This is a genomic window from Arthrobacter sp. StoSoilB19 (assembly GCF_019977275.1).
Lineage (GTDB): Bacteria > Actinomycetota > Actinomycetes > Actinomycetales > Micrococcaceae > Arthrobacter.
The window spans coordinates 1,425,313-1,655,998 of the sequence record NZ_AP024650.1; the positions used below are offsets into that span (position 1 = coordinate 1,425,313).

The following is a 230,686-nucleotide window of genomic DNA, read 5'->3' on the forward strand; positions in this document are numbered from 1 at the left end:
GCTGCCCGGCGACCACGAGATCATTGGACACGCGTCCCGCCTGGACGATTACGGCTCCCTGCTGGTGGTGGACCGCGACTCGCGGGAGCACGTGGTGACCGCCGGCGACGTGGTGCACCTGCGGCCCTGGACGGCGCCGGACGCGCCAGGCCAAGGTGGTTATGCGTAGAATCCTGGTTCCCGGGGAGCAGGTCATCGTCACTACCCGCCCGCAGCCCCGGAAGCTGGCCGGGGCAGCCGTGGCCTTCGTGCTGGCGCCGGCGTTGGCGGCGTACGCCAGTGCCTGGATCGTCCGCGGCGGGGCAGCCCGCATGGCTCCAGCCTTTGGCCGCCAGTGGACGCCGTGGCTTGTCACTGCCTGCGTCCTCGCTGCTGCGGCTGTTTGGCTGGGCTACTGCCTGCCGCGCCTGCTCCGCTGGCAGGGCACCCGCTACACGCTTACCAGCCAACGGATGGTGGCGCGGTACGGGCTGCTTAACCGGCGGGACCAGCAGGTGAACCTGGCGTCGGTGCGTAACCTGACGGTCCACGAATCGCTGCTGCAGCGATTGGTGCGCTCGGGGAATATATCCTTGGAAACCGGGTACCAGGGCGTGGTGACTTTCCGCGACGTGCCTGAGGTTGCCAAATTCCGCGACTTTATCCTCGACGCCATCGGGGAACTGCCGGACGACAGCGCCCAGCCGGATGGCGCGACGCATTACCCTGCCGGTGCTTTTCCGGAGGACATGAGAGAAGGTGGACGGGATGACCGATGAGGACCAGCAGGAACGCGTCGACAGCACCGCCCCTGCCACCGCCGCCCTTGATCCTGACGCTGCGCCCGTGCAGGTGGCCCCTTCCGGCGACGCCGCACCGGAACCCGGATCCGCGCCGGAACCCGGTTCCACGCCGGCCGCGGCCATGCCGGATGCAGACCGGCACCCGCCCACCGGCGCCATGTCCGCCGAACGCCTGGCCATGAAGGCCCTCGAAGCCCGCCTCCTGGGCGGGGAACGGAAGCTCCGCCGTCGTGAAGTTGCCGCCGGCGCCGGACTCTCCCTGCTCTCTGCCCGCAAGCTCTGGCGTGCACTGGGGTTTCCGAATTTCGGCGACGAGGACGTTGCCTTCACCGAACGCGACCAGGCCGCCCTGTCCACCGTGGTGGACCTGGTCCGCGCCGGCAAGCTGACCGAAGAAGCAGCCATTTCGGTGACCCGCTCCATCGGGCAGATGACGGACCGCATGGTGGTCTGGCAGATCGAAGCCCTGGTGGAGGACATGGTCCACGAGCAGGGCGTCACCGATGCTGTGGCCCGCAAGCGCCTGGTCAACGAACTTCCCGCGCTGGTGGACGCGCTGGAAGAGGTCCTGGTGTATTCATGGCGGCGCCAACTCAACGCCGGCGTCCAGCGCCTCGCCGTCCGTGCCGAGGCCGGGCTGCAGGCCAGCGAGGAAGGCCGTGAAGGCGACGAGGACGACGCGCCGCTGCCCCTGGCCCGCGCGGTTGGCTTCGCGGACCTTGTCTCCTACACCAGCCTGTCCCGCCGGATGAACGAAAAGACCCTCGCCCGGCTGGTCCAGCGCTTCGAAAACAAGTGCGCCGAAATCATCTCCGTGGGCGGCGGCCGTCTGGTCAAGACCGTGGGCGACGAAGTCCTGTACATCGCCGAAACTCCGGCGGCCGGTGCCGAAATCTCCCTGGCGCTGGCCGAGGCCTTCACCGAGGACGAGATCCTTCCCGAAGCCCGGGTGGCCATGGTGTGGGGCAGGATCCTGTCCCGCCTGGGCGACATCTACGGTCCCACGGTCAACCTGGCCGCCCGGCTGACCACCCTTGCCGATCCCGGAACGGTTCTGGTCGACTCCATGACGGCCTCCGCCCTGGAGCACGACGAGCGGTTCATCATGATTCCCCAGGCCCCGGAAAATGTCCGCGGCTTCGGTGAGATCAATCCCGTCCGCCTCACCCGCGGCCGGGGCAAGGGCCTGGTCCTGGACTAGGAATCCCTCGTCTTTTTCCCCCTGGCCGGGGCCGGAAAAAGATTTTGTCCACTCGGTGGCTAATCACGCTATAGTCGGTTCGTTCGTTGACGCTGAAGGCCGTGTGGGGAGCGCTCCCCATCGCGGCCCTAAAAGGCAACGGGTAGGGTGATTGGCGGAGGGTCCACGCCTGCTGGTACCTTCGCGGGCCGTCCATTTTGCGGCTATTCGCCAGGTCTCGGCCACCTTTGGGGGTGGCAAAAAATATGGGCGGGGCAGGTGTGCTCCGCCCTGTGATGCTGCCGCACGACGGCGCTACAACAGGGGAAAAATCGCTGTGACAACACTGCTGGGGAAGCTTGGGCTGAAGAAGCGACACAAGAAACTGGTCACCGGAACTGCGTTTGGTGCCGTTGTGGCCGTTCTGGTGACGGGTGCTGTGTTGTATCCGGGGTTCAAGACCACTGAGGTGGAGTTGAATGACGGCGGCGTGTGGGTGGTGTCGAAGTCCAGGAATGCGGTGGGGCGGTTGAACTATCCGTCGCGGGTGTTGGACGGCGCGGTGACGCCGGCGTCGACAACGTTCGATGTGTTGCAGCATGCAGGCGAGGTGTTCGTCGATGACGAGACCGGTTCGACGTTGAACCAGGTGTCGCCGGCGAATATGCGCCTCGGTGGGGATAAGCAGTTGCCGGGCGCAGCTGATGTGAGTTTCGGCACCCGGACGATTTCGGTGACGGATGCTGCATCGGGGAAGGTGTGGGCGGTGTCGCCGTCCACCGTGAATGGTTTTGATAAGGAAGCGTCGGAGCCGGTGATGGTCGGTTCGGCGGGCATCGTCTCTGCGGTGGGTTCTGATGACCGGGTGTATTCGGCGGACCCTAAGACCGGTGTTGTGACGGTGACGGGTGTTGACGCCAACGGTGAGGTGACGTCGTCGGAGTCCAGCACGTGGGATGGGCTTAAGGGTGCCGGGGATCTGCAGATGACGGTGGTGGGGGACCGGCCGGTGGTGCTGGATGCCGCGGCGGGGAACCTGTTCCTGCCTGGTGGCAAGCGGCTGGCGCTGGAGAATGCCAGGGATGCGAAGTTGCAGCAGGCGGGGCCGGGCAGTGATGTTGTGGCGCTGGCCACGCGGAAGGCGTTGCTGAAGCAGCCGCTTGACGGGGGAGCGGCGATGGTGGTGGCGTTCGACGGCGAGGGTGTCCCCGCTGCTCCGGTGCAGTTGGGCGGGTGTGTGCATGCGGCGTGGTCGGGTGCGAACAAGTATGTCCGGGATTGCGTCAATGATGGTGACGATAAGAAGGTTGACGTGCCCAGGGCGAGTGCGTCGCCGTCGTATGTTTTCCGGGTGAACCGGGACCTGGTGGTCCTGAATGATGTGAACTCCGGGAACGTGTGGCTGGTGAACCAGAACATGCAGCTGGTCAACAACTGGGACGACGTCATCCCACCAAAGAACCAGTCCGACGACCAGGACCAGGAGTCGGCGGACAACAACACCATCAACATCCTGCCGGACCGCACCAAACCCAACCGGCCGCCCGAAACCAAGCCCGACGCCGTCGGCGTCCGCCCGGGCCGCACCACCATCCTCAGCGTCCTGGACAACGACTCCGACCCCGACGGCGACGTGCTCACCGCAGCGGTCGGGGAGGCCGGGCCCAAGTCCGGCACCCTGGAAAGCATCTACGGCGGCACGGCGTTCCAGATCACCGTGCCCGCGGACGCCAAACCCGGCACGGAGACTTTCAACTACAGCGCCTCCGACGGCCGCGGCCTGTCCGCCACCGGCCAGGTCACGCTCAGCGTCGTAGGACCCGATGAGAACAAGCCGCCGAAGTTCAAGCGCGGCGAAGACACCACCATGCTGGTGGAACAGGGCAAGACCGTCAGCCAGAACATCCTCACCGACTGGATCGATCCCGACGGCGATGACCTGGTCCTGTTGGATGCCAAGGCCGACAACGACCAGGACCAGGTCAAGGTACGGCGCGACGGCCTGCTCACCTTCCAGGATTCCGGGGCCACGGCCGGCAAGAAGAACGTCCAGGTCACCATCTGGGACGGCCGCGCCACTGTCACCGGCAAGGTGGTGGTCAATGTCCAGCCGCCCGGCGCCCTGGCACCCGTGGTCAACGCCGACCACGTCACCGCCGTCGTGGGCCAGGACCTGGTCATCTCCCCGTTGAAGAACGACGTCGATCCCAACGGTGGTGCCCTCCGGCTGGCCCAGGTGGAAGCCAACGGCCCTGCCGAACTCGGCCCCGTCACCGACGGCGGCACCTTCACCTTCCGCAGCACCACCCCCGGTCCGGTCTACCTCACCTACATTGCCAGCAACGGCCCGCAAAGCAGCCAGGGCCTCATCCGCGTCGACGTGGAATCCGGCAACGACGGCGGCGACCCCGTGGCGGTCCACGACGTGGCCCTGATGCCCACCGGCGGCAGCGTCCTGCTGGACCCCCTGGCCAACGACTCCGACCCCTCCGGCGGCGTCCTGGTGCTGCAGTCCGTCAAGCTCCCCGATAACGCGACTGTGTCCGTCAGCGTGATCAACCACAGCGTCCTGCGGATCACCGACATCCTGGGGACCAAGGACCCCATACTGTTCGAATACACCATGTCCAACGGCAGGAAGTCGGCCACCGGCAGCGTGTCAGTGGTGCCCGTCCCGGCGCCGGCCGTGGTGGAGGCGCCGCAACCCAAACCGGATGAAGTCAATGTCCGCGTCAACGACGTGGTCACCATCCCCGTCCTGGACAACGACACCCACCCGCAGGGCCAGGAACTGTCTGTGGACCCCGTCCTGCCGCAGGCCGTGGATCCCGCCGACGGCAAGAGCTTCGTCTCCGAGAACACGCTCCGCTTCATTGCCGGCAGCCAGCCCAAGACCGTGCGCGCCATCTACAACGCGGTGGATCCGCAGGGCCAGAAGAGCGCAGCCGCCGTCACCATCCACATCCTGCCGCTCGAGGGCGCGGAGAACTCCCGCCCCCAGCCGCGCAACCTGACCGCCCGCGTGGTGGCGGCCGGCACCGTCCGGATTCCGGTTCCCCTTGACGGCATTGACCCCGACGGCGACTCGGTGCAGCTGACCGGCATCGACAGCACCCCTGCCATGGGAACCGCCACGGTGGGCAGTAACTTCATCGACTTCACCGCCGCAGGTGACGGCGCCGGTACAGACACCTTCCGCTACAAAGTGGTGGACCGCCAGGGCGCCATCAACACGGGCACGGTGACGGTGGGCATCGCACCCCGCGGCGAGTCTAACCAGAAGCCCACCCCGGTGGATGACGAGGTCCGGGTACGCCCGGGCCGGCAGATCGCCGTCGACGCAACGGCAAACGATACCGATCCCGACGGTGACCGCATCCGCATCCTCACCGACGGCATCGACGCCGACCCGGCACTGCAGGCCACCGTCAGCAGGAACAGCGGCCGCATCATCCTCCTGGCCCCGAACGAGGCCGGAACCGTCAATGTGCGGTACACCGTCGCCGACGACCGGGATGCCACGGCGCAGGCCACCATCCGCTTGGTGGTTGACAACGAAGTGCCCCTGAAAGCCCCGATTGCCCGGGATGACAGGGTGACGTCTGCCCAGGCCATGGGCAAGACCGCCGTTGATGTGCCGGTCCTCAAGAACGACGAGGACCCCGACGGGGTGGGCGAGAACCTGAAGATCAGCACGGAGGCCACCACGGCGCGGCCTGGCGGCAACGGCAACATGCTGGTGGACCTTACGGAACAGCCCCAGCTCATCCCGTACACCGTGGAAGACGTGGACGGCCAGCAGTCAACGGCCATCATCTGGGTGCCGGGCCTGGGCCAGCAGGTTCCCACCCTGGCCAAGGACGAGGTCCTTGAAGTGGTGGCCGGGCAGTCCGTGGACGTCGACCTGAAGGACTGGGTCAAGGTACGGGAGGGACGCTCGCCGCGGCTGACCCAGGTGGACCGGATCAAACTCATCGGTGCCGACGGCGGGAATCCGGTCACGGGAGACGGCACCGGCCTGAAGTACACGGCGGGCGCCGACTACGTGGGTCCGGGGTCCCTCACGTTCGAGGTGACCGACGGCACCGGACCTGATGATCCGGCCGGCCTGAAGTCCACCCTGAGCATCCGCACCAAGGTCCTGCCGGACCCCAACAAAAACAACCCGCCCGAGCTGCTCGGCGCGGACGTTGATGTCCCCAAGGGCGACACGGCCAGCACGGACCTGGGAAAGCTGACCTCCGATCCCGACCGGGACGACGTCGAAAAGATGAAGTACCAGCTGGTGGGCGACCCGCCCGGCGGTTTCAGTGCACGCATCGAAGGCAGGACCCTGAAGGTTTCCGCGGCGGATTCGACGGCCACGGGGACCAGGGGCGCCGTGCAGGTCAAGGCGACGGACTCCCGCGGCCTCGAAGCCACGGCCACGTACCCGCTCGCCGTGACAGCCTCCAACCGGCCCAAGCCGGTGGCCAATGACGACGTGGAGCCCAACGCCGCCGCCGGGAAGCCCGTGACCATCAACGTCCTGGCGAACGACGCCAACCCGTTCCCCGAAACACCGCTGAAGATCATCGCCGCCAATACCGAAACAGGCAGCGGCAACGTAGGCGTCAACGGCGACTCGGTGACGGTCACGCCTGCTCCCGGCTTCACCGGAACCCTGGTGGTGGCGTACACCGTGGAGGACAAGACGCAGGACAGCTCCCGGCATGCCACGGCACGGGTCCGGCTGACCGTTAAGGACAAACCTGCAGCACCCACCACGCCCCAGGCACAGAGTGTTGGGGACCAAACCGCGCTGCTCAACTGGTCCGCCCCCGCGGACCGGGGCTCCGCCATCACCAAGTACACGGTGTATGGGGAGGGCGGGTTCCGGCAGGACTGCCCCGCCAACACCTGCACCCTGAACGGGCTGACCAACAACACCACTTACCACTTCCAGGTCACGGCCACGAATGAATTTGGCGAGTCGGACCGGTCGCCGGCCTCAGCGGACGTCCGGCCGGACGTCAAACCGGATACTCCGTTGGCCCCATCCCTGAAATTCGGCGACAAGCAACTGGCCGTCAACTGGACCGCACCGGCCAGCAAGGGCTCCCCGGTGAAGTCCTACGACCTGGAGATCTCACCGGCGCCGGCCGGCCAGAACGCCCAGATCCAGAACCTGACCTCCGTCAGCTATGTGTGGAAGGGACTGCAGAACGGGGTGTCGTACAAGGTCCGCGTCCTGGCCCGCAACGACGCCAAGGACCCGTCCGAGTGGAGCCCGTATTCGGCGGCCGAAGTCCCGGCCGGTGTTCCCGCGACCCCTGCCGCGCCAAGCGTGTCGCAGGCAACTCCGGTGGGCTCGCAGAGCCAGCTGCGGGTGGTCTGGTCCGCGCCCAACAACAATGGCGACCCTGTCTCGTCCTACACCCTGACCACCCTCCGTGGTGGCGCGGCGGTGGCCAGCCAGCAGGTTGCCGGCACCTCGCAGAACGTCACCGTGGACAACTCCGAGTCCAACTACACCTTCACGGTGGCTGCCACCAACAAGGCCGGTACCAGTGCCACCAGTGCGCAGTCGGCCCCCATCCGGGCGGCCGGCAAACCCGGACAGGTCAACGGCGGGACGGTGCGGGAGAACGGAACCAGCGGTCAGCTGGAGGTTACGTTCACGCCGCTGACGGATGCCCAGCGCAACGGCTCCACGGCGTCCGAGATTGCCTACTCCTACAACGCCGACGGCAAGACCGGCGCCATCAAGGCCGGGGGCGGAACCATTGGCGGCATGACCAACGGCAGGGACATCACTGTCACGATCATCGCAACGTCCACGAAGAACAACATGTCCGGCGACGCGAAGGCCATCGGCACGGGGAACCCCTATGGTCCGGCCAATGCCCCCAACGTGAACGGCACGACATCGGCGAAGGGCGACGGGCAGGTGCACTGGACCTGGAATAACCCCAGCACCAACGGCCGTCCGCTTAACCACTATGAGGTCAGCATGGACGGCGGAGGCTGGCAGAACGTGGGCAAGGCGACCAGCTATGACGCCGGCGCCGGTGGATGGAACCAGAGCCACAGGCTGCGCGTCCGCGCCGTAACGGTGGTGGACGGGGCGATTGGCGGACCGGCAACCTCAACCTCCGGTCCAGACAACACCCCGCCGCCGCCCACGTCCTGGAACGTCACGGCCAGCCCTGTCCGCAGCTGCACGGAGCCCCGCAAGGGCACCGACAGCTACGTTGCCGGCAACCCATCACAGTGCACGGGTGAGGGGATTTGGCTCGACGCAGGCGCTTACTCCCGGGCTGACCGCTACCAGGTCTGGTACAAGACCTCGAACAATCCCAGCGGCATCTGGTACCACCTGAGCGAAGGAATGGCCGCGGGCAACTGGCTCCGCTGCGACACCTCCAACGTGGGCTGCAACCCGCCGGCCGGCATGCCGAACCGCTAGCAAGCTCCAGCATCAAACAGGGAATTTCGACCAGTAGAAGGAAGCACATTTCATGACCATGACCATCGAGCAGGCCGAGTGGTTTGCCGACACATTCGAAAAGCTGGTTGCCAACGTGGGGCAGGCGGTGCTGGGCAAGGAACACGTCATCCGGCTGACCTTCACCGCCATGCTGGCCGAGGGCCACGTCCTGTTCGAGGACGCTCCGGGCACCGGGAAGACCTCCCTGGCCCGGGCCCTCGCCGCCACGGTGCAGGGCTCCAACAACCGCATCCAGTTCACGCCTGACCTGCTTCCCTCCGACGTGACAGGTGTGACCATCTACGACCAGAAGACGCAGAAGTTCGAGTTCCACAAGGGCCCGATCTTTAACAACATCGTCCTGGCCGACGAAATCAACCGTGCCTCGCCCAAGACCCAGTCCGCGCTGCTTGAGGTCATGGAGGAATCCCGGGTCACCGTGGACGGCGTGACGTACTCGGCCGGGCGGCCGTTCATGGTGATGGCCACCCAGAACCCCATCGAGCAGGCAGGCACCTACCGCCTGCCCGAGGCCCAGCTGGACCGCTTCCTGATCAAGACCTCCATCGGCTACCCTGACCACGCCTCCACCGTCCGGCTGCTGGGCGGAAACAACCTGAAGGACCGGTCCAAGGACCTGTCTGCCGTCATCACCACCCAGGCGGTGGCGGACATGGCCGACCTCGCCGCCACGGCGCACGTGGACACCGCCGTGCTTGAGTACATCTCCCGGCTCTGCGAGGAAACCCGCAGTGCCCCGGAGACGCGCCTCGGCGTCTCCGTCCGCGGCGCCCTGGCCATGGTCCGGGCCGCCAAGGTCTGGGCTGCCTCGCAGGGACGGAACTTTGTGCTGCCGGATGACATCAAGGAACTGGCACCCGTGGTGTGGACCCACCGGTTCGTGATGGACCCCGAAGCCGAATTCTCGGGCGCCACCGCTGAGGCCGTGCTGACCAGGATCCTCGCCGACGTCGCCGCCCCGCAGCAGCGCACCAACGCCTGAGGCGCCGGGCCCGCGGCTTCAAGCCGCAGCCACCACCACTGACATTCCAGCGCAACAACGAAGGCACACCCCTATGTCTGACCGCACGTCCAGCGGCGCCCCGCTGACCCGGCTCGCGGAGCGTCTCCGGCAACCCTTCCACCGGAACGGCCGCCCCACCCGGCTGCACCCCGCGGCCGTATGGTCCGAAGCCAGCAGCACCGCCCTCCTCGCCCTGGCACCCGCCGGGCGGGCTGTCCGGGACACCTGGCTGAGGTACGCCTGGCCGGTGCTGTCCGTGGTCAGCATCCTGGGGTGGTCCGTCCTGGCCGCTGCCATCCTGCTGTGGGCCACAGGCCAGGCCTTCGGTTGGCAGGAAGCCACGGCAGCGTCCATTGCCGCCTTCGCCATGTTCGTGATCGCGGTGGCCTTCATCCTCGGCAGGTCCTCCTACGGCGTGGTGCTGGACCTTGCCCGCACGCGGGTGGCGGTGGGGGACAGCGCCGTCGGCAGCATTGCCGTCACCAACACGTCGGCCCGGCCGCTGCTGCCGGCCGCGCTGGAACTGCCGGTGGGCAGCACCACGGCGGTCTTCCACCTGCCCCGGATGAAGCCCGGACAGGTCCATGAGGACCTGTTCACCATCCCCACCGCCCGGCGCGCCGTCATCGTGGTGGGACCGGTCCGCTCCGTCCGGGCCGACCCCCTGCACCTGCTGCGCCGCCAGGTCCTCTGGACCGAGCCGGAGGACCTCTTCGTCCACCCGCGCACCGTTGCCCTGGCCGGTTCCGCCGCAGGCTTCATCCGCGACCTCGAGGGCATGCCCACCACGGACCTGTCCAGCGCCGACGTCTCCTTCCACGCCCTGCGCGACTACGTGCCCGGGGATGACCGCAGGCACATCCACTGGAAGACCACGGCCCGGACCAACAAGCTGATGGTGCGCCAGTTCGAGGAAACCCGCCGCGCCCACCTGGCCATCTCGCTGTCCATCAACACGGACGAATACGCTTCCGACAACGAGTTCGAGATGGCCATCTCGGTGGCCGCCTCCATCGGCCGGCAGGCAATCCGCGAACAGCGGGAACTGGATGTGCTCACGCAAAAAGGACCCCTGCGCTGCGAAACCGGCCGCAACATGCTTGATGACATGACCCGGATCGTCGGCACCCCGATGCGCCGCACCGCCGTCGACCTTGCCAGGACCCTGGCCGACACGGTGCCCAATGCCTCCGTCGTGTTCTTCGTGGTGGGCAGCAATGTGACGGCAAGCCAGCTCCGTTCCGCTGCAGCCTCCGTCCCGCCCGGCGTCCGAAGCCTGGCGGTCCGGGTGGAAACCGGCGCCGCCCCCTCCAGGGCCAACATCGCAGACCTCACTGTCCTGACGCTCGGCGACCTGGCCGACCTTGCCATCGTGCTGAGAAAGGCTGCCGCATGAGCACCGCACCCGGCCATTCGCCACAAAGCGGTTCCCCGCAAACCCGTACCCGCCGCAAGGCCGCCACCCCGGATTCGGCCTTTGCGGACGGCCAGCCGGCCTGGCATTTCCTGATCGATGCCGGAGCCTTGGTGGTCCTGCTGGGCCTGGGCCTGCTCGGATTCGGTTTGAGCTTCGGCGGCGACCCGTACTACCTCCTGTCCGGGTTCGGCGGCATCATCCTTGGCCTGGGCATCGGCGGGGCGAACGCCCACCTGCGACTGGGGCTGCTGATCACCACCGCCCTGGCCCTGGCCGCCTACCTGGTGTTCGGAACCTTGCTGGCGGTGCCGGACGCCGCCATCGCCGGATTCGTCCCCACCCTGGATTCGCTGCGGACCCTGCTCCTGGGCGTCGTCTTCGCCTGGAAGGACATGCTGACGGTGGGGGTGCCGGTGGGAACCGCCGGCGGCGTGCTCATCGTCCCCTTCCTAAGTTCGCTGGTCCTGGCACTCGTGGCAGCGCTCCTTACCTGGCGGGCAAGGAGCCCCTACCTGCCGCTCCTGCCGGTACTGGTCCTGTTCGTCACGGGCATCGCCTTCAGCACCAACGCCGCGTTCCTGACCCTGGAACGCGGCATCGGCCTGACCGTCCTCGGCATCGCCTGGGCAACCTTCCGCCGGGACGCCCTGCGCCGGAACAGCACCCGCCGGGTAGCGGTGAACAGCCCCCAGGCGGACAGTGCCACCGCACGCCGCGCCAGGATCCGCCGGCTGGGCATGGCCGCGGGGGTGATTGCCGCCAGCGTGGGAATCACCGCGGTGGCCGCGCCAATGGTCAGCGCCGGCGATGACCGGAAGGTCCTCCGCAACGTGGTGGTACCGCCATTCGATCCCAAGGACTACATCACCCCCCTGGCCAGTTTCCGGAGCTACGTCAAGGACAAGAAGGACGACACCCTGTTCGTCGTCAAAGGCCTCCCGCGGGACGGCCGGGTGCGCCTTGGCGCCCTGGATGCCTTCAACGGCACCAACTACAACATGGACCCCAACGGTTCGGGCAACTTCAGCAAGGTGGGCGACGCCAAGTCCATCAACACCCTGGCCGACACATCCGGGGTAGTGCCCACCAACGACTACTCGATCAGCATCAACGTGGAGGACTACCAGGGCTTCTTCGTCCCCGGCGGCCGGAAGACCACGGGCATCAGCTTTGACCAGTCCGGCTCGGCTGCGGCTGCCGGCCTCTACTTCAACCCCGGAACGGACACCGCCGTCACCACCAGCGGATTGTCCCGCGGCGACTCCTACACCGTCCAGGTGTCCGACCCCGCCAAACTCGAGCACGGGCAGCTGACACAGTACGACTTCGCGAAGGTCTCCCTTCCCGACCCCCTGGAAGTTCCGCCGGTGGTGGGCTCCCAGGCCAACGACCTGTCCGCCGACGCGCCCACGGCCATCGACCGGGTGCGCCAGATCGAGGCGCACTTCCAGAAGACGGGGGCCTTCAGCAACGGTTTGGTCAGCGAGGGGCAGCTCCCCAGCGTCTCCGGCCACGGTTCAGCCCGGATCCGCAACCTGCTGACCGCCAAGCAGATGCTCGGCGACGATGAACAGTACGCGGTGGCCATGTCCCTGATGCTCCGGCACCTGGGCATCCCGTCCCGCGTGGTGATGGGTTTCTACCCTGAGCCAACCAGCCCGGAGAACGGTGCGGGTGAGGCGAAGATCACCGGAAAGGACGTCCACGCCTGGGTGGAGGTCGCGTTTGAACGCGTGGGCTGGGTCAGCTTCGACCCCACCCCGCCAAAGGACAACATCCCCATTCCGCCGGACCCCGAGAACAAGTCCAAGCCCAAGCCGCAGGTGCTGCAGCCGCCGCCCCCGCCGCAGGAGCCCGCGGACCTGCCGCCGGACTCCTCACCCGACGCCTTGGACGCGGACCAGAAAAAGAACAATCCCTGGCTGTTCTGGGGCGCCCTCCTGGGCGCGCTGGGCGTCGCCGCCATCCCGCTGGTGATCCTGGGCCTGCCGCTGTTGCTGATCGCCTTGTTGAAGGCACGACGGCGGAAGTCCCGTTTCCGGGACGGCCATCCCGCCCAGCGCGTGGGCGGGGGCTGGAACGAGGTGGTGAGCCTGGCAACCGACCTGGGTGCCGCCGTCGACACCCGTTCGACACGGCGGGAAAGCGCTGCGGTCCTGGCCGATGCCTTCCCGGCGACCCAGGGGACCACCACCATGCTGGCGCGCCGGGCCGACGCCTCGATCTTCGGCGCCGGGGAACCAACCGAAGAGGATGTCCGCGAGTACTGGACCATCGTTGATGGTTCCCTCAAGGAGATGACCTCCGGGATAGGGTTCTGGCGGCGGCAGCAGGCACGGTTCTCGCCGCGTTCGCTGCTTGCCGACGCCCGGGCCGCGATGAACGCAGGCAAGGGCGCCAGCCTGCGCGGCGGCCGGGTGTCGCTGCCGGCGGTATCCGGGTTCATCGCTGCCCGCCGCCGTCGTGCCTCCGGCAGTGCCGGCGCACCGCCTGTTCAGCAAGGGCCTGTTCAACAAGGACCCAACCAGCAAGGACCCAACCAGCAAGGACCCAACCAGCAAGGACCCAACCAGCAAGGACCCGGCCAGCAGTGACCTTCGATCCCGAACGCTGCCCGCGCTGCCGGCAGCCCGTCCCCGCGGGTGCCACGTTCTGCACTGCCTGCGGCGCGCCGCTGCCCAACAGGGCGGCGCGCCGCCCCCGCACCCCGGACCTGCCGGCGGACCAAGCAAGGAGCGATCCCGGGGAAGCGCGCCCCGCGCACTCGTCCGGGATTCCCGGTACTATCCCGGTAGTAGAAAGGCCCCCGGCACAGCCGGCGGGCACCGCATTGACGGGCACCGCGCAAGCGGGCACCTTGCATACGGGTACCGTGCCGGGCAGGACCGGCGGTTCCACAAGGGTGGGGGCCGCTCCAGGGGGAGGAACGGGAATGGCAGTGAACCTTCAGCTTGTTCCGGCTGCGGCAGGCAAGCGGCTTGGCGCTGCCGTCATTGATTGGCTGCCTGGGGTGGCGGTGCTGGTGGTGACGTTTGCCATCGGATTCGCCGGGATTACCCGCACCAGAAGCGGTGGCTTCATTGTCTATGACACGTCCTCTCTGGTGCTCTTTGGCGGCATCGGCCTTGGCCTGACCCTGGGTTACCTCTTCGTTGTGCTCGGGCTGGAAGCACGCACCGGCAAAACGCCCGGGAACCTGCTGATGGGCATCCGCAGCGCGGACCAGGACGGTTACGCTCCCGGCGCCGGCGCCGTGTTCCTGCGTGGCCTCATCACCGGAGCAGGCATCCTGTTGGCCGTGCTGGCCGCCGTGCTGGTGGTGGTCTTCAAGTGGTTTGACGCCGCCGTGCCCATCCTTGGCCCGCTGCTCCTGGTGGGTGGCGCGTGGGCCGTGCTGGTGGTGGTTTCCAGCCGGTGGGACAGGGACGGCGGACTGCGGGGCTGGAATGACACCGCCGCCAAGACCCTGGTGTTCGATGTCAAGGCGGGCCGCGACCCCATCACCACCGGCGGCATCCAAGGGCCCTACAGCTTCGCGCCCCTGGACCTGCCGCCCGTGCAGCAGGTCCTGTCGCCGATGGCCGGCGCCAACGTGGCCCAAACTCCCGTACACCCAGCCCCCGGACACCCAGCCCCCGGACACCCAGCCCCCGTACACGCAGCCCCTGTACACCCAGCCCCTCATGCCCCTCTGCAAACCCCTGCGGCGCAACCTCCGGCTCCGGCACCCCAGGCACCTTCGCCGTCGGCCGCCCTGCCGTCGCAGACCTTGCCCTACAGCCCACCTGCCTCCTTCGCGCCGCCGCCCGCCGCCGGCCACCGGATGCCCCCGCCGCATGTGGACGACGACGTCGAACGCACCCAGGTGCGGCCCGGAACCGGCGGCCCCGCCCCTGTGGCTGTCCTCCGTATCCGCCTGGACGACGGCCGCGACTTCCAGCTGGACCGCAGCGTCCTGGTGGGCCGGAACCCGGTGGGGCAGGCCGGGGAACAGCAGGCCCAGCTGTTGGCTGTGGATGACCCCGGCCGTTCGATCTCCAAGACGCACCTGCACCTGCTCACCGACGGCGCGGGCATCTGGGTGACGGACCGCCAGTCAACCAATGGAAGCGCCGTCACCACCCCGGACGGCCTGCGCACCCCCTTGGTGCCGGGCGTCCCCACGTTTGTTACCCCGGGATCCAGCGTGCACTTTGGAGACCGTACCTTTTACCTAGGACAGGCATGAACCAGCACCCCGCCAGTGTTTCCACCATCCAGCCGGGGCCGGGACTCAGCCTCAGCTACGGCTACGGAACGGACAGGGGACTCCGCCGGGAGTTGAACGAGGATTCGTATATCGCCGCCGATCCCGTCTTCGCCGTCGCTGACGGCATGGGCGGCCATGAAGCCGGCGAAATCGCCAGCGGCCTGTGCGTGCGGGCCCTGGCCGGGATTCCCCAGGTGGCCACGGGGGAGCGGAGCATCACCGCTGCCGTCCTGCAGCAGTACCTGGTGCGTGCGGACAACTCGATCCGTGAGGCCACCGGAGCCCGTGCCGGCACCACCCTTACCGGTGCTGTCGTGGTGGAACAGATGGGCATGCCGTACTGGCTGGTGGTGAACATCGGCGATTCCCGCACGTACCGGCTCAGCCAGGGACGGTTCGAGCAGATCAGCGTCGACCACTCGGAGGTCCAGGAACTCGTGGACGCGGGCGAAATCACCGCCCAGGAGGCCACCGTGCACCCGCGGCGGCACGTGGTCACCCGGGCCCTGGGCACGGGCGACGAGACGGAAGCGGACTACTGGCTCCTTCCCGTGGAGGAAGGCGACCGCGTCCTGGTCTGCTCCGACGGCCTGACGGGGGAACTGGCAGACGATGACATCCTCCGGATCCTCAGCAGCGTGGCGGATCCGCAGGAGGCGGTGGACGCCCTGATCCAGGCCGCCCTGCGCAGCGGCGGCCGGGACAACGTCACGGCCATCGTGGTGGATGCCAGGAACGTTTCGAACGACGACGGCGCTGGCACCACCGCGCCCCGCCTCACCTCCGCTGACGGGGACGAAGTGACCCTGCCGCGGCCGCAGGCATCCGAAGCCGTGACGCAGCCCCTGCCCGCACCGGTGGAGGAGACCGCGGACCACAACGGGGAGCCGGACGATGACCGCCGCTAGCTACATCCCCGGCACCTGGCTGGGCATTGTCAGGTCCCGCACCGCAGTCCTCCTGGGCCCCGGGTCGCCCGCGGAACTCGCAGGCGCATTGTGGGAACTCCTGGGCGGCCGGCCTGAGCCGCACGAGATCCTCGCCGCCGTGACCAGCACTTCCGGCGGATCCCTCACCCGCATCCCATCCTTCGGCATCCTGGATTTCAACGGATCCCTGCGGGTTTTCCTGCGGGGCGACATCGACCTCACCGTCGAACAGCCCGGGGGAGCCGTGGACCTCGACGGCCGGGACGTGACCACCTGGAACGAACGCAAATTCGTGGTCCCCGGCACGTGCCGGGTGGCGATTGCGGCTGGGACCACCGGTACCGCCGGGCTCGCCACCGAACAACCCGAGCTGCCGCTCGGTGAGGGCGTGGTGCTGCTGCAGTCCCTGACCCTGGGCGCACGCTCCGGCCCGGCTGCGGTCGATGCTCCGGCCGCAGCGGATGCTGTTGCACCGGCGGAAAATTCCGGCAGCGACGAGGCTTCTGCTGCTCCCGCCGGCCAGGCCCCGGCTGACCTGCGGGAGCCGGACGTTCCGGACGAGGCGGAAGACCTGCCCGAAACCACGCTCCTGCCCGGGCATGCAGCCTCGGCCGAAACGGTGCTGGGGGTCATCGAAGAGGACGTTGATGAACGCCCGGCCGACGGGGTGGTCGATCCAGCGGAAGCCGCACACGCCCATGCCCGGGAAGCCCATGACCCCGATGCCACTATTGCCCCGGATTTCATTATTGGTGCCGGCGGGGAGCGCGGTGCCTTCGGCGAGCCTGGCATCGACGGGGAGCGCGGCGCTGAGGGAGAAGCTGTGGGGAATGCTTCAGGTGAGCCCGCCCCAATTGAGGTGCCGGAGACAGGCTCCGCCGGCGTAGCCCCCACCGGAGCCGGCGCCGGTCCCGCAGCGGAGATGACGACGTCCTATGACCATCTCTGGGACCGCACCGTCATGCGGCACATCGAAGACGCTGCCGTGCGTGAGGACCCTGACGACGATTCCGGCCAGGTGTCCCCGCAGCAGCGCCCGGCCCTGCCGGCAGCCGAACCCCTGCCCGCCCTCCGCAGCCCGGAGGACCCGGCCCCGGATGTGCCGGCAGCCGGTCCCGGGACTGCGACAGAGACCGACAGCCGCCATCAACCCACACCTGGCGCCGGACTTGGAGTTGGATCCAGTGCCGGTACAACTGGAGAGCCCTCCGGCCGGCCCCGTCCTGCCTCCGCCGGCGTCCTCATCGACTCCGTCCCGTGGCGCACGGGGGGAGCTACGCCGGCCCACGACGCCCCTGGCTTCACCCCGCCGCCAAACCACGGCACGCCACTGGCTCCACCGGCATCCGGGGCACCTGCGCCCGTCGTACCGGCGCCTGCTGTATCCGGCACCGGCACCGGCTTCGACCCCGACCACGATGGCCAGACAGTGATGAAAAGCAGCCTGCCGGGAACCGCGTCCGGTCCGGCAACAAACGCGCCGGCCGTCCAGCAGGACCCCGCCAATGGACAAATGGTGCTGGCCCGCGTCTGTGCCCAGGGCCACGCCAACCCACCCACACGTGCCCTCTGCAGCGCCTGCGGGGCTGCCCTGCTGCCGGATGCCGTGCAGGTGGCCCGTCCCAGGCTGGGCCGGATGCGCCTGTCCACCGGCGAACTGCTGGACCTCGACCAGTCGATGGTCATCGGCAGGCAGCCGTCAGTGTCCCGGGTGCAGGGCGGCGTGATGCCGCGGCTCGTCCAGGTGGCAAGCCCCGGCGGCGACATTTCCCGGTCCCACGTCGAGGTGCGGCTTGAGGGCTGGCACGTGATGCTCTGCGACCTCAAGGCCACCAACGGCACTGTCCTGGTCCGCGAAGGCCAACCGCCGCGCCGCCTGGCCCAGAACGAGATGGCCATCCTGCTCGACGGCGACATCGCGGAGCTGGGCGACAACATCTCACTGCGTTTTGAGGAGATTCCTTGAGTTCCAAACGGCCCGTTGCGCCGCCGCCCCGCATCCAGGGCTTCACCTACATCAGCCTGCTCGGCTCCGGCGGGTTTTCCGACGTCTACCTGTACGAACAGGACAGGCCGCGCCGGAAAGTCGCCGTCAAGGTGCTGCTCTCGGACCTCAAGACCGAGGGCGCGCGGCGGCGGTTCGAGTCCGAGGCCAACCTCATGGCCCAGCTGTCCTCGCACCCATACATCGTCACCATTTTCGAAGCGGAAGTCACCGATGACGGGCACTCCTACCTGGCCATGGAGTACTGCTCCCGGCCCAGCCTGGACGTGCGTTACCGGCGGCAGCGCTTCAGCGTTGACGAGGTCCTGGCGGTCGGCATCCAGGTGGCCTCCGCCGTCGAAACCGCCCACCGCGCCGGCATCGCCCACCGCGACATCAAGCCCGCCAACATCCTGGTGACGGACTACAACCGTCCTGCCCTCACCGACTTCGGCATCTCCGGCACCCTGGCCGGGGATTCTGATGACGATTCGGGCATGTCCATTCCCTGGTCCCCGCCCGAACAGTTCCGGGACGGCGGCGTTGACGGCGTCATGGTGGACGTGTGGGCCCTCGGCGCCACGCTGTACACCCTGCTGGCCGGACGTTCACCCTTCGTGATGCCGGGCGCGGACAACTCGCAGCGCGAACTGATCAACCGGATCAGCAACATGGCGCTGCCGCGGCTGGGCCGTGCCGATGTGCCGGAATCACTGGAACTGGCCCTGGCAACCGCCATGGCCAAATCGCCCCAGTCCCGGTACTCCTCGGCCCACGCCTTCGCCCTGGCCCTGCAGCGCATCCAGGCCGAGCTCAACCTTTCCGTCACGCCTTTCGAGGTCCTGGAGGAGCCGCAGCAGGAGGAGGGCCACCCGGACGACGGCACCGAGGAGACGCGCGTCCGCAGCATTGCTGCCATCGATCCGGAGCGGACCGGCAGCGCACCCACGTTCCCTGCCCGCACCCGCCCCAACCCGACCGGCACCGGGACTGACGCGACGGGGCCCGGGGGCGGCGCCCTCCCGCCGTCGCACTTTGCTCCCGCCAGCCCCAGCCAATGGCAGCCTGCCCCGGCAGTGCCGCAGATTCCGGCCCGCACCACGTGGGCGGCGGCCACCGGGGCGGCTGCTCCGGCGGCAGCCACGGACGACGGCGCCGGCCAGGGGGAGTGGGCGCAGTCCACCGTCCTGCGTGGCAGCACAGGGACGGCCAACTACGGTGCACCCGTCACGGGCACAGGAGGAACGCAGGACACGGGCTACACCGTGGACGCAACAGTCCAGCGGGCGGTGAAGGCGGACGAGCCGCAAGCGGTTCCGAAGGCCGACCACGGCAAACGCAACCTCTGGCTCGCAATCGCCGGCGGCACCCTCCTGGTATTGGCGGCTGTGGTGGGCATCGTGGTGGCCAACACGGCGACAGGCACCCCCAAGGCGGTGGAAACCCAGCAGGCCAGCAAACCCCCTGCGGACGCCCTGGACAGTGGCACCGTGCCCGATGTCGAAGGCCTGGCCGGAACGGTCGACACCAACGGCGAGGCATCCTTCTACTGGAACAACCCCGAGCCCAAGCCGGGCGATACCTACAAATGGAGGGTCTATACCATCGGTGGGGGCGGCGACTACCAATCCATCGCGCAGGCGCCCGTCCGGCTCAGGCCCAACCCGTCGGGGCAAACCTGCATCCAGGTCATGATCGTCCGCTCGGACGGTGCGTTCTCACCGCTGGGGTCCGGTTCCATCGCCTGCACCGGCCAATGAACGTCCCGCACTGCCGGTTTCACGGCAACACCACCACTCCGACTACCGCAACAGTTCTGCCTTGAGGAGGCACAGATCATGGGGGATCTAGCAATAGATTTCTGTGGCGAATGGTACGAGCCATCGGATGAGGACATCTTCAACATCGGCCGTGAAGGCGACCTTGAGGTGGACGACAACCCGTACCTGCACCGGCAGTTCCTGCAGGTCGCCCGCTACGACGGCATCTGGTGGCTGAGCAACGTGGGCAGCATGCTCTCCGCCACCGTGGCTGACGCCTCCGGCGGCATGCAGGCCTGGCTGTCACCCGGTGCGCGGATTCCGCTGGTGTTCAGCCACACCAATGTCATCTTCACGGCGGGGCCCACCACCTACGAGTTCGCCGTGCACGTGAAGACGCCGTCTTTCCGGCAGGAAGCCCGCGAAGAAGCCGGCAACGGGGACACCACCATCGGCCCCGTGGTCTTCACGGACGCGCAGAAGGCGCTGATCGTGGCGCTCGCCGAGCCTGTGCTCCGGCGTGAGGGCACCGGTTTCAGCACCATCCCGTCCTCCGCGGCGGCCGCCAAGACCCTGGGCTGGGCACTGACGCGCTTCAACCGCAAGCTGGACAACGTCTGCGACAAGCTGGACCGGGTGGGCGTGGCGGGACTGCGCGGCGGCGGCGGCAAGCTGGCAACCAACCGCCGGGCACGCCTGGTTGAACACGCCGTCACCACTCACCTGGTGACACCCGATGACCTGTACCTGCTGGAGAAGATGAGGGGCGTGGACGAAGGATGAGGATCCGGCTGACACTCCGCCGCGAACCCGCCGACGCCAAGGACCTGGCCGTCACGGTGGACGGCATGGCCACCGTGGCCGACATCGCCACCGTGCTGTGGACGGCGGACCCCGCCCGTAAAGGCACCCCCGCGCCGGACAACCTTTCGCTGCGGATCGATGAAGCATTCGTGGGTGCCGGCATCAGCGGGAACATCCTGGCCCGGGAGGACAACCTCCTCGAATCAGGCCTGCGCCCCGGCTCGGTGGTATCGCTGGCCCAGGTCAGTGGGCAGTTCCACGAACCCGGGGCCAACCGGGGACCGGCCGCCGCAACCCTGCGCGTGTTGTCAGGGCCCGACGCCGGGCGCGAATTCTCGCTGCCCACCGGCACCAGCTACATTGGCCGGGACCGGGACGTGGACATCCGCCTGACGGATCCGCTGACCTCCAAACGGCACGCCCGGATCACGGTAGGCGAAGGCATCGAGATCGTTGACACCAACTCCGCCAACGGCCTGCTGATGGACGGGCTGCCCGTCACTAGGGCCACGCTGAACTCCTCCGACACGGTGACCCTGGGTGACACCACCGTCACCGTGGTGCCGCTGGGCCACAACCATGCGGCAGCGCCGACGTCGCCCCTGGTGGACTTCAACCGCTCCCCGCGGGTGGTGCCCCGCTTCGACGTCCCCAAGCGGGTTCTTCCTGCCGGGCCCAAGCGCCCCGAGGACCATCCCTTCCCCTACATCATGCTGGTGGCACCGCTGATGATGGGCGCGGTCATTTTCGCGGTCACGCAGAACGTGCTCTCCATGGTGTTCATGCTGATGATGCCCCTGTTCATCGTGGGCCACCACGTGGACCAGACAATGCGGACCCGGAAGCAGCAGAAGGAGCAGCTCAAGCAGTTCCGCGCCGCCATGGCCGCATTCCGGCAGGACCTTACGGAACTGCAGCAGGTGGAACGCGCGGTCCGGCTGCAGGAAGCGCCGTCCGTCAGCGACACGGTGGACGCGATTTACAAGCTGGGGCCGCTGCTGTGGACGCACCGGCCGGAACACCCGTCGTTCCTCGGCCTGCGGTTCGGGCTGGGGACCGCCCCGTCCCGCATCCCGTTGGAAGAGCCCTCCAGCAACGACACCGAGGTCCAGTACAGCCGCGAAATCCAGGACTGCATCAAGCAGTTCAGCGGGATCGAAGGCGTCCCCGTGGTGTCCCAGCTGCGCACCTCCGGCGCGCTGGGGATCGCCGGCGCCCGCGGCCTGGTGGACGACGTGGCCCGTGGCATGGTGCTGCAGCTGGTGGGACTGCATTCCCCGGCCGAGGTGGTCCTCACCGCCATCACGTCCGCCCAGTCCCGGGAGCGCTGGAACTGGCTGCAGTGGCTGCCGCACGTAGGCTCGGGCCACAGCCCGCTGGGCGGGGACCACCTTGCCGCGGGGTCGGCCGGCGGCTCTTCACTGCTGGCCCGCCTCGAGGACCTGGTCGACGCCCGGGAGGCGGCGGCCAAACGGTCAGGCCCGGACCTGCGCCCCGGCATCGACCCCGTAAAGCATGAGCCCGAAGAGCCGGTCCTTCCCTCCGTGCTGGTCATCGTGGAGGACGACGCCCCGGTGGACCGCGGCCGCCTGACCCGGCTGGCCGAACGCGGTCCCGACTCCGGCGTGCACATCCTGTGGGTGGCCACTGACATCCAGTCACTCCCGGCTGCCTGCCGTGACTTCATGGTGGTGGACGGCGACCACGGCACCACCACCGGCCAGGTCCGGCTGGGCCGCCACACCTACCCGGTCAGCTGCGAGAGCGTGGACGCGGAGCTCGCAGCACAGCTGGCCCGGATGCTGGCGCCCGTGGTTGACGTGGGCAAGCCGGTCAATGACGATTCCGACCTGCCCCGCGCGGTGTCCTATGCGGCCCTGATCGGCAAGGACTTCCTGGACAATCCGCAGGCCGTGGTGGAGCGCTGGACGGAAAACAACTCCCTGCACGCCACTGCCGTGGCCAACCGCAAGGACAACGGGACCCTCAGGGCGCTGGTGGGCTCCAAGGGCATCGAGCCGCTGTACCTGGACCTGAAGAACGAAGGACCGCACGCCCTGGTGGGCGGCACCACCGGTGCCGGCAAGTCCGAGTTCCTGCAGTCGTGGGTCATGGGCATGGCTGCGGCCTACAGCCCCGACCGGGTCAGCTTCCTCTTCGTGGACTACAAGGGCGGAGCGGCGTTTGCCGACTGCATCAACCTTCCACACACGGTGGGCCTGGTCACGGACCTTTCCCCGCACCTGGTGCGGCGGGCCCTCACATCCCTGCGCGCGGAGCTGCACTACCGCGAGCAGCTGTTGAACCGGAAGAAGGCCAAGGACCTGCTGGCCCTGCAGCGGGAGGCGGACCCGGAGGCGCCGCCGTACCTTGTGATCATCGTGGACGAGTTCGCCGCGCTGGCCAACGACGTGCCCGAATTCGTGGACGGCGTGGTGGACGTCGCCGCCCGCGGCCGCTCCCTGGGCCTGCACCTCATCCTGGCCACCCAGCGGCCGGCGGGCGTCATCAAGGACAACCTGCGCGCCAACACCAACCTGCGGGTGGCGCTGCGCATGGCCGACGAGGACGACGCCACCGACATCCTGGGGGTGCCGGATGCGGCCTACTTCGACCCCGCCATCCCGGGCCGCGGTGCCGCCAAGACCGGGCCCGGACGGATCCAGGGATTCCAGACCGGCTACGCCGGCGGCTGGACCACGGATAAACCGCAGCGCCCCCAGATCGACATCGTGGAGATGGCCTTCGGCTCCGGTCCCAGCTGGGAAGCGCCGGCACCCGAAAAGCCTGCGGCCCCGGAACCGGCCGGTCCCAATGACATTGCCAGGATGACCTCCACCATCGTGCACGCGGCGGACACCCTGGCCATCCGGCCGCCGCGGAAACCATGGCTGGACGAGCTGGCCAAGACCTACGACTTCTCCAAGTTGCCCAACCCCCGCACCGACGAACAGCTGCTGCTGGGCGTCGCGGACGACCCCGTCCACCAGGACCAGCCCACCGTCTTCTACGAGCCTGACCGCGACGGCAACATGGCCATCTACGGCACCGGTGGTTCCGGCAAGTCCGCCGCCCTGCGCGGCATCGCGATCGCCGCGGCCGTCACCCCGCGCGGCGGCCCCGTCCACGTCTACGGCATCGACTGCGGCTCTTCCGGGCTGCGGATGCTTGAGGAGCTTCCGCACGTGGGGGAAATCATCAATGGCGACGACGTCGAACGCGTCGGGCGGTTGCTGCGCCTCCTCCGGGACATCGCCGAGCTGCGTTCCGCGCAGTTCGCCGAGGTGCGCGCCTCCACCATCGTGGAGTACCGGAGGCTGGCCAACCGGCCGGACGAGAAGCGGATCTTCGTGCTGGTGGACGGCATGTCAGCCTTCCGTGAGGCGTACGAGCACAGCAAGCTTTCCGGGCTCTGGGACATCTTCCTGCAGCTGGCCACGGACGGCCGGACCCTGGGCATCCACCTGGTGGTGACCGGGGACCGGCCCAACGCCGTCCCCGCGTCCCTGCTCGCCTCCATCCAGCGCCGCCTGGTCCTGCGCCTGTCCTCTGAGGACGACTACATTTCCATGGATGTTCCCAGGGATGTCCTCACGGCCACGTCGCCCCCGGGCCGTGGGCTGCTGGACGGGCTTGAAGTCCAGCTGGCCGTCCTGGGCGGCAATTCGAACCTGGCCCTGCAGGCCCGCGAGGTCCATAAGCTCAGCGAAGCCATGCAGCGGCAGGGCCTGGAAACCGCCCCGGGCATTGAGCGTCTCCCCGAGCAGGTGGACCTGGATGTCCTGCCGGCCGGCAGCCCCGACCTGCCCGTTATTGGAGTGGACGACGAGTCCCTGCAACCGGCCGAACTCATGGCGCGCGGACCGTTGCTCCTGGCCGGCCCGCCGGGCTCGGGGCGCACCGTGGCGCTGGTCACCCTGGCCTACGCGCTGCGCCGGTCCAATCCCGCCACGGAACTGGTCTACGTCGGGTCCCGCCGGTCCGCCGTCGCGTCCCTCCCCATCTGGAACCGCGCCGTGGTGGGCCCGGACGACGTCGCCGAAGTGGTGGAGGACCTGGTGGAGCACTCCACCGGAAACCCTGGCACCGTGGCCTTCTTCATCGAGGGCCTCACCGAGTTCACCGACACCATCGCCGAGTCAGGAATGGCGCAGCTGGTGACGGCGTCCCTCAAAGCAGACCAATGGGTCATCGGCGAGTCCGAATCCTCCACCTGGTCCTCCGCCTGGCAGCTTGCCCAGCCCTTCAAATCGGGCCGCCGCGGCCTGCTGCTGAACCCGGGGGATATTGAGGGCGACAGCCTGCTCAACACGTCCCTGGGCCGGGTCAGCCCGGACTTCATTCCGGGCCGCGGGTACGTGGTGGGGCGGGGCAAGGCACGGAAAATCCAGGTGGCGCTCCCGCCCGAAAACCGGGACTGAACAGCGCCGATGAATGCGGGGGCCGCGATCCGTCGGGATTTGCGGCCCCGCAGGACGTTGTAGAAGACTACCGGGGACACCAGAAAGCCGCGGTGGGGGGACTGCGCGCATCGAAAGGTAGCAATGACCCCGTCCGCCCCGATCCTCCGCACTGTTTCGACGACGTCATCAGCAGCTGTCCTTGCCCTGGCCCTCGGCTTGTTTTCCACCGGTCCCGCGCTGGCTGCAACCGCGGACCCCTCTCCGACGGCAGGCACCCAGGCCCCACCAGACTGCGGTCTTGTCTGCGTGCCCATCCTTGCCGACAACCCCGACCCCGGCCGGCCCCGCAAATCCAAGGAGGCTGCCCAGCCGCCGGCCCAGCCGGCGCCACCCGCCGAGCCTCCCGCCCAGCCACTCCAGCCGCAGCCAACGGAGCCAGCCGCGCAGCCGCAGGCAGGCACTCCCGAACCGGCCGGGCCTCCCGCCACGGCAGCGGAACTCCCGGATGGGTCCGCCACCGGAACCACGTCACCCGCTGCCGGCTACCGGCCGCCGACCGGCCCCTCCAGCGGGGTGGACTGGAACAGCCCGGTCAACCGGACTCCCGGGCCTGCCCGGATGGCTGCCGCTGCTGCCCCTGCCCGTGACGAGGGCCCCGGCGGACCTGCGCTCCTGCCCATCGCCCTTGGAACGCTGCTGGTGGGCGTTTCCGCGGGCGCCTTCGCCTGGTGGAACCGAAACCGGAACCGGCTGCGCTCGCACTGACAGCGTTCACGCCGCCCTGCCCGCTGGCTGTCGCAGGTGTAAGGCAAGATAGGTCTGTGAGCACAGGACCAGGACCCGCAGAACAGACCGCCACCCGAACCGCGGAACCACACGAGCCCGAAGCCGTTCCCACCGAAGCCATCCGCGAGGAATACGAAAACCTCGCGGACCTGGTGCGGAAGTACCGGTTCGCGTACTACCAGGAGGACGCACCCCTGGTTTCGGACGCCGAGTTCGACACCCTCTTCCGCCGCCTCGAGGAGATCGAGGCGCTGCATCCGGAACTGGTGGCCAACGACTCGCCAACGCAGGAAGTGGGCGGCGAAGTATCCGCCGCCTTCGCGCCCGTGGAGCACCTGCAGCGGATGTACAGCCTGGAAGACGTCTTCTCGCTGGACGAGCTTGAGGCCTGGCTCAACCGGGCCGAGGCCAGCATCGAAAAAATCGGGGACGGCGGCACCAAGGCAGCCTGGCTTACCGAACTCAAGATCGATGGCCTTGCTGTCAACCTCCTGTACCGCGACGGCAGACTGGTGCGGGCTGCCACCCGCGGCGATGGAACCACGGGCGAGGACATCACCCACAACCTGCTCACCATCAAGGAAATCCCGCAGGAACTGCGCGGCAGCGGTTTCCCCGCCGAAATGGAGGTGCGCGGGGAGGTCTTCATCCCCTCCAAGGCGTTCGCGGAGTTCAACGAGGCCCTGATCGAAGCCGGCAAGGCACCGCTGGCCAATCCCCGCAACGCGGCCGCCGGTTCCCTGCGGCAGAAGGACCCCGCGGAGACGGCCAAGCGGCCGCTGAAGATGTTCGTCCACGGCATCGGCGCCCGCGAGGGGCTCGCGGCCGGCAGCCAGTCGGAAACATACGGGCTGCTCAAGGAGTGGGGCCTGCCGGTCAGCCCGTACTTCGAGGTGCTGGAGACCAGGGAAGACGTCCTTGGCTTCATCAAGCGCTACGGGGACCAGCGCCATAAGCTGCTCCACGAAATCGACGGCATCGTGATCAAGGTGGACGACTTTGCCACCCAGCGGGCCCTGGGCAACACCACCCGCGTTCCGCGCTGGGCCGTGGCCTACAAGTACCCTCCGGAGGAAGTCCACACCAAGCTGCTGGACATCCAGGTCAACGTGGGCCGAACCGGCCGCGTCACCCCCTACGGGGTCATGGAGCCGGTCAAGGTGGCCGGCTCCACGGTGGAAATGGCCACCCTGCACAACCAGGACGTGGTCAAGGCCAAAGGCGTCAAGATCGGCGACATCGTGGTCCTGCGGAAGGCGGGCGACGTCATCCCCGAAATCGTGGGCCCGGTGCTGGCCCTCCGGGACCAGCAGGACCCGCCCGTGCGGGATTTCGTGATGCCCACCGAATGTCCATCCTGCGGTACTCCGCTGGCCCCGGCCAAGGAGGGGGACGTGGATGTCCGCTGCCCCAACGCCAGGTCCTGCCCGTCGCAGCTTCGTGAGCGGGTGTTCCACGTAGCGGGCCGTGGCGCCTTCGACATCGAGGCCCTGGGCTGGGAAGCGGCCATTGCGCTGACCCAGCCGGCCGAACCTGATGTTCCGCCCCTGGCCTCCGAAGCCGGACTGTTCGACCTCACCCCCGAGGACCTGGCCGGCGTCCGGATCCGGAGGGAGAAGAAAACCAAGGGCGTTCCCACCGGCGACTACGAGCTGGTGCCGTACTTCTTCAGCAAGGGCACGGCCAAGTCGCCGTCCAGGCCCACCGCCACCACGCAGAAGCTGTTCAAGGAACTCGAAAAGGCCAAGACCCAGCCCCTGTGGCGGGTGCTGGTTGCCCTGTCCATCCGGCACGTGGGCCCGCGGGCGTCCCGGGCCCTGGCCCAGGCGTTCGGCTCCATGGACCGCATCCGGGCAGCGTCGGAGGAGGAGCTGGCCCATGTGGACGGCGTGGGTCCCACCATCGCCGCCGCGCTGAAGGAATGGTTCGCGGAGGACTGGCATCTTGAAATCATCGACCGCTGGGCCGCCGCCGGGGTGCGCATGGAGGACGAACGGGACGAATCCATGCCGCGCACGCTCGAAGGGCTGACGGTGGTGGTCACCGGCTCGCTGCCCAATTTCAGCCGCGACGAGGCCAAGGAGGCCATCCTGCTCCGCGGCGGAAAGGCGGCCGGTTCCGTTTCGAAAAACACCAGTTACGTGGTGGCCGGCGAAAGTGCCGGCAGCAAGCTGGACAAAGCAGAGCAGCTGGGGATTCCAGTGCTGGACGAGGACGGGTTCCGGCAATTGCTCGACGGCGGCCCGGCAGCCCTGGGGGATGCGACAGCCCTGGGGGATGCGGCAGCCCTGGGGGATGCGGCAGCGCCGGGAGCGGACGGGGACGCCAACGGGGAAGCGGCCGTACCGGCCGCAGTGGAGGAGAACGCATGACGTCCGCATCGGAACTGCTGGAGGTCGCCAAACAGGCAGCCGCTGCCGGTGCCAGGGTCCTTTCCGGCCGGGACGGCACCGCGCTGGACGCCAGCAACAAGGGGGCGGCCGGGGACTGGGTGACGGCCTTCGACGTCGCCGCCGAAAACGCGGTGCGGGACGTCATTGCCGCGGCCCGCCCGGGGGACAGCATCACCGGCGAGGAACAGGGCACCACCCGCCCCGCCGATCCCACCGGCTACCGCTGGTCCATCGACCCGCTGGACGGCACCACCAACTTCATCCGCAACATCGTCTACTACGCCACCTCCGTGGCTGTTGCCGACTCCGACGGCGCCTGGCTGGCCGGCGTGGTCAACGCCCCGGCGCTGGGCCGGATCTACTACGCCGCCCGCGGCCGGGGTGCCTGGCTGGAGGAGCGCGGAACCACCACCAGGCTTGAGGGCCCGGTCCCGGGCCGGACCGGGCAGATCCTGGCCACCGGATTCAGTTACGAACCCGGCATCCGCTCCCAGCAGGCTGCCGCCTTCGCCACCCTGATGGATGGGTTTGCCGATGTCCGCCGGCTTGGTTCCGCGGCCCTGGACCTGTGCATGGTGGCGGACGGAACGCATGACGCCTACGGCGAGAGGGGCCTGAACGAGCACGATTTCTCGGCCGGGGCGCTGATCGCGGAGGAAGCCGGCTGCTGGGTGCGCAGGCCACGCCTGACCAGCCCGCTCGACGGCGGTCCCACCGATGAGGAGCGGCTCGACGCTTGGACGTGCGCGGCCAGCCTGGAGCTGAGCGGCAAGTTTCCGCTCTAGGCGGCGCGGGAAGCCGGGCCGGCTCTGCAACACTGGCTCTGCAACACCGGCTCTGCAACACCGGCACTGCCCACTGGTACTGCACTGGTACTGCACTGGTACCGCTCACCCGTTCTGATAGTTCGATCACGGAAAGCGCGTTTCCGCCGGAACCTGGGCCGGGCGGCCACTACCATTGACGGGTGCAGCAGCAGCCAACCATCCGTCCCGCCGTCGAAGTCGACTTCCCGGCCATCGCCCGGATCACCGGCGACTCCTATCTCTCCGCAGGCTACTTCGACGACCCCGCCCATCCGTACATGGTCAAGATCATGGACGTTGCTGAACGGGCCCAACAGGCCACCATCTGGGTAGCCGAACGGGAGGGAACCGTCATCGGCTCCGTCACGCTGGCGCTCGCCGGGGAACCCTACGCGGACATTGCCCTGCCGGACGAGCTGGAATTCCGCATGCTGGTGGTGGACCCTGCCGTCCAGCGCAGCGGCGCCGGCCGGGCCATGGTGGAGGCGATCATCGATTATGCCCGTACCCTTCCGGGCATCCGCGCGGTGGCCCTGACCACGGGGAAAGACTGGGAAAGCGCGCACGGCCTGTACCGCAGGACCGGCTTCCACCGGGTGGCTGAACGGGACTGGTTCGTTCCCGGAACCGACACAAAACTGCTGGTTTACCGGCGCGACCTGTAGCAGCCCTACAGTGGTGGCGACCCATTCCAGCTTTGAAAGGCCACCCATGCGCAAAACCTTCGGCAGCGGATCCGTCTGGGAACAGACCCTCGGCTACTCCCGTGCCGTCCAGGTGGACAACACCCTCTACATTTCCGCAACCGCGGCAAGCGGTGACGACGGGATCGTGGGGGACGACTTCTACACCCAGACCCAGTACATCCTGCAGAAGCTCGGCAAGGTCCTGGCCGACGCCGGCTTCGGCTACGAGGACGTGGTGCAGTCCAAGCTGTACCTGACGGACATCAGCAAATGGGAAGAGGCCGGCCGGGCGCACGGCGAGGTGTTCGGTGACATCCGCCCCACCCTCTCCCTGGTCCACGTGCTGCCGTTCCTGGATCCGAAGATGCTTGTCGAGATCGAACTCGTCGCCCAGAAAGCTGCCTGACGCTCTCCCTGGACTACCGCGCCGGCCGGCCGTACCGGTGTTCCGGCCTGCCGGTGGTGCCGTAGCGGAGCTGGATGTCCACCGCGCCGTCGTCGGCCAGGGAGGACAGGTACCGCTGGGCGGTGGCCCGGGAGACGCCCACCCGGGAGGCCACTTCCGCGGCCGAGTACTGCTCACCGGGGGCCAGGGACTCCAGCACTGCCGCTTCGGTGGCGGAGCGGGGTTTCGACGACGGCGTGACATCACCCGGAATCAGGGAACGTTTTGCACGTTCCACCGCCTCCTGGTCCAGTGCCCCCGGCTGGCCCAGGAGGCGCCGGTACCGGGCATAGGAGCGCAGCTGCTGGGACAGCGACTCCGCAGCGAAGGGCTTGAGCAGGTATCCCAGCGCTCCCCGGCGGAACGCCACCCGGAGGGACGAGGCATCGGAGGCGGCGCTGAGGATGATGGTGTCCACATCCAGTTGCTGCAGCAGGTCCAGGCCCGATGCATCCGGCAGGTACACGTCCAGCAGCACCAGGTCCGGCCGCAGGCTGTGGATGGCCTGCAGCGCCAGGGAGGCAGTGCCCACGGGCGCCAGCGCCAGGAACCCTGCCACCGAGTCGACATACGTTGCGTGGAGCTTGGCCACATGGAAGTCGTCGTCCACGATCAGGACCCGAAAATCGTCAGCCATTCTCATCCTTTCCGGCTGCCCCCGGGGTTGTGGCGGCGGGCTTTCCCGCCGTCGTCTGCGGAAGGGTCGCCATGAACACGGCGCCCGGCCCGCCCTTGGTTCCGCGCTCCAGCACTTTCACGTCGCCGCCGCGGCGCCGTGCCAGCTGGCGCGCGAGAGCCAGTCCGAAGCCCTGTCCGCCACCTGCCCGGACAGGGCCGGAGGCCGTGGTGAAACCCTCGGCAAACACGCCCTCCGCGTCTGTGCCTTCTGCCAGCCCGTCACCCGAGTCCGCCACCACGATATGCAGCGTTCCGCCGTCGTCGGCCGGCTCATCCAGGACCTCAAGCTCAACCCAGCGCTCCGTTGATGACCCGGCAACGGCGGCGTTGACGGCGTTGTCGATCAGGTTGCCCAGCACCGTGGTCACGTCCTGGGCTTCGGTGACCTGCCCCCTGACCAGGGTCTCCGGGCCGATGCGGAGCGCAACGCCGCGCTCGTCCGCCTCCACGCCCTTGGCGCCGACGAAGGCCTGGAGATACGGGTCCTGTAACAGTTCCGCCTGGTCCACCGGGAACTTCAGCGGACCGGTGGCGGCCAACCGGGCAAGGTAGTCCCGTGCCTCCTGGTGCTGCCCGATGCCCAGGAAGCCGGCCAGGGTGTGCAGCTGGTTGGCGAACTCGTGCCGCTGGGCACGCAGTGCGGTGGACATGGTTCCCACGGCGTCCAACTGGCGGGTCAGCTGCTGCAGCTCGGTGCGGTCCCGCAGCATGATCACCCAGCCCAGGTCCTCCCGGCGGTGCAGCGCCTTGCGGGCGTTCGCCACCAGGACCCGGCCACCGGCCACCAGTTCCAGCGCATCCACGGCCGGACCGGCGGAGTTTGCAGCAGTCACGGCGCCTGGAACTGCCACAGCGCCTGGAACTGCCACAGTGCCTGCCGCGGTCCGCGTAAGGGACTTCAACTGCTCCGGAACCGGGGCATCCTCCCACCGGGTGCCGGACAGATCCGGCAACTCCAGCAGGCGCTGCGCCGCGGCGTTGAAGACGCTCACCCGGCCGTCGGCACTGACGCCGATGACGCCGTCGTCCACGCCCTGCAGCACCGCCACCTGGTCGTGGACCAGCGTGCTGATCTCTTCCGGCTCCAGGCCAAGGGTGAGCCGCTGCAGGCGGCGGCGCAGCAGGAAGGACCCCAGGATCCCGGCCAGCAGGGCACCCGCGGCAGTCAGCGCCACCGGCCCGATGTCGCGGGCCACGCTCTGGGCCACCGTCTCCATGGAGTAGCCCACGCTCACCTCTCCCACCACCGTGGTGCTGCCGGGCGCATACACGGGAACCTTGGCGCCCGCGGAGGGGCCCAGGGTTCCGGTGTTCCGGGTGGTGATCTCCTGGCCGGACAGCGCCTCGGACGGGTCCGTGCTGACTTTCTCACCCAGCCGCTGGGGATCGGGATGGGCCAGCCTGATCCCGGTTTCGTCGGTGATCACCACGAACAGCGCTCCGGTCCGGGTCCGCGCTGCCTCGGCTGCTGACTGGAGCGGCCCGGCCAGAAGCTCGCCGGGCGGGGGAGTGCCGGGCTGGTCACTGATGGCCAGCACGTCGGCCCTGACCTGCGGATCCGAGGCAACGGTGCGCGCCAGCGTCAGGGCCTGGTTTTCGGCGTCGCTGCCAACCCGGTCGTACGTCAGCCAGGCATGCACGGTGGCGCTGAGCAGCACCACCAGCAGCACCACCGCCAGCTGCAGCAGCAGCGTCTGGGTGGAAAACCGCAGCGGCGGCCGGGGCACGGAACGCTGCATTCATCCTCCTTGACGGTGTATTGGCAGTGTATTGGCAGGGGTGTGTTTGCGTAGGATGCGGGTGCGGTCGAGCCGGTGGTTTCAGCGCATCAGGCCCGTGAGCACAATGAGCAAAATGCTCCCAATAAGCAGTATGCCAATCAATTGAGCCAAAGGCACTGCCGTGACGGACGCCACCCTACAGTCTGTAGCACGCATCACAACGCTGTGGTGCTGTTCACAAGAAGGAGCCGGCTGTGCTGGTAATACTTGGATTCGCCATGATCGCGGTATTCATGGTGCTGATCATGACGAAGAAGTTGACGCCAGTGCTGGCGTTGATCATTGTCCCTACTGTTTTTGGCCTTTTTGCCGGTGCCGGCCTCGGCATTGGCGACATGGTGATGGACTCCATGAAGTCCATGACCTCCACCGCGGCGCTGCTGATGTTCGCCATCATCTACTTCGGCCTGATGATCGACGTCGGGCTCTTTGACCCGCTGGTGAAGTTCATCCTCCGCAAGCTGGGCAACGACCCCGCCAAGGTTGTCCTGGGCACCGCCATCCTGGCGGCCGCCGTGTCGCTGGATGGCGACGGGTCCACCACGTTCATCCTCACCACGGCCGCCATGCTGCCGGTCTACCTGCGCCTCAAGATGAGCCCCGTGGTCCTCACCTGCGTGGCCGGCCTGGCCAACGGCACCATGAACATCCTGCCGTGGGGCGGCCCCACCGCCCGCGCCGCCACCGCCCTGAAGATCGACGTCAATGACGTCTTCGTCCCCATGATCCCGTCCCTGGTGGCCGGCCTGGTGGTCGTGTTCGCCTTCGCCTGGCTGCTGGGCCTGCAGGAGCGCAACCGCCTCCGTGCCACCGCTCCGGAAATCTGGGGCGTCCCGGAGACGGCGGCAGGGTTTGACGGAATGTCCGCCGGCGGTGCCTCCGCCGGCGGAACCGGCGGCACGGGTGCCGGAACCGGCCGCGGACGCCAGGGCAACCCCGGCGGAGCAGCCCCCGCCGTCGACGGCTCCCCGGCAGGATCCTCCGTGGCCGTACTGGACCGCGCCGACACCCTCATTGAGGACAGCGGCGCCGGACTCACCGACACCGCCCTTGACCCGAACCGCTCCACCCTTCGCCCCAAGCTGTTTTGGTTCAACCTGGCCCTGACCGTCGCCGTCATGGTGGTGCTCGTAGCCAACATCATCCCGCTGCCGTTCGTCTTCATGGTGGGGGCCGCAGTCGCCCTGCTGGTCAACTTCCCCAAGGTCAAGGACCAGGGCGCCCAGCTGATCGCCCACGCCCCCTCCATCGTTGCCGTGGTCAGCATGGTCATGGCCGCAGCCGTCCTCACCGGCGTCCTCAAGGGCACGGGCATGGTGGAAGCGATGTCCGCATGGCTGGTCCAGATCATCCCGTCCTCCATGGGCCCGTTCATGGCGGTCATCACCGGCATCCTGAGCATCCCCATGACGTTCTTCATGAGCAACGACGCCTTCTACTTCGGCGTCCTGCCGGTGCTGAGCGAGACCGCCGCCCACTACGGCGTTGGCGCCGCTGACATGGCCCGTGCCTCCATCACCGGCCAGCCGTTCCACCTGCAGAGCCCGCTGGTCCCTGCCATCCTGCTGCTGGTTTCGCTGGCCAAGGTGGACCTCGGTGACCACCACAAGAAGGTCCTGTGGCGCACTGCCGTCATCTCCCTGGTAATGCTCGGCGTCGGGCTGCTGACTGGAGCCATTGGTATCGGTTAGTCTTTAGCTGCCCGCGCTCCTGTCCCCGAGGCAGGACCGGGTAGGTAAGGTGCCCGTCTGACGCCCGCTGGGGGCCGTCAGACGGGCATCTGCGTTTCCGCACTAGACTGGATCGGAAAACAATCCGAACTTTGCAGGGGAGATCCATGGCTGCGATCAACCGTGACGACGTCGCGCATCTCGCGCGGCTCGCTCACATCGAGATGAGTGCCGAAGAGCTGGACAGGATGGCCGGCGAGCTCGCCGTCATCGTCGATTCGGTCAAGTCCGTCAGTGAGGCCGCCGGGGATGACGTCCCGGCCACGTCCCACCCCATTCCGCTCACCAACGTGTTCCGCGACGACGTTGTTGGACACACCTTCACGGCGGAACAGGCACTCTCCGGCGCCCCGGATTCCGATGACAACCGTTTCAAGGTCCCGGCCATCCTGGATGAGGCATAACCATGACTGAACACAACACCGCCGGCACCAGCGCCGACACCCTGATCCGCCTGTCCGCCGCGCAGCTGGCCGAAAAGCTCCACGCCGGCGAGGTCACCGCCGTCGAAGTTACCCAGGCCTACCTGGACCGCATCGCCGCCGTCGACGGCAAGGTCAACGCCTTCCTGCACGTCAACGCCGAGGAAGCGCTCGCCGTCGCCGCCGAGGTGGACGCCATCCGCGCCGCCGGCGGTGCTGAGGCCCAGGCCCTGCACGTCCTGGCCGGCGTCCCCATCGCCGTCAAGGACCTCATCGTCACCATCGGCCAGCCCACCACTGCAGGGTCCAAAATCCTCGAAGGCTGGCACAGCCCGTACGACGCCACCGTGGTGGAGCGCCTGCGCGCCGCGAAGATGCCCATCCTTGGCAAGACCAACCTGGACGAATTCGCCATGGGCTCCTCCACCGAGCACTCGGCCTACGGCCCCACCCGCAACCCCTGGGACCTGGACCGGATCCCCGGCGGCTCCGGCGGTGGCTCGGCTGCGGCGGTTGCCGCCTTCGAAGCGCCTCTCGCCCTGGGAACGGACACCGGTGGCTCCATCCGCCAGCCCGGTGCCGTCACGGGAACCGTTGGCGTGAAGCCCACCTACGGCAGCGTCTCCCGCTACGGTGCCATCGCCATGGCCTCCTCGCTGGACCAGATCGGCCCGGTCACCCGCACCGTGCTGGACTCCGCCCTGCTGCACCAGGTCATCGGCGGCCACGATCCCCGCGACTCCACGTCGCTGCCGGACCCCTTGGCAGACCTCGTGGCTGCCGCGAAGACCGGCAACGTCGATGGCCTGCGGATCGGCATCATCAAGGAACTTCACGGCGAGGGCTACCAGGCCGGCGTCGAAAACCGCTTCAACGACGCCCTGGAGCTGCTCAAGGAAGCCGGCGCGGAGATCGTGGAGGTCTCCTGCCCCAACTTCCAGTACGCCCTGGGCGCCTACTACCTGATCATGCCGTCCGAGGCCTCCTCCAACCTGGCCAAGTTCGACGGCGTCCGGTACGGCCTGCGCGTCCTCCCCGAGGACGGGCCTATGACCATTGAACGCGTCATGGGTGCCACCCGCGCCGCCGGGTTCGGCGACGAGGTCAAGCGCCGCATCATCCTGGGCACCTACGCCCTGTCCGCCGGCTACTACGACGCCTACTACGGCTCGGCCCAGAAGGTCCGCACCCTGGTGCAGCGGGACTTTGACGCCGCCTTTGAACAGGCCGACGTCCTGATTTCACCCACCGCCCCCACCACGGCCTTCCCGCTGGGGGAAAAGCTGGACGATCCGCTGGCCATGTACCTGAACGACGTCGCCACCATCCCCGCCAACCTGGCAGGTGTTCCCGGCCTGTCACTGCCCGGCGGCCTGGCCGACGAGGACGGACTTCCCGTCGGCATCCAGCTGCTGGCCCCGGCCCGCGAGGACGCCCGCCTCTACCGGGTTGGCGCGGTGCTCGAATCGCTGCTCGAAGCCAAGTGGGGCGGCCCGCTGCTGGCCCAGGCTCCCGACCTTGCCGCAGCCGGTACCCTCGAAGCCCAGGAGGCAAAATAATGAACACCGAGGCAATCCTGAGCTTCGAAGAGGCCATGGAGAAGTACGACCCCGTCCTGGGCTTTGAGGTCCACGTGGAGCTCAACACCAAGACCAAGATGTTCTCCTCCGCACCCAACGTTTTCGGCGACGAGCCCAACACCAACGTCAACGAGGTGGACCTGGGCATGCCCGGCGTGCTGCCCGTGGTCAACAAGACGGCGGTGGAGTCCTCCATCAAGATCGGCCTGGCGCTGAACTGCAAGATCGCCGAATCCTGCCGCTTTGCCCGGAAGAACTACTTCTACCCGGACACCCCCAAGAACTTCCAGACCTCCCAGTACGACGAGCCCATCGCGTACGACGGCTACCTGGACGTGGAACTGGAGGACGGCACCGTGTTCCGCGTGGAGATCGAGCGCGCTCACATGGAGGAGGACGCCGGAAAGCTGACCCATATGGGCGGTGCCACCGGCCGCATCCACGGCGCCGACTTTTCGCTGGTGGACTACAACCGTGCCGGCGTCCCGCTGGTGGAAATCGTCACCAAGCCCATCGAGGGCGCCGGCTCCCGCGCCCCGGAACTGGCCAAGGCCTACGTGGCCGCCATCCGCGAGATCGTCAAGAACCTTGGCGTCTCCGATGCCCGCATGGAACGCGGCAACGTGCGGTGCGACGCCAACGTCTCGCTCCGCCCGCACGGCCGGGAACGGTTCGGTATCCGGTCCGAAACCAAGAACGTGAACTCGCTGCGCGCTGTCGAGCACGCCGTCCGCTACGAGATCCAGCGCCACGCCGCCGTCCTGGACTCCGGCAATCCCGTGGTCCAGGAGACCCGGCACTGGCACGAGGACACCCGCACCACCACGTCGGGCCGGCCCAAGTCGGACGCGGACGACTACCGCTACTTCCCGGAACCGGACCTGGTCCCCGTGGTGGCGTCCCGTGAATGGGTGGAGGAACTGCGCGCCACGCTGCCAGAACCGCCGGCCGAGCGCCGCAAGCGGCTCAAGGCCGACTGGGGCTATTCTGACCTGGAATTCCGCGACGTGGTGAACGCCGGCGTCCTGGACGAGATCGAGGAAACCATCGCGGCCGGCGCGTCCGCGTCCGTGGCCCGCAAGTGGTGGATGGGCGAGATCGTGGGCCGCGCCAAGGCCGCCGACGTCGACCCCGGCCAGCTGGGCGTCCAGCCCGCAACCATCGTGGAGCTCAACCGCATGGTGGAGGCCGGCAAGATCAACAACAAGATGGCAACGGAAGTGCTGGACGGCGTGCTCGCCGGCGAAGGCACCCCCGAAGAAATCGTCGAGAAGCGCGGACTCGCCGTGGTTTCCGACGACGGCCCCCTCCTGGAAGCCATCGATGCCGCACTCGCTGCCCAGCCCGACGTCGCGGACAAGATCCGCGGCGGTAAGGTCCAGGCCATCGGCGCCATCGTGGGCGGGGTCATGAAGGCCACCCGCGGACAGGCCGACGCCGCCCGAGTCCGGGAACTGATCCTGGAGAAGCTGGGCGTCACCGTCTAGCACTCCCATACCCAACTGGGTCGCAGCAGATGTCGTTTTGAACGCTGATAACGACATTAACTGCGACCCAGTTGGGCTTTAAGTACTCAGGTGCCGCCGGCTGAAAGTACCCGTGGCTGCGCGTCCGCGGCGGACTTACACTTGAGCCCACGGGGCGCTGGTGCCCCGGCGGCGTGCGGGAGGAACAACCATGGTGGCAAGGGAACCGATGAGGGCGCGCAAGGCATTGCTTGCCGGGGCAGTGGCACTGGCGTTGACGGGTACAGGGACGGCCCTGGCGTGGTCCGCCACGGGCACGCCGACGCCGTCGCCCTCGCAAACGGCACCAGGCAAAGACACGGCACCAGGCAAAGACACTGCACCCGGCCAGCAGGACAAGAAGGACCAACAGGACAAGCAGGACAAGAAGGCCCAGCGTCCGCAGGCACTCCACGGCGAGGGCGTGGTCAAGAACGCCGACGGCACGTTCCAGACCGTCCTGGAACAGCGTGGCACGGTGGAATCGGTCAGCGATTCGGCCATCACCGTCAAGAGCGAGGACGGCTACTCCCAGACCTACGCCGTCAACGCCGATACCAGGATCACCATGTTTCCAACAGGCGACGACGGCAAGCGGCTTATGCCGACGGACGGAACCACCGCAGACATCGCCGCCGGGGACACAGTACGCATCTCCGGCACCAAGGACGGGGACAAGGCAGCAGCAAAACGGATCGTGAAGGGCGCCGGTGACGGGCCTGGCCTTGGATTGGGACGCGGCCACGGCCTTGGACACAAGATGGGCAAGGGGAACCACCAGGACGACGAAGGGGCATAGCGTCCGGTTGCCCCTTGAGCTGCCCCTCCAGCGCGGGTTGAGCCCAGGTCAGCCCTGCCGCACCAGTCCGGCCATGATGTCCTCCAGCGCCTCGCAGACCATCACCACCGCCCGCCGTTTCAGGTTTTCCGGCCTGGCCAGCAGGTCTATCCTGCGGCGCGTGCTGATGCCTTCCAGGGGCCGCAGCACAATGCCCGGGTTCAGGACCGGCCCTGCCGTATACCTGGGCAGCAGCCCCACCACGCCGCCCGCGGCCACGAGCGCCGCCACCGTGAAGTAGTCGTTGATGCGGTGGACGATGTTTGGCTCCCGGCTGGACACGGCAGCGACGGCAGACAGGACATCGGCGGGGGAGTAGCCGGGGTGGCTGGTCACCCAGGCCTCGGCGCCGACGTCGTCCGCCGTGACCGTATCTTTTTGGGCCAACGGGTGGCCGGCGGGCAGTGCCACGTCCAGGGGCTCGTGCGCCAGCGGGATCACGGCCACGCGTTCCGCGGGCCAGCGGGGACTGTGGTCCATGCGGTGCGCCAGGACCAGGTCGTACCGGGCGGTGAGGGCAGGGAAGTCCTGCTGGGCAACATCCTCATCGGACAGTTCGATCCGGGGGTGTTCCGGCCGGTCCAGCATCCGTGCCAGCGGCGCGAACAGCGCCTGCCCGGCACTGTGGAAGCCGCTGAGCGTCACCCGGCCAGCCGGCGAGTGGTGGTAGGTGCCCAGGGCTCCGCGGGCGTCGGCCATGGCGCTGACGACGGCGGCGCCTGCGTCGGCGAGCACTTGGCCGGCTTCCGTGAGCACCAGGTTCCGGCCCTCCTTGCGTGTCAGCGGCACCTCGACTGTGCGCTGCAGGTGGGCCAGTTGCTGCGAGACCGCAGACGGGGTCACCATGAGGGTGTCTGCTACGGCCTTCACGCTCCCCAGGGCGCCCAGTTCACGCAGGATCTCCAGCTGATGTATCTCCACCCCGCCAGTCTAATCATTAGCAATTCCTAAATCGTTGATTGAGAAAATTCCTGTTGTGCTAACGCTTCGCCGAGGCTTCAATGAGGAGGACAAGACCTCCAGATCTGAATGCCAAGAAGTAAGGACGCCAATGAAGGCCCTGTACAAGCCCGGCCCGCAGGCCGGATTCGAACTCGTCGACAGGCCCGAGCCGGAGGCCGGTCCGGCGGACGTGAAGATCCGGGTCATGACCACCGGGATCTGCGGCACGGACCTGCACATCCAGTCCTGGGACTCCTGGGCCCAGGGGATCATCGAAGCGCCCCTCATCGCCGGCCACGAGTTCTACGGCGAAGTGGTGGAGGTGGGCGAAGACGTCCGCGAAGTCAAGGTTGGCGACAGGGTCTCCGGGGAAGGCCACGTGGTGTGCGGCATTTGCCGGAACTGCCGCGCAGGACGCCGCCAGATGTGCATCCACACGGTCAGCGTGGGGGTCCAGCGCGACGGGGCTTTCGCCGAGTACGTGGTGATCCCCGAGACCAACGCGTGGGTCCACCACGACGCCTCCGTCACGCCCGAACTTGGCGCCATCTTCGACCCCTTCGGCAACGCCGTGCACACCGCACTGAGCTTCCCGCTGGTGGGGGAGGACGTCCTCATCACCGGGGCCGGCCCCATTGGCCTGATGGCAGTCGCCGTCGCCCGCCACGCCGGAGCCCGCAAGATCGCCATCACCGACGTTTCCCGGCCCCGGCTGGACCTGGCCCGGCAGCTCGGGGCCGACCTCGCCATCGATGTCTCCACCACGCGGGTCCGCGACGCCCAGCGCGAGCTCGGCATGCGCGAAGGCTTCGACGTCGGAATGGAAATGTCCGGCCACCCCTCCGCCCTGCCTGAGATGATCGACAACATGAACCACGGCGGCCGGATCGCCATGCTGGGGCTGCCCAGCCAGGAAATCATCATCGACTGGGGCAAAGTGGTCACCCACATGCTGACCCTGAAGGGCATCTATGGCCGGGAGATGTACGAAACCTGGTACGCCATGAGCGCCATGCTCTCATCCAACCCGGTGCTCCATGCGGGCATCTCCGCCGTGGTCACGGACACGCTTCCCGCCACGGACTGGGAGAAGGGCTTCGACATTGCCCGCAGCGGCGTGGGCGGCAAAGTAGTCCTCGACTGGACCCGACTGTAAGGAAACCCATGTACACCTCCATCAAGGACCAGCTTCGCGACGAGCTGGAGGAAATCCGCACCGCCGGGCTCTACAAGACTGAACGCAGCATCAGCTCGCCGCAGTCCAGCCACATCACTGCCGGACAGATCGGCGCGCCGGGTGCCGACGTGCTGAACTTCTGCGCCAACAATTACCTGGGCCTGGCCGACCACCCGGACATCATCAATGCAGCCAAGGCCGCCATGGATGAGCGCGGCTTCGGCATGGCCAGTGTCCGTTTCATCTGCGGAACCCAGGACCTGCACCTCAAACTTGAGGCCAGGGTTTCCGCTTTCCTGGGTACCGAGGACACCATCCTGTTCTCAAGCTGCTTTGACGCCAATGGCGGCGTCTTCGAATCCCTCTTCGGGTCCGAGGATGCGGTCATTTCGGACGCCCTCAACCACGCTTCCATCATCGACGGCATCCGGCTGTGCAAGGCGCGCCGCTACCGCTACGCCAACCAGGACATGGCCGAGCTCGAGGCCCGCCTGCAGGAGGCGCAGGACGCCCGCCGGAAGATCATCGTCACCGACGGCGTGTTTTCAATGGACGGCTACCTGGCTCCGCTCGAGGCCATCTGCGACCTCGCCGAAAAGTACGGCGCCCTGGTGATGGTGGACGACTCCCACGCCGTGGGCTTCATGGGCGCCACCGGCGCGGGCACCCCCGAACACGCCGGCGTGTCCTCCCGCGTGGACATCTACACCGGCACCTTCGGCAAGGCCCTGGGCGGGGCGTCAGGCGGCTACGTGTCCGGCCGCAGGGAGATCATAGCCATGCTGCGGCAGAAGGCGCGCCCCTACCTGTTCTCCAACTCGGTGGCCCCCGCCATTGTGGCCGCCACCCTCAAGGCTCTGGACCTGGTGGAAAACTCGGCCGACCTGCGCCGCCGTCTCTTCGAAAACGCCGAACTGTTCCGCCGCCGCATGACCGGGGAGGGCTTCGACCTGCTGCCCGGCGAACACGCCATCGTGCCGGTGATGTTCGGCGATGCCGTGATGGCCGCCAAGGTTGCCGACCTCATGCTGCAGCACGGCGTCTTCGTCACCGCCTTCAGCTTCCCCGTGGTTCCGCGCGGTGCCGCGAGGATCCGGGTGCAGCTGTCCGCCGCCCATTCAGCGGACGACGTCGAAGCGTGCGTTCGTGCCTTCGTCGCCAGCCGCACCGAAGCAACAGCCTGACGAAAGTTCCACCGGCCACGAACTCTGCAAGGATGGACGGATGGCAGCACATTACGATGTCCTGATCGTGGGCGGCGGCATTGCCGGCCTGTCCCTGGCCTCCGCGCTGGCCGGCCGCTGCAGCGTGGCACTGGTGGAGGCGGAGCAGGAGCTGGCGTACCACACGTCCTCCCGCTCCGCCCGGCAGCTGATCCCGAGCTACGGCCCTCCCGTGGTGCAGGAACTCACGCTCCGGACCCTGGAACTGATCGCGGCGCGGGACGCGGAACTGCCGGAACCGGTCCTGACGCCGCGCAGCTTCATGCTGATCGGCTCCGAGGCCGATGTTGCCGCGGAATCCAGCGGGCACATGCAGCCCATCGCTGTTGACCGCGCGCTTGAGCTGTGCCCGGCCCTGCTCCCGGGAACCTTCGCCGCCGCCGGACTGGATACTGGCTCGTTTGGCTGCAACGCGCCCCTGCTCCTGGACACGCACCGCAAACAGGCACTCGAGGCCGGAGCCGATATCATCACCGGCGCACGGGTGCATTCGGCGCAACGGCTGGGTTCCGGATGGCAGGTGGGTGCCGGGGCCGAGGGCTTTGAAGCCGGCGTCCTGGTCAATGCAGCCGGGGCATGGGCTGATGAGCTCGCAGTGATCAGCGGCGTCGAGAAACTGGGACTGCAGCCGTACCGGCGCACTGCGGCGATTGCCGCCGTCGAACGCCCCCTGCCTGCCGCCACCCCGATGGTGGCGGCAGCGAACAATACCTTCTACTTCCGCCCTGACGGTGACGACGTCCTGGTTTCGCCGTCCGAAACCGTGCCCAGTGGCCCCGAGGACGCGCGGCCCCGGCCAGGCGACGTGGAGCGCCTGGTGGAAAAGCTGAACTCCATCACCAGCCTGGGGATCACGGGAATCCGCCGCGCCTGGACCGGCCTGCGCACTGAGGCCGCCGACGGGGTTCCGGTGGCGGGCTTCGACGCCGAAGCCCCCGGTTTCTACTGGCTGGTGGGGCAGGGCGGCTACGGCTTCCAGACCTCCGCTGCGATGGCCGAGCTCGCCGCTGACCAGATCCTCGCCGGCCAGGGAGCGTCCGGAGGTGCCGCCGCCGACGGTCCGGAATCCCGGACAGCGCAGGCCCTGGCTGCCAGCCGCTGGTCCATCCGACGCTGAAGAATAGTCCCATGAGCACCCTGATCACCAATATTGCCGAGCTGATGACCCAGGACCTTGAACACCGGGTCCTGAAGGACGCGGCGGTAGTGGTCGAGGGCGAACGGATCTCCTGGATCGGCGCCGCGGCCGAGGCCCCGGCGGCGGACGAAGCCATCGACGCCGGCGGCCGCGCCATGCTCCCCGGATGGGTGGACTCCCACAGCCACCTGCTGTTCGCCGGGGACCGTACCGCGGAATTCGAAGCACGGATGGCGGGGGAGGCGTACGCTGCCGGAGGCATCGCCGTCACCATGAACGCCACGCGTGCCACGTCGGACTTTGACCTCACCCGCCTGGCCATGGGCCGGGTTGCCGAGGCAGTCTCGCAGGGGACCACTTACCTGGAAACGAAGACCGGCTACGGCCTGGATATCGGGAACGAGGCCCGCAGCGCGCGTATCGCCGCCGGCGTGGCGGACCAGGTGACCTACCTGGGCGCCCACCTGGTTCCTGCCGGACAGGACCCGGAGGAGTACACAGACCTGGTCTGCGGACCGATGCTTGATGCCGTCCGCCCCTACGTCCAGTGGGCCGACGTTTTCTGCGAGGAGGGCGCGTTTACTGCCGAACAGTCCCGCCGCGTGCTGACGGCCTGCCGCGACGCCGGACTGGGCCTGCGCGTGCACGGCAACCAGCTGGGTGAGGGCCCCGGCGTGCAGCTTGCCGTGGAGATGGCGGCCGCCAGCGTGGACCACGTCAACTACCTGGCAGGGCAGGACGTGAAGTCCCTTGCGGCTTCCTGGTCCGGGTGGGACCCCGCCACCGGCACAGGCGAGCGGGGCACTGTGGCCACCTGCCTCCCGGCCTGCGACCTCTCAACCCGCCAGCCGCTGGCCCCGGCCCGCACGCTTCTCGACGCCGGTGTGCAGGTGGCGCTCGCTTCCAACTGCAATCCCGGAACGTCGTATACAAGTTCCATGGCATTCTGCGTCACCACCGCCGTCCTCCAGATGCACCTGAGCGTGCATGAGGCCGTCCGCGCCGCCACCCATGGCGGCGCACTGGCGTTGCACAAGGAAAGCGGGCGCGATGCGGACGGTGAACGCGCCGTGGGGTCCATCGCCGTCGGGCACCGCGCCGACCTGCACCTGCTCAACGCCCCGTCCGCAACGCATCTCGCTTACCGTCCCGGCATGCCATTGACGTACGCTGTGTGGCGGGCCGGAGCCAGGGAGCGGTAGGTCCATACCGTTTTTTTTGATTGTTCCTGACTGTTTTCCTTGAGTTATAATCAGGAAACGTCATCGATCGTGGTGGCTGATGTACGGAAAGGCCCCGCTTGCATGACGCGCACTGACCGGCTGACCGCGATTCTTGACCTGCTGGCCAGAACCGGCCAGGTGGAGGTCGACGAGATTGTCAGCACCCTCAACGTATCCCCGGCCACCGCTCGGCGTGACCTGGACAGCCTCGCCAAACGCCGGCTGCTGACGCGTACCCGCGGCGGCGCCACCACCGGTGCCCTGGCCTACGACCTCCCCGGCCGCTACAACCGCGACGACCACGCCGAAGCCAAGGAACAAATCGCGCAGTGCGCCTCGGCGCTGATCCGGCCCGGCGCTGTGATCGGCCTGTGCGGAGGTACCACCAGCACAGCGCTCGCGCAGATCCTGGCCACCCGGGAAGACCTGAACGCCCCCTCCAACCAGCCCACCCTCACCGTGGTTACCAACGCCATCAACATCGCGGGCCAGTTGGCCGTACGGCCCAACATCAAGGTGATGGTGACCGGTGGAATCCTCAACCCGCGGTCCTATGAACTGGTGGGACCCTATACGGACATCATCATGCAGAAGGTGGTGCTGGACATCGCCTTCATCGGCGTCAACGGCATCGATCCCGAAGTCGGGCCCACCAACACGGGGGAGGGGGAGGCCTCCGTCAATGCGCTGCTGGCCAGCAGGGCCAGGGTGTCCTACGTCCTGGCCGATTCCTCCAAAGTGGGCGTGCGGGCCTTCGCCACCATGGACGGCTACAACTTCACCCGGCTGATCACCGATGCCGGCATCTCGCCCCGCGACAAGGCTGCCTTTGAAGCCAACGGCACGGAAGTGATTGTCGCGCCCGCCTGACCCGAACTGCCGGCACCGGGCTCCTCCGGCGGCGCACCGCTGCCCGCTTGCGACTGCGGACACCAGCCGCTCCATCAGGCCGGATCCAGAAACTGAAGGCAAGATGGGAACATGCTGGTTCCCTCCCGCCGTCGCCTTCGGCTCGAAGTATGGATCGTCCTGGGCCTGTCCCTGGGCCAGTCGGCTGTCTACTCCGTGGTGCAGCTGCTGGACAAGATGACACGCGCCCCGCTTGCCGAGGGCACGTCCACCCTGAACCGCTCCCAGAGCACCCGCGAATACTTCGACCTCACATATCAGCTGCTGGACATCATCTTTGCGCTGGTGCCCGTGCTGCTGGTCTTCTACTTCCTGACGGACCAGCGCCAGGCAGTGCCGGGCGAGGCGGGCAACTCCCGCTCTGCCTTTCAGAAACTGGGGTTCAATTTTGCCCGGCCCGGCAGGGATCTGCTCCAGGGCCTCGGACTGGCTGGACTGATCGGCATACCCTCGCTGGGTCTCTATGCGGCCGGCCGGGCGCTCGGAATTACCACCGCCATCATCCCCAGCGCCCTGGATGCCTATTGGTGGACCGTGCCTGTGCTCATCCTGTCCGCCATGCGGCACGCCGTGCTTGAGGAAGTCATTGTGGTGGGCTACCTCCTGGACCGCTTTGGCAAGTTCGGCTGGAGCATGCCGCTGGCCATTGCGGCGAGCTCCGTGCTGCGCGGCAGCTACCACCTTTACCAAGGCTTTGGTCCCTTCATTGGCAACGCCGTGATGGGCGTGGTCTTTGCCTGGCTGTACACCCGGACCCGCCGGGTCATGCCACTGGTCATCGCCCACGCCCTGCTGGATATCGTGGCCTTCGTTGGCTTCAGCCTGTTCGGCAAAGCCGTGGGGTTGGGGTAGGACCCTGGACACCAGCCTGGGCGACTCCAGCCATGCTTGTTGCTGTCACATCAGCGTCAGCAGCAACGGCCAGTCTGCTTGTGGGTCTGGTGGCAACACGAAGGGTTTCGCGTAGAAGTCGTCCCAGAGGGCATCAGCAGCGAAAAGGTCCTCCGGGTCCAGCAGGTTGTCGCCGTCGGGTTCCTCCATTTCAAGCTCCTCCACTTCCGGTTCCGGCCAGGCTGGAACGGCGGCAAGCGGCACTATTCCTGGCGGCCAGTGGGTTGGTTCGGGGTCTTGGTGTTCGGGGTTGTAGTGGCGGCCTGTGGGTGAGGTCCAGCCGGGTGGTCCGTGTTCCGTCGCGGGATCCGGGTTCCAGGTGCGGGCGTGCTTCAAGCGGTGATGTTTGGGGCATAGCTGCGCCAGGTTCCGGACGGCTGTTCTGCCGCCGTGTTCCCAGGCTGTGAGGTGGTCGGTGTGGTTGTCGGGGGTGTGGTTGGTGCAGCCGGGGAAGGTGCATTTCCGGTCCCGCATGCGGATCCATTGTTTGATGGTTTCGGGGAGCCGGTAGCGGGTGCGTCCGATCTCCAGTGGTGCCCCGTCGCGGGGGTCGACCAGGACGCGGTAGAACGACTCCGCCCCGTCCGCGACAAGCCTCCGTGCCATTGAGGCAGGGATGGGGCCCATGCCGTTCAGCACGGCCGGCTCATCGGTGAGTCCGAGCAGGGCGAAGACCGGGACGGTGACCAGGACATCGGCCCGAGGGGTGGGGACCTTGCCAACATCACCAGTGCTCCCTGTGCCGGAAACGCTGCCTGCGGCCGCCGTATCACCTGTAGCCCGTGCAGCCCCACCCGGAGCAGCCTCACCGGTGGCCGTGGTGGTTCCGGCGCCGAGGAGGAGTGATGCTGCGATGTCGGGGCGGAGTTGGGTGAGGGTGCGGGGCTCGTCAGGGCCCTGCAGGCCGCGGGCGGTGGCGGTGGTGCGGTTCCAGATGGCGCAGGCGGTGTCGCCGGGGAGGTAGAGCGAGAGCCAGGCCATGCCGTCGCGGTCGGGGGTGTATTCCATCCGCCGGTCCGCGACGCCTTTGGCGTGGCGTTTTTCGAGGGTTTCGGGGTGGTGGCGTTCCCGCCAGGCGCGGATCTTGGCGCGGAACCGGGCGGGGACGAGTTCGCCGGGGGCGGCGCCGCGGGCGGGGTTGGGGGCGTCGGGGTCGAAGAAGTGCGCCACCAAGGCAGCAGCCCCGTCAGGGGTGAGCCCCTCGGTTTCGTCGGCGACAATCCTGGCATGCTGCCACGACAGGTCACCGGCTGACAGGGCGCCCAGGAGCGGCGGCAGGGAACACACCCGGCGGGACTGTTCCACCAACCCGCCTGCGGCCGCGGAACTGACGGTCAGGACTCCGGCGATCTCCTCCACCGTTGACATCTCCGAAAACATGCGCTCATCCACGGGGGCGTCGGGGGCAAGCAGTGCCTGCTGGATTTCGACCGCTTCTGCCGCGTCCAGGGCTTTCACCGCGGCGAGCTGAGCCTCGACCCGGGAGACTGCCTCCAGCCGTTCCAGCCGGAGCTCGTACCGCCGCTGCAGCACATCCACGTCAGCGCCAACACCGGTCCCGGCGGCAAGGAAATGATCCTCACGGGTAAGAGCATCGAGGGCAGCAACAGAGGCAGAAACACCCTCCAACACCACCCCAACACCCGTGCCGATTCCCATACCCACATCATCCAGCGAGGCACCGACATTCAGACCTGGATCGCAGCGATGTAGGAAGCAGCCACTTAAATGAATTCGGCCGCCATCGGGTAGTGACGCCGTTGTCACCACCTGATGGCGGCCGAAGCTGATCCGGGTACTGGCCCGGTGAACCCCCTCCCGGACATTCCGGGAGGCTGGGGTGGAGCGTCAGATGGTGACGGCTCCGTTGGCGGTTTCAAACGTGACCGACAGGATGCCCGGAGTTCCATGCGGGGCGACCCACTCCACCGCCACGTCCTCAAGCGGCTTCTCCACCGGTTCACCCAGCCACTCGGTCACGCGGGACGCGGAGCCGGCGATGGTCAGGCAGCTCATCTTAAGGTTGCTGGGGTAGGCGTTGGACGGGTGCAGTGCCGGGTCGCCTTCCCACTTGAGCATGTACGGCACCTGGGGATCGGCGATAAGGCCAAGGATGCCAATCTGTTTCCAGACCAGCTCCCGGCCGTCCGGGAACTTGCGGTTGCCGTTCACCGCGGCGCGGCCAAGGCGTGCCTCGAACGGGGCGAGGTCGTCCACTTCGACGCACCAGCCCATCCAGCCGCCACCGGCCGCGGAACGGGCACGCACGGCCTGTCCGAACGGTGCCTTGTCCGAAGCCGGGTGGTCCAGGACCTCTACGACTTCCAGGTACTTGTGCCCGGCGAGCGGGATGATCATATTCCGGGTTCCGAACCGGGGGTGCACCCCGCCCTTCACTGCCTCAACGCCGAGGGCAGATGAAATACGTTCGGTAGTGGCCGCGAGGCCATCTTGTTCACAGGCGTAAGAGACGTGATCCATGCGCATGGCAACATCTTGGCACTTTGTGATCCGGCTCTCAGCTAAGGGTACCCTTACTGGAAAAGGGCCGGGAAAAGGGCCGGGAACATGGGCAAGAAGGACGACGGCGGCGTCCCCGGCCGGGTGCGGGGCGGCCCACCTGTGGCGGCTCGAAAGCCATGCAGGGCGACCTTGTTCGTCACAATGCTGTCCACGGCGACTACCCCGTTCCTAGACTGGGCGCAGGTCATGAGCGCCAGCGCCAAGCCCCGGCTCGCTGGCCGGCAACCCTCCACCCGCGGTGGGGTGCCCCGGGTGAGGACCTGGCTGTCCGGCAAGAGCCGGAAGCAAGCGCGGCCCGTACTGCCCCACGCATTCCGGGCCCATGTCATAGGAGACTGAGATGTCCAACGGATGGTCTTTCGAAACCCGCCAGATCCATGCCGGCCAGGAGCCCGACAGTGCCACAGGAGCCCGCGCGCTCCCCATTTACCAGACCACGTCCTTCGTGTTCCCCAGCGCCGAAAGCGCAGCCAACCGCTTTGCCCTCGCCGAACTTGCACCCATCTACACCCGGATCGGCAACCCCACCCAGGATGCCGTCGAACAGCGGATCGCCAGCCTTGAGGGAGGCCTGGCCGCATTGCTGCTGAGCTCTGGCCAGGCCGCCGAGACGTTCGCGGTGCTGAACATTGCGGAGGCGGGGGACCATATTGTGGCGAGCCCCAGCCTTTATGGCGGAACGTACAACCTGTTCGCCCACACCCTGAAGAAGTTCGGCATCTCGGTCACCTTCGTCCAGGATCCCGACAACCTGGACCAGTGGCGCGACGCCGTCCAGCCGAACACCAAGCTCTTTTTCGGTGAAGTGGTGTCCAATCCCCGCCAGGACGTCCTGGACATCGAAGGCATCTCCGAGGTGGCCCACCAGGCAGGCGTGCCACTGATCGTGGACAACACCCTGTCCACGCCCTACCTGATCCGCCCACTGGAGTGGGGTGCGGACATCGTGATCCACTCCGCCACCAAATACCTGGGCGGCCACGGCTCCGCAATTGCCGGCGTGATCGTGGACTCCGGCAAATTCGACTTCGGCAAGGACCCTGAACGGTTCCCCGGCTTCAACACCCCGGACCCCACCTACAACGGCCTGGTCTACGCCCGCGACCTAGGCGCCGACGGTGCGCTGGGTGCCAACCTCTCCTACATCCTCAAGGCCCGCGTCCAGCTGCTGCGCGACCTTGGCTCGGCGGTTTCCCCCTTCAACGCCTTCCTGATCTCCCAGGGCCTGGAGACGCTGAGCCTGCGGGTGGAACGCCACGTTGCCAACGCCACTGAAGTGGCGCGCTGGCTGGAAGGACGGGACGACGTCGAATCCGTCGCCTACGCCGGGTTGCCCTCCAGCCCCTGGTACGAGCGTGGCCGCAAGTACGGGCCCAAGGGAACGGGCGCCGTCGTGGCCTTCAACCTTGCCGGCGGAGCGGAGGCGGGCAAGCGCTTCGTCGACGCCCTGGAGCTGCACTCCCACGTGGCCAACATCGGCGACGTCCGCTCCCTGGTCATCCACCCGGCGTCGACCACCCACAGCCAGCTCTCGCCGGAGCAGCAAGCGGTGGCCGGGGTGAATCCGGGACTGGTCCGGCTCTCTGTTGGCCTGGAGCACATCGACGACATCCTGGCCGACCTGGAAGCGGGTTTCCGCGCTGCCAAAGACGCCCAGAGCTAAAAGCGCGCCAGGGCTGACGCCGGAAGGGCCGGCAAGCGGGGAAGTCACAACCAGTCACACTCTTGGCCTGGAGCGGGGGGTGTTTCGTACACTCGAACCAGGTCATGAGTGCCAGTGACAGCCCCGGCTTGCTGGCCGGCAACCCTCCATCCGCGGTGGGGTGCCCCGGGTGAGGACCTGGCCTGCCGGTCAGACGACGGCAGGCAAGCGCGTAGAAGAGGTCTTGCCATGACGGTTACCGTCGCCCGAACCACCATCCCCGAACACGGAATTGTCCGCTACGCCTCCATCGGAGGGCTGGAACTCGAAGCCGGGGGGCACCTCCCGGACGTCACGCTGGCCTACGAAACCTGGGGCACGCTCAACGCCGACGCCAGCAACGCCATCCTGATCGAGCACGCCCTGACCGGCAGCACCCACGTGACCCGCGGCGACACGGACGAAGAAGGCTGGTGGGAACAATTGGCCGGTCCCGGCGCTCCCGTGGACACGGACAAGTTCTTCGTGGTGTCCGTCAACATCGTGGGCGGCTGCTACGGGTCCACGGGCCCGTCGTCGGCCGCCCCGGACGGAGCCCCCTGGGGCTCCCGCTTCCCCCTGGTCACCCTGCGGGACAGCACGGTGGCAGAGGCCCGGCTGGCTGACCAGCTGGGCATCAGCAGCTGGTTCGCTGTCCTGGGCGGATCCATGGGCGGCGCCCGCGCCCTTGAATGGGCAGTGACCTACCCGGAGAGGGTGCAGCGCTGCGCCGTCATCTCCGTGGGTGCCGCGAGCACGGCGGAACAGATCGCCTTCGCGCAGGCCCAGACCCTGGCCATCCGGCAGGACCCACACTTCAACGGCGGCGACTACTACGGCGGCCCCTGCCCGGAAGCCGGGCTGGCACTTGCCCGGCGCATTGCCCACATCACCTACCGGTCCGCGGCTGAACTGGAAGGCCGCTTCGGCCGGGAACCCCAGGCGCCGGAGTCGCCCCTGAAGGGTGAGGCTCTGGCCGCCCGCGGCCGCTACCAGGTGGAAAGCTACCTGGACCACCAGGGCAGCAAGCTCGTGAAGCGCTTCGACGCCAACAGCTATATCGCCCTCACCGAGGCGCTGATGAGCCATGACATCTGCCGGGGCCGCGGAACCCTGGCCGAAACCCTGGCCAGGTCCACCGCCAGGTTCTTCGTGGCCGCCGTGGATTCGGACCGGCTGTATTTCCCGTCGCAGTCCCGTGAGCTGGCCCAGGCCCTGCCGGGGGACGTGGACGTGCACGTCATCCAGGCGCCGATCGGGCACGACGGGTTCCTGACAGAGATCGGGCAGCTGGGCAGCCAGCTCCGGAGCAGCTTCCTGGCCTAGCGCCCCGCATGTGCATTCCTGCAGATGCCTTCTGCACTAATCGGCGTTGAGGTTGCACCGCAGGCAGACCATACTCAATCGAATCCGGTGCGTTCGTGGTGTGCATCACACCCGGCCGCCATTGATTGGTCCCCGTGGTGTCGACGACGACGCCGAAGGAGTTCGCATGAGTACGGAAAGCTCCGCCGCAAGGCGCACAGAGGAAACCGACGTCAAGGCTTCAGGCCTTAAGAAAGTGGTTACGGCCTCCATGGCCGGAACCGTTGTTGAGTGGTACGAGTTCTTCCTCTACGCCTCGGCTGCCACCCTGGTGTTCGGAAAGGCCTTCTTCCCCAACGCCGGCACAGAACTGGATGGCATCATCGCCGCCTTCCTCACTTATGCCGTCGGTTTCGTGGCGCGCCCCATCGGCGGCATCGTCTTTGGCCACTTCGGCGACAAGTTCGGACGCAAGAAGCTGCTGCAGCTGAGCATCATCCTGGTAGGCGTCTCCACCTTCCTCATGGGCTGCCTGCCCACGTTCCAGCAGATCGGCTACTGGGCTCCCGCACTGCTGGTGGTCCTCCGGTTCGCCCAGGGCTTTGCCGTTGGCGGCGAGTGGGGCGGCGCCGTCCTCCTCGTGGCCGAACACAGCCCCAGCAAATCCCGCGGTTTCTGGGCCAGCTGGCCACAGTCGGCAGTGCCGCTGGGAAACCTGCTTGCCACCGCCGTCTTGTTCACCCTGTCCTCCACGTTGACCCAGGACGCCTTCCTGGGGTGGGGCTGGCGCGTAGCGTTCTGGCTGTCCGCGGTGATCGTCCTGATCGGTTACTACATCCGCACCAAGGTCAATGACGCACCGATCTTCCTCGAAGCCCGCAAAGAGGTCGAAGCCGGCCACAAGGGCTACGGCGTCGCTGAGGTATTCCGGCGCTACCCCCGCGGCGTCTTCACCGCCATGGGCCTGCGCCTGGCGGAAAACATCCTGTACTACCTCGTGGTCACGTTCTCCATCACCTACCTGAAAACCGTGGTCCAGGCCGACACCACCCGCATCCTCCTCCTGCTGCTCCTTGCCCACGCCCTGCACTTCGCCGTCGTGCCCATGGTCGGCAAGCTGTCGGACCGGTTTGGCCGCAGGCCCGTCTACATGGCCGGCGCCATCATGGGGGCCACCTGGGGCTTCTTCGCCTTCCCCATGATGGACACCAAGAACGATGCCATCATCCTGGCCGCCATCATGATCGGCCTGGTGTTCCACGCCTTCATGTACGCCGGGCAGCCTGCCATCATGGCGGAAATGTTCCCCACCCGGATGCGCTACTCCGGGGTGTCCCTGGGCTACCAGGTGACGTCGATCGTGGCAGGATCCCTGGCCCCGATCATCGCCGCCTCGCTCCTGGGCGCCTACAAGTCCTCCGTCCCCGTGGCGGTCTACCTGCTGATCGCCTGCGCCATTACCGCCGTCGCGGTCTACTTCCTGAAGGAAACCCGCGGCATCTCGCTGCACGACGTGGACGCCGCCGACGCCCAGGGCACCGCCGACCTCCTTGCCGCCCGCAAGAAGTAGCAGGATCCGTGAAAGCCGCCGTCCTGTACTCCACCGTTCCCGCCGCCCCCACCACGGGGGCCGGCAACGGGAAGCAGACCTACTCCGAGGCCGCTCCGCTGCTGGTGCAGGAACTGGCGCAGCCGGAGCCCCGCGCCGGTGAGCTTGGTGTTGCCATCACCTACTCCAGCCTCTGCCACTCGGACCTCTCGGTGGTGGACGGTTCCCGCGTCCGGCCGCTGCCCATGGCCTTGGGCCACGAGGCGGTGGGTCGGGTGGTGTCCGTGGGGGCCGGCGTGTCCGACGTGTCCGTGGGCGACCATGTGGTGCTGGTCTTCGTGCCGAGCTGTGGCGGGTGCCGTGCATGCCTGGCCGGCCGGCCGGCCCTCTGCCACCGTGCAGCAGAGGTCAATGGCTCCGGCGACCTGCTGCACGGGCCGGCACTGCTGCGGACTCCGGCAGGGGAACGGATCAACCACCACCTTGGCGTCTCGGCCTTCGCCGATTACGCAGTGGTGGCAAGGGAATCGGTGGTGGTGATCGACGACGACGTCCCGGACACGGTTGCCGCGATGTTTGGTTGCGCCGTGCTCACCGGAATGGGTGCAGTGTTGAATACCGCGGCTGTCAGTCCGGGGCAGTCCGTAGCGGTGTTCGGCCTCGGAGCCGTGGGCCTGTCAGCCGTCATGGCAGCGCGCCTCGCTGGAGCCGCCGACGTCATTGCCATCGATCCAAACCAAGGCAAGCACCAGCTGGCCCGCGACGCCGGCGCCACATCGGTGGGAACGCCGGAGGACGCGGCACGGCTGATCGCGGAAGCGTCCGGGGACGGTGTGGACGTTGCCATTGAAGCGGTGGGATCAGCAGGCGTTATCGCCTCCTGCCTGGAGCAGGTGACGCGGGGAGGCGCCGTGGTGTCGGTGGGCCTGCCCCATCCGTCCGCCCAGTTGACGGTGCCGGCCCTGCAGTTTGCCGGGGCGGGAAAACGGCTGCTGGGCTCCTACATGGGGGATGCCGTGCCGGCGCGCGACATTCCGCAGTACCTGGCGTTCTGGCGCGAAGGCAGGCTGCCGGTTGAGCTGCTGCACACTGACACCCGGCCGCTCAGCGAGATCAATGAGGGCCTGGACGCGCTGGCATCCGGGCAGGTGGTAAGGCGGCTGTTCCAGGCCTGACTTGTGCGGGGGGCCTGGGTCCGCAAGAACAGCGCCTACCCCGCCAGCACCCCGGAGCGCTCCTTCATTTCCGCCTTGAGTGCCGCAATCACCGCCTGGACCGGTGCGGACCGGAGCGACTCCGGGCGGGCAACGGCCCAGATGGGGAGCTGGCGCTCAAAGTCGGCCGCCAGGACGGGCACGAAGTCCCCGCAGCCCGCCACCATGAAGTTGGGCAGCAGCCCAATGCCCGCACCCTGCCGCACCGCCTCCACCTGGGCGAACACGCTGGTGGCCTGGAAGCTCGTCCTGGGCAGCGGAAGCTGCGAGGACCAGCGCGGCCCCAGCTCCGCCACCTGGAGTGCGGACTCGACGTAGGACACAAACCCGTGCTGCCCCACGTCGTCGAGCGTTTCCGGCAGGCCATGCCGGGCGGCATACGCTGAGCTTGCGTAGAGGCGCAGGTAGTAGTTGCTCAGGAAGATTGTCTGCGCGGTGGTGACGTCCGCCCGGCCCACCACGATCTCCAGGTCCACGCCCGACCGGTTCTGGCTGACTTTCCGGGTGGCGCTGAGCATTTCGATGTTCAGCTGCGGGTTTTGCTGCTGGAGCCGCACCAGCGACGGGGTGACGAACACTGCTCCCACGCCGTCCGTCGTGGCGACGCGGACCAGGCCGGCGAGGGTGCTTTGGTCCTGGCTGATCAGGCCGGACAGCGAGCCAAGGGTACCTTCGATCGCCTCTGCCGCTTCCACGGCCGCGGCACCGAGCTGCGTCAGCTCCCAACCCTGCGGGCTGCGTTCCAAAGTCCGGCCGCCCAGTTGCCTGTCCAGGGCGAGGATGCGGCGGGAGATGGTGGTGTGGGTTGTTCCCAGCGTCTCGGCTACCGCGTTGAACCGGCCCAGGCGGGCAACGGTGAGCAGGATGAGCAGGTCGTCGGGGCTTGGCAACCGTCTCAGGTCCACTCCGGTCCTTCCTTCGATGTGCAGCAGTGCACATGGCCTCTGTGATTTTTCCCCTTGATTGCACTCTAACAGGGTGTGATCGTTGACACAGACATGCCGGCAGTACGGCTGGAATGGAAGCAAAGGAGCTTACTCGTGGCAGTTATCGGTTGGATTGGCCTGGGCAACATGGGCGGCCACATGTCCGTAAACCTGGCGAAAGCCGGGCATGATGTGCGCGGTTTCGACCTCAACCCGGCAGCCCTGGCAGCCGCTGAAGCAGGCGGCGTCAAGCGGACCGCCAGCATCGCCGAAGCGGTGGATGGTGCGGACGCCGTGTTCACCATGCTGCCCAAGGGTGAACACGCCCGTGCGGTGTATCTCGGCGGGGACGGCGTGCTGGCGCACGCGGACACCCGGACGCTTCTGATTGACTCCTCGACCATCGACGTCGCCTCCGCCCAGGAACTGCACGACGCCGCTGCTGCCGCCGGCTTCCGCTTCTTGGACGCCCCGGTGTCGGGTGGAATGAGCGGGGCGGAAGCGGGAACGCTTACTTTCATGGTTGGCGGCGAAGAGGGGGCCGTGGCGGACGCCACGGGCTACATCGGCCCCATGGCCGCCAACATCATCCCCACGGGCGGCCCCACCACGGGGCAGGCGGCCAAGATCTGCAACAACCTGATGCTTTTCATCAACCTGGCCTCCACCGCGGAGGGCGCTGTGCTTGCCGACCGGCTGGGCCTGGACAAGCAGGTCTTTTGGAACATTGCCTCTGTCTCCTCGGGCGACTCGTGGGCACTGCGGACCTGGTACCCGGTGCCCGGCGTGGTTCCCACCGCAGCCTCGAACAACGGCTTCGCGCCCACCTTCACCACAGAGCTGGCGAACAAGGACATTGGGCTGGCCATCAGCGCAGCCGAGGATACCGGCACGCCCCTGGAGATCGGCAGGCACGTCCAGCAGCTGTTCCAGCGGCTTATTGACGCCGGTGACGCCGGCAAGGACTGCTCCATGATCATCAAGCTCGTGGACGGCTCACTCGAACCCGCCAACCCGGCGCCGTCCGCCAACTAGCCCGCACCACGCAACGCAGGAAAAGAGACTCCCCGTGGAAACCATCCCGCACTACATCAACGGCACCCGCGTCAGCGACGCAGACCGCTTCGGCCCGGTGTTCAATCCAGCCACCGGTGAACAGGAGAAGCAGGTGGCGCTTGCCTCGGCGGCACGGACAGAGGAAGCCATCGCGGCTGCCCGTTCCGCGCTGCCGGCCTGGCGGGCCACCAGCCTGGCCCGGCGGACCGGCATCTTCTTCCGGGTCCGCGAAATCCTGACCCAGCGGAAGCCCGAGCTCGCGGCCATCCTCACCAGCGAGCACGGGAAGGTCCTCTCCGACGCAGAGGGCGAAATCGCCCGCGGCCTGGAGAACATCGATTTCGCCACCGGCCTGTCCCACATGCTCAAGGGCGAGCGGTCCGAGCAGGTCTCCACCGGGGTGGACGTGCACTCCGTCCGCCAGCCGGTGGGCGTCGTAGCCTGCATTACGCCGTTCAACTTCCCGGCCATGGTGCCGCTGTGGATGATCGGCAGTGCCCTGGCCTGCGGCAACACCGTGCTGCTGAAGCCCAGCGAGAAGGACCCGTCGGCCGCCGTCTTCATCGCGGAGGCCTTCGCCGAAGCGGGCCTGCCGGCCGGGGTGCTGAACGTGGTCCACGGTGACAAGGAAGCCGTGGATGTCCTGCTGGAGCACCCGGACGTCAAAGCCGTGAGTTTTGTCGGCTCCACTCCCGTTGCCCAGTCGATCTACAAGCGGGCGGCAGAACACGGCAAGCGGGTGCAGGCACTGGGCGGTGCAAAGAACCACATGGTGGTGCTTCCCGACGCCGACCTGGACATGGCTGCCGACGCTGCGGTTTCGGCCGCCTACGGGTCAGCCGGCGAACGCTGCATGGCCGTCAGCGTCCTGGTGGCCGTGGGCAACATCGCGGACGACCTGGTGAAGGCAATCTCCAGCCGCATGGCGGGTTTGAAGATCGGCCCGGGAACGGACCCCGCGTCCCAGATGGGCCCCTTGATCACCGCGGAGCACCGGGACCGCGTGGCCTCCTATGTGGCGGGGGCCGAAAATGAAGGCGCATCCGTGGTTGTGGACGGGCGCTCGCAGCAGTTCGATTCAAACGGATTCTTCATCGGCGTCAGCCTGGTGGACCACGTCAAGCCGGGCATGAAGGTGTACGACGACGAGATCTTCGGCCCGGTCCTGTCCGTGGTCCGCGTCGATACCTACGGCGACGCCGTGAAGCTGGTCAACGACAACGAGTTCGGCAACGGCACGGCCATCTTCACCCGTGACGGCGGGGCGGCCCGGCAGTTCGAGTTCGACGTCGAGGCAGGCATGGTGGGCGTCAACGTGCCCATTCCGGTGCCGGTAGGCACGTTCTCGTTCGGCGGCTGGAAGAACTCGCTGTTCGGCGACACCCACATGTACGGCCCGGACAGCATCCGGTTCTACACCCGGGGCAAGGTGGTGACCACGCGCTGGCCGGATCCCTCCACCTCGGTGATTGACCTGGGCTTCCCGCAGGTCCACTGAGCTTGACAGGAGCACTGAACGCATAAAGGAGCGCCACCGGGCAGGCCCGGTGGCGCTCCTGTTACTAGCCGTTCATGATGTCGCTGCGCCGCTTCATGTAGTCCTCCATGGACAGCTCACCGTTGGTGTACTGCTGGTCCAGTTCCGCGAGCTTGCGGGCGCGGTACCCTTGCGGTGCCGCCGGCGGCGGGGGAGTGGCCGGCGCTGGGGACTGTCCCGGCGTCGGCTCTCCGGGACGCGGCTGCTGAGACCCCTGCTGATCAAAGCCGGGCTGGCCAAAGCCTGGCTGACCAAACCCCTGTCCCTGCGGGGGACCGTAGCCGGGGTCCGGCAGAGGCTGCTGGCCGTACTGGTGGGGCAACGGCTGCGGGTCGCCCAGGGGCTGCGGCCGCTGGATACTGCGGAAGCCGCCGGAGAAGTAGTCCTGCTGGGTATAGCCGTCGCGGGGCTGGTTGCTCTGCGGCCCGGCCGAGCCTGGATACTGGCCCGGTCCCGGGTACTGGCCGGGGCCGGGATACCCGTCTTGTCCGTATTGCCCCGGGAACTGTTCAGGGAAGCGCCCGGGCAACGACTGGTCCCGGTCCCGCCGTGCCACGGACCGCCGGTACATCCGCATGGCCATGGGGACGACGAAGGACAGGACGATAATCCAGAAAAACAAGCTGCTCACGGTGCCGCGCCTCTCGAGTGTTGTCCTTCCAGCCTAACCCCGGGCGGCCTTACCGGCGGCTGGGCTCCGACGTTCCCAACGGGCCCTCACCCGCACCCAAGGGAACGCCCGGACCGAAGACGGGGCCCGGCGTCGGCCGCTTTGCCGTGATGCCGTCCCCGGAGGACTGGCGGCGCAGCCGCCGCAGCACCCACGGCACGAAGTATTCGCGCGCCCACACCAGGTCCCCGCTCCTGGCCTCGCGCCAGGTCCGGGGCGGCAGGGGCTTGGGCTGCAGCGGCTCCAGGGAATGCTCAACGTTGAGCGCGTCCAGCACCATGGCCGCTATGGTGTGGTGCCCCAGCGGGGAGAAGTGCAGCCGGTCCTGGTCCCACATCTGCGGATCGCTCAACTGCCGCAGCGACCACATGTCCGCGATGATGGCGTCGTGCCGCGTTGCCACCGTCCGCAGGTTCTCGTTGTAGATGGCCACCTTGCTGCGGATCCTGCCGAGCACTGACGAGCCGGTGTCAGGTCCGTTGAACAGGACCACCGTGGCACCACCCAGGGACAGGATCTGGACCACGGAATCGAGCTTTTCGGCCAGCACGTCCGGGTCGCCGCCCGGGCGGATGAGGTCGTTGCCGCCCGCCGACAGGGTTACCAGGTCCGGCTTCAGCTCCAGGGCAGGCGCCAGCTGCTGGTCAACGATCTGCTGCAGCAGGCGGCCGCGGACGGCCAGGTTGGCGTAGGCGAAGTCAGGCTGGGTCCTGCCCAGCTCCTCGGCCACCCTGTCGGCCCAGCCGCGGTGGCCGCCGGGGCTCGCGGGTTCGGGGTCGCCGATGCCCTCGGTGAAGGAATCGCCCATCGCCACGTAACGGGTCCACGGGTGGGATCCCGGGTGCGCGGACGGGGCCTTGATGTCACTTGCGTCAGTCACGGTCCTATCCTGCCTTCCGCTTCACTGCCTACGCGAACGTAGGTTGTTACTTGTGGGTAACTGATATGAATGGAAACCATGACTGACGCCGAAGTATTTCCTGCCCCCGTTGTCCTGTGGTCCCATCCGGAGGACCAGCGCGACGGCAAGCCGCTGCTGGTGCTCCTCCACGGCTACGGCGCCAATGAGCGGGACCTGCTCAGCCTGGCCGACCTGCTGCCCGGGGACTTCGCCGTCGCGTCCGTGCGTGCGCCGATCGCCACGGGCCCCGGCTTCACTTGGTTCCCGCTCACGGCCTCCATCGAGTACTCGCTGGAGCGGGTCAAGAAGGCCTCGGCGTACGTACTGGAGTGGATCGACACCATCCGGGTGGGGCATCCGTCGGTGACCCTGCTCGGCTTCTCCATGGGCATGGCCATGGCAACCACGCTCCTGCGGCAGCGGCCCACGGACTTCGCTGCCGTCGTCGGACTGTCCGGTTTCGTGGTGGACGCAGCCGGCGACCCTTCGTTCAGGGACGATGAGCTGGACGGCACCGTGCCCATGTTCTGGGGCCGGGACCAGCAGGATCCGGTGATCACCCAGGACAAGATCGAGTACACCATGGGCTGGGTCCGCAAGCACGTCAAGCTCACCAAGGTGCTCTACACCGGCATGTGGCACGGGATCAACCAGCAGGAGATCGGGCACGTGGGGGAGTTCCTCACTCACGAGGTGCTGAACAAGTAGGCGTACGACGGCGGCCGGCAGTCCCGGCGGACGTCACGTCACGCGGCCTGCACGTCCTCCGCCGGGCAGTGCGCCTGCGTTGCGTCAGTCCGTTTCGGGCGCCACTACCCGGACACTCTGTCCGTTCACCGTGACAACGTCGCCGTTGTGCAGCTGGCGGCCGCGGCGGTCGTCGATTTCGCCGTTGACCTTGACCAGCCCGTTCTTGATGAGCGCCGCCGCCTCCACGCCGTCCTCCACGAGGTTGGCGAGCTTCAGCAGCTGGCCCAGCCGGATCATGCTGTCGCGGATGGGGACGTCGTCAATGGGGTTGCTCATAGAGCAATAATGCCTGAACTAAGGTGGATTCAATGACCTCCCCTTCCCGCCTGCCGGTGCTCGCAGGCCTGCCCCTGGCCGTGGGTTCCGGCCTTGCCATCCCAGTCCAGGGGCGCATCAACGGGGCCCTGGGCGCCCGCCTCGGTGACGGCATCGCCGCGGCGGCCGTGAGTTTCAGCACAGGCCTGCTGGTCATGATCGTGATTTCGCTGGTCCTGCCGCGCGGGCGGGCGGGGCTGGCCGGCATCCTTCCCGCGGTCCGCAAACGCGCCTTTCCACGTATCTACGTGGTGGCCGGTGCCATCGGCGCGCTGTTCGTTTTTGCCCAGTCGTTCACGGTGGGCATCCTGGGCGTGGCACTCTTCACCGTGGCCACGGTCACCGGGCAGACCGTGAGCGGCCTGCTGGTGGACCGCCTGGGAATCGGGCCGGCCGGGAAGAAATCCGTCACCGGCATCCGCATCATTGGCTGCGTCCTCACTATCGCCGCCGTCGCCTGGGCGGTTTCGCCCCGGTTCAGCGGCGCGGAGGCCGGCGGAACCGACGGTGGTCCGTCCTCCCTGCTGCTTCCCATCCTGCTGCCCGTGGCGGCTGGCTTCCTGATGAGCTTCCAGCAGGCCATGAACGGCACCGCCACCGTCCACTACGGCACACCGATCGCGGCCACCCTGGTCAACTTCGTGGCCGGCTGCATCGTGCTCTGGACAGCGCTGGCGGTGAAGCTGGCGGTGGCCGGCCCAGCCAACCCGCTGCCGTCCGAATGGTGGTACTACCTGGGCGGTCCCATGGGCTGCGTCTTCATTGGGCTCGGCGCCCTCCTGGTCCGCAGCCTTGGCGTACTGGTCACCGGGCTGGGCATGATTGCCGGCCAGCTGCTCGGCTCGCTGGCCCTGGACCTGGCGCTGCCCGCCCCGGGCACCGTCGTCGCCCCGGCCACCGTCCTCGGGACCCTGCTGACCCTCGCCGCGATCATCCTGGCAACTCTGCCGTGGCCGCGGGGCGCGCTCCGCAGGCAGCGGCCGGTACGCTAGGACACGAGCTTTTCAACGATCTTCCTTCATTCGCCCCGGCACCCTGCCCACTGTGCCTCCAGGCATACGGCGGCCGGGGCCTGACAACCCGCGGACCGCACCCAGCGGCCCTGTAGAAATTGGAGTTACCCCATGGCAGCAAAGTCCGTCCTCGACCAGGTCATTTCCCTCTCCAAGCGGAGGGGCTTCGTGTTCCAGGCCGGTGAGATCTACGGCGGCTCGCGCTCGGCCTGGGACTACGGCCCCCTGGGCGCGGAGCTGAAGGAAAACATCAAGCGCCAGTGGTGGCAGTCCATGGTCCGCGGCCGCGAAGACGTGGTGGGTCTGGACTCATCCGTCATCCTGCCCCGCCAGGTATGGGAAGCCTCCGGCCACGTAGAGGTCTTCTCCGACCCCCTGGTGGAATGCCTCTCCTGCCACAAGCGCTACCGCGCCGACCACCTCGAGGAAGAATACGAGGAAAAGAAGGGCCGGCCGGCCGAGAACGGCCTGAAGGACATTGCCTGCGCCAACTGCGGCACCCGCGGCCAGTGGACCGAACCGCAGGAGTTCTCCGGCCTGCTCAAGACCTACCTGGGCCCGGTGGCCAGCGAGGAAGGCCTGCACTACCTCCGCCCGGAAACCGCCCAGGGCATCTTCGTGAACTTCAACAACGTCCTCACCACCTCCCGGAAGAAGCCCCCGTTCGGCATCGGCCAGATCGGCAAGTCCTTCCGCAACGAGATCACGCCCGGCAACTTCATCTTCCGCACCCGTGAATTCGAACAGATGGAAATGGAGTTCTTCGTCGAGCCCGGCACCGATGAGGAATGGCACCAGTACTGGATGAAGGAGCGCATGGCCTGGTACACCGGCCTGGGCATCCGCGAGGAAAACCTGCGCTTCTTTGAGCACCCGAAAGAGAAGCTGAGCCACTACTCCAAGGGCACCACGGACATCGAATACCGCTTTGGCTTCCAGGGCTCGGAGTGGGGCGAACTCGAAGGCATCGCCAACCGCACCGACTTCGACCTCACCACGCACTCGAAGGCCTCCGGCCAGGACCTGAGCTACTTCAACCAGGCCACCAACGAGCGCTACACCCCGTACGTGATCGAGCCTGCGGCCGGGCTCACGCGCTCCTTCATGGCCTTCCTGGTGGACGCCTACACCGAGGACGAGGCCCCCAACGCCAAGGGCGGCGTGGACGTGCGCACCGTCCTGAAGCTGGACCCGCGCCTGGCCCCGGTCAAGGCCGCCGTGCTGCCGCTGAGCCGCAACGAGGACCTGTCCCCGAAGGCCAAGGACCTCGGCGCGCAGCTGCGGAAGAACTGGAACATCGACTTCGACGACGCCGGCGCCATCGGCCGCCGCTACCGCCGCCAGGACGAGATCGGCACCCCGTTCTGCATCACCGTGGACTTCGACACGCTGGAGGACCAGGCCGTCACCATCCGCGAGCGGGACACCATGAGCCAGGAGCGGGTCTCCCTGGACAAGGTGGAGGGCTACCTGGCGGCACGGCTGATCGGGGCCTGAGCATGGCCATCGAATACCGCGAATGGCGGGACGGCGACGACCTGGCGCTCCTGGAAATCTGGGGCGACCCGGACACCGCCCAGGCCCGCCAGTTCCGCGGGGCCCTGGCCGTGTCCTCCAACGGGAGGGACGGCTCCCCGTGGCGCCGCTGCGTCGTGGCCGAGGACGTCATTGACGGCGTGGGCATTCCGGTGGCGGCCGGCGTCGTCTATGAGGCCTCCCTGCACCCGGAACGCCTCTGGTGCTACATCGAGGTGGCCCGCGACCACCGCCGCGCGGGCATCGGGGCGAGCCTCCTGACCATGCTGCGGCGCGAGGCCGAACACGCGCCGTCGGGGGTCACCAGGCTGCGCGCCAAGGTGGAGCCCGGCACCGCGGGGGCGGCCTTTGCCGAGGCGTTTGGGCTGGCACCCATCCAGCGTTCCCGCCTTGTGGTGGTGGAGCCGGGCGCCCTGCGGCTTCCGGTGTTCCCCGCCAAGGACGACGGCGGCGCGGCCAGCGGCGAGAACGCCGGCTCGGACGTGGTGATGGACCTTGCCACCGGCTCCGTGGAGCTGACCGACGTGGTGGGCCGGTACTACACCTCCATCCACGGGTGGGACTCGCCCGGCGTCCTGTCCCTGGGGCAGGTGCAGAAGCTGTTCCTGGACGAGCTCACCGGGGCCCACGGCGCCATCGTCCTGCGGGCGCAGCCGGAGTCCGCGTTCGGCTCAGGCGTGGCGCCGACCAAAAAGGGCCGCATCCGTGCCTTCGCGGTGAGCTACGCGGCCCCGGCAGACCCGGACGCCGCACCCCATGCTGACGCGGCTGCGGGCTCAGGTTCGGATACGCCCACCGACGTGTTCGTGGGGCACGAGCCTTCGCTGGACGCCAACGATGCCGCGGAGGCGGTCCGGGACATGCTTGCCCTGATCGCGTACCAGCACCCGGTCATGCTGGAACTGGACGACTCCATGGCCGCCCTGCGCGCCGCCGTCGAGCCCCTGCTGGAAAGCGGCAAGGCACGGTTGGCGGGGTCTGAAACCCTGGTGGTCTCGGACTAAGGAACTGCCTGCCTGCCCCCAGGCGGCCCCCGTTGGACGCCCACACAGGCCCTCAACGCTGCGTGCGGGTCACTTGGGGGAGCGGGCTGTCCGTTGCGGGGCCTGCCTTCGGCGGGGAGCCCGACGGCGGCCCGCGGCTGCGTCTGCCGCGTCCAGCAGCTGCCGCTCGGCGTCGGTCGGCGCGCCGCCGCCCAAATGCGCCGGCATCCACCACGCGCCGGATTCCGGTCGGAGGGGAAACCCGGCGATGCACTGGTCGATCCCTGACTGCAGTGTCCGGCGCAGTGCTTCCGTGGCCGCTTCAACGTCAACGTCAGGCGGATAGACCACCGGTTCGGCCACGTGCACCCGTACCGGCGCCCGCCAGCTGCGGCGCAGGGAAAAGCCGTGGCCGCGGGTCAACACCCGGTGGGCGCCCCAGACGGACACCGGAATCACCGGGACGCCGGCCTCCGCAGCCATCCGGACAGCCCCAGTGCGGCACTCGCGTACGGTAAAACTGCGGCTGACCCCCGCTTCCGGGAACACGGCAAGGTACTCGCCGTCGCGCAGCTTGGCCACCGCGGCGTCATAGGCGTCCGAACGGTCCGTATATCCCACCACCACGTGGCCGCTGGCGCTGATGGCGGGGCCGGCAAGCCAATGGTCTGCCGCGCCCTGGTGGACCAGGAACCGCAGCTGGGCACGGGCGTGCCGCCACAGGAGCAGCTCCAGCACGGCAAAATCCAGGTAGCCGAAATGCGTGACGGCGAACACCGCCCCCTTGCCGGGGGCCACCAGCCGCGAGGGCCCCCTGGTGGGTCCCTTTTCGGGCAGGTGTTCCAGGCCGGTTGCGTGGATGTCCAGCCGCAGCGCCCAGCGCAGGAACTGCCCGGTCCGGACGATCAGCCGGTAGAAGCGGTCGTTGGTTGGTGGACGCCAGGGCATGGGAAACTGCCTAGAGGGTGACCTGGGCGGATGAGTCCGGCAGCAGCCGGGTGAAGGCAGGCGACGGCCGGACTGCGGCGCCCGTGCTCTCGGCAAAGGACTTGATGACGAACCCGGTGGCGAGTGTCTGCCACACCCGGATCTTACGGAGCATGAAGTGCCCCACGCCTTTGAGGGCCACGTACTGCATGCTCGCGGCGTCGGCCGAGGCCCGGCGGGCGAAGGCAAGGGACTGGGAGGGGCTGGTCATGTGGTCGGTGGTGCCGTGGATGATCAGGACTTTCCTTCCGGCGACACTGGCTGCGGGAGTCTGCGGGCTCAGCCACGGGGCAAGCGCCACAACGGCCTCAACCTGGGCGTGGTCCGCTGCGCACACGGCTGTCAGGCCGCCCATGGAGTGGCCCAGCAGGAAGACCGGAACGTCGGGGTGGCGTTCGGAAATCTTCCCCAGCGCCCAGCGGGCATCCTGCAACGGCGACATGTCAGGCCCGTTCCAGCCGCGGACGCTGTTGCGCAGTGACCAGACGGCCAGCCCGTGTTTCCGGCCGGCGCGGTGCAGGTGCCTGGCGAAGGGGACCATCCTGGCCGGGCTCAGGTGCCGGGCCTCCACCGGATCGCGGCTGTGGGCCTTGCCGCCGTGCAGGACCAGGACCACGCCCTTGGTGTCGCCGGATGCTTCAAGGACGCTCAGTACAGGCTGGTGGCCGGGAACCACCGGCGCCTGCCCGGCCTGCACCCCGCCGGCGTCACCTTCGCCTTGAACTCCTGCCCCTTGAACGCCTGGCCCATGCGTACCACGGTTGCCCATGCCTGGTTCCTCCCCATCCCGATGGTCCATTTATAAACCCTAAGGCGGCCCACGTAGAGTTCAACCATGAGGTTGTACTGCTGATGGGCGCCGGTCACTCCCATGCTTCCTTGGATCATTCGGAGCCGACGCCCCAGGCGATGGCTGCCCGCAGCAAGGCGAACCGTATCCTTGCCGCGGTGCTCATTCCGCTGGCGCTGCTGACCCTGGCCGGGATGGCCGCATTGTGGCCGTCGGGCAGCAGGGAAGGTGTCTCGCTCGCCAACCCGTACTCCACAGCCCCCGGGGTGACCTTCGATACGGGCACCATCCAGAACGTGGTGACCGAAAACTGCATGCAGGGCACCAGCCAGCAGGGGACGGGTCAACAGGGCACCAGCCAACAGGGGACAGGTCAACAGGGCACGGGCCAACAGGGCACCACACAGCAGCCGCCGGGACAGGGCTCGGACTGCACCTTCGCCTTCACGGAGCCGGACAAGGGCGGCAGCCCGGTGAAGGTGGTCATCAACCCGGATGTGGCCTCCTCGCACGGGGTCAAGCCCGGGGACCAGATCCGGTACCTGAACCTCTCCAAGGTCCAGGGCGCCACGGGCTCGCAGGGCTCACCGGCCTACATCTTCGTGGACTTCGTCCGCACGCTGCCGATTGTCCTGCTCGCCGTGCTCTACGCCGCGGTGGTCATCGCGGTCGCCAGGTGGCGCGGCCTCCGGGCCCTGATCGGGCTGGTGGGCGCCTATTTCGTGCTGGCCAACTTCCTGCTTCCAGGCCTGGTGGAAGGCAAACCGCCGCTGCTGCTGGCCCTGGTGGGTTCCACCGTGATCATGATCGGGGTGCTGTATTTCGCGCACGGATTCTCCGCGCGCACATCCACCGCACTCCTGGGCACCATCTTCGGCCTGGCCATCACCGCGCTGCTGGCAGCCTGGGCCACCGACGCCGCCAACCTTGCCGGAGTGGGCAGCCACGACGCAGCCACTCTGGTGAACACCTCGGCCAACATCTCCATCTCGGGGGTGATCCTTTGCGGACTCATCATCTCCGGCCTGGGTGTCCTCAACGACGTCACCATCACCCAGTCCTCCGCGGTGTGGGAGCTCTACGAACTGGCACCGGCCAGCAGTGCGCGGAAGCTGTTCACCTCCGCCATGCGGATCGGCCGCGACCACATCGCCTCCACCGTGTACACCATCGCCTTCGCCTACGCCGGCGCCGCACTGCCCATCCTCATCATCGTCATGCTCTACGACCGGCCGCTGCTGGACACCCTCACCAGCGCCGAACTGTCCGAGGAAGTCATCCGGACCCTTGTGGGATCGATCGGACTGGTCCTGGCCATCCCCGTCACCACCCTGATCGCCGTGCTCGTGGTCAAGGCAACCGGCATCAGGGCCGCGGACGCCGCGCCTGCGGTTGCCGGGTCACGGGACACTGAGGCGCAGGACATTGGGGCGCGGGACATTGCAGCAGGAGACGGAAAGAACGACGGCGGGCACAGCCCCGCGGACGACGTTGCGGACACCGGGGCGCTCGCCGCTGCCGCGCTCGAGCAGCGCAGCCGGCGCGCCGCCGTCGAACCCCCGCACGAACAAGTGAACGAACCCGCCACCCGGCGGGGCCGCCGGGCCGACCGCGGCTGAACAGCCTTACGACGGACGGCCTTTCAGCGGGCTGCTTTGCTGCCGCGTGCTGCTGGGCGTCGGCCAGCCTGGAAATCCGGTTGCCCAAAACCTGCGACGGGCCACTGGCACTGGCGGGAATGGCCGATTTGCCCGGCTTTGCAACAATGGACAGGTGACTGTTGCAGCAACTCCCCCCGCCCCCAAGCTGGAACTCCCGCCCCTGAAGCTGGGACCCATCACGGTTGACACCCCGGTGATCCTGGCCCCGATGGCCGGCATCACCAACTCCGCCTTCCGCAGGCTCTGCCGTGAGTACGGCGGCGGCATGTACGTGGCGGAGATGGTCACCTCCCGCGCGCTGGTGGAGCGGACACCCGAATCCCTCCGCATCATCTCGCATGACGAGGACGAAAAGGTCCGGTCCGTCCAGCTGTACGGCGTGGACCCCGTCACCGTCGGCGCCGCCGTCCGGATGCTGGTGGAGGAAGACAGGGCGGACCACATCGACCTCAACTTTGGCTGCCCCGTTCCCAAGGTGACCCGGCGCGGCGGCGGCTCCGCCCTGCCCTGGAAGACCGACCTTTTCACCTCGATCGTGCAGACCGCCGTCAGGGAAGCCTCCAAAGGCAACGTTCCACTGACCATCAAGATGCGCAAGGGCATCGACGATGACCACCTGACGTACCTCGACGCCGGCCGCATCGCCCGCGATTCCGGCGTTGCCGCCGTCGCCCTCCACGGGCGCACCGCCGCCCAGTTCTACTCAGGCAAGGCCGACTGGTCCGCCATCGCCCGGCTCCGTGAGGCCCTGCCCGACATCCCGGTGCTGGGCAACGGCGATATCTGGTCCGCGGAGGACGCCGTCCGGATGGTCCGCGAAACCGGCGTGGACGGCGTAGTCGTGGGCCGCGGCTGCCAGGGCCGGCCGTGGCTCTTCGGCGACCTGCAGGCCGCTTTCGAAGGCAGCGACGTCCGCCACCGGCCCAACCTGCGGCAGGTGGCAGAGGGCGTCTACCGCCATGCAGAACTGATGGTGGAAACCTTCGGCGATGAAGGGAAGGCGCTGCGCGAGATCCGCAAGCACATCGCCTGGTACTTCAAGGGCTACGTGGTGGGCGGGGAACTGCGCACCCGGCTGGCCCTGGTCACCAGCCTGGAGGTACTCCGGGACACCCTGGCCGAGCTGGACCTGGATTCGCCCTATCCGGGGGTGGACGCCGAGGGCCCGCGCGGCCGCGCCGGCTCACCCAAGAGGCCTGCCCTGCCCAAGGACTGGCTGGACTCCCGGGCCCTGAACGATGATCAGTCCCGGGATATTTCCGCCGCAGAACTGGATGTTTCCGGTGGCTGAAACACCGACGGCAGGAACCCCCACCGCCGCCCTGGCGCTCCCCGGGTACGACACGCACGATTCTGCCCGCTGGTTTGAGGAGCCGCCGAAGAGCACCTACCGGTCCGACTTTGAGCGGGACCGCGCCCGGGTGCTGCATTCCTCGGCCCTGCGCAGGCTGGGCGCCAAAACCCAGGTGGTGGCACCGGACACCGACGACTTTGTCCGCACCCGCCTCACGCACAGCCTGGAAGTGGCGCAGGTAGGTCGCGAACTGGGCCGTGCCCTGGGCTGCGATCCGGACGTGGTGGACACCGCCTGCCTCAGCCACGACCTGGGCCACCCGCCCTTCGGCCACAACGGCGAATCGGCGCTGAACGAGGTGGCCCATGCCATCGGCGGTTTCGAGGGCAACGCCCAGACCCTCCGCCTGCTCACCCGGCTCGAACCCAAGGTGCTCACTGCTGACGGCCGGCCTGCCGGACTGAACCTCACCCGCGCCAGCCTTGACGCGGCGTCGAAATACCCGTGGTCCGCGCTGGAAGCGCCGGTGATCCACGGCCAGCGCACCAGCAAGTTCGGCGCGTACGAGGACGACCTGCCCATCTTCAACTGGATCCGCGAGGGCGCCCCGGAACGCCGGACCTGCCTGGAAGCCCAGGTGATGGACCTGGCCGACGACATCTCCTACTCAGTGCACGACGTGGAGGACGCGATCGTTGCCGGCCACTTCCAGCTGCGCTGGATGGACAACCCGGACCACCGCGCCCGGGTGGTGGGGTACGCCAAGCAGTGGTATCTCCCGCACAACGACCCCGCCGCCATCGACGCCGCCCTGGGACGGCTCGAAGCCACCGACGTCTGGGTCCGTGAGGCGGATGGAAGCCGCAAGTCCATGGCTGCCCTGAAGAACATGACCAGCCAGCTGATCGGCAGGTTCTGCCAGAGCGCCCTGGAAACCACCCGGGCCGTTTACGGGCCGGAGAACCTCACGCGCTACAACGCCGAACTCATGGTCCCGGACGAGACCGTCATGGAAATCGCGGTGATGAAGGGCCTTGCCACCACCTTCGTGATGACCACCGAACACCGGCAGCCCATCTATGAGCGCCAGCGCGAGGTGCTGCACGCCCTGGTGACAGCCCTCAGCGCCACGGGGGACCGGCATCTGGAGCCGATGTTCGCGGCGGACTGGCGGGCGGCGGACGACGACGGCGCCCGCCTTCGCGTAATCATCGACCAGGTGGCGTCCCTCACCGACGGGTCCGCCCTGGCCATGTACGAGCGTTTGGTGGGGAGCCTGCCCTCGCTCTGGTGAACCGCCCGTGAAGGCCGCCCCTGGACATCGGCCGGATCAACAGCTTCCTTAAAGGATCTACACAGGAATGAAGCGCACCATGGGAGGAAAGACGGGCCGCTAGGATCGGGAGCAGGTCATGAGTACTCGCAGCAGGGGCAAGCGCCTCGCCACCGGGATTACCGCGGCCGTGGGCGTTGGCAGTTTCGCCGCTGCCGGCGTGGCGGCGGCTGCCGTCTATGCTGCAACGCCGTCCGTGATAGCCAGGACCACCCACACCCAGGACAGCAGCACCCAGGACAAGAGCACCCAGGACAAGAGCACCCAGGACAAGAGCACCCAGGGGAGCACGCCCAAATCCGGTTCTTCCCGCTCTGACGGCGACGACTACGGAACCCGCAAAGACAACAGCACGCGCCGCTCCAAGAGCTATGGCAATAACGGCAGCACCAGTCCGGTCCAGCCCGGGAACGGCGGCACCGTCCATGGCAGGTCCTCGGGGTCCTGACGTGGACAGCGTAGATGTTTCCGGTACCGGGGTTGCTGGTTCCACCACCACCGGCGGCGCAGCAGCCTCCGTCGACACCATAACTCCGGAAGCCACAGCAACTCCGGAAACCACAGCGCAATCCAGCTGGACAGTCTGGCAGTTGGACGCATCCGTGACCGTTACCGATCCCGGCAAGCTTGCCGCGGCGGAAGCCATTGTCCGCGGCGTGGTGGCCGCCGTCGACCTCGCCTGCAGCCGTTTCCGCGGCGATTCTGAACTGGTGCGGCTCCAGCCGCGAATGGCGTCGGGCGTCAGCGTAAGCCCACTGTTCCGGCTGCTCCTGGAACGCGCCCTGGACGTGGCGGAGATGACCGGCGGCGATGTGGATCCCACGCTCGGGGCAGACCTGGCAGCCCTGGGCCACGGCCCGGGGATGCAGGGCCGGCCCGGGCTGCACAGCGTGCCGGTGCCGGCGCTGCCCGCGCCGTCGCCGCACATCCCGTTGCCGCCCGACCCTGCTCCCAGGCTCCCGGGCTGGTCCCGCGTCACACTCGATTCGGCCAAGCTGACCGTACCGGCTGACCTGCGCCTCGACCTGGGCGCGTCAGCCAAGGCTGTCGCCGCGGATCTTGCCGCCGCCGAGGTGCACCGGAAGCTGGGCTGCGGGGTCCTCGTGGGCCTGGGCGGCGACCTTGCGTCCGCAGGGCCGGGACCCACGGTGGAAGGGAACCCGGGCCAGTGGCAGGTCCTGGTTCAGGACCTTCCCGCAGACCCGGCCCAACAAATCTCTTTGGCGCCGGGATATGCCCTGGCTACGTCCAGTACCCAAAAGCGCCGCTGGACGCACGAAGGGACGACCGTCCACCACATCCTTGACCCCCGCTTTGGCCTCCCGGCCGAAACAGTTTGGCGTTCGGTGACCGTGGCGGCCCTTACCTGCCTGCAAGCCAACGCGTTCAGTACTGCTGCCATAGTCCGCGGCTTCGCGGCCCTGGAATGGTTCCGGGCCGAAGGGATCCCGGCCCGGCTCGTGGACAGCAGAGGCAGGGTGACAACCACCGGTGGCTGGCCGGCCGGTGGCTGCCACCCTGCCGCAAACGCTGCAGGCACCAGCGCTGGAAGCTTCACGGCCGGTGGGGGTGTCCGCCATGGATGAAGCGATGTGGGCCTTTGGCCGCGTCAGTGGGTTTGTGTCCCTTGCCCTGTTCACCGGATCCGTACTGCTGGGGATCCTGAACCGGTCCGGCCGGCCGTTCATGGTGCTGCCCCGGTTTTCCATCAGCCTCCTGCACCGGAACATCTCCCTGCTCGCCACGGTCTTCCTGGGGCTGCACGTGGGCTCCCTGCTTCTTGACTCCTACGCAAAATTGAACCCGGTGGACATCGTGGTGCCGTTCCTTGGTTCTTTCCAGCCGTTCTGGCAGGGGCTGGGGACGGTGGCCCTGGACCTTGTCCTGGCTGTGGTGGTGACGGGGCTGCTGCGCCACCGGATCGGGCTGCGCAGCTTCAAGGCTGTCCACTGGCTCAGCTACGGCGTGTGGCCGGTGGCAATGGCGCACGCCCTCGGCAACGGCACCGACGCCTCAAGCGGCTGGTTCCTCCTGCTGGCTGTGGCGTCCGCGGTGGCTGTTGCCGCGGCCCTGCTGTGGCGGCTGAGCCCGTCCTTCCTCGAGACCTCGCATGCCAGGCAAGGAAACCTCCCGTGAGCCGTGACATCCACCCCCAGGTGGCCCCCGGGATCCAGCCGCAGGTGTCCCGGAAGGGCCACGATGACCCCCACAACAGCGGTCACCGGCCGGCATCCCGGGACAGCAGCCACCAGGAGCCGCGCCTCCTGGCCGCAGGCCCCGACGCAGGGTGGGCCCAGCACCTGGACACCTTCGGGCCCTGGGAGCCGCAGCCTGCCGCGGGCGGCCTGCTGGAGGCGCTGGCGGTGGCCGGACTGACTGGCCGGGGTGGGGCCGCCTTCGAAACCTGGCGCAAGGCCACGGCGGCCGCCGGCCAGGGCAGGAAGGGTTTGTTTTCCGCCAAACCTGTGGTGATCGCCAACGGCGCCGAAGGCGAACCGCTCAGCTTCAAGGACCGGACGCTCCTGGCTCATGCGCCCCATCTCGTCATTGACGGACTGTTGGTCCTGGCCGCTGCCCTGGGCGGCGCCGGCATGTACGTCTACGCGCCGGCGGCCAGCCTGCCCCGCATGCGGCAGGCGCTCAAAGAGCGCCCGGGGGCCGCGAAGATCCGCCTGGTGGAGTCGCCCGAAACGTTCATCTCCGGGGAGTCGAGCGCGGTGGTCAACATGATTGCCAACGGTGCCGCCGTGCCCACGGACCAGCGCGGGCGCCTCAGCGAGTCGGGACTCAACGGCCGCCCCACCCTGGTGGCCAATGTCGAAACCCTGGCCCAGGTTGCCCTGATCGCACGCTACGGGGCGCAGTGGTTCCGCCAGGCCGGCACCGCAACGGATCCCGGCACCCGGCTGGTGTCCGTGTCCGGCCCCGCCCCGGTCCGGGATGTGGTGCTGGAGGTGCCCGGCGGCGTGCAACTTTCCGCGGTCCTGAAGGAAGCGGGGATGGATCCCGCCTCCTTGTCCGCCGTCCTGGTGGGCGGCTACCACGGCCGGTGGGTACGCCCCGGGGCATACGCCATCTCGCCCGCGGGACCGCCGGACCGGACCGCCCGGCCGGGTGCAGGAGTGATCCATGCCCTGGACCTGCAGGACTGCGGCATCCAGGCGACGGCCCGGATTGTCAGCTACCTGGCCAACCAGTCCGCCCGGCAATGCGGGCCATGCATGTTCGGCCTGCCGGCCATGGCATCCGTCCTGAACAGGATTGGCGGAGGGGAACGCAATCCCCGCTTGGCCTCCGAGCTGGACCGCCTGGGGCGGCTGGTTTCCGGCCGCGGCGCCTGCCGGCATCCGGAGGGAACCACCGGACTGGTCAGCAGCGCCCTTGAGGTGTTTGCCCCGGACTTCCGGGCCCACCTTTCCGGATACTGCACGGGTCCGGGAGGCGCAGCGGCATGACGACGTACCTGCACATCGACTGGACCAGCTGTGACGGCCGGGGCCTTTGCACCGAACTTCTTCCCGGCGTGCTGGACCGGGACGACTGGGGGTATCCCGTGGCCCGCGGCAAGGCGGGCCGCGAACGCACGGACGTGCCCCTGCGGGAAGCCGACCGGGAAGCCGCCCAGGAGGCCGTCTTCCTCTGCCCCAAACTGGCACTGAGCCTGCACGGGCGGACGCCGCAGCAACCGGACCAGAAGGTGCCTGGCCGGTAGGGGCCAGGCCTGACACTAAGATTGCTGTGTGGCTGGGCTGATCAAACGTGAAGATATCGACGAAGTACGCCAGCGCACGGACATCAAGGAAGTGGTGGACGGCTACGTCACGCTCAAGGGTGCCGGGCTGGGAACCTTCAAGGGTCTGTGCCCCTTCCACGACGAGCGCTCGCCGTCCTTCACCGTCCGTCCCCAGGTAGGCCGCTACCACTGCTTCGGCTGCGGCGAGGACGGTGACGTCATTGCCTTCGTGCAAAAGCAGGACCACAGTTCCTTCCAGGAAGCCGTGGAAAAGCTTGCCGCCCGGATCGGCTACGAGCTCCGCTACGAGGACGGCGGGACCGGGCCCAACCGCGAGGAGGTGGGCCGCCGCCAGCGGCTCCTGGACGCGCACAAGATCGCGGACGAGTTCTTCCGCGCCCAGCTGCTCACCCCCGGCGCCGCCGAGGCCAGGAATTTCCTGTTTGGCCGGGGCTTTGACAGGGCAGCGGCGGAACACTTTGGCTGCGGGTACGCCCCGCAAGGGTGGGATGCCCTCCTGAAGCATCTCCGCGGCCGCGGTTTCACCGATGCCGAGCTCAAGCTCACCGGGATGTTCAGCGAGGGCAACCGGGGAATTTACGACCGTTTCCGTGGCCGCCTCATCTGGCCCATCAAGGACATGGCCGGCGACACCATCGGCTTCGGCGCGCGCAAGCTCTACGAGGACGATCAGGGCCCCAAGTACCTGAACACCCCGGAAACCACCCTCTACAAGAAGTCACAGGTCCTGTACGGCATCGACCTCGCCAAGCGCAGCATCGCCAAGGACCGCCAGCTGGTGGTGGTGGAGGGCTACACCGACGTGATGGCCTGCCACCTGGCGGGAATTACGACGGCGGTGGCCACGTGTGGCACCGCGTTCGGCACCGAGCACATCAAGATAGCCCGCCGGCTGTTGTCAGACGACGGCACCGGGGGAGAGGTGGTGTTCACCTTCGACGGCGACGCCGCCGGCCAGAAGGCGGCCCTCCGGGCCTTCGAGGAGGACCAGCGGTTCACCGCGCAGACCTACGTGGCCGTGGAACCCACGGGTGCCGACCCCTGCGACCTCCGGCTCAGCCGGGGCGATGAAGCCGTGCACGCCCTGATCCAGTCCCGGCGGCCGCTGTTCGAGTTCGCCATCCGCACCACGCTGAAGCAGTTCAACCTGGACACCGTCGAGGGCCGCGTGCAGGGCCTGAAGGCATCCGTGCCCGTGGTGGCGGCCATCCGCGACGCCTCCACCCGCACCGGCTACTGCCAGGCGCTGACCGGCTGGCTGGGCATGCCGGACCCCAACGAGGTCCTGCGCCTGGTCAATGCGGCCGTAAAGCGCGGAGACACGGGGCGCCCCGCCGCACCCGGCCAACAGCAGGGGGGAGGGGCTGCCCACCCGGCCACTGCCAACTCCGCCACCGCCCAGGCCGGCGGGCCCGGCGTGGCTGCCGGGCCGTCGTCGGGAGCTGTGCCCTCCTACCACCGCCCCGACCCGCGGGACCCCGTGGCGTCCATGGAACGGCAGGCGCTGGAAGTGGCGCTGCAGCAGCCGTCGCTGCTGGCCGGTGGGGTTTGGGAGCGGTTCGCCGCCGCCAGGTTTGCCACCCCCGCCTTCCAGGCCGTCCATGACGCCATGCGCGCCACCGGCCCCGGGCTTGTGGGCGATCCCGTGCGCTGGGTGGAGCACGTCATGCACGAGGTTCCCGAGCCCCTCCGCCCCCTCGTCTCGGAGCTTGCCGTGGTGCCGCTGCCTGCCCACACGGAGGAAGCTGTGCTGAAGTACTGCCGCGACATCCTGTCCCGGCTTTTCGAACTCCAGATCACCCGCGTCAAGGCGGACAAGATGGGCCAGCTGCAGCGCCTGGACGCCGCAACGGATCCGGAAACCTACCAGCGGCTCAACCGTGAACTGATGATGCTGGAGATGGAACGCAGGGCACTGCGCGCGGAGACGTAGGCGGGAGCCTGGGGCGGGCGGGCGTGGCAGAGGTCACCGGCCGCCCGATTTCGTTTCCGCCGCAGGTGTTTGCTAGGCTAATACCCGCTTCATTCCTCCTTAGCTCAATTGGCAGAGCATTCGACTGTTAATCGAAGGGTTGCTGGTTCAAGTCCAGCAGGAGGAGCTTCCAATCCCCGTTCCGGCCTCCGGAACGGGGATTTTTTGTCTCCCATATGGGGCGTGTGGGCCCGTGAAACCGCCGATTTCCCTTGGGCCGGAATCCTTTGCTAATGTCATACCTGCTTCATTCCTCCTTAGCTCAATTGGCAGAGCATTCGACTGTTAATCGAAGGGTTGCTGGTTCAAGTCCAGCAGGAGGAGCGCTACGAAAAATCCCCGTTCCTCCACCCGGAGGAACGGGGATTTTTTCTTTCCGCGGGGCGGGAAGCCGGGCTAGACGAAGTCCATTTCCACTTGCAGGAATCTTTCGGCCTCGGCAATTGCTGCCTCGAAGGCCTCCTTCTCGGTAGGTGACTTCCGGGGCTCGCGGGGGTTCCATTCGTGCGGAGCGGAGTGGATCCTGACAAAACCGGCGTCCGGCGGGGCGTAGAAGATGCCGAACCGCTGCACGGGCCATTCCGGCGAGGTCTCCGGCGCCACCAGCAGGGCTGCATTGAAGGCGGGGTTGAACCATTGGGCGATGGGCCGGCGCCGGTCTTCGGTGAACAGCCCGGCCGCGTACAGTGCCGCCGACTGCTGGCCCGCCTGCGCGCACAGCCGCTCCCACCACAGTGGCAGGATTCGGGCGTCGCACCGTTGCCATGTGGCCGGAAGTGGCGGTTGGTTCTGCCAGCTGGACACGGGATTATTTTATCCCTGCAGGCAGCCGCAGGGGCAGGGAAAGCCGCCCCGTGCGGCATGTCGGTCAGCGGCGGTTCCTGCGCCCGCGCTTCCCTGGTCCACCCTTTCCCGGTCCACCCTTCCCCGGTCCAGGGTTCACGCGGTAGAGGAGAGCGGCGCCTGCCAGCATCCCCAGGACGATGCCGGTGGCAGGGTTGCCAAGGGCGCGGCCGGCGAAATAGCCCACGACGGCGCCAAGCACGGCCCCGAGGAAAAGTCCCCTGCCGTTGCGGTGCGGTTTGCTGCTCATGGGCTGCCTTTCACAGGACGGCTGGAACGTGGAGTGGATTGACGGCGCTCAGTGGATCGAAGGGGCTCAGTGGATCGAAGGGGCTCGGTGGATTGAAGGCACTCAGTGGATTGAAGGTACTCAGTGGATGGAAGGTACGGTGCGCGGCCGGACCACCAGCCAAAGGGCGGCGATGGCCAGCAGGATGCAGGAGGCCTGCACCGCACCCATCGGCGCGGCGCTGGTGATGCCCAGCCAGCCCACCACGGGCGAAATCAGTCCTGCCATGAGGAACGTGGCCGCACCCAGCAGCGATGCCGCAGTCCCGGCCTGGGCCGCATGGCCCGCCAGCGCCAGCACCTGCACGCAGGGGAACATGAAGCCCGTGCCCAGGATGTAGAACCACAGCGGGACCATCACGCCCCACAGCCCAAGGCCTGCCCGGTCGAACACCACGATCAGCAGGCCCATCAGGAACATCCAGGCGGTGGCCCCGGCCAGGATCCATTGCGGCGGGATGATCCTGATCAGCCGGGCACTGGTCTGCACGCCGGCCACGATGCCCAGGGAATTGATGCCGAACAGCAGCCCGTACTGCTGGGCAGAGAATCCGAACACTTCCTGGAACAGGAAGGGGGAGGCGGAGAGGTAGGTGAAGAGGCCGCCGAAGTTGAAGCCGGCCACCATCAGCAGCCCCACGAAGATCCGGTCGCTGAAGAGTGCCTTGTAGCGCTGCCGGGCCGTCATGCCGCTCTGGCCCCGCTTCTCCGGCGGAAGGGTTTCACGCACCAGGAGGAGGGCGGCCACGATCACCAACGTCCCGTATACCGCCAGGAACACAAAGATGCCGGGCCACGGCATCACCAGGAGCAGCTGTGAGCCGATGACGGGGGCCAGGATGGGTGCCAGCCCGTTGACCAGGGACATCCGGGAGAACATCCGCACCATGGCATAGCCGGAGAACAGGTCACGCACCATGGCCATGGCCACCACGCCGCCCCCGGCCGCGCCGACCCCCATGAGCACACGGAAGACTCCCAAGGTGGCGATGTCCGTGGACAGGGCAGCACCCAGGGAGGCCGCAATGTGCACTGCCGTGGCCAGGATCAGCGGGGTCCGCCGGCCGAACCTGTCACTGAAGGGACCCACCACCAGCTGTCCAAAAGCAAAACCGACCGTTGTCCCGGCCAGGGTGAGCTGGACCTGCGCCTCGGTTACCCCCAGGCTTGCCTCCAGCGCGGGAAAGGCCGGCAGGTACAGGTCGATGGTGAACGGGCCGAGGGCCGTGAGGGCGCCCAGGAGGAGGATGTACAGGAGCTTGCGGCGGCGGCTCAGCAGGTCGCCCGGATTAGGGGGATTGGTCACGGAGAACAATCCTAGGCCCGGCCACGGCAGTTTTTGCAGCGTTGTAGGCCGCGCCGCCCGGCAAGCCCCCAAGTTCGCCCTGAACCTGAATGGTAGTTTGGGTGGCGTGGACTGTGCGGCTGCACATTTCCGCAGTAGACGGAAGCAGTATGTGACCCATGAGACCAGTAAGGCGGAACCGATGAGCGGACGTCACAGCGGGCGTACCAGCCCCGGATTGCGTATCACTGCGCTGCCCGGGACGGCAAGACTCCTATTCCGGTTGGCGCCCCGCCAGCTCAATGACGAGATCGCATTCGCCAAGATCGAACTCAAGCGCAAGGGAATCCAGGTCGGCGTGGCTGCGGCCTTTTTCGCCGTGGCGCTCCTGTTCCTTGCCTTCCTGGTGGTGGGCCTGATTGTCGCAGCCATCATGGGACTGGCCACCATCATGCCCGCCTGGTTGGCAGCCCTCCTGGTGTCCGCCGCTTTCCTGCTGGTGGCCCTCATTGGCGGACTGGTTGGCCTCGCGAGGTTCAAGAAGGCCATGCCGCTGATGCCGGAGGAAACCATCCGCGGCATCAGGCACGATATCGGCGTGGCCCGCGAAGGGTCCGCCTTCAACCCGGCTGTGCTGGATCCTGAAAGCCCGGAGGGCAAGGCTGCGAAGGCCGCCAAGGCTGAAGCAGCTGCCAAGGCCAAGGCCGAGAAGGCGGCAAAGGCCGCCGAGCACGACAAGGAATTCCCGCACGCGTCCGAGCCCGAGCTTGTCCGCCGGCTCAGCCAGCGGCGCCACCACATCACCGAGGTCCGTGACGAACTCGGCGTGGAGCTGGACCTCAAGACGCAGGCCCGCTACGTGCTGGCCGCCGCCCAGGTCAAAGCCCGCGAGAGCCAGGTGCTGGCGCAGCGCGGTGTGGAGGCCGCTGGGCAGAGGTTCGCGGCGTTGTCCGGATCCGCGGACCTGTCCACGCGGTGGAAGCCCCTGGCAGCTTTCGTGGCAGCCGGAACCGTCCTGGTGGTCCTCCTCCGAAAGCTGCTCCGCTCCAACTAGGCCGTTTCCGCTCAACAACTCATGACCGAAAGACCGCCACGCGGCGCAGGAAGGAGAGGGGGACGGGTGAAGTTCATTGGTGCAGGTGCCCGCCCCGGCCGTCCGCAGGTGGACCACGACCTCGTACTCACCATCCCCAACCTGCTCACCGTGGTGCGGTTCATGGGCGTTCCGCTCTTCATGTGGCTCGTCCTGGCCCAAAAGGAATATGGAGCCGGCGTGGTCGTCCTGGCAATCATGGCCGGAACGGACTGGATCGACGGCTACATTGCCCGCCGCTTCGACCAGGCCTCCAAGCTCGGCAGGGTCCTTGACCCGATCGCCGACCGGCTGGCGCTGCTCGCCGTAGCGTTCACCCTGGTGATTGCCGGCGTCGTGCATTGGCTGTACCTGGCCGCGCTGGTAGTCCCCGACGCCGTCCTGCTGGTCCTGACGCTCTCCCTTTTCCGCGGGCACCCGGATCTTCCTGTCAGCGTGGTGGGCAAGGTTCGGACCGGGCTGCTGCTCCTGGGAACGCCGCTGTTGGTCCTCTCCCGCCTGGACACCGGCTTCGCCGGCCAACTCTTCATCGCCGCCTGGGTGGTGCTGGGCCTTGGCCTGGTTGGCCACTGGGTGGCCGCCTACAACTACTTCTGGGCCATCCTGCGAAAGGGCAGGGAACTGAAACAGCACGACGGCGGGAACGGCTGATGGTGTGGGTTGCCGTCGGCCTGGCGGTGCTGGGCGCCTTCTGCCTGGCCTTGGGCGCCCAGCGCCAGGGCAGCGCTGTCAAAGCCGACACCGGCGGCCTCGCCCTGAGTTCCAACGGGTTCCTGCGCCTCCTGCGCAACCCCCGGTGGATGTTCGGGCTCCTGCTGCTCTGCACCGGAATGGCCATGAACGCGGTGGCCCTGGTCTCCGCGCCGCTCACCGTGGTCCAGCCCATCGGCGCCATCGCCCTGGTGATCACCACCGTGGTCAACGCCCGGGACCAGGACCTGACCATCAACCGTGCCACCACCGTGTCCATCGCCGCATGCGTCACCGGCTCGGCGCTCTTTGTCCTCCTGGCGGTCAACGTCACCCAGGAGAGCCACCACGTCAGCCTGGCGGACGAACTCACCATCGTGCTGCTGCTCGCCCTGGCGGTGGGCCTGTTCGGCACGCTGGCCGTGATGTTCAAGCACCGCATGAACGCGTTCGTCTACATCCTCGGCGCCGGTATCCTGTTCGGCTTCGTCGCGGTCCTGACCAGGATCATCGGCAAGCACCTCCTGGACCCCAACGGCCTGTTCCTGCTGAACGTGCAGTGGTACTCGGTGGTGGCCATCGTCGCGGCCGGCGGCCTGGGGTCCTGGTTCGTCCAGAGCGCTTACTCCACCGGTCCGCCGGACCTGGTGATAGCCGGCCTCACGGTTGTCGACCCCATGGTGGGCATCGCGATCGGCATCATCATCCTGGGTGAGCTGCGTCCCGACGTCCATGCCGTCATGGCGATTGCGATGGGAACGGCCGCCTGCCTTGCTATCGTTGGGGTTATCGCCCTTTCCCGGCACCACCCGGAGGTCACCAAGCGCAAGAAGGACGCTCGGAAGGCCGCCGGCAGGCCGTCCCACTAGCCCATTCCAGCAATTCCAAGCAATCCCACGAGGCCGCGGGCCAACTGCGCCGCCGGCCAACCGTGCTGTCAGTTCCACGCTGCCCGCACCGTGACCATCAGGAGTACTCCATATGACCACGCCAGCCGACCAGCGCCCCCTGACCATCCTGATCGCGGCGGACACCTATCCGCCGGACGTGAACGGCGCGGCACAGTTTGGATACCGGCTGGCCAAGGGCATGACTGCACGGGGACACGACGTCCATGTTCTGGCGTCCCGCGACAGCAAGGGAAAGAGCTTCACCGAGTTCCGCGAGGAAGCAACCGTGCACCGGCTGCGCTCGCACAGGGCTTTCACCCACGAGACCTTCCGCCTCTGCTTCCCCTGGGAAATCAAGAAGGACATCAGCCTGCTCTTCGACCGGGTCAAGCCGGACGTGGTGCACATCCAGAGCCACTACATGATCGGCGAGCACGTGCTCTATGAGGCCGTGAAACGCGGCGTCAGGATCATCGCCACCAACCACTTCATGCCCGAAAACCTCAACCCCTTCCTGCCCTTCCCGCAGTGGTTCAAGGACATCATCGGGCGCGTCTCCTGGAAGGACATGGGCAAGGTCATGGGACAGGCAGACGTGGTGACCACCCCCACGCCCCTGGCCGCCCGGGCCATGCACGATCATGCCTTCCTGCGGAAAGTCCTCCCGCTGTCCAACGGCATCGACTCCGCAGCCTACGAACTCAAGCCGGGCGAACACATCGAGCCCCATGCCAACCCCACCGTCCTGTTTGCCGGACGCCTGGCGGAGGAAAAGCATGTGGACGTGCTCATCGAGGCCATCGGCAAGACCCCGCCGGAGCTGAACGTCCATCTGGAGATCGTGGGCGGCGGCGAAGTGCGCTCCGCCCTCGAGGACCTGGTGCGGCGTCTGGGGCTGGGAAACCGGGTGAAGTTCCTGGGCCTTGCCAGCGACGAGGACCTGCGTAAGGCCTACATCCGGGCGGACCTGTTCTGCATGCCCGGAACGGCGGAATTGCAGTCGCTGGTGACCCTGGAAGCGATGTCCGCCTCCACCCCGGTGGTCCTTGCGAACGCCATGGCGCTGCCGCACCTGGTGCGTGACGGCGAGAACGGGTATCTGTTCACGCCCAACGACAGTGACGACCTCGCCAAGAAGATCACCCAGGTCCTGGAGCTGCCCAAGGAAGAACAGCGCGCCATGGGCCGTGCCAGCCGCCACATGGTGGAGCCGCACAGTATCCAGACGACGCTGCAGACCTTCGAGGACCTCTACCGCGGCGCCACCTACGAGGACAAAGTGGTCTGAACCCTTTCCCGGGTTTGCTAGAGTGTTTCTGCCCTGCCGGAGCGTGGCGTTTGACCACGTGTCTGCGGGGGTTTGGGGCTATAGCTCAGCTGGTTAGAGCGCGGGACTCATAATCCTAAGGTCCTCGGTTCAAGTCCGAGTAGCCCTACCGCCAATCGACAACCGCGGCCGACGATCTTCGTTGGCCGCGGTTTTCTTGGTTAACCCCGCCTCCTGCGGTATGTTACTGACCAGTAACATACCGTGCTCCGCTCCGCGGCATGGTCAGCGCTGATCACCAAAGAAGGTACCCATGGCCAGCTCCGCAGCCGATCCCCACGAACTTCCCTACGCCGACGGGGATTTCTTTGCCTTCGAACAGCTTCTCTCCGGCAAGGAACAGGACCGCCTCGCCGAGGTCCGCGACTTCCTGGCACGTGAGGTCAGGCCCATCGCGGTGGACTGCTGGAACCGCGGTGAGTTCCCCGCGGACCTGGTGCCGAAGCTTGCCGGCCTGGACCTGGTCAGCCCCGTCCGCCGGCAGGGGTACTCCAACCTCTTCGCCGGCATGCTGCACGCCGAGGTCACCCGTGCCGACGCCTCCATCGCCACATTCCTGGGCGTGCACGACGGGCTGTTCACCGGTTCCATCGAGCTGCTGGCGTCCCAGGAGCAGAAGGACGCGTGGCTTCCCGACATCTACTCGCTGAAGAAGATCGGTGCCTTCGGCCTGACCGAGCCGCTGGGCGGCAGCGATGTTGCCGGCGGAACGCGCACCACGGCGCGGAAAGACGGAGGCAACTGGATCCTCAACGGGGCAAAACGGTGGATCGGCAACGCCACCTTTTCCGACTGGGTGGTGGTGTACGCCCGGGACGTGGCGGACAACCAGGTCAAGGGCTTCATGGTGGACACCACGCTTGACGGGTTCAGCGCGACGAAGATCGAGAACAAGATCTCCCTGCGCACCGTCCAAAACGCCGACATTGTCCTGGCGGACGTGGTGGTCCCGGAACGCTTCAAACTGGCCAACGCCAACAGTTTCCGGGACGTCAACAAAGTACTCAAGGCCACCCGCCTGTCAGTCGCCTGGCAGGCCGTTGGTCTCCAGCTGGCCGCGTTCGACGTTGCCCGCCGCTATGCCGTGGAGCGCCACCAGTTCGGCCGCCCCCTGGCTTCCTTCCAGCTCATCCAGGACCAGCTGGTCCGGATCCTGGGCAACACCGTCAGTTCGACAGGGATGATGGTCCGGTTGTCACAGCTGGAGGACGAGGGCGCGGCAAGGGACGAACAGTCGGCGCTGGCCAAGGCTTTCGCCACGGCGCGCATGCGGGACAGCGTGGCGCTGGGCCGCAGCATCCTTGGCGGCAACGGAATCGTGACCGACTTCGAGATGGCCAAGATCTTCGCCGACGCCGAGGCCATCTACTCCTACGAGGGCACAGCCGAGATCAACACGCTGGTCACCGGGCGGGCCATCACGGGCATCTCGGCCATCGTCTAGCCGGCATTCCCAAGGTGCGACCCCACCGCCTGGCCGCCACCGACCCGCCGCCCCCGACGGGACTGCAGGTCACGGCGGGCCTGGCAGCGGAAGCAGGATGGACGGGCGAAGGTCCAGGACGAACTGCAGCGGATTGACGTAGTCCTCTCCGTCCCGGACTCCCCAGTGAAGGCACTGCGCCGCCGGGCAGTGTCCCGGCAGCACGGCCCCCACCACCTGGCCCGCAGTTACGGTGGCCCCGACTGCCAGGGTGCTCTCCACGGGTTCGAAACTGCTCCGCAGTCCACCGCCATGGTCGATGGTGATCACGGGCCGGTCCACCACGACCCCCACGAAGCCCACCGTTCCCGCCGCGGGGGACGTGACGGGAGCCCCGGCCACGGCGAAACCCAGGTCAACGCCCCGGTGGCCGCTGAGCCAGGGCTTTGGCGGGGGATTGAAACCGCGCAGCACAGGCGGGCGCGGTGCCAGCGGCCACTGCCAGGAAGGTGCTGCACCCGCCGCGGCAGCCGCCGTCGTTCTGTCCCTGTGGATGGTTGCCGCGCGGGTGGATGCCTGGAGTGTGGCTGCCTGGAGTGTGCCAGCGCCGGACGGCAGGGCCGGGCCGGGCGAGGCCACGGACGCAGGCAACAGCAGGAGTGCGGCCAGGAGCACCGGTGGTTTCATGGGACCAGCCTGCCCGGCCGCGCGTGGTACCGGCAGGGCATTTTCCGCCTATGTGGACAACCACCTGGCGGCGTGCGCCGGCAGCGCCGGGTGTCCGGTGGAAGGGGACGCCTGTAGTACACTTGATGGAGCAGTTTGCTGCGCCCTCAACGCTTCCCGTCCCAGTGGTTTACCCCCGCGGTACATGCCCCTGTCCGGATTGCGTCGGCACATCTCATTCAGAAGTGTGGGGGAGCGGCGGCTGACTACGCGCATCCAGCCCTCCGGCTGCCGACGCCCCGGTGTCGTGCACGGAGGACTGCGCTTCCTGCGGTCAGGCTTTGGTCCTGATGGGAAGGGCGGTGGATGCCAGGAGCACGGCCCGCCCGGGCCACGCTAATCAACCGTCAACTATTGGCAGGGTAAGAAGCCTCCGGGTTTTCTCATGAATGACCTGCCGGAAAATAAGGAGCGTCGGAATGCCCGTCGTAACCATGCGCCAGCTGCTTGACAGCGGCGTCCACTTTGGACACCAGACCCGCCGTTGGAACCCGAAGATGAAGCGCTTCATCTTCACCGAGCGCAACGGCATCTACATCATCGACCTTCAGCAGTCGCTGTCCTACATCGACCGTGCCTACGAGTTCGTCAAGGCCACTGTTGCCCACGGCGGCACCGTGCTCTTCGTCGGCACCAAGAAGCAGGCCCAGGAAGCAATTGCCGAGCAGGCCACCCGCGTGGGCCAGCCCTACGTCAACCAGCGTTGGCTCGGCGGTATGCTGACCAACTTCCAGACCGTCGCCAAGCGCATCCAGCGCATGAAGGAACTCGAAGAGATCGACTTCGACGACGTCGCCGGCTCCGCGTACACCAAGAAGGAGCTGCTGCTCCTCAAGCGCGAGCTCACCAAGCTGGAGTCCAACCTGGGCGGTATCCGCAACCTGACCAAGGCTCCGTCCCTGCTCTGGGTCGTGGACACCAAGAAGGAACACCTCGCCGTTGACGAGGCCAAGAAGCTGAACATCCCGGTTGTGGCCATCCTGGACACCAACTGCGATCCGGACGAAGTCGACTTCCCGATCCCGGGCAACGACGACGCCATCCGCTCCGTGAACCTCCTGACCCGCGTTGTCGCCGACGCCGTTGCCGAGGGCCTGATCGCCCGCAACAACCGCGGCACGGGCGCCACCGAAGCTCCGGAAGAGCCGCTGGCTGAGTGGGAGCGCGAGCTCCTCGAAGGCAGCAAGGCCGAGGAAGCTGCTGCAGCCCCCGCTGCTCCGGCTGAAGAAGCCGAAGCTCCGGCCGCCGCCGAGGCTCCCGCCGAAGACGCCAAGTAACACAACTTAAATCCGGATTTTCCGCGCTGTCCGCAGCCGGAACTGCTGACAGGATGGCAGCCCACCTTGTGGGCCGCCGTCCTGTCGGTCCGTACACCACCACACATTTTCTAGACAGAGGGGTTCACATGGCGAACTACACTGCCGCGGACATCAAGGCCCTGCGCGAGCGCACCGGCGCCGGCATGATGGACGTCAAGAAGGCTCTTGACGAAGCCAACGGTGACGCCGAGAAGGCCATCGAGATCATCCGCATCAAGGGCCTCAAGGGCGCTACCAAGCGCGAAGGCCGCTCCACCGCTGAAGGCCTCGTGGCCGCCAAGGTCAGCAATGGCGTCGGCGTCATGATCGAGGTCAACTGCGAGACCGACTTCGTTGCCAAGGCTGACAAGTTCATCCAGCTGGCCGACAAGGTCCTGGCCGTCGCCGTCGAGTCCGGCGCCGCCGACCTCGAAACCCTGCTGGCCACCGAGGTCGACGGCAAGCCGCTGTCCGAGGTCGTCATCGAAGAGGGCGCAGTCCTGGGCGAGAAGGTTGTTGTCCGCCGCATCTCCCGCATCGAGGGTGCAACGGTTGACGCTTACCTGCACAAGACCTCCAAGGACCTCCCGGCCCAGGTTGGCGTCCTGTTCGCTGTCGACGGTGAAGGCGAAGCCGCCGCCACCGCCGCCCACGACGTCGCCGTGCACATCGCCGCCATGGCTCCGAACTACCTCACCCGTGAGGACGTTCCTGCCGAACTCGTTGAGTCCGAGCGCCGCATTGCCGAGGAGACCGCCAAGGCCGAAGGCAAGCCCGAAGCTGCCCTCACCAAGATTGTGGAAGGCCGCGTGACGGGCTTCTACAAGGGCGAGGTCCTGGTTGACCAGGCATTCGCGAAGGACGCAAAGAAGTCCGTGGCACAGATCCTCGAAGAGGCCGGTGTCAAGGGAACCGCGTTCACGCGTTTCCGCGTCGGCTCCTAGTCGATTCCGCAAGGGGGTGGCCACTTCGGTGGCCGCCCCTTTTGCATGCGCGCAGTCCACATGGAGCGCGGCCGGTTCCGACCACAGGATCCGGCAGGATACCCTTTTTTCAGAGTCATCAACGGGAAGGCATCATGGAAGCCGTCAACACTGTCATCCATTCCGAGAAGAACAAGCGGCGGGTCCTCCTGAAGCTTTCCGGCGAGGTCTTCGGCGGCGGGAAACTCGGTGTCGACCCCGAGACCGTCCGCGACGTCGCCAAGCAGATTGCGGCGGCCGTCCCGCAGGTGGAAGTGGCCATCGTGGTGGGCGGCGGTAACTTCTTCCGCGGCGCCGAACTGTCCCAGAGCGGCATGGACCGATCCCGCGCCGACTACATGGGCATGCTGGGCACGGTCATGAATTGCCTTGCACTGCAGGATTTCCTGGAGCAGGCGGGCGTGGAAACCCGCGTCCAGAGTGCCATCACCATGGGCCAGGTGGCCGAGGCCTACATTCCGCGCCGTGCCATCCGCCACATGGAGAAGGGCCGCGTGGTCATCTTCGGCGCCGGCGCCGGCCTGCCCTACTTCTCCACCGACACCGTGGCAGCCCAGCGGGCCCTGGAGGTGCATGCCGACGTGGTCCTCATGGCCAAGAGCGGGGTGGACGCCGTGTACACCGCAGACCCCAAGAAGGACCCCACCGCGGAACGCCTGGAGACCCTGAGCTACGACGATGCGCTGCGCCGCGACATCCGCGTCATGGACCAGACGGCCATGACCATGTGCAAGGACAACAACCTCTCCATGGTGGTCTTCGGCATGGAGGGTGAAGGCAACGTCACCCGCGCCATCCTCGGCGAAAAGCTGGGCACGCTGGTCACTGCCTAGCTCCGGCTAGGATGATTCCAGGACAGTTCCGTCCCCGCCCCTCCCGGCGGGGACGGAAACGGCAACAAAGAACCACGTGAGTGCAGGGAACCGGCGCCCCGGACTGCACCAGAACCGTCAGGAGAGACCGTGATCGAAGATACCTTGCTTGAGGCCGAAGAGAAGATGGACAAGGCGGTTGAGGTAGCCAAGGAAGACTTCGCCTCCATTCGTACCGGTCGCGCCAATCCCGGCCTCTACAACAAGGTCCTGGTGGACTACTACGGCTCTCCCACCCCGCTGCAGCAGCTGGCCTCCTTCGCCATCCCGGACGCCCGGACCATCCTGATCACCCCGTTCGACAAGTCCGCCATGCGCGACATCGAACGCGCACTGAGCGATTCCGAGGTCGGCGCCAACCCGTCCAACGACGGCAACGTCATCCGGATCACCATCCCGGAGCTGACCAAGGAACGCCGCAAGGAATACGTCAAGATCGTCAAGACCAAGGGCGAAGACGCCAAGATCTCCATCCGCAACATCCGCCGCAAGGCAAAGGAGACCCTTGACCGCCTGGTGAAGGACGGCGAGGCCGGCGAAGACGAAGGCACCCGCGCCGAAAAGGAACTGGACAGCCTCACCAAGGCACACGTGGACGGCATCGACGAGCTGCTCAAGCGCAAGGAAGCAGAGCTGCTCGAAGTCTGATGGGCCAGGCAGATCAGGCCCCCGCACCCAGGGCGCGCACACGGGGGAAGCAGCCCAGGAGCAACCCGACGCCAAAGGCCGGGCGGAACCTGCCCGCCGCCGTCGTGGTGGGCCTGGCGATGCTGCTGGCCGTCCTGGGCGGCCTGCTGTTCATCCCGCTGGCTTTCGTAGCCATCGTCGCGGCCTTCGCCGTTTTTGGCGTGTGGGAGATCTACCGGGCGTTGGAGCACAACGGGACCAGGATGCCCATCGTGCCGGTCATGACCGGCACGGTGGCCTTGCCTTTCGCCGCCTACTTCGGCGGCATCGAGAGCCAACTGTTTGCCCTGCTCCTCAGCGCCGTGGCAGTCCTGCTGTGGCGGTCGATCGAAAGCGCCGCCGGATCGGCCAACAGCATTTTCGCCGGTGTCTTCACGCTGGGCTGGGTACCGTTCTTCATCAGCTTCGCGGCACTGCCGCTGCATGCCGCCGGTACCACGCCGCTGGGGCTTTGGCCCGGCGGCGCCGCCCCCATCGGTGCGTGGGAGATTGCCGTCATGCTGCTGCTGGTGGTCTCCAACGACACGTTCGGCTACCTGGTGGGCGCGTCCATCGGCAAGCACCCCATGGCGCCGAAGATCAGCCCCAAGAAATCCTGGGAGGGATTCGCAGGGTCCGCGGCGGGCGCCATGCTGATCGGCGTGCTGGCGGCCATCTTCGTGCTGGACAAGCCCTGGTGGGTAGGGGTGGTGCTGGCGGTGGGAACCGTTGCCGCGGCCACCGCCGGTGACCTTGGCGAATCCATGGTCAAGCGTGAACTGGGCGTCAAGGACATGAGCAGCATCCTGCCCGGACACGGGGGAGTCATGGACAGGCTGGACTCCATCGTCTTCGCCTCGCCCGTGGCCTTCATCCTGTACGGGCTCGTGGCCGGCGCATAACCCATCAGTCCCGGCACAACCGGGCGTCCGACATAAAAAGGGCCCGGGCGGCTGAAGCAACCCCGGCATCCTAGACTGGTGCGGAAGCACTACGGCTGAAGAGCATTGAAGGAATCGAAGTGGCATTGGACATTCATCGGCAAATCCCTGCGTCCTTTGAGCGCGTGCAGCGCAGTGAGTACGGGTACAACGCCAAGCAGGTGGACGAGTTCCTGCAGCGGGCGCGGGTCTCGCTGGAAACACCCCATGCCGCCACCGACCCCGTCAACAGCGCCGATGTCAGGGCCGTGTCCTTCGACCCCGTCAAGGGCGGCTACTCCGCGGCCGTCGTGGACGCCGCACTGGACCGGCTGGAGGACGCCTTCGCCCGCCGGGAACGGGATGAGCTCATCGCGGCCCAGGGCGAGGAAGCCTGGCTGCGCGAGATCGGAAGCCTCTCCGGCATCCTCCGGGGACGGCTGCACCGGCCGGACGGTGACCGCTTCCGCCGGCCCACCAAGAAGAAGGCCCGCAGTTACAACACGGCCGACGTCGACCGGCTGTGCCACGAACTTGTCGCCTACCTCGAACAGGACAAGCCGTTGAGCGTGGACAGCGTGCGCCGCGCAGTCTTCCGCCCGGCGGTTGGCCAGGATGGCTACGAGGAATCCCAAGTGGATGCCTTCCTGGACCGCGTCGTCGAACTGATGGCTGCCATCGACTGACGGGCCACGCCCCGCAGCCGCTATTCCCGGTCCCGCGGCGGAGTGGGGGAGAGCGGCGCAAAACGACGCCATACATCGCGATAGCCCCTGTACCCCTTCACGGCGGCCACGCCGAGGAACCCTGCACCGCATGCGGCGCCCGCCACAATGGCTGCCGCCATACCCGCTCCGGCCAGAGTCACCAGCAGGCCCGAAAGGATGGCAATCAAGGCGGCGTTCGCCGTCGCCATGAAGATCATGCTGCTGCCCGCCACATGGCTGAAGCTGCCCCTGCCCCCAAAGAAGTAGTAAGTCTGCCGGGAGCCTGCCTCGTCGTCGTGGTGCGCAGCCATCAGGTACGGTGCCACTCCCGGATCAAGGTCCACGTAGGCAGCCCGCAACCTGTTCATGGCCGTGACGTACATGAGGTCCTCGTGCGCCACGTTCATGACCCGGAGCTGGGTCAGGAGCCCGATCGCCACGTCGATGAAGAGAATAACCACGGCCAGCAGGACAAAGGCATCCGAAAACCCCGTGGCCTGCCCCACCAGCGCCACGCTGACCAGGCTTGCCGACGTAAAGGTGAGGAACATGCTGATGCGGGTCAGTACCTCGCCTTGGGCCGTGCTGCGGGATGCCAGCAGGCCCCAGTGTTCCGTGGCGAGCAGCTGCGCACGCACGGAGGCCGGAACTGCACCATGCTGGTCGGACGTACCGCCGTCCTGGGTGGACATGGCGTTATTGTCCTCCCGGCCCCCGTTCGGTGGCCAGCGGCCGCTCCGGGGTATGGAGGCGGGTCATGATCCGCGGCATCGTGGCGGGAACCCGGTGGGAGGTGGCCCGGGACACGATGACCATGACGGCGAAGGCGGCAGGCACGCTCCACGCCGCAGGCTGCGCGAGCCACGCGGGTGTCTGCACCGAACCGGCCACGGAGCCCGCAATCATTGCCCCGCCGCACAGCGCCCCGCCGGTCAGCATGCCGGCGATGGCCCCGGCGTCGGTCAGGCCGCGCCACCAGATGCCCAGCAGCAGGACCGGGCACACGGTGGAAGCGGTGAAGGCGAAGACCAGGCCCACGCTGCCGGCCAGTGCCAGGGATCCCGTCATGAAGGCAAAGCCAAGGGGGACGACGGCGGACACGACGGCGGCGAGGCGGAAACCGCGGACGCTGCCGCCCAGGACGTCCTGGCTGATGACGCCGGCAAGCGACACCACCAGGCCCGACGTGGTGGACAGGAACGCGGCGAAGGCGCCCGCCACCACCAGGGCAGAGAGCAGGTCCCCGGGCATCCCGCCGACGAGTTCACCCGGCAGCCGCAGGACCATGGCGTCCGGCTGTCCGGAACGGGCCAGGCCGGGTGCGTACATGCGGGCCACCAGGCCGTAGGCCGTGGGGAAGAGGTAGAACACGGACAGCAGGCCCAGGACGATCAGGGTGGTGCGCCGCGCCGAGTGCCCGTCCGGATTGGTGTAGAAACGCACCAGCACGTGCGGCAGCCCCAGGGTGCCGAACAGCAGGGCCACCAGCAGGGACACGTTCTGGTACAGCCCGGCGGGTGCCAGGTCCGTGGGGTTGACCGCCGGCGCGGACTGCGGCTGGGCCCCGTGGCCCGCCAGCACGAAGATGATGAACAGGATGGGCACGGCCAGGGCGGTCAGCTTGAGCCAGTACTGGAACGCCTGGACAAAGGTTATGGACCGCATTCCGCCGGCCACCACCGTCAGGCAAACCACCACCACGACGGCCACGGAACCCACCCAGGACGGCAGGCCCGTGGCGATGTGGATGGTCAGGGCCGCTCCGTGGAGCTGCGGGACGATATACAGCCACCCCACCACAACCACCACCAGGCTGGTAACCCTCCGCACCGTCCTGGAAGAGAGCCGTGATTCGGTAAAGTCCGGGATGGTGTAGGCGCCCGAACGCCGCAGCGGCGCGGCGACGAAGAGCAGCAGCATCAGGTAGCCGGCGGTGTATCCCACCGGGAACCAAAGCGCGTCGGTCCCGGACAGCAGGATGAGCCCGGCCACGCCCAGGAAGCTGGCGGCGGACAGGTACTCGCCGCCGATCGCCGACGCGTTCCACCACGGCCGCACGGTGCGCGAGGCAACGTAGAAGTCCCCCGTGGTGCGTGAGATCCGCAGCCCGTAGAAACCAATAATGGCCGTGGCAAGGGACACCACCGCCACGGCTGCCATGGCGACGCCGGCATTCACCCGTACCTCACCGGGTTGTGGTGCGAACGCGTGTTCATGGTTCGCCGGCCAGGTCCCGGTAGCGGGCCTCGTTGCGCGCCGCAGTCCTGACGTACAGCCAGGCGCTCAACCCGATCACCGGGTAGATCCCAACCCCCAGCAGGAGCCAGCCGAACGGGAGGCCGCCGATCCGGGTTTCGGCCAGGCCGGGAACCACCACAAGGATCAACGGGAAAGCGGCAAGGATCAGCAGGAAGCCGCCCGCCACCACCAGGGCCAGCCGCAGCTGGGACCTGATGAGGGAGCGGACGAACACCTGACCCACCTCGGAATCCTGTGCGGCTTCACGCGATTCGAGCGAACGCCGCCCGCCCTGCGCCGGGGACCGGGGGAAAGCGTGCGGTGCGGTGACCCGGACGCGGCTCATGCGTGCGGCCTGATCCTGGTGGCCTCCAGCCTTTCCCGCACGGTGGGCAGGTGCCGCCTGCTGATGGGGAGGCCCGCGCCCGCCACCGTGACGCGCGGCCCGTCGGCCGCCAGCTTCATTGAGGACACATGCTTCAGTGCCACCAGGTAGGAGCGGTGGGTGCGGATGAAGCCGGCGTCCGCCCATTGCTGTTCAAGGTCGGCCAGCGGCACCCGGATGAGGTAGCTGGCATCGGCGGTGTGCAGCCGCGCGTAGTCCCCCTGCGCCTGGACGTAGGTGACGTCGTCGCGGCGGATCATCCTGGTGGTCCCGCCCTGGTCAACCGTGATCATCTCCGGTGCCGCGCCGCCGTCGCGCAGTTCACTGATCCGCCCCACGGAGCGGGCCAGGCGCTCGGCACGCACCGGCTTGAGCAGGTAGTCCACGGCGGCGAGTTCGAACGCCGCCAGGGCGTGCTCCTCGTCGGCGGTGACAAAGACAACGGCCGGGGGATTGCTGCTCCGGGCGATGGCGCCGGCGATGTCCAGGCCGGACACGGCGGGCATATGGATGTCCAGGAAGACGGCGTCGATGCTCCCGGCGGACAGGGCCGTGAGTGCTTCAGCGCCGGACGTCGCCCGCAGCACCTTGCCGATGCGTTCGTCCCTGCCCAGCAGGAACGCCAGTTCCTCAACGGCGGGCAGCTCATCATCAACGACGAGGACGTTAATCATTCTCCTAGGGTACTTCCAGCTGCAGCGGCCGCCTCACGCATCGTGCCCGGGCTGGGACTTTGGCACCCGCATGGTGATCAGCGTTCCCTCACCGGGCGCGGTTTCCACCACCAGTCCATGGTCGTTGCCGTACACCTGCCGGAGGCGGGCATCGACGTTCCGCAGCCCCACGTGGTCCCCGTCCGCATGCCCCGCCAGCACCGACCGGAGCTGCTCCGGGTCCATTCCCACGCCATCGTCCTCAATGGTGACTTCCGCGAATGCGCCGGCGTCCTCGGCGGTGATGCTGATATGACCGGGTCCCGCCTTGGCCTCGAGCCCGTGCCGGACGGCGTTCTCGACCAGTGGTTGGAGGCTGAGGAAGGGGATGACGGTGCTGAGCACTTCGGGGGCGATGCGCAGGCTGACCTGCACGCGCTCACCAAACCGGGCCCGTTCCAGCAGCAGGTAGCGGTCGATGCAGCGAAGCTCCTCTGCGAGGGTGGTGAAGTCGCCGTGCCGGCGGAAGGAGTAGCGGGTGAAGTCCGCGAACTCCACCACCAGCTCCCTGGCCCGTTCAGGGTCCGTATTGATGAACGACGCGATGGCGTTCAGTGAGTTGTAGATGAAGTGCGGGCTGATCTGGGCACGCAGCGCCCGCACTTCCGCCTCCATCAGCAGGGTGCGGGACGCGTCCAGTTCCGCGAGCTCCACCTGCACCGCCACCCAGTCGGCCACTTCCCCCGTCGCCCTGACCAGGCCCGCCCCGGCGGAAGGAGCGAAGGCGGCCACGGCGCCGACTATTCGGGTGCCGGCCCGCACCGGGGCGACGACGCCGGCAAGGCGGCCGCCCGTTCCGTCCACACCTGCGGAGAGGACAGCGGTCCGGCCCGACGAAAGGACCCCTGCGGCGAGTTCCATCAGGTGCGGCCGGATGTCCTCGGCGCCCCCGTCCCAGGCCAGCACGCTGGACGTGTCCGTGATCGCCAGGGCGTCGCAGCCCAGGAGGGTGCGCAGCTGCCTGCTGGCTTTGGCAGCGCCGGCCGGGTTCAGGCCGCGGCGCAGGTGCTGCCCGGCCTGGGATGCCGCGTGGAGCGTGTGGTAGGTGGCGCGCTCGGCGTCAGTGCCAAGGTCCCTGAAGGAGCGGAGCACCTTCAGGCCCACGCCGACGACGACGGCAATGGCCATGGCGATCACCGCAACGGCCGCAGCGGTGAGGAGGGGGGAGTCCGGCATGGTGCCCAGCGTAGCGGCGGGTGCCGTTTGCCGCAGCATCGCGACCGTTGAGCGACCGTGGGCGGCGAAGTTCTGGAACGGGCAGGCCGGCAGCGGCAGAGTGATTGGTGTCACATCTGCGGTGTTCCTGTGCAGTGCCTCTGCGCAGTGTCCCTGTCCGAAGCCCCAGCCCGGGGCCTTCGTCCCAGGGCCTGCCGCCCGGTGTGTACCGGCAACTCAATGAGGAGGAATCATGGGTAATGATGCCCATACTCCGGACGCAGCGGCGTCCGTGGACTTCGAGCAGGTCCAGTCGACGGGGCAGTTCCAGGAATTGCGCAGGCGTCACCGCAGCTTTGTCTTCCCCATGGCAGTGGCCTTCCTGCTGTGGTACTTCGCCTATGTTCTGCTCGCCGACTACGCGGTGGGGTTCATGTCCACCAAGGTCTGGGGCAACATCAACGTGGGCCTGATCCTGGGCCTGCTCCAGTTCATCTCGACCTTTGCCATCACCGGCTGGTACGTCCACTACTCGAACCGGAAACTGGACCCCATCGCCTCGGAAATCAGGCATGAGATCGAGGGCCACGAATTCGATAAGAATGGAAACCGAGTGGGCGGAGCCAACAAATGATCGCAATCCCAGCCGCGGTGGACGTTGCCGCCCTCAAGGAAACCACCCTTTTGAACATGGGCATCTTCGGCCTGTTCGTGGCCGTGACCATGGTGATCGTGTTCCGCGCCAGCCGCAACAACAAAACTGCCGCCGACTACTACGCCGCCGGGCGTTCGTTCACGGGCTCGCAGAACGGCACCGCCATCGCCGGCGACTACCTGTCGGCAGCATCCTTCCTGGGCATCACCGGTGCCATCGCCATCAACGGCTATGACGGCTTCATGTACTCCATCGGCTTCCTGGTGGCCTGGCTGGTGGCGCTGCTGCTGGTGGCCGAACTGCTGCGCAACACCGGCAAGTTCACCATGGCCGATGTGCTCTCCTTCCGGCTGAAGCAGCGCCCGGTGCGGATCGCGGCCGCCATCTCCACCCTGGCCGTCTGCTTCTTCTACCTGCTGGCCCAGATGGCCGGTGCGGGAAGCCTGATTTCGCTCCTGCTGGGCATCAGCGACTGGGGCGGCCAGGCGCTGGTGATCGTCGTCGTCGGCGCCCTCATGATCATGTACGTCCTGATCGGCGGCATGAAGGGCACCACCTGGGTCCAGATCATCAAAGCCATGCTGCTGATCGCAGGCGCCGCAGTCATGACCCTGTGGGTCCTGGCCATCTACGGCTTCAACCTTTCCGCCCTGCTGGGCGGCGCGGTGGAGACGGCCAACAACCCGGCCGTGCTCAACCCGGGCCTGCAGTACGGCAAGACCGAGACCTCCAAGCTGGACTTCATGTCCCTGGGCCTGGCGCTGGTCCTGGGCACGGCAGCCCTGCCGCACGTCCTGATGCGCTTCTACACGGTGCCCACGGCCAAGGAAGCGCGCAAGTCCGTGGTCTGGTCCATCTGGCTGATCGGCCTGTTCTACCTGTTCACCCTGGTGCTGGGCTACGGTGCTGCGGCCCTGGTGGGTCCGGACACCATCAAGGGCGCCCCGGGCGGCGTCAACGCTGCCGCCCCGCTGCTGGCCTTCCACCTGGGCGGGCCGCTGCTGCTCGGCTTCATCTCCGCTGTCGCCTTCGCCACCATCCTGGCGGTGGTGGCAGGCCTGACCATCACGGCTGCCGCATCCTTTGCGCATGACATCTACGCCAACGTCATCGCCAAGGGCAAGGCCGACGCGGCGACTGAAGTCCGGGTGGCCCGGCGCACCGTGGTGGTAATCGGCATCCTGGCCATCCTGGGCGGTATCTTCGCCAACGGCCAGAACGTTGCCTTCCTGGTGGCGCTGGCCTTCGCCGTCGCCGCTTCAGCCAACCTGCCCACCATCATCTACTCGCTGTTCTGGCGGAAGTTCACCACCCAGGGCGCCGTGTGGAGCATGTACGGCGGCCTGGCCGCGGCGATCCTGCTCATCGTGTTCTCCCCGGTGGTTTCCGGTGCGAAGACCTCAATGATCCCCGGGGCCAACTTCGCCCTCTTCCCGCTCAGCAACCCGGGCATTGTGTCCATTCCGCTGGCCTTCTTCCTGGGCTGGCTGGGCACCACCCTGGACAAGAGGACGGAAGACCCCGCGAAGCAGGCGGAAATGGAAGTCCGCTCGCTCACGGGCATCGGAGCCGAAAAGGCCGTGGACCACTGACAGCCGGACCACTGACTAGCTGGCCACTGGTGGATATGCCGGCAGCGTCGGCATGACAGCGAAGAGCCTCCAGCCGCATACCGCGGCCTGGAGGCTCTTTGCGTTTGCCGCCCCCCGCGCGGTTTACCGGAAGGGGGGATTCAGTGCTGGTGGTGGCCGCCCGGCGCCGGGTTCCCGTGCCCGCCGTGCGGGACGGCGTACTGGCCGGCCGTCGAGGCGGCGAGGCCCGGCGTCGCAATCCCTGCCACCAGGACGGCGCCGGCGAAAGCTCCCAGCAACAGCCGGCCCGGCCGCCCTCCGGCCCCTGCGGACGGAACCCGCGGTTCGCGGTGCTGCCGTTCGCGCTGGAGCCACCCGAGCGACGCGAGGATCATCAGCGTGAGCAGCAACGCCGAAAGGTGGGTCAGGCTGAGGCCCGAGGCCGGGCCGGCAACGGGAGGTGATGCCATCGCGGCCAGGTGGACGGCGGCTGCACCGGCCAGCACATACCGCGACTTCCGGCCGCCCGGCAGCCGGTCCCTTGCCAGGAACACCACGGCAGCGGCGAGCAGCATCAGCCCCCAGGCCCCGGCCGCAACACCTGCGGCAACCGCTGGGGTGGCCGCAGGTCCCGCTGCTGCCGAAAAGATACTGGACGAAATGGCGAGGTTGACCGATCCCGCACCAAAGCCCGCAAACCCGGTGACGAGTCGAACAGCACTGCCCGCCTGCAGGCCTGGCTGGTCCGGCGCCATCGGCCGGACCGGTACCGGGACCGCCACGGCTAAGCCCTTGCGGTGGCCGGGGACTTGTCCAGCGACAGGCCCACGCCGAGGAGGAGTACGGCGCTGGCGAGGTGCAGGACGTTGTCGGCGCCGTTCAGGGCGATGATGTTCAGCGGCGAGTTGAGCAGGAACAGACCCACGATGCCCACCAGGAGGTAGACGGCGCCTACCGTGGCGTTCACGGTTCGGGCGGTGGCCGTTCCGCGAAGCCCGGCGAAGAGCAGCGCGGCGCCGATGGCCAGGTGGATGACGTTGTGCAGCGGATTGACTTCGAAGATGATGAGGTTCGCGCCTTCGGTGGCGGCGAAACCGACGCCGGACGTGACAGCGAAGCCCAGGAGGCCCACCAGCAGGTAGACGGCTCCGAAAACGGTGGCGACGAGGCGGTTGGGTGAGTTGCGCATGGCCGGTTCCTTCCGATAGGGCGGGCAGCAGTTCCCGCCGGATAAACAGGCCCCTGGTCGGGACCCTCGGAAGCGATTCGGATCATGGCCGCGAATGGATGGGTAAAAAGATCAGTACCCTTTCCACTTTCCCGATCTGTGCCCCGCTGCCCGGGGCGCCGGCCGTCCGGCTAGGCTGCCGGCCGCAGTTTGATGTTGGTCATCAGCAGCCGGTCCGTGCCTTCGAAGCGGTAGGCGAGGTCCACCTTCTTGCCGCTGCAGCTGATCTGGCCCACTACCTCGGCCGACTTCATCCCGTTGTCGGTGGCCACCTTGAGCTCGTTGTAGGCGGGCTGGCAGGAACTGTCCATCTCCAGGCTCTTCACCCCTGAGATGAAGGCCTCCTTGGAAAGCTGCTTCTGCAGGGCCGGGTCAAGGTATTCGTCATAGGCGCGGGAGGTGTCGCCGGCGATGACTTTCCTGGTGAAGCCGTCCGCCAGGCCCCTGGCCTGGTTGGTGGCGCTTCCCACGACGTTCACCAGGATGACGACGCCGAGGATCACCAGGAGCAGCACCCCGCCGATGCTGCCAAGGATGATCCACAGCCTCCGCCGGCTCCGCTGCCGGGGCGGTTCCCCCGGGAGGCCGAACGGGGCGGGCTGCTCCGGCAGTGCTGGAAACTGCTGTGGCGTGTAGCCCGCCCGGCCCTGCCGGTACGGATCCTGGGGACTGCTCAAAAGGGAAGCCTCTCGTCTGACAGGCGCTGTGGCGCCGGCGAACTGGCCCGGGCCTCTCCCGGCCCGGCATATGACGGAAACCAGCCTATAACCCTGCCCGCCGCCGTCGTGCGTGCAGCGCCGCGCGGAAGGTCCGGTGCCTGCGCTAGGCGCCCTCCGAGCCGCGGTCCAGCAGGGGCTGCACCCGGAAGGGGATCAACTCACCCATCGCCAGGGCGGTGTCAGCCCGCTCCACGCCATCACAAGCAAGGATCTTGCCGTTGATACGGAAGAGATCCTCTGCGTCCCTGGCCACCACGCGCAGCAGCAGGTCCGCTGATCCTGTCAGCCCGTAACCTTCCAGCACCTCGGGGATGGCGGCAATGTCCTCCGCCAGCTGCCCGAGCCTCTGCTGTTGCACGTGGACGGAGATGAAAGCCATGAGCGGATACCCCAGGGCCACGGGATTGATGCGCCGTTCAAAGGACAGGAAGACGTGCTTCTTCTCCAGCTGGGCCATGCGCGCCTGGACGGTATTGCGGGACAGGCCCAGCTTCTGCGCGAGGGCCACCACGGTGCGGCGGGGATCCTGCGCGAGTGCCGACAACAGGCGGGTGTCAGTGCCATCTAAAGCTCGCATAATGCGCAACGCTAGCACGGTGCCAGCTCTCCAGACAGGGCATCCTGCTCAAAAGGCGCCGCAGTGGTTGTACCCGTTGGGCATTGTGAGTAGGGTCACAGTATCTGGGGCAATGACGCCCGGAAGGCCGGTGGCGGCAGGGCCAAAAGTCCGCAAACCACGGGTCAACGACGTACGAAGGTTGCGGCAATCGTGTCTACAGACGAAACGGGCCCTGGCGGCGCAAAAACCCCCGAAAGCGCGAAAACCCCCGGCGAAGCCGGACCGGATCTCCTCCAGCTGATCACCCCGTCAGGTGAGCGCATCAGCCACCCGGAGTTTGATTTCTGGGTCCGGGACATTGCCGACGATCAGTTGTGCTCCCTCTTCGAGGACATGACCGTCATCCGCCGGATCGATGTGGAGGCCACGGCCCTGCAGCGGCAGGGTGAACTGGCCCTGTGGCCCCCGCTCCTGGGCCAGGAGGCAGCCCAGATAGGGTCCGGAAGGGCGTTGCGGGCGGACGACTTCGTGTTCTCCAGCTACCGCGAGAACGGAGTGGCGTACTGCCGCGGTGTTGACCTGACCGACCTCCTCCGGGTGTGGCGGGGGAACGCCTCCGGCGGCTGGGACCCGTACAGCATCAACATGGCAACGCCGCAGATCATCATCGGCGCCCAGACCCTGCACGCCACGGGCTACGCCATGGGGATCCAGAATGACGGCGCCGACGCCGTGGCCGTCACCTACTTCGGGGACGGTGCCACCAGTGAGGGCGACCTGAACGAGGCCATGGTGTTCGCCGCCAGCTTCCAGGCCCCGGTGGTGTTTTTCTGCACCAACAACCATTGGGCCATCTCCGAGCCCGTACGGCTGCAGTCCCACATCCAGCTCGCGGACCGGGCCACGGGTTTCGGCATCCCAAGCCTGCGGGTGGACGGAAACGATGTCCTGGCGGTCATGGCTGCCACCCGGCTGGCACTGGACCGGGCCCGTCGCGGCGGCGGCCCCACCTTCATCGAGGCCGTCAGCTACCGCATGGGCCCGCACACCACCGCCGACGATCCCACCCGCTACCGGGACGCCAATGAACTGGAGGACTGGGCCGCCAAGGACCCCATCTCCCGGCTGGCCGGCCTCCTGGACCGGAAGGGGATCCTGACCGCGGAGCTGCAGCAGCAGGTCAAGGACAAAGCCGATGCCGTTGCATCGGAGATGCGCCGCGGATGCACCACCATGCCGGACCCCCAGCCCATGGACATCTTCAAGCACGTCTACAGCACGCCCAATTCCTGGCTGGAACGCCAGCAGGACCATTACGCCCGTTACCTGGCGTCCTTCGGTGACCCCGACGGAGCCGTTTCCAAGGAAGGTGCACGCTGATGACCCAGTTGACCTTTGCCCGTGCCATCAATGCCGGGCTGCGCAAGTCGCTGGAAAACGACTCCAAGGTGGTCCTCCTCGGCGAGGACATCGGCGCCCTGGGCGGCGTCTTCCGGGTGACGGACGGCCTGCAAAAAGACTTCGGCAAGCACCGGGTGGTGGACACCCCGCTCGCGGAGTCCGCCATCGTGGGCACCGCCGTAGGCCTGGCCTACCGCGGTTACCGGCCCGTGGTGGAGATCCAGTTCGACGGCTTCATCTACCCGGCGTTCGACCAAATCGTCAGCCAGGTGGCAAAACTCCACTACCGCACCCGCGGGGCGGTCAGGATGCCCATCACCATCAGGGTGCCGTTCGGCGGCGGCATCGGCTCGCCGGAACACCACTCCGAATCCCCGGAAGCTTACTTCACGCACACCTCAGGGCTCCGGGTGGTGACCGTGGCCAACCCGCAGGACGCATACACCGTGATCCAGCAGGCCATCGCCTGCGACGACCCCGTGCTGTACTTCGAACCCAAGCGCCGCTACCACGACAAAGGCGAAGTGGATGAGTCCATGGACCCGCGTTCGGCCCTGCCCATGGACAAGGCCCGCGTCCTGACCGACGGCAGCGACGTCACGCTGGTGGCCTATGGGCCCCTGGTCAAGACGGCCCTGGACGCCGCCTCCGCCGCAGCGGACGAGGGCATCTCCATTGAGGTCATCGACCTGCGCTCGCTGGCGCCCGTGGACTATGAGCCCGTGGTGGCGTCCGTGCGGAAGACCGGGCGCCTGGTGGTGACGCACGAGGCCGCGCAATCCGGCGGGCTGGGCGCGGAAGTGGCGGCCAGCATCACGGAGCGGTGTTTCTACCACCTTGAGTCGGCTCCGGTGCGGGTGACCGGGTTCGACATTCCCTACCCGTACTCCAAGCTGGAAATGCACCACCTGCCGGGCCTGGACCGCATCCTCGATGGCGTGGACCGCGCCCTGGGCCGCCCCAATTCCCTGAGCGGGCTGGAAGGATGAGCGCCACCATGATCAAGGAATTCCGGCTCCCCGACCTGGGTGAAGGACTCACGGAGTCCGAAATCCTCAGCTGGAAAGTGGCCGTTGGCGACACCGTCAGCCTGAACCAGGTCATCGCCGAAGTGGAAACCGCCAAGGCCGTGGTGGAGCTCCCGTCGCCGTTTGCCGGCGTCATCAAGGAACTCCACGAACAGCCGGGTTCCGTGGTGGAGGTGGGCAAGCCGATTGTCTCCTTCGAGGTGCCGGACGACGCCGGTGCGTCACCTGCGCAGGTGACCGGCGCCTTTTCGCCGGGGATGGGGGAGGCTTCCGTGGAAACTCCCAACCCAGCGGAGACGCCGAAACGGGAACCCAACCTGGTGGGGTACGGCGCCGTCGTCGAAGGTTCCGGCCGGCCCACGCGGCGGCCTCGGAACTTCGCCCCGGTGGAGGCTTCCGGGAACCTGGCGCCGGTGGTTGAGCCCGCCCGGCCTGCCGATGTCCAGGTTGCCGATGTCCAGGTTGGCCATGTCCAGCCTGCCGAGCGACCCCGGTCCACGCCTCCCGTCCGCAAACTGGCCAAAGACCTGGGAGTTGACCTCGCGCAGGTGCACGGCACAGGTCCCGGCGGGCTGATCACGCGGGAGGACGTCCAGGACTTTGCAGGGCACGAGGGCGAGCCTGCTGCGCCGCCGGCCGGACCCGTGCCGGTAGCCGGTGGAACCCGGCCGGGGGAGCGGGAGACCCGGACTCCCATCAAGGGCGTGCGCAAGTTCACCGCGGCGGCGATGGTGCAGAGCGCCTTCACCGCTCCGCACGCCACCGAATTCCTCACCGTGGATGTCACGCCCAGCCTTGAGTTGCTGGCGAAACTCAAGAACAGCAGGGAGTTCTCCGGAATCAGGCTCACCCCGTTGACGCTCGCTGCCAAGGCCGTCCTGGTGGCCGTGCGGCGGAACCCGGCGCTGAATTCCCGCTGGGACCAGGACAACCAGGAGATCGTCACCTTCAATTACGTGAACCTGGGCATTGCCGCCGCCACGCCCCGCGGACTGATGGTCCCCAACATCAAGGACGCCGACGCCATGGCGCTCCCGCAGCTTGCCCAGGCGCTGACAGCGCTCGCGGAAACCGCCAGGGCTGGCAAGACCCAGCCCGCTGACCTGTCCGGCGGTACCATCTCCATTACCAACATCGGCGTATTTGGCATCGACGCGGGTACCCCCATCCTCAACCCGGGGGAGGCGGCGATCCTGGGCCTGGGGGCGGTGCGGACCATGCCGTGGGAGTACAAGGGCGAGGTGGCACTGCGGCAGGTGCTCACGCTGAGCCTGTCCTTTGACCACCGCCTGGTGGACGGCGAACAGGGGTCCCGGTTCCTGGCCGACGTCGGAGCGATCCTTGCCGAGCCGGGAATGGTCCTCACGATGGTCTGACCGGGGGACTAGGCGCCCCGTTCGGCTGTAGGTGCGCTGTCCACCATCAGGGCTGCCAGTGCCATCCGTTCAAGCAGGGGGCGGGCAACCCCGGCCGCCAATCCGGTGCCGTGGCGCCGGACGGAGTGCGGCGTGGAGTTGATCAGGCCGAATGTCGCGTGGGCCCGCATGCGCAGTTCAGCCGCACCGATGCCGGGGTGCACCTTGCCCAGGATGTCCACCCAGACCTCCACGTAGCTGCGCTGCAGGGTACGCACCGCGGACTGGTCCTGCTCCGACAAGTTGCTGAAGTCACGGTCCTGCACCCGGATTACGTCCGGTTTTCCGAGCGCGAAATCCACCTGGAATTCCACCAGTTGCCGCAGGGCAGCCAGGGGATTGGGCGTGCTCTGCGCCACCCGCCGCCCGCCGTCCAGCAATTCCTGGCTCACGGTGACCAGGAGGTCGGCCAGGACGGCCTGCTTGCCGGGAAAGTGGCGGTAGACGGCAGGGCCGCTGACGCCTGCCGCCGCGCCGAGGTCCTCCAGCGAAACGCGGTTGAAGCCATTCAGCGCGAACAACGAGGCCGCGGCGGACAGCAAAGCCTGCCGCCGGTTCTCCTTGGCCTTGCCGCGCTGGGTTGTGGGAGCGGACTGGGTTGTGGGAACGGGCTGGGTGGCAGGGGCCGGCTGCACTGTATTGCTGCGCACTTTTCCTCCTTGGACCCCGCAGATTCTAGCAAGGCAGCAGTGTGTTGGACATCACAGTTAATCGAGACTAACCTGAATTTCAGTTATTAGTCACTAACCGAGTTGGCTTGGGCCGGCTTGGCCCACCCTTAGGACGGACCGTCGATGGAGACCCTGGCCACCCGGCTTGATCCCGCAAGCGAGTCCTTCCGCGCCAACCGGGAAGCGCAGTTGTCGCTCGCCGGCGAACTGCGGAAGAGGCTGGCGGATGCAGCGTTGGGCGGGCCCCAGAAGTCGCGCGAGCGGCACGTGGCCCGCGGCAAGCTCCTGCCGCGGGACCGCATCGACCAGTTGCTGGACGAGGGCAGCCCGTTCCTGGAGATCGCACCGCTGGCCGCCAACGGCATGTACGGCGATGACGCACCCGGTGCCGGAGTCATCGCCGGCATCGGCCTGGTGCACGGCCGGCAGGTCCTGGTCATCTCCAACGACGCCACCGTCAAGGGCGGCACGTACTACCCCATGACCGTGAAGAAGCACCTCCGCGCCCAGGAGGTCGCGCTGGAGAACGGCCTGCCCTGCATCTACCTGGTGGATTCGGGCGGGGCCTTCCTGCCCAAGCAGGACGAGGTCTTCCCGGACAGGGACCACTTTGGCCGGATCTTCTACAACCAGGCGCGTCTCTCAGCCGCCAAAATTCCACAGATCGCTGCCGTGATGGGGTCCTGCACGGCCGGCGGCGCCTATGTCCCCGCCATGAGCGACGAAAGCGTCATCGTCCGGAACCAGGGCACCATCTTCCTGGGCGGACCGCCGCTGGTGAAGGCGGCCATCGGGGAAATCGTGACGGCCGAGGAACTCGGTGGGGGCGAGGTGCACTCCCGGGTCTCGGGTGTGACGGACCACCTGGCCGAAAATGACGAGCACGCCCTGCAGATCGTCAGGGACATCGTCTCCACCCTGCCGCCTCCCGCCGCGCCCGCCTGGCAGGTGGAGGCCGCCGTCGAACCCGCCGTGGACCCGGACGGGCTCTATGGTGCGGTGCCCACGGACGTCAATGCTCCCTACGACGTCCACGAGGTGATTGCCCGGCTGGTGGATGGCAGCAGGTTCCATGAGTTCAAGAAGGACTACGGCACCACGCTGGTCACAGGTTTCGCCCGGATCCACGGGCACCCGGTGGGAATCGTGGCCAACAACGGCGTCCTGTTCAGCGAGTCGTCGCTCAAGGGCGCGCACTTCATTGAACTGTGCGACCAGCGCGGTATCCCCCTGCTGTTCCTGCAGAACATCTCCGGCTTCATGGTGGGCAGGGACGCCGAGCAGGGCGGCATCGCCAAGAACGGCGCCAAGATGGTGACGGCCGTTGCCACCGCGCGGGTCCCCAAGCTGACCGTGGTGATCGGCGGCTCCTTTGGTGCCGGCAACTACTCCATGTGCGGCCGTGCCTACTCGCCGAGGTTCCTGTGGATGTGGCCTGCTGCCCGGATCTCGGTGATGGGCGGCAACCAGGCCGCCAGCGTGCTGGCCACCGTTAAGCGGGACCAGTATGAAGCGGCGGGGGAGGACTGGCCGGCCGATGACGAGGAAGCGTTCAAAGCGCCCATCCGGCAGCAGTACGAGGACCAGGGCAGCCCCTACTACTCCACTGCACGGTTGTGGGACGACGCCGTCATCGATCCCGCCGATACCCGAACCGTCCTGGGCCTGGCGCTCGACGTCGTCTCCCGCACCCCCCTGCCGGAGACCTCCTTCGGCCTCTTCCGGATGTGAGCCAGCAATGACCATGCAAGCCAACACAGCTACAACCGGGGAAGTCCCCACCGCAACGGCCGACGGCAAGCCCCTCTTCGGCACCGTGCTGGTGGCCAACCGCGGCGAAATCGCCTGCCGCGTCATTCGGACGCTGCGGCAGCTGGGCATCCGTTCGGTCGCCGTCTACAGCGATGCCGACGCCGGCGCCCGGCACGTGCGCGAAGCCGATGCCTCCGTGCGGATCGGCCCCGCCGTTGCAACCGAAAGCTACCTGAACGCGGACGCCATCGTGGACGCGTGCCGGCAGTCCGGGGCGGAAGCGGTACACCCCGGCTACGGCTTCCTGAGCGAGAACGTGGACTTCGCCAGGGCTCTGGAAAAGGCCGGCATCACGTTCATTGGCCCGGGCGTTGAAGCGCTGAACGTCATGGGTGACAAGATCCGCGCCAAGAACCACGTGGCGGGGTACGGCGTGCCCGTCGTCCCCGGCATTGCCAAGCCCGGCATGACGGACAGCGAACTGATGGAGGCTGCTGCCGCCGTCGGCTTTCCGCTCCTCATCAAGCCGTCCGCGGGCGGCGGCGGCAAGGGGATGCACGCCGTCGAAAACCAGGCGGACCTGCCCGCCGCCCTGGCCACGGCCCGGCGCGTCGCCGCCGCCGCATTCGGCGACGACACCCTGTTCCTGGAGCGCCTGGTGACCACCCCGAGGCACATCGAGGTGCAGGTGCTGGCGGACAGCCACGGCAACGTCATCCACCTCGGCGAGCGCGAATGCTCCCTCCAGCGGCGGCACCAGAAAGTCATCGAGGAAGCCCCGTCGCCCCTGCTCGAGGGCCTGCCCAACGGCCCCGAAGTGCGCGACCGGATTGGCGAGGCCGCCTGCAACGCGGCCCGCAGCGTGAACTACGTGGGCGCCGGGACCGTGGAGTTCCTGGTCTCCGATGACGCGCCGGACGAGTTCTTCTTCATGGAGATGAACACCAGGCTGCAGGTGGAACACCCCGTCACCGAAATGGTCACGGGCATCGACCTGGTGGAATGGCAGGTGCGGATCGCAGCGGGCGGGGAGCTGACCGTCCGCCAGGCGGACGTGGAGCTTTCCGGCCACGCCGTGGAGGCAAGGGTCTACGCTGAGGTGCCCCAAAAGAACTTCCTCCCGTCCACCGGGACCGTGCTGATGCTCGACGAACTGCCCGCCGGCACCCAGGGGCGGGTACGGGTGGACTCCTCGCTGGTGGAAGGCCTGGAACTGTCGGCGCACTACGACCCCATGGTGTCCAAGGTGATCGCCTGGGCCGGGGACCGTGCCGCCGCCCTGGCCGCCCTGGATGGTGCCCTGGCCGGCTACACGGCACTGGGCATCGAGACCAACGTCGAGTACCTGCGGCTCCTGGTCAACGACTCCGACGTCAAGGCAGGGCACCTGGACACCGGGCTGATCGAACGGAAGCTGCCCGGACTGGAATTCCGGCGCATCGGGAACCCCGAACTGGTGGCCGCCGCGCTGTTCGTCCTGTCGCTGCAAGCACAGAACACCCCCGGCCCCGGCCCCGGGCGCGGGCCGTGGCAGGGCAGGAACGGCTGGCGGCTCGGCGCAGCGGCATCACGCCGGATCAGCCTGGGAACGCCCGACGGCGGCGTGGCCACCGTGCAGGTCGGCGGCAGTCCCAATGGGGGAGCCGGAGCCGTGGTCGCCGTCAACGGCGGTCCGCAGCATCCGGCCGCCCTGCAGTGGTCCAGCCGGCAAGGCCTCGAACTTGACCTCGATGGCCAGCGCCACGGCTACCGGCTGGCTGCGGACTCCACAGGGGCTGCCGTCCAACCGTGGGATAACGCGGTGCCCGACGGCCCCACACAGCTCTACCTCGGCAACGACGGCTGGTCCTGCCGCCTGGACGTACTGACCCGGGAGGCGCGGCTGGAACGCGTGCTGGCCGCCATCCAGCGGCAGGAAGGGGCGGCCGACCCGGAGGTGCGCTCGCCGATGCCCGGGACGGTCGTGGCCGTCCCGGTGGCCGACGGGGACGCCGTCCAGGCCGGGGAAGTCCTGGTCTCCGTGGAGGCCATGAAGATGGAGCACCACCTGGTGGCCCCGCTGGCCGGGACGGTCCACCTGGCCACCCGTACCGGTGACCTGGTGAAGGCCGACCAGGTGCTGGCCACCATCCATCCCGCTGCCACCGGCGTAAAAACAGACAGCACAGAAACAGCAACAGACGAAGCTGCAATCCAAGGCGAAGGAGCCTGACCATGACCGGTTTTGAACTGACCGAGGAATACCGGGACCTCAGCGACACCGTGCGCGATTTCGCGGACAACGTGGTGGCCCCGGTCTCCGCCAAGCACGACGAAGAGCACAGCTTCCCGTACGAAGTGGTGAAGCAGATGGCCGAGATGGGCCTGTTCGGGCTGCCGTTCCCCGAGGAATACGGCGGCATGGGCGGGGACTACTTCGCACTGACCCTCGCCCTGGAACAGCTCGGCCGGGTGGACCAGTCCGTCGCCATCACGCTGGAGGCCGGGGTGTCCCTCGGGGCCATGCCCGTCTACCGCTTCGGCACGGACGCGCAGAAACAGCAGTGGCTGCCCATGCTGGCGTCCGGCCAGGCGCTCGCAGGCTTTGGACTTACCGAGCCCGAGGCCGGTTCGGACGCGGGCGGGACCAAGACCCACGCCCGGCGCGAAGACGGCAACTGGGTCATCAACGGCACCAAGGAGTTCATCACCAACTCCGGAACGGACATCACCCGGCTGGTCACTGTCACTGCCGTAACCGGGCAGCAGGAACGCGGGGACGGGACCGTCAAAAAAGACATCTCCACCATCCTGGTGCCCACCGACACTCCCGGCTTCAAGGCGGAAAAGCCGTACAACAAGGTGGGCTGGAACGCATCGGACACGCACCCCCTGACGCTGAAGGATGTCCGCGTCCCGGAAGCGAACCTGCTGGGCGTGGAAGGCCGCGGCTACGCCAACTTCCTGTCCATCCTGGACGAGGGCCGGATCGCCATTGCGGCGCTGGCCACCGGCGCAGCCCAGGGTTGTGTGGACCTCTCGGTCAAATACGCGAGGGAACGCAGCGCCTTCGGGCAGAACATCGGCAAGTACCAGGCCATTTCGTTCAAGATCGCCCGCATGGAAGCCCGGGCCCACACCGCCCGCCTGGCGTACTACGACGCGGCCTTCCGGATGCTTGCCGGCAAGCCGTTCAAGACCCAGGCGGCCATCGCTAAGATGGTCGCAGGCGAGGCGGCCATGGACAACGCGCGGGATGCCACCCAGGTATTCGGCGGCTATGGCTTCATCAACGAGTTCACCGTGGCGCGCCACTACCGCGATTCCAAGATCCTTGAAGTCGGGGAGGGCACCACGGAGGTCCAGTTGATGCTGATCGCCCGCGAACTGGGTCTGTAGGACCTGGGACCGTAGCCGGCCTGAGAGGATCACTGATGATTGACAAGGTTGTTGCCAGCGCCGACGCGGCGGTTGCGGATATCCCGGACGGCGCCTCGCTGGCGGTGGGCGGGTTCGGCCTTTGCGGAATTCCGGTTGCCCTGATCGACGCCCTGCACCGGGCGGGCACCTCCGGTCTGGAGACCGTCAGCAACAACTGTGGGGTGGACGACTGGGGCCTGGGCATCCTGCTCCGGGACGGGCGTATCCGCCGCACCATCAGCTCCTATGTGGGCGAGAACAAGGAATTTGCGCGCCAATACCTGGCCGGTGAGCTCGAGGTGGTGCTCACACCCCAGGGCACGCTTGCTGAAAAGCTGCGGGCCGGTGGTGCGGGCATTCCGGCCTTCTACACCAAGGCGGGGGTGGGCACGCAGGTGTCCGACGGCGGCCTGCCGCAGAAGTACGACGCCAACGGCGGCATCGCGGTTGCCTCCGCGCCCAAGGAAGTGCGGTCATTCGGCGGCGTGGACTACGTCCTGGAAGAGTCCCTCACGCCGGACTTCGGGCTGGTGCACGCCTGGAAGGGCGACCGCCACGGCAACCTGGTGTTCCATGCCACCGCCATGAACTTCAACCCCCTGTGCGCCATGGCCGGCCGGATCACCATCGCCGAGGTGGAGGAACTCGTGGAGCCCGGCGAACTGGACCCCGAACACATCCACACTCCTGGCATCTTCGTCCAGCGCGTGGTCCTGGCCCGGGACGGGGAGAAGCGGATCGAAAAGCGGACCGTTGCCCTGACGGCGCCGGGCCCAGGAGGAAGAACACCAGGCAGCCACCAGCAGGCAGGAGCATGACCATGGATCCGAACAGCCCTGAAGCGCCGCGCCCCGAAGCCGTCCGCGCGGAATACCGGCGGGCCGGTTCCCAGCAGCATGCCGGGCCCGGCGACTCCACGTCCCGCGCCGAAACGAAGGGCTGGACGCGCAACGAACTCGCCGCGCGGGTGGCCAGGGAGCTTCGCAACGGCCAGTACGTGAACCTGGGCATCGGGATGCCCACCCTGATCCCCAACTACATCCCCGCCGGGGTGGAGGTGGTGCTGCACTCGGAGAACGGCATCCTCGGCGTCGGCCCCTACCCTGCGGACGACGCGGTGGATCCGGACCTGATCAACGCCGGCAAGGAAACCGTGACGGTCAACAGGGGAGCGGCGTTCTTCGACTCCGCGACATCCTTTGGCATGATCCGCGGCGGCCACGTGGACCTCGCCGTCCTCGGCGCCATGGAAGTGGCGGAGAACGGCGACCTCGCCAACTGGATGATCCCCGGCAAGATGGTCAAGGGCATGGGCGGTGCCATGGACCTGGTGTTCGGGGCCAAGAGGGTGATCGTGATGATGGAGCATGTGGACCGGAACGGGAATCCGAAGATCGTCAAACAATGCACCCTGCCCCTCACCGGCAAGGGCTGTGTGGACCGGATCATCACGGACCTCGCCGTCATTGACATCGTGAAGGACGGCGGCCCCTCACGCCTGGTGCTGCGCGAACTGGCCCCCAACGTATCGCTCGAGGACGTGGTGGCCGCCACCGGCGCCGACCTGTTCGAGGAAGACCAGGAACTGACCGTATGACGGATGGCAACGGTCCGGTTTCCAGGCAAAAGGACGACGGCGGCCGGCGGGTCATCGAGCAGCGCGGGCTGTACTTCGACGAGCTGGAGGAGGGCGTGCTGTACGCCCACCGGCCCGGACGCACCGTGACCGAAGCCGACAACGTCCTCTTCACCACGCTGACCATGAACACCCAGGCCCTGCACCTGGACGCTGCCTGGAGCGCCGGGCAGCCCTTCGGCCAGCGGGTCATGAACTCGATGTTCACCCTGGCCACCATGGTGGGCCAGTCCGTCACCCAGCTCACCCAGGGAACCATCATCGCCCAGCTGGGCCTGACCGACGTCTCCTTCCCGCACCCGCTCTACCACGGAGACACGCTCTACACGGAGACAGCCGTCACCGGAAAGCGGCTTTCCTCCTCACGGCCCGGCCAGGGCATCGTGACCATGGAGCACACCGGGCGCAACCAGGACGGAACAGTCGTGGCCCGGGCCACCCGCAGCTGCCTCATGTGGACGCGCGACGCCCACGCCAAGACGCAGGACGCCGGACAGGGGACAATGCCGGTATGACTTTCGTAATGGGCCCCGCACTGCTTTTCTGCCCCGCCGACAGGCCGGAGCGCTACCAGAAAGCCGCCGCCCGGGCAGACGCCGTGATCCTGGACCTTGAAGACGCGGTGGCGCCGGCTGACAAGCAGCGCGCCCGAGGCGCCATCCTGGCCCAGCTGGGAACCACCGGTGTGGAACCTGAGCTCGAACCCAGCTGCACCATTGTCAGGGTGAATCCCGTGGGGACTGAGGACTTCGAAAAGGACCTGCACTGCCTGGCCCACACCCCCTACCGCACGGTGATGCTGGCCAAGGCCGAATCCGCCGAACAGCTCAAAGCGCTGGAGGGCTACCAGGTGATTGCCCTGTGCGAAACGGCGCTTGGCGTGCTCAATGCGCCTGCCATCGCCGCCGCCCCTAACGTGGTGGGCCTGATGTGGGGCGCCGAGGACCTGCTGGCCACCCTGGGTGGAACGTCCAGCCGGAAGGACGACGGCGCCTACCGGGCGGTTGCGCTGCACGCCCGCTCCGCCGTCCTGCTGGCAGCCCGCGCCTACGGCAAGGAAGCGGTGGATGCGGTCTACACCAACATCCCCGACCTTGACGGACTGGCAGCCGAGGCTGCCGACGCCGTGGCCTCGGGCTTCAGTTCGAAGGCCTGCATCCACCCCAGCCAGGCCGCCGTGGTCCGCAAGGCCTACGCACCTTCGGAAGACGAGGTGGCCGCCGCGGTTGCCCTCCTGGATGCCGCAGCATCAGCCGGATCGGGAGTGTTCCAGTACCAGGGGAAAATGATCGACGGGCCAATCCTCAAGCACGCCCAGGAGATCGTGCGCCGCGCCGCTGTGTAGGCATAGCGGGACGTTCGGCTAGCGTTAGCGTCCCGGGGACCTGCGCAGGGACGTTGGCGGGATGGGCTCGTAGAGCAGCGTCCGCACCCACCGGTTCCCCGTCTCCCGGAACTCCTTCCGCGTGGCGAAGCGGTAATGGTAACTGCGCACGCGCACCCAGTGCGGCGCGGCGCCGTCGAACGGGTCATGCCGCAGCAGCCGCAGCATCTGCCGGTCCGCCGCCAGCAGCTTGGCCAGGAACGCGTAGAACCATTCCTCGTGCACGCTGCGCAGCGGCAGGAACCACATCAGCCAGTCCAGCCGCAGGTGGTACGGGGCCCACTGCCGCGGAATCCGGCGGACATCCCCGGGCTTGCCCTTGAAACCGTACTCGCGCCATTCCGGGTCGTCGTCGGGATCGTCGTCCAGCGTGCCTTCCACCACAATCTCGATGCGCTGCTTGGTCACGGTGCCGAACGCGCCGTAGGCGTTGACCAGCTGCCACCGGTTGAAGCTGGCATTCATCAGCTGCCGGCGGGAGAAGAGGTTCCGCAACGGCCAGTAGCTCAGGGCCAGCAGCAGGGCGGATGCTGCCAGGGTGATGGCCAGCCACCACAGCGGGGTCTCCTGCCGGCCTCCCGTGGCGGCGTCCCAGTCTGCCGGGATTGCCGGTATGACGGCGTGCGCCACGGGATCGCTGACGGCTGCAAACGCCAGCACGATTGCCATCCAGTTCAGCCAGGCGAAGTTGCCGCTGGCCACCAGCCACAGCTGGGTCACGACGACGACCCCCGCCGCCACGCCGGCCACCGGCTGCGGGGCGAACAGCAGGAACGGCACCACCAGCTGGGCGATGTGGTTGCCCACCACTTCAATACGGTGCAGCGGCTTGGGCAGGAGATGGGCCTGCCGGCTCAATGGCCCGGGCATGGGCTGGGTCTCGTGGTGGTAGTACAGGGCCGTCAGGTCCCGCCATTCCCGGCCACCGCGGATCTTGATCATTCCCGCCCCGAACTCCAGCCGGAACACCAGCCACACAATCAGGATCAGGATGGTCCGGGGCGGCTCCGTATGGTTGGAGCCCAGGAACGCCACGGTGAAGCCCGCTTCCAGGAGCAGCATTTCCCAGCCGAACCCATAGAACGTCTGGCCCACGTTCACGATCGACATGTACAGCAGCCACAGGGCCAGGAAGGCGATCATCGGGACCCACGGCGGCCCGGCCTGCGGTATCCCCGCCACGAGCAGCGCCGACACCACCAGGCCGCCGGCACAGACACCGCGAAGCAGCCTGTCCGAGTACCGCCAGCGGAACAGCGTTGGCCGGCGCAGGCGGGTGAATGCCGCCAGGAACTCCGGCACCGGGAGGAGGCCGCGCTCGCCGAGCAGGGCGGGAAACTGGTTCAGCGTGGAGAGGAAGGCAACGAAATACAATGCGGCAACACCCCGCTGCAGCACCTGCCGGGCAAATTCGTACTCCGGCGCATCAAACCACGTGAGCCAGTCCACGCAATCCACGTTACGCCCGGCCGTCCGCGGGTCAAGGCGACTAAGGCCCCTCTGCAGGCCAGGGGCGCAGGCAGGCCGGGAAGGGTGCGGGATACTTAAGCAATGCAGCCACGCAGAGTCGTCCTCCTAGGATCCACCGGTTCCATCGGCACCCAGGCGATTGACGTCGTCGACGGCGCCCCGCACCTGTTCGAGGTGGTGGCACTCAGTGCCGGGGGCGGCAACCTGGAACTCCTGGCCCGGCAGGCTGTCCACACCGGGGCCGCGGCCGTGGGGATCGCCTCCGGAGACCCCGGACGGCTGGAAGGCCTGATCCGCGACGCCGCCGCAGCGGCAGGCCGTCCGGAATACCGCCCGGAGATCGTGGCCGGCCCCGACGCCTCCGCCCGGATCGCCGCCGTCGAGGCTGACGTGGTGCTCAACGGAATCACCGGTTCCATCGGCCTGGCACCCACCCTGGCGGCCCTTAAGTCCGGAGCCACCCTGGCCCTTGCCAACAAGGAGTCGCTGATCGTGGGCGGCAGCCTGGTCAAGGCCGCGGCAAGGGACGGCCAGATCGTGCCGGTGGACTCGGAACATTCCGCGATTGCCCAATGCCTGCGTTCAGGCACCGCCGACGAAGTGGACAAGCTCATCCTCACCGCCTCCGGCGGACCGTTCCGGGGCAGGAGCCGGGACGAGCTCCACGACGTCACCCCGCAGCAGGCACTGGCCCACCCCACCTGGGACATGGGCATGATGGTCACCACCAACTCCGCCACGCTGGTCAACAAGGGCCTGGAGGTCATCGAGGCCCACCTGTTGTTCGATATCCCGTTGGACCGGATCGACGTGGTAGTCCACCCCCAGTCCATCGTCCACTCAATGGTCCAGTTCGTCGACGGCTCCACCATCGCCCAGGCCTCGCCGCCCGACATGCGGCTGCCCATCGCCCTGGGGCTTGGCTGGCCTGCGCGCGTGCCCAAGGCCGCCAGCCCGTGCGACTGGACCCAGGCCGCTACCTGGACCTTCGAGCCGCTGGACGCCGAGGCCTTCCCCGCCGTCGGCCTTGCCAAGGACGCCGCCCGGCAGGGAAGCACCTTCCCTGCCGTGTTCAATGCGGCCAATGAAGAGGCAGTGACGGCGTTCCACGACGGCCGGATCCGGTTTACCGACATCGTCGATACCGTGGACAGTGTGCTCAGCGAACACTCAGGTTCCTCCGGGCTGACGGTGGATTCAGTGCTGGATGCTGAAAGCTGGGCACGTGCCCGGGCCCACGAACGTTTAGCAGTCAGAAGTCTCTAGGAAGCAGCACCACCTCCATGACCCCTGTCCTACTTTTCATCCTCGGCGTCGTCTTCGTCGCCCTGGGTATTGCCGTGTCCATCGCGCTCCACGAGGTGGGGCACCTGGTGCCGGCCAAGCTCTTCAAAGTCCGCGTGACAAAGTACATGATCGGCTTCGGGCCAACGCTGTGGTCCCGCCGGAGGGGCGAAACCGAGTACGGCGTGAAGGCCGTTCCGCTGGGCGGCTACGTCTCCATGATCGGCATGTACCCGCCGAACAAGGACGACGGCTCGGTCCGCCCCTCCAGCACGGGCATGTTCCAGACACTTGCCACCGAGGCCCGCTCCATGGCCCACGAGGAAGTGGGGCCGGGCGACGAACACCGGGTCTTCTACCGCCTGCCGGTCTGGAAAAAAGTGATTGTGATGCTGGGCGGCCCGGCCATGAACATGATCCTTGGCGTGCTGCTCACCGCCGTGCTGCTGATGGGCTTCGGCATTGCCACCGCCACCACGACCATTTCGGACGTCTCCAAATGCCAGGTGGCCGCGGGCCAAACCGTCGATCCCGACTCTGCGGACTGCCGGCTGACGCCCGCCGCGGCGGCCGGGTTGAAGCCAAACGACACGATTACTTCCTTCGACGGCAAACCCGTCACCAGCTGGGAGCAGTTGACGGAGTGGATCCGCGCCTCTGCCGGCAGGGAAGTAGCCATCACCGTGCAGCGGGACGGCAATCCCGTGTCCACCACAGTGACCCCCGTCCTGTCGGCGCGGCCCGTGATGGGAAGCGACGGACGGCAGGCCACCGATGCTGCCGGCAACCTCCAGTACCAGGACGTCGGATTCCTCGGCATCGGTGCGCAAACGGCGTTGGTGGCCCAGCCGGCGTCGTCCGTCCTGCCCATGGCGGGGGAGAACATCCGCCAGGTGGCCGGCGTTGTCTTCAATCTGCCGGCCCGTGTGGTGGGAGTGGCGAAGGCAGCCTTCAGCGAAGAGCCCCGCGACCCCAACGGCCCCATCAGCGTGGTGGGCGTCGGCAGGGTGGCGGGCGAGGTGGCGGCCATGGAGGCCGTACCGCTGCAGTCCCGGGTGGCTACGCTTGTTGGCCTGCTGGCCGGACTGAACTTTGCGCTTGCCGTGTTCAACCTGATTCCGCTCCTGCCGCTCGACGGCGGCCATGTTGCCGGGGCCCTGTATGAGGGCATTCGGCGCCGGGTGGCAAAGCTCCGCGGACGGCCGGATCCCGGAGCGTTCGACATCGCCAAGCTGCTTCCCGTCACGTACGTGGTTGCAGCGCTGCTGATGGGGATGAGCGCGCTGCTGATCTACGCAGACATCGTCAAGCCCGTCAATCTCTTCGGATAGTCATTCAGTTTCGGCTGACTCCGAAAAATCAGCCAAATGCGATTGATCATACGGGATCAACCGCCTATGGTTGATGAATGTTCGTCATGACCATTGACCAACGCGGAAGCACCGGCGACCAGGACCGGGTTCCGTCCTTCCTTGCACAGGTTGCCCGCCTCGAACTCCCGGGGCCGGCGCACCCGGTGTTCGAACGTTCCGTCGGGGACGAGGTGCAGGGGGTGGTGCGGGAGGCTTCCGCCGTGGTGGAGATAGCACTGCACGCGCTCCGCGAAGGGCGCTGGTACGTGGGCATCGGCGTCGGCAGCGTTTCGCTGCCGCCGGATGCCAGTCCGCGGGAAGGGACCGGGACTGCTTTTGTTGCCGCCCGCAGGGCGGTTGAACACGCCAAAAGCGCCGGTTCCCAGGTGCCGTTGTCGGTGGTGCCCGGCATCATGGCGGGGGAGGCCGGCAGGGGCGTTCCTGCGGAGGAGGGGGTCCAGGCGTGTGCCAACGCGGAAGCAGTGCTCCGGTTGCTCGGCCGGCTTGTCCAGGACCGCACGGAAGCCCAGTGGCGGGTGGTGGATGCCCTGCGCCGCCTGGGTGCTGGTGGCCAGGGCCCGGGCCGGCATGGAAGCCAGAAGCAGGTGGCCCGTGAACTTGGAATCTCGGAGCAATCGGTGAGCCGAACCGTGCTTCGGTCCGGCTGGCAGGAAGAATGGGCAGCCAGGCCGGCAGCCTCCATGCTTCTTGGTTACGCCGACTCGCAGATTACCCAGGCACTCAACGACGGCCAGGCATAGGAGTGTCCAGCATCTGAAGGAGCCGGACGGCCGGATCGAAGACAACCCCAATGAAGGAGACAGGTGACCGCACTTTGGGTGGCAGTGGCGCTGGTGGTGGCTGGCTTTGCCGGCTGGCCGGTCACTGCGCTGGTGTTCAAGCTGGCCCGGACCATCGACGACAAAGCCGATGCTGCCAAGGCCGCGGAGGAAGCCCGCAGGACGGAACAGGACCCCTCTGCCGACGTCACCGTGGACGATCCTTCCCCCATCGCCAGCCGCGGGGAACCGGGCAGGGCCACATCCCCGGACGCGGTCACGGCCCCTGATGGGCCGGTTGATGCTGCCGGCAGGCCGGCCGGCCAGGCAGTGGACGGTGAGCTGACCGCCCCTGCCGCCGGGCCGGCGTCGGGCGGGCCGGCTGCCGGACCCGCGCTGCCCAGCCAACGCATCCTGCGCGGCGGCGCCATCATCGGCGTGCTGGAGCGGCTGGGGGTGTGCCTCGCCATCCTCACCGGCCAACCCGTGGCCATCGCCTACATCGTCGCCATCAAGGGCCTGGGCAGGTTCGCCGAACTGAAGGAGACGCCGGTGGCCGCCGAGCGCTTCATCATCGGGACCCTCACCTCCATGCTCTGGGCGGCCGGGACCGCGGCCGCGGTGAAGGTCCTCTTCCTGCAGTGAAACTCCCGCACCGGCAGTGAAACTCCCGCCTGGCAGTGAGACTCCCGCCTGGCAGTGAAACTCCTGCACTGGCAGTGAAACTCCTGCTCCGGCGGGCCTGCTCCGGTGCGGGGCACTTTTGCTCCAGGGGGAACGGTACGGTACCAAGCCGGCCATGGCGATAGGGTAGCGGTATGACAGTTTTTGCCGTTGAGTACGTTTATGCCGCCAACTCCACCGACACCCGCAACGAGGTCCGGCCCGCACACCGGGAATGGACCGGCGGCCTGGCGCAGGACGGCGTCATCGTGGCCAGCGGCCCCTACGGTGACGGCGCGGGCGCCCTGCTGATCTTCAAGGCAACCGATGAAGGCGCCCTCAACTCGATCCTTAAGCAGGATCCTTTCGCCGCGGCCGGAGTGGTCGCCGGAACCCGCATCACCGAATGGTCTCCGGTAACCGGCATGCTGGCCGGGATCGCCGCGTAGCCGCCTTTTCACCCCTTTCAACTCAAGGAGTCCACGTGACCTCGGTCAGCCTGGGAATGCCGTCAGCACCACCGCCCGTCCTTGCCCCCCGCCGCAAGACGCGCCAGATCAAAGTCGGCTCGGTAGGCGTGGGATCTGATTTCCCCATCAGCGTGCAGTCGATGACCACCACGCCCACCACGGACATCAACGCCACGCTGCAGCAGATCGCCGAACTCACGGCGTCCGGCTGCGACATTGTCCGCGTCGCCTGCCCGTCCGCCGACGATGCCGAGGCGCTGCCCATCATCGCCCGGAAGTCCCAGATCCCGGTCATCGCGGACATCCACTTCCAGCCCAAGTACGTCTTTGCGGCCATCGAAGCAGGCTGCGCAGCCGTGCGCGTGAATCCTGGAAACATCCGCAAGTTCGATGACCAGGTCAAGGAGATTGCCGCCGCCGCCAAGGACCACGGCACCTCCATCCGCATCGGCGTCAATGCCGGGTCCCTGGAGCCGGGCATCCTCAAGAAGTACGGCAAGGCCACCCCCGAAGCGCTGGTTGAATCAGCCGTCTGGGAAGCCTCCCTTTTCGAGGAGCACGGCTTCCACGACTTCAAGATTTCCGTGAAGCACAACGACCCCGTGATCATGGTGGCAGCCTACGAAATGCTCGCCGAAAAGGGTGACTGGCCCCTGCACCTTGGCGTCACGGAGGCTGGTCCAGCGTTCCAGGGCACCATCAAGTCCGCAACGGCCTTCGGCGCGCTCCTTTCCCGGGGGATCGGTGACACCATCCGCGTGTCCCTCTCCGCGCCCCCGGTGGAGGAAATCAAGGTGGGCAACCAGATCCTCCAATCGCTGAACCTGCGGCCCCGCAAGCTGGAAATCGTGTCCTGTCCTTCCTGCGGCCGTGCCCAGGTTGACGTGTACACTCTGGCTGAACAGGTCACCGCCGGGCTCGAAGGGATGGAAATTCCCCTCCGCGTGGCGGTCATGGGCTGCGTCGTGAACGGCCCCGGCGAAGCGCGCGAGGCTGACCTTGGCGTGGCTTCGGGCAACGGCAAGGGCCAGATCTTCGTTAAGGGCGAGGTCATCAAGACTGTTCCCGAGAGCGCAATTGTTGAGACACTGATCGAAGAGGCTATGCGTATCGCGGAAGAGATGGGGGAGGCCGATGGCGAAGATGCTGTCAAGGGTAGCCCCGTGGTTAGCGTCTCGTAGGGAGACTCCAGACCCTGCGGGGCTTTCTGTCCGCACGCTTGATGGCCAGGACACTCCCGCGCTGAAACTGCTGGCCCAGCAGGACCCTGTGGCCAACGTGTTCATCCTGGCCCACCTGCGGGCCACGGGGACTGCGGCGCCCACCAGCGGGGGCGCCGGTGTGATCGGGGTTTTCGACGACGGCATCCTGACGGGTGCCTGCTGGGCCGGAGCCAACCTGGTTCCGGTCCAGCTTGATCCCGCCCTGGCCCCCCTTGTAGCGGACGCCGCAAACAGTTCCGGCCGCCGGTATGCGTCTGCCTTTGGGCCGGCCCCCGCAGTGCTGGCACTCAACGCCGAGCTCGCTGTGCTGGGCCACCGTGCACACGAGGTCAGGGCTGACCAGCCGCTGATGATCATCGACGGACCGCCCCTTGTCCAGCCCAACCGCGGCCTGGACCAAGGGAACCTCGCCGACTTCGACCGCATCCTTCCCGCCTGCGCCGCCATGTTCGAGGAAGAGGTGGGGTACTCGCCCTACCTCGGCGGCAGGGAATTCTACAGCCGCCGCGTGGAGGGCCTCATCAGGCAGGGACATTCCCTGGTCCACCTCAACAACGCCCGCGAGGTGGTGTTCAAAGCCGAGCTCGGGGCAGTCACCGACGACGTCACCCAGGTCCAGGGCGTCTGGATGAATCCGATCTTCCGCGGCCGGGGGCTGAGCGCGGGCTACATGTCGGCAGTGGTGGAAAAGGCCCGGCAGATCGCCCCCGTGACCAGCCTCTACGTGAACGGCTTCAACACCCGGGCGCGGTCCACCTACGAACGTGTGGGGTTCCGCCAGGTGGGGACGTTCGCTACAGTTCTTTTCTAGCCGGGCAGCGGTCCGCGTTCATTTGAATATTGGGGGAAAAATTGAAGACGTCCGTGCTGGGAACTTTCGGGGCATCGGCCCTTCTGGCCATAGCGGTTTCGGCATGTGGCGGTCCGGCCGCCCCGCCGTCAGCGGACTCTTCACCGGCCACGGTTGCAGCCCCTCAAACACCGACCGCGTCGCCAACCCCGACGCCGACGCCCACCCCGACACCAACGCCAACAGCCACGGGTTACACCAGTGACCAGTTGGCTGCCATCGTGGGGCAGGTCCGGGATGCTGCCGACCGCAGGCTTTCCGTCCTGCCGAAGGCCGACATCGCTGCGGCGATCGAGCAAACCAAGGCCATGATCTCCTCCGTCGACGTCCAGCCGGCGGAGTGCAAGGAACTCGCTGCGGCGGGCACGGTGCCGTCCGTGGAGGATGCAACCATGGCGATAGGCATGAGTACTGACACCGCCACCGGCGCGGTCACGGCCCTGTCGCTGCTGGCCGGCCTGGATAAAGGCGTCCTGGCCCAGGTTACGGACCCGTCCGAGCAGCTGGCGAAGTGCTCCTCCATGACCATGACGGTGTCAGGCATGGACGTTGCCGTCACCATTACTCCGGTAACGGGTGTCACCGGGCTGCCGGGCGCCGTCGCCTACCGCACGGACAGTGCGTTGCCTGATGGCCGCACGCAGTCCATGGTCAGGGCGCAGGTGGTCCACCGCGGCGTACTGATCGCCTCGGTGGCGTCCGGCGGCGAGACCGAGGCAGACGCGGTCCGTCGGGCAGGTGCGCTCCTGGACTCGGCTGCCGCCCTGGTCAAGTAGAACCCGGCTTCCGGGACACGTCCGTCGACCTCCTCAGGACAGGGGCCCGGTGAGGTACCGCTGGACAGCAGGCGCGACCAGCCGCACCACGTCCTCGGGGGCTGCGGACGCGAGCGGCTCCAGCCGGACCACGTAACGCACCATCATCAGGCCCACCACCTGGGTGGCCACCAGGCTTCCGCGCAGCGCCACCTCTTCAGGCGTCCCGGGAACAGCTGCCATGATCCTGGTGATCACCCTGCGGGTCACCGTTTCCCGCAGGAGTGCCGTTTTGGCCTTGGACCCGATCGTCCCGCGAAGGAAGGCCAGCAGGCCGGCCTGCGCGGGACTCTCCCAGAGGCGGAGCACCGTGCGGACGATCAGTTCCGCCCGCTGGGCGGGGTCCGAGTCCGACATGCCCGCCAGCACCTGTTCCGGGTCGGCCGGCAGCTCCACGCTGAGGGCAAAGAGTTCATCCTTGCCCTTGAAGAAGTGGTGGACCATTCCCGGATCCACCCCTGCGGCGCGGGCCACCTGCCGCAGGCTGGTTCCCTCGAAGCCGTGCTCGGCGAAGAGCTTCCGGGCGGCGTCGAGGATGTGCTCCCGGGACTCCGTGGCGCCGCCCCGCCGGCCCCTGCGGACCGGAAACGCATCAGGGCCCTCCGGACCGGTTGCAGGACGGGACAGCTTCACGGAGTCCGCCGCCGCAGCGTGAAGGCGGCGAGGACCAGGACACCAAAGGAGATGGCCGCCATGGTGCCCGCGTCCTGCCACAGCCGCCCGGTCGCCTCCGCGTGGGACGCCACCTCCTGGAGGGCATCCACGGAAAAAGTCAGGGGCAGCACATTGGAGATCGCTTCCAGCACATCATTCATCCGGTCCCGCGCCACGAACAGCCCACACAACAGGATCTGCGGCACCACCACCACCGGCATGAACTGGACCGCCTGGAACTCGGTCCTGGCGAACGCCGAACAGAACAGGCCAAGGGCCACCCCCAGGACGGCGTTGATCACAGCGATCAGCACAACGTAACCCGGGGCGCCCGCGATGTCGAGCCCGAAAATCCAGTACGCCACAGCCGTGGCCACCAGGGACTGCAGGGCGGCCATCAGGGAAAAGGCCACACCGTAGCCGAACAGCAGGTCGGCCTTGTGGACGGGCGTCGTCAGCAGCCGCTCCAGGGTTCCGGAGGTGCGCTCCCGAAGCATGGTGATCGAGGTGACCAGGAACATCACCACGAACGGAAAAATGGCCAGCATCATCAGGCCAACGCGGTCGAACGTGCGTGGCGCGCCTGGCGGGACTGACTCATTTTCGTAGAGGAAGTACACCGCTGTGAGCAGCAGTGCCGGGACCACCAGGATCATGGCGATGCTGCGGTGGTCATGGCGGAGCTGGCTGAGCACCCTGCGTGCCGTCGCGAGCATCATCCGGACGTCCATCACCGCACGCTCCTGCCCTGTTGCATCCTTGCCCCTTCGCCGCTCCTGCCGGCATGGCGCTTCGGCGGGATCCCGGCGTCGTAATTTTCCTGCTCCCTGATGATGGCCAGGAAGGCCTGCTCCAGGTTGGCGCTGTGCCCCTGCCTGCCCAGCTCTTCCGGCGTGAGCTGGGCCAAAAGCCGCCCCTCGCGCAACAGCAGCAGCGTTTCGCAGCGGCTTGCCTCCTCCATGACGTGGCTGGATATGAGGAGTGTTGTTCCTGACTCCGCCATGGCCCGGAAACGGTCCCAAAGGTCCGCGCGCAGCACGGGATCCAGGCCCACCGTGGGCTCATCCAGTACCAGCAGCCGTGGCTTCGCCACCAGGGCGCAGGCCAGGGATACCCGGTTGACCTGGCCGCCGGACAGGTCGGCCGTCTTGCGGCGGGCCTGGGCACCAAGTCCGACGGCGTCGATCGCCTCAGCCACGTCGGCTCTGCCTTTCCGGTGCATGGCGCCGAAATAGCGCACGTTCGCTTCGACCGTGAGGTCAGGGTAGATGCTGGGTGACTGGGTAACGTAGCCCACCTGCCGCCGCAGGGACGGGCTTCCGGCGGGCAGCCCCAGCACCTCGAGGGTTCCGGCGGCAATGCGCTGCGCTCCCACGATGGTCCGCATCAGGGTGGTCTTGCCGCTCCCGGAGGGCCCCAGCAGGCCGGTGATCCGTCCCGCCGGGATGGTGAAGTCCACACTGTGGAGCACGGCTTGCCGCCGCAGTTTGACAGAGAGCGACGCGGCCACGACCGCACCGGCCGCGCCACCGCGGTCCAACGTAGTGGATGCTGCATGGGACATGGTTGCCTCCGGGCGCGTCCGCAGGTGGCGCCGCACAACGGCTAATTCATCACCTGATGAATTAAAGCTAGGCCTGGCCCTGACAGCCGTCAACAGGTTCATAAAGTAAAAACACTTGTCAAACGTGTGCGCGATCACATAGGTTCAACCTAGCTGCGCTGGAAGTGGGGTGGGCGGTCTCACCAGTCCTCACCAGTACTTAGGCGATAACGGCGTTGGGCCACGCCCGGATGCGATGACCAGCCTCATTGGGGGGCCAGGGGCTTTGTATTGCCGGGCGTGGTCCTACTGTGTCCGGGGTCAGCAGTCCGTGCCGCTTGTTGAGTGCCGGTAGATTAGTACCCAGACGAATTGTCCGGCCCTGCTGACCCAGCACTTCCCCAGAAACGGATACCACCCGTGGTCATACGACTGTCCCAGCTTTTCCTGCGCACGCTGCGCGAAGACCCCGTCGATGCCGAGGTTGCCAGCCACAAACTCCTGGTCCGCGCCGGCTACATCCGCCGCGCGGCCCCCGGTATCTACACCTGGCTGCCGCTGGGGCTGAGCGTGCTGCGCAAGGTCGAGGAAATCATCCGTGAGGAAATGGCTGCCATCGGCGCCCAGGAAGTCCACTTCCCGGCCCTGCTGCCCCGCGAGCCGTACGAGGCCACCAACCGCTGGACCGAATACGGTGAAGGCCTGTTCCGGCTCCAGGACCGCAAGGGTGCGGACTACCTGTTGGCCCCCACCCATGAGGAGATGTTCACGCTCCTGGTCAAGGACCTGTACTCGTCGTACAAGGACCTCCCGTTGAGCCTGTACCAGATCCAGAACAAGTACCGTGACGAGGCACGCCCGCGGGCAGGGCTCCTCCGCGGCCGTGAGTTCATCATGAAGGACTCCTACTCCTTCGACGTCGACGACGCCGGCCTGGACGCCAGCTACGCAGCCCACCGGGGCGCCTACTTGAAGATCTTCGAGCGCCTGGGCCTCGAGGTGGTTCCGGTGGCAGCCACCGCCGGTGCCATGGGCGGCTCCAAGAGCGAGGAATTCCTGTTCCCCACCGAGATCGGCGAGGATACCTTCGTCCGCTCGGCCGGCGGTTATGCAGCCAACGTCGAAGCCGTCACCACCGTGGTCCCCGACGATATCGACTTCAGCAACGCCCCGGCCGCAGAGGTCCTGGACACCCCGGACACCCCCACCATCGAGACGCTGGTCGCCGCGGCGAACCAGATTGCCCCGCGCGAAGAGGCCGACGGCGGCGCCTGGACTGCGGCGGACACGCTCAAGAACGTGGTCCTCGCCGTCACGCTGCCCACCGGTGAGCGGCAGCTGGTGGTCATCGGCGTCCCCGGCGACCGCGCCGTGGACCTCAAGCGCGTGGAGGCGAACATTGGCGCCTTCCTGCCGATCGCGGGCGAGATCGGACTCGAGCAGGCCGGCGAGGACGACCTCAAGAAGCAGCCGCTGATCGTCAAGGGCTACCTGGGCCCGGGGCTTTCGCTGGACCAGCCGCTCCTCGGATCCGACAGTGCCACCAAGCTGCTGTACCTGGTGGACCCGCGCGTGGTCAGCGGAACAACGTGGATTACCGGCGCCAACGAGGCGGGCAAGCACGTCTTCGGCCTGGTGGCCGGACGCGACTTCGGCTGGGACGGCGTCATTGAGTGCACCGAAGTACGCGCGGGCGACCCCTCACCCGATGGCTCCGGCCCCCTGGAGACCGCCCGCGGCATTGAGATGGGCCACATCTTCCAGCTCGGCCGCAAGTACGCCGAAGCCCTGGACCTCAAGGTGCTGGACCAGAACGGCAAGCAGGTGGTGGTCACCATGGGCTCCTACGGCGTTGGCGTGACCCGCGCCGTTGCCGCGCTGGCCGAGGCCAACCACGATGACCGCGGACTCGTCTGGCCCCGCACCGTAGCCCCGGCCGACGTGCATGTGGTGGCAGTGGGTCGTGGCGAGGAGATCTTCCAGGCTGCCGAGAAGCTTTCGGCAGAGCTTGAGGACGCCGGCCTGTCCGTCATCTACGACGACCGCCCCAAGGTGTCGCCGGGCGTGAAGTTTGGCGACGCTGAGCTGGTTGGTGTGCCCACCATCCTGGCCGTGGGCCGCGGCCTGGTGGACGGCGTGGTGGAAATCAAGGACCGCCGCAGCGGGGAAGCCGAGAACATCGAGGTGGACAAGGCCGTGGACTACGTGGTTAACGCCGTTCGAAACCAGTGATTTCCGGCTTCGAATCGATCCAGCCTGCCACCATCATCCTGATCGTGGTGGCTGGATTCGCAGCCGGGTGGGTTGACGCGGTGGTGGGCGGCGGGGGGCTTATCCAGCTTCCCGCGCTGCTCCTGGTACCCGGGATCGCACCCGTCCAGGCGCTGGCCACCAACAAGATGGGCTCCATCTTCGGAACCGCCACCAGCGCCGCCACCTACTACCGGCGGGTGGGCCCGGACCTCCGGACCGCCATCCCCATGGCAGTGATAGCCCTGGCGGGCAGTTTCGGCGGGGCGAGCCTTGCCGCCACCCTGCCGGCCGGGGTATTCAAGCCCATCATCGTGGTGGCGCTGGTCGCCGTCGCGCTGTTTACCGCCCTGAAACCCGGGGTCGGTGAGCTGACGGCGCTGCGGCACGACGGCCACAAGCATTACGTCGTTGCCTGCCTCATCGGGGCAGTGATCGGCTTTTACGACGGCCTCATTGGCCCGGGGACGGGATCCTTCCTGGTCATCGCCCTGGTGTCAGCCATGGGTTACGCGTTCCTGGAGGCCAGCGCCAAGGCCAAGATCGTGAACATGGCCACCAACGCCGGCGCACTGCTGTTCTTCCTGCCGCACGGATCCATCCTGTGGGGCATCGGCCTGCTGCTCGGCGGAGCCAACATGGCCGGCGGCTACCTTGGCGCCCGCACGGCAGTGCAGCAGGGGAGCAAGTTTGTCCGCATTGTCTTCCTGGTGGTTGTTGCGGCCCTGATCATCAAGCTCGGCTACGACGTCTGGCAGGAAAACTTCGCCTGACCGGTCCCTAAAAACTGCTCCTCGTGGCGTGGACCGGCCCGGCGTAGCATGCAGGTATGGCACACGGCGATGACGGGTACACCCCGGCACTGGCGGCCGCAGCGCAGCATGCGCAGGCCTGGCTGGACAGCCTTTCCCACCGCCCCGTGGGACCCAGCCTGCACGCCTCCGAGCTCGCCGCAGTGTTTGGCGGGCCCCTGCCGCCGGCGGGCATGCCCGCCGATGAGGTAGTCAATTTCCTGGCCAACGCAGCGGGGCCGGGGCTCATGGCCATGCCCTCGGGCCGGTTCTTCGGCTGGGTTATCGGCGGGACACTGCCCGCGGCCCTGGCGTCGGACTGGCTGGTCAGTGCCTGGGACCAGAACGCCGGGCTCCGCTATGCAACCCCGGCCACCGCGGCGATTGAGGAAGCCGCCGGGCAGTGGGTCCTGGAGTTGCTGGGCCTGCCTTCGACTGCCGACGTCGGATTCGTCACGGGCGCCACCATGGCAAATTTCACCGGGATGGCGGCCGCCCGCCGGCGGTTGCTCGCCGATGCGGGCTGGGACCTGGACCGGGACGGACTCTTCGGCGCACCCCGGATCCGCTGCTTCGTGGGACGGGAACGGCACGACACCGTGGACCTTGGCCTGCGCTACCTGGGCCTGGGACAGCCCACGCAGGTCCCCGCCGACGGGCAGGGCCGCCTGGTCCCCGCAGCACTGGAGGCCGCCCTTGCCGCCGGCACCGGCCCCGCCCTGGTGTGCCTCCAGGCAGGCAACCTGCACTCCGGCGCCTTCGACCCCTTCACCGAGGCCATCGCCGTTGCCCGCAAACATGGCGCCTGGGTGCACGTTGATGGCGCCTTCGGGCTGTGGGCCGCGGCCGCGCCGGAACTGCGGCACCTCATGCGCGGCTGTGAGGAAGCGGACTCGTGGGGGACGGATGCCCACAAAACCCTGAATGTGCCGTACGACTGCGGCATTGCCATCGTCAGGGACCCGTCAGCCCTGCGGGCCGCCATGGGCCTGCACGCCAGCTATCTCGTCCACGATGCGGAAGGCCCGGGCGACCCGTTCGAGAAGGTCCCGGAACTGTCCCGGCGGGCCCGCGGAGTGCCGGTATGGGCGGCCCTGAAAAGCCTGGGCCGGGACGGCGTGGCAGCCCAGGTGGGCGGACTGGCCTCTGCTGCCACCGCAATCGCCCAAGGCATGGCGGCTTTGGACGGCGTGGAGGTGCTCAACGACGTCGGCTACACCCAGGTGTGCCTGGCTTTTGGCGACGACGACACCACCCGCGCAGTCACAGCCCGCATCATCGAGGAGGGAAGGGTGTGGATGTCCGGCTCACGGTGGCGGGACCGCGACATCCTTCGGGTTTCGGTAAGCAACTGGCATACCTCGGACGACGAGGTGGCCATAGCCGTGGATGCTGTCCGCTCAGCCCTGGCTGCTGTTCGGAACTCCTGACGGTTTTTCGATCGTTCTTCACCGGACGGTGCGGCCCTCTCGGGGTGCGGAGTGCCCTTAGCCGCCCTGGCCGGGTTCCGGCAGCGCATGGGGATGCGGGAGGCCTTCCAAGGTGTTTCCGGCAAGGGTGCTGGCAACCCAGAGGGACCGGGCCAGGTCGCCAGGATGGCGGTGCGACGCGTACCAAAGGGCATTGTCCACCTCCCTGGCGATACCCCATTGCCGGGCTACATCGGGGTCAAGTCCGGCGGCCGTGCTGAAGTCGTTGCAGCGGCTGAGCAGCGCCGGCCCGGCCTGGACTGCCGGCAGGTCTCCAAGGCGGTTCCACAGCAGCGGCGCCACCGCGAACTCCGGCTCGCCGATCATCGGCTGGGGGTCGATCGCCGCGTAACCTGCCGGTGCCGGCGGCCCGTCCGTGCCCGGGCGCGCGAGGATGTTCAGGAAATGGAGGTCGGTGTGGACCAGCAGATCATGCGCGGACCGGCGTCCCACCGCGCCGCGCGTCTGGCACACCTCCAGGGCTGCCTCCAACAGCCACCTGGGAAACGGCCGGCCCAGCTGCTCCCAGTCCGCTGGAAGGTCGTCACTCCACTGTTCCGCCCTGGCCGCGATGTGACCGAATTCCCGCCACTCAGGGCGGTGGTCAGGGACAATCCCCAGCTGCCGCACCAGCCCGCCCCACACCTGCGCGGCGTCCTCCATCGCCAGGTCCGCCAGCGTCCTGCCGGCGTCGAGGCGTTCCAGGAGCATGGCGCAAGACCCTGCATCAGAGGCCAGCAGCGCAACTGCGCCCCGGCCGTCCCAAAGCGCAAGGGCATGCCGCTCCACCGTTGCCTCGTCGTGGGGAAAAGCGATCTTGAGCGCTGCCGGGGAGCCATCGTGCCGGCGCACCGGCACCACCAAGCCGCCGTGGCCGTTCCACGGCAGGGTCGCAGGCGGCAGGTCAACCGCCAGTTGCCACTGCTCCAAGCGGTCCCGCAGCAGGACCGGAAGGCTGACAAGCCATCCCCTTCCCTCGCTGCTGCGGGCGTAGCGGGCCGAAAGGCCGGGCGGAATGGGGACCGCCGCCGCGGAGCCGCTCACCATGGGGTTGGTCATCCCGTTGTCAGGAATCATGGGATCGGGAATCACGGCGTCAGGAATCACAGCGTCAGGCACCGCGGGGTCAGACAACACCGGAGGCCCCGAGCAGGTTGCCGATCAGGAATGTTGCAGCGAGCGCCAAGGCACCGCCCACCACCACGCGGACGGCGGCGCGTGTTTTTGAACCGCCGCCGATCCAGGCGCCAACTGCCCCCGTCAAGGCCAAAGCCAGCAGGACCGAAATAAAAGTCAGCAGGACCCGGATCTCCGGCGGTGGAAGCAGGATGGCCAGCATGGGCAGGATGGCCCCGACGGTGAACGCGATGGCGGAAGCGAAAGCCGCATGCCAGGGGCTGACGATGTCCGCCTCATCAATGTTGAGCTCGGCGGACAGGTGCGCGGCCAGCACATCGTGGGCGGTAAGCTCCCGGGCAACCTTGGCCGCTGTTTCAGGGGTGAGACCCTTGGCCTGGTAGATGGCGGTCAGCTCGGCCAGTTCCGCTTCCGGTTCTTCCGCCAGCTCGCGGCGTTCCTTCTCGATCAGGGCCCGCTGGCTGTCGCTTTGGCTGCTGACCGACACATATTCGCCCAAGGCCATCGACACTGCACCGCCCACCACTCCGGCGACGCCTGCCGTGAGGATGGATCCTATCTCGGCGGTGGCCCCGGCCACGCCCACCACAATGGCAGCGACGGAGACAATGCCGTCATTGGCGCCCAGGACGCCGGCCCTGAGCCAGTTCAGCCGGTGCGCAATATCGTTGCCGTGTGGTTCGGTCTCGAGGTGGCTGTTGAGCCCGGGGCTCGCTGCCGTCCCTCCCGGGTCGTCGGCCGGTTGGTCCGCGTTCATCCCATCAGCAAACCACCCATGCCCGCCCATCGCCACCCTGTAGGCGGCTTTCTTCGGGCAGGCGACAGAACGAAGCGGGCACGCTGAGACCGCACGGGTTCAGGATGCGGTTGGCGACGTCGTGGGGCCGGCGCTGGCAGGAAGCCTGGCACCGGCAGGGAGGGCGGGCAGTTGGTCGACGTCCAGGGCCAGGCCGGGAACAGGTCCGGGGTCTGCGCCCCACCGCATGGCCCGTCCGGCGGCAGACTGCAGCGCTGACATTGCCCACTGCCGGTCCTGGCCCTGGGATACTGCAACGACGTCGCCGTAGGCCTCCAGCGTGGCCGCCTCAAGCTTGCCCAAACCGGCGGCCGGTGCTGCCAGGAAGCCAGGATCAAGGACGTACCCGGGCTGTTGCGGCACGGGCGCGCCGCAGGCAGACAGCAGGCGTTCCTCCGCGGCCGCGGCCTGTTCCTTATGCCGGACCAGGAATTCCGACGCCGGCCCCTCCTCCGCGGGCGCCAGCCGGGGGAGTGCCGCCTGGTAGCCGTAGGTGGCCTGGTGCTCCGCGGTGATGGCAGCGGCCAGTGCCTGGCGTATCCCCGCAGCAGTGCCGGGCCCGGTGGTCTCCGGGACGGTGGCCGGCGCCGAAGGCGAGGGGCAGGGCGCTGGGGTTCTCGCTGCCCCGGAAGTCTGTCCCTCAGTTACTCCCGTACCCTCCGTTCCTGACTGTCCCTGCGTTCCTGCGTGTCCCTGCGGCGCGGGCATCCCCGTTGCGGCAGCAAGACGCCCGGCCGCGAGGAGCTGTGCCGTGCCGGTGCCCGCCAGAAGCCGCGCCATGCCGCCGTCGGCCGTTTCCGCGTCCTTGACGCGCGCGGCGCCGCTGTCAGCCAGGGCCTGGACAAATTCGGCGGCAGTTGGGAGGCCGGCACTGGGAAGATCGGCACTGGGAAGATCGGCACTGGGAAGATTTGCGCTGGGAAGATTGGCACTGGGGAGGCCGGAAGTGGAAGGTGGTGGGGGCGACGCCGGCGCTGACTCCGGGGCAGGGCCCAGCAGTGCCCTTGCCTGGATGGTCAGCAAGGTCACAACCGGCTCCAGCACGGTGGCGTCCGCGGCACCGGCGGAGGCGAGCTGCATTCCCGCAGTACGCAGGTCCACTGCCTTGCTGAACGCCGCCGCCCGGGCCCGCTCCGAGAAGGAAGGCTGGGCAGGTGCGGGCTTTTCCGCGGGAACCAGGGCAAAACCGAGGCTCAGGACAACCAGCGCGGCAAGGGCGAAGACGGCAAAACGGAGCGGGCGCATGCGGGGGCTGGGGCCCTGGGGGCGGTCTTTCACAACAGACCATGGTGTCACGCTGAAGGGGAACCCGGGTGCACCAATGGCCGGTAAAATAGCTACGCTAGTAAAACCACATCATCTATAGGGAGGCGGCCGGCATCGTGAGCAATGCAGAAGCCACGGCTTCACCAGACCACACCGGTACGGGAAGCGGATCCGCGCCGGCGCACAACCCCGAAGCTGCCCGGCTGCGGGCCCTCATGGAACCCGCAGTCCAGGCCAACCGCCTGTACCTGGAGGATGTGGCCATCATCCCCGGCTCGCACCGGGTGGTCCACGTCGTGGTGGACCTGCCGCAGGAGGAAAGCGGTGGCGTCAGCCTTGACGTTATCGCGGACATCTCCAAAGTGCTCTCGGATGTACTGGACAACGATCCCAACGACGACGGCCGTCCGTACGACCTCGAAGTGTCCTCGCCCGGCGTTGGGCGCCCCCTGACGGAACCCCGCCACTGGCACCGGGCCCGCGGCCGGATGGTCAAGGTGAACGTGATCCAGGGCGACAACATCACCGGCCGCATCCAGTCCGTGGACGATGGGGGAGTCACCCTGGTCCCGGAGGTCGCCGTCAAGAAGGGCATGAAGCCCCGGCAGGGCGAACCCGTAAAACTTCCTTTCGACAGGATCCGCAACGGAAAAGTCGAGATCGAATTCAGCCACCTCCCCGAGGACGGTCTGGAACCTGAACACAATGGACCTTCTGAGGAGGCCTGATGGATATTGACATGAGCGCACTGAGACTTTTGGAGCGTGAGCGTGAAATCCCGCTGGACCTCCTGATCCCCACCATCGAGCAGGCGCTCCTGGTGGCCTACCACAAGTCACCCGGCGCCTTCGAGAAAGCGCGCGCCGAGCTGGACCGCAAGAGCGGCCACGTCACTATTTGGGCCGTGGAGATTGACGACGACGGCGCCCCCATCGGTGAATTCGAGCACACCCCGGAAGGGTTCGGCCGGATCGCCGCCAGCACTGCTCGCCAGATCATCCTGCAGCGGCTCCGCGATGTCGAGGACGATAACGTCCTGGGCGAATTCAAGGGCCGCGAAGGCGAACTGGTGTCCGGTACCATCCAGCAGGGCAACAACCCGCACATGATCCAGGTAAACCTCGGCTCCATCGAAGCCCTGCTGCCGCCGCCCGAGCAGGTTCCCGGTGAGAAGTACATCCACGGCAACCGCCTCCGCGCGTTGGTCATCGACGTGCACCGCGGGACCAAGGGTCCGTCCGTCACGCTGTCCCGGTCCCACCCGGGCCTGGTCCGCAAGCTCTTCGAACTCGAAGTACCCGAGATCGCCGACCACTCCGTGGAAATCGTTGCCCTGGCCCGCGAAGCCGGCCACCGCACCAAGATCGCCGTCAAGGCGAACACCCCGGGGATCAACGCCAAGGGTGCCTGCATCGGCGAGATGGGCTCACGCGTGCGCGCGGTCATGACCGAGTTGAACGATGAAAAGATCGACATCGTTGACTTCAGCGAGAACCCGGCCACCTTCATCGCCAGCGCACTCTCGCCGTCGCGCGTGAATTCCGTCACCATCACGGACGAAGCCACGCGCTCCGCCCGGGTTGTCGTTCCCGACTACCAGCTGTCGCTGGCCATCGGCAAGGAAGGCCAGAACGCCCGGCTGGCGGCGAAGCTGACCGGCTGGCGCATCGACATCGTCTCCGACGCCGCGGTTTCCCGCGACAAGTAACGTCCAGGCACCGGTGGCTGGCGCGACGCGGCGGCCACCCGGTTTCTGGCAGAACGGCCCAAAGGGGCTAGAATAGACAGGACCGCGCCTAACGGCCGGTAGCCGTGTGCCTTGGGCGTGCTCGTTTCCGTAACTGCGGAAGCGGTAAACCTTCGGCCAGCAGAATGAACGTCAGGACGATGACCGTGGCAGAAGTGCTTTCCACCGGAAGTCAACCTGAACGTACCTGCATCGGATGCCGGAAGAAAGGCCCGCGGTCGCAGTTGCTCCGGCTCGTCGCCGAAGGCAGCGGGTCAACCGCTGTCCTGGTGGATGAACGACGCCGGATGTCTGGCCGGGGTGCATGGCTGCACCCCAGCCAATCGTGCCTGGCTCTGGCGATCAAGCGGCGAGCATTCGGACGTGCCCTTCCGGGCGCAACCGGAACAGTCGCCGTCGAACACTGGATCATGTCAGGTCCGAACGTTGACGCCGCCCCGGTGGCTGCAACACCAACCGTCCAACCTGAAAGCGGGTCAGAAATCTGATGGAAACCCGATGAGTTCCCAGCGATGAGTGCGTAACGATGACAACTTTGTTGCGCTCTGCAATGGGCCCCTTCGCATCAACAGCGGCTGGGGTCCGCAGTAAGAAGTAGACGGTTCGTGCCTGGCTCGGTGCGGACCGAGACAGGAGAAATGTGGCCAAGGTCCGCGTACATGAGCTCGCCAAAGAGCTCGGTATAACTTCCAAAGATGCAGTGACAAAACTGCAGGAACTGGGCGAATTCGTTCGCTCCGCCTCGTCAACCATTGAGGCCCCCGTTGTGCGGAAACTGCGCAACGCCTTCCCCGACGCCGCTGCCAAGTCAGCGGCCCCGGCCGCAGCGCCCGCCGCTGCACCCAAGGCACCTGCCCCCGTGGCAGAATCACGCCCTTCAGCACCGGCTCCCGGCCCCGCTGCGCCCAAGGCTCCGGCCCCCAAGGCACAGGCACCGGCTCCCGCTGCCCCCACCGCACCTGCACAGGCAGAAGCACCGGCTGCGCCGGCCGCCACGCCTGCCGCCCCCGCGGCTCCGTCCGCGGGTGCTCCCTCCACCGGCGCCAAGCCCGGTGCACGCCCGGCACCCAAGGCCGAAACCCCGGCTCCCTCCACCCGTCCGGGTGGATCCACGCCGGGCGGGTCCGGCCCGCGTCCCGGCGGTCCCCGTCCGGGCAACAACCCCTTCGCCACCTCGCAGGGCATGCCCCGCGGCCGCGGCGGAGACGGTGAACGCGCCCCCCGTCCGGGCAACAACCCCTTCGCCACTTCGCAGGGTATGCCCCGCCCCGGTGGCAGCCGTACCGACGGCGACCGCCCCGGTGGTCCCCGTCCCGCAGCAGGTGCAGGCGGACCTCGTCCGGGTGGGCCGCGTCCCGCAGCGGGTGCCGGTGGCCCCCGTCCTGCAGCAGGCGCAGGCGGACCCCGTCCGGGCGCTCCCCGTCCCGGCGGTCCCCGTCCTACTCCCGGCATGATGCCCAACCGCACTGAGCGTCCCGCACCCGCAGGTGCCGGCCGTCCGGGCGGCGGCGGCCGCGGTCCCGGACGCCCTGGTGGCGCTCCCGGTACCGGTGGTCCCGGTGCCGGCGGCGGTGCTCCCGCCGGCGGTGGCTTCGGCAAGGGCGGCCGCGGCCGCGGCGGCACCCAGGGTGCCTTCGGCAAGGGCGGCGCAGGCCGTGGCAAGCAGCGCAAGTCGAAGCGTGCAAAGCGCCAGGAACTTGAGCAGATGAGTGCCCCGTCGCTGGGTGGCGTGAGCGTACCCCGCGGCGACGGCAACACCGTCATCCGGCTCCGCCGTGGCTCGTCCATCACGGACTTTGCCGACAAGATCGAGGCAAACCCCGCCGCACTGGTGACGGTGCTGTTCCACCTTGGTGAAATGGCCACCGCCACCCAGTCGCTGGACGAGGACACCTTCGCCCTGCTCGGCGAGGAACTGGGCTACAAGCTCCAGGTCGTTTCCCCTGAGGACGAGGAGCGCGAGCTGCTCTCCAGCTTCGACATCGACTTTGATGCCGAACTCGAAGCCGAAGGCGACGAGGAACTGGAAGCACGTCCCCCGGTTGTCACCGTCATGGGCCACGTCGACCACGGTAAGACCCGGCTGCTCGATGCCATCCGCAAGTCCGACGTCATGGCGGGCGAGCACGGTGGCATCACCCAGCACATCGGTGCCTACCAGGTCACGCACAACCACGACGGCAACGACCGCAAGATCACGTTCATCGATACCCCGGGCCACGAGGCGTTCACCGCCATGCGTGCCCGTGGTGCGAAGGTCACCGACATCGCCATCCTGGTGGTCGCAGCGGACGACGGCGTGATGCCGCAGACCGTTGAAGCCCTCAACCACGCCCAGGCGGCCAACGTGCCGATCGTCGTGGCAGTGAACAAGATCGACAAGGAAGGCGCCAACCCGGAGAAGGTCCGCGGCCAGCTGACCGAGTACGGCCTGGTTCCCGAGGAATACGGTGGCGACACCATGTTCGTGGAGGTCTCTGCCCGCCAGAACCTCAACATCGACGAGCTGCTCGAGGCCGTCCTGCTCACCGCGGACGCTGCCCTGGACATGCGCGCCAACCCGAACAAGGACGCCCGCGGCATCGCGATCGAAGCCAACCTGGACAAGGGCCGCGGTGCTGTTGCAACCGTCCTGGTCCAGTCCGGTACCTTGCGCGTCGGCGACACCATCGTGGCAGGCACGGCCCACGGCCGCGTCCGTGCGATGTTCGACGACGACGGCAGCGCCCTGACCGAGGCCGGTCCGTCCCGCCCCGTCCAGGTGCTGGGTCTGTCCAACGTGCCGCGCGCCGGCGACACCTTCTTCGTGACTGCTGACGAGCGCACTGCCCGCCAGATCGCCGAGAAGCGTGAAGCAGCCGACCGCAACGCCGCCCTGGCCAAGCGCCGCAAGCGCATCAGCCTGGAAGACTTCGACCAGGCCGTCGCCGAAGGCAAGATCGACACCCTCAACCTCATCCTCAAGGGTGACGTGTCCGGTGCCGTGGAAGCCCTCGAAGACGCGCTGCTCAAGATCGACGTCGGCGAAGGCGTGCAGCTGCGCGTCATTCACCGCGGTGTGGGTGCCATCACCCAGAACGACGTCAACCTGGCAACGGTCGACTCCGCCGTCATCATCGGCTTCAACGTCAAGCCCGCCGAGCGGGTTGCCGAACTGGCAGACCGTGAAGGCGTGGACATGCGCTTCTACTCCGTCATCTACGCAGCAATCGATGACATCGAGGCAGCGCTTAAGGGCATGCTCAAGCCGGAATACGAAGAAGTCCAGCTCGGCACCGCCGAGGTCCGCGAAGTCTTCCGCTCCTCCAAGTTCGGAAACATCGCCGGCTCGATCGTCCGCTCGGGCATCATCCGACGCAACGCCAAGGCACGCGTCAGCCGCGACGGCAAGATCATCGGTGACAACCTCACCGTTGAGTCGCTCAAGCGCTTCAAGGACGACGCCACCGAGGTCCGCACGGACTTCGAATGTGGTATCGGCCTTGGGTCGTACAACGACATCACCGAAGGCGACATCATCGAGACCTTCGAGATGCGCGAGAAGCCGCGCGTCTAACTCTTGTTAGTCCGTGGCCGGGGCCGTTGGATTTTTCCGGCGGCCCCGCCCCTTCGCTGGGCGGCTTGGGATCTTCGATCCCGCGCCGCCCAGCTTCGGCAGCGGAAATGGCCTTCCCAACACTCGCAAGCTCGCGTGGGGACCCTCGGCTATTTCCTTAGATGCCACTCCCAGGCCGCCGGAAAAAATCCAACGGGTGCGTCATCGGCTCGCTTGGGTGCGTGGCATCCAGACCCTGGGCGCGTTGGCTGACGTTTGCGCCGCCGTCGTACGTCCCAAATTTTTCTTCTTTTAGGAGTTGTTCATGGCTGATCCGGCACGTGCTGCCAAATTGGCGCAGCGGATTAAGGTTGTTGTTGCTGAGGCCCTGGGCCGGAAGGTCAAGGATCCCCGGCTTGAGGGCATTACCGTTACCGATGCCCGCGTGACCAATGATCTGCAGCATGCCACCGTCTACTACACCGTCTTCGGGGACCAGGCTGTCCAGGCCGACGCTGCCAAGGGCCTTGAGAAGGCCAAGGGTGTGCTCCGGCAGGAGGTGGGCCGGAACATCACCGTCCGGCTGACCCCCACCCTCGAGTTCGTGGCCGACCAGATTCCGGTCAACGCCTCCAACCTGGAGGAACTGCTCCGGGAGGCCAAGAAGCGGGATGCCGAGGTTGCCGCCCTTGCCGCCAACGCCCGGCACGCCGGCGACGCGGATCCGTACAAGTCCGACGCGGTCGCCGACGTTGACATCGACGAGGACGACTTCGACGAAGAGGACCTGGACCTCAGCGACGACGAAGACCTCGACGAGGACGCCAACAAGTAGGCAGCGGACTTCCGCAAACACAGCAGCAGGACCCGGAGGCACCTCCGGGTCCTGCTGCGTGTTTGGCTACCGCCTATCGAAGATCAACTTCGATAACCCTGCCGGCAGGCATGGGAGCGGGAGCGTTAGGCATCGACGGATCGGGTTGCGCCGGCAGCGCATCCACGGTGGCGAAGACATCTCCGTCCTTGAACTCAACATCCGCGGGCAGGTTCACCTCCAGGAAACGCGAGCGATCCGCGTCGCAGTTGAACTTCAGGATTTCCCCGCCGAACAGCGATGCCACGTAAATGTCCCCGTTGTCGGCCACGGCCAGACCGGTAGGACTCAGGATATGGTCCGCCCAAACAGTCGTGTCACCGTTCCACGGATTCACCTTGAATATGGCACCGCGAGCACCCAGTTCCGGTCCCTCCGGGCCACCAGGCAGTGACGTGACGTACAACCAGCCGTCCGGACCGATTTCAACATCGGTGGGAACCGGTTCGAACGCGTACTTTTCGCCAACAACGCAGTCAGGAACCGTCATCGTGTGGCCTTCCATGTCAAGTGGAATCTGCAGGCCAGCGGGGACCTTGGCCGGCCTTGGCGGCAGGACCGTCAGTGTGGAAATGGCGCCCGATTTGAGATTCACCTTGAGGATCGCGTTCATGCCGGCGTCAGCCACGTAGGCGGTGCTGTCCTTGACTGCCAAGGCGTACGGGTGGGAATCCACCGTGCCCGTGTATCGGGCGGGTGGGAAGGCCGGCCAGTCTGCCAGGCACTTGTCGCTGACGTCTGGCTCGAAGCCGTAGTGCTGGTCCCCGTCGGGATTGTGCTTCCGTTCGTATTCCGCGAAGTTGGCAATAGTGTCCACATCGCCTCTGGAGTCAATGGACTTCAAGTAGCCCTGAAGCTTGGCCGGATCACCCTGCCCGGCTCCGATGCTTTCCAGGAAGTACGTGGTGCTATCGCGGATTTCCACGCCGGCGACTTCCCAACCCTTCTTGGCGGTGTAGACGTCTTCTGTCGATCCGTCGTGCTCCACACGGGTAAGGACGCCGGCGAAGTCCTGGCTGACACGGACTGATTCGCCCTTGCCAACGGCAAGGTGGAGTGGGGTGAGGAGTCCTGTACCCAGGACTTCAAAGTCCGGGTCGTGAGTGGAGGCAAACGCCGGTGATGCCTGGACCATCATGGCGGCTGCCATGCAGGCGATAAAGGTGAGTTTTCTTTTCATGGGGTACTCCGGGGTGCGAGGCCCTTGCGGGCTGGATGTGGCGCCTCCGTAGAGGCGAAATATATCCCCCGGGCGTCAGCGTAGGCTCCTACCAGCGGGTAGGCGCTGGGGGCCTGCCCCCTTCCTGGCCCCCTTTCCGTCCCCCTATGGGGTGCACATGGCTAGGATCGTGCTATGACCTCCGCAGAACACGGCAACCGGGGCTTACGGCACCCTGCATTTGCCCAGTACCTTGAACAGGCCGTGGAGTTGGCCACACAAAATGTTGGTGAAGGCGGCGGCCCCTTCGGAGCTGTGGTGGTAACACCCGACGGGCGCGTGCATGCCGGCGTCAACAGGGTGACCCGGGACAACGATCCCACTGCCCACGCGGAAGTGGTGGCCATCCGGGCAGCGGCCGCGGCTGCGGCGGACTTCGACCTCACCGGCTCTGTCCTTTACGCAAGCTGCGAGCCGTGCCCCATGTGCCTGGCGTCTGCCTTGTGGGCCAGGATCGGCCACGTCTACTTCGCCGCGGACCGCCACGGCGCCGCTGCGGCAGGCTTCGACGACGCCCTCTTCTACGACTACTTCAGCGGCGCGGCCCCGGAGCTGATGCCCGTCACCAGGAGTGACATCCCGACGTCGGACGTCCCCTTCCAGGCGTGGCGCGCCTTTGACAGCAGGAAGGAATACTAGCCATGGAATCCGCCCTACTCCGCTGCCCCGCCTGCGGTAAGACCAACCGGGTGCCGGCCCAGGCCTCCGGACATCCCCGCTGCGGCAACTGCAAGGCGGACCTGCCCTGGATCGTGTCCGCGGGCGACAGCGACTTCGCCGCCGTGGCGGAGCAGTCGCCGGTTCCGGTGCTGGTGGATTTCTGGGCCGCCTGGTGCGGGCCCTGCCGCATGGTAAGCCCCGTCCTGGACCAGCTGGCCCGGGAGCGGCCCGGGAAGATCAAGCTGGTGAAGGTGGATGTGGACGCGTCTCCGGGCCTGTCGCGGCGGTTCGACGTCCAGGCCATTCCAACCCTCATGGTTCTGGTCGACGGAAAGGTCGCAGCCCGCCAGGCCGGCGCCGCACCGGCGGGCGTCCTCCGTTCCTGGCTGGACAAGGCCCTCGCCGGCGCCCGCAGCTAACAGGGCAGGCAGCTTCGCCGGCCGGCCAAGCCAGGTATCAACCCAGGACGTCAGGGCCGGCCGTCCGGAAGCCGGGACAGCCCGTCCAGCAGATCCTGCTTCCGGCCGCACAGCGCGATCCGGACCCACCCTTCGCCGATGGAGCCGAAGGCGGTCCCTGGGGCCAGCGCCACACCGGAATCCGCCAGGAAACGCCGAACCCAGGCCCGCACGTCCCCGCCGGTCACATGGGACATATCGGCCCAAAGGTAGAACGCCCCCTGCGCCGGCAGATAGCGGATCCCTTTTGCGGTGAGGACTGCCGAGGCGGCATCCCGGTTCTCCCGGTAGTGCTGGTGGGCGTGCCGGACGTAGTCCTGCGGCCCGGTCAGGGCAGCCAGCGCCGCGTACTGCGGCGCTGACGCCACGCACGACACGATGGATTCCATCACGTTGTCCATCTGCTGTTTGAGGCCGGGCGGGCAGATGAGCGCGCCGATTCGCAGACCCGTCAGGCCGTACGTCTTGGACAGTGTCAGCGAAGTGAACACGCGTGCATCCGCCGGGGTGCCGCCGTCGAACCTTGCCGGGCTGACGTGGGGAACATCGTAAGTGAACGCCTCGTAGCACTCGTCCGAAACCACCCAAATGTCATGCCGGCGGGCCAGGTCCATCAGTTCCCGGACCACTTCTTCACCCAGCACTGCTCCGAGGGGGTTGGACGGGGAATTGAGCACCAGCACCCGGGTGCGGCTGGTGATGAGGGCCTCCACGTCGGCAACCTGTGGCTGGAAGCTGTGTTCGGGGCGCAGCGGATAGCCCACCGGCACGGCACCGAGCAACCGGCTGGTCATCGCAAAGGTGGGGTAGCCCGGGTTGGGGATCAGGATTTCGTCGCCGGGGGACAGCAGCAGGCTCATGGCGAAATGCAGGCCCTGCTGCGCCCCGGACACCACGTAGACGCGGTCAGCACCGACGTCCACCCCTTGTTCTTCCCGGAACCTGGCAGCGAACGCTTCCCGAAGGGCGGGGATCCCGGCGTTGGGTGTGTAGTTGGTTTCATCGCGGTCCAGGCAGGCGATGCCTGCGTCCAGGACATGGCGGGGGAGCGGGAAACCCGGCTCCCCGATACTCAACACAATGGCGCCGGGAGTACGCCACGCGGCCTCGGTGATCTCGCGGATCTGGTTGACGGGCACGTCGCGGACATGGGCGGCAAGCTCAGGCATGGCAGCCATCCTAGCCGTCCCCGTCGGGCTGCCGCGGTGCGTCCGGGACCGGGGTGGTGGCGTGGGCCGGCGGGCCAACCAGCGCCGATATACTGGGAGGCGTGCTTTCTGGACTGGTGATAGTGGACAAGCCGCAGGGATGGACCAGCCATGATGTGGTTGGCCGGATGCGGCGCCTCGCAGGTACCCGGAAAGTAGGGCACGCCGGAACCCTGGATCCCATGGCCACGGGCGTCCTGGTGGTCGGCATCAACAAGGCCACGCGCCTGCTGACCTACATCGTGGGCACCTCAAAGACCTACACCGCCACCATCCGGCTGGGCCAGGCCACCGTCACGGACGACGCGGAAGGGGAGGTCACGGCCACGGCCGGCACTTCCGGTGTCACCGAGCAGGCAATTCACGACGGCGTCGCGGCACTCACAGGCGACATCGAGCAGGTGCCCAGCAGCGTCAGCGCCATCAAAGTGAACGGCGAACGCGCCTACGCGCGCGTCCGGTCCGGCGAGGATGTGAAGCTGGCCGCACGCCCTGTCACCATCCACCGGTTCGAGGTGCACGCCGTCCGGCGGGATCCGGCGGCGGGTGTGATTGACCTCGACGTCACCGTTGAATGCTCCTCGGGCACATACATCCGTGCCCTGGCCCGGGACCTTGGCAATGCGCTGGGTGTTGGAGGGCATCTCACTGCCCTCCGCAGGACCCATGTGGGCCCCTATTCGCTGGACCAGGCACGCACGCTCGAACAGCTTGCCGAAGAGCTCAACGTCCTGGAAATGTCGCAGGCTGCCCGGGCACTGATGCCCAACCGCGAACTCAGCGCCGAGGAAACCACGGAGATCTCCTTCGGGCGGCGGATCGCTGCCGGCGCGGCCCCCGGCGCTCCCGGCGCCGCCACTGTGGAGCATCCGGCCGCCGCCTTCGCTCCCGACGGCAGCCTCGTGGCCCTTCTTGCAGACGCAGGCAGTTACGCCAAGCCGGTGCTCGTCTTCGCCCCCGGCGCCGGGACGGCCGCAACCGCCGCCGCGGAGGCCTGACACGTGGACGCATATTTTTGGATCATCCTCGTGGTCGGCCTGGTGTCCACGCTGGTGTGCCTGGGTGCGGGCATCCTCAAGAAGGCGCCGAACGACGTCACCATCCTCTCCGTCGCAGCCGTGGAAGCGGCCCTGGTGGTGTACCTGGTGGGGTCCATCGTCCGCGTGATCGCCGGCGAACCGATTGCCGGGGAGGCGTGGGAGTTTTGGGGCTACATGGCCACCGCCATGCTCCTGCCGCCGGCGGCAATCTACTGGTCCATTTTGGAGCGCACCCGGTGGAGCAACTTTGTCCTGGCCGCGGTCGGCGTCACGGCACTCGTCATGGCCGCCCGAATGAACCAGATCTGGTACTGAAGTGGAAGAAGCAGCAGGAATGAACGACAAGCAAGCCCCGGCGGCTCCCGGCGAGGCACCCACCCGCAATACCCGCAATACCGGGCCAGGCCGCCTGCTGATTGCCGTGTACGGCGTTTTCGCGATCTCGGCCACGGCCCGGGCCGGATACCAGATCCTCACCAAGTTCTCCGAGGCTCCGCTGGCCTATCTGCTCTCCGCCTTCGCCGCGCTGGTGTACGTGGTGGCCACGGTGTCGCTGGCCAGAGCCGGAACCACCTGGTTCAAGGTCTCCGTTGCCGCGGTGCTGGTTGAACTCGTGGGCGTCGTGGTGGTGGGTACCCTGAGCATCCTGGACTCCGTGCAGTTCCCGCACGAGACCGTGTGGTCCCTGTTTGGCCGCGGCTATGGCTTCATTCCGCTGCTGCTGCCCATCCTGGGACTGGTGTGGCTCTACCGGCGCCGGCCTTCGGTGGCGGCTGAAGCGCGTTCCAAAGCCGCGCAGTGATGTCAAAGGCAGCACAGTGAATCCGGGTAACCTTGAAGAGTTCCGCGGCCGGCATGGTTCCGGAACGTGGCTTGCAGGCAGCTTAAGGCGAGGGTGATGGTTTACATCTGGAACGATCCGTCCGATGTCCCGGCGGATTTCGGCCCATCTGTTGTCACTTTCGGCAACTTCGACGGTGTTCACCGCGGCCACCAGCAGGTGCTGTCCCAGCTGATCCGCTCGGCCCGCCTTTCCCACGCCAAGGCTGTGGCCGTGACCTTCGACCCCCACCCGGCGGTAATCCACCGGCCCGAGGCCGCGCCCGAGCTCATCATGGGCCTGGACGACAAACTGGACGCGCTGGGCGGACTCGGACTGGACGCCATTTTGGTGATCAAGTACTCACTGGATCTGGCCAGCCTCACGGCTGAGGAATTCGTGGAGCAGTACCTGGTGGACTGCCTCCACGCCAGCCACGTGGTGATCGGCCACGACGCCCGCTTTGGACGGGGCAACTCCGGAGACCTGGACACCATGAAGGCGCTGGGCGACAAGTTCGGCTTCGATGTCCAGGTCATCAGCGAGTTCGGCGCCGAGGGCTACCCCCTGCATGACGACGACGGCACGGACCGGCGCTGCTCCTCCACCTGGGTGCGCGAAGCCTTGCAGGAAGGCGATGTTGCCACCGCCGCCTCGGTCCTGGGCCGCCCGCACAGAATGCGCGGCGAAGTGGTTCACGGGGCAGCCCGCGGCCGCGCCCTCGGCTTCCCCACGGCAAACCTTTCCTCGAACGCCACGGGGCTGATCCCCGCAGACGGCATCTATGCGGGCTGGCTGGTGGACCAGGCGGGCACGCGCTGGCCTGCTGCGATCTCAGTGGGGTCCAATCCCACGTTCGAGGGCGTGAGCCGCCAGGTGGAGGCGCACGTCATCGACAGGCCCAAGGAGGCCGTGGAGGACTTCGATCTGTACGGCCAGACAGTGATTGTTGAATTCGTGGCGCGGCTTCGCGGCATGGTGGCCTACCGTGGCCCTGAGGCACTGGTGGAACAAATGCGGCTGGATGTGGCCCAGGCCCACCAGCTCCTCAGCCACCACTGACTGCAGCATCCGCCGGTTGCAAAACGTGGCTGCAACAACGGGGTGACAACAACGAAAGGCAGCACGTGTCCGTCGAAAAGAACACCCGCAAGCTGGATGAGGGGATTGTCCGCGACTTCAGCTCGCGGATGAGCTACGCCTCCTACCTGCAGCTTCCCACGCTGCTCAGCGCGCAGCAGCCGGTCAGCCAGCCCGAGCACCACGATGAACTGCTGTTCATCATCCAGCACCAGACCACGGAGCTGTGGCTGAAGCTGGTCCTGCACGAGCTGCGCAGCGCGGCCGCGTGGCTCCGCGGGGACGACCTCGGTTCCGCGCTCAAGGGCATTGCCCGGGTCAAGCACATCCAGAAGACCCTTACCGAACAATGGTCTGTCCTGGCCACCCTGACACCCACCGAGTATTCGCAGTTCCGGGGCTTCCTGGGCAACTCGTCAGGGTTCCAGTCGGCCCAGTACCGGGCGGTGGAATTCGTCCTGGGGAACAAGAACAGCAAGATGCTGCCCGTCTTCGAATCCGATCCGCAAGCCCACGCCATGCTGGCCGAACTGCTTGCCGCCCCCAGCATCTACGACGAGTTCCTGGCCTACCTCGCGCGGCAGGGCTTCGATGTGCCGGGATCGGTCCTGGACCGGGATGTGACCCAGGCCCATGAGTTCACCCCGGAACTGGTCCCGCTTTTCAAGCACATCTATGAAAACGCGGCGGACAACTGGGCTGCCTACGAGGCGTGCGAGGAACTGGTGGACCTGGAGGACAACTTCCAGCTCTGGCGGTTCCGCCACCTGCGCACCGTGCAGCGGACCATCGGCATGAAGACCGGCACCGGAGGATCCAGCGGTGTGACCTTCCTGCAAAAGGCCCTTGAATTGACGTTCTTCCCGGAATTATTCGCTGTCAGGACGGAGATCGGACAATGAGCATCCATCAGGAAAACCACCTCGATGTGTCTGCCGAAGCGCTCCGCGGGCGCGCCGAAGAGCTGGACCGCCGGGACGCCCTGGCACACTACCGGGACCTTTTCATTGGCACGGACACACCGCTGTCCTACCTGGACGGCAACTCCCTGGGCCGGCCCCTGACGCGCACTGCCGACGACGTCGCCGCCTTCATCCGGGACGAGTGGGGCGGACGCCTCATCCGTGGCTGGGACGAACAGTGGCTCAGCATGCCGCAGGCCATCGGGGACCAGCTCGGACGCGCCGTCCTCGGAGCTGCTCCGGGGCAGACCATAATCGCCGATTCCACCACCGTGGTCCTCTACAAGCTGATCCGCGCGGCCCTGGCCGCCGTACAGGATCCAGACCGCAACGAGCTGGTGCTGGACACGGAAAACTTCCCCACGGACCGCTACCTGGTGGAGGGCATCGCCCTTGAGGAAGGCCTCACCCTGCGCTGGATCGAGCCCGACCCGGCCGCCGGGGTGACCCTTGACCAGGTGCGCCAGGCCACCGGGCCGAGGACCGCCGTCGTCCTCCTCAGCCAGATCGCCTACCGCTCAGGCCACCTCGCGGACCTGCCGGGGATCACCGCGGCAGTGCACGACGCCGGCGCGCTGGTGGTGTGGGACCTGTGCCATTCCGCGGGGTCGGTGGAGATCGACCTGGACGGTGCCGACGTGGACTTCGCAGCCGGCTGCACCTACAAGTACCTAAACGGGGGCCCGGGCTCGCCTGCTTTCGCCTACGTCAATGCCCGGCACCTGCCCTCGTTGAACCAGCCCATCTGGGGCTGGATGGGGCGGAAGGACGCCTTCGAGATGGCCGCCGGCTATGAACCCGCCGCCGGCATCCGGGGCTTCCTCAGCGGCACCCCCGCCATTTTCGGCATGATTGCCATGCGGGGAACCCTGGACCTCATCGAGGAAGCCACCATGGCTGCCATCCGGGAGAAGTCCCAGGCCCTGACCGCATTCGCCGTGGAGGTCTTCGATGCCTGGCTGGCCCCGCTGGGAGCCGAACTGGCGTCGCCGCGGAACCCGGGGGAACGGGGCGGGCATATCACGGTGGACCATCCCAACTTCACCAAGGCCACCGTGGAAGCGCTCTGGGAAGGGGATGTCATCCCTGACTTCCGCTCTCCCCATGGCGTCCGGGTGGGGTTGTCGCCGTTGAGCACCAGTTTTGCGGAAGTGCTCCAGGGCATGGCGGCGATCCGGGCCCGGCTGCAGGGCTGACGGCGCACTGTTTCGACAAGGTTAGGCCGCGCCCGGTAAACTGGACGATGGATCCGGCTGCAGTCCGTGGCGGCTGGTTCCTGTTGTGGTCGGCCTTCCCCGGTTATCCGGATCAGGACCAGCACGGCAGACCCGGCAGTGAATTACTGACCTGGGCCCTCACGGCACATCCCAAGGAGATATTGTGGCACTTGACGCCGCTGTAAAGCAGTCCATCATCAAGGAATACGCAACTGGCGAAGGTGACACCGGTTCACCCGAGGTCCAGGTTGCTGTCCTGACCCAGCGGATCAAGGATCTGACTGAGCACATGAAGGAGCACAAGCACGACTACCACACCCAGCGCGGTCTGCTGGCCATGGTTGGTCGTCGCAAGCGCATGCTGAGCTACCTCAAGAAGACTGACATCGCCCGCTACCGTTCGCTCATCGAGCGTCTCGGCCTGCGCCGCTAGTCACACTTTGGGGCGGCCCTTTCCCTCCGGAACGGGCCGCCTTCTTCAAATAAAAACTAAACAGGAGGATCAACCGCATCACGCATTCGCGGTCCTCGGTAGTGATCCCCGGGAACGGCTTCGTTGACTGAAGCCGGCGGCCCGTGGGTCTCGATCGATGACCGGGTGCAGGGCCAGTAGACAGATGCTGGCTGGGTTGATGCGGCTGGACTTCCGTAAATAGAAACGGAGGTGACTCTCTTGGAGGGTCCCGAAATCCAGTTCTCGGAAGCAGTCATTGACAATGGCCGTTTCGGCAAGCGCGTAATCCGCTTTGAAACCGGCCGCCTCGCCAAGCAGGCAGCCGGCGCAGCAATGGTGTACATCGACGATGACACCGCCCTGCTGTCCGCAACCACCGCCGGCAAGCACCCGCGTGAAGGCTTCGACTTCTTCCCGCTCACGGTCGACGTCGAAGAGCGCATGTACGCTGCCGGCCGTATCCCGGGCTCGTTCTTCCGCCGCGAAGGCCGCCCGTCCACCGAAGCCATCCTGGCCTGCCGCCTGATGGACCGCCCGCTGCGCCCCGCCTTCATCAAGGGCCTGCGCAACGAGGTCCAGATCGTGGTCACCGTCCTGGCCATCAACCCCGATGAGCTGTACGACGTCGTTGCCATCAACGCTTCCTCGATGTCCACCCAGCTGTCCGGCCTCCCGTTCTCCGGCCCCATCGGCGGCGTCCGTGTTGCCCTGGTCAACGACGAAAACGGATCGCAGTGGGTTGCCTTCCCCAAGCACTCGCAGCTGGAAAACTCCGTGTTCAACATGGTGGTTGCCGGCCGCGTTGCCGGTGACGACGTCGCCATCATGATGGTCGAGGCCGAAGCAACCGACAACTCCTGGAACCTCATCAAGGAACAGGGCGCCACCGCCCCCACCGAAGAGGTTGTGGCCGAGGGCCTGGAGGCTGCCAAGCCGTTCATCAAGGCACTCTGCGACGCCCAGGCCGACCTCGCCGCACGCGCTGCAAAGCCCACGGTCGAGTTCCCGGTCTTCCTGGACTACGAAGACGACGCTTACGCCGCCGTCGAATCCGCTGCCGCCGAAAAGCTCGCCGCTGTCTTCCAGATCGCCGACAAGCAGGAACGCGACAACGCCTCCGACGCGCTCAAGGACGAGGTCCTCGCCGGCCTGGCAGGCCAGTTCGAAGGCCGCGAAAAGGAGCTGTCCGCTGCTTTCCGCTCCGTCACCAAGCACGTTGTGCGCCAGCGCATCCTCAAGGACCAGATCCGCATTGACGGCCGCGGCCTGACGGACATCCGCCAGCTCACCGCAGAGGTCGAGGTTCTGCCCCGCGTTCACGGTTCGGCCATCTTCGAGCGCGGCGAGACCCAGATCATGGGTGTCACCACGCTGAACATGCTCAAGATGGAACAGCAGATCGACTCGCTGTCACCCGTCACCCGCAAGCGCTACATGCACAACTACAACTTCCCGCCGTACTCCACCGGTGAGACCGGCCGCGTGGGCTCGCCCAAGCGCCGCGAAATCGGCCACGGTGCCCTGGCAGAGCGCGCCATCGTGCCCGTGCTGCCGTCCCGCGAGGAATTCCCGTACGCCATCCGCCAGGTATCCGAGGCCCTCGGCTCCAACGGCTCCACGTCGATGGGTTCCGTCTGCGCCTCCACCCTGTCCCTGCTGAACGCCGGTGTGCCCCTGAAGGCCGCCGTCGCCGGCATCGCCATGGGCCTGGTGTCCGACCAGGTTGACGGCCAGACCCGCTACGCGGCACTGACCGACATCCTCGGCGCCGAAGACGCCTTCGGTGACATGGACTTCAAGGTTGCCGGTACCGCCGAGTTCGTCACGGCCATCCAGCTGGACACCAAACTCGACGGCATCCCCGCTTCCGTGCTCGCGGCAGCCCTGAAGCAGGCCCGAGAGGCGCGCCTGCACATCCTCGAGGTCATCAACTCGGCCATCGACACCCCGGACGAGCTCTCCGAGTTCGCACCGCGCGTCATCGCCGTCAAGATCCCCGTGGACAAGATCGGCGAGGTCATCGGCCCCAAGGGCAAGATGATCAACCAGATCCAGGAAGACACCGGCGCCGACATCTCCATCGAGGACGACGGCACGGTCTACATTGGCGCCACGAACGGTCCGTCTGCAGATGCAGCACGCTCCGCCATCAACGCCATCGCCAACCCGCAGGTCCCGGAGATCGGCGAGCGTTACCTGGGCACGGTGGTCAAGACCACCACCTTCGGTGCCTTCGTGTCGCTGACCCCGGGCAAGGACGGCCTGCTGCACATCTCCGAGCTGCGCAAGATCGCCGGCGGCAAGCGGGTGGACAACGTTGACGACGTTGTTTCCGTGGGCCAGAAGATCCAGGTGGAAATCACCAAGATCGATGACCGCGGAAAGCTGTCCCTGTCTCCGGTCGTGGCTGAAGAGGAAGGCGCCGACGACACCGAGCGCGTTCACGCCACGGAGCCTGCTGAAGGCGCTGAGGTCTAACAGCAGGGGCTTCCCGGCATAAGCATGAATCGGCGGGACCGGTGGATGATCCACCGGTCCCGCCGCTGTTACGATGGCAGCCAGATCCGGCTGCCCGTCCTGAAAGGCATCAATGACTGTTGTACCCCTGCCGCTTGAGCAGAACCACGCCGGCGACACCCTGGTCCACGGCTCCGACGGCGGGTCCGAGGTGCGGCGTTCAGTGCTGCCAGGGGGAGTGCGGGTACTGACCGAGGCGATGCCGGGACAGCGGTCTGCCACCATCGGCTTCTGGGTGGGCGTCGGATCCCGTGACGAGGCACCCGGCCAGCACGGGTCCACCCACTTCCTTGAACACCTGCTGTTCAAGGGCACCAAGCGCCGCACGGCCTTGGAGATTGCTTCCGCGTTTGACGAGGTGGGCGGCGAATCGAACGCGGCAACAGCCAAGGAAAGCACCTGCTACTTTGCGCGGGTGCTGGACTCGGACCTTCCCATGGCCATCGACGTCATCGCTGACATGATCACCGGCGCCGTGCTGGATCCTGACGAGATGGAGCAGGAACGGGACGTCATCCTGGAAGAAATTGCCATGGACAGTGATGACCCCACTGATGTGGCGCACGAGCACTTCGTCGCCGCGGTCCTCGGCAGCCATCCGCTGGGACGGCCCATCGGCGGCACTCCCGCCGCCATCAAGGCCGTAGCCCGCGATTCCGTGTGGGAGCACTACCGCAGGTACTACAAGCCGGAAGAGCTGGTCATTACCGCCGCCGGCGGCCTGGACCACGACGTCGTATGCGGACTCGTGGTGGATGCCCTCCAGACCGCGGGCTGGTCGCTTAAGCCGGACGCCGCGCCGGTGCAGCGGCGTTCCACCGAACGTGCCCTGATCACGGGAACGGCGGGCCTGCATGTGGTCAAGCGGGCCGTGGAGCAGGCGAACATCATCATGGGCTGCCCCACGATCGTTGCCACCGATGAACGCCGCTACGTCATGAGTGTCCTGAACGCGGTCCTGGGCGGCGGCATGTCCTCGCGGCTGTTCCAGGAAGTCCGTGAGAAGCGCGGGCTGGTTTACTCCACTTACTCCTTTGCCTCGTCCTACGCCGACGCCGGCTACTTTGGGATGTACGCGGGCTGCACGCCGTCCAAGGTCCGGCAGGTGCTGGACCTGCTGGCTGTGGAGCTCGACAAGCTCGCGGAACACGGGATTTCAGACGACGAACTGCGCAAGGCCGTGGGACAACTGGGCGGCGGAATCGTCCTGGCACTGGAGGACACCGGCTCCCGGATGTCCCGGCTGGGCCGCGCCGAACTGGTGTCCGGCGAGTACCAGGACATTGACGAAACACTGCGGCTGATCAAAGCCGTCACCACGGAACAGGTCCAGGAACTTGCCGCCGAACTCGCCGCCGCGCCCCGGACCGTCACCGTGGTTGGCCCGTTCGACGAGACCGAAACCTTCGGCCTGTAGCACCCCGCGCCGCGGAGATGCCGCGGAGACGCTGGCGGCCCGGCTCTGCAGAGTCCATCCTGAGTGGGGAGTGATCTTCGGCAGGGGAAGGCGGAACGGTGAACGGGCCAGGAGCGGAGCACGGACATCCGGCGTTAGCGAACCTGCTGGGTCACTGGCAGGGCTTTACACACGTGGCTGCCGGTCCCTGGGGGCCGGAACACCGCGTGAGCGCCCAGGTGTCCTACACGCAGGTTGCCGGGGGTCTCGGCGTGGTGCAGAGCTACCGGCACATTGAACCGGACGGCAGCCACTTCGAAGGCCACGGCATCTTCACGATCGATCCGGTCCACAACGACGTGCTGTGGTACTACGTTGACAGCACCGGCGTGCCGCCCGGCAACGCCGCCCGCTGCACCTGGCGCGACGGCGTCCTCCGTGTTGAACGCCGCAATGCCGGAGGCTGGACGCGCCACTCCATCGAGGTGGCGAACGGTGTCCTGACACACGTCACCGAATTGCGTTCGCCCGGGCGGGACGACGGCGGCGACGCCCCGGAGGCCGGTGTGGACGGCGAGGCTTTGTCCCACAGGCCATTCATGCGCTCGGAATTCCACCGCGCCTGAGGCATGGCTAGGACGCCGCCTCGATAATGCGCGTTTTCGGCGCACCGGCGAGGGCAGGGGCGTTGGCGGGCGAACGCCATACCTGTGTTCGAAGGTTCGTGAGCAGCTGCTCTGCCTGGGCCAGGTCCGCGAAGTCGAGTTCCACAACAATGTATTGCGGTTCGCCCACGGGCCGGCCTATCCGGTGCGCGAGAACCCCTGACGCGGACCGGCCCACCGGATCCCGGTCGAATGCCGCCTTCCACGTGCTGAAATCGGTGATGCTGTGTTCGATCTGCAGGGTGAACATCCCAGTCTCCTTACTCGTCCCGCCAGGTTGGAGGACGCTCCACGCTGCTAAAGCTAGACGGTCCGGGCTGCGGCGGGTATCCCAGAATTCTGGGTGGCAGCGCCTCCGGGTTGCCCGGGATGGCCGGAGCATACTTGGAACATGACCAAGGGCTGGGCTGGAAACCGGAGCCAGGAGCGCATCCGACTCCTGGCAGGCTCGGACCTGGATCACCAAGCTCTCCGGACAGCGATTCTGGCAGAAGTGGCCACCATGGTGCCTTTCGATGCATTCGTTTGGCCGCTGTGTGATCCCGTCACGACGGTAGGGATGGCGCCGAGGGCCAGGATTCCCTGCCCCCAGGAGTTGCCCACACTTATCCGCCTCAAGTACCTCTCCGGGGCCGGCCGCTGGACCGAGCTGATGCATTCGCCGGTGCCGGCGGCATCCCTCCTGAAGGCAACGCAGGGAGAGCCCTCCCGCAGCCCGGTGTGGAGTGGCGTGTTGCAACGCTATGGGGTCCGCGATGTACTGTCCGTCGTGTTTGCCGACAAGTATGGGTGCTGGGCCTGGCTCGATTTGTGGCGGACGGGCGATTCGGTCCCCTTCACGGATGAGGAAACTGCGTACCTGGGCGAGCCCGCAGCGGCAGTGACCGCCGGCCTGCGGAGGTCCGTGGCCAGGCAGTTTCGGACTCGACTGGAACCGGAACCTGGCCCGGACCCGGCCGCCGGGACAGGAGCCGGGCAGCCCGGATTGCCGGAGCAGGCTGTCCTCACCCTGGACGACGATCTGGCGATAGCTGGCCGAACGGCGTCCGTGGACGACTGGCTGCAGCTGCTTCAGCCTGGTCCGGTCCCTCACGATCATGTGCCTGCTGAGGTGTTGAACGTTGCTGCCCAGCTGGCGGCAAGGGAAGCACTGGTGGACACCCACGCCGCGGAATGCAGGGTGTACGTCGGGGCGGGCCGCTGGGCCTCCCTGCGGGCCAACCGCATGGAGTCGGGAGTGTCCGGACCCACTCCACCGGTGGCCGTGACGATTCAGGCCAGCACGCCTGCCGCGCGGCTTGACATGTTTGCCCGGGCGTTTGGCCTGACACCCCGGCAGGGGGAACTGCTGTGGCTCACTGCAACAGGGGCCGATACGGCAGCCATGGCGGATGCCCAGGGCGTGACACCGTACACGGTCCAGGACCAATTCAAGCAACTCTTCCAGGCTTGCGGAGTCCACAGCCGGGCGTCACTGCTGGCCATTGCCCTGGGAACGGGGGCCCGGGTCTAGCGGTGGGCCGTCGTCTCCTGGAGCCACGCGTTGACGCACATGCCCCTGGGGAAGTCCTACGACAAGAGCACGTCCCAATTCCCCGCCGGGTCTGGCGGCAGGAAGAACGGCATGGCGTAGAAATCGTCCCACAAAGGATCTGTTGGCGGGAGTTGATCCGGCTCAAGCAAGTTCCCGCCAGGCGGCTCCTCGCTTGGCACCTCCAGCCACTCCGGCATGTCAGCCAGTAACTGGCACCATTGCGGCAGCCCAAACGGCAGATCGCGCCGCAATTCAGGCGGTGGTGGTTCCCGTAGCCCCGCTTCGTCCGCTTTCCGGGGTGTGCCCAACCCTCCCGGTGGGTTCAAGACTGCCGCTGCGGATTGCCCGGACACGGTGCTGTTCCTCCGCAGAAGCCCTGGTGGCCAGTGGGTTGGTTCGGGGTCTTGGTGTTCGGGGTTGTAGTGGCGGCCGGTGGGTGAGGTCCAGCCGGGTGGTCCGTTGTTGGTGGCGGGGTCGGGGGTCCAGGCGCGGGCGTGTTTCAAGCGGTGATGTTTGGGGCATAGCTGGGCCAGGTTCCGGATGTCTGTTCTGCCGCCGTGTTCCCAGGCTGTGAGGTGGTCGGTGTGGTTGTCGGGGGTGTGGTTGCTGCAGCCGGGGAAGGTGCATTTCCGGTCCCGCATGCGGATCCATTGTTTGATGGTTTCGGGGAGCCGGTAGCGGGTGCGTCCGATCTCCAGTGGTGCCCCGTCGCGGGGGTCGACCAGGACCCGGTAGAACGACTCCGCCCCGTCCGCGACAAGCCTCCGTGCCATCGACGCCGGGATCGGGCCCAGGCCGTCCAGCACCGCCGGCTCATCGGTGAGGCCGAGCAGCGAGAAGACCGGGACGGTGACCAGGACATCGGCCCGCGGGGTGGGAACCTTGCCAACACCACCAGTGCTCCCTGTGCCGGAAACGCTGCCTGCGCCCGTTCCCGCAGCATCACCAGTAGCCCGTGCAGCCCCACCCACAGCAGCCTCGGCCGTGGCCGTGGTGGTTCCGGCGCCGAGGAGGAGTGATGCTGCGATGTCGGGGCGGAGTTGGGTGAGGGTGCGGGTTTCGGTGGGGCCTTGGAGTCCGCGGGCGGTGGCGGTGGTGCGGTTCCAGATGGCGCAGGCGGTGTCGCCGGGGAGGTAGAGCGAGAGCCAGGCCATGCCGTCGCGGTCGGGGGTGTATTCCATTCGCCGGTCCGCGACGCCTTTGGCGTGGCGTTTTTCGAGGGTTTCGGGGTGGTGGCGTTCCCGCCAGGCGCGGACCTTGGCGCGGAACCGGGCGGGGGCGAGTTCACCGGGCGCGGCGCCGCGGGCGGGGTTGGGGGCGTCGGGGTCGAAGAAGTGCGCCACCAAGGCAGCAGCCCCGTCGGGGGTGAGCCCTTCGGTTTCGTCGGCGACAATCCTGGCATGCTGCCACGACAGGTCACCGGCTGACAGGGCGCCCAGGAGCGGCGGCAGGGAACACACCCGGCGGGATTGTTCCACCAACCCGCCTGCGGCCGCGGAACTGATGCTCAGGACACCGGCGATCTCCTCCACCGTTGACATCTCCGAAAACATGCGCTCATCCACCGGGGCGTCAGGGGCAAGCAGTGCCTGCTGGAAACCGACGCACTCCACGGCATCACGAGCTTTGACCGCCGCGAGCTGAGCCTCGACCCGGGAGACTGCCTCCAGCCGTTGCAGCCGGAGCTCATACCGCCGCCGCAGCACATCGACATCAGCACCAACACCGGACCCGGCGGCAAGGAAATGATCCTCACGGGTAAGAGCATCGAGGGCAGCAACAGAGGCAGAAACACCCTCCAAAACCACCCCAACACCCGTGCCGATTCCCATGGAAACATCATCCAACAGGGGTCTGACATTCAAAGCCACGGCAGCTTTGGCAAGGCCAGGGCGGCTGCTGCCCATTCGCCTGGACGTGCGCGAATACTTACCCGCCGGCGAACGGAGGCAGTACGTCCACCACGTCGTCCGGACCAAGGACCGCCGCCTGGTCCCGTACGGCCACCTCATTGAGCAGGAAGCTGCTGCGGGAAAGAAGCCGGGAAAGGGGCGGGGTCCCGGCAGGGGGTTCAGGGCGGTCCACGGCCAGCACGGCCTCGAGCAGGTCCGCCACGGTGGCGCCCTGGGGAAGGTGGAACTTTTCTTCCTCGAAACCTGCCGCAGCGCGTGCGGCAGCAAAATAACGTACAAGCATCCCGGTCAGCCCCCGATAGCACTCATGCTGCGGTCCGGCTGGACGAAGTCCGGAGCATCCAGTCCCACGTGGTCCATGCCGTGGGCTTTCGGTTTGATCCACATGGCGTCCTGCCACCGCTGCGCCAGATCATCATCGGTGGCGCCCGCCCGCAGCAGGCCCAGCAGGTCGAACTCCTCGCGGGAGAACAGGCAGCTCATGATCTTGCCCTCGGCGGTGATCCTGGTGCGCCGGCAGTCGGAGCAAAACGGCTCGGTGACGGAGGCGATAATTCCCACGGTTCCCAGCACCGGTCCGTCCGCGTCCGCGGAACCTGCCGCCCGCCGTCGTACTTCAAACCGCTCCGCAGGAGCGCCGTCACGTGCCCGGGGATCCGGACTGAGGGCAAAGTCCCGGGACAACAGCCCGCGGATCTCGGCTGCCGTGATCATGTTGCGGCGCGTCCAGCCGTGATCCGCATCGAGCGGCATCTGTTCGATGAACCGCAGTTCGTACCCGCGCTCCAAGGCCCACGCGAGCAGCTGCGGCGACTCGAGGTCATTGATGCCGCGCATCAGGACGGCGTTCAGTTTCACAGGGCCCAGGCCGGCAGCCCAGGCGGCGTCCACACCCGCCAGGACCTGGTCCAGGAACGGACGCCGGGTCAGCTTGGTGAACGTTTCCTCATGCAGGGAATCCAGCGACACATTGATGCGCGTCAGGCCGGCGTCCTTGAGGGCCGCTGCCTTCTTCGCCAGGCCAACGCCGTTGGTGGTCATGGAGATCGGCAGGTCCGGGTGGTTGGCCCGCAGTGCCGAGATGATCTGGACCAGATCGTGCCGCACCAGCGGCTCACCGCCCGTGAGGCGCAGTTCGCGCACTCCCAGCTGCTCCACGCCTACCTTGACGATCCGCACGATCTCCTCGGCGGACATGACGGCCTGCTTTGCCAGCCATTCCAGGCCCTCCGCCGGCATGCAGTAGGTGCAGCGGAGGTTGCACTTGTCCGTCAGGGACAGCCTCATGTCGGTGGCGCGGCGGCCGTAGCGGTCCGCCAGCCCGGCCGGTGCATCCGCTGGCCGGCGCGCGGGAACACCTGGCAGCGCCGATGCTGCTTCCTCCCGCGGCTGCGGCATGCCTAGCTGGACAGTCATGAAATCAGGCTACGCCACGTTGAGCCGCCCATCACACCCGTGACCCCGCTGTGAGACGCGGGGCAGGAATCCCGGCGGCACCGGCGCCGGGGACCACCGGCAAACCTATGCTGGTGTTGTGAGGAGTTCCCAGCGCGGGCATGCGGCGTACGACGGCGGCGCCGGCCTTGGGGAGCGGGCGGACAGTCCCTTCCCACTACCGGCAGTCCCGCGCGCCGGAGGTGGTTGGGCCGCGGCTGCCGGGATAGCCGCGGCAGGCGGCGGTATTGCAGCAGGGGAGTTGGCTGCGGGGGTTCTCAGCCCCTCCCTTTCGCCGTTGACGGCCGTTGGCGGTGCCGTGATCGATGCCGTGCCTCCGGGCGTCAAGGACTGGGCGATCTCTGTCTTCGGCACGGCCGACAAGGCAGCGCTCCTGGTGGGAATGGCGTTGGTCATCGCCGCCCTGGCCGCACTGGCCGGAGCGCTCGAGCGCCGCCGCCGGTTCACTGGTGCTGCCGTGATCGGAATCTTTGGACTTGCCGGAGCGGCCGCCGTCCTGACGCGTTCCCAGATGACCCCCCTGTCCCTCGTGCCGCCGCTCCTGGCCGCGGTGGCCGCCGTCGTGCTGTTGCGGTTCCTGCTGCGCAGGCTGCAGGCATGGGATGCCGCGATTGCCGGCCAAGCAGCCTCCCACCAAGCAGCCTCCCACCGAGCAGTTGCAGATCATCCCGAGGACAGCCTTCCCGCTGCCCCCGGCGAGGCCACACCGGACTCCGCGGCCACCCCATCGCGCCGCAGCTTCTTCCAGGCCCTGGGCATCACCGCAGCCGCCGCTGCGGCAGGGGGAGTACTGGCGGGAATCTGGCGCGGGGCCACCATGGCTGTCAATGAGGCCAGGGCACGCATCACCCTGCCCGCAGCGGCATCGCCGGCAATACCTGTGCCCACTGCTGCGGAAGCCGGTGTTGCCGGAATGCCGCCGCTGGTGACCCCGAACCGGGATTTCTACCGGATCGACACCGCGCTGTCCGTCCCGGCGGTCAGCCCGGATACCTGGGTCCTCAAGGTAACCGGCATGGTGGCCCGGGAAGTCCTGCTCTCCTTCGCCGACCTAATGGCGAAGCCCCTCACCGAGCGGCACATCACCATTGCCTGCGTCTCCAACGGAGTGGGCGGCGACCTGATCGGCAACGCCCGCTGGCTCGGCTGGCCGGTCCGGGAACTGCTGGCCCTGGCCGTTCCCCAGCCGGGCGCAGACATGGTCCTCTCCCGCAGTGCCGACGGCTGGACCGCCGGGACGCCCCTGGATGTCCTCACCGACAACCGGGACGCCCTGCTTGCCGTGGGCATGAACGGTGAACCGCTCCCGCTGGAGCACGGCTTCCCGGTCCGGTTGGTGGTTCCCGGCCTCTACGGCTATGTCTCGGCCACCAAATGGGTCACCGAGCTCAAGGTCACCCGGTTCGCCGATGACGCCGGATATTGGACCCCGCGCGGCTGGTCCGCGCGCGGCCCAATCAAGACCTCGTCCCGCATTGACGTCCCCCGCAGCGGCCGCCCGGTTAACGCGGGAACAGTTGTCTTCGCCGGCGTTGCCTGGGCCCAGCACACCGGCATCCGGAACGTGGAACTGCGGATCAACCGGGGACCGTGGCGGGAAGCGGAACTGGCCACGGGAATCTCCGCCGACACCTGGTACCAGTGGAAGCTGGCCATGGACCTTGCCCCGGGGCAGTACGAGGTCCAGGTCCGGGCCACCAACCTGGCGGGCGAACCCCAGGACGAAACCGCGCGGCCGCCGGCACCGGACGGCGCCACGGGATTCCACACGGTTAGAGTTGACGTGAAATCCTGACGGCCCAAACCCTGACGGCCCAGACCAAAGGCGTATCCATGACCAGCCACACCCCGCACGCCCTGGCAGACCACACCCCGGAAGGCCACGTCCACCATGCAGCGGAGGGTTCCCGGTCGGTCGCGGGCCATGCCGCCGCAGTCGTGGAACTCCTGCGGCCGCTCCTGTCAATGGACCGGATGGAAACCCTCCCGCTTAGCCAGGCGCTGGGCCGGGCCCTGGTGGACGATGTGGCCGCGCCACTCAGCCTTCCTCCTTTCGCCAATTCCCAAATGGACGGATACGCCGTCCGTTCCGGCGACCTTCCCGACGGCGGCGGGGACCTCCGCATCATGCCCCCGGTTCCGGCCGGGTCAAGCCCGGAGCCACTCGAACCAGGAACCGCGGCACCCATCATGACCGGTGCCATGATCCCGGCGGGGGCCGACGCCGTCGTACCCATTGAAAAGGCGGTGCCCGATCACTTCCTGGACCCCGGAAACACAGCGGGGGACGGCAGCGGCGCCACCGTGCGGCTGCCCGGCACCGCGCCGGGAACGTTCGTGCGCTTCCCGGGCAGCGACATCGCGGCGGGGGAGCGGGCGCTGGCCTCCGGGACCTGCCTGGGGCCGGCCCAGTTGGGGCTTCTCGCTGCCTTGGGCCTCCCGGAGGTGGCGGTGTACAAGGCGGTGACCGTCCTGCTCGTCACCACGGGCGACGAAGTGGTGGAACCCGGCCTGCCGCTTCCTCCCGGCAAAATCTACGACTCCAACGGAACGCTCCTTGAGGCCGCCATGAAGCAGGCGGGACTCACAGTCCGCCGCACCGGCATTTCCACCGACACTCCGGCGGAGCTGCAGGCGCTGCTGCGGACCGAAAGCCCGGGGGCTGACCTGATCGTCACCACCGGCGGGGTCAGCAAGGGAGCCTACGAGGTAGTGCGGCAGGCAATGGCGGACCAGCCGGTCCGCTTCGTGCATGTGGCCATGCAGCCGGGCGGCCCCCAGGGACTGGGAACGTTCGACGGCGTGCCATTCCTTGGGTTTCCCGGCAATCCGGTCAGCTGCCTGGTGTCCTTCGAGATGTTCCTCCGTCCCGCTTTGTCAGCCTTGCTGGGGGCACCGGGCCGGAGGCTGCCGTTGCGCGCCCGCCTTGATCTTGGGGGCCCGGGCCGTCCGCTCACCTCTCCCGGGCACAAGCACCAGGTCCGCCGCGGCAGCCTGCAGCCGGACGGGACCGTGAAGCTGGAGGGCGGCGAGAGTTCGCACCTGATGCACGCACTCGCGGGGTCGAACGTCCTGGTTCATGTCCCTGTGGGTGTAACGGAACTCGCTGACGGCGACGAGGTGGAAGTATGGATGCTGTGAACGCAGAACATACCCCCGCACTGACGCACCTGCGCCAGGACGGCAGCGCCCAGATGGTTGATGTCTCCGCCAAGGCCGAGACCACGCGGGAGGCCACCGCCACCGCCACCGTCCGGACCACCCCCGAGGTGATGCAGCTCCTGGGCTCCGGCGGGCTCCCCAAGGGCGACGCCCTGGCCGTTGCCCGGGTGGCCGGCATCATGGCGGCCAAGAAGACGCCGGACCTGATTCCGCTGTGCCATCCGTTGCCCCTCTCGAAAGTCACCGTTGACTTCGACCTCGGCGCGGCCGCCGTCACCATCAGCTCCACCGTGAAGACCAGGGGCGTCACGGGAGTTGAAATGGAGGCCCTGACGGCTGCCTCCGTGGCAGCCCTCAGCGTTTACGACATGATCAAGGCCGTGGACAAGCATGCCGTCCTGACGGACATCAAGGTGCTGGCCAAGAGCGGCGGCAAGAGCGGAGACTGGGCACTGTGACCGACCCCAACATCCTGGACGTCTCCGAACCCCACCGCCACGGCGACGTGCAGGGGCGGAAGGCCGGCGTCGTCATCGCGTCCACCCGTGCCGCAGCGGGCATCTACGACGACGAAACCGGCCCCGTGATCACCGACTGGCTCACTGAACACGGCTTTGACGTCTTCCCGGCCATGGTGGTTCCCGACGGCGAGCCCGTGGGCGCTGCCATCCGGGCGCTCCTCACCCAGCGTCCCGCCGTCGTCATCACCAGCGGCGGAACCGGCCTCAGCCCGGACGACCGGACACCCGACGTCACCCTGCCCCTGCTGGACCGGGAAATCCCGGGCATCATGGAGGCGATAAGGCGTGCCGGCGCTGCCAAGACTCCGCTGGCGGCCCTGAGCAGGGGCTATGCGGGCGCTGCCGGGCAGACGTTCATTGTGAACCTGCCCGGGTCACCGAAGGGTGTCATGGATGGGCTGAGCGTCCTGGACCCGGTGATCGGACATCTTTGCGACCAGTTGGAAGGCGGACATGGGCACTGAAGCAGCATTCGAGGTAGTGCGGGCAGTCCTGAGCGCGGAGCCCATCTCCGTGGACCAGGCGATTGCCGCGGTGGAAAGCGACACTGCGGGTGCGGTGGTCAGCTTCAGCGGTGTAGTGCGCAACCACGACGGCGGCAAGGCCGTCGAGCGCCTCAGCTACAGTGCGCACCCCACGGCGCACCAGGTGATGGCCGACGTCGTCGCGCGCCTGGTTGCCGAGCAGGACGCCGAGGCCGGTGACGCGGCCGGGGAGACCCCCGCGGGAAAGGCAGCCCAACCCGTCAGGATCTGGGCCGCACACCGGATCGGGATGCTGGAGATCGGGGACCCGGCGCTGGTGTGCGCGGTATCCGCCGCGCACCGCGGACAGGCGTTTGCCGTCTGCTCCGAGCTGGTGGACCGGATCAAGGACCAGGTGCCCATCTGGAAGGAACAGTTCTTTTCGGACGGCACCGTGGAATGGGTCGGCGCCGGCAGCTGATACCGCGCCGGGGCACGCCGGGCCGCGCCTCCACGCTGCCCAGGCCGGCCGGCGTTGCTCCGCCAAATTGCGAGGTAACGCACGCCGTCCGGTTCCTGCCCCAACCTGTCCCGCCGGTAGGGTTAATCCCATGACCGAACAACACCCCGCCCCCAAACTGGTGGCCGTCCTTGGCGCCAGTGGACGCATGGGCGCCGAGGCCGTTAAGGCCATTGATGCCGCGCCCGACATGAAGCTCGTCGCAGCCCTGGGACGGGGTGACTCGCTGGAGCAGCTGACGGCCTCCGGTGCCCAGTACCTGGTGGACCTCACAGTCCCCGAAAGCACCGAAGCCAACGTCCGCTTCGCCGTCGAGCATGGGATCCACGCCGTGGTGGGCACCACCGGCTGGGACGCGGGACGCCTGTCCGCGCTGGATTCCCTTTTGGCGGAGCACCCGGAAACGGGCGTACTCATCGCGCCCAACTTTGCCTTGGGCTCTGTGCTGGCTTCGGCGTTCGCCGCGAAGGCGTCAAAGTACTTCGAGTCCGTGGAAATCATCGAGCTCCACCATCCGGACAAGGTGGACGCCCCTTCCGGCACCGCCGTCCGCACCGCAGAGCTCATCGCCGCTGAACGCAAGGCTGCCCAGGTGCCGCCCAGCCCGGATGCCACCACTTCAGAACGCGCGGGTGCACGCGGCTGCGACGTGGACGGCGTCCGCGTCCACAGCGTCCGGCTCCGTGGCCTCGTGGCCCACCAGGAAGTCCTGCTGGGCGGTCCCGGCGAGCAGCTGACCTTCCGCCACGATTCCTTCGACCGCGCGTCGTTCATGCCCGGCGTGCTTCTGGGCGTGCGCAACGTCGCTGCCCACCCCGGGCTGACCGTGGGCCTGGACGGTTACCTGGACCTGGGACTCTAGGCCGTGAACGGGTTCGCAGCCGGTTTCCTTAAGAACCGCACCAAGATCTGGGTGGGAGCGGTGACGCTGCTGCTGGTCTTCTACCTGGTGGTGTCCTTCCAGCGCTCGCTCCTGCTCCTTGCAGACAGCAACCTCACCGCCAAGGCCATCGGGGCCGCCTACCTGGTGCTGCCCATTGTTGGCGCGTGGGCCCTGATCCGCGAACTGATGTTTGGCGCCCGCACCGAGCAGATGGCCAAGGTCCTGGAAGCCGAAGGCGGGCTGCCGGTGGACGAGCTTCCCCGCACGCCCGGTGGCCGGATTGTCCGCGCCGCAGCCGACGCGGAGTTCGAAAAGTACCGGGCCGAAGCCGAGGCCGCTCCTGATGACTGGCGTTCCTGGTTCCGGCTCAGCTGTGCCTATGACGCCGCCGGGGACCGCAAACGCGCGCGGGCTTCCATGCGCGACGCTGTGAAGCTCTTCACCACGGCATCCTAGCCCCTGCTGCCGCAGGGGTTCAGGACAGGGCCTTGAAGCCGCCGCGCCCCACCAGGCTTGCAGTATGGCCCACCCATTCCAGGGGGCCGCGCCACGACATCCGCGCAAACACGATGCCCACGGCGATGGCAGCCGCGGCATGGGCAAAGTACATTCCGTCCTCGGTCCAGCCGGCGGGCAGCGGTTTGAGGTAGAAGCTGGAGACCACCCAGACATGGACGGTGTACAGCGTCAGCGTCATGGCGCCGGGTCCCCGCAGCGGCAGCAGCAGGTCCAGGTCCACCCATTCGGCCAGCCGCCCCAGAAGCAGGCAGGCACCGATGACGGCCGCCGCAACTGCCGAGGTATGCAGCAAATCGAGCGGCGTACCCGAATGCGGTGCGGCCGATGCCAGCCACCACCATGAACCTTCCTGGGGGAGTCCGGCCAGGTTCACCTGGAGTACGCTGCCCAGCGGGTAGCCCGGTGAGTTGAGGACCTTCTCCAGCGCTGCGCGGCCGCCCCAGTCCTCCATGGCCGCGACACCCAGGCTCTTGGCCGCCACGGCCACTACCGTTCCGCCCACCAGCAGCAGCGCGGGGACCAGCGCCTTGGTCAGCACCAGGCGGCCGATGGCCAGCCCCACCAGCAGGTAGGACAGCCACTGCAGCACCGGGTAGTAGCCCGTGAGGAACAGGTCCGCGAGCAGCCGGGACGGCGTTCCGAGGTCCCCCCATGCCGGGTTGTGGCCCAGCCTCAATGGCGGCTCCGGGGCAAGGAGCCAGGGCCGCAGCAGGTAGGCCAGCACCGGGGAGCCCAGGATCCAGCCGGCGGCCCACGCACACAGGCGCTTCACGCCCAGCCCCAGGAAGGGCAGGACGCACAGGAACAGCACGGCGTAGTGGACCAGGATGATGGCCACGTTCACGTCCAGGCCGCCGAGGGTCAGTCCGACGGCGGCAATCACCAGGGCGCGCAGCCCCACCCCGCGGCGGGCCGCGGAGAGTTCGGCGCCCTCCAACGGCCTGTTTTTTCCCGTGGACAGGGCAAGCCCGACGCCCGCCAGCACTGCGAAGAGGGCGGCGGCCCGTCCCGAGAACGTGAGGCCGATCCAGGTTGGTGTGAGGCTTGGGTTCGATTCGAACGTTGGCAGCAGGTGAGTGGCCATCATGCCCAGCAAAGCCAGGCCACGGGCCGCATCGATGCCCCTAAGACGCCCCGGTTGTTGACGGTCTGCGGTCTTCCGGGGCCGGGTGGCCGGGGTGCGGGACGTCATGACCAGATCGTCTCACATGCGTCCGTGGGCTGGCTGCCGCAGGGGGAGACGCGGAGGTGTGGGCTCTTGTATTCGAATATATGTTCGAATAGCATTGGGGCCATGGAGATGCCATCGTTGGGAGCCGCTTCCCCGCAGGGATTTAAGCCTGCTCCGCAGGGATTTGAGCCTGCCCCGCAGGAAAGCCGGGGTTCAGGAGTGCTGAAGGCGATGAGCCCGGGCGTGGTGGACTACCTGTTCCGCCAACTTGTCTCCGGGCGTCCGGCCGAGGACGTCCAGTGGGAACGGGAAGGCATCAGCCTGTCCGCCCAGCCGGAAGGAGCGGAGCTGGCCCGCCGACTCGCGGAAACAGACATCGACGCCCTGACGCCCACGGAGCTGTTCCACTACGTTCGGGCGGCGCAGCGGCTCGCCACTTGGGCTGAGGACCTCCGGCAGGCCGCCGTCGGCCGCTATTGCCACGCCGGAGCAGATACTCCGAAGTCCGGGCGTAGCCGTATTTGACGCTTGTCACGCCCGTGGCATTGTCCTAACCAGCCAGGGACAGGGTAACGTTTTTTCCATGGCTGACTCTTCCGCGCATATCCCTGCCCTCGGTACCCTCCTGACCGCCATGGTCACGCCGTTCACCAAGGACGGCGCAGTGGACTACGACCAGGCGGCAGCGCTGGCCAGCAAGCTTGTCGACGACGGCTGTGACGGCCTGGTGGTCACCGGCACCACCGGTGAAACCTCCACGCTGACTGACGAAGAGAACCTCGGCATGTTCCGCGCCGTGAAGGAGGCCGTCGGCGGCCGGGCGGCCATCATCGCCGGCACCGGCACCAACGACACCGCGCACTCGGTCCACCTTTCCCAGCAGGCTGCTGCCCTCGGCGTCGACGGCCTCCTCCTGGTGACTCCTTACTACAACAAGCCCAGCCAGGCTGGTGTCCGCGCCCACTTCGAGACCATCGCCTCGGCCGTGGACGTACCCGTCATGCTGTACGACATTCCCGGCCGGTCCTCCATCGCCATCGAGCCAGACACCATGATCCGGCTGGCGCAGCACCCCAACATCGTGGCCGTCAAAGACGCCAAGGCCGACTTCATGGCAGCCACCCGTGTCATGGCGGAAACGGACCTCCTGTTCTACTCGGGCGATGACGGACTGACCCTTCCCTGGATGGCGCTGGGCGCCGTCGGCCTGGTGGGCGTTACCACCCACGTCGCCACCCGCCGCTTCCGCGAACTCATCGACGCCATCAACGCCAACGACCTCGGCACCGCGCGCAAGATCAACTTCGAGCTGCAGCCGGTGGTACGCGCCACCATGACCCGGGTCCAGGGCGCCGTGGCGGCCAAACAGATTCTTAAATGGCAGGGAGTCCTGCCCAACTCGATCGTCCGTTTGCCCCTCGTGGAGCCGGACGAAACCGAGATCGAAACCATCCGCGGGGATTTGGCGGAAGCGGGGCTGGTCTTCTCCTGAGGCTAAGACCGGCACCCTTCCGCCTGGAAAGTAGTGCACTATGACCCAAACTGCCCTTACCGGCCTTGTCACCCCTCCGCGCCTGCCCCAGGGCACGCTCAGGATCGTTCCGCTTGGCGGACTCGGGGAGATCGGCCGGAATATGGCCGTGTTCGAAATCGACGGCAAGCTGCTGATCGTGGACTGCGGCGTCCTCTTTCCCGAGGAAACCCAGCCCGGCGTTGACCTGATCCTGCCGGATTTCTCCTACATCGAAGACCGGCTGGACGACGTCGTGGCCGTCATCCTCACGCACGGCCACGAGGACCACATCGGCGCCGTGCCGTACCTGCTGCGCCTGCGCAACGACATTCCCCTGGTGGGATCTCAGCTGACCCTCGCGCTGATCGAGGCGAAGCTGCAGGAGCACCGCATCCGGCCCTACACGCTGACAGTGGAAGAGGGCCAGGTGGAGAAGTTCGGGCCGTTCGAATGCGAGTTCGTGGCCGTGAACCACTCCATTCCGGATGCCCTGGCGGTGTTCATCCGCACCGCGGGCGGCACTGTCCTGCATACCGGCGACTTCAAGATGGACCAGCTGCCGCTGGACGGACGCATCACCGACCTCCGGCACTTCGCCAAACTGGGTGAAGAAGGCGTGGACCTCTTCATGTCCGACTCCACCAACGCAGACGTCCCCGGATTCACCACGGCCGAGAAGGAAATCGGCCCCACGCTGGAGCGGCTTTTCGGCCAGGCCACCAAGCGCATCATCGTGGCCTCCTTCTCCTCCCACGTCCACCGCGTGCAGCAGGTGCTGGATGCAGCGGCCAAGCACAACCGCAAGGTGGCCTTCGTGGGCCGCTCCATGGTCCGCAATATGGCCATCGCCGAAAAGCTGGGCTACCTTGACGTCCCCGCCGGACTGATCGTCGACATCAAGAACATCGACAACCTTCCGGACAACCGCGTGGTGCTCATGTCCACCGGCTCCCAGGGCGAGCCCATGGCGGCCCTGTCCCGGATGGCCAACGGCGACCACCGCGTGGTGGTGGGGGACGGCGACACCGTCATCCTGGCCTCCAGCCTCATCCCGGGCAACGAGAACGCGGTGTTCCGCATCATCAACGGCCTCCTGAAGCTCGGCGCCGACGTGATCCACAAGGGCAACGCCAAGGTCCACGTCTCCGGCCACGCCGCCGCCGGCGAGCTGCTCTACTGCTACAACATCCTTGAGCCGCTCAACGCCATGCCCGTGCACGGCGAAACCCGGCACCTGATCGCCAACGGCAAGATCGCCATCGAATCCGGCGTCCCGGATGCCAGCGTGATCCTTGCTGACAACGGCACGGTCATCGACCTCCGCGACCACCAGGCAGACATCGTCGGCCAGGTCGAGGTGGGCTTCGTCTACGTGGACGGCTCCAGCGTGGGCGAGATCACCGACGCCGACCTCAAGGACCGCCGCATCCTGGGCGATGAAGGCTTCATCTCCATCATCACCGTTGTCCACCGTGCCACCGGCAAGGTGGTGTCCGGGCCCGAGATCCACGCCCGCGGCGTTGCCGAGGACGATTCGGTCTTCGACGACATCATCCCCAAGATCAACGCAGCCCTGGAGGAAGCGGTCCAGAACCACGCCGACCACACCAGCCACCAGCTCCAGCAGGTGGTACGCCGCGTCGTGGGAACCTGGGTCAACCGCAAGCTGCGCCGCAAGCCCATGATCATTCCCGTGGTGCTCGAGGCCTGACACCAGGCTGGCGTCGCGCTGGTGCACACCCGGAAGGGCCCGGTTCTTCATGGACCGGGCCCTTCGGCGCATCCGGACGGTCCCCGGGCGCGTCCGGGCAGGTCCGCACCTGGCGCCCGGCGGGTGGCCCGGCGGCCCCGATATCCCCGGAATCACAGCATGGTTCCGGTACCGTGGCTATTATGGCCACACGTACTACTTCCGCGCCCAAAGGTACCGGCAGGGGGAGCTCCGGCAGCAAAGCGGGCAGTTCCACAGGCCGCGGAACCGGCTCCACCGCCAGCAGGACAGGGCGCGGCGGCTCAACCAGCACTGCACGCACCCGCCAGCTTCCCGCCGTCGAGCACCACCAGCCCTGGCTGCTGCGCGTGGTGGGCGGAGCGTGGCTTGGAGTGGGCCACCTGGTGGGCGGGGGAGTGCGCCGCATCGGCCACGACGTCAGCGACCTCCCCACGGAGGAACGCCGCGACGGTGCCGCCCTCTTCAACCTGGCCCTTGGTATTTTCATCGCCACCTTCGCATGGTGGGGACTGACGGGCTGGTTCCCGGACGCCGTCTACGCCGTGGTGAACGGCACCTTCGGCTGGATCTCCCTGCTGCTCCCGCTCATGCTGTTCGTGTGCGCCTTCCGGCTGTTCCGCCGGCCCTCGGACGGCCGGGGCAATAACCGGGTGGGCATCGGTTTCCTGATCATGACCTTCGCCGGGTGCGGGTTGGCTCATATCCTCGGCGGCCAGCCCACCGTGGCCGACGGCTTCGACGGCCTCCGCAAAGCCGGCGGGATGCTCGGCTTCCTGGCCGCCACGCCGCTGGCCGCCATCCATCCGGCTGTGCCTGTGGCCCTGTATGCCCTGCTGGCCTTTGTGTCGGTACTGATCATCACCGCCACCCCGTTCACGGCGATCCCGCGCCGCATCCGCGGCGCCTACGAACACCTCATGGGCATCGACCTGATGGACCAGGAACACCAGGACACCCACGACCGCAGCTACCTCGAACGCACGGCTGCCGCTGCGCCCAAGAAGAAGAAGCGGAAGCTTTTCGGCAAGGACCAGGAGTCCGACGCCGGCCTTGAGGGCTACGTGGGCGACGAAGCCTTCGAGCACGCCGTCATTGACGACGACGAGCCCGAACCCGAGCGGCCCGCGCCCGGAGTGCGGCGCCCCACCCAGGCGGAGATCGCCGTCGAAAAGATTAAGGCAGCCCAGGGATTGGGTTCCGGTGCCCAGGCACCTCCGGCGGAAAACGCCACCGAGGCCATCCCCCTGGTCATCCCCGGTGCCGCCGCTCCCGCCAAAGCCGCCGCCGCGCCCACCGTGCCCTCCAACCCGGTGGCCCCCGCGCCGCCGCCCGTTCCCATCCCGCAGCGGACCGAACAGCTCTCGCTCGCCGGGGACGTCACGTACACCCTCCCTGCCTCGGACTACCTGACACCCGGCTCGATCCCGAAGGAGCGCACCGAAGCCAATGACGCCGTCGTCGCTGCCCTGACGGATACCCTGCAGCAGTTCAACGTCGACGCCACCGTCACCGGCTTCAGCCGTGGTCCCACCGTCACCCGGTACGAAATCGAACTTGCTCCCGGAACCAAGGTTGAGCGCGTCACCGCGCTGTCCAAGAACATCTCCTACGCTGTGGCCTCCAGCGACGTGCGCATCCTGAGCCCCATCCCCGGCAAGTCCGCCATCGGCATCGAAATCCCCAACACCGACCGCGAAACCGTGTCACTGGGCGACGTGCTGCGCAGCCAGAATGCGCGGCGCACCGACCACCCCATGGTCATGGGTGTGGGCAAGGACGTGGAGGGCGGCTACGTGGTGGCCAACCTGGCCAAGATGCCGCACCTCCTGGTGGCAGGGGCCACCGGCGCCGGTAAGTCGTCCTTCGTGAACTCCATGATCACCTCCATCCTGATGCGGGCCACCCCTGACGAGGTGCGCATGGTCATGGTGGACCCCAAGCGCGTGGAGCTGACGGCCTACGAGGGCGTCCCGCACCTGATCACGCCCATTATCACCAACCCCAAAAAAGCCGCCGAGGCGCTGCAGTGGGTGGTCCGCGAAATGGACGCCCGCTACGACGACCTCGCAAATTACGGCTTCAAGCACATCGACGATTTCAACAAGGCGGTGCGGGCCGGAAAGGTCCAGCCGCCGGTGGACTCCAAGCGCGTCATCAGGCCCTACCCGTATCTGCTGGTGATCGTCGACGAGCTTGCCGACCTGATGATGGTGGCACCACGCGACGTGGAGGACTCGATCGTCCGCATCACCCAGCTTGCCCGTGCCGCCGGCATCCACCTGGTGCTGGCCACCCAGAGGCCGTCCGTGGACGTTGTCACCGGCCTCATCAAGGCCAACGTGCCCTCGCGCATGGCCTTCGCCACGTCCTCCGTCACCGACTCCCGCGTGGTCCTGGACCAGCCCGGCGCCGAGAAGCTCATTGGCCAGGGTGACGCGCTCTTCCTGCCCATGGGCGCCTCCAAGGCCATGCGCGTCCAGGGCGCCTGGGTTACCGAGTCGGAGATCCACAAGGTGGTGGAACACGTCAAGGGGCAACTGCAGGCTTCCTACCGTGACGACGTTGCTGCCGAAGCGCCCAAGAAGCAGATCGACGACGACATCGGGGATGACCTCGAGGTCCTGCTGCAGGCGACGGAGCTGGTGGTCACCACGCAGTTCGGCTCCACCTCCATGCTGCAGCGCAAGCTCCGCGTCGGGTTCGCCAAGGCCGGACGGCTCATGGACCTGCTCGAATCCCGCGGCGTCGTGGGACCATCCGAGGGCTCCAAGGCGCGCGATGTGCTGGTCAAACCTGATGACCTCGCCGCCGTCCTGGCCGCCATGAAGGGCCAGGAGGCGCCGGCCGCCGCCGATTCCCAGACCGCTGCCCTCAGCGACAATGCCAACGCCAACATCGCGCAGGGCGGCTACGCCGAAGACCTGGTGGCGGCGGACCTGGACCAGCGGAAGCAGAACGTCGAATATTACGACGGCTCGGATTCCGCCCCCGGCGGGTACGGCGATGACGACGACGGCTCCGAAGACGCATGGTCCCTCACCGGGCGCTAGGCCGGTAGCCTAGGAACGTGACTAGCACCGATGCAACCGCCGCCGGCCAGGGCCGTGCCGGGGTCTGGAACCTTCCCAACGTCCTGACCATGATCCGCATCGCGCTGGTCCCGTTTTTTGTGTGGTTCCTCGTGGCGGACGCGCCCGGCCTGCACAGTGTTTCCGGACCATGGCGCTGGGCGGCAGTGGCGGCCTTCGCCGTCGCCATCTACACGGACAAGCTCGACGGCGACATCGCCAGGAGCCGGAACCTGGTCACGGACTTCGGCAAGATCGCGGACCCCATCGCAGACAAGCTCCTGATCGGCTCCGCGCTGGTGATGCTCTCCTTGCTGGGTGAGCTGCCCTGGTGGGCCACGCTGGTGATCCTGGTGCGGGAATGGGGCATTACCGCCCTGCGCTTCTTCGTGATCCGGTACGGGGTCATTCCCGCCTCGCGGGGCGGCAAGCTCAAGACCGTGGTGCAGACCGCGGCGATCTTCCTCTATCTCCTGCCGTTCGGGGCATTCGCGCCCTGGATGTCCTGGGTTGCGTTTGCCGTCATGATGGCTGCCGTGGCGATCACGCTGTGGACCGGCGTCGAATACGTCATCGAGGCCCTGCGACTGCGCGCGAAGGGGAAACGGCAGGCAGGGTCTGTCACAGGGCAGGACACAGCCAGCGGGCAGGAATCAGCGACGGGCCAGGACCAGGCATGAGCAACCTCCACCGTTTGGCCGGGCAGGCCGTCCAGCAGGCGCTCGAGTCCGGGCAGACCGTCGCCACCGCCGAGTCGTTGACGGCGGGGATGGTGTCCGCTGTCCTTGCCGACACTCCCGGGGCCTCCGGCATGCTGCAGGGCGGTGTGGTCGCCTACCAGAACTCAGTGAAGGACGCGGTGCTGCACGTTCCTGCCGACCTCCTGGCCCGTGCCGGCTCCGTGGACCCCGACGTTGCCCGTGCCATGGCAGCCGGGGCACGCACGGTCCTGGGCGCCGACGTCGGGATTTCCACAACGGGGGTGGCAGGTCCCGATGCCCATGACGGCAAGCCAGTTGGGCGCGTCTACATTGGAATTGCCACAGCGGCCGGAACGGCGGCTTTCGAATACTCCTTCACCGGCAGCAGGCCCGACATCAGGGCCGCAGCCTGCGCCGCCGCCCTGGAACGGCTCCTCGAGGCACTGCCCGCCTGACGCCTGCCGGACCCCAAGTTACCGGGTGTAAAGTTGCCGGGAACAAAAGCCGGTACCGATTAGTTATTACATTGTGTCGCTTCCGGATAGTGGAGGCGCCTAGGATGAAATGACCACGACGGTTCGCCCCACGGTGAACCTGACCAATGAGGGAGCAAGGCGATACAGATGGTAAAGCAGCCCGTATCCGTAAACGGCGTTGTCCGCTGGAAGGATGTGGGCCTCGCCGAACAGGCTAAGAGCGAACAGAAGGAGCGCAAGATGGTAGTACTTCGTCACGAAATCGGTGATGTGCTGCGCGATGTCCGCCAGCGTCAGGGACGCACGCTCCGTGAAGTTTCGCACAGCGCCCGCGTCTCCCTGGGGTATCTCAGCGAAGTGGAGCGCGGCCAGAAGGAAGCCTCGTCAGAGCTTCTGTCCTCAATCTGCTCGGCACTGGATGTTCCGTTGTCAAGCATGCTCCGTGAAGTCAGCGACCGTGTGGCAGTAGCCGAAGGCGTCGCAGTTCCGGACACAGTTCCGCAGGAATTCTCCCAGCGTTACGGCCGTGACCTCGAGCGCGACCTCAACACTGAACTGAACGACGAACTCTCCACGGGCCTTCTCTCCGGCGCCCGGTAAAGCCAGCCCCACCGCAGGTGGGCCTTGGAACGCAGGAAGCCCCCGGCCGCGCCGGGGGCTTCCTGCGTTGGCGCCCGATTGATGTGCCCGGCTGGTGGTACTCCTGCCAGCTGTTCGTCGCTGCGGGCTATTCCTCTTCTGCGGGGGAGCCGCCTCCGCCTTCCCTGGGGAATCCGTCACGCTCGTAGGTGGAGTTCAGCTTGGCCATGTAGCGGGCCAGCTCCTGCAGGTCCTGCACGGGCCACTCGCGCAGCCGTTCCTGGAAAACCTGGCGCCTGGCGTCCTGGACCTGGTGCATCTTCTCTTCGCCCTTGGGCGTCAGCCGGATGGACTGTGCCCGGCGGTCCAGGGGATCGGCTTCCTTGGATACCAGTCCGAGGCTCTCCAGGAAGGCAATCTGCCGGCTGACCGACGGCTTGCCCACCCCGATGTTCATGGCAAGCTCCGTCAGGCGGATGGGCCCTTCCCGGCGGATAACCGTTAACAGCCCGTACGCGGCAGGCTCCATATCCGGGTGGACTTCGCGCGAGAGCTGGTTGGAGATAGCCCTGGCCCGCCGCCAGAAGAGGCTGATCTGGTGTTCAACATTCTGCAGCGCGGTATCGGCGGCATCAGCGCCTGCGTCCGGCGGCGGCGGGAGATCCGGGGAGTTGCTCATGGCAACAATTCTAGGGTCCGCAATCATGAGAGGATTTACCGATGCGAATCAGCGAGTACTGGCGTCTGATGGATGACGAGTTCGGTGCGGGGTACTCCCGCGTGCTGAGCAGTACCCTGGTCCTGACCGGCGTCGGCGGGCGCACTGCGGACCAGGCGCTGGCTGCAGGCATCGAACCGCGCAAAGTCTGGCTGGCAGTCTGCGATGTCCAGGACGTCCCGGCCGAACGGCGGCTGGGCCGGGACATCGCCCCTCGCCGCGACTAGCAGCGCCTAACAACGGCTTCCCGGGTGGGTCCTTCGTGAGCCTGCCGCAGCCGAAGCGCCCTTGGACGGACACGCCGCAGGACCGGCACTCTTCGAATACCTGTTCGGATAACGCTATGCTTTTTCTATTGGGCTTATCCACATAGCCGTTGTCCTCAGGCCGGAATGTCAGTGGGTCCCAGTAGCGTCAGAGATGACCAATAAAACGGCCGCGAAGGCCACCATCGAGAAAGCATTAGAGGTGTCAACCATGGCGGCAGCCCCGGATCGTGCAAAAGCGCTGGAAGCAGCGCTTGCCCAGATTGACAAGCAGTTCGGCAAGGGGTCGGTCATGCGCCTGGGCGACGAAGTACGCGCCCCGATCGAAGTCATCCCCACCGGTTCCATCGCACTGGACGTCGCTCTGGGGATTGGCGGCCTTCCGCGGGGCCGTGTCATCGAGATCTATGGTCCTGAATCCTCGGGTAAGACCACCGTTGCCCTGCACGCCGTGGCCAATGCCCAGCGCGCCGGCGGCATCGCAGCCTTCATCGACGCAGAACACGCCCTGGACCCCGACTACGCCGCCAAGCTGGGTGTGGACACCGACGCCCTCCTCGTGTCGCAGCCGGACACAGGTGAGCAGGCGCTCGAGATCATGGACATGCTGGTCGGCTCGGGATCGCTGGACGTTGTCGTCATCGACTCCGTCGCCGCCCTGGTGCCGCGCGCCGAAATCGAAGGTGACATGGGCGACAGCCACGTCGGCCTCCAGGCACGGCTCATGAGCCAGGCCCTGCGTAAGATCACCGGACGCTTGAGCCAGACCAAGACCACCGCCATCTTCATCAACCAGCTCCGTGAAAAGATCGGTGTCTTCTTCGGCTCCCCCGAAACCACCACCGGTGGTAAGGCCCTGAAGTTCTACGCGTCGGTCCGCATCGATGTCCGGCGGATCCAGACCCTCAAGGAAGGTGCCGATTCCGTCGGTAACCGGACCAAGGCCAAGATCGTCAAGAACAAGATGGCTCCGCCCTTCAAAGTTGCTGAGTTCGACATCATCTACGGCCAGGGCATCTCCCGCGAAGGCGGGATCATCGACATGGGCGTGGAGCACGGCATCATCAAGAAGTCCGGTTCCTGGTTCACGTACGACGGCGACCAGCTGGGCCAGGGCATGGAGAACTCGCGCCGCTTCCTGCGCGACAACCCCGAGCTCGCGGCTGAACTGGAACGCCTGATCAAGGAAAAGCTCGGCGTAGGGGTCAAGCCCGCCGAGGACGAGTCCAAGGACGCGCCAAAGCTGAAAGCCGTCGACGGGTTCTAGCCCTTGACCGGACCACGTTCACGGCGGGCCCGGCCCGGCGGCCCCTCTTCAGGGCCGCCGGACGGCTTTTCCATCCCTGAGGATCCGCAGGCTGTTGACGCCGAACCGGATCCGTTCTCGGTGGCGCAGGCCATCGTGTACCGCCAGCTCACGGCAGCTCCCAAGAGCAGGCTGCAGCTTGCCCGGAAACTGGCGGAACGGAATATCCCCGAACACGTCGCCGAGGCGGTGCTGGACAAGTTCCAGGAGGCGCGCCTGATCAACGACGCCGAGTTTGCCGATATGTGGGTCAGGAGCCGGTCCCAGTCCCGCAAGCTTGCCAAGGGCGCTCTCCGGCGCGAACTGGCCGAGAAGGGCATCGACCAGGAAACGGCGGCTTCTGCCCTGGAGCAGCTGACGGACGCCGACGAGGAAGCGGCGGCACGCGCACTGGTGGAGCGCAAGCTCCGGCCCGGGACGGTTTTGCCTGACCAGTCGGAACGGGACAAAGCCGTCCGGCGGCTCGCCTCCATGCTGGCCAGGAAGGGCTACCAGCCGTCCCAGGCGTTCAGGATCGTCAACGACGTCCTGGATTCCCGGCAGGATCCCGACAGCGGGATGCTCCAAAGCCGGTACCCTTAACTGGTGAGTTTGACCATTCCTTCCCCCCATTCCGGCGCTGCCGCGTCCGTTGAGCCTGCTGCTGATGCGCAAGCCGGTGCTGTTCCGCAATCCGGGGCAGTGCAGCCGCGTACTTACCAGGTCCGCACGTTCGGTTGCCAGATGAACGTGCACGACTCCGAACGCATGGCCGGCATGCTGGAGGATGCGGGCTACGTACCAGCAGCCGGCGACCATGCTGACGTGGTCGTGTTCAATACCTGCGCAGTCCGGGAGAACGCGGACAACAAGCTCTACGGCAACCTCGGCATCCTGGCGCCCGTGAAGGCCGCCAACCCCGGCATGCAGATCGCCGTGGGCGGGTGCCTGGCCCAAAAGGACCGCGAAACCATCCTCAAGAAGGCACCATGGGTGGATGCTGTCTTCGGCACCCACAACGTCGGCGCCCTGCCCGCACTTTTGGACCGTGCACGGCACAACAATGAGGCCCAGCTGGAAATCCTGGAGTCCCTGGACGTCTTCCCCTCCACGCTCCCCACCAAACGCGACTCCGTCTACTCCGGCTGGGTATCCATCTCCGTTGGCTGCAACAACACCTGCACGTTCTGCATCGTGCCGGCCCTTCGCGGCAAGGAAAAGGACCGCCGGCCCGGAGACATCCTCGCCGAAATCCAGGCGCTCGTGGACGACGGCGCCATCGAAGTGACCCTCCTGGGCCAGAACGTCAACTCCTACGGTGTCGAATTCGGCGACCGCCAGGCCTTCTCCAAACTCCTTCGCGCCTGCGGCGAAATCGAGGGCCTTGAACGCGTCCGCTTCACCAGCCCGCACCCGGCCGCCTTCACCGATGACGTCATTGATGCCATGGCCGAGACGCCCAACGTGATGCCGCAGCTGCACATGCCCCTGCAGTCCGGTTCGGACCGCATCCTCCGCGCCATGAAGCGTTCCTACCGTTCCACGAAGTTCCTGGGCATCCTGGACAAGGTCCGGGACAGGATTCCACACGCCGCCATCTCCACCGACATCATCGTCGGCTTCCCGGGCGAAACCGAAGAGGACTTCCAGGCGACGCTGGACGTGGTGGAAAAGTCACGCTTTGCCACCGCCTTCACCTTCCAGTATTCAAAGCGCCCCGGCACGCCCGCTGCCGACCTGCCGGACCAGCTGCCGAAGGCCGTGGTCCAGGAACGCTTCGAACGCCTCACCGCCCTGCAGGACAGGATCGCCGCCGAGGAAAACCGGCAGCAGTTGGGCCGGAGGCTGGAAGTCATGGTCACCGCCCAGTCCGGACGGAAATCGGAGGAAACCCACCGGTTGTCCGGCCGTTCCCAGGACCAGCGGCTTGTCCACTTCTCAGTCCCCGAAGGAGCCCCGGCACCCAGGCCCGGAGACCTCGTCACCGTCACCATTACGGAGGCGGCGGCCTTCCACCTGGTGGCCGATCCCACGCCGGAGGACTACAGCCTGCGCCGGTCCCGGGCGGGGGATGCCTGGGACAGGTCCCAGGCCGACTCCTGTGGTGTGCCTGCCCCAGGCTCCGGCGCTGGACCCAAGGCTGTCTCCCTTGGCATGCCCTCGCTGCCGCTGCGCACCCGCTGAAGGTGACTGCCCCGCCTGTCATCGCCGTCGTCGGTCCCACCGGCTCCGGCAAATCCGACCTGGCCGTCAACCTTGCCCTCGAACTGGACGGCGAGGTCATCAACGCTGACGCCATGCAGTTCTACCGCGGCATGGACATTGGCACTGCCAAAATCACGACGGCCGAGCGCAGGGGAGTGCCGCACCACCTCCTGGACATCCTGGACGTGACCCAGGAAGCCAGCGTCTCCGACTTCCAGCAACAGGCCCGCAGCCTCATCGGGGATATCCATGCCCGCGGCAAGCGCGCAATCCTGGCGGGCGGCTCCGGACTGTACGTGCGGGCCGCCCTGGACGTCCTGGAGTTCCCGGGGACCGACCCCAAGCTCCGTGCACGACTGGAGGCGGACCACATACGGCTGGGGACCCCGGCGCTGCTGGACAGGCTGAGGGCCCTGGACCCCGTATCCGCGGACAGGGTCTCGGACGCCCGGCGGATTATCCGCGCACTGGAAGTCCATGAACTTACCGGACGGCCCTTCAGTTCCTTCATGCCGCGCCGCGAGTACTACCAGCCTGCGGTTCAGGTGGGCCTGAGCGTGGACCGGGAGGTCCTGCGGGAGCGCTTGGCGGTACGGGTTCACCGGATGGTGGAGTCCGGCCTGCTGGAGGAGGTCCGGATGCTGGACGCGCGGGGCCTTCGGCAGGGCAAAACAGCATCCCGTGCACTGGGCTATTCACAGTTCCTGCGGGTCATCGACGGCACGTCAACAGTTGAGCAGGCCGCAGAGGAAACAATCGTGGCCACCCGGCAGTTCGCGCGCCGCCAGTTGACGTGGTTCCGCGCCGACCCCCGCATCACCTGGCTGGACTGGCAGGACCCGGAGCTGACGGGTAAGGCGGCCGAGGTGTGCGTCCAGGATCCGGGCCGGTAGCCGCGGTTTCAGCACCGGCGGCATCCGCCGTTACGCTTGTGACCATGAATGCAACCCCCGCAGAAGCCACTGGGACTGCCTTGCACGCACTGAGCGGGCTCCGCTTTTCCAAGGGGCATGGCACCGGCAACGACTTCGTCCTGGTGGCCGATCCCGAGGGGGTGCACGCCATCGGCGCAGACCAGGCCGCAGCGCTCTGCGACCGGCACCGGGGAATCGGCGCCGACGGCCTGATCAGGGCTGTCCCGTCCCGTTTCCTGCCGGAAGGCCGGGAACTGCTCACCGATGCCCCGGACGCCGAATGGTTCATGGATTACCGCAATGCCGACGGCTCACTGTCTGAAATGTGCGGCAACGGCGTGCGGGTCTTCGTCCACTTCCTGCGGTCCGAGGGCCTGATCGACCTGCCCGACGGCGGATCACTCACCATCGGCACCCGCGGAGGGGTCAAGACCGTGGTCCGGACAGGGAACGGTTACGCGGTGGACATGGGCCCGTGGGAGTTCATATTCCCCGGGGAGGCCAGCGCCAAGGCGATGGATTCCCTGGTCACTGCCGACGGCCTGGAAGTTCCCCGGCCGGCCCTCTCCGTGAGCATGGGCAACCCACACACCGTAGTGGCCCTCGCGGAACTCAGCGAGCTCGAAGGCACCCGCCTCTTCACGGCTCCCAAGGTCGATCCGGTCCCCGTGAATGGGACCAATGTGGAGTTCGTCGTCCCTGCGGAGCCTCTGGTCCATGACGGCGTCGGATCCGTGACCATGCGGGTGCATGAGCGAGGCGTGGGGGAGACCCAGTCCTGCGGAACGGGGGCCTGTGCTGCCGCCGTCGCCATCCGGCACTGGGCCGGCGCGGAAGCCCCTGATGCCTGGCGGGTCAACGTTCCCGGAGGTGTGGTGGGCGTGAAGTTCTTCGCCGGCTTCGCCGGCCACGAGCACGTGGAACTCAGCGGCCCCGCCGTCATTGTGGCGAGCGGGACGCTTTCGTAACCTTCAGGATCCGGAAGGACTTGGACGTTGACTCGCGGGTCACGGTAAAGGAACTGTCCAGTTCGGCGGCCAGCCAGCGCTGGAGCGAATCCGAGCCCAGGTTCTTCTGCACCACCAGCCATGCCGTGCCGCCGTCCGCGAGGCGCGGAAGCCACAGCTTCAGCAGGGCGTGCAGTTCGTCCTTGCCAATCCGGATGGGCGGGTTGGACCAGATGGTGTCGAACCTGACGCCGGCGTCCACCTCCTGGGGTGTACTGGCGACGACGTTGGACAGCCCCAGCGCGGCCGCGTTTTCGTTGGCCAGGGCGACGCAGCGTTCGTTGACGTCCACGGCGTAGACCGTCGACCCGGGCGCCAGCAGCGCCATGGTGAGTGCGATGGGCCCCCAGCCGCATCCGATATCCAGCAGGTTCCCCTGGGGGTGCGGCGCCGGAACATCGGCGAGGAGCACCGCGGTGCCCTTGTCGATCCCGTCCGGGCTGAAGATTCCCGCGGAGGTGTGGAGCCTGCGGGTCTCGCCGGCCAGCTCCACCGTGAGTGGCTTACGGGTAAAGGGGCCGGCGGGGGACGTGCTGAAATAGTGTGCGGACTCCATAACTGGCCAGAGTAGTTCCCCTTGCAGCGTAATGGGAAACCGTGCAGAACCCCCTCTGCTACGCTGGATGGCATGTTCCTGATCTTCGAGTAGCCGGCACGGGCCACGCCCGTCCCCGCAGCCTGTCCTCCAGCGACAGCCCGTCCCGCAGCGATGCAGGTTTTTCAGCCTTCCGCTTGTGCACCGGCCAGACGCATCTGTTCTGCCCGGCCGCCGGACGATACTCGAAAGTCAGCCTCTTGCTGCACTTCCCGCTATTTTTCCGGCCTTTTTAGCCCTGCCGCCCTTCTGACGCGGCATCCCGGCCCCGGCATCGCAGCCGGCCGCGAGACAACCAGGAGAATTGCATGACCGCAGGCCGTCAGCCCAGCGCGAATACGTTCCAACTTCCAAGCAATCAGCACTATTCTGGAATTGCCGAATCTTCAAAGGAGACCATGACCAGCCAGCCCAACACCGGTTCCGATCCAGCCGCCCAGGACATGAGTCCGCAGGAAATCCAGGCTGTTATCGACCGGATCCTCGCCAAGGACGTCCCGGCCAAGACTGTCAGCACGCCCGGCGGTGAGAGCAGCGGCAATGGAAAAGCGGTGCTCGGCAAGGCGCAGGCCATTTCCCGGCTCGACGAAGAACACTCAACATACGACGGCGACCAGCAGGACCTCGAGGAACGGCGCGCGCTGCGCCGAAGGGCAGGCCTGTCCACCGAGCTCGAAGACGTCACCGAGGTTGAATACCGCCAGCTGCGCCTGGAGCGCGTGGTCCTGGCCGGGATTTGGTCCGAGGGAACGCTTGCCGACGCCGAAAACTCGCTGCGTGAGCTGGCAGCCCTCGCCGAGACCGCCGGTTCGGAGGTCCTGGATGGCATGGTGCAACGCCGTGACAAGCCGGACCCGGGAACCTTCCTGGGGTCAGGCAAGGCACTGGAGCTCAAGGACATCGTCATGTCCACGGGCGCGGACACGGTGGTGGTGGACGCTGAACTTGCGCCTTCCCAGCGCCGCGGACTTGAGGACATCGTCAAGGTCAAGGTCATCGACCGCACGGCGCTGATCCTTGACATCTTCGCCCAGCATGCCAAGAGCCGTGAAGGCAAAGCGCAGGTGGAGCTCGCGCAGCTCGAGTACCTGCTTCCGCGCCTCCGCGGCTGGGGTGAGTCGATGTCCCGCCAGGCCGGTGGCCAGGTGGGTGGCGCTGCCGCCGGCATGGGCTCCCGAGGTCCTGGTGAAACCAAGATCGAGTTGGACCGGCGCCGGATCCGTACCCGCATGGCGAAGCTGCGGCGTGAAATCGCCGCAATGAAGCCGGCACGCGAGACCAAGCGGGCCAACCGCCGTCGTAATGAAGTGCCCTCCGTGGCGATTGCCGGGTATACCAACGCCGGCAAGTCCTCACTGCTGAACCGGCTTACGGACGCCGGAGTCCTCGTGGAGAACGCACTGTTCGCCACCCTGGATCCCACCGTCCGCAAGGCGGAAACCGCGGACGGCCTGGGATACACCCTGGCCGACACCGTCGGATTCGTCCGTTCGCTGCCCACCCAGCTGGTGGAGGCCTTCCGTTCGACCCTCGAGGAAGTGGCGGACTCGGATCTGATCCTGCACGTGGTGGACGTGTCGCATCCGGACCCCGAAGGGCAGATCGCCGCCGTCCGGAAGGTCTTCAGCGAAGTTGATGCCCGCAAGGTGCCGGAGATCATCGTGCTGAACAAGGCTGATGCAGCTGACCCGTTCGTGGTGGAGCGCCTGAAGCAGCGCGAACCGCGGCATGTGGTGGTCTCGGCCCGGACGGGTGAGGGCATCCCGGAACTGCTGAAGGCCATCAGCGAAGCCATTCCCCGGCCTTCGGTCAAGATGGAACTCCTCATCCCGTATGACCGCGGAGACCTGGTCAGCAAGCTCCATGAGTCCGACGCTGAAATCCTCAGCGTTGACCACGTTGAGGCAGGTACCAGGGCTGCGGTGAAGGTCCGCGAGGGCCTGGCGTCCGAACTGGAACCATTCATCGTCAATGAGTGACCCCGCCGCCGGCGAAACCGCGCAGACGGCCGGCGAGCAGTTCGTAATCGAACTGCTCGACCGCGCCGTCGCCGGCATGGGCGGACAAAGCCGCACCGGACAACACGAGATGGCCCGGCAGGTGGCCCGGGCCATCAAAACCGGCAACCACCTGCTGGTCCAGGCGGGCACGGGCACGGGCAAGTCGCTGGCCTACCTGGTGCCGCTCATCGCCCACGCCCTGGAGAGCAACAAGCCCGCTCTGGTGTCCACGGCCACGCTGGCCCTGCAAACCCAGATTGTTGGCAGGGACCTGCCGCGGCTGCTGAAGAACATCACCCCGGCCCTGGAACGGCCGGTCAAGGTTGCCTTGGTGAAAGGCCGGTCAAACTATGTCTGCCGGCACAAACTGGAAGGCGGGTTCCCCTCCGAGGAGCCTTCCGAGGGTCAGCTTTTCTCTTTGGGCGAAGACACCAGCGTCCCGCACTTTGCCGCCTCCGTGGGCGGACCCTCGTCCCAGCTTGGCAAGGAGGTGGTGCGGCTCCGCGAGTGGGCGGAGAAGACGGCCACCGGGGACCGGGATGAGCTCCTGCCGGGTGTGACGGACCGTGCCTGGCGCCAGGTCTCCGTCACTTCCATGGAGTGCCTGGGGGCCCAAAAGTGCCCCATGGCCGCCGAGTGCTTCAGCGAGCTGGCCCGGCAGGACGCAGCCGAGGCAGATGTGGTGGTGACGAATCACGCCATGCTGGCCGTCAGCGCCTTCGAAGGACTTGCAGTCCTGCCCGAGTACGACGTCGTGGTGGTGGATGAAGCGCACGAGTTGCAGGACCGGGTCACCGGAGCCGTGTCCGGTCAGCTGTCGGTGGCCATGGTCCACGCTGCCGCTTCCGGCGCCCGCAAACATACCGCCATCACGGTGGACGCGCTGAACGCCGCAGCCGCAAACCTTGAACTGGCCCTCGCCGGTGCGCCCAGCGGCCTGCTTCCCAACGGGCTGAACGACGAACAGCTGGACTGCATGGACCAGTTGCGGGAGGCGTGCCGGGCCGCGTTGTCCGATTCCAAGGGGGACAGCAACGCCACGGCCGACGGCGGCCGCCAGCTGGCCCGGTCCCGCCTCATGCTCATCCTGGAATTGTGTGAGCGGCTTATTGCTGCCCGTGAAAACCGCGAGGTCGTGTGGTTTTCCCGGGCCGGCACGTTCGATCCCGGCCAGGGATATTCCCAGCCCGATGACAATGCCCCGGTGCTGGTCAACATCGCGCCGCTGTCCGTGGCAGGCAGGCTCCGGGAAGGACTCTTCGCCGGGCACACCGTCGTGCTAACGTCCGCAACCCTCGCCATTGGCTCGGCATTTGAACCCGCGGCCGGGGGACTGGGCCTTATCGGCGACGGCGCACCCAGCTGGACGGGTGTGGATGTGGGCTCGCCCTTCGACTACCCGAAACAGGGCATCCTCTACGTGGCCGGCCACCTGCCAAAGCCGGGCCGCGGCGTTTCGCCGGAGGCGCTGGAGGAACTGGAAGCGCTCATCAAAGCGTCCGGCGGGGGTGCCCTCTGCCTGTTTTCATCCCGACGGGCTGCCGAAGAGGCTGCCGACGCCCTGCGGCCGAAGCTCGATGTGACTGTCCTCTGCCAGGGCGAGTCGACCATGACCGCTTTGGTGAAGCAGTTCGCCGACGAACCGGACACCTGCCTCTTCGGGACTATGTCCCTGTGGCAGGGGGTTGACGTTCCGGGAGGCTCCTGCCGCCTGGTGGTGATCGACCGCATCCCGTTCCCCAGGCCGGATGATCCGCTGATGACCGCGCGTTCGCGTGCCGTGGCCCAGGCCGGCGGAAACGGCTTCATGTCCGTCTCGGCCACGCATGCCGCCATCAGGCTGGCCCAGGGTGCCGGCCGCCTGATCCGGTCCACGGGAGACAAGGGCGTGGTGGCCGTTCTGGATTCCCGGCTGGCAACAGAGCGCTACGCCGGATTCCTCCGCGGCGCTCTGCCGCCGTTCTGGGCTACCACGGACCGCAGCAAGGCGCTGGCGGCATTGGCCAGGCTGGGCGCGGACGCGGCCACGTAGGGCCCGGCAGGCGAACGACGCCAGCGGGGGCAGCCGCCGTGCAATTTCCGGCAGGCCGTCCCTTCGCGGGAGACCCGGTCAGAGGGAACGCAGGACCGAGACAACCTTCCCCATGATGGTGGCATGGTCGCCCAGAATGGGTTCGTACTGCGTGTTTTGGGGCAGCAGCCAGGTGTGGCCGTCGCGCTGGCGGAATGTCTTGACGGTTGCCTCGTCATCCAGCAGGGCAGCAACGATGTCCCCGTTGGCTGCGTCCGCCTGGCGCCGCACCACCACCCAGTCACCGTCACAGATGGCGGCATCCACCATGGAGTCGCCGGCCACCCTAAGCATGAAGAGCTCGCCCTGGCCGACCAGCTGGCGGGGGAGCGGCATGACATCCTCCACGAGCTGCTCAGCGAGGATGGGACCGCCGGCAGCAATCCGGCCAACCAGCGGAACCATGGCCGTATCCAGCGCGGTGGGCAGCTCCGTTACCGTGGCACCGCCGCCCGTGGCCTGCGGCGCGGGGGAGGCGCCGGCGGCATTGCTTCCGCTGTCCAGCGTGAGGGGCATCAGCACCTCCATGGCCCGCGGCCGTTTGGGGTCGCGCCGCAGGTAACCCAGCTTCTCCAGCTGCGAGAGCTGGTGGGTCACGCTGGACAGGCTGGCCAGGCCAACCGTGTCGCCGATCTCCCGCATGGAGGGCGGGTAGCCGTTGTCATTGACCGAGCGCTGGATGGTTTCGAGGATCTTCTTCTGCCGGGGGGTCAAGCCCTTGGCGGTCTTCCTGGGTTGCGGGGCGGTCCTGCCCCCGGCGGCTGCTGCTGCCATATTCGCCAATGCCTTTCGCTTGCCGCCGGATCTTCCGTTGCGGCCTGTTCCACAGCGCCGCCGGAAGGACTCCCACTGTCATTGTCAGACCCTGCTGTTCAACTTCAGTGGTGGTTGTTCTTTGGTTCAAAGCTAGGCCAGCCACATTGCTTTTTCAAACATTTGTTCTAGCGAGTCTCGACATTGTTCGTTGATAGGTGCTAAAACTTAACAAGCAAAGTTCGAACATGTGTTCTAACCAGCGATTGCCCCGTTCGAAAACATGGCCGGAGGAGCTCCGGACACGGTGTGAACGGCAGGGCGGCAGCGGGCGGACACCCGGGCAGCACGGCAGGTCCAGGAGGGCTTAGTTCATGTCAGCTTTATCTCTTCACCAGGTTTCACCTACGCACCGCGTTTCCCTGCAGACCCGGAAGCCCTCGCAGCGCCGGACGCCGTCAGCAGCGCCCCTGCGGCTGACCCGCCGGGGGCGGATCGTCCTGATCGGAGTTCCGCTTGTGCTCCTCGCGGTACTCCTGCTGTCCCTGTCCGGACTTTTCAACGCACCGGCCAAGGCATCCGATTCAGCTGCGGATTTGGCCGTGACGCCGACGGTCACCGTGACGGTGCAGGCGGGCCAGTCGTTGTGGAGCATCGCAGGCGCTGTTGCTCCGGACCGCGATGCCCGGGACGTGGTGGCGGACATCGTCCAGCTCAACAACCTTCCGGCCGCCGCTGTGCTGCCGGGGCAGCAGCTGTTCGTCCCCACGCACTGAGCGGCACCTGGTGTTGGCCTTTGAGAAAGATGACCGGGACAGCAACGCCGGTGGCGAACAGAATCCGTCACATTTTCCGGTAGTTGCCGCGGCAACTAAACTGTTCAGGTGAACGACCAGCTAGAGCGTCTGAACCGACTTCCCCTCCGCAGCAATCTTCGCGGGCTGACCCCCTACGGGGCACCCCAACTGGACGTTCCCATTTTGCTGAACGTCAATGAGAACACCCATGGTGTTCCGGCGGACGTGCGCGCCGCCATCAGCGCGGCGGTCACGGAAGCAGCTGCAGGCCTCAACCGGTACCCGGACAGGGAATTCACCGACCTGCGGAAAGCTCTCGCGGAATACCTGGGGCACGGGCTCGACGAATCAAACCTCTGGGCAGCCAACGGCTCCAACGAGGTCCTGCAGCAGATCCTCCAGGCCTTCGGCGGCCCCGGCCGCACCGCCCTGGGCTTTCCACCCACGTACTCCATGTACCCCCTGCTCGCCAGCGGAACCGACACCCAATACATCACGGGAGTGCGCTCGGAAGGCTACGACCTGAGCGCCGAATCCGCCGCCCGGCAGGTCGAGGAGCTGCGGCCCAACATCGTCTTCCTCTGCTCGCCCAACAACCCCACGGGGACCGGCCTGGGGCTTGACGTTGTGGAGGCTGTCTATGACGCCGGCGAGGACAGCCAGACCGTGGTGATCGTCGACGAGGCCTACCACGAGTTCGCGCATGACGGCACGCCCAGCGCCCTGACCCTGCTGCCCGGCCGGGAGCGGCTGATAGTTTCCCGCACCATGAGCAAGGCCTTCGCACTCGCCGGCGCCCGCCTCGGCTACATGGCCGCGGCCCCGGAGGTCACCGATGCCCTGCGGCTGGTGCGCCTTCCGTACCACCTGTCCGCGATTACCCAGGCAACCGCACTGGCCGCGCTCCAACACCGCGAGGCACTGATGGCCGATGTCCAGGACATCAAGGCGCAGCGGGACCGCATTGTGGCCGAACTGACCAGGATGGGCCTCAAGCCTGCCGCCTCGGACTCCAACTACGTGTTCTTCGGGGGCCTGGAAAATCCGCACCAGGTATGGCAGGAGCTGCTGGACGCCGGAGTGCTCATCCGCGACGTGGGCATCCCCGGCCACCTTCGGGTCACCGCAGGCACTGAGGCGGAAACCACAGCCTTCCTTACCTCCCTGGAACGCATCCTTGCGGGCCAGGCCGCGCTTCCCGCCTAGACTTGATACTGCGGCGCTGGGCGCCTTGAACTACTTCTTCTCCCACAAAGGATCCTTCACCATGAGTCCCACCGGATCGAATACGGCTGCGGCCCGGACCGCCCGCATGGAGCGTGCCACCAGCGAGTCCTCCGTGCTCGTGGAGATCAACCTCGATGGAACCGGCGTATCGGACATCGATACCTCCGTGCCGTTCTACGACCACATGCTCACGGCCCTGTGCAAGCACTCCCTGATCGACATGACGGTCAAGGCCACGGGTGACACCCACATCGACGTCCACCACACTGTTGAGGACGTGGCCATCACCTTCGGCGAGGTCCTGCGGACCGCCCTCGGGAACAAGGCCGGGATCCGCCGGTTCGGTGAGGCCACCGTTCCGCTGGACGAAGCGCTTGCGAACGCTGTGGTGGACGTGTCCGGACGCCCGTACCTGGTGCACGGGGGCGAGCCGGCCGGGCAGGAGTACCATCTGATCGGCGGCCACTTCACCGGTTCCCTGACCCGCCACGTCTTCGAAGCCATCACACTGCACGCCGGCATCTGCCTGCACATGAACGTGCTGGCCGGACGGGACCCGCACCACATCGTCGAGGCACAGTTCAAGGCCTTCGCCCGCGCCCTCCGCGCCGCCGTCGAACCCGATCCCCGGGTTGAAGGCATCCCCTCCACCAAGGGGGCGCTGTGAGCGGCCAGGTCCTCAAAGACGGCGCGATCATCGATCCGTCAGCATCAGGCAAGCTGCCTTCACCCGAGGGCAAACCCACGGTCACCGTGCTCGATTACGGTTCCGGGAACGTCAGGTCCGCAGTCCGGGCACTGGAACGTGCCGGCGCGGAAGTAGTCCTGAGCGCCAAGCCCGAGGATGTACTGAACGCGGACGGCCTGGTGGTTCCGGGCGTAGGTGCGTTCGAGACCGTCATGCGCGAACTCAAGGCCGTGGACGGCATCAGGCTGATCGGCAGGCGGGTGGCAGGCGGACGCCCCGTGCTTGGAATCTGCGTGGGCCTCCAGGTCCTTTTTGAAGCCGGAGTGGAACACGGCACCGAAGCCGAAGGCATTGGCGAATGGCCCGGCAAGGTAGAGGCCCTCCCCGCGGAGGTGGTTCCGCACATGGGCTGGAACACGGTCAAGGTGCCGGAAGGCTCGAAACTCTTTGCCGGGGTCGAAAACGAACGCTTCTACTTCGTGCACTCATACGGCGTGCAGGAATGGAACTTCGACGTCATCCAGCCACGGATGGCGCCGCCCCTGGTCACCTGGTCCGAACACGGCGGCCCCTTCATCGCCGCCGTCGAGAACGGCCCCCTCTGCGCCACCCAGTTCCACCCCGAAAAGTCCGGCGACGCCGGTGCGCGGCTCCTGCGCAACTGGGTGGAAGGCCTGCGGAAACCGGCCGGCGGTCAGTCCGCTGCAGCACCGGCGGACGCCGGCAGTGACGCCTAGATGTGGTCGGTACTCCTGATGGGCCTCGCCGGCATCCTCATCGGTGGCGGCATCTCATTCCGGCAGCAGCGCAAGCCACTCTGGACTCAGGTGGCGTTCCACGTTCTGGCCGCCATGTCACTGGTGGCGGCCTACCTGCTGACCCTGCCGGCAAACTGACCACAGCCCACAGCGCGAGGGCCGCCAACTTCACCCCAACAGCATCGCGGACCCAGCGCCCTGCTTTCCGCACCGAAATCGACACCGAGGATGAGTATGACCACCGCACATGACCTGCCGGTACTTGAACTGCTGCCAGCCGTCGACGTCGTCAACGGCCAGGCCGTCCGGCTGGTCCAGGGCGAGGCGGGCAGTGAAACCAGCTACGGCACCCCCCTTGAAGCTGCGCTGAACTGGCAGCAGCAAGGCGCCGAATGGGTGCACCTGGTGGACCTGGACGCCGCCTTCGGCCGCGGCTCCAACGCAGACCTGCTCCGGGAAGTCGTGGGCCGGCTGGACATCAAGGTGGAGCTCTCCGGAGGCCTCCGCGACGACGAAACACTGGAAGCCGCCCTTGACCTGGGCGTGGCCCGGGTCAACCTGGGAACGGCTGCACTGGAGAACCCGGAGTGGACCCGCCGGGCCATCGAACGCTTTGGCGACAAAATCGCCGTGGGCCTCGACGTCCGCGGAACAACCCTCGCCGGCCGCGGCTGGACCAAGGAAGGCGGGGACCTCTGGGAGGTCCTTGGCCGTCTCGAAGAGGCCGGCTGCTCCCGCTACGTCGTGACCGACGTGACCAAGGACGGCACTCTGCAGGGCCCCAACGTCGAACTCCTCCGCCAGATGGTGGAAAAGACCGGCAAGCCGGTTGTGGCTTCCGGCGGCATCTCCAGCCTGGACGACCTGAAGGTCCTCCGGTCCCTGGTCCCGCTGGGCGTGGAAGGCGCGATTGTGGGCAAGGCCCTGTACGCCGGAGCCTTCACGCTGCCCGAAGCCCTCGACGTCGCCGGCCGGCGCTGACCCGGCGGACATCGACCCCATGCCTAACGTCGAGGAGCCAGGGCGGCAGCCAGCACGCCAGCTGCCCGGACATATCGCGGCAGCCCTGTCCGGCGCTGGTGGCGCCACGGATTCGGCGGGCCAGCCATGGGCAGGACGCAGCCTGGCCGGTGACGACGGCAGGATCCACAACTTCGAGGACGACGACGGAACGGCCGACGCCGGCTACCTCGCCGCCCTGGACGCGCTCCGGCAAGGGGCAGGCGATGAAGCACGCGTCGTGGCCGCCCTGGCAACGGCCCGGGTCTTCATTCCGATTGTGGCGCAGCTGGCTGAAGAGTCGGAAACAGCCCACGGACTGCACGCTGACAAGCAGGCGGACATGGCGCTGGTAACGCTGAAGGCGGCCGACGGCAGGACTGCCCTCCCCGCCTTCACCTCGGCCGCCGCGCTGACCGCCTGGCATCCCCAGGCCCGGCCCGTCGCCGTGTACGCCGCGCGGGCTGCCCTCTCGGCAGTCGCCGAAGGCGCCGAGCTCCTGGTCCTGGACCCGGGCGCCGACGTGACGTTCGTGGTGCGCCGTCCGGGGGTCTGGGCACTGGCAAAGCAGCACGACTGGACCCCCTCCTACAACGACCCCCAGCTGGCCGATGAAATGGCGCGCGCAGCCTCCGGGTTCGCCGCCATCCGCAGCATTGGGCTTATGCCGGGCAGGGGAGTGGCTTCCAGTGCTGCCGATGGCGCAGTAGTCCCTGGCGGGGGTGCCGGGCCGGAACTTCAGGTGGTGCTGTACCTTGAGGACGGCCTGGACGCCGCCGGTGTCCAGAAACTGGTGGCCAACCTCCAGGCGGAGTGGTCGCGGAATGTATTGTTTGGGGAGCGCGTCGACTCCTTGGAAATCAAACTGAGGCGCGCTCCCGACTAGACGCAGCCGGATGGGTGATCCCCGCCAGTGCTGCGGCATACCCTGAAGGACCGTTTCGTGAATTTCGCTCTCTACCGGGAGTTGCTCGCCGTCCGGCCAATCCGCCGGCTGCTGCTGGTTGGCATGATCGCCCGCATCCCGCACTCAGCGGCCGGGGTGCTCCTGACCCTGCACATCGTCCTCACCCTTGGCCAGGGCTATGCCGCGGCCGGTGCCGCCGCAGCGGTCATGACCATCGGTATTGCCCTGGGCGCCCCGTGGCGCGGCAGGCGCGTTGACACCGTAGGGTTGCGGACCGCACTCATCCCGTCCGTGATCTCGGAGACGCTGATCTGGTCTGTGGTGCCGCACGTGTCCTACCAGTGGCTCCTCCCACTGGTCTTCGTGGGCGGCCTGCTCACGCTGCCAATTTTCAGCGTGGTCCGGCAGTCCCTGGGCGTCCTGGCGGAGGGCGACCAGCGCCGCACCGCGTTCGCCCTGGACGCCATCACCACCGAAATGGTGTTCATGATCGGGCCGGCCGCCGGCGCCGTGGTGGCCACCAGTGGATTCACCGTTGCCGGGTTGACCGTGGTGGGCGTGGCCACGTCCCTGGCAGGGCTGTCCCTCATGTGGTTCAACCCGCCCACCCGCAGTCCGGCGCAAACCGCCGAATGCGCCGGGGATGAGCAACATGCCGCGGAAGCCGCCGTGGTCGCCACCGCTCCGGCCCACGTCCAGGAAGCCGCCGCGGAACTGTCACCGGCCGGGACGGCCGGCCGTGCGGCAGAGGGACTGCGCGGAAGGCTGGCGGGCGGCTTCGCGTGGTTCACCGCAACGGTCGCGGCACTCTTTGCTGTTGCCGCCGGCGCCGGCATGGTCCTGAGCGGCACCGACGTTGGCATCGTTGCGGCGCTGGAAACCGGAGGGCGCCAGAGCGAGATCGGCATCGTGTTCGTCTTCTGGTGCGCCGCCTCGGTGGTGGGCGGACTCATCTACGGCGCCATGCACCGGCCCATCCCGCCTGTCATCCTGCTGCTGGGAATGGCGGCGCTGACGCTGCCCATGGCCTTCGCCCACGACACCTGGACGCTGGCACTGGTTTCCATCCTGCCCGGCCTGCTCTGCGCTCCCGTCCTCTCCGCAGCCTCCGAAAAGGTCGCGGACCTGGTGTCGGAGGAACGGCGCGGGGAGGCGATGGGCTGGTACGGCTCAGCCCTGACCGCCGGTGTTGCCCTCGGCTCGCCGCTGGCCGGCATCTTCATCGACCTCATGGGACCGTCCGGGGGTTTCGTTTCGGTTGGCGCCGCCGGCGTCGTGCTGTGCCTGGTGGGCCTGGCCCTCCAGCAGCGCCGCCGAAAAGCCGCCGCCTGATATTTCCGTCCGCCGCGCTGAACGGCAGGTACGGAGTGGCCGGTCAAGCCCCGGGTGCTTTGCCTGGAAACGACGACGGCGGGACGACCTTGAAAGGCCGTCCCGCCGTCGGACGCTGCTTGGGTGGGTTCTTCCTTAGTTCACTGCGCCGGTGTACTTTTCGCCCGGGCCCTTGCCCGGTGCATCCGGAATCAGCGACTCTTCACGGAACGCCAGCTGGAGGGACCGCAGCCCATCGCGCAACGGTCCGGCGTGCTGCGAGCCGATTTCGGGGGCAGCTGCCGTCACCAGACCGGCCAGGGCGGTGATCAGCTTCCGGGCCTCGTCCAGGTCCTTCAGCTCGGCCGCGTTGTCTTCTGCGGCCAGGCCAAGCTTTACCGCGGCTGCGCTCATGAGGTGCACGGCGGCCGTGGTGATGACCTCGATGGCGGGGACTTCCGAGATGTCCCGGATCTGTTGTGAAACGTCTGCGCCTGCGTCACCGGGCTCGAAGACGTACGAATTACTGTCTGAGGTGCTCATACTGGTAAGCTTGACACAGACCGACTGGATGTCGTTATTTCAGAGATTGTCCCAAACGATCAGGTTCCCAACAGCGCTTTTGCGGCGTTGACGGGAATTTTTTCTGTAGAATGGCTTCCAGTTTGCAAGCGGAGTTCTCTCCCACCCGCGTCAGCCGCTGTCCCAGGCGTTCCTTTGGAACCTGCAGGGGACGTAAGGTTGCCGGGTATCTGGTTGGGCATGGACCGGCACACGCCGGGACTGTGTGCGTGCAGCCCTGACGGGGTTGCCGAGCCAACCTATCTGAGGCCTTCGATTGCTCCGGCAATTGGGGGCCTTCTCTATTTGCCGGACTCAACAACAAACACAGGAGCTTTAACATTAGCGAGCCAAGAATCAATGAGCGTATCCGCGTCCCCGAGGTGCGGCTGGTCGGCCCTGCAGGTGAACAGGTAGGAATCGTCCGTATTGAGGATGCCCTGCGACTGGCTGCCGAGTCCGACCTTGATCTCGTTGAAGTTGCACCTCAGGCGAAGCCTCCGGTGTGCAAGCTGATGGACTTCGGCAAGTACAAGTACGAGGCCGCGGTCAAGGCACGTGAGGCCCGGAAGAACCAGACGAACACTGTTCTGAAGGAAATCCGTTTCCGGTTGAAGATCGACACCCACGACTACGAGACCAAGCGCGGCCACGCCCTGCGCTTCCTCGGTGCCGGGGACAAGGTCAAGGCCATGATCCAGTTCCGTGGCCGTGAGCAGCAGCGTCCGGAGATGGGCATCCGCCTGCTCCAGCGCTTCGCGGACGACGTCGCCGAAGTTGGCGTGGTGGAGTCCAGCCCCCGCATTGACGGCCGCAACATGGTCATGGTGGTTGGGCCGCTGAAGAACAAGGCTGAAGCCAAGGCTGAGGCACGGCGCGCCACGCAGCGGGCCGAGGCCAAGGCCCAGAACGAAGCCAAGGCTTCCGGACGCGTTGACACGTCCGGCGAGGACCAGGCCCCCTTGACGCAGTCACTGGCGGACCTGCTGCCCGAAGGTTTCACCGTCTCCACGGAGCCGGAGGCTGTAGCCGAGGACAACGCCCCCGCCGAGGCGCCCGCTGTTGCGGCACCTGAGCAGGAAGCTCCGAAGCAGGAAGCCCCCAAGGCTGCTGCGCCGAAGCAGGAAGCTCCGAAGCAGGAAGCCCCCAAGGCTGCTGCGCCGAAGCAGGAAGCTCCGAAGCAGGAAGCCCCCAAGGCTGCTGCGCCGAAGGCCGCTCCGGCTCCCAGGCCTGCAGCTGCCGCCAAGCCGGAAGCCGCCGCGCCGGCGGCACCGAAACCGGCCGCTGTGCCTGCACCACCCAAGCCGGTGGCCAGGCCTGCTGCGCCGAAGCCTGCTGCGCGCCCTGCCCCCAAGGCAGCGCCGAAGCCGGCCGGCAAGAAGACCAACTAGTTCACAGCTGCCGGGGTACGCCTCCGGCAGTCAGCAACCAGCATGCTGCCCGCAGGGGTGGCTGCGCGATAGAACTGCGGCCCCCGGGCCTGCAGAAACGTAAGGAGATCGGTTCCCATGCCGAAGATGAAGACCCACAGTGGTGCTAAGAAGCGCTTCAAGCTGACCGGCAGCGGCAAGCTGCGCCGCCAGCAGGCCAACCGCCGCCACTACCTGGAGCACAAGTCCTCCCGCCTGACCCGCCGCCTTGCCGGCGACCGGATCGTCTTCAAGGGCGACGCCAAGGTCATCCGGAAGATGCTCGGCATCTAATTTCCAAGTTCTATGAGGGGCCGCCGCCTGGCGGTCCGTCACCTGCCAAACAGCATTCTCAGGCCGCCGGTTCACCGGCAGTAGATGCTTGGGATCAGATTTTCGAAGGAGTACGCACGTGGCACGTGTGAAGAGGGCGGTCAACGCCCACAAGAAGCGCCGGGTTGTTCTTGAACGCGCAAAGGGTTACCGCGGACAGCGTTCGCGCCTGTACCGCAAGGCCAAGGAGCAGCTGCTGCACTCGTTTGTGTACAGCTACGGCGACCGCAAGAAGAAGAAGGGTGACTTCCGCCGCCTGTGGATCCAGCGCATCAACGCTGCGTCCCGCGCCAACGGCCTCACCTACAACCGCCTCATCCAGGGCCTGAAGGCCGCCGAGGTCGAGGTTGACCGCCGTATGCTGGCCGAGCTTGCCGTCTCTGACGCCAACGCCTTCGCCGCGCTGGTCCAGGTGGCCAAGGACTCCCTTCCGGCAGACACCTCCGCCAAGAAGGCAGCCGCAGCCTAGGCAAGCAGCTTCCGCCCCTCGCCTGAGGGGCCCGTTCAGGAACTGGTGGCAGCAGCTACTACAGTTTTCTATATGAACGAAACCGGGCGCCCGCAAGACCTTCCACTTTCCAACCCCCGAGCTGATCGGGTCAGGGATGTGGCAAAGCTTGCAGGGCGCCCGGTCCGTTTAAAGCGCGGGCAGTTCCTGGCCGAGGGCCCGCAGGCCGTCCGTGAAGCACTCAAGCTCCACCAGCAGCGTCTTGCGGCGGGAGGTCCCGGAGTAGTGACTGAGGTCTTCGCCAGCGAAAGCTGCCTTGACCGTTTTCCCGAATTTGAAGAGCTCTCCGAGGGCACCAGCGCACGGCTGGCCACGGATGAGGTCCTGGCAGCCATGGCGGACACCGTCAACCCGCAGGGGATAGTGGCGGTCTGCAGGTTTGTGGACGTGGCTCTGGCGGACGTGCTCGACGCCGGGCCCCGCCTGATTGCCGTGCTGTGCCAGGTGCGGGACCCGGGGAACGCGGGAACGGTCCTGCGTGCGGCCGATTCCGCCGGTGCCGACGCCGTGGTGTTCACGACGTCCAGCGTGGACATCTACAACCCCAAGGCCGTCCGGTCCACCGCAGGTTCGCTGTTCCACCTTCCGGTGGTGCTGGCCGCCGATCCCGCGGAACTCGCTGCAGCCTGCAAGGCCCGCGGCATCGGCATCCTTGCCGCCGACGGCTACGGGCAGCTGGACCTTGATGTCCTGCAGGACGAGAACGCCCGGCGCCGGCTCACCGGAACAGGGCCGGAGTCTGTGTACGACCTCGCCGGTCCCACGGCCTGGTTCTTTGGGAACGAGGCGCAGGGACTCTCCGCGGAGGAGCTGGAACTGGCCGACCACCGGGTGGCCGTTCCTGTCTACGGCGCCGCCGAGAGCCTCAACCTTGGGACGGCGGCCACGGTATGCCTCTACGCCAGCGCCCGCTCCCAGCGCCGTGCGGCAGCTGCAGTGGGGCAGGAACAGGCCGGATAGGGACGCGCCACGGCCGGGAACTTCGGGGAAAGGCCAGGGACCTTCTAAAAAAAGAAAGGCCCCGGAAGTCCGGGGCCGATGGGGTGTTGGTAGACAGAGTGATCAGGGTGCGCGGGTTGCTTTTCCGCGTCCGGTGACTGCTCCGTAGATGCCGGCGACAAGCAGGCCGCCGACGATAGCGAGAATCCAGGTGCCGAGGTCGAAGAAGGCAAGATCGCCCTTGTTGAACAGGAGGCTGCCAATCCAGCCGCCAACAATGGCACCGACGACACCGAGGATGAGGCTGGTGACCCAGCCGCCGCCGACCCGTCCGGGCATAACGGCCTTAACGATGGCCCCGACTATGAGGCCCAAAATAATCCAAGCAAGAAAACCCATGTCTCCTCCTTATTGTGACCGGGATTAATAGTCCCGATGAGGCTCAAGCTAACATAAGCCCCCTGCAAAGTCAGTAGCTCGGGTGACGGCGTTGCTGCATCGTTAGGACAGCGCGGGCCCCCGTTTTCGGGGCTCCGTGCGCATAACCTCAGGCAGCCAGCGGCCTCTTGCGTTCGAGCAGGCCGCTGAGGAGCGCGACGCCGAAACCAAGGACGGCGAGGACGGCGCCGACCAGCGCCGGGGCAACAAAGCCCCACCCGAGGGCGATGACAAGGCCGCCGAGGAAGGCTCCCAGCGCGTTGGCGACGTTCAGCGCGGCATGGTTGAGGGAGGATGCCAGCGATGGGGCATCCGGCGAGGCGTCCAGCAGCCGGGTCTGCAGAGCGGGGATGAGCATGGAACCGGAAGCTCCCACCACAAACACCATGACCATGGCGCTCCACTGCCAGTGCGCCGCCACCGCATAGACCACCAGAGCCACGGCGATGGCAGGGAGGACCCGGTACAGGGTGCCCATGACGGATTTGTCAGCGAGCCTGCCGCCGACGACGTTCCCGGCCACCATGCCAAGACCGTAGAGCGCCACCACAAGGGGGATCAGGGTGGAGGGGATGCCGGCCACGGAGGTCATGGTGTGGGCGATGTAGGTATAGGTGGCGAAGAAGCCGCCGAAACCCACGATGCCCACCAGGAGTGCCAGCCATACCTGGAGCCGTTTGAGGGCCCCGAGCTCGCGCCGGATGCTCGCGTCGGAGTGGGCGTGCTGGAAGGGGACGAATTTCCACACCATGGCCAGTGCCAGCAGGCCGATGGCACCGACCAGGACAAACAGCAGGCGCCAGCCGAAGGTCTGTCCCAGCCAGGTGGCGAACGGTACTCCCACGACGTTGGAGACGCTGAGCCCGGCCATGACCATGGAGATGGCCCAACCGCGCCGTGTGGGCGGAACGAGGGAAGCCGCGATGACGGCTGCAACGCCGAAGAACGCTCCGTGCGGCAGGCCGGCGGCAAAGCGGGACACCAGCATCCAGCCATAGTCGGGGGCAACGAATGACGCCAGGTTGGCCACGGTAAAGAACAGCAGCAGCCCCAGCGCCAGTTTCTTGCGGGGGAGCCTGGCGCCGACGGCGGCCAGCAGCGGAGCGCCTACCACTACCCCCAGCGCATAGGCGGAGATCAGGTTGCCGGCCTGCGGAGTGGTAATTGCCAGGCCCTGCTCCACTTCCTTGAGCAGGCCCATCATGGTGAACTCGGTGACGCCGATGCCTACGCCGCCCATGGCCAGGGCGAAAATCGCCATGCCGATGTTGGGGGTCGTGCTGCGGGTTGCCGTGGACGGGGAAAGAACGCTGCTCATATTCCTGCTTCTTGAAACGTGGGACTCGCAAGGGACGGATGCCACGGCAGTGGGGCAGGACGGTCCGGACAGTGTGGCAAACCCCGGCTGGGCAGGACCTATTCCCGGCAGGAACTGTTCCTAAGGCGGGAATGCTGTTCCCGGACACTCCATTGTGGCCCATAGAATGACCCGGTGACTGGACTGATTCAGGTTGTGGGCGGAGCTGTGGTGGACCGGCTGGCCAATCCGGCTGCCCTGTTGGTGGCACGGCGAAGCGCGCCGGAGCACCTGGCGGGGCTGTGGGAGTTCCCCGGCGGCAAGGTGGAGGCCGGGGAGGAACCCGAAACGGCGCTGGTGAGGGAGCTGGCTGAGGAACTGGGAATCGGCGTGCGCCTGGGACTGGAACTTCATGCGGAAACACCGGCTGGCTGGCCCCTCAATGACCGGGCCAGTATGAGGGTGTGGTTCGCTGAGGTGACCCACGGCGAACCATTGCCCCTTGAAGACCATGACGAACTGCGCTGGGTGGACCTGCGGGACCGGGAAGCTGTCCTCACCTTGCCGTGGATCCCCGCCGACTATCCGATTGTCCATGCGCTGCTGGAATCCGTGGGATCGTCGCTGGGCCGGAGCCGCTAGAAAAGCGCGTCCTGCTGCGAGGGCCGGGACGAAGAAGGGACGCCCGGGGGCCCGGCATTCGTGCCGGCCGGAATGCTTCCTGCCGGGTACTGCGCTTCCTCGGCACGGGGATCGTCCAGGTCCCGGTGGCTGAAGCCGGACGAATGCGAAAACCCATGGCGTGCCTTGAAATAGCGGACCCTGCCGGCCAGCCAGGTGCGGTACTCCTTGGAGGCGTAGGAACCCGTCCCGTACAGGCGCCGGTAGCGGCCGGCCAATTCGGGGTGGTGTTTGGCAATCCACTGCATGAACCACTCCCGGGTGCCAGGTTTCAGGTAGAGGGCGCCGGCCGTAACGCCGGTGGCCCCGGCAGTGGCCAGGGAAGCGAAGAGGGAATCAAGTGCTTCGTCGCTGTCCGACAACCACGGCAGGATGGGCATGGCCATGACGCCGCATGGCAGTCCGGCCTCACGTAAGCGGGAGACGAGTTTCAGCCGGGCCCTGGGTCCTGGGGTGCCGGGTTCGATGGCCTCCGAGAGGGCCTCGTCCGTCATGGCCAGGGAAATGCCCAGCCCCACGGGCACCTGCGTGGCAGCCCTTTTGAGCAACGGGATGTCCCGCGCCAACAGCGTTCCCTTGGTGAGGATGGACAGGGGAGTGCCGGATTCCGCCAAGGCGGCAATGATGCCGGGCATGAGCCGGTACCGGCCCTCGGCCCGCTGGTAGGGGTCTGTATTGGTACCCAGCGCCACCTGCTGGCGTGTCCAGGATGCCTTGTTCAGTTCCTTGCGGAGGACCTCCGCGGCATTCACCTTCACCACCACCTGGCTGTCAAAGTCCATCCCGGCGTCGAAATCCAGGTAGGTGTGGGACTTGCGGGCGAAGCAGTAGACACAGGCATGGCTGCAGCCGCGGTAGGGATTGACGGTCCATTCGAAAGGCATCTTTGACCCTGCCGGGACCCTGTTGAGCACCGATTTGGCGGTGACCTCGTGGAACGTGATGCCGGCGAACTCGGGGGTGGTGACGGAACGCACCAGTCCTGCCAGCGGAAGCAGCGCCGGAGCAGCGGCACCCGCGGTGTCAGGCGTATCGGGTACCAGTGCCTGCGCTTCCCATCTCATGGCTCCATTCGAAAACATGTTCGAATGGAAGTCAAGGCGCCGCGCGCTGATACCAGCCGGTCGCCCAGAGGTACCGGCCGGCCGCCCAGAGGTACCGGCCGGTGGAAGGGGCGGCCTACTGCTCCAGGGCCCACGTGGCGGTCACGGCTGCCTCCACCCGGTTTGCGCCCGGTTCCACCGTCATGCCCTCCGGAGCAGAGGCCCGCTGCATGCCCGCCAGGGGAACCGGGCCCGGCGCCGGGCGCTGGTCTGTCACGGACAACACCGGTCCCAGGCGGGCGGAGGCCAACGCTGCGTACTGCCCGGCAGTGCGGAGTGCGTCGTGCCAGGCGGCTTCCCGGGCCTCAGCCCGGACGGCGGTGTCGTCCGAAAGGACCAATTGCAGGGTGTTCAGCCGGGCGGAATCCCCGGCCGCGTCGACGGCCGCGGAGATGGTGGCGGACGCGGTGGCGATGTCCCTGAGCCGGACCGTGACGCTGCTGGCAGCCACGTACCCCACGAGCTTTTGGCCCTCGCCGTCCCGCCAGGCGAGGTCGGCGCGGACGCTCATCCCCGCCGAGCGGATATCGGCCGGTGCAACACCGTGGCCGCGGAGAACCGAGCCCATCATGGCCAGGCCTTCCGCGGCCGCCGCATACGCCTCCTCCACCGATCCGGCACGGCACTCGACGCCCACCGAAACCAGCATCAGGTCAGGGGGTGCCTCCGCCCATCCCGTGCCCGTGGCGGTGACTGTTCGCGCATTCCCGTGCGCGGGGGCCTCCGGGCCCATCACGCCCGCCTCGACGCAGTGGGCGGGTAGCCGCCGGCCGCCAGCCCTGCCCGGCGCTCAAAGATGTTGCCCGTTCCCGGATTTCCGGTGCGCAGCACCGACCAGCCGGCGGCTGCCAGGTACAGGGGGATGAAGGGCAATCCGAGGCACCACGCGTACTGGGTGCAGTGCCCTTCCTCGTGTCCCAGGAGTGCGGGCCGGGACAGCAGCTCACCGGCCGTGCTCCGGCACAGCACGACGTTCCCAAGGGTGTAGGCGTGCGCGAACGGCAACCGCCAGCGGTAGCCTGCGGCTATGATCAGGCCGCGGGGGCCCCGGCTGATCTGCGTCCTGGCGGCGAGCGCGACGGCGAGCCCGGCCAGGGTGCTCCCGTTCAGGAGGTTCGCTGCCCGCCTGAGCCGTTGGGCCGTCGTCGGGCCGTGAACGGTACCCGCGCGCTGCCGCAAAGTCATGAGGCCATGGTAGCCGGAGGGTTCAACTAGACTGGAGGGCAGTGGCCGCCGGTCCTGCCGGCGAGCCCTGACCTGGTCATTGAATGACACTGACGTTCAGCGCATTCATCCATGACCTGCCAGCGACGGACGCGCCGGGCGGGAAACCGCCAACGGCTGCCCCGGCCGCCGGCAGCCACGACTCGTAGCTAAGAACAGTAGATGACTGAAACTTTGCCGGGCGCCGCCATCCCGAACCCCACGGATGAGGCCGCCATCAACGCCGCTGTAGATCAGGCCATCACCGCCATCGCCGGTGCGGCCACCCTTGACGAGCTGAAGGCGGTGCGCCTTGCCCACAGCGGCGAGAAGTCCCCGCTGAGCCTAGCCAACCGTGAGATTGGCCGCCTGCCCAAGGACCAGAAGGCGCTCGCCGGGAAGCTGATGGGCGCCTCCCGCGGCCGGGTCAACAAGGCGCTCGCCGACCGCACGGCGGTATTGGAAGCCGAGAACGACGCCAGGATCCTGGTCGAGGAAACCGTGGACGTCACCGCCGCTCCGCGCCGCCGTCGTGCAGGTGCCCGCCACCCGCTCTCCACGCTGCAGGACCGCGTGGCGGACATCTTCGTGGGCATGGGCTGGGAAATCGCCGAAGGCCCCGAGGTGGAATCCGAGTGGTTCAACTTCGACGCCCTGAACTTCAAGCCGGACCACCCTGCCCGCGAAATGCAGGACACCTTCTTCGTGGAACCGCCTGAAGCCCACCTGCTGATGCGGACCCACACCTCCCCGGTGCAGGTCCGGTCCATGCTGGAACGCGAGGTTCCCATCTACGTGCTGTGCCCGGGCAAAGTGTTCCGCACGGATGAACTGGACGCCACCCACACCCCGGTGTTCCACCAGTTCGAGGGCCTGGCCATCGACAGGAACCTCAGCATGGCGGACCTGCGCGGCACCCTTGAGCACTTCGCCCGGCAGATGTTCGGCGATGAAGCCCAGATCCGGCTGCGCCCCAACTACTTCCCGTTCACGGAGCCGTCCGCCGAACTGGACATCTTCCATCCCGGGGCCAAGGGGGGCCCGGCGTGGATCGAGTGGGGCGGCTGCGGCATGGTCAACCCCAACGTCCTGCGCGCCGCCGGCATCGACCCGGACGTCTATTCAGGTTTTGCCTTCGGCATGGGCATCGAGCGCACCCTCATGTTCCGTAACGAGGTGGGGGACATGCGCGACATGATCGAAGGCGATGTACGGTTCAGCGAGCACTTCGGGATGGAGATCTAACAGTGCGTATCCCACTTTCCTGGCTGCGTGAATTCGCGGCCGTACCGGCCGATGCAACGGCCGAAGACGTCATGGCCGAACTGGTCAAGGTGGGCTTCGAGGAAGAAGCGGTCCACCGCCCCACGGACACGCTGAGGGGCCCTGTCGTGGTGGGCCAGGTCCTGAGCCTGGTCAAGGAACCCCAGACCAACGGCAAGACCATCAACTGGTGCCAGGTCCGCGTTGTCCCCGAAGGGCAGGAGCAGACCCTCACCGGGGACGGCATTGACCCCTCCGGCGTCCAGGGCATCATCTGCGGCGCCCACAACTTCGTTGAGGGCGACAAAGTGGTGGTCACGCTTCCGGGTGCCGTGCTGCCCGGCGACTTCCACATTTCGGCCCGCAAGACCTACGGCCACCTGTCCGCCGGCATGATCGCCTCAGTCCGCGAACTGGGCATCGGCGAGGACCACGACGGCATCCTGGTGCTGTCCCGCATCGGGCTGGACCCGGAAGTGGGCACCGACGCCATGGAACTGCTGGGCCTCTATGACCAGGCCGCGGAAATCAACGTCACCCCGGACCGCGGGTACGCCTTCTCCATCCGTGGGGTTGCCCGCGAGTACGCCCACGCCACCGGCACCGCCTTCACGGACCCTGCCGCGAAGGTCAACGCCCCGGCAGAGCTGTCCGGGGGTTACGGCGTCAAACTCAACGACGACGCCCCCATTTACGGCAAGCCCGGCTGCGACCGCTTCGTGGCACGCACCGTGCGCGGCGTTGACGCTACCCGCCCCACCCCGCCGTGGATGGTGTCCCGGCTCCGGCTGGCAGGCATCCGCTCCATCTCCCTGCCGGTGGACATCTCCAATTACGTCATGCTCGAGCTGGGCCAGCCCACGCACTGCTACGACCTGGACAAGCTGTCCGGCGACATCGTGGTGCGGCGTGCCTCCGCAGGCGAGAAGATCACCACCCTGGACGGCAAGGAGCGCACCCTTGACGCCGAGGACCTGCTGATCACCGACAATTCGGGCGCCATCGGCATTGCGGGCGTCATGGGCGGCGCCGCCACAGAGGTGAGTGACTCGACGTCGAACGTCCTGGTGGAAGCAGCGCACTTCGACGAGGTGTCCATTGGGCGGTCGCGTCGCCGGCACAAGCTGCCCTCCGAGGCGTCCAAGCGCTTCGAGCGCGGGGTTGACTGGCAGGTGGCGGGCGTCGCCGCCCAGCGCGTGGTGGACCTCCTGGTGGAACTGGCCGGCGGCACCGCCGACGAACCCGGAACCGACGTGGGCACGGCTCCGGAAACCATCACCATCGGGCTGCCCGCCGGCTTCGCCGCTGCCCGCATCGGCGTCGACTTCACCGAAGAGCAGATCGTCACCTCCCTGGAGGACCTGGGCGCCGTCGTGGAGAAGAACGACGGCGGCTGGAGCGTTACGCCGCCCACGTGGCGCAGCGACCTGGAGACCAAGGAAGACCTGACCGAGGAAATCGCACGGCTGGTGGGCTACGACAAGATCCCGGCCACCCTGCCGGTGGCCCCTCCGGGGCGCGGACTCACCCGGATCCAGCAGCAGCGCCGGCGCCTGATCCAGTCGCTGGCCGACGCCGGCCTGACCGAGGTGCTGTCCTACCCGTTCGTGTCCAAGGCCGCCAACGACACCTTTGGCGTCGCCGAGCAGGGTGCCCAGCGGAGCGCGGTCAAGCTGGCCAACCCCATCAGCGAGGAACAGGGCTACCTGCGCACGTCCATCCTGCCGGGGCTGATCGAGGTGGCCAAGCGCAACCACTCGCGCGGCTTCCGCGACCTCGCCCTGTTCGAATCGGGCCTGGTGTTCCTTCCCGCCGGGACCGTGGGCACTGCCTCCATCCCGCCGCTGGGCGCCAAGCCCGCCGACGAGGTGCTCGACGCACTGTACGACGGCGTCCCGGACCAGCCGTTCCATGTGGCCGCCATCCTCACCGGCCACGATTCCCCGGCTGCTGCCGGCCATACTCCGCGGACGTGGGACTGGGCCGACGCGCTGGATGTTGCCCGCCTTGCGGGCGACGTCCTCGGCGTCGACCTTGTGGTCACGCAGGGCAGCCACCAGGCGTTCCATCCCGGCCGCACCGCCCGGCTCGCACTGCGGACGGGAGAGACCGTGGGGTACGCGGGCGAACTGCACCCCAAGCTGCTGGCGGCCTCGGACATGCCGGCCCGTTCGGTGGCACTTGAACTCAATGCCGACGCCCTGTTTGAGGCGGCACCGGATGTGATCGTGGCCCGCCACATCTCCACGTTCCCGGTGGCGACGCAGGACGTTGCACTCGTTGTTCCCGCCGACGTGCCCGCGGACGAGGTCCTTGGTGCGCTGCGTGAAGGCGCCGGTGAGCTGCTGGAGGACGTCGCGCTGTTCGATGTCTACGCAGGCAAGGGCATCGAGGAGGGCAAGAAGTCGCTGGCCTTCGGCCTCCGCTTCCGCGCCGCTGACCGCACCCTCACCGCTGACGAAGCCTCGGCCGCGCGTGAGCAGGCAGTTGCCCTGGCCGCGGAACGGTTCGGAGCCGTCCAGCGCTAAGCAGGACAAACCCGTGAACCACGGAAGTCCCCGCACCCTTGAATTGAACTGCTCCCCGGAAGTTGGACTGACTAAATAAGAGCCTAAGCCGCGAGGGTCTGGGTCCGGTATTGCACCGGGCTCAGGCCCTTGAGCTTTGTCGAGATTCTTTCGGTGTTGTACCAGCGGATGTATTCGTGCAGTGCCCCTGCCAAGGCGTCGGTGCTGAGGTATCGCACGTGGTGGAAGAGCTCTTCCTTAAGGTGGCCGAAGAAGTTTTCCATCACGGCGTTGTCGTAGCAGTTGCCCTTGCGTGACATCGACTGGCTCGCGCCGGCTTCCTGTAAGAGTTTTCGCCACGAGACGTGCTGGTACTGGAAGCCCTGGTCCGAATGCACGAGTGGCTGCTGGTTATCCTCAAGGCAGGCAAGGGCCTGGCGCAGCGAATTATTGGTGAGCTCCAGATTCGGAGACGGGCTGATCGAGTAGGAGATGATCTGCCGGTCGAAAAGATCCATAACCGGCGAAAGGTAGAGCTTACGGTCGCCGACGCTGAACTCCGTCACATCCGTTACCCACTTCCGGTTCGGGGCATCAGCCTCGAACTCCCGGTTCAACACGTTCGGAGCAACCCGGCCCTGCCCGCCCTGGTAGGAGTTATAACGCTTCTTCCGCCGGACCTTGCACACCAGATTCAGGGACCGCATGAGCTTCAGAACGGTCTTTTTCGCGACCGTCCACCCTTGCTTGACCATCTCGGTGTGGACCCGCCGGTGCCCGTACCGGCCATGGTTCTTCTCGAAAATTTCCCTGACAGCGGCCTTGATGAACTCCTGCGGATCAGGGCCTTGGATGCGTGCCTGATGATAGAAGAACGTCGATCTGGCAAGAGATGCTGCCTGCAGCAGGACCGGAAGCGGGAAGTCAGCCTTGAGAGCGATGAGGGCTTGGACCTTCACCGTCGTTCCTGCGCCCTCAAGGCCCGCAATTTTCCCAGGTAAGCCACTTCCGCCCGCAACCGTTCGTTCTCCCGCCGTAACCGCTCCAGTTCCGATACCTCGGCCGGCTGCGGGGCATCAGGTGCCTTAGGCCTGCCCTTGGACTTGGGACGTAATGCGTCCGGGCCCTCGCGGCGATACGCCCGGGCCCACGTCTTCAGTAGCGTGGGCGAGGACAAACCCACCTCCGCCGCGAGATCCGGGGCAGTCTCACCGGCGATAAACCGTTCAACCAGCGCGAGCTTGAATTCGAACGAGTACACCTGTTTCGTCGGCTTGGCCACCAGCGCTCCTCGACCATGGATCTTCCACCGCCGATAGAGAACCCTTATCGGCGGGCGGGACACCCCTAGCAACGTCGCCGCCGCACTATCCGCGATGCCCTTCTCAAACCACGCTACAGCGGCCTCACGCTGAACCTCAGACAACGAACTACGTGCATGCATAAAACTGCTCCCCGGAAGTCGGAACTGAATTTCTCAGTCCAACTTCCGGGGAGCAGTTCAGAATGGGCGCGGGGACTTCTTCATTATCCGGCGAAGCGGGGTTTCCTACGGCACCAGGAGAACCTTTCCGGTGGTTTTCCGGCCCTCAAGGTCGCGGTGTGCCTGCCCGGCCTGGCTTAACGGGTAGCGGGCCCCGATGCGGACCTTCAGGCTCCCGCCGGCGGCCGCTGCAAAGACCTCGTCGGAGCGCCAGCGTCGCTCCGCGGCATCCCGCAGGTAGTGGCCCATGGTGGGCCGGGTGAGGAACAGGGAACCCCCGGCGTTGAGGCGCTGCGGGTCAAATGGCGGGACCGGGCCGGAGGCTGCGCCGAACAGCACCAGCATTCCCCGGACACCAAGGGCGTTAAGGGAGCCGTCGAACGTATCCTTACCCACGCCGTCGTACACCACGTCCACGCCCTTGCCGCCGGTGAGCTCGCGCACGTGGTGCGGAAAACCTTCGTAGCGCAGCACATGGTCCGCGCCGGCCTCAAGGGCGAGGGCCTTTTTCCCGTCATTGGACACGGTGGTGATGACCCGGGCGCCCTTTGCCTTGAGCAGCTGGATGAGCAGCAGTCCAACCCCGCCGGCCCCGGCGTGCAGCAGTACGGTGTGCCCGGATTCCACCTTGAAGGTGGAATTGACCAGGTAGTGCGCGGTGATGCCCTGGAGGGGAAGGGCGGCGGCGGTAAAGACATCCAGGCCTTTCGGTACCGGCAGTGCGGCGTCCTCATCCACCAGGGCGTAGTCCGCGTAGCAGTTCAGGCCCTCGGCCGTGGCTATCCGGTCGCCCACGGAGAAGCCGGTGACGCCTTCGCCCACGGCTTCCACCGTCCCTGCGGCTTCCGTGCCGGGGGTGAAGGGGTACTGGACTTTGTAGGTCCCACTGCGCTTGTAGGTGTCGATGAAGTTGACGCCGGCCGCCCCGACTTTGAAGAGCACCTGGCCCGGCCCCGGAGCGGGTGTTTGAACCTCGGCGTAGTCAAGGACTTCCGGTCCGCCTGCCTGCCGTGCGACGATTGCATGCGTCATGGCTCTCCTTTCGCGGGTCCCGGCGTTTCCGGCCCCGGCTGCCGAGACCATCCTAGGGACACCGCAGACCGGCACGGCAAGTCCCGGCGTAACCGCAGGCCTCAAGGACGGCCATGCATAAATATCGGCATCAATGCATAACTATTGCTGTATAGTCGGAGCATGACTATTTCTGTTGCGGTTTCGGGTGCCAGCGGCTACGCCGGGGGAGAGGTCCTTCGCCTTCTGGCGGGGCACCCCGGTGTGACCATCGGTGCCATCACAGCGCACAGCAATGCCGGGTCCCGCCTCGGCGAACTGCAGCCGCACCTGCATGGACTGGCCAGCCGCATCCTTGAAGACACCACGGTGGAGAACCTCTCCGGCCACGATGTCGTCTTCCTGGCGCTGCCGCACGGTGCTTCCGCCGAGATCGCCGCCCAGCTTCCCGAAGGGACAGTCGTCATCGACGCCGGCGCCGACCATCGCCTTGAAGACCCCGCCGCGTGGGAGAAGTTCTACGGCTCGCCCCATGCCGGCACCTGGCCCTACGGACTCCCGGAGCTGCCCGGCCAGCGGGAAGCCCTCAAGGGCGCCAAGCGCATCGCCGTTCCCGGCTGCTACCCAACGTCCGCCCTCCTGGCGCTGACCCCCGGCTTCGCTGCGCACCTGCTGGAGCCCGACGACGTCGTGATCGTTTCTGCCTCCGGCACCTCGGGCGCGGGCAAGGCCGCCAAGGTCAACCTGATCGGCGCTGAAGTCATGGGCTCCATGAGTCCCTACGGCGTGGGCGGTGGACACCGGCACACCCCCGAGATCGAGCAGGGCCTCTCCAACGCGGCAGGGGAAAAAGTCAGCGTTTCCTTCACGCCCACCCTTGCTCCCATGAGCCGCGGCATCCTGACCACCGCCACTGCCAAGGTCAAGGCCGGCACCACCGCAGCGCAGCTGCGGCAGGCATGGACCGAAGCGTACGACGACGAGCCGTTCGTCCACGTGCTGTCCGAGGGCCAGTGGCCCGGGACCAAATCGGTCCAGGGTTCCAACCACGCAGCCATGCAGCTGGCCTTCGACGCCCACACGGGACGGGTGGTCGTCGCCTGCGTGATCGACAACCTGACCAAGGGCACTGCCGGCGGAGCCGTGCAGTCCATGAACATCGCACTCGGCCTGCCCGAAACCGCCGGCCTCAACCTGCAGGGAGTAGCTCCGTGACCATCACCACCCCCCAGGGATTCCGGGCAGCAGGCGTCACCGCCGGACTCAAGGCCTCCGGCAACCCGGACCTCGCCCTGGTCGTCAACGACGGACCATCCAAAGCCGCCGCCGCCGTGTTCACCAGCAACCGCGTGGCCGCAGCCCCCGTGCACTGGTCACGCCAGGTGGTCTCGGACGGCCGCGTGGATGCCGTCATCCTCAACTCCGGCGGGGCCAACGCCTGCACCGGTCCCACGGGCTTCCAGAACACCCACAGCACCGCGGAGAAAGTGGCCGAGGTCCTGGGCATCTCAGCCACCGACGTGTTCGTCTGCTCCACCGGCCTGATTGGCGAGCAGCTGCCCATGGACAAGATCCTGCCGGGCGTCGAGGCCGCTGCAGCAGCACTCAGCACCGACGGGGGACCGGACGCCGGCACGGCCATCATGACCACCGACAGCGTGCCCAAGTCGGCCCTCTTCATCGGCACCGACGCCGACGGCCAGGAATTCAGCATCGGCGGCATCGCCAAGGGCGCCGGCATGCTGGCCCCCGGCCTGGCCACCATGCTGGTGGTGCTCACCACGGATGCCGTGGTGCAGCCCGAAATGCTCGACGTCGTCCTCCGCGACGCCACGCGGGTTACGTTCGACCGCGCCGACTCAGACGGCTGCATGTCCACCAACGACACGGTTGTCCTGCTGGCTTCCGGCGCTTCCGCGGCTGTGCCCTCGGCCGAGGATTTCGGTGCCGGGCTGACCAAGGTCTGCGCCGAGCTGGCCCGCAAACTGATCGCCGATGCCGAGGGCGCCAGCCACGACATCGCCATCCGCACGTTCAACGCTGCCAGCGAAGCGGACGCCGAAACCGTCAGCCGCTCCGTGGCCCGCTCCAACCTGTTCAAAGCGGCCATTTTCGGCAAGGATCCCAACTGGGGCCGCGTGCTCTCCGCGGTGGGCACTACGGACGCCGCCTTTGAGCCGGACCAGCTCAACGTGGCCATGAACGGCGTCCAGATCTGCCGCAACGGCAGCATCGGCGACGACCGCAGCCTGGTGGACCTGGAGCCGCGCGAAGTCCTGGTGGAAATCGACCTGCAGGCAGGCGATGCCGAGGCCACCATCTGGACCAACGACCTCACCCATGACTACGTGCACGAGAACAGCGCCTACTCCAGCTAGGGCCCCTCCAGCCATTGCCCGCCAAGGCATAAACCGCTGCGGAAAGTGACAACATGAACACCCAGACGCGTGAAACCACCAGCATGTCCGCTGCCCAGGACAAGGCGGCAACCCTGATCGAGGCGCTGCCCTGGATCCAGCGGTTTGCCGGCACCACCATGGTGATCAAGTACGGCGGCAATGCCATGGTGAACGACGAACTCCGCCGCGCCTTCGCCGAAGACATCGTCTTCCTCCACCATGTGGGCATCCACCCCGTGGTGGTCCACGGCGGCGGCCCGCAGATCAACTCCATGCTGGGCCGGCTGGGCATCGAATCCGAGTTCAAGGGCGGCCTCCGGGTCACCACGCCCGAGGCCATGGATGTGGTCCGCATGGTCCTCACCGGCCAGGTGGGACGCGAACTGGTGGGCCTGATCAACTCCCACGGGCCCTACGCCGTGGGCATGTCAGGTGAAGACGGCGGGCTGCTGCGCGCTGTCCGCACCGGCACCGTGGTGGACGGCGAAGAGGTGGACCTCGGGCTGGTGGGCGAGGTGGTGGGCGTCGACCCCGCCGGCATCGTGGACATCCTCGACGCCGGCCGCATCCCCGTGATCTCCACGGTGGCCCCGGAAATTGTCGACGGCGGAGAAAGCGTGGCGGGGACCGCGCGGTTCCAGCCCACGGGCCAGGTCCTGAACGTCAACGCGGACACCGCAGCGGCCGCCGTCGCCTCGGCGCTGGGCGCTTCGAAGCTGGTGATCCTCACCGACGTTGAAGGCCTCTACGCCAACTGGCCGGACAAGACTTCCCTGATCTCCTCCCTCACGGCGTCGGAGCTGCGGGAGATGCTGCCCAGGCTCGAGTCCGGGATGATCCCCAAGATGGCGGCCTGCCTCAAGGCCGTTGACGAGGGCGTGGAACGGGCACACATCGTGGACGGGCGCCTGGCCCACTCCATGCTTCTGGAAACATTTACGACGGCGGGCATCGGCACCCAGGTAGTCCCGGACGAGGAGATCAACGGATGAACACGGTTGAAAAGCCTTCAGTCACCGAGTTGGTGGAAACCACGGGCCACGCAGGCTCCGAGTGGCTCTCGCGCTACTCCAGTTCGCTGATGAACGTGTTCGGCACGCCGCAGCGGGTCCTTGTCCGCGGTGCCGGCTGCCTGGTGTGGGACGCCGACGGCAAGGAATACCTGGACCTGCTGGGCGGGATCGCCGTTAACGCCCTGGGCCACGCCCACCCCTTCGTGACGTCAGTCATCGCCAGCCAGCTGGCCACACTGGGCCACGTCTCCAACTTCTTTACCAGCCCCACCCAGGTGGCGCTGGCCGAAAAACTGCTGGAACTGGCCCACGCTCCTGCCGGCTCCAAGGTGTTCTTCAGCAACTCGGGCACCGAAGCCAACGAGGCCGCCTTCAAACTTGGCCGCCGCAATACGGGCGACGGTACGGTCAAGCGGACCACCATCATCGCCCTCGAGGGCGCGTTCCACGGCCGGACCATGGGCGCCCTGGCCCTGACCGCCAAAGAGGCCTACCGGGCGCCCTTCGAGCCGCTGCCCGGTGGCGTGGTGCACATCCCGTTCGGCGATATTGCTGCGCTGGAGGCAGCAGTGGACGAAACCGTGGCCGCCGTGTTCCTGGAGCCCATCCAGGGTGAGGCAGGTGTGCGCCCCCTGCCGCCGGGCTACCTGAAGGCCGCGCGGGAGGCCACCAGCAAAGCCGGCGCCCTGCTGATCCTGGACGAGGTCCAGACCGGCATCGGCCGCACCGGCAAGTGGCTCGCCAGCGAGGATGCGGGGATTGTCCCTGACGCCATCACCCTGGCCAAAGGGCTGGGCGGCGGATTCCCCATCGGTGCCCTGATCACCATGGGTGGGCAGACGTCGTCGTTGTTGTCAGCCGGCCAGCACGGCACCACCTTCGGCGGAAACCCGGTGGCCACGGCAGCCGCCCTCGCCACCCTCCACGCCCTCGAAAGCCAGAACGTCCTGGCCAACGCCACGGCCGTGGGCGAACACCTGCGCTCCGCACTGGCCGCGATCCCCGGCGTCACCGAGGTCCGGGGTGAAGGGCTGCTGATCGGCTTCGACCTCGACGCCGACGTAGCACCGGCCGTCGTGCAGGCGGCACTCGACGCAGGCTTCATCGTCAACAGCCCGGGCCCGCGGACCATCCGCCTGGCCCCGCCGCTGATCCTCACCACGGCACAGGCCGACACGTTCCTCGCCGCATTCCCGGCAATCCTCCAGACAGCTAAGGACGCCCAGTGACCACCGCAACCCGGCACTTCCTCAAGGACACCGACCTCAGCCCCGCCGAACAGGCGGAAGTCCTGGAGCTCGCCGCCCGCATGAAGGCGGCCCCCTACAGCGTCCAGCCGTTCGCCGCTGAAGGCAGCGGCCGCAAGACCGTGGCCGTGATCTTCGACAAGACTTCCACCCGGACCCGGGTCTCATTCGCCACCGGCATCGCGGACATGGGCGGCAATGCCCTGGTCATCAACCCCGGCGAGGCGCAGATTGGGCACAAGGAATCCGTGGAGGACACCGCCAAGGTGCTCGAACGGATGGTCTCCACCATTGTGTGGCGCACCGGCGCCCACGCCGGCCTGGTGGCCATGGCGGAGAACTCAAGGGTTCCCGTCATCAACGCCCTGTGCGATGACTACCACCCGTGCCAGCTCCTGGCGGACCTGCTGGCCGTCAAGGAACACAAGGGCGACCTCAAGGGACTCACCATGAGCTACCTCGGCGACGCCGCCAACAACATGGCCAACTCCTACCTGCTGGCCGGAGTCACCGCCGGCATGCACGTCCGCATCGCCGGCCCGGAGGGCTACCTGCCGGCCGCGGACATCGTGGCCGCGGCTGAGGAGCGCGCGGCTGAGACCGGCGGTTCCGTGCTCATCACCACCGATGCCAAGGAAGCACTGAAGGGTGCCGACGTCGTGGCCACCGACACGTGGGTCTCCATGGGGCAGGAAGCCGAGAAGGAGGCCCGGCTCCAGCTGTTCCGGGACTACTCCGTCGATTCGGACGCCATGGCACTCGCCGCGGATGACGCCGTCGTGCTGCACTGCCTCCCGGCCTACCGGGGCTACGAAATCTCCGCCGACGTCATCGACGGCCCGCAGTCCATCGTCTGGGACGAGGCGGAAAACCGGCTGCACGCCCAGAAGGCGCTGATGGCCTGGCTGATGCACCGCTCGGGCCTGGCCTTCGTTGACGGCCTTTCCCCCGTCGAGGGCACCGGAGAGAGCACGTTCTAGTGTCCGCCCAGCCGTCCTCCCCGGGCACCAGCCCGGCCACCAAGACCGCCCGGCAGGCGCGCATCACCGCCATCCTCACCGGGCAGTCCGTGCGTTCCCAGGCCGAGCTTGCGGCGCTGCTGGCCGACGACGGCGTGCAGGTCACCCAGGCCACGCTGTCCCGCGACCTGGTGGAACTGGGCGCCGTCCGCGTCCGCGGCAAGGAAGGCGTCCTGGTCTACGCCGTTCCCGGCGAAGGCGGCGAGCGGGCCGCAAAAAGCGGCGTGACGCAGGAGATCCTGGATGCCCGGCTGGCCCGGCTGTGCAGCGAACTGCTGGTCACCGCCGAAGCCTCGGCCAACATCGCGGTCCTGCGCACTCCGCCCGGCGCCGCGAACTTCCTGGCCCTGGCCATCGACCACTCGGTGATGCCGTCCATCCTGGGCACCATCGCCGGGGACGACACCGTCCTGCTGGTCTCCCGCGACCCGCTGGGCGGACCGGACCTGGCAGCCCGCTTCCTGCAAATGGCAGAAGAAGCCGGGCAATAAGCTTGAAGACAACGAACCAACCAACCCCAACAAGGAGCATCTAAAGTGACTGAACGCATTGTGCTGGCCTACTCCGGCGGCCTGGACACGTCCGTCGCCATCGGCTGGATCGGTGAAGCCACCGGTGCCGAGGTCATCGCCGTGGCGGTGGACGTCGGACAGGGCGGCGAATCGCTGGAAACCATCCGCCAGCGCGCCCTGGGCTGCGGCGCCGTCGAGGCCTACGTGGCCGACGCATCGGACGAGTTCGCCAACGAATACTGCGTGCCCACCCTGAAGGCCAACGCCCTCTACCAGGGCCACTACCCGCTGGTGTCCGCCATCTCCCGCCCGGTCATCGTCAAGCACCTGGTGAAGGCAGCCCGCGAATTCGGCGCCACCACCGTGGCCCACGGCTGCACCGGCAAGGGCAACGACCAGGTCCGCTTCGAGGTGGGCATCCAGACCCTGGGCCCGGACCTGAAGTGCATCGCACCGGTCCGCGACCTCGCCCTGACCCGCGACAAGGCCATCGCCTTCGCCGAGGAAAAGGGACTGCCCATCGAGACCACCAAGAAGAACCCGTACTCCATCGACCAGAACGTCTGGGGACGCGCCGTGGAAACCGGCTACCTCGAGGACATTTGGAACGCCCCCACCAAGGACATCTACGACTACACCGCCACCCCGGAGTTCCCGCCGGCCCCGGATGAGGTCATCATCTCCTTCGAGGCCGGCGTCCCGGTAGCGATCGACGGCGTCAAGGTCACTCCGCTGCAGGCCATCAAGGAACTCAACCGCCGCGCCGGCGCCCAGGGCGTGGGCCGCATCGACGTCGTCGAGGACCGCCTGGTGGGCATCAAGTCCCGCGAAATCTACGAAGCCCCCGGTGCCATGGCCCTGATCACCGCGCACAAGCACCTCGAGGACATCACCGTGGAGCGCGAGCAGGCCCGCTTCAAGGCCACCGTTGGCCAGCGCTGGGCCGAGCTGGTCTATGACGGCCAGTGGTTCTCCCCGCTGAAGCGCTCCCTGGACGCCTTCATCGAGGACACCCAGAAGTACGTCTCCGGCGACATCCGCATGACCCTGCACGGCGGCCAGGCCATCGTCAACGGCCGCCGCTCGGACACCTCGCTGTACGACTTCTCGCTGGCCACCTACGACACCGGCGACACCTTCGACCAGTCCCAGGCCAAGGGCTTCATCGAGCTGTGGGGCATGTCCGCCAAGGTTGCCTCCGGCCGCGACATCCGGGTCGCAGGGAAGTAGCCCCTGTGGCTGGGCAAAAACTGGAAGCCACCAACACAGGCGCGCTGTGGGGCGGCCGGTTCGCCGGTGGCCCCGCGGACGCCCTCGCGGCGCTAAGCAAGTCCACGCACTTCGACTGGCGGCTGGCCCGCTACGACATCGCCGGCTCCAAGGCGCACGCCCGCGTCCTGCACAAAGCAGGACTGCTGGACGATGCCGAGCTCGAAGGCATGCTGGCCGCCCTCACGCAGCTGGACGAGGACGTGGCGTCCGGGGCGTACCTGCCGGCGGAATCCGACGAGGACGTGCATGGCTCCCTGGAACGCGGACTGATCGAGCGGGCCGGAACCCAACTGGGCGGCAAGCTCCGCGCCGGCCGGTCCCGCAACGACCAGGTGGCCACCCTGGGCCGGATGTTCCTGCGCGACCACGCAAGGATCATCGCGCGCGGCGTCCTTGCCACGGTGGATGCCCTGGTGGAGCAGGCAAAGGCACACCACGGTGTTGCCATGCCGGGCCGCACCCACCTGCAGCACGCCCAGCCGGTCCTGCTCAGCCACCACCTGCTGGCCCACGCCTGGGCGCTGCTGCGCGACGTGCAGCGGCTGCAGGACTGGGACAAGCGGGCCGGCGTCTCGCCGTACGGTTCGGGTGCCCTGGCCGGCTCCTCGCTGGGGCTCGACCCGGAAGCAGTGGCCGCTGAGCTGGGCTTCTACTCCGCCACTCATAACTCGATCGACGGCACCGCGTCCCGCGACGTCTTCGCCGAGTTCGCCTGGGTCTGCTCGATGATCGGCGTGGACCTCTCCCGGATCTCAGAGGAAGTCATCTTCTGGGCCACCAAGGAGTTCTCCTTCGTCACGCTGCATGATTCGTACTCCACGGGGTCCTCGATCATGCCGCAGAAGAAGAACCCGGATGTGGCAGAGCTGGCCCGCGGCAAGGCAGGGCGCCTGATCGGCAACCTCACCGGGCTGCTGGCCACGCTCAAGGGCCTGCCGCTTGCGTACAACCGCGACCTGCAGGAGGACAAGGAACCGGTATTCGACGCCGCCGACACCCTGGAGCTGCTGCTTCCGGCCGTCTCCGGCATGATCGCCACCCTCAAGTTCAACACTGAACGGATGGAGTCGCTGGCCCCGCAGGGCTTCGCGCTGGCCACGGACATCGCCGAATGGCTGGTCCGCCAGGGCGTGCCGTTCCGCGAGGCGCACGAACTCTCCGGCGCGGCGGTCAAGCAGGCGGAATCCCGTGGTGTGGAACTGTGGGACCTTACGGACGGGGAGTACGCTGCCATCTCGGAGCATCTCACCCCCGAGGTCCGCACGGTCCTGTCCACGGAAGGCTCCCTGAACAGCCGCAACTCCCAGGGCGGAACGGCGCCGGCCGCCGTCGAACGCCAGCTCGCCGCACTGGAAGCCGAGCTCGCCGACGTCCGGGAGTACGCCGGCTAAATACCGGATCTGCAAGGGGCGCCGTGGTTTTTCCGCGGGGCCCCTTGCTGATTGTGGCTAGGGTGGAGCCATGAGCGAAACCTTCCGCAAGTTCCTTCGCACCCTTCCCGATTTTCCCTCCGGCCTGCCCGGTTTCGACCCGGACAACGCCCCGCAGGACCCGGCGCTGCTGTTCAAGCAGTGGCTGGATGAGGCGCTGGACGCGGGGGAGCAGCAGCCGCACGCGTTCAGCCTGGCCACGGTGGGCGCGGCATCCGGCGGTGGGCAGCAGCCGTCCTCGCGGATGCTGATCCTGAAGAACATTGACGACGACGGCTGGCACTTCGCCACGTCACGCACCTCCCGCAAGGGCCGGGAGCTGGCCGCTGAACCACGTGCCGCCATGAACTTCTACTGGCCGGGCCTGGGCCGCCAGGTCCGGGTGGCCGGCGCTGTGGCCGAGCTTTCTGCCGAGGCTTCCGCGGTGGACTGGCACGAGCGGCCCCGGGCCGACGGAAGCGACAATCCCCAGTGGCAGCTCTACGCCCTCCAGCCCGTCGAGATCGAGTTCTGGCAGGCCAGCAACGACGGCAACCATGTCCGGCACCGTGTCGGGCCGGACGGATCGCCGCTGGAATAAGTAGCTGGCGCGCCTGGGTGCTCGGCTAGGCTGGCCGCATGACCTCTCCTTCTCCTGCCGGCCTCCTGGCCGAACTGCACACGGCCGGCGCCGCGCTGGCTGCCGGGCTGGACCGGATTCCCGACGGCGGCGAACGTGCTCCGTCCACGCTTCCCGGCTGGAGCCGCGGGCACCTTTTGGCCCACCTCGCCGGAATCTGCGACGCCCTGGCCCGTCAGGTGGAGTACGGCCGCCGCGGTGAAACGGTGGAGCTTTACGACGGCGGCGTGGAAGGCCGCAACCGCGCCATCGATCTGGCCGCGGGGCACAGCCTTGGGCAGCACAGGGAGGACGTCGATGCTGCGCTGCGCCGCGCGCTGGCGGCTTTTGACGCACTGGACGGGGATGAGTGGCAGACGCCCATCGCGTTCCGCGACGGCGTCATCTTCGATGCGGGGCTGGCGCTATGGCGCGAGCTCGTCATCCACACCGCGGACCTGGATGCCGGCACGGGACCCGAAACCTGGAACAGGGAATTCTGCTCCCACCTCTTCGACTTCCTGGCCGCCCGCGTCCCGGCCGGTACCCGGCTTGTCCTGCAGCCGGTGGCACTTCCGCCGCTGGCCCTTGGCGCCGGCGGCAGCACCGTCGTCGTCAGCGGCATGGTCACGGATATCGCCGCCTGGCTCGCTGGGCGCAAGCCGTCGCTGGACAGCCTGCGGGCCACCGCCGCCGGGGACGGCACCGACCTTCCCGCCCTGCTGCCCTGGCCTTCGGCGATGCCCGACCCAAAGTAGTCGTCCTCAACTGAAGCAGTCCTGGCCAGCCTCGCGGGCCAGCAGGCTTTCCTTGATGGGCAGGCCCCAGCGGAAGCCGCCCAGCGAGCCATCGGTCCGGATCACCCGGTGGCAGGGAACGAACAACGCCGCTGCGTTGAAGGCACAGGCGCTGGCCGCCGCCCTGACCGCACGCGGGTTGCCCGCGAGGGCCGCATACTCGGTGTATGTAACGGGTGAGCCGGGTTTGACCTGGCGCAGCACGTCCCAGGCGTGGGCGCGGAACGGGCCCGACTGCTGCAGGACCCGGACTGACATGGCGGGAGCGGGGTCGCCGTCGTAGAAGGCTTCAACGGCGGACGAGATCCCGCCAAGGCTTGCCACCTCTTCCACGGCGTCGGGCCGCAGCGTGGGATGGACCTGTCCGGTGAGTTCTGCAAGGCCTGCCGTCCAGCCCGAAGCGAGGACCACACCGTCCCGGGCAAGGATGGTGAAGGGCCCGTCAGGCGTGGACAGCTGCATCAGTTGCGCTTTCATGGCATCCCTTTCGCGGGAACGGTTGTTGTCGGTGCGGGCCGTGCTGCGGCGCGCCACAGGTGCATGGTGGCGTAGGAGCGCCACGGGCTGGTCTCCCGGAAGTCCGGGCTCAGGGCGCTGTCACCATTATCGATGGCGCGGATTCCGTTCCGAACGGCGGCGTCGTTGGCGAGGAAGACGTCCGGGGCGCCCAGGACCCGCATGGCCACGTACCCCACGGTCCATGGTCCCACCCCCGGCAAGGGCAGCAGTTTGGCGCCCAGGCCGGTTAGGTCGTCCCCATAGCCGAACTCCAGTTCTCCGGCGGCCATGGCCGAGGCCGCCTGGAGGAGCGATTCGGTCCGTCTCCTGGGCCCGCGCAGCAGGTGGCCCGCCGCGGCTATTTGGGCCGGCGTCGGGAAGAGCCTGTCCAGGCCGTCGCCGGCCGTGCTGCTGGGACTGCCGGCGGCGGACAGTTGGGTCAGTGCGGTCCGGGCCGCCGCCACCGTGATCTGCTGGCCCACCATGGCCCGCACCAGCAGTTCCTGCGGGTCCAGCGCCCCCGGCATCCTCATTCCGGGAGCGCCGGCAACGGAGGCGGCAAGCCTGGGGTCGGCCGTGAGGGAACCGTCGATCGCTTCGGGGTCTGCGTCCAGGTCGAACAGCCTCCGCACGCGGCTCAGCAGTGCCGGAAGGTCCCGCAGGTCCACCGCACCCACGGTGAGGGTGAGCTGCCGTGCCCGCGTGCCGCCGTCGTACGCCACCTGGAAGCGCGCATCGCCATGGGGGAGCCGCAGGGTCCGTGCGTAGGAGGTGGCCGTGCCCTCCTCGATGCCGGGGATGGCACGGACCGCAAGGAAGGAGAAGATGCTTGGATCGAACGGCGGACGGTAGGGCAGGCCAAGGGTCAGCGCCGTCGTGCCGCCACCAGGGGCCGGGTGCCGGACCGTCCTGCGAAGTGCGGTGGGGGTCATGTCGAACACCTCGGCGATGGTCTCGTTGAACTGCCGCACGCTGCTGAAGCCGGCCGCGAAGGCGATGTCGGCCAGCTTCATGGAGGTGGACACCAGCAGGGTACGTGCGGTCTGCGCCCTCGCAGCGCGGGCCAGCGACAGGGGACCGGCACCCAGTTCCTGCCCCAGGATCCGGTTAAGCTGGCGCGGCGAATACCCCAGGCGGGACGCGAGGCCTGCCACCCCGTCCCGGTTGATCACGCCGTCGTTGATCAGCCGCATGGCCCGGCCCGCAACGTCCTGCCGCACGTTCCAGGCAGGGGTTCCCGGCACCGCCTCCGGCAGGCAGCGCTTGCAGGCCCGGTATCCCGCCTCGTGTGCCGCGGCGGACGTCTCGTAAAACGTCACGTTGGACGCCTTGGGGGTGCGGGCCGGGCAGGAGGGGCGGCAGTAGATCCCGGTTGTGCGGACGGCGGTATAGAACTGGCCGTCGAACCGGGGGTCGCGGGCATCGATTGCCCGGTAGCGCTGCCAGAAGTCCATTCCTCCATCCTGCCAGCCCACCCCGGCCGGTACTAGCGGAAATCGGACATGGCCGTGGAGGGCGGGAATCCGGCGCCGGGGCGGCTGCCGGGCGGATGAAACGGGCTGCATCCGGGTAAAGTCGAGCAATGAACGAAAGTGCTCCGGACGCCGGGACGCTCCGGAGTTTCCTGTCCGGAGATGCCCGCGAGCTCGCCCCGCAGCTGCTTGGCGCCGTACTGACGCACCAGTCCCGGGACGGCGCGGTGTCCATCCGGCTCACCGAGGTGGAGGCCTACCTTGGGCCCGAGGATTCGCTCCATCCGGACCCGGGCTCGCATACCTACCGGGGCCCGACACCCCGCAATGCGCCAATGTTCGGCCCCGCCGGGCACCTCTACGTCTACTTCACCTACGGCATGCACCACTGCACCAACATTGTCTGCGGCCCGGCAGGCGTTGCGTCCGCCCTGCTGCTGCGGGCAGGGGAGGTGGTGGACGGACTTGAACTGGCGCAACGGCGCCGTCCGACGTCGAGAACGCCCGCCGACCTGGCCAGCGGTCCGGCCCGCCTGGCCAAAGCGCTTGGATTGACGACGGCGGACAGTGGCCGGGACGCGCTGGCTCCACCTTTCGGCCTGGAGCTTCCCTCCTGCACCGGCGGTCCGGTAAGTACTGGCCCGCGGGTGGGCGTGGCCGGCGCCGGGGGATCGGCGGAATACGCCTGGCGATTCTGGCTCACCGGCGACCCCACCGTCTCCAAATACAAGGCTGCCAAGCCCCGGATCCGGAAGCAGCCGGCACGTTGACTGCCGGCTGCAACGTTTCACAAGCGTTAATGGAAATGGTTGTAGAATGGACGGTCTGTCTTTCGCGATAGGGGAACGTTAATGCACGACGCCGAATTGGCCCACGAACGGGAGTATGTAGCCGGCCTGTATGCCCGGCTGGAGGAACTCCGGGAGGAAAAGCGCCGCCAGCTGGCGCAGGTCCGGCGCGCCGGAGCCGTGGGCACCATGCAGAACGTTTCGGAACGTGATGCGTTCGCTGCACTGTATGAGGACCGCCTGGCCCAGCTGGACGCCGTCGATGACCGGCTGGTGTTCGGCCGCCTGGACCTGGACTCCGGTGAAGCCCAGTACATTGGCCGCATCGGGCTTACCACCGAGGACCTGCAGCGGCTGATGGTGGACTGGCGTGCGCCCGAGGCCGGGCACTTCTACCAGGCCACGGCCTTCGACCGGCAGGGCGTCCGCCGCCGCCGGCACCTGATCCTGCAGGGGCGGGACGTCAAGGCGATCGAGGATGACGTCCTGGATGCGGGGATGCTTACCGACGACGAATCGCTGCAGGGCGAAGGGGCCCTGCTCGCGGCCCTGAACTCCAAGCGGACCGGCCGCATGTCGGACATCGTCAGCACCATCCAGTCGGAACAGGACCGCATCATCCGGTCCTCCATTTCCGGCGCCGTCGTGGTCCAGGGCGGGCCGGGCACCGGCAAAACCGCCGTGGCCCTGCACCGGGCCGCCTACCTGCTGTACACCCACCGTGACCGCCTCAAAAGTGCCGGCGTGCTCCTGGTGGGGCCGTCGTCGTCGTTCATGAAGTACATCGAACGGGTGCTGCCCTCGCTCGGGGAAACCGGTGTCGTCATGGCCAGCGTGGGCCGCCTGATGCCCGGCATCAATGCCGTTCCCGAAACAGATGCGGACGTGGCAGCCCTGAAGGGCCGCCTGGACATGGCCGCGATCGTGGCCAACGCCGTGTCCAACCGCATGCGCGTCCCCGCGCAGAACCGGATCCTTGAAGTGGACGGCCGCAAGCTCACCCTCACACCCCGGCAGGTCCGGCGTGCAAGGGAACGTGCCCGCGCCACCGGAAAGCCGTACAACGAGGCACGCGTGACGTTCGTGAAGATCCTGCTGCGCGAGCTGACCGAACAGATGACCGAGCTCGTCGAAGCCGGCAACCTCGGCAACAACGCGGACCGCTCGTACCTTGCCGAAGATGTCCGGACGGCCCGCGATGTGCGGATTGCGCTGAACCTGTGCTGGATGCCCATGACGCCGGAGAAGCTGATCTCGGATCTGTTCAGCAAGCCGGAGGTGCTGGAATTCTGCACCCCCAACCTGACCCCGGCCCAGCGGGCGCTGCTGCAGCGTCCCGCGGATGCCCCGTGGACGGAATCGGACGTGCCGCTGCTGGACGAGGCCGCCGAACTGCTCGGCGAGCTGGACCCGGCCGCCGGGCGCGGACTGGCCCAGCAGGAGCATGACCGTGCCCGCGACCTTGCCAACGCCAAGCAGACCCTGGTCAACATGCAGGCCGCGGGCGTGGACCCCCTGATGTCCGCGGAGGAACTGGCCGAGCAGAACCAGGAACAGGAAGGGCGGCAAACCGCTGCCGAACGCGCAACGAGCGACCGCACCTGGGCCTTCGGGCACATCGTGGTGGATGAGGCGCAGGAACTCTCACCCATGCAGTGGCGGCTCCTGGTCCGGCGCTGCCCGCTGAAGTCCTTCACCATCGTGGGCGACATCGCGCAGACCAGCTCTGTGGCCGGAGCCAACTCGTGGCAGGGGGCGCTTGCTCCGCTGTTCGGTGACCGCTGGCAGCTGGAGGAGCTGACCGTCAACTACCGCACCCCCTCGCAGATCGCCGAAGCCGCCGTCAGGATGGCCAACGCGGCTGGCCTGGTGGTTTCCGCGCCGAAGGCCGTTCGTGAGGGGCGCTGGGCGCCCATCATCGACGAAGTAGGGAACGGCGCGGTGGTCGGCCGGCTCGTGGAGGTCCTCCCGGAAGAACTTGACGCGCTCGACGGCGGCCTGCTCGCCGTGATCGCCGATGGTGACCTCCTGCCCCAGGCCACAGCAGCACTGCGAGCCGTGTATGGGCGACGGATCGGCACCGGCGCCGGCAGCTACGAGCAGGACATCGTGGTGATCAGCCCGCGCGAGGCCAAGGGCCTGGAGTTCGACGGCGTGGTGGTCCTGGAACCATCCGTCATGCTTAACCATGAGCACGGCAAGGTGGGGGACCTGTACGTAGCCATGACACGTGCAACACAGCGCCTGCGGCTGATTGCCTCGCAACCCGTGCCTGCCGGGATTGCCGGCTGACCCGGCGCCGGGCGTTACTGCTAACTTAGGAAGCGTGCCAGAACTGAACAACCTCGAACCGCAGCGCAACGATCCCACTTTCGCCAACATTTGGCAGGAACTGAAGTGGCGTGGGCTGGTCCATGTGTCCACCGACGAAGCAGAGCTTGAGAAGCTCCTCGCCGACGGGCCGGTCACATACTATTGCGGCTTCGACCCCACCGCCCCGAGCCTGCACCTGGGAAACCTCGTCCAGCTCCTGGTCATGCGGCGGCTGCAGCTGGCCGGGCACAAGCCACTGGGACTCGTTGGCGGCTCCACGGGTATGATCGGCGATCCCCGCCCCACCGCTGAACGAACCCTGAACACCAAGGACACGGTGGCGGAGTGGGTGGGCTACCTGCAGGCCCAGGTCAGCCGCTTCCTCAGCTTCGAGGGTGACAACGCTGCCAGGATCGTAAACAACCTGGACTGGACGGCGCCCTTGAGCGCCATCGACTTCCTGCGTGAAGTGGGCAAGCACTTCAGGGTTGGAACGATGCTGCGCAAGGACGCCGTGGCATCCCGCCTGAACTCCGACGAGGGCATCAGCTACACCGAGTTCAGCTACCAGATCCTGCAGGGCATGGACTACCTGCAGCTCTACCGCGACTACGGCTGTGTGCTGCAGACCGGTGGTTCGGACCAGTGGGGCAACCTCACCAGCGGTACCGACCTGATCCGCAAGGTGGAGGGCAAGAGCGTCCACGCCCTGGGAACCCCCCTCATCACCAACTCCGACGGAACCAAGTTCGGCAAGAGCGAGGGCAACGCCATCTGGCTGGACGCGGGCATGTGCAGCCCGTACGCCTTCTACCAGTTCTGGCTCAACACCGCCGACGCCGACGTTGTGGACCGGCTCAAGGTGTTCACGTTCCTCACCCGGGCCGAGATCGAAGAGATCGCGGTTTCCGTGGCCGAGCGTCCCTTTGCCAGGGAAGGACAGCGGAAGCTGGCCTTCGAAGTGACCTCACTGGTGCACGGCGTGGACGCCACCGAAAAAGTCATCGCCGCTTCAGCGGCGCTTTTCGGCAACGGCGACCTGGCCGCACTGGACAAGGCAACGCTCCAGGCGGCTACCTCCGAACTTCCTTCGGCCACGGTGCAGGTGGACGGGATGGGGATCGTCGACCTGCTGGTGGCGTCCGGTCTATCGGAAAGCAAGTCCGCCGCCCGGCGCACCGTTGGTGAAGGAGGTGCCTACGTGAACAACGAGAAGGTGTCCGATCCGGAGGCCGTGATCTCCGAGTCTGAACTGTTGCACGGCCAGTACCTGCTCCTTCGCCGGGGCAAGAAGAACCTGGCCACTGTTGAGGTGCTGGTTCCCTAGCACCTTCACGGTCCGTATGCACGCCCTTCGGCGGCCGATTTGCACGGCCGCTGGGGGGCGTGTATTGTTTTCTGAGTCGCCGCCGCTGAGTGGTGACAAACCCCCAACTTATGAGAAGCAATTCTTGCCGCGCACCGCGTGGGATTGGAGAAATTGCTTCCCGTTGTGCTGGGCGGATTCATTCCACCGAGTGAATTCCGGAAGAAAATCCGGATTTGCGAAAGTGAATATGAATGAAATAAGATGGAAACATCGCAGCGAAGAAATACGGAAAAGAAATTCTTTTGAATTGTTTCCGGGAATATTCGAATGTGTCTGTTGTTTGAGAACTCAATAGTGTGCCAAGTTTGTTGATACCGATTATGTATGTAATTGGTTGATTGTGCTGTGCCGCCACCCCGTGGTGTGCATGGTGTTTTTAGCTGGTTTCAAATTTTGTGCAGCTGTTTCTGCCGTTATTTCCGGTGGTTGTGGTTGTGTCTGTTTTTGTTTTACTTCAACGGAGAGTTTGATCCTGGCTCAGGATGAACGCTGGCGGCGTGCTTAACACATGCAAGTCGAACGATGATGCCAGCTTGCTGGTGGATTAGTGGCGAACGGGTGAGTAACACGTGAGTAACCTGCCCTTGACTCTGGGATAAGCCTGGGAAACTGGGTCTAATACCGGATATGACCTTCCATCGCATGGTGGTTGGTGGAAAGCTTTTGTGGTTTTGGATGGACTCGCGGCCTATCAGCTTGTTGGTGGGGTAATGGCCTACCAAGGCGACGACGGGTAGCCGGCCTGAGAGGGTGACCGGCCACACTGGGACTGAGACACGGCCCAGACTCCTACGGGAGGCAGCAGTGGGGAATATTGCACAATGGGCGAAAGCCTGATGCAGCGACGCCGCGTGAGGGATGACGGCCTTCGGGTTGTAAACCTCTTTCAGTAGGGAAGAAGCGTAAGTGACGGTACCTGCAGAAGAAGCGCCGGCTAACTACGTGCCAGCAGCCGCGGTAATACGTAGGGCGCAAGCGTTATCCGGAATTATTGGGCGTAAAGAGCTCGTAGGCGGTTTGTCGCGTCTGCCGTGAAAGTCCGGGGCTCAACTCCGGATCTGCGGTGGGTACGGGCAGACTAGAGTGATGTAGGGGAGACTGGAATTCCTGGTGTAGCGGTGAAATGCGCAGATATCAGGAGGAACACCGATGGCGAAGGCAGGTCTCTGGGCATTAACTGACGCTGAGGAGCGAAAGCATGGGGAGCGAACAGGATTAGATACCCTGGTAGTCCATGCCGTAAACGTTGGGCACTAGGTGTGGGGGACATTCCACGTTTTCCGCGCCGTAGCTAACGCATTAAGTGCCCCGCCTGGGGAGTACGGCCGCAAGGCTAAAACTCAAAGGAATTGACGGGGGCCCGCACAAGCGGCGGAGCATGCGGATTAATTCGATGCAACGCGAAGAACCTTACCAAGGCTTGACATGAACCGGACCGCTGCAGAAATGTGGTTTCCCCTTTGGGGCTGGTTTACAGGTGGTGCATGGTTGTCGTCAGCTCGTGTCGTGAGATGTTGGGTTAAGTCCCGCAACGAGCGCAACCCTCGTTCTATGTTGCCAGCACGTGATGGTGGGGACTCATAGGAGACTGCCGGGGTCAACTCGGAGGAAGGTGGGGACGACGTCAAATCATCATGCCCCTTATGTCTTGGGCTTCACGCATGCTACAATGGCCGGTACAAAGGGTTGCGATACTGTGAGGTGGAGCTAATCCCAAAAAGCCGGTCTCAGTTCGGATTGGGGTCTGCAACTCGACCCCATGAAGTCGGAGTCGCTAGTAATCGCAGATCAGCAACGCTGCGGTGAATACGTTCCCGGGCCTTGTACACACCGCCCGTCAAGTCACGAAAGTTGGTAACACCCGAAGCCGGTGGCCTAACCCCTTGTGGGAGGGAGCTGTCGAAGGTGGGACTGGCGATTGGGACTAAGTCGTAACAAGGTAGCCGTACCGGAAGGTGCGGCTGGATCACCTCCTTTCTAAGGAGCACCTCCAACTCCTCTGTGCTGGTGAATGCCGGTGTGGGGGGTTGTCAGGAAGCAAGCCCGCAGCATGGACGATTGTTCCGTGGCGGGTGCTCATGGGTGGAATATCAACAAATAGCGGCTGCGTGTTTTTTGTCTTGTCTAGTACGAGCCAGTGATGGTTCTGGAACGGTGGCGGGGGGATGCGTGGTTTAGTGTTTGGCACACTGTTGGGTCCTGAGGCAACAGGGCCGGGGGTTTTCCCCTGGGTTTGTTTGTTTCTGGTTTCCCTGCCGTGACGTTCCGTGCGCCTGTTTGGGTGTGTGGGGTGTGTGGTGTGGGGTTGTTGTTTGAGAACTACATAGTGGACGCGAGCATCTTGTATAAGAAGCAATTTCCAAGATTAATGAACCTGGATCTGGCTGCGCTGTTGATGCCCTTTGGGTGTTGGGGTGTGGTTGGTTTCTGTGGTTCTCTCGAGAAATGTTTTTGATCTTTGTGGTCAAGTTTTTAAGAGCACACGGTGGATGCCTTGGCATTAGGAGCCGAAGAAGGACGTAGGAATCTGCGATAAGCCTGGGGGAGTCGATAACCGGACTGTGATCCCAGGGTGTCCGAATGGGGAAACCCCGCCGAGCGCGCGAGTGACTCGGTGACCCGTACCTGAACACATAGGGTGCGTGGGGGGAACGCGGGGAAGTGAAACATCTCAGTACCCGCAGGAAGAGAAAACAATAGTGATTCCGTTAGTAGTGGCGAGCGAACGCGGATCAGGCTAAACCGTTCCATGTGTGATAGCCGGCGGGCGTTGCATGGTCGGGGTTGTGGGACTTTCCATACCAGTTCTGCCGGGCTGGTGGGGTGTGATGTGCGCGCATAGGTGAACGGTTTTGAAAGGCCGGCCAGAGAGGGTGTTAGTCCCGTAACCGTAATGTGTTTGTACCGCCTGTGAGAGTATCCCAAGTAGTACGGGGCCCGAGAAATCCCGTGCGAATCTGTCAGGACCACCTGATAAGCCTAAATACTCCCTAATGACCGATAGCGGACCAGTACCGTGAGGGAAAGGTGAAAAGTACCCCGGGAGGGGAGTGAAACAGTACCTGAAACCGTGTGCTTACAATCCGTCGGAGCCAGTCTGATTCTGGTGACGGCGTGCCTTTTGAAGAATGAGCCTGCGAGTTAGTGTTACGTCGCGAGGTTAACCCGTGTGGGGCAGCCGTAGCGAAAGCGAGTCTGAATAGGGCGTGTGAGTGGCGTGATCTAGACCCGAAGCGAAGTGATCTACCCATGGCCAGGTTGAAGCGACGGTAAGACGTCGTGGAGGACCGAACCCACTTCAGTTGAAAATGGAGGGGATGAGCTGTGGGTAGGGGTGAAAGGCCAATCAAACTTCGTGATAGCTGGTTCTCCCCGAAATGCATTTAGGTGCAGCGTTGCGTGTTTCTTGCTGGAGGTAGAGCTACTGGATGGCTAATGGGCCCTACAAGGTTACTGACGTCAGCCAAACTCCGAATGCCGGTAAGTGAGAGCGCAGCAGTGAGACTGTGGGGGATAAGCTTCATAGTCGAGAGGGAAACAGCCCAGACCACCAACTAAGGCCCCTAAGCGTGTGCTAAGTGGGAAAGGATGTGGAGTTGCCCAGACAACCAGGAGGTTGGCTTAGAAGCAGCCACCCTTAAAAGAGTGCGTAATAGCTCACTGGTCAAGTGATTCCGCGCCGACAATGTAGCGGGGCTCAAGTACACCGCCGAAGTTGTGGCATTCACATTTTAGCTAAGCCCTTGTGGTTCAGGCGTGTGGATGGGTAGGGGAGCGTCGTGTGGGCGGTGAAGTCGCGGTGTAAACCAGCGGTGGAGCCTACACGAGTGAGAATGCAGGCATGAGTAGCGAAAGACGGGTGAGAAACCCGTCCGCCGAATGATCAAGGGTTCCAGGGTCAAGCTAATCTGCCCTGGGTAAGTCGGGACCTAAGGCGAGGCCGACAGGCGTAGTCGATGGACAACGGGTTGATATTCCCGTACCGGCGAAAAACCGCCCATGCTGAGCGGGGGATACTAACTGCCCGAAGCCTGCCCGAGCGCCCTTGTGGTGTGAGGGTTTTGGTGGAGCGCAGGACCTGATCCCGGGAGGCAAGCGTATTAACAGGTGTGACGCAGGAAGGTAGCCGAGCCGGGCGATGGTTGTCCCGGTCTAAGGATGTAGGGCGAGTGGTAGGCAAATCCGCCACTCATGGTGCCTGAGATCTGATGGGACCCCCGTTTGGGGGGATTTGGTGATCCTATGCTGCCGAGAAAAGCATCGACGCGAGGTTTTAGCCGCCCGTACCCCAAACCGACACAGGTGATCAGGTAGAGAATACCAAGGCGATCGAGAGAATTATGGTTAAGGAACTCGGCAAAATGCCCCCGTAACTTCGGGAGAAGGGGGGCCCCAACCTTGATACACCCTTTGCGGTGTGGAGGGGATCGGGGCCGCAGAGACCAGGGGGAAGCGACTGTTTACTAAAAACACAGGTCCGTGCGAAGTCGCAAGACGATGTATACGGACTGACTCCTGCCCGGTGCTGGAAGGTTAAGAGGACCGGTTAGCCGCAAGGCGAAGCTGAGAATTTAAGCCCCAGTAAACGGCGGTGGTAACTATAACCATCCTAAGGTAGCGAAATTCCTTGTCGGGTAAGTTCCGACCTGCACGAATGGAGTAACGACTTCCCCGCTGTCTCAACCATAAACTCGGCGAAATTGCAGTACGAGTAAAGATGCTCGTTACGCGCAGCAGGACGGAAAGACCCCGAGACCTTTACTATAGTTTGGTATTGGTGTTCGGAGTGGCTTGTGTAGGATAGGTGGGAGACGTTGAAGCCCGGACGCCAGTTCGGGTGGAGTCATCGTTGAAATACCACTCTGGTCACTTTGGACATCTAACTTCGGCCCGTAATCCGGGTCAGGGACAGTGCCTGATGGGTAGTTTAACTGGGGCGGTTGCCTCCTAAAAAGTAACGGAGGCGCCCAAAGGTTCCCTCAGCCTGGTTGGCAATCAGGTGTCGAGTGTAAGTGCACAAGGGAGCTTGACTGTGAGAGAGACATCTCGAGCAGGGACGAAAGTCGGGACTAGTGATCCGGCGGTACATTGTGGAATGGCCGTCGCTCAACGGATAAAAGGTACCTCGGGGATAACAGGCTGATCTTGCCCAAGAGTCCATATCGACGGCATGGTTTGGCACCTCGATGTCGGCTCGTCGCATCCTGGGGCTGGAGTAGGTCCCAAGGGTTGGGCTGTTCGCCCATTAAAGCGGTACGCGAGCTGGGTTTAGAACGTCGTGAGACAGTTCGGTCCCTATCCGCTGCGCGCGCAGGAAATTTGAGAAGGGCTGTCCTTAGTACGAGAGGACCGGGACGGACGAACCTCTGGTGTGTCAGTTGTACTGCCAAGTGCACCGCTGATTAGCTACGTTCGGATGGGATAACCGCTGAAAGCATCTAAGCGGGAAGCTCGCTTCGAGATGAGATTTCCATACACCCTCGGGTGTGAGAGGCCCCCAGCCAGACCACTGGGTTGATAGGCCGGATGTGGAAGCGAGGACTAACGACTCGTGAAGCTGACCGGTACTAATAGGCCAACAACTTACACCACACAGATACATACAAACTCTGCTTGCGTCCACTATGTGGTTCCCAACCAACAACCCCCAACACGCGGGGTTGTCACGGCACGGAACCACCACAACTGAATAACAACACCACAATGTTGTAACCACCAAACTTCCCACCCCCGAACAAAACACCGGGCGGGCGGGTACAAGGGTTACGGCGGTCATAGCGTGGGGGAAACGCCCGGTCCCATTCCGAACCCGGAAGCTAAGACCCACAGCGCCGATGGTACTGCACCCGGGAGGGTGTGGGAGAGTAGGTCACCGCCGGACACACATTGGTCGAGGCCCCAACCACCAGGTTGGGGCCTCCCACATTTAACCCACCAACACCACAACGCGATCCCGCACCTAGGCCCCGTGACGCGCCATCAGGTCCTGTGCGGTTTGTGGGTGACGCGCCATCAGCTTTCGTCCCCTCACCGGAGACGCGCCATCAGCTTTCGTCCCCTCACCGGTGACGCGTCACCAGGTCCCGCGCCACGACAGAAGACTCTCACGAAGTGATGAGGCGTGGCCGGCGAACGGGCAGGATGTGATGGCGCATCCCGCGGAAACGGGCAGGATGTGCTGGGGCGTCGCCTGTGAAGATGGCCACGATACCGCTCCCAAGGGGCCCGCTGTCCCTTGGGATTTTGCGGCTCCACTAGAATTGATGAAGATGTACGGACTTCGAAGCGCTTGATTTCGGGTTGCGTAGGAAACGAAACGAGCGGCTGCAGTTGCGCCAGTGGTCGGCTCACAACAGGAGGAATCCATATGGCCGAGCACAACGGGGGCAACCGCGGCAACGACCGCGGCGCGTTCCGCGGCAACAACAACTCCGGCGGGGATCCCCGCGGATTCCGGTCCCGCTCCGACCGCGACGGCAACAGCCCCTCCCGCGGCGGTTCCGGGGCCGGCGGTGAGCGGAAGCCTTTCGGTGATCGTGATCGTAAGCCGTTTGGTGACCGTCCCCGCCGCGACGGCGAGGGTGACCGTCGCGGTTTCACCGGTGGTACTGGTGGCGGTGAGCGGAAGCCTTTCGGTGATCGTGACCGGAAGCCGTTTGGTGACCGTGATCGTAAGCCGTTTGGTGACCGTCCGCGCCGTGACGGTGAGGGTGACCCCGACCGGAAGCCTTTCGGCGACCGTGATCGTAAGCCGTTTGGTGACCGTCCCCGCCGCGACGGCGAGGGTGACCGTCGCGGTTTCACCGGTGGTACTGGTGGCGGTGATCGTAAGCCTTTCGGGGACCGTGATCGTAAGCCGTTTGGTGACCGTCCCCGCCGCGACGGTGAGGGTGACCGCGACCGGAAGCCTTTCGGGGACCGTGACCGGAAGCCTTTCGGCGACCGTGATCGTAAGCCCTTTGGTGACCGTCCGCGCCGTGACGGTGAGGGCGACCGCCGCAGCTTTGGCGGTGGTGACCGTGACCGGAAGCCTTTCGGTGACCGTCCGCGCCGCGAAGGCGAAGGCGACCGCCGCGGCTTCGGTGGCGAGAACCGCAAGCCGTTTGGTGACAGGCAGGATCGCGCACCGCGCAGCTTCGACCGCGGCGACTCCCGGGCCGAATCAGGTCGTGGCGGCTCCGGCCCCCGCGGCTTTGGCCGCGACCGCCAAGAGGAGCGCCCTGTCCGCGTGCCCAACGCCGCAGACCTTCGCAGCGCCAACCGCCCTGACCGGGAACGCTCACCCGAGATCGATGAGGACGTCACGGGCAAGGAACTGGACCGAGCCACGCACCACCAGATCAAGACCCTTGAGCCCAAGAGCGCAGAGTGGGTTGCCCGTCACCTGGTGATGGCCGGCCGCCTTATCGACGACGAGCCCGAGCTTGCCTTCCAGCACGCCCTCGCCGCCAGTCGTCGTGGCGGACGGCTCGCAGCCGTCCGCGAGGCCGTTGGCCTGACGGCCTATGCTGCCGGCCATTACGGTGAGGCACTCCGCGAGTTCCGCACCTTCCGCCGGATCAGTGGTTCCAACGTGCACCTCCCCGTGATGGCCGACTGCGAGCGTGGCCTGGGGCGCCCCGACCGTGCCCTCGATGTTGCCCGCTCGGAGGAAGCCCGGGACCTTGACGCGCCCGGCAAGGTGGAACTGGCAATCGTGGCAGCCGGTGCACGGACCGATCTGGGCCAGCCGGACGCGGCAGTAGCGGAACTGGAGATTCCGCAGCTGGACATCAACCGTGCCTTCTCCTACAGCCCGCGACTCTTCCGTGCCTACGCCGATGCACTTGCAGCGGTGGGACGCCAGGAAGAGTCGGAAAAGTGGAACCGCCAGGCGGTCGTGGCAGAAAACGCGCTGGGCCAGGGTGCGGACCAGGAACCCGAAATCATCGACCTCGGCTGGGACGAGGAAGAAGAGGCACGGGAAGAGGCTGAGCGACGCCGGCTGCTGGAGCGTGCCTCCGGCGCCGCCGAAGCCGAAGCTCCCGCTGAAACCCCCACCGCCGGTGACGCAGACGCCGAAGCTGAAAGCACCCGCGCTACCGAAGCGGAAGCAGCCCAGGACAGCAACCTGGACGACCAGGACGCCGACTACTTCGTCTCCGACGACGCCGAATCGGACCAGGACTCGGTGGAACGGGACGAGCTGGATTCCGAAGCTGCCGGTGATGCCGAAGCGGAGGACAGCGGTGCCACCCAGCATGATGAAGAACGCCGGGAAGACTGACAAGCATGACTGACGTTTCACTGGTTTCCCGCTTCGATGCACTGCTCGCCGACCTGGACGGCGTGGTCTATGCCGGGCCCCACGCCATTCCCGGAGCTGTGGATTCACTGCAGCAGCTCTCCGGCCTGGGTATCGGCCTGGGCTATGTGACGAACAACGCCTCCCGCTCCCCGGCGGAGGTGGCAGCGCATCTCCGTGAGCTTGGTGCCCCCGCCGAGGACAACCAGGTGGTCAGTTCCTCGCAGGCGGCAGCCGAGCTCCTGGCCTCGCTGCTTCCACCAGGGTCCAGGATCCTCATCACGGGCAGCACGGCGCTTGCCCGCGAAATTGAACTGGTGGGCCTGGTGCCGGTGGGCAGCCAGGCGGAGGAACCGGTCGCGGTCGTCCAGGGTTTCAGCCCAACCATCGGCTGGAAGGACCTGGCAGAGGCCACCTACGTGGTGTCCTCCGGGGCGCTTTGGGTGGCCACCAACACGGACATGTCCATTCCCCACGCGCGTGGCATCGCCCCGGGAAATGGCACCTTGGTTGCCGCTGTCGCTGCTGCCACGGGGCAGCAGCCCAAGGTTGCTGGAAAGCCCGAAGCTCCGCTGTTCCATTCGGCAGCCAAGCGCCTCGGGGCCGAGCGTCCCCTGGTGGTCGGCGACCGGCTGGACACGGACATCCTGGGCGGCAACAACGCCGGCTTTGCCACCGTTGCTGTCCTGACCGGCGTCGACACGCGCGAAACCATTCTGGCCGCGAGGTCTGCGGAACGGCCCAACTACATCATCGAAAACCTGGCCGGCCTGCACCGCCCGTACCCCGAAGTGACGCACGACGACGGCACGTACACGTGCGGCCAGTCAACGGCGCGCGTGGCCAACGGAGCCGTGGGCATCATTGGCAGCCAGGACCAGCTCGACTCCTGGCGGGCCGCATGTGCGGCCTGGTGGGCGGCGACGCCGGACGCCGCAGCCCCGAAGGCGCCCAAGCTGGTGTGGCTGGATCACTAGACTGGTTGAATGACCGAGCTGACCGCACCGGACGACGCGACAGCCCAGCCGGCCCCGGAGTGGCCGCAGCCAGGCGGGATGGACCTCACCGATCCGCGGGTTGCGCAGGCCGTAGCCAGGCTTTTCGACATGCCCGGGCTCCCTGTCCCGGACCACGGGACCGTCTACGACGACCTTCACGATGAACTGCTGGCCGCCCTCAACGCCGATCCCGCAGGCACCGATCCTGCAGACGCCGATCCCGCAGGTGCTGATCCCGCAAAGACCGCCCCCACCGGGACCGGCTCCACACTGCCCGGTCCCGCCGGGGGTGCAGCCTGATGCCGGTTCGCCTCGACCAGGCACTGGTGGCACGCGGGCTGGCGAGGTCGCGCACCCATGCCGCGACGCTCATCGCCGAAGGCAAGGTCAGCTCCGGTGGCCAGGTCCTCGCCAAGGCCTCCCTCCAGGTTGATGACAGCCGGGACCTCGCAGTCGAACACGATGACCAGGACAGCTACGCCAGCCGCGCGGGCCATAAGCTGGCCGGGGCCCTCGACGCCTTCCCCCAAGTTTCGGTGGCGGGCAAGAGGTGCCTGGACGCCGGCGCCTCCACCGGGGGCTTTACCGATGTCCTGCTTCGGCGGGGTGCCGCGCACGTGGTGGCTGTCGACGTCGGACACGGCCAGCTGGTGCCGCACCTCCGCGACGACCCCCGCGTGGACGTCCATGAAGGCATGAACGTCAGGTACATGGCGCCGGAAGACATTGGCGGCCCGGCAG

At 66.9% G+C, this 230,686-nt stretch carries 209 protein-coding genes, 3 tRNA genes, 3 rRNA genes, 1 pseudogene and 2 riboswitches (2 of these 218 running past the window's edge); of the genes and pseudogenes, 162 read left to right on the forward strand and 54 right to left on the reverse strand.

The features are described from left to right. The 19 genes and pseudogenes from LDO86_RS06575 to LDO86_RS06665 form a co-directional block, all read left to right on the forward strand. Nucleotides 1-169: the 3' end of a biotin--[acetyl-CoA-carboxylase] ligase gene (locus LDO86_RS06575; RefSeq protein ID WP_142073951.1), read on the forward strand. The gene continues 740 nt to the left of window position 1, outside the view; 169 of the gene's 909 nt are visible here — the last part of the coding sequence; its start codon lies off the left edge, out of view; its stop codon occupies nt 167-169. After that, complete coding sequence (locus LDO86_RS06580) at nt 162-758, forward strand: PH domain-containing protein (RefSeq protein ID WP_223994543.1); 597 nt, start codon at nt 162-164, stop codon at nt 756-758. Before LDO86_RS06575 ends, LDO86_RS06580 begins: the two co-directional genes overlap by 8 nt. Before the next feature lie 145 nt (nt 759-903). After that, on the forward strand, nt 904-1,983 hold the full coding sequence (locus LDO86_RS06585; RefSeq protein WP_223995152.1) for an adenylate/guanylate cyclase domain-containing protein: 1,080 nt from the start codon (nt 904-906) through the stop codon (nt 1,981-1,983). A 316-nt stretch (nt 1,984-2,299) separates the two neighbouring features. After that, nucleotides 2,300-8,410 (forward strand): Ig-like domain-containing protein, encoded by a 6,111-nt coding sequence (locus LDO86_RS06590; RefSeq protein ID WP_224084386.1) that lies wholly within the window; start codon nt 2,300-2,302, stop codon nt 8,408-8,410. A gap of 52 nt (nt 8,411-8,462) precedes the next feature. Next, nucleotides 8,463-9,434 (forward strand): MoxR family ATPase, encoded by a 972-nt coding sequence (locus tag LDO86_RS06595; RefSeq protein WP_224084387.1) that lies wholly within the window; start codon nt 8,463-8,465, stop codon nt 9,432-9,434. A gap of 73 nt (nt 9,435-9,507) precedes the next feature. Continuing rightward, complete coding sequence (locus LDO86_RS06600) at nt 9,508-10,851, forward strand: DUF58 domain-containing protein (protein WP_224084388.1); 1,344 nt, start codon at nt 9,508-9,510, stop codon at nt 10,849-10,851. After that, nucleotides 10,848-13,466: a transglutaminaseTgpA domain-containing protein gene (locus LDO86_RS06605; RefSeq protein ID WP_224084389.1), complete on the forward strand. Its 2,619-nt coding sequence runs from the start codon at nt 10,848-10,850 to the stop codon at nt 13,464-13,466. Before LDO86_RS06600 ends, LDO86_RS06605 begins: the two co-directional genes overlap by 4 nt. After that, a pseudogene (locus tag LDO86_RS20190) lies at nt 13,463-13,519 on the forward strand (hypothetical protein); the annotation flags it as partial. The gene LDO86_RS06605 and the pseudogene LDO86_RS20190, both read left to right, overlap by 4 nt. A 285-nt stretch (nt 13,520-13,804) precedes the next feature. After that, nucleotides 13,805-15,100 carry an RDD family protein gene (locus tag LDO86_RS20195; protein WP_263422045.1) on the forward strand — a complete coding sequence of 432 codons (1,296 nt, stop codon included), beginning with the start codon at nt 13,805-13,807 and terminating at the stop codon, nt 15,098-15,100. Continuing rightward, the gene (locus LDO86_RS06620; protein WP_056390964.1) at nt 15,097-16,029 is read left to right on the forward strand and encodes a protein phosphatase 2C domain-containing protein; all 933 of its coding nucleotides are present in this window, start codon (nt 15,097-15,099) and stop codon (nt 16,027-16,029) included. The genes LDO86_RS20195 and LDO86_RS06620 overlap by 4 nt, the downstream gene beginning before the upstream one ends. Beyond that, nucleotides 16,016-18,016: an FHA domain-containing protein gene (locus LDO86_RS06625; RefSeq protein WP_224084391.1), complete on the forward strand. Its 2,001-nt coding sequence runs from the start codon at nt 16,016-16,018 to the stop codon at nt 18,014-18,016. Before LDO86_RS06620 ends, LDO86_RS06625 begins: the two co-directional genes overlap by 14 nt. Further along, nucleotides 18,013-19,794, forward strand: a complete 1,782-nt coding sequence (locus LDO86_RS06630) for a serine/threonine-protein kinase (RefSeq protein ID WP_224084392.1) — start codon at nt 18,013-18,015, stop codon at nt 19,792-19,794. The genes LDO86_RS06625 and LDO86_RS06630 overlap by 4 nt, the downstream gene beginning before the upstream one ends. 78 nt (nt 19,795-19,872) lie before the next feature. Beyond that, nucleotides 19,873-20,577, forward strand: coding sequence for a hypothetical protein (locus LDO86_RS06635; protein ID WP_018771884.1), 705 nt, complete (start codon nt 19,873-19,875; stop codon nt 20,575-20,577). Beyond that, entirely contained in the window at nt 20,574-25,019 is a 4,446-nt protein-coding gene (locus tag LDO86_RS06640; protein WP_224084393.1) for an FtsK/SpoIIIE domain-containing protein, read from the forward strand. Before LDO86_RS06635 ends, LDO86_RS06640 begins: the two co-directional genes overlap by 4 nt. Before the next feature lie 123 nt (nt 25,020-25,142). Beyond that, nucleotides 25,143-25,766, forward strand: a complete 624-nt coding sequence (locus LDO86_RS06645; protein ID WP_223994567.1) for a hypothetical protein — start codon at nt 25,143-25,145, stop codon at nt 25,764-25,766. A 140-nt stretch (nt 25,767-25,906) separates the two neighbouring features. Then, nucleotides 25,907-28,159, forward strand: a complete 2,253-nt coding sequence (gene ligA / locus LDO86_RS06650) for an NAD-dependent DNA ligase LigA (RefSeq protein WP_223995156.1) — start codon at nt 25,907-25,909, stop codon at nt 28,157-28,159. Continuing rightward, nucleotides 28,156-28,965: an inositol monophosphatase family protein gene (locus LDO86_RS06655; RefSeq protein WP_018771887.1), complete on the forward strand. Its 810-nt coding sequence runs from the start codon at nt 28,156-28,158 to the stop codon at nt 28,963-28,965. The genes ligA and LDO86_RS06655 overlap by 4 nt, the downstream gene beginning before the upstream one ends. 182 nt (nt 28,966-29,147) lie before the next feature. Beyond that, nucleotides 29,148-29,651 carry a GNAT family N-acetyltransferase gene (locus tag LDO86_RS06660; protein WP_223994569.1) on the forward strand — a complete coding sequence of 168 codons (504 nt, stop codon included), beginning with the start codon at nt 29,148-29,150 and terminating at the stop codon, nt 29,649-29,651. A 46-nt stretch (nt 29,652-29,697) separates the two neighbouring features. After that, nucleotides 29,698-30,078, forward strand: coding sequence for a RidA family protein (locus LDO86_RS06665; RefSeq protein WP_223994571.1), 381 nt, complete (start codon nt 29,698-29,700; stop codon nt 30,076-30,078). 13 nt (nt 30,079-30,091) lie between these two features. Here the strand turns inward: LDO86_RS06665 and LDO86_RS06670 are convergent, their stop codons facing one another. Both LDO86_RS06670 and LDO86_RS06675 read right to left on the reverse strand, forming a co-directional pair. Beyond that, complete coding sequence (locus LDO86_RS06670) at nt 30,092-30,754, reverse strand: response regulator (RefSeq protein ID WP_223994573.1); 663 nt, start codon at nt 30,752-30,754, stop codon at nt 30,092-30,094. Next, a complete protein-coding gene (locus tag LDO86_RS06675; protein WP_223994575.1) occupies nt 30,747-32,534 on the reverse strand; it encodes an ATP-binding protein in 1,788 nt (595 codons plus the stop codon). The genes LDO86_RS06670 and LDO86_RS06675 overlap by 8 nt, the downstream gene beginning before the upstream one ends. Nucleotides 32,535-32,770: 236 nt before the next feature. Between LDO86_RS06675 and LDO86_RS06680 the strand changes: the two genes are divergently transcribed. From LDO86_RS06680 to LDO86_RS06700, 5 genes are all read left to right on the forward strand, one after another. Beyond that, nucleotides 32,771-34,267: an SLC13 family permease gene (locus LDO86_RS06680; protein ID WP_026266170.1), complete on the forward strand. Its 1,497-nt coding sequence runs from the start codon at nt 32,771-32,773 to the stop codon at nt 34,265-34,267. Between the two features lie 146 nt (nt 34,268-34,413). Next, nucleotides 34,414-34,710, forward strand: a complete 297-nt coding sequence (gene gatC, locus LDO86_RS06685) for an Asp-tRNA(Asn)/Glu-tRNA(Gln) amidotransferase subunit GatC (protein WP_018763018.1) — start codon at nt 34,414-34,416, stop codon at nt 34,708-34,710. 2 nt (nt 34,711-34,712) lie between these two features. Continuing rightward, nucleotides 34,713-36,287: an Asp-tRNA(Asn)/Glu-tRNA(Gln) amidotransferase subunit GatA gene (gene gatA / locus LDO86_RS06690; RefSeq protein ID WP_018771893.1), complete on the forward strand. Its 1,575-nt coding sequence runs from the start codon at nt 34,713-34,715 to the stop codon at nt 36,285-36,287. Further along, nucleotides 36,287-37,795, forward strand: coding sequence for an Asp-tRNA(Asn)/Glu-tRNA(Gln) amidotransferase subunit GatB (gene gatB / locus LDO86_RS06695; protein ID WP_018771894.1), 1,509 nt, complete (start codon nt 36,287-36,289; stop codon nt 37,793-37,795). The genes gatA and gatB overlap by 1 nt, the downstream gene beginning before the upstream one ends. 190 nt (nt 37,796-37,985) lie before the next feature. Continuing rightward, the gene (locus LDO86_RS06700) at nt 37,986-38,612 is read left to right on the forward strand and encodes a DUF5666 domain-containing protein (RefSeq protein WP_018771895.1); all 627 of its coding nucleotides are present in this window, start codon (nt 37,986-37,988) and stop codon (nt 38,610-38,612) included. Between the two features lie 48 nt (nt 38,613-38,660). On the opposite strand, the gene LDO86_RS06705 is transcribed toward LDO86_RS06700, so the two are convergent. Then, nucleotides 38,661-39,572, reverse strand: coding sequence for a LysR family transcriptional regulator (locus tag LDO86_RS06705; RefSeq protein WP_018771896.1), 912 nt, complete (start codon nt 39,570-39,572; stop codon nt 38,661-38,663). 130 nt (nt 39,573-39,702) lie between these two features. Between LDO86_RS06705 and tdh the strand changes: the two genes are divergently transcribed. From tdh to LDO86_RS06735, 6 genes are all read left to right on the forward strand, one after another. Beyond that, the gene (gene tdh / locus LDO86_RS06710) at nt 39,703-40,749 is read left to right on the forward strand and encodes an L-threonine 3-dehydrogenase (RefSeq protein ID WP_018771897.1); all 1,047 of its coding nucleotides are present in this window, start codon (nt 39,703-39,705) and stop codon (nt 40,747-40,749) included. Between the two features lie 8 nt (nt 40,750-40,757). Beyond that, entirely contained in the window at nt 40,758-41,954 is a 1,197-nt protein-coding gene (locus tag LDO86_RS06715) for a glycine C-acetyltransferase (RefSeq protein WP_018771898.1), read from the forward strand. A gap of 40 nt (nt 41,955-41,994) precedes the next feature. After that, complete coding sequence (locus LDO86_RS06720) at nt 41,995-43,110, forward strand: FAD-dependent oxidoreductase (RefSeq protein WP_018771899.1); 1,116 nt, start codon at nt 41,995-41,997, stop codon at nt 43,108-43,110. Nucleotides 43,111-43,121: 11 nt separating this feature from the next. Beyond that, nucleotides 43,122-44,333: an imidazolonepropionase gene (hutI, locus tag LDO86_RS06725; RefSeq protein ID WP_018771900.1), complete on the forward strand. Its 1,212-nt coding sequence runs from the start codon at nt 43,122-43,124 to the stop codon at nt 44,331-44,333. A gap of 102 nt (nt 44,334-44,435) precedes the next feature. After that, complete coding sequence (locus tag LDO86_RS06730; protein ID WP_018771901.1) at nt 44,436-45,224, forward strand: DeoR/GlpR family DNA-binding transcription regulator; 789 nt, start codon at nt 44,436-44,438, stop codon at nt 45,222-45,224. Nucleotides 45,225-45,335: 111 nt separating this feature from the next. Beyond that, nucleotides 45,336-46,115, forward strand: a complete 780-nt coding sequence (locus LDO86_RS06735; protein ID WP_018771902.1) for a CPBP family intramembrane glutamic endopeptidase — start codon at nt 45,336-45,338, stop codon at nt 46,113-46,115. Nucleotides 46,116-46,160: 45 nt separating this feature from the next. On the opposite strand, the gene LDO86_RS06740 is transcribed toward LDO86_RS06735, so the two are convergent. After that, entirely contained in the window at nt 46,161-47,813 is a 1,653-nt protein-coding gene (locus LDO86_RS06740; RefSeq protein ID WP_223994579.1) for an HNH endonuclease signature motif containing protein, read from the reverse strand. 189 nt (nt 47,814-48,002) lie between these two features. After that, nucleotides 48,003-48,641 (reverse strand): VOC family protein, encoded by a 639-nt coding sequence (locus LDO86_RS06745; RefSeq protein WP_026266126.1) that lies wholly within the window; start codon nt 48,639-48,641, stop codon nt 48,003-48,005. Between the two features lie 218 nt (nt 48,642-48,859). After that, a riboswitch (SAM riboswitch) is annotated at nt 48,860-48,974 on the forward strand. Nucleotides 48,975-49,017: 43 nt separating this feature from the next. Here LDO86_RS06745 and LDO86_RS06750 point away from each other — a divergent pair. The 4 genes from LDO86_RS06750 (at nt 49,018) to LDO86_RS06765 (ending at nt 54,387) form a co-directional block, all read left to right on the forward strand. Continuing rightward, the gene (locus LDO86_RS06750) at nt 49,018-50,340 is read left to right on the forward strand and encodes a bifunctional o-acetylhomoserine/o-acetylserine sulfhydrylase (RefSeq protein ID WP_018771616.1); all 1,323 of its coding nucleotides are present in this window, start codon (nt 49,018-49,020) and stop codon (nt 50,338-50,340) included. 100 nt (nt 50,341-50,440) lie between these two features. Beyond that, a riboswitch (SAM riboswitch) is annotated at nt 50,441-50,556 on the forward strand. Between the two features lie 12 nt (nt 50,557-50,568). After that, nucleotides 50,569-51,684: a homoserine O-acetyltransferase gene (locus tag LDO86_RS06755; RefSeq protein ID WP_018771617.1), complete on the forward strand. Its 1,116-nt coding sequence runs from the start codon at nt 50,569-50,571 to the stop codon at nt 51,682-51,684. A gap of 166 nt (nt 51,685-51,850) precedes the next feature. Continuing rightward, a complete protein-coding gene (locus tag LDO86_RS06760) occupies nt 51,851-53,233 on the forward strand; it encodes an MFS transporter (RefSeq protein WP_018771618.1) in 1,383 nt (460 codons plus the stop codon). 8 nt (nt 53,234-53,241) lie between these two features. After that, nucleotides 53,242-54,387, forward strand: coding sequence for a zinc-binding dehydrogenase (locus LDO86_RS06765; RefSeq protein ID WP_018771619.1), 1,146 nt, complete (start codon nt 53,242-53,244; stop codon nt 54,385-54,387). A gap of 35 nt (nt 54,388-54,422) precedes the next feature. On the opposite strand, the gene LDO86_RS06770 is transcribed toward LDO86_RS06765, so the two are convergent. Then, on the reverse strand, nt 54,423-55,331 hold the full coding sequence (locus LDO86_RS06770) for a LysR family transcriptional regulator (protein WP_223994582.1): 909 nt from the start codon (nt 55,329-55,331) through the stop codon (nt 54,423-54,425). Nucleotides 55,332-55,466: 135 nt separating this feature from the next. Between LDO86_RS06770 and mmsB the strand changes: the two genes are divergently transcribed. Together mmsB and LDO86_RS06780 are read left to right on the forward strand one after the other, a co-directional pair. Further along, entirely contained in the window at nt 55,467-56,387 is a 921-nt protein-coding gene (gene mmsB, locus LDO86_RS06775) for a 3-hydroxyisobutyrate dehydrogenase (protein ID WP_018771621.1), read from the forward strand. 34 nt (nt 56,388-56,421) lie between these two features. Beyond that, nucleotides 56,422-57,906: a CoA-acylating methylmalonate-semialdehyde dehydrogenase gene (locus LDO86_RS06780; protein WP_018771622.1), complete on the forward strand. Its 1,485-nt coding sequence runs from the start codon at nt 56,422-56,424 to the stop codon at nt 57,904-57,906. Nucleotides 57,907-57,970: 64 nt separating this feature from the next. On the opposite strand, the gene LDO86_RS06785 is transcribed toward LDO86_RS06780, so the two are convergent. Continuing rightward, on the reverse strand, nt 57,971-58,576 hold the full coding sequence (locus tag LDO86_RS06785; protein ID WP_018771623.1) for a hypothetical protein: 606 nt from the start codon (nt 58,574-58,576) through the stop codon (nt 57,971-57,973). A gap of 49 nt (nt 58,577-58,625) precedes the next feature. Beyond that, nucleotides 58,626-59,495, reverse strand: a complete 870-nt coding sequence (locus tag LDO86_RS06790; protein WP_018771624.1) for an SGNH/GDSL hydrolase family protein — start codon at nt 59,493-59,495, stop codon at nt 58,626-58,628. 78 nt (nt 59,496-59,573) lie between these two features. On the opposite strand from LDO86_RS06790, the gene LDO86_RS06795 reads away from it, so the two are divergent. Further along, on the forward strand, nt 59,574-60,224 hold the full coding sequence (locus LDO86_RS06795) for an alpha/beta fold hydrolase (protein ID WP_018771625.1): 651 nt from the start codon (nt 59,574-59,576) through the stop codon (nt 60,222-60,224). A gap of 84 nt (nt 60,225-60,308) precedes the next feature. Here LDO86_RS06795 and LDO86_RS06800 read toward each other — a convergent pair whose 3' ends face one another. Next, a complete protein-coding gene (locus LDO86_RS06800) occupies nt 60,309-60,542 on the reverse strand; it encodes an RNA-binding S4 domain-containing protein (RefSeq protein ID WP_018771626.1) in 234 nt (77 codons plus the stop codon). A 32-nt stretch (nt 60,543-60,574) separates the two neighbouring features. Between LDO86_RS06800 and LDO86_RS06805 the strand changes: the two genes are divergently transcribed. From LDO86_RS06805 to LDO86_RS06815, 3 genes are all read left to right on the forward strand, one after another. Further along, nucleotides 60,575-61,573 (forward strand): DMT family transporter, encoded by a 999-nt coding sequence (locus LDO86_RS06805; protein WP_018771627.1) that lies wholly within the window; start codon nt 60,575-60,577, stop codon nt 61,571-61,573. A 132-nt stretch (nt 61,574-61,705) separates the two neighbouring features. Continuing rightward, the gene (locus LDO86_RS06810) at nt 61,706-63,091 is read left to right on the forward strand and encodes a glycine--tRNA ligase (RefSeq protein ID WP_018771628.1); all 1,386 of its coding nucleotides are present in this window, start codon (nt 61,706-61,708) and stop codon (nt 63,089-63,091) included. A 2-nt stretch (nt 63,092-63,093) separates the two neighbouring features. Further along, nucleotides 63,094-64,134: a GNAT family N-acetyltransferase gene (locus LDO86_RS06815; protein WP_018771629.1), complete on the forward strand. Its 1,041-nt coding sequence runs from the start codon at nt 63,094-63,096 to the stop codon at nt 64,132-64,134. A 69-nt stretch (nt 64,135-64,203) separates the two neighbouring features. Here the strand turns inward: LDO86_RS06815 and LDO86_RS06820 are convergent, their stop codons facing one another. The 3 genes from LDO86_RS06820 to LDO86_RS06830 are packed head-to-tail and all read right to left on the reverse strand — an operon-like array spanning nt 64,204 to nt 65,967. Continuing rightward, nucleotides 64,204-65,061: a lysophospholipid acyltransferase family protein gene (locus tag LDO86_RS06820; protein ID WP_018771630.1), complete on the reverse strand. Its 858-nt coding sequence runs from the start codon at nt 65,059-65,061 to the stop codon at nt 64,204-64,206. A gap of 10 nt (nt 65,062-65,071) precedes the next feature. Beyond that, entirely contained in the window at nt 65,072-65,797 is a 726-nt protein-coding gene (locus LDO86_RS06825; RefSeq protein WP_018771631.1) for an alpha/beta fold hydrolase, read from the reverse strand. Then, on the reverse strand, nt 65,749-65,967 hold the full coding sequence (locus LDO86_RS06830) for a hypothetical protein (RefSeq protein WP_056390007.1): 219 nt from the start codon (nt 65,965-65,967) through the stop codon (nt 65,749-65,751). Before LDO86_RS06830 ends, LDO86_RS06825 begins: the two co-directional genes overlap by 49 nt. On the opposite strand from LDO86_RS06830, the gene LDO86_RS06835 reads away from it, so the two are divergent. The 11 genes from LDO86_RS06835 (at nt 65,953) to LDO86_RS06885 (ending at nt 76,228) form a co-directional block, all read left to right on the forward strand. After that, nucleotides 65,953-67,509, forward strand: coding sequence for a YibE/F family protein (locus LDO86_RS06835; protein ID WP_224084394.1), 1,557 nt, complete (start codon nt 65,953-65,955; stop codon nt 67,507-67,509). The two genes, LDO86_RS06830 and LDO86_RS06835, sit on opposite strands and share 15 nt — an antisense overlap. A 154-nt stretch (nt 67,510-67,663) precedes the next feature. Then, complete coding sequence (dusB, locus tag LDO86_RS06840) at nt 67,664-68,842, forward strand: tRNA dihydrouridine synthase DusB (protein ID WP_018771634.1); 1,179 nt, start codon at nt 67,664-67,666, stop codon at nt 68,840-68,842. After that, nucleotides 68,826-70,139 carry a deoxyguanosinetriphosphate triphosphohydrolase gene (locus LDO86_RS06845; RefSeq protein ID WP_051081449.1) on the forward strand — a complete coding sequence of 438 codons (1,314 nt, stop codon included), beginning with the start codon at nt 68,826-68,828 and terminating at the stop codon, nt 70,137-70,139. Before dusB ends, LDO86_RS06845 begins: the two co-directional genes overlap by 17 nt. A gap of 118 nt (nt 70,140-70,257) precedes the next feature. Next, on the forward strand, nt 70,258-70,626 hold the full coding sequence (locus tag LDO86_RS06850) for a hypothetical protein (RefSeq protein ID WP_018771636.1): 369 nt from the start codon (nt 70,258-70,260) through the stop codon (nt 70,624-70,626). 1 nt (nt 70,627) lies between these two features. Further along, on the forward strand, nt 70,628-71,764 hold the full coding sequence (locus tag LDO86_RS06855; protein WP_018771637.1) for an FAD:protein FMN transferase: 1,137 nt from the start codon (nt 70,628-70,630) through the stop codon (nt 71,762-71,764). Then, on the forward strand, nt 71,757-72,314 hold the full coding sequence (locus tag LDO86_RS06860; RefSeq protein ID WP_223994590.1) for a ferric reductase-like transmembrane domain-containing protein: 558 nt from the start codon (nt 71,757-71,759) through the stop codon (nt 72,312-72,314). The genes LDO86_RS06855 and LDO86_RS06860 overlap by 8 nt, the downstream gene beginning before the upstream one ends. After that, complete coding sequence (locus LDO86_RS06865; RefSeq protein WP_018771639.1) at nt 72,311-73,633, forward strand: NADH-ubiquinone oxidoreductase-F iron-sulfur binding region domain-containing protein; 1,323 nt, start codon at nt 72,311-72,313, stop codon at nt 73,631-73,633. Before LDO86_RS06860 ends, LDO86_RS06865 begins: the two co-directional genes overlap by 4 nt. Then, on the forward strand, nt 73,630-73,890 hold the full coding sequence (locus tag LDO86_RS06870; protein ID WP_018771640.1) for a ferredoxin: 261 nt from the start codon (nt 73,630-73,632) through the stop codon (nt 73,888-73,890). Before LDO86_RS06865 ends, LDO86_RS06870 begins: the two co-directional genes overlap by 4 nt. 28 nt (nt 73,891-73,918) lie before the next feature. Next, nucleotides 73,919-75,865 carry a DNA primase gene (gene dnaG, locus LDO86_RS06875; RefSeq protein ID WP_056389994.1) on the forward strand — a complete coding sequence of 649 codons (1,947 nt, stop codon included), beginning with the start codon at nt 73,919-73,921 and terminating at the stop codon, nt 75,863-75,865. Nucleotides 75,866-75,958: 93 nt separating this feature from the next. After that, nucleotides 75,959-76,031 (forward strand) — tRNA-Asn (locus LDO86_RS06880). 124 nt (nt 76,032-76,155) lie between these two features. Then, nucleotides 76,156-76,228, forward strand: a tRNA-Asn gene (locus LDO86_RS06885). A gap of 72 nt (nt 76,229-76,300) precedes the next feature. Here the strand turns inward: LDO86_RS06885 and LDO86_RS06890 are convergent. The 3 genes from LDO86_RS06890 to LDO86_RS06900 all read right to left on the reverse strand — a co-directional run bounded on the left by LDO86_RS06890 (nt 76,301) and on the right by LDO86_RS06900 (nt 78,341). Continuing rightward, nucleotides 76,301-76,708, reverse strand: a complete 408-nt coding sequence (locus LDO86_RS06890; protein WP_018771642.1) for a hypothetical protein — start codon at nt 76,706-76,708, stop codon at nt 76,301-76,303. A gap of 64 nt (nt 76,709-76,772) precedes the next feature. Then, nucleotides 76,773-76,997 (reverse strand): hypothetical protein, encoded by a 225-nt coding sequence (locus LDO86_RS06895; protein ID WP_224084395.1) that lies wholly within the window; start codon nt 76,995-76,997, stop codon nt 76,773-76,775. 120 nt (nt 76,998-77,117) lie between these two features. After that, a complete protein-coding gene (locus LDO86_RS06900) occupies nt 77,118-78,341 on the reverse strand; it encodes a multidrug effflux MFS transporter (protein ID WP_224084396.1) in 1,224 nt (407 codons plus the stop codon). Between the two features lie 181 nt (nt 78,342-78,522). On the opposite strand from LDO86_RS06900, the gene LDO86_RS06905 reads away from it, so the two are divergent. The 6 genes from LDO86_RS06905 to LDO86_RS06930 all read left to right on the forward strand — a co-directional run bounded on the left by LDO86_RS06905 (nt 78,523) and on the right by LDO86_RS06930 (nt 83,764). Then, nucleotides 78,523-79,374: a phage holin family protein gene (locus LDO86_RS06905; protein WP_026266129.1), complete on the forward strand. Its 852-nt coding sequence runs from the start codon at nt 78,523-78,525 to the stop codon at nt 79,372-79,374. 66 nt (nt 79,375-79,440) lie between these two features. Next, nucleotides 79,441-80,064, forward strand: coding sequence for a CDP-alcohol phosphatidyltransferase family protein (locus tag LDO86_RS06910; protein ID WP_018771646.1), 624 nt, complete (start codon nt 79,441-79,443; stop codon nt 80,062-80,064). Continuing rightward, nucleotides 80,064-80,972: a DMT family transporter gene (locus LDO86_RS06915; protein ID WP_018771647.1), complete on the forward strand. Its 909-nt coding sequence runs from the start codon at nt 80,064-80,066 to the stop codon at nt 80,970-80,972. Before LDO86_RS06910 ends, LDO86_RS06915 begins: the two co-directional genes overlap by 1 nt. Nucleotides 80,973-81,084: 112 nt before the next feature. Further along, nucleotides 81,085-82,281, forward strand: coding sequence for a glycosyltransferase (locus LDO86_RS06920; protein WP_018771648.1), 1,197 nt, complete (start codon nt 81,085-81,087; stop codon nt 82,279-82,281). A 74-nt stretch (nt 82,282-82,355) separates the two neighbouring features. Then, nucleotides 82,356-82,429 (forward strand) — tRNA-Ile (locus tag LDO86_RS06925). A 144-nt stretch (nt 82,430-82,573) separates the two neighbouring features. Further along, nucleotides 82,574-83,764 (forward strand): acyl-CoA dehydrogenase family protein, encoded by a 1,191-nt coding sequence (locus LDO86_RS06930; RefSeq protein WP_018771649.1) that lies wholly within the window; start codon nt 82,574-82,576, stop codon nt 83,762-83,764. A 69-nt stretch (nt 83,765-83,833) separates the two neighbouring features. Here the strand turns inward: LDO86_RS06930 and LDO86_RS06935 are convergent, their stop codons facing one another. Beyond that, complete coding sequence (locus tag LDO86_RS06935; protein ID WP_224084397.1) at nt 83,834-84,430, reverse strand: M23 family metallopeptidase; 597 nt, start codon at nt 84,428-84,430, stop codon at nt 83,834-83,836. 458 nt (nt 84,431-84,888) lie between these two features. On the opposite strand from LDO86_RS06935, the gene rpsB reads away from it, so the two are divergent. From rpsB to LDO86_RS06965, 6 genes are all read left to right on the forward strand, one after another. After that, the gene (rpsB, locus tag LDO86_RS06940) at nt 84,889-85,746 is read left to right on the forward strand and encodes a 30S ribosomal protein S2 (RefSeq protein WP_018771651.1); all 858 of its coding nucleotides are present in this window, start codon (nt 84,889-84,891) and stop codon (nt 85,744-85,746) included. A gap of 128 nt (nt 85,747-85,874) precedes the next feature. Then, nucleotides 85,875-86,711 carry a translation elongation factor Ts gene (gene tsf / locus LDO86_RS06945; protein WP_018771652.1) on the forward strand — a complete coding sequence of 279 codons (837 nt, stop codon included), beginning with the start codon at nt 85,875-85,877 and terminating at the stop codon, nt 86,709-86,711. 134 nt (nt 86,712-86,845) lie between these two features. Next, a complete protein-coding gene (gene pyrH / locus LDO86_RS06950; protein ID WP_018771653.1) occupies nt 86,846-87,583 on the forward strand; it encodes a UMP kinase in 738 nt (245 codons plus the stop codon). A 129-nt stretch (nt 87,584-87,712) separates the two neighbouring features. Further along, the gene (gene frr / locus LDO86_RS06955) at nt 87,713-88,270 is read left to right on the forward strand and encodes a ribosome recycling factor (protein ID WP_018771654.1); all 558 of its coding nucleotides are present in this window, start codon (nt 87,713-87,715) and stop codon (nt 88,268-88,270) included. Further along, nucleotides 88,270-89,190: a phosphatidate cytidylyltransferase gene (locus LDO86_RS06960; RefSeq protein ID WP_018771655.1), complete on the forward strand. Its 921-nt coding sequence runs from the start codon at nt 88,270-88,272 to the stop codon at nt 89,188-89,190. The genes frr and LDO86_RS06960 overlap by 1 nt, the downstream gene beginning before the upstream one ends. A 119-nt stretch (nt 89,191-89,309) precedes the next feature. Further along, entirely contained in the window at nt 89,310-89,894 is a 585-nt protein-coding gene (locus LDO86_RS06965) for a DivIVA domain-containing protein (RefSeq protein ID WP_018771656.1), read from the forward strand. 20 nt (nt 89,895-89,914) lie between these two features. Here the strand turns inward: LDO86_RS06965 and LDO86_RS06970 are convergent, their stop codons facing one another. From LDO86_RS06970 to LDO86_RS06990, 5 genes are read right to left on the reverse strand one after another with little or no spacing between them, the layout of a single operon-like run. Continuing rightward, nucleotides 89,915-90,607, reverse strand: a complete 693-nt coding sequence (locus LDO86_RS06970) for a hypothetical protein (protein ID WP_224084398.1) — start codon at nt 90,605-90,607, stop codon at nt 89,915-89,917. A 4-nt stretch (nt 90,608-90,611) separates the two neighbouring features. After that, nucleotides 90,612-92,093: a cation acetate symporter gene (locus tag LDO86_RS06975; protein ID WP_224084399.1), complete on the reverse strand. Its 1,482-nt coding sequence runs from the start codon at nt 92,091-92,093 to the stop codon at nt 90,612-90,614. A 34-nt stretch (nt 92,094-92,127) separates the two neighbouring features. After that, nucleotides 92,128-92,499, reverse strand: coding sequence for a membrane protein (locus LDO86_RS06980; RefSeq protein WP_018771659.1), 372 nt, complete (start codon nt 92,497-92,499; stop codon nt 92,128-92,130). Then, nucleotides 92,496-93,212: a LytTR family DNA-binding domain-containing protein gene (locus LDO86_RS06985; protein WP_018771660.1), complete on the reverse strand. Its 717-nt coding sequence runs from the start codon at nt 93,210-93,212 to the stop codon at nt 92,496-92,498. The genes LDO86_RS06980 and LDO86_RS06985 overlap by 4 nt, the downstream gene beginning before the upstream one ends. A gap of 33 nt (nt 93,213-93,245) precedes the next feature. Further along, a complete protein-coding gene (locus tag LDO86_RS06990; protein ID WP_224084474.1) occupies nt 93,246-94,427 on the reverse strand; it encodes a histidine kinase in 1,182 nt (393 codons plus the stop codon). Between the two features lie 232 nt (nt 94,428-94,659). Here LDO86_RS06990 and LDO86_RS06995 point away from each other — a divergent pair, with 232 nt between their 5' ends. Beyond that, a complete protein-coding gene (locus LDO86_RS06995; protein ID WP_056389964.1) occupies nt 94,660-95,040 on the forward strand; it encodes a DUF485 domain-containing protein in 381 nt (126 codons plus the stop codon). Continuing rightward, on the forward strand, nt 95,037-96,653 hold the full coding sequence (locus tag LDO86_RS07000) for a sodium/solute symporter (RefSeq protein WP_018771663.1): 1,617 nt from the start codon (nt 95,037-95,039) through the stop codon (nt 96,651-96,653). Before LDO86_RS06995 ends, LDO86_RS07000 begins: the two co-directional genes overlap by 4 nt. A 140-nt stretch (nt 96,654-96,793) precedes the next feature. On the opposite strand, the gene LDO86_RS07005 is transcribed toward LDO86_RS07000, so the two are convergent. The 4 genes from LDO86_RS07005 to LDO86_RS07020 form a co-directional block, all read right to left on the reverse strand. Then, entirely contained in the window at nt 96,794-97,414 is a 621-nt protein-coding gene (locus LDO86_RS07005; RefSeq protein WP_196804799.1) for a hypothetical protein, read from the reverse strand. Nucleotides 97,415-97,416: 2 nt separating this feature from the next. Further along, on the reverse strand, nt 97,417-97,821 hold the full coding sequence (locus tag LDO86_RS07010) for a DUF4383 domain-containing protein (protein ID WP_056389952.1): 405 nt from the start codon (nt 97,819-97,821) through the stop codon (nt 97,417-97,419). A gap of 170 nt (nt 97,822-97,991) precedes the next feature. Further along, nucleotides 97,992-98,537: a hypothetical protein gene (locus LDO86_RS07015; protein WP_224084400.1), complete on the reverse strand. Its 546-nt coding sequence runs from the start codon at nt 98,535-98,537 to the stop codon at nt 97,992-97,994. A gap of 145 nt (nt 98,538-98,682) precedes the next feature. After that, on the reverse strand, nt 98,683-99,156 hold the full coding sequence (locus LDO86_RS07020) for an Lrp/AsnC family transcriptional regulator (RefSeq protein WP_142073819.1): 474 nt from the start codon (nt 99,154-99,156) through the stop codon (nt 98,683-98,685). Between the two features lie 192 nt (nt 99,157-99,348). Here LDO86_RS07020 and pdhA point away from each other — a divergent pair, with 192 nt between their 5' ends. From pdhA to LDO86_RS07035, 3 genes are read left to right on the forward strand one after another with little or no spacing between them, the layout of a single operon-like run. Further along, nucleotides 99,349-100,518: a pyruvate dehydrogenase (acetyl-transferring) E1 component subunit alpha gene (gene pdhA, locus LDO86_RS07025; RefSeq protein WP_224084401.1), complete on the forward strand. Its 1,170-nt coding sequence runs from the start codon at nt 99,349-99,351 to the stop codon at nt 100,516-100,518. Further along, entirely contained in the window at nt 100,518-101,528 is a 1,011-nt protein-coding gene (locus LDO86_RS07030) for an alpha-ketoacid dehydrogenase subunit beta (protein WP_224084402.1), read from the forward strand. Before pdhA ends, LDO86_RS07030 begins: the two co-directional genes overlap by 1 nt. Then, nucleotides 101,525-102,943: a dihydrolipoamide acetyltransferase family protein gene (locus LDO86_RS07035; RefSeq protein ID WP_224084403.1), complete on the forward strand. Its 1,419-nt coding sequence runs from the start codon at nt 101,525-101,527 to the stop codon at nt 102,941-102,943. The genes LDO86_RS07030 and LDO86_RS07035 overlap by 4 nt, the downstream gene beginning before the upstream one ends. A gap of 8 nt (nt 102,944-102,951) precedes the next feature. Here LDO86_RS07035 and LDO86_RS07040 read toward each other — a convergent pair whose 3' ends face one another. Continuing rightward, nucleotides 102,952-103,617: a TetR/AcrR family transcriptional regulator gene (locus tag LDO86_RS07040; RefSeq protein ID WP_056389961.1), complete on the reverse strand. Its 666-nt coding sequence runs from the start codon at nt 103,615-103,617 to the stop codon at nt 102,952-102,954. A 159-nt stretch (nt 103,618-103,776) separates the two neighbouring features. On the opposite strand from LDO86_RS07040, the gene LDO86_RS07045 reads away from it, so the two are divergent. From LDO86_RS07045 to LDO86_RS07075, 7 genes are read left to right on the forward strand one after another with little or no spacing between them, the layout of a single operon-like run. Further along, nucleotides 103,777-105,384 carry a carboxyl transferase domain-containing protein gene (locus LDO86_RS07045; protein WP_224084404.1) on the forward strand — a complete coding sequence of 536 codons (1,608 nt, stop codon included), beginning with the start codon at nt 103,777-103,779 and terminating at the stop codon, nt 105,382-105,384. A gap of 13 nt (nt 105,385-105,397) precedes the next feature. After that, the gene (locus LDO86_RS07050) at nt 105,398-107,617 is read left to right on the forward strand and encodes a biotin carboxylase N-terminal domain-containing protein (RefSeq protein WP_224084405.1); all 2,220 of its coding nucleotides are present in this window, start codon (nt 105,398-105,400) and stop codon (nt 107,615-107,617) included. A gap of 2 nt (nt 107,618-107,619) precedes the next feature. Beyond that, complete coding sequence (locus LDO86_RS07055) at nt 107,620-108,783, forward strand: acyl-CoA dehydrogenase family protein (protein WP_224084406.1); 1,164 nt, start codon at nt 107,620-107,622, stop codon at nt 108,781-108,783. A gap of 35 nt (nt 108,784-108,818) precedes the next feature. Then, a complete protein-coding gene (locus tag LDO86_RS07060) occupies nt 108,819-109,622 on the forward strand; it encodes a CoA transferase subunit A (RefSeq protein WP_018771674.1) in 804 nt (267 codons plus the stop codon). 2 nt (nt 109,623-109,624) lie between these two features. After that, nucleotides 109,625-110,401 carry a CoA transferase subunit B gene (locus LDO86_RS07065; protein ID WP_134164474.1) on the forward strand — a complete coding sequence of 259 codons (777 nt, stop codon included), beginning with the start codon at nt 109,625-109,627 and terminating at the stop codon, nt 110,399-110,401. Further along, nucleotides 110,398-110,955 (forward strand): MaoC family dehydratase, encoded by a 558-nt coding sequence (locus tag LDO86_RS07070; RefSeq protein WP_134164473.1) that lies wholly within the window; start codon nt 110,398-110,400, stop codon nt 110,953-110,955. The genes LDO86_RS07065 and LDO86_RS07070 overlap by 4 nt, the downstream gene beginning before the upstream one ends. Continuing rightward, the gene (locus LDO86_RS07075) at nt 110,952-111,785 is read left to right on the forward strand and encodes a CoA ester lyase (protein WP_018771677.1); all 834 of its coding nucleotides are present in this window, start codon (nt 110,952-110,954) and stop codon (nt 111,783-111,785) included. The genes LDO86_RS07070 and LDO86_RS07075 overlap by 4 nt, the downstream gene beginning before the upstream one ends. 24 nt (nt 111,786-111,809) lie before the next feature. Here the strand turns inward: LDO86_RS07075 and LDO86_RS07080 are convergent, their stop codons facing one another. Next, nucleotides 111,810-113,273 carry a lipase maturation factor family protein gene (locus LDO86_RS07080; protein ID WP_134164472.1) on the reverse strand — a complete coding sequence of 488 codons (1,464 nt, stop codon included), beginning with the start codon at nt 113,271-113,273 and terminating at the stop codon, nt 111,810-111,812. A gap of 102 nt (nt 113,274-113,375) precedes the next feature. Between LDO86_RS07080 and dxr the strand changes: the two genes are divergently transcribed. From dxr to LDO86_RS07125, 9 genes are all read left to right on the forward strand, one after another. Then, nucleotides 113,376-114,560, forward strand: coding sequence for a 1-deoxy-D-xylulose-5-phosphate reductoisomerase (dxr, locus tag LDO86_RS07085; protein ID WP_134164471.1), 1,185 nt, complete (start codon nt 113,376-113,378; stop codon nt 114,558-114,560). Between the two features lie 17 nt (nt 114,561-114,577). Then, the gene (locus LDO86_RS07090) at nt 114,578-115,909 is read left to right on the forward strand and encodes a site-2 protease family protein (RefSeq protein ID WP_134164470.1); all 1,332 of its coding nucleotides are present in this window, start codon (nt 114,578-114,580) and stop codon (nt 115,907-115,909) included. 77 nt (nt 115,910-115,986) lie between these two features. Next, the gene (locus LDO86_RS07095; protein ID WP_134164469.1) at nt 115,987-116,691 is read left to right on the forward strand and encodes a MarR family transcriptional regulator; all 705 of its coding nucleotides are present in this window, start codon (nt 115,987-115,989) and stop codon (nt 116,689-116,691) included. 63 nt (nt 116,692-116,754) lie between these two features. Beyond that, nucleotides 116,755-117,354: a hypothetical protein gene (locus LDO86_RS07100; protein ID WP_056389909.1), complete on the forward strand. Its 600-nt coding sequence runs from the start codon at nt 116,755-116,757 to the stop codon at nt 117,352-117,354. Between the two features lie 173 nt (nt 117,355-117,527). Then, a complete protein-coding gene (locus tag LDO86_RS07105; RefSeq protein WP_018771944.1) occupies nt 117,528-117,821 on the forward strand; it encodes a YciI family protein in 294 nt (97 codons plus the stop codon). Nucleotides 117,822-117,856: 35 nt separating this feature from the next. Further along, complete coding sequence (ispG, locus tag LDO86_RS07110) at nt 117,857-119,023, forward strand: flavodoxin-dependent (E)-4-hydroxy-3-methylbut-2-enyl-diphosphate synthase (RefSeq protein ID WP_018771945.1); 1,167 nt, start codon at nt 117,857-117,859, stop codon at nt 119,021-119,023. After that, a complete protein-coding gene (locus LDO86_RS07115; protein ID WP_056389905.1) occupies nt 118,986-119,876 on the forward strand; it encodes a GNAT family N-acetyltransferase in 891 nt (296 codons plus the stop codon). The genes ispG and LDO86_RS07115 overlap by 38 nt, the downstream gene beginning before the upstream one ends. Nucleotides 119,877-119,979: 103 nt before the next feature. After that, a complete protein-coding gene (locus LDO86_RS07120) occupies nt 119,980-120,120 on the forward strand; it encodes a hypothetical protein (RefSeq protein WP_156400186.1) in 141 nt (46 codons plus the stop codon). A 4-nt stretch (nt 120,121-120,124) separates the two neighbouring features. Next, nucleotides 120,125-120,691, forward strand: a complete 567-nt coding sequence (locus LDO86_RS07125) for a hypothetical protein (protein ID WP_134164468.1) — start codon at nt 120,125-120,127, stop codon at nt 120,689-120,691. Nucleotides 120,692-120,724: 33 nt separating this feature from the next. Here the strand turns inward: LDO86_RS07125 and LDO86_RS07130 are convergent, their stop codons facing one another. Genes LDO86_RS07130 through LDO86_RS07140 form a run of 3 tightly spaced genes read right to left on the reverse strand, consistent with a single transcriptional unit; the run spans nt 120,725 to nt 122,948 of the window. Further along, nucleotides 120,725-121,363, reverse strand: a complete 639-nt coding sequence (locus LDO86_RS07130) for a TetR family transcriptional regulator (RefSeq protein ID WP_134164467.1) — start codon at nt 121,361-121,363, stop codon at nt 120,725-120,727. Then, nucleotides 121,360-122,103: an ABC transporter permease gene (locus LDO86_RS07135; protein ID WP_082581698.1), complete on the reverse strand. Its 744-nt coding sequence runs from the start codon at nt 122,101-122,103 to the stop codon at nt 121,360-121,362. Before LDO86_RS07135 ends, LDO86_RS07130 begins: the two co-directional genes overlap by 4 nt. An 11-nt stretch (nt 122,104-122,114) precedes the next feature. Then, the gene (locus LDO86_RS07140) at nt 122,115-122,948 is read right to left on the reverse strand and encodes an ABC transporter ATP-binding protein (protein ID WP_224084407.1); all 834 of its coding nucleotides are present in this window, start codon (nt 122,946-122,948) and stop codon (nt 122,115-122,117) included. Between the two features lie 399 nt (nt 122,949-123,347). On the opposite strand from LDO86_RS07140, the gene LDO86_RS07145 reads away from it, so the two are divergent. The 3 genes from LDO86_RS07145 to LDO86_RS07155 are packed head-to-tail and all read left to right on the forward strand — an operon-like array spanning nt 123,348 to nt 127,398. Beyond that, entirely contained in the window at nt 123,348-125,159 is a 1,812-nt protein-coding gene (locus tag LDO86_RS07145; protein ID WP_224084408.1) for a proline--tRNA ligase, read from the forward strand. Further along, a complete protein-coding gene (locus LDO86_RS07150) occupies nt 125,156-125,950 on the forward strand; it encodes a TSUP family transporter (protein WP_056389888.1) in 795 nt (264 codons plus the stop codon). The genes LDO86_RS07145 and LDO86_RS07150 overlap by 4 nt, the downstream gene beginning before the upstream one ends. A 56-nt stretch (nt 125,951-126,006) precedes the next feature. Beyond that, nucleotides 126,007-127,398 (forward strand): pyridoxal-dependent decarboxylase, encoded by a 1,392-nt coding sequence (locus LDO86_RS07155; protein ID WP_224084409.1) that lies wholly within the window; start codon nt 126,007-126,009, stop codon nt 127,396-127,398. A gap of 57 nt (nt 127,399-127,455) precedes the next feature. Here the strand turns inward: LDO86_RS07155 and LDO86_RS07160 are convergent, their stop codons facing one another. The 3 genes from LDO86_RS07160 to LDO86_RS07170 form a co-directional block, all read right to left on the reverse strand. Further along, nucleotides 127,456-128,496, reverse strand: coding sequence for an aminoglycoside phosphotransferase family protein (locus LDO86_RS07160; RefSeq protein ID WP_056389958.1), 1,041 nt, complete (start codon nt 128,494-128,496; stop codon nt 127,456-127,458). Nucleotides 128,497-128,563: 67 nt separating this feature from the next. Continuing rightward, the gene (locus LDO86_RS07165; RefSeq protein ID WP_224084410.1) at nt 128,564-129,331 is read right to left on the reverse strand and encodes a VIT family protein; all 768 of its coding nucleotides are present in this window, start codon (nt 129,329-129,331) and stop codon (nt 128,564-128,566) included. Between the two features lie 99 nt (nt 129,332-129,430). Then, entirely contained in the window at nt 129,431-130,648 is a 1,218-nt protein-coding gene (locus LDO86_RS07170) for a DUF4439 domain-containing protein (protein WP_224084411.1), read from the reverse strand. 104 nt (nt 130,649-130,752) lie between these two features. Here LDO86_RS07170 and rimP point away from each other — a divergent pair, with 104 nt between their 5' ends. The 5 genes from rimP (at nt 130,753) to rbfA (ending at nt 136,753) form a co-directional block, all read left to right on the forward strand. Beyond that, entirely contained in the window at nt 130,753-131,364 is a 612-nt protein-coding gene (rimP, locus tag LDO86_RS07175; RefSeq protein ID WP_018771958.1) for a ribosome maturation factor RimP, read from the forward strand. Then, nucleotides 131,364-132,344 carry a transcription termination factor NusA gene (gene nusA, locus LDO86_RS07180; protein ID WP_018771959.1) on the forward strand — a complete coding sequence of 327 codons (981 nt, stop codon included), beginning with the start codon at nt 131,364-131,366 and terminating at the stop codon, nt 132,342-132,344. Before rimP ends, nusA begins: the two co-directional genes overlap by 1 nt. 179 nt (nt 132,345-132,523) lie before the next feature. Beyond that, nucleotides 132,524-132,871, forward strand: a complete 348-nt coding sequence (locus LDO86_RS07185) for a YlxR family protein (RefSeq protein WP_081620263.1) — start codon at nt 132,524-132,526, stop codon at nt 132,869-132,871. 152 nt (nt 132,872-133,023) lie between these two features. Then, nucleotides 133,024-135,939, forward strand: a complete 2,916-nt coding sequence (gene infB, locus LDO86_RS07190) for a translation initiation factor IF-2 (protein WP_018771960.1) — start codon at nt 133,024-133,026, stop codon at nt 135,937-135,939. A 304-nt stretch (nt 135,940-136,243) separates the two neighbouring features. Further along, the gene (gene rbfA / locus LDO86_RS07195) at nt 136,244-136,753 is read left to right on the forward strand and encodes a 30S ribosome-binding factor RbfA (protein WP_018771961.1); all 510 of its coding nucleotides are present in this window, start codon (nt 136,244-136,246) and stop codon (nt 136,751-136,753) included. A gap of 73 nt (nt 136,754-136,826) precedes the next feature. Here rbfA and LDO86_RS07200 read toward each other — a convergent pair whose 3' ends face one another. Continuing rightward, on the reverse strand, nt 136,827-137,972 hold the full coding sequence (locus tag LDO86_RS07200) for a ScyD/ScyE family protein (protein WP_056389871.1): 1,146 nt from the start codon (nt 137,970-137,972) through the stop codon (nt 136,827-136,829). A 174-nt stretch (nt 137,973-138,146) separates the two neighbouring features. On the opposite strand from LDO86_RS07200, the gene LDO86_RS07205 reads away from it, so the two are divergent. Together LDO86_RS07205 and trxA are read left to right on the forward strand one after the other, a co-directional pair. Next, complete coding sequence (locus tag LDO86_RS07205) at nt 138,147-138,650, forward strand: nucleoside deaminase (protein WP_018771963.1); 504 nt, start codon at nt 138,147-138,149, stop codon at nt 138,648-138,650. 2 nt (nt 138,651-138,652) lie between these two features. Continuing rightward, nucleotides 138,653-139,090 carry a thioredoxin gene (gene trxA, locus LDO86_RS07210; RefSeq protein ID WP_018771964.1) on the forward strand — a complete coding sequence of 146 codons (438 nt, stop codon included), beginning with the start codon at nt 138,653-138,655 and terminating at the stop codon, nt 139,088-139,090. A 50-nt stretch (nt 139,091-139,140) separates the two neighbouring features. On the opposite strand, the gene LDO86_RS07215 is transcribed toward trxA, so the two are convergent. After that, nucleotides 139,141-140,298, reverse strand: coding sequence for an aminotransferase class I/II-fold pyridoxal phosphate-dependent enzyme (locus tag LDO86_RS07215; protein WP_224084412.1), 1,158 nt, complete (start codon nt 140,296-140,298; stop codon nt 139,141-139,143). A gap of 101 nt (nt 140,299-140,399) precedes the next feature. On the opposite strand from LDO86_RS07215, the gene truB reads away from it, so the two are divergent. From truB to LDO86_RS07265, 10 genes are all read left to right on the forward strand, one after another. Beyond that, nucleotides 140,400-141,335, forward strand: coding sequence for a tRNA pseudouridine(55) synthase TruB (gene truB, locus LDO86_RS07220; RefSeq protein WP_026266187.1), 936 nt, complete (start codon nt 140,400-140,402; stop codon nt 141,333-141,335). 3 nt (nt 141,336-141,338) lie between these two features. After that, nucleotides 141,339-141,692 (forward strand): hypothetical protein, encoded by a 354-nt coding sequence (locus tag LDO86_RS07225; protein ID WP_018771967.1) that lies wholly within the window; start codon nt 141,339-141,341, stop codon nt 141,690-141,692. 19 nt (nt 141,693-141,711) lie between these two features. After that, nucleotides 141,712-142,179 carry a hypothetical protein gene (locus tag LDO86_RS07230; RefSeq protein WP_018771968.1) on the forward strand — a complete coding sequence of 156 codons (468 nt, stop codon included), beginning with the start codon at nt 141,712-141,714 and terminating at the stop codon, nt 142,177-142,179. Nucleotides 142,180-142,275: 96 nt separating this feature from the next. Further along, the gene (locus tag LDO86_RS07235) at nt 142,276-143,259 is read left to right on the forward strand and encodes a bifunctional riboflavin kinase/FAD synthetase (RefSeq protein WP_018771969.1); all 984 of its coding nucleotides are present in this window, start codon (nt 142,276-142,278) and stop codon (nt 143,257-143,259) included. Nucleotides 143,260-143,324: 65 nt separating this feature from the next. Next, complete coding sequence (gene kynA / locus LDO86_RS07240) at nt 143,325-144,179, forward strand: tryptophan 2,3-dioxygenase (RefSeq protein WP_018771970.1); 855 nt, start codon at nt 143,325-143,327, stop codon at nt 144,177-144,179. Then, on the forward strand, nt 144,176-145,435 hold the full coding sequence (locus tag LDO86_RS07245) for an aminotransferase class V-fold PLP-dependent enzyme (RefSeq protein WP_018771971.1): 1,260 nt from the start codon (nt 144,176-144,178) through the stop codon (nt 145,433-145,435). The genes kynA and LDO86_RS07245 overlap by 4 nt, the downstream gene beginning before the upstream one ends. Nucleotides 145,436-145,619: 184 nt before the next feature. Continuing rightward, nucleotides 145,620-145,889 carry a 30S ribosomal protein S15 gene (gene rpsO / locus LDO86_RS07250; protein ID WP_013600532.1) on the forward strand — a complete coding sequence of 90 codons (270 nt, stop codon included), beginning with the start codon at nt 145,620-145,622 and terminating at the stop codon, nt 145,887-145,889. Nucleotides 145,890-146,129: 240 nt separating this feature from the next. Then, a complete protein-coding gene (locus tag LDO86_RS07255) occupies nt 146,130-148,388 on the forward strand; it encodes a polyribonucleotide nucleotidyltransferase (RefSeq protein WP_018771972.1) in 2,259 nt (752 codons plus the stop codon). 112 nt (nt 148,389-148,500) lie between these two features. Beyond that, nucleotides 148,501-149,844 (forward strand): pitrilysin family protein, encoded by a 1,344-nt coding sequence (locus LDO86_RS07260; protein ID WP_018772253.1) that lies wholly within the window; start codon nt 148,501-148,503, stop codon nt 149,842-149,844. A 98-nt stretch (nt 149,845-149,942) separates the two neighbouring features. Then, a complete protein-coding gene (locus LDO86_RS07265; RefSeq protein WP_043425765.1) occupies nt 149,943-150,449 on the forward strand; it encodes a DUF1579 family protein in 507 nt (168 codons plus the stop codon). Nucleotides 150,450-150,456: 7 nt separating this feature from the next. On the opposite strand, the gene LDO86_RS07270 is transcribed toward LDO86_RS07265, so the two are convergent. Then, complete coding sequence (locus LDO86_RS07270; protein ID WP_018772255.1) at nt 150,457-150,738, reverse strand: hypothetical protein; 282 nt, start codon at nt 150,736-150,738, stop codon at nt 150,457-150,459. 141 nt (nt 150,739-150,879) lie between these two features. Here LDO86_RS07270 and LDO86_RS07275 point away from each other — a divergent pair, with 141 nt between their 5' ends. After that, nucleotides 150,880-152,001 carry a hypothetical protein gene (locus LDO86_RS07275; protein WP_018772256.1) on the forward strand — a complete coding sequence of 374 codons (1,122 nt, stop codon included), beginning with the start codon at nt 150,880-150,882 and terminating at the stop codon, nt 151,999-152,001. 56 nt (nt 152,002-152,057) lie between these two features. Here the strand turns inward: LDO86_RS07275 and LDO86_RS07280 are convergent, their stop codons facing one another. From LDO86_RS07280 to moaA, 3 genes are all read right to left on the reverse strand, one after another. Continuing rightward, the gene (locus LDO86_RS07280) at nt 152,058-153,854 is read right to left on the reverse strand and encodes an HNH endonuclease signature motif containing protein (protein WP_224084413.1); all 1,797 of its coding nucleotides are present in this window, start codon (nt 153,852-153,854) and stop codon (nt 152,058-152,060) included. 97 nt (nt 153,855-153,951) lie between these two features. Then, entirely contained in the window at nt 153,952-154,218 is a 267-nt protein-coding gene (locus LDO86_RS07285) for a MoaD/ThiS family protein (RefSeq protein ID WP_056390936.1), read from the reverse strand. A 5-nt stretch (nt 154,219-154,223) separates the two neighbouring features. Further along, a complete protein-coding gene (gene moaA / locus LDO86_RS07290) occupies nt 154,224-155,351 on the reverse strand; it encodes a GTP 3',8-cyclase MoaA (protein WP_026266125.1) in 1,128 nt (375 codons plus the stop codon). Nucleotides 155,352-155,616: 265 nt separating this feature from the next. On the opposite strand from moaA, the gene LDO86_RS07295 reads away from it, so the two are divergent. The 7 genes from LDO86_RS07295 to LDO86_RS07325 all read left to right on the forward strand — a co-directional run bounded on the left by LDO86_RS07295 (nt 155,617) and on the right by LDO86_RS07325 (nt 161,396). Continuing rightward, nucleotides 155,617-157,185, forward strand: coding sequence for a molybdopterin-dependent oxidoreductase (locus LDO86_RS07295; RefSeq protein WP_155845652.1), 1,569 nt, complete (start codon nt 155,617-155,619; stop codon nt 157,183-157,185). 38 nt (nt 157,186-157,223) lie between these two features. Beyond that, a complete protein-coding gene (glp, locus tag LDO86_RS07300) occupies nt 157,224-158,531 on the forward strand; it encodes a gephyrin-like molybdotransferase Glp (protein ID WP_018771610.1) in 1,308 nt (435 codons plus the stop codon). Next, nucleotides 158,519-159,010 (forward strand): cyclic pyranopterin monophosphate synthase MoaC, encoded by a 492-nt coding sequence (moaC, locus tag LDO86_RS07305; RefSeq protein WP_026266123.1) that lies wholly within the window; start codon nt 158,519-158,521, stop codon nt 159,008-159,010. The genes glp and moaC overlap by 13 nt, the downstream gene beginning before the upstream one ends. Further along, nucleotides 159,007-159,537, forward strand: a complete 531-nt coding sequence (locus LDO86_RS07310; RefSeq protein WP_018771608.1) for a MogA/MoaB family molybdenum cofactor biosynthesis protein — start codon at nt 159,007-159,009, stop codon at nt 159,535-159,537. The genes moaC and LDO86_RS07310 overlap by 4 nt, the downstream gene beginning before the upstream one ends. Beyond that, nucleotides 159,527-160,018 carry a molybdenum cofactor biosynthesis protein MoaE gene (locus LDO86_RS07315; RefSeq protein WP_018771607.1) on the forward strand — a complete coding sequence of 164 codons (492 nt, stop codon included), beginning with the start codon at nt 159,527-159,529 and terminating at the stop codon, nt 160,016-160,018. The genes LDO86_RS07310 and LDO86_RS07315 overlap by 11 nt, the downstream gene beginning before the upstream one ends. Before the next feature lie 130 nt (nt 160,019-160,148). Then, on the forward strand, nt 160,149-160,919 hold the full coding sequence (gene dapB, locus LDO86_RS07320; RefSeq protein WP_018771606.1) for a 4-hydroxy-tetrahydrodipicolinate reductase: 771 nt from the start codon (nt 160,149-160,151) through the stop codon (nt 160,917-160,919). Nucleotides 160,920-160,922: 3 nt separating this feature from the next. Then, entirely contained in the window at nt 160,923-161,396 is a 474-nt protein-coding gene (locus LDO86_RS07325) for a hypothetical protein (RefSeq protein ID WP_018771605.1), read from the forward strand. A gap of 19 nt (nt 161,397-161,415) precedes the next feature. Here the strand turns inward: LDO86_RS07325 and LDO86_RS07330 are convergent, their stop codons facing one another. After that, nucleotides 161,416-162,651, reverse strand: coding sequence for a heparan-alpha-glucosaminide N-acetyltransferase domain-containing protein (locus LDO86_RS07330; RefSeq protein ID WP_026266122.1), 1,236 nt, complete (start codon nt 162,649-162,651; stop codon nt 161,416-161,418). 102 nt (nt 162,652-162,753) lie between these two features. On the opposite strand from LDO86_RS07330, the gene LDO86_RS07335 reads away from it, so the two are divergent. The 7 genes from LDO86_RS07335 to LDO86_RS07365 all read left to right on the forward strand — a co-directional run bounded on the left by LDO86_RS07335 (nt 162,754) and on the right by LDO86_RS07365 (nt 170,720). Then, nucleotides 162,754-163,155 carry a hypothetical protein gene (locus LDO86_RS07335; protein WP_223994651.1) on the forward strand — a complete coding sequence of 134 codons (402 nt, stop codon included), beginning with the start codon at nt 162,754-162,756 and terminating at the stop codon, nt 163,153-163,155. 58 nt (nt 163,156-163,213) lie between these two features. Continuing rightward, the gene (gene dapA / locus LDO86_RS07340; protein ID WP_018771602.1) at nt 163,214-164,122 is read left to right on the forward strand and encodes a 4-hydroxy-tetrahydrodipicolinate synthase; all 909 of its coding nucleotides are present in this window, start codon (nt 163,214-163,216) and stop codon (nt 164,120-164,122) included. A gap of 40 nt (nt 164,123-164,162) precedes the next feature. Next, a complete protein-coding gene (locus LDO86_RS07345) occupies nt 164,163-165,854 on the forward strand; it encodes a ribonuclease J (RefSeq protein ID WP_018771601.1) in 1,692 nt (563 codons plus the stop codon). 182 nt (nt 165,855-166,036) lie between these two features. Further along, entirely contained in the window at nt 166,037-168,925 is a 2,889-nt protein-coding gene (locus tag LDO86_RS07350; protein WP_018771600.1) for a DNA translocase FtsK, read from the forward strand. Nucleotides 168,926-168,942: 17 nt separating this feature from the next. Further along, nucleotides 168,943-169,623, forward strand: a complete 681-nt coding sequence (gene pgsA, locus LDO86_RS07355) for a CDP-diacylglycerol--glycerol-3-phosphate 3-phosphatidyltransferase (protein ID WP_018771599.1) — start codon at nt 168,943-168,945, stop codon at nt 169,621-169,623. Next, complete coding sequence (locus LDO86_RS07360; RefSeq protein WP_018771598.1) at nt 169,620-170,099, forward strand: CinA family protein; 480 nt, start codon at nt 169,620-169,622, stop codon at nt 170,097-170,099. The genes pgsA and LDO86_RS07360 overlap by 4 nt, the downstream gene beginning before the upstream one ends. 168 nt (nt 170,100-170,267) lie before the next feature. Beyond that, on the forward strand, nt 170,268-170,720 hold the full coding sequence (locus LDO86_RS07365; protein WP_018771597.1) for a helix-turn-helix transcriptional regulator: 453 nt from the start codon (nt 170,268-170,270) through the stop codon (nt 170,718-170,720). A gap of 127 nt (nt 170,721-170,847) precedes the next feature. On the opposite strand, the gene LDO86_RS07370 is transcribed toward LDO86_RS07365, so the two are convergent. Continuing rightward, on the reverse strand, nt 170,848-171,378 hold the full coding sequence (locus tag LDO86_RS07370) for a MarR family transcriptional regulator (RefSeq protein WP_018771596.1): 531 nt from the start codon (nt 171,376-171,378) through the stop codon (nt 170,848-170,850). A gap of 41 nt (nt 171,379-171,419) precedes the next feature. Between LDO86_RS07370 and LDO86_RS07375 the strand changes: the two genes are divergently transcribed. The 6 genes from LDO86_RS07375 (at nt 171,420) to dapF (ending at nt 177,055) form a co-directional block, all read left to right on the forward strand. Further along, a complete protein-coding gene (locus LDO86_RS07375; RefSeq protein ID WP_018771595.1) occupies nt 171,420-171,644 on the forward strand; it encodes a DUF3046 domain-containing protein in 225 nt (74 codons plus the stop codon). 250 nt (nt 171,645-171,894) lie between these two features. Then, nucleotides 171,895-172,950, forward strand: a complete 1,056-nt coding sequence (gene recA, locus LDO86_RS07380; RefSeq protein WP_026266121.1) for a recombinase RecA — start codon at nt 171,895-171,897, stop codon at nt 172,948-172,950. Nucleotides 172,951-173,070: 120 nt separating this feature from the next. Continuing rightward, the gene (locus tag LDO86_RS07385; RefSeq protein WP_196804798.1) at nt 173,071-173,571 is read left to right on the forward strand and encodes a regulatory protein RecX; all 501 of its coding nucleotides are present in this window, start codon (nt 173,071-173,073) and stop codon (nt 173,569-173,571) included. Nucleotides 173,572-173,670: 99 nt separating this feature from the next. Continuing rightward, nucleotides 173,671-175,152, forward strand: a complete 1,482-nt coding sequence (gene miaB, locus LDO86_RS07390; protein WP_263422046.1) for a tRNA (N6-isopentenyl adenosine(37)-C2)-methylthiotransferase MiaB — start codon at nt 173,671-173,673, stop codon at nt 175,150-175,152. Nucleotides 175,153-175,154: 2 nt separating this feature from the next. After that, nucleotides 175,155-176,066 (forward strand): tRNA (adenosine(37)-N6)-dimethylallyltransferase MiaA, encoded by a 912-nt coding sequence (gene miaA / locus LDO86_RS07395; RefSeq protein WP_018771591.1) that lies wholly within the window; start codon nt 175,155-175,157, stop codon nt 176,064-176,066. 44 nt (nt 176,067-176,110) lie between these two features. After that, entirely contained in the window at nt 176,111-177,055 is a 945-nt protein-coding gene (dapF, locus tag LDO86_RS07400; RefSeq protein WP_026266118.1) for a diaminopimelate epimerase, read from the forward strand. Here dapF and LDO86_RS07405 read toward each other — a convergent pair. Continuing rightward, nucleotides 177,027-177,650, reverse strand: a complete 624-nt coding sequence (locus LDO86_RS07405) for a methyltransferase (RefSeq protein WP_018771589.1) — start codon at nt 177,648-177,650, stop codon at nt 177,027-177,029. The genes dapF and LDO86_RS07405 overlap by 29 nt on opposite strands. A gap of 437 nt (nt 177,651-178,087) precedes the next feature. Between LDO86_RS07405 and hflX the strand changes: the two genes are divergently transcribed. Then, nucleotides 178,088-179,668, forward strand: coding sequence for a GTPase HflX (hflX, locus tag LDO86_RS07410; RefSeq protein ID WP_018771588.1), 1,581 nt, complete (start codon nt 178,088-178,090; stop codon nt 179,666-179,668). After that, nucleotides 179,661-181,721, forward strand: a complete 2,061-nt coding sequence (locus tag LDO86_RS07415; RefSeq protein ID WP_018771587.1) for an ATP-dependent DNA helicase — start codon at nt 179,661-179,663, stop codon at nt 181,719-181,721. Before hflX ends, LDO86_RS07415 begins: the two co-directional genes overlap by 8 nt. Before the next feature lie 78 nt (nt 181,722-181,799). Here the strand turns inward: LDO86_RS07415 and lexA are convergent, their stop codons facing one another. After that, the gene (gene lexA, locus LDO86_RS07420; RefSeq protein WP_018771586.1) at nt 181,800-182,534 is read right to left on the reverse strand and encodes a transcriptional repressor LexA; all 735 of its coding nucleotides are present in this window, start codon (nt 182,532-182,534) and stop codon (nt 181,800-181,802) included. A gap of 353 nt (nt 182,535-182,887) precedes the next feature. Here lexA and LDO86_RS07425 point away from each other — a divergent pair, with 353 nt between their 5' ends. From LDO86_RS07425 to LDO86_RS07460, 8 genes are all read left to right on the forward strand, one after another. Further along, nucleotides 182,888-183,289: a LysM peptidoglycan-binding domain-containing protein gene (locus LDO86_RS07425; RefSeq protein WP_081620253.1), complete on the forward strand. Its 402-nt coding sequence runs from the start codon at nt 182,888-182,890 to the stop codon at nt 183,287-183,289. 108 nt (nt 183,290-183,397) lie between these two features. After that, nucleotides 183,398-184,516, forward strand: a complete 1,119-nt coding sequence (locus LDO86_RS07430; protein ID WP_026266116.1) for a histidinol-phosphate transaminase — start codon at nt 183,398-183,400, stop codon at nt 184,514-184,516. 61 nt (nt 184,517-184,577) lie between these two features. Beyond that, the gene (hisB, locus tag LDO86_RS07435; RefSeq protein WP_018771583.1) at nt 184,578-185,204 is read left to right on the forward strand and encodes an imidazoleglycerol-phosphate dehydratase HisB; all 627 of its coding nucleotides are present in this window, start codon (nt 184,578-184,580) and stop codon (nt 185,202-185,204) included. Next, nucleotides 185,201-185,962, forward strand: coding sequence for an imidazole glycerol phosphate synthase subunit HisH (gene hisH, locus LDO86_RS07440; RefSeq protein WP_018771582.1), 762 nt, complete (start codon nt 185,201-185,203; stop codon nt 185,960-185,962). Before hisB ends, hisH begins: the two co-directional genes overlap by 4 nt. After that, a complete protein-coding gene (locus tag LDO86_RS07445; RefSeq protein WP_018771581.1) occupies nt 185,963-186,121 on the forward strand; it encodes a hypothetical protein in 159 nt (52 codons plus the stop codon). 96 nt (nt 186,122-186,217) lie between these two features. Continuing rightward, nucleotides 186,218-186,964: a bifunctional 1-(5-phosphoribosyl)-5-((5-phosphoribosylamino)methylideneamino)imidazole-4-carboxamide isomerase/phosphoribosylanthranilate isomerase PriA gene (gene priA, locus LDO86_RS07450; protein WP_018771580.1), complete on the forward strand. Its 747-nt coding sequence runs from the start codon at nt 186,218-186,220 to the stop codon at nt 186,962-186,964. Nucleotides 186,965-186,983: 19 nt separating this feature from the next. Then, nucleotides 186,984-187,868 (forward strand): SseB family protein, encoded by an 885-nt coding sequence (locus tag LDO86_RS07455; RefSeq protein WP_018771579.1) that lies wholly within the window; start codon nt 186,984-186,986, stop codon nt 187,866-187,868. Nucleotides 187,869-187,925: 57 nt separating this feature from the next. Then, the gene (locus LDO86_RS07460; RefSeq protein WP_026266115.1) at nt 187,926-189,221 is read left to right on the forward strand and encodes an MFS transporter; all 1,296 of its coding nucleotides are present in this window, start codon (nt 187,926-187,928) and stop codon (nt 189,219-189,221) included. A 135-nt stretch (nt 189,222-189,356) separates the two neighbouring features. Here LDO86_RS07460 and LDO86_RS07465 read toward each other — a convergent pair whose 3' ends face one another. Further along, nucleotides 189,357-189,743, reverse strand: coding sequence for a DUF1844 domain-containing protein (locus LDO86_RS07465; protein WP_018771577.1), 387 nt, complete (start codon nt 189,741-189,743; stop codon nt 189,357-189,359). Nucleotides 189,744-190,144: 401 nt separating this feature from the next. Between LDO86_RS07465 and infC the strand changes: the two genes are divergently transcribed. From infC to LDO86_RS07485, 4 genes are all read left to right on the forward strand, one after another. Next, nucleotides 190,145-191,152: a translation initiation factor IF-3 gene (gene infC, locus LDO86_RS07470; protein WP_018771576.1), complete on the forward strand. Its 1,008-nt coding sequence runs from the start codon at nt 190,145-190,147 to the stop codon at nt 191,150-191,152. Between the two features lie 117 nt (nt 191,153-191,269). Next, the gene (gene rpmI / locus LDO86_RS07475; RefSeq protein ID WP_018771575.1) at nt 191,270-191,464 is read left to right on the forward strand and encodes a 50S ribosomal protein L35; all 195 of its coding nucleotides are present in this window, start codon (nt 191,270-191,272) and stop codon (nt 191,462-191,464) included. Nucleotides 191,465-191,582: 118 nt separating this feature from the next. Further along, nucleotides 191,583-191,972, forward strand: coding sequence for a 50S ribosomal protein L20 (rplT, locus tag LDO86_RS07480; RefSeq protein WP_018771574.1), 390 nt, complete (start codon nt 191,583-191,585; stop codon nt 191,970-191,972). 72 nt (nt 191,973-192,044) lie between these two features. Further along, complete coding sequence (locus LDO86_RS07485) at nt 192,045-192,971, forward strand: RNA methyltransferase (RefSeq protein WP_018771573.1); 927 nt, start codon at nt 192,045-192,047, stop codon at nt 192,969-192,971. Nucleotides 192,972-193,073: 102 nt separating this feature from the next. Here LDO86_RS07485 and LDO86_RS07490 read toward each other — a convergent pair whose 3' ends face one another. Both LDO86_RS07490 and LDO86_RS07495 read right to left on the reverse strand, forming a co-directional pair. Beyond that, entirely contained in the window at nt 193,074-193,349 is a 276-nt protein-coding gene (locus tag LDO86_RS07490) for a GlsB/YeaQ/YmgE family stress response membrane protein (RefSeq protein WP_018771572.1), read from the reverse strand. 148 nt (nt 193,350-193,497) lie between these two features. Next, entirely contained in the window at nt 193,498-194,706 is a 1,209-nt protein-coding gene (locus LDO86_RS07495) for an MFS transporter (protein ID WP_018771571.1), read from the reverse strand. A gap of 174 nt (nt 194,707-194,880) precedes the next feature. Here LDO86_RS07495 and LDO86_RS07500 point away from each other — a divergent pair, with 174 nt between their 5' ends. Further along, nucleotides 194,881-195,327 carry a (deoxy)nucleoside triphosphate pyrophosphohydrolase gene (locus LDO86_RS07500; RefSeq protein WP_018771570.1) on the forward strand — a complete coding sequence of 149 codons (447 nt, stop codon included), beginning with the start codon at nt 194,881-194,883 and terminating at the stop codon, nt 195,325-195,327. Here LDO86_RS07500 and LDO86_RS07505 read toward each other — a convergent pair. The 3 genes from LDO86_RS07505 to LDO86_RS07515 all read right to left on the reverse strand — a co-directional run bounded on the left by LDO86_RS07505 (nt 195,324) and on the right by LDO86_RS07515 (nt 197,654). Next, nucleotides 195,324-196,430, reverse strand: coding sequence for an Rv2578c family radical SAM protein (locus LDO86_RS07505; protein ID WP_018771569.1), 1,107 nt, complete (start codon nt 196,428-196,430; stop codon nt 195,324-195,326). The two genes, LDO86_RS07500 and LDO86_RS07505, sit on opposite strands and share 4 nt — an antisense overlap. Nucleotides 196,431-196,545: 115 nt before the next feature. Next, complete coding sequence (locus LDO86_RS07510; RefSeq protein WP_018771568.1) at nt 196,546-197,202, reverse strand: SIMPL domain-containing protein; 657 nt, start codon at nt 197,200-197,202, stop codon at nt 196,546-196,548. Beyond that, a complete protein-coding gene (locus LDO86_RS07515; RefSeq protein WP_018771567.1) occupies nt 197,202-197,654 on the reverse strand; it encodes a hypothetical protein in 453 nt (150 codons plus the stop codon). The genes LDO86_RS07510 and LDO86_RS07515 overlap by 1 nt, the downstream gene beginning before the upstream one ends. A 201-nt stretch (nt 197,655-197,855) precedes the next feature. Here LDO86_RS07515 and pheS point away from each other — a divergent pair, with 201 nt between their 5' ends. Further along, nucleotides 197,856-198,917, forward strand: a complete 1,062-nt coding sequence (gene pheS, locus LDO86_RS07520) for a phenylalanine--tRNA ligase subunit alpha (RefSeq protein WP_018771566.1) — start codon at nt 197,856-197,858, stop codon at nt 198,915-198,917. 2 nt (nt 198,918-198,919) lie between these two features. Next, a complete protein-coding gene (pheT, locus tag LDO86_RS07525) occupies nt 198,920-201,463 on the forward strand; it encodes a phenylalanine--tRNA ligase subunit beta (RefSeq protein ID WP_018771565.1) in 2,544 nt (847 codons plus the stop codon). Between the two features lie 83 nt (nt 201,464-201,546). On the opposite strand, the gene LDO86_RS07530 is transcribed toward pheT, so the two are convergent. The 3 genes from LDO86_RS07530 to LDO86_RS07540 form a co-directional block, all read right to left on the reverse strand. After that, nucleotides 201,547-202,401 (reverse strand): IS3 family transposase, encoded by an 855-nt coding sequence (locus LDO86_RS07530; protein ID WP_018772269.1) that lies wholly within the window; start codon nt 202,399-202,401, stop codon nt 201,547-201,549. Continuing rightward, on the reverse strand, nt 202,398-202,724 hold the full coding sequence (locus LDO86_RS07535) for a transposase (protein ID WP_018772270.1): 327 nt from the start codon (nt 202,722-202,724) through the stop codon (nt 202,398-202,400). Before LDO86_RS07535 ends, LDO86_RS07530 begins: the two co-directional genes overlap by 4 nt. 267 nt (nt 202,725-202,991) lie before the next feature. Continuing rightward, nucleotides 202,992-203,957: a quinone oxidoreductase gene (locus LDO86_RS07540; protein ID WP_018771564.1), complete on the reverse strand. Its 966-nt coding sequence runs from the start codon at nt 203,955-203,957 to the stop codon at nt 202,992-202,994. Between the two features lie 162 nt (nt 203,958-204,119). Here LDO86_RS07540 and argC point away from each other — a divergent pair, with 162 nt between their 5' ends. The 10 genes from argC (at nt 204,120) to LDO86_RS07590 (ending at nt 214,184) form a co-directional block, all read left to right on the forward strand. Beyond that, the gene (gene argC, locus LDO86_RS07545) at nt 204,120-205,151 is read left to right on the forward strand and encodes an N-acetyl-gamma-glutamyl-phosphate reductase (protein ID WP_026266113.1); all 1,032 of its coding nucleotides are present in this window, start codon (nt 204,120-204,122) and stop codon (nt 205,149-205,151) included. After that, complete coding sequence (gene argJ / locus LDO86_RS07550) at nt 205,148-206,314, forward strand: bifunctional glutamate N-acetyltransferase/amino-acid acetyltransferase ArgJ (RefSeq protein ID WP_056391324.1); 1,167 nt, start codon at nt 205,148-205,150, stop codon at nt 206,312-206,314. The genes argC and argJ overlap by 4 nt, the downstream gene beginning before the upstream one ends. Nucleotides 206,315-206,367: 53 nt before the next feature. Then, nucleotides 206,368-207,327: an acetylglutamate kinase gene (gene argB / locus LDO86_RS07555; protein ID WP_018771561.1), complete on the forward strand. Its 960-nt coding sequence runs from the start codon at nt 206,368-206,370 to the stop codon at nt 207,325-207,327. Beyond that, complete coding sequence (locus tag LDO86_RS07560; RefSeq protein ID WP_018771560.1) at nt 207,324-208,577, forward strand: acetylornithine transaminase; 1,254 nt, start codon at nt 207,324-207,326, stop codon at nt 208,575-208,577. The genes argB and LDO86_RS07560 overlap by 4 nt, the downstream gene beginning before the upstream one ends. Further along, nucleotides 208,574-209,575 (forward strand): ornithine carbamoyltransferase, encoded by a 1,002-nt coding sequence (gene argF, locus LDO86_RS07565; RefSeq protein WP_018771559.1) that lies wholly within the window; start codon nt 208,574-208,576, stop codon nt 209,573-209,575. Before LDO86_RS07560 ends, argF begins: the two co-directional genes overlap by 4 nt. Further along, entirely contained in the window at nt 209,575-210,105 is a 531-nt protein-coding gene (locus tag LDO86_RS07570) for an arginine repressor (protein WP_018771558.1), read from the forward strand. Before argF ends, LDO86_RS07570 begins: the two co-directional genes overlap by 1 nt. A 45-nt stretch (nt 210,106-210,150) precedes the next feature. Next, nucleotides 210,151-211,356, forward strand: a complete 1,206-nt coding sequence (locus LDO86_RS07575) for an argininosuccinate synthase (RefSeq protein ID WP_018771557.1) — start codon at nt 210,151-210,153, stop codon at nt 211,354-211,356. 5 nt (nt 211,357-211,361) lie between these two features. Then, nucleotides 211,362-212,789, forward strand: coding sequence for an argininosuccinate lyase (gene argH, locus LDO86_RS07580; protein ID WP_018771556.1), 1,428 nt, complete (start codon nt 211,362-211,364; stop codon nt 212,787-212,789). Nucleotides 212,790-212,859: 70 nt separating this feature from the next. Beyond that, nucleotides 212,860-213,408: a pyridoxamine 5'-phosphate oxidase family protein gene (locus LDO86_RS07585; RefSeq protein ID WP_018771555.1), complete on the forward strand. Its 549-nt coding sequence runs from the start codon at nt 212,860-212,862 to the stop codon at nt 213,406-213,408. A gap of 38 nt (nt 213,409-213,446) precedes the next feature. Continuing rightward, nucleotides 213,447-214,184 carry a maleylpyruvate isomerase family mycothiol-dependent enzyme gene (locus LDO86_RS07590; protein WP_018771554.1) on the forward strand — a complete coding sequence of 246 codons (738 nt, stop codon included), beginning with the start codon at nt 213,447-213,449 and terminating at the stop codon, nt 214,182-214,184. 6 nt (nt 214,185-214,190) lie between these two features. On the opposite strand, the gene LDO86_RS07595 is transcribed toward LDO86_RS07590, so the two are convergent. Both LDO86_RS07595 and LDO86_RS07600 read right to left on the reverse strand, forming a co-directional pair. Continuing rightward, nucleotides 214,191-214,700 carry a methylated-DNA--[protein]-cysteine S-methyltransferase gene (locus LDO86_RS07595; protein ID WP_018771553.1) on the reverse strand — a complete coding sequence of 170 codons (510 nt, stop codon included), beginning with the start codon at nt 214,698-214,700 and terminating at the stop codon, nt 214,191-214,193. Further along, nucleotides 214,697-216,175, reverse strand: coding sequence for an AlkA N-terminal domain-containing protein (locus LDO86_RS07600; protein ID WP_018771552.1), 1,479 nt, complete (start codon nt 216,173-216,175; stop codon nt 214,697-214,699). Before LDO86_RS07600 ends, LDO86_RS07595 begins: the two co-directional genes overlap by 4 nt. Before the next feature lie 128 nt (nt 216,176-216,303). Here LDO86_RS07600 and LDO86_RS07605 point away from each other — a divergent pair, with 128 nt between their 5' ends. The 10 genes from LDO86_RS07605 to LDO86_RS07650 all read left to right on the forward strand — a co-directional run. Then, a complete protein-coding gene (locus tag LDO86_RS07605) occupies nt 216,304-216,963 on the forward strand; it encodes a DNA-3-methyladenine glycosylase (protein WP_018771551.1) in 660 nt (219 codons plus the stop codon). A gap of 81 nt (nt 216,964-217,044) precedes the next feature. Continuing rightward, nucleotides 217,045-219,273, forward strand: coding sequence for an AAA family ATPase (locus tag LDO86_RS07610; protein ID WP_018771550.1), 2,229 nt, complete (start codon nt 217,045-217,047; stop codon nt 219,271-219,273). Nucleotides 219,274-219,307: 34 nt separating this feature from the next. Continuing rightward, a complete protein-coding gene (gene tyrS, locus LDO86_RS07615) occupies nt 219,308-220,621 on the forward strand; it encodes a tyrosine--tRNA ligase (RefSeq protein ID WP_018771549.1) in 1,314 nt (437 codons plus the stop codon). A gap of 496 nt (nt 220,622-221,117) precedes the next feature. Next, nucleotides 221,118-222,640, forward strand: a 16S ribosomal RNA gene (locus LDO86_RS07620). 485 nt (nt 222,641-223,125) lie between these two features. Then, nucleotides 223,126-226,255: ribosomal RNA gene (locus LDO86_RS07625) — 23S ribosomal RNA — on the forward strand. Nucleotides 226,256-226,427: 172 nt separating this feature from the next. Beyond that, nucleotides 226,428-226,544 (forward strand): 5S ribosomal RNA (gene rrf / locus LDO86_RS07630). Together the 16S, 23S and 5S rRNA genes form the textbook arrangement of a ribosomal RNA operon. A 486-nt stretch (nt 226,545-227,030) precedes the next feature. Continuing rightward, entirely contained in the window at nt 227,031-228,929 is a 1,899-nt protein-coding gene (locus LDO86_RS07635; RefSeq protein ID WP_018772001.1) for a hypothetical protein, read from the forward strand. Between the two features lie 5 nt (nt 228,930-228,934). Next, nucleotides 228,935-229,924, forward strand: coding sequence for an HAD-IIA family hydrolase (locus LDO86_RS07640; protein ID WP_018772002.1), 990 nt, complete (start codon nt 228,935-228,937; stop codon nt 229,922-229,924). Between the two features lie 9 nt (nt 229,925-229,933). Continuing rightward, nucleotides 229,934-230,245: a hypothetical protein gene (locus tag LDO86_RS07645; RefSeq protein ID WP_018772003.1), complete on the forward strand. Its 312-nt coding sequence runs from the start codon at nt 229,934-229,936 to the stop codon at nt 230,243-230,245. Continuing rightward, nucleotides 230,245-230,686, forward strand: the 5' portion of a protein-coding gene (locus LDO86_RS07650) for a TlyA family RNA methyltransferase (protein WP_018772004.1). 374 nt of this gene lie beyond the right edge of the window; only the first 442 of its 816 coding nucleotides appear in the window; its start codon is at nt 230,245-230,247; its stop codon lies beyond the right edge, outside the window. Before LDO86_RS07645 ends, LDO86_RS07650 begins: the two co-directional genes overlap by 1 nt.

Bases quoted from the DNA above. Each gene is read 5' to 3' on its own strand.
- LDO86_RS06580 (WP_223994543.1), top strand. From the start codon at position 162: ATGCGTAGAATCCTGGTTCCCGGGGAGCAGGTCATCGTCACTACCCGC.
- LDO86_RS06585 (WP_223995152.1), top strand. From the start codon at position 904: ATGCCGGATGCAGACCGGCACCCGCCCACCGGCGCCATGTCCGCCGAA.
- LDO86_RS06595 (WP_224084387.1), top strand. From the start codon at position 8,463: ATGACCATGACCATCGAGCAGGCCGAGTGGTTTGCCGACACATTCGAA.
- LDO86_RS06600 (WP_224084388.1), top strand. From the start codon at position 9,508: ATGTCTGACCGCACGTCCAGCGGCGCCCCGCTGACCCGGCTCGCGGAG.
- LDO86_RS06605 (WP_224084389.1), top strand. From the start codon at position 10,848: ATGAGCACCGCACCCGGCCATTCGCCACAAAGCGGTTCCCCGCAAACC.
- LDO86_RS20195 (WP_263422045.1), top strand. From the start codon at position 13,805: ATGGCAGTGAACCTTCAGCTTGTTCCGGCTGCGGCAGGCAAGCGGCTT.
- LDO86_RS06620 (WP_056390964.1), top strand. From the start codon at position 15,097: ATGAACCAGCACCCCGCCAGTGTTTCCACCATCCAGCCGGGGCCGGGA.
- LDO86_RS06625 (WP_224084391.1), top strand. From the start codon at position 16,016: ATGACCGCCGCTAGCTACATCCCCGGCACCTGGCTGGGCATTGTCAGG.
- LDO86_RS06635 (WP_018771884.1), top strand. From the start codon at position 19,873: ATGGGGGATCTAGCAATAGATTTCTGTGGCGAATGGTACGAGCCATCG.
- LDO86_RS06640 (WP_224084393.1), top strand. From the start codon at position 20,574: ATGAGGATCCGGCTGACACTCCGCCGCGAACCCGCCGACGCCAAGGAC.
- LDO86_RS06645 (WP_223994567.1), top strand. From the start codon at position 25,143: ATGACCCCGTCCGCCCCGATCCTCCGCACTGTTTCGACGACGTCATCA.
- LDO86_RS06655 (WP_018771887.1), top strand. From the start codon at position 28,156: ATGACGTCCGCATCGGAACTGCTGGAGGTCGCCAAACAGGCAGCCGCT.
- LDO86_RS06665 (WP_223994571.1), top strand. From the start codon at position 29,698: ATGCGCAAAACCTTCGGCAGCGGATCCGTCTGGGAACAGACCCTCGGC.
- LDO86_RS06670 (WP_223994573.1), bottom strand. From the start codon at position 30,754: ATGGCTGACGATTTTCGGGTCCTGATCGTGGACGACGACTTCCATGTG.
- LDO86_RS06675 (WP_223994575.1), bottom strand. From the start codon at position 32,534: ATGCAGCGTTCCGTGCCCCGGCCGCCGCTGCGGTTTTCCACCCAGACG.
- gatC (WP_018763018.1), top strand. From the start codon at position 34,414: ATGGCTGCGATCAACCGTGACGACGTCGCGCATCTCGCGCGGCTCGCT.
- gatA (WP_018771893.1), top strand. From the start codon at position 34,713: ATGACTGAACACAACACCGCCGGCACCAGCGCCGACACCCTGATCCGC.
- gatB (WP_018771894.1), top strand. From the start codon at position 36,287: ATGAACACCGAGGCAATCCTGAGCTTCGAAGAGGCCATGGAGAAGTAC.
- LDO86_RS06700 (WP_018771895.1), top strand. From the start codon at position 37,986: ATGGTGGCAAGGGAACCGATGAGGGCGCGCAAGGCATTGCTTGCCGGG.
- tdh (WP_018771897.1), top strand. From the start codon at position 39,703: ATGAAGGCCCTGTACAAGCCCGGCCCGCAGGCCGGATTCGAACTCGTC.
- LDO86_RS06715 (WP_018771898.1), top strand. From the start codon at position 40,758: ATGTACACCTCCATCAAGGACCAGCTTCGCGACGAGCTGGAGGAAATC.
- LDO86_RS06720 (WP_018771899.1), top strand. From the start codon at position 41,995: ATGGCAGCACATTACGATGTCCTGATCGTGGGCGGCGGCATTGCCGGC.
- hutI (WP_018771900.1), top strand. From the start codon at position 43,122: ATGAGCACCCTGATCACCAATATTGCCGAGCTGATGACCCAGGACCTT.
- LDO86_RS06730 (WP_018771901.1), top strand. From the start codon at position 44,436: ATGACGCGCACTGACCGGCTGACCGCGATTCTTGACCTGCTGGCCAGA.
- LDO86_RS06735 (WP_018771902.1), top strand. From the start codon at position 45,336: ATGCTGGTTCCCTCCCGCCGTCGCCTTCGGCTCGAAGTATGGATCGTC.
- LDO86_RS06740 (WP_223994579.1), bottom strand. From the start codon at position 47,813: ATGGGAATCGGCACGGGTGTTGGGGTGGTGTTGGAGGGTGTTTCTGCC.
- LDO86_RS06745 (WP_026266126.1), bottom strand. From the start codon at position 48,641: ATGCGCATGGATCACGTCTCTTACGCCTGTGAACAAGATGGCCTCGCG.
- LDO86_RS06750 (WP_018771616.1), top strand. From the start codon at position 49,018: ATGTCCAACGGATGGTCTTTCGAAACCCGCCAGATCCATGCCGGCCAG.
- LDO86_RS06755 (WP_018771617.1), top strand. From the start codon at position 50,569: ATGACGGTTACCGTCGCCCGAACCACCATCCCCGAACACGGAATTGTC.
- LDO86_RS06760 (WP_018771618.1), top strand. From the start codon at position 51,851: ATGAGTACGGAAAGCTCCGCCGCAAGGCGCACAGAGGAAACCGACGTC.
- LDO86_RS06795 (WP_018771625.1), top strand. From the start codon at position 59,574: ATGACTGACGCCGAAGTATTTCCTGCCCCCGTTGTCCTGTGGTCCCAT.
- LDO86_RS06800 (WP_018771626.1), bottom strand. From the start codon at position 60,542: ATGAGCAACCCCATTGACGACGTCCCCATCCGCGACAGCATGATCCGG.
- LDO86_RS06805 (WP_018771627.1), top strand. From the start codon at position 60,575: ATGACCTCCCCTTCCCGCCTGCCGGTGCTCGCAGGCCTGCCCCTGGCC.
- LDO86_RS06810 (WP_018771628.1), top strand. From the start codon at position 61,706: ATGGCAGCAAAGTCCGTCCTCGACCAGGTCATTTCCCTCTCCAAGCGG.
- LDO86_RS06815 (WP_018771629.1), top strand. From the start codon at position 63,094: ATGGCCATCGAATACCGCGAATGGCGGGACGGCGACGACCTGGCGCTC.
- LDO86_RS06820 (WP_018771630.1), bottom strand. From the start codon at position 65,061: ATGCCCTGGCGTCCACCAACCAACGACCGCTTCTACCGGCTGATCGTC.
- LDO86_RS06835 (WP_224084394.1), top strand. From the start codon at position 65,953: ATGGGCGCCGGTCACTCCCATGCTTCCTTGGATCATTCGGAGCCGACG.
- LDO86_RS06845 (WP_051081449.1), top strand. From the start codon at position 68,826: ATGTTTCCGGTGGCTGAAACACCGACGGCAGGAACCCCCACCGCCGCC.
- LDO86_RS06850 (WP_018771636.1), top strand. From the start codon at position 70,258: ATGAGTACTCGCAGCAGGGGCAAGCGCCTCGCCACCGGGATTACCGCG.
- LDO86_RS06860 (WP_223994590.1), top strand. From the start codon at position 71,757: ATGGATGAAGCGATGTGGGCCTTTGGCCGCGTCAGTGGGTTTGTGTCC.
- LDO86_RS06870 (WP_018771640.1), top strand. From the start codon at position 73,630: ATGACGACGTACCTGCACATCGACTGGACCAGCTGTGACGGCCGGGGC.
- LDO86_RS06895 (WP_224084395.1), bottom strand. From the start codon at position 76,997: ATGAGCAGCAAACCGCACCGCAACGGCAGGGGACTTTTCCTCGGGGCC.
- LDO86_RS06905 (WP_026266129.1), top strand. From the start codon at position 78,523: ATGAGCGGACGTCACAGCGGGCGTACCAGCCCCGGATTGCGTATCACT.
- LDO86_RS06915 (WP_018771647.1), top strand. From the start codon at position 80,064: ATGGTGTGGGTTGCCGTCGGCCTGGCGGTGCTGGGCGCCTTCTGCCTG.
- LDO86_RS06920 (WP_018771648.1), top strand. From the start codon at position 81,085: ATGACCACGCCAGCCGACCAGCGCCCCCTGACCATCCTGATCGCGGCG.
- LDO86_RS06930 (WP_018771649.1), top strand. From the start codon at position 82,574: ATGGCCAGCTCCGCAGCCGATCCCCACGAACTTCCCTACGCCGACGGG.
- LDO86_RS06935 (WP_224084397.1), bottom strand. From the start codon at position 84,430: ATGAAACCACCGGTGCTCCTGGCCGCACTCCTGCTGTTGCCTGCGTCC.
- rpsB (WP_018771651.1), top strand. From the start codon at position 84,889: ATGCCCGTCGTAACCATGCGCCAGCTGCTTGACAGCGGCGTCCACTTT.
- tsf (WP_018771652.1), top strand. From the start codon at position 85,875: ATGGCGAACTACACTGCCGCGGACATCAAGGCCCTGCGCGAGCGCACC.
- pyrH (WP_018771653.1), top strand. From the start codon at position 86,846: ATGGAAGCCGTCAACACTGTCATCCATTCCGAGAAGAACAAGCGGCGG.
- LDO86_RS06960 (WP_018771655.1), top strand. From the start codon at position 88,270: ATGGGCCAGGCAGATCAGGCCCCCGCACCCAGGGCGCGCACACGGGGG.
- LDO86_RS06970 (WP_224084398.1), bottom strand. From the start codon at position 90,607: ATGTCCACCCAGGACGGCGGTACGTCCGACCAGCATGGTGCAGTTCCG.
- LDO86_RS06980 (WP_018771659.1), bottom strand. From the start codon at position 92,499: ATGAGCCGCGTCCGGGTCACCGCACCGCACGCTTTCCCCCGGTCCCCG.
- LDO86_RS06985 (WP_018771660.1), bottom strand. From the start codon at position 93,212: ATGATTAACGTCCTCGTCGTTGATGATGAGCTGCCCGCCGTTGAGGAA.
- LDO86_RS06990 (WP_224084474.1), bottom strand. From the start codon at position 94,427: ATGCCGGACTCCCCCCTCCTCACCGCTGCGGCCGTTGCGGTGATCGCC.
- LDO86_RS06995 (WP_056389964.1), top strand. From the start codon at position 94,660: ATGGGTAATGATGCCCATACTCCGGACGCAGCGGCGTCCGTGGACTTC.
- LDO86_RS07000 (WP_018771663.1), top strand. From the start codon at position 95,037: ATGATCGCAATCCCAGCCGCGGTGGACGTTGCCGCCCTCAAGGAAACC.
- LDO86_RS07010 (WP_056389952.1), bottom strand. From the start codon at position 97,821: ATGCGCAACTCACCCAACCGCCTCGTCGCCACCGTTTTCGGAGCCGTC.
- LDO86_RS07020 (WP_142073819.1), bottom strand. From the start codon at position 99,156: ATGCGAGCTTTAGATGGCACTGACACCCGCCTGTTGTCGGCACTCGCG.
- LDO86_RS07030 (WP_224084402.1), top strand. From the start codon at position 100,518: ATGACCCAGTTGACCTTTGCCCGTGCCATCAATGCCGGGCTGCGCAAG.
- LDO86_RS07035 (WP_224084403.1), top strand. From the start codon at position 101,525: ATGAGCGCCACCATGATCAAGGAATTCCGGCTCCCCGACCTGGGTGAA.
- LDO86_RS07045 (WP_224084404.1), top strand. From the start codon at position 103,777: ATGGAGACCCTGGCCACCCGGCTTGATCCCGCAAGCGAGTCCTTCCGC.
- LDO86_RS07050 (WP_224084405.1), top strand. From the start codon at position 105,398: ATGCAAGCCAACACAGCTACAACCGGGGAAGTCCCCACCGCAACGGCC.
- LDO86_RS07055 (WP_224084406.1), top strand. From the start codon at position 107,620: ATGACCGGTTTTGAACTGACCGAGGAATACCGGGACCTCAGCGACACC.
- LDO86_RS07060 (WP_018771674.1), top strand. From the start codon at position 108,819: ATGATTGACAAGGTTGTTGCCAGCGCCGACGCGGCGGTTGCGGATATC.
- LDO86_RS07065 (WP_134164474.1), top strand. From the start codon at position 109,625: ATGGATCCGAACAGCCCTGAAGCGCCGCGCCCCGAAGCCGTCCGCGCG.
- LDO86_RS07070 (WP_134164473.1), top strand. From the start codon at position 110,398: ATGACGGATGGCAACGGTCCGGTTTCCAGGCAAAAGGACGACGGCGGC.
- LDO86_RS07075 (WP_018771677.1), top strand. From the start codon at position 110,952: ATGACTTTCGTAATGGGCCCCGCACTGCTTTTCTGCCCCGCCGACAGG.
- dxr (WP_134164471.1), top strand. From the start codon at position 113,376: ATGCAGCCACGCAGAGTCGTCCTCCTAGGATCCACCGGTTCCATCGGC.
- LDO86_RS07090 (WP_134164470.1), top strand. From the start codon at position 114,578: ATGACCCCTGTCCTACTTTTCATCCTCGGCGTCGTCTTCGTCGCCCTG.
- LDO86_RS07095 (WP_134164469.1), top strand. From the start codon at position 115,987: ATGTTCGTCATGACCATTGACCAACGCGGAAGCACCGGCGACCAGGAC.
- LDO86_RS07105 (WP_018771944.1), top strand. From the start codon at position 117,528: ATGACAGTTTTTGCCGTTGAGTACGTTTATGCCGCCAACTCCACCGAC.
- LDO86_RS07115 (WP_056389905.1), top strand. From the start codon at position 118,986: ATGCTGTCAAGGGTAGCCCCGTGGTTAGCGTCTCGTAGGGAGACTCCA.
- LDO86_RS07120 (WP_156400186.1), top strand. From the start codon at position 119,980: ATGTGGCGGTCCGGCCGCCCCGCCGTCAGCGGACTCTTCACCGGCCAC.
- LDO86_RS07135 (WP_082581698.1), bottom strand. From the start codon at position 122,103: ATGATGCTCGCGACGGCACGCAGGGTGCTCAGCCAGCTCCGCCATGAC.
- LDO86_RS07140 (WP_224084407.1), bottom strand. From the start codon at position 122,948: ATGTCCCATGCAGCATCCACTACGTTGGACCGCGGTGGCGCGGCCGGT.
- LDO86_RS07155 (WP_224084409.1), top strand. From the start codon at position 126,007: ATGGCACACGGCGATGACGGGTACACCCCGGCACTGGCGGCCGCAGCG.
- LDO86_RS07160 (WP_056389958.1), bottom strand. From the start codon at position 128,496: ATGACCAACCCCATGGTGAGCGGCTCCGCGGCGGCGGTCCCCATTCCG.
- LDO86_RS07165 (WP_224084410.1), bottom strand. From the start codon at position 129,331: ATGAACGCGGACCAACCGGCCGACGACCCGGGAGGGACGGCAGCGAGC.
- nusA (WP_018771959.1), top strand. From the start codon at position 131,364: ATGGATATTGACATGAGCGCACTGAGACTTTTGGAGCGTGAGCGTGAA.
- LDO86_RS07185 (WP_081620263.1), top strand. From the start codon at position 132,524: ATGACCGTGGCAGAAGTGCTTTCCACCGGAAGTCAACCTGAACGTACC.
- rbfA (WP_018771961.1), top strand. From the start codon at position 136,244: ATGGCTGATCCGGCACGTGCTGCCAAATTGGCGCAGCGGATTAAGGTT.
- LDO86_RS07200 (WP_056389871.1), bottom strand. From the start codon at position 137,972: ATGAAAAGAAAACTCACCTTTATCGCCTGCATGGCAGCCGCCATGATG.
- LDO86_RS07205 (WP_018771963.1), top strand. From the start codon at position 138,147: ATGACCTCCGCAGAACACGGCAACCGGGGCTTACGGCACCCTGCATTT.
- trxA (WP_018771964.1), top strand. From the start codon at position 138,653: ATGGAATCCGCCCTACTCCGCTGCCCCGCCTGCGGTAAGACCAACCGG.
- LDO86_RS07215 (WP_224084412.1), bottom strand. From the start codon at position 140,298: ATGCCTGAGCTTGCCGCCCATGTCCGCGACGTGCCCGTCAACCAGATC.
- LDO86_RS07230 (WP_018771968.1), top strand. From the start codon at position 141,712: ATGAACGACAAGCAAGCCCCGGCGGCTCCCGGCGAGGCACCCACCCGC.
- LDO86_RS07235 (WP_018771969.1), top strand. From the start codon at position 142,276: ATGGTTTACATCTGGAACGATCCGTCCGATGTCCCGGCGGATTTCGGC.
- LDO86_RS07245 (WP_018771971.1), top strand. From the start codon at position 144,176: ATGAGCATCCATCAGGAAAACCACCTCGATGTGTCTGCCGAAGCGCTC.
- LDO86_RS07260 (WP_018772253.1), top strand. From the start codon at position 148,501: ATGACTGTTGTACCCCTGCCGCTTGAGCAGAACCACGCCGGCGACACC.
- LDO86_RS07270 (WP_018772255.1), bottom strand. From the start codon at position 150,738: ATGTTCACCCTGCAGATCGAACACAGCATCACCGATTTCAGCACGTGG.
- LDO86_RS07275 (WP_018772256.1), top strand. From the start codon at position 150,880: ATGACCAAGGGCTGGGCTGGAAACCGGAGCCAGGAGCGCATCCGACTC.
- LDO86_RS07280 (WP_224084413.1), bottom strand. From the start codon at position 153,854: ATGGGAATCGGCACGGGTGTTGGGGTGGTTTTGGAGGGTGTTTCTGCC.
- LDO86_RS07285 (WP_056390936.1), bottom strand. From the start codon at position 154,218: ATGCTTGTACGTTATTTTGCTGCCGCACGCGCTGCGGCAGGTTTCGAG.
- moaA (WP_026266125.1), bottom strand. From the start codon at position 155,351: ATGACTGTCCAGCTAGGCATGCCGCAGCCGCGGGAGGAAGCAGCATCG.
- glp (WP_018771610.1), top strand. From the start codon at position 157,224: ATGACCAGCCACACCCCGCACGCCCTGGCAGACCACACCCCGGAAGGC.
- moaC (WP_026266123.1), top strand. From the start codon at position 158,519: ATGGATGCTGTGAACGCAGAACATACCCCCGCACTGACGCACCTGCGC.
- LDO86_RS07315 (WP_018771607.1), top strand. From the start codon at position 159,527: ATGGGCACTGAAGCAGCATTCGAGGTAGTGCGGGCAGTCCTGAGCGCG.
- dapB (WP_018771606.1), top strand. From the start codon at position 160,149: ATGACCGAACAACACCCCGCCCCCAAACTGGTGGCCGTCCTTGGCGCC.
- LDO86_RS07330 (WP_026266122.1), bottom strand. From the start codon at position 162,651: ATGACGTCCCGCACCCCGGCCACCCGGCCCCGGAAGACCGCAGACCGT.
- LDO86_RS07335 (WP_223994651.1), top strand. From the start codon at position 162,754: ATGGAGATGCCATCGTTGGGAGCCGCTTCCCCGCAGGGATTTAAGCCT.
- dapA (WP_018771602.1), top strand. From the start codon at position 163,214: ATGGCTGACTCTTCCGCGCATATCCCTGCCCTCGGTACCCTCCTGACC.
- LDO86_RS07345 (WP_018771601.1), top strand. From the start codon at position 164,163: ATGACCCAAACTGCCCTTACCGGCCTTGTCACCCCTCCGCGCCTGCCC.
- LDO86_RS07350 (WP_018771600.1), top strand. From the start codon at position 166,037: ATGGCCACACGTACTACTTCCGCGCCCAAAGGTACCGGCAGGGGGAGC.
- LDO86_RS07360 (WP_018771598.1), top strand. From the start codon at position 169,620: ATGAGCAACCTCCACCGTTTGGCCGGGCAGGCCGTCCAGCAGGCGCTC.
- LDO86_RS07365 (WP_018771597.1), top strand. From the start codon at position 170,268: ATGGTAAAGCAGCCCGTATCCGTAAACGGCGTTGTCCGCTGGAAGGAT.
- LDO86_RS07370 (WP_018771596.1), bottom strand. From the start codon at position 171,378: ATGAGCAACTCCCCGGATCTCCCGCCGCCGCCGGACGCAGGCGCTGAT.
- LDO86_RS07375 (WP_018771595.1), top strand. From the start codon at position 171,420: ATGCGAATCAGCGAGTACTGGCGTCTGATGGATGACGAGTTCGGTGCG.
- recA (WP_026266121.1), top strand. From the start codon at position 171,895: ATGGCGGCAGCCCCGGATCGTGCAAAAGCGCTGGAAGCAGCGCTTGCC.
- dapF (WP_026266118.1), top strand. From the start codon at position 176,111: ATGAATGCAACCCCCGCAGAAGCCACTGGGACTGCCTTGCACGCACTG.
- LDO86_RS07405 (WP_018771589.1), bottom strand. From the start codon at position 177,650: ATGGAGTCCGCACACTATTTCAGCACGTCCCCCGCCGGCCCCTTTACC.
- hflX (WP_018771588.1), top strand. From the start codon at position 178,088: ATGACCAGCCAGCCCAACACCGGTTCCGATCCAGCCGCCCAGGACATG.
- LDO86_RS07415 (WP_018771587.1), top strand. From the start codon at position 179,661: ATGAGTGACCCCGCCGCCGGCGAAACCGCGCAGACGGCCGGCGAGCAG.
- lexA (WP_018771586.1), bottom strand. From the start codon at position 182,534: ATGGCAGCAGCAGCCGCCGGGGGCAGGACCGCCCCGCAACCCAGGAAG.
- LDO86_RS07425 (WP_081620253.1), top strand. From the start codon at position 182,888: ATGTCAGCTTTATCTCTTCACCAGGTTTCACCTACGCACCGCGTTTCC.
- hisB (WP_018771583.1), top strand. From the start codon at position 184,578: ATGAGTCCCACCGGATCGAATACGGCTGCGGCCCGGACCGCCCGCATG.
- LDO86_RS07445 (WP_018771581.1), top strand. From the start codon at position 185,963: ATGTGGTCGGTACTCCTGATGGGCCTCGCCGGCATCCTCATCGGTGGC.
- priA (WP_018771580.1), top strand. From the start codon at position 186,218: ATGACCACCGCACATGACCTGCCGGTACTTGAACTGCTGCCAGCCGTC.
- LDO86_RS07455 (WP_018771579.1), top strand. From the start codon at position 186,984: ATGCCTAACGTCGAGGAGCCAGGGCGGCAGCCAGCACGCCAGCTGCCC.
- LDO86_RS07465 (WP_018771577.1), bottom strand. From the start codon at position 189,743: ATGAGCACCTCAGACAGTAATTCGTACGTCTTCGAGCCCGGTGACGCA.
- rpmI (WP_018771575.1), top strand. From the start codon at position 191,270: ATGCCGAAGATGAAGACCCACAGTGGTGCTAAGAAGCGCTTCAAGCTG.
- LDO86_RS07485 (WP_018771573.1), top strand. From the start codon at position 192,045: ATGAACGAAACCGGGCGCCCGCAAGACCTTCCACTTTCCAACCCCCGA.
- LDO86_RS07490 (WP_018771572.1), bottom strand. From the start codon at position 193,349: ATGGGTTTTCTTGCTTGGATTATTTTGGGCCTCATAGTCGGGGCCATC.
- LDO86_RS07495 (WP_018771571.1), bottom strand. From the start codon at position 194,706: ATGAGCAGCGTTCTTTCCCCGTCCACGGCAACCCGCAGCACGACCCCC.
- LDO86_RS07505 (WP_018771569.1), bottom strand. From the start codon at position 196,430: ATGAGATGGGAAGCGCAGGCACTGGTACCCGATACGCCTGACACCGCG.
- LDO86_RS07510 (WP_018771568.1), bottom strand. From the start codon at position 197,202: ATGGGCCCGGAGGCCCCCGCGCACGGGAATGCGCGAACAGTCACCGCC.
- LDO86_RS07515 (WP_018771567.1), bottom strand. From the start codon at position 197,654: ATGACTTTGCGGCAGCGCGCGGGTACCGTTCACGGCCCGACGACGGCC.
- pheS (WP_018771566.1), top strand. From the start codon at position 197,856: ATGACTGAAACTTTGCCGGGCGCCGCCATCCCGAACCCCACGGATGAG.
- LDO86_RS07540 (WP_018771564.1), bottom strand. From the start codon at position 203,957: ATGACGCATGCAATCGTCGCACGGCAGGCAGGCGGACCGGAAGTCCTT.
- argC (WP_026266113.1), top strand. From the start codon at position 204,120: ATGACTATTTCTGTTGCGGTTTCGGGTGCCAGCGGCTACGCCGGGGGA.
- argB (WP_018771561.1), top strand. From the start codon at position 206,368: ATGAACACCCAGACGCGTGAAACCACCAGCATGTCCGCTGCCCAGGAC.
- LDO86_RS07560 (WP_018771560.1), top strand. From the start codon at position 207,324: ATGAACACGGTTGAAAAGCCTTCAGTCACCGAGTTGGTGGAAACCACG.
- LDO86_RS07585 (WP_018771555.1), top strand. From the start codon at position 212,860: ATGAGCGAAACCTTCCGCAAGTTCCTTCGCACCCTTCCCGATTTTCCC.
- LDO86_RS07590 (WP_018771554.1), top strand. From the start codon at position 213,447: ATGACCTCTCCTTCTCCTGCCGGCCTCCTGGCCGAACTGCACACGGCC.
- LDO86_RS07595 (WP_018771553.1), bottom strand. From the start codon at position 214,700: ATGAAAGCGCAACTGATGCAGCTGTCCACGCCTGACGGGCCCTTCACC.
- LDO86_RS07600 (WP_018771552.1), bottom strand. From the start codon at position 216,175: ATGGACTTCTGGCAGCGCTACCGGGCAATCGATGCCCGCGACCCCCGG.
- LDO86_RS07605 (WP_018771551.1), top strand. From the start codon at position 216,304: ATGAACGAAAGTGCTCCGGACGCCGGGACGCTCCGGAGTTTCCTGTCC.
- LDO86_RS07610 (WP_018771550.1), top strand. From the start codon at position 217,045: ATGCACGACGCCGAATTGGCCCACGAACGGGAGTATGTAGCCGGCCTG.
- LDO86_RS07635 (WP_018772001.1), top strand. From the start codon at position 227,031: ATGGCCGAGCACAACGGGGGCAACCGCGGCAACGACCGCGGCGCGTTC.
- LDO86_RS07640 (WP_018772002.1), top strand. From the start codon at position 228,935: ATGACTGACGTTTCACTGGTTTCCCGCTTCGATGCACTGCTCGCCGAC.
- LDO86_RS07645 (WP_018772003.1), top strand. From the start codon at position 229,934: ATGACCGAGCTGACCGCACCGGACGACGCGACAGCCCAGCCGGCCCCG.